The following is a 230,686-nucleotide window of genomic DNA, read 5'->3' as shown; positions in this document are numbered from 1 at the left end:
GCGGTACGCGGAGCTGCTGGCCGATGCGGGAGTCAAGCGCGGCCTGATCGGCCCGCGTGAGGTGCCCCGGCTGTGGGAGCGGCACCTGCTGAACTGCGCGGTGCTGTCGGAGGTGGTCCCCCAGGGGGTCACCGTCTGCGACGTGGGTTCCGGTGCCGGTCTGCCCGGCATCCCGCTGGCCCTGGTGCGCCGTGACCTCAAGATCACGCTGCTGGAGCCGCTCCTGCGGCGGACGACGTTCCTCCAGGAGGCCGTGGAGCTGCTGGGCCTGGACCACGTCACGGTGGTGCGCGGCCGGGCCGAGGAGGTGCTCGGCAAGCTCCAGCCGGTGCACGTGGTGACGGCCCGCGCGGTGGCTCCACTGGACCGGCTGGCCGGGTGGGGTGTGCCCCTGCTGCGTCCGTACGGGGAGATGCTGGCGCTCAAGGGTGACACCGCCGACGAGGAGCTGGTCTCTGCCAAGACGGCCCTGGCGAAACTCGGTGTGGTGAAGACCTCGGTCCTGCACGTGGGCCAGGGAGTGGTGGACCCGCTGTCGACAGTGGTGCGGGTCGAGGTCGGAGAAAGCCCCGGCGGGGTGAGGTTCGCGGCCAAGCGGGCCAAGGCCGCCCGGACCAGCCGCACGCGCCGACGCCGCTGACCCAAGGCCCCCCGAGGTTTCGAGCGGAGATTTCGGGGGTGTTGGGCCCTATAGGTATGGATTTCGGAGTGTCGTAGCGGCCTGGTGCCTCCGTCCGGGCATCGTGTTTCACGTGAAACGTCGCTCTCTGCTGCACGGAATCATCAGCCGCGGTCGTGTGGCTGCGACCCCTCGCCCCCGCCAGGACGCAAGGGGGACGGAGTTGTCCACATCGGTGGATTCATCCACAGGAGTACGGGCCCCGCTGGTTCGCGACCCCGGTGCCATGGCAGGCTCTGTTCATCGCGAGCCTGATGTCGAGGAGAGTGACACCGTGCGGTCCGACGCCAACCTCGCGGGGCCGATGACCGATCCGGTCCCCGGTCCCCGCTCTGAACCGGCGGGCGAGGATGTTTCACGTGAAACATCGTCTCCGCCCCTTGTGGACAACGACACGCCCATCGGCCGGGCTGCCCAGCTGGCCGTCGAAGCGCTGGGGCGCGCCGGCGAGGGACTGCCCCGGCCGGAGCAGACCAGGGTCATCGTGGTCGCCAACCAGAAGGGCGGCGTCGGCAAGACCACGACGACCGTGAACCTGGCGGCCTCGCTGGCACTGCACGGGGCGAGGGTCCTGGTGGTCGATCTCGATCCGCAGGGCAATGCCTCGACGGCCTTGGGCATCGACCACCACGCGGATGTGCCGTCGATCTACGACGTCCTGGTGAACAGCCGTCCCCTGCTGGAGGTCGTCCAGCCCGTGGTGGATGTGGAGGGCCTGTTCTGCGCTCCGGCCACGATCGACCTGGCCGGTGCGGAGATCGAGCTGGTGTCACTGGTGGCCCGCGAGAGTCGGCTGCAGCGTGCCATCGAGGCGTACGAGCAGCCGCTCGACTACATCCTGATCGACTGCCCGCCCTCGCTGGGGCTCCTCACCGTGAACGCACTCGTGGCCGGTGCGGAGGTGCTGATCCCCATCCAGTGCGAGTACTACGCGCTGGAGGGCCTCGGCCAGCTGCTGCGCAATGTCGATCTGGTGCGCGCCCATCTGAACCCGACGCTGCATGTGTCTACGATCCTGCTGACGATGTACGACGGCAGGACCCGGCTGGCCTCGCAGGTGGCGGAGGAGGTGCGCACCCACTTCGGCAAGGAGGTGCTGCGGACGAGCATCCCCCGGTCGGTGCGTATTTCCGAGGCGCCCAGCTACGGGCAGACGGTCCTCACCTACGACCCGGGTTCCAGCGGCTCCCTCTCCTACCTGGAGGCGGCGCGCGAGATCGCGTTCCGAGGGGTCGGAATGCAGTACGACGCCCAGCAGGCCCATCTGGGCCAGGGCATGACCAGCACGCAGAGTGTGGCGGAGGGGATCCAGTGAACGAGCGACGTAGAGGGCTGGGACGGGGGCTCGCCGCGCTGATTCCCGCAGCTCCACAGGAGAAGACCCCGCCGGTGATCGGTTCCGGGTCGACGTCTCCGTCGGCGGTGCCGGCGCTGAACCCGGAGCGCGGGATCGCGGCGGCCAAGCTCGCTTCGCTGGCGCAGGCCGATGTTTCACGTGAAACATCGGCCGCTGCGGCGGGTGTCTCGGTGCGTGAGGCGGCCCCGGTCGAACCGGAGGCCAATGCGGTGGCGGGAGCGACGTTCGCGGAGCTTCCCATCGGCGCAATCACGCCGAACCCGCGGCAGCCGCGTGAGGTGTTCGACGGGGACGCGCTCGCCGAGCTCGTGACCTCCATCCAGGAGGTGGGTCTGCTCCAGCCGGTGGTGGTGCGACAGGCGGCTCCCGGCCGCTATGAGCTGATCATGGGCGAGCGCCGCTGGCGGGCCTGCCAGAAGGCCGGTCTGGAGACCATTCCGGCGATCATCCGGGCGACGGACGACGAGAAGCTCCTGCTGGACGCGTTGCTGGAGAACCTGCACCGGGCCCAGCTGAACCCGCTGGAGGAGGCCGCGGCCTACGACCAGCTGTTGCAGGACTTCCATTGCACGCACGACCAGCTGGCGGACCGCATCGGCCGTTCGCGCCCCCAGGTGTCGAACACCCTGCGGCTGCTGAAGCTGTCGCCGCCCGTACAGCGGCGGGTGGCCGCGGGCGTCCTGTCGGCCGGACACGCCCGGGCACTGCTGTCGGTCGACGACTCCGTGGAGCAGGACCGGCTGGCACACCGGATCGTGGCCGAGGGGCTGTCGGTGCGTGCGGTCGAGGAGATCGTGACGCTGATGGCATCGGAGTCCACCAGTGCGGTGAAGCCGAAGGGCCCGCGAGCGGGTACCCGGGTGGCGCCGGCGCTCAGTGAACTGGCGACGCGGTTGTCGGATCGGTTCGAGACGCGGGTCAAGGTGGACCTGGGTCAGAAGAAGGGCAAGATCACCGTCGAGTTCGCCTCGATGGAGGACCTGGAGCGGATCCTCGGGACACTGGCGCCCGGCGAGGGCCGGGTGCTGGAGCAGGGACTGTCCGGGGAGTGACCCCGTAGCCCCCGAGGGGCGGATCGTGTCGGCGGGATCCGACGCGTTCCGCCCCTTTGCCGTCCGGCCGGAGCTGCGCTCTCGAAAGAGCGGGGACCAGTGGATACGATGCGTTCATGGGTCGTCGGCTGGTACCGCTCACGCTGGACAACCTCCAGGACCTGCCCCGTCGTTGCCGGTCCTGCGTGTTCTGGGAACTGGACCCGGTCAGCGGTGAAGCCGCCGTGAAGGCGGGCACGTCGGCTCAGGAGAAAGAGGCATGGATCTCCGCCGTCCTTCTGGAGTGGGGATCGTGCGGCCGCATCGTGTACGTGGACGAGATCCCGGTCGGCTTCGTGCTGTACGCACCACCCGCCTACGTACCGCGCGCCACCGCCTTCCCGACCAGTCCTGTCTCGCCGGACGCGGTGCAGCTGATCACGGCGTGGATCATGCCGGGCTATCAGGGGCAGGGCCTGGGCAGAGTCATGGTCCAGACGGTCGCCAAGGACCTGCTGCGGCGGGGGTTCCGGGCGGTCGAGGCGTTCGGGGACGCGCGATGGGAGGGCCCGGCGTGCCTGCTGCCCGCGGACCATCTGCTCGCGGTGGGTTTCAAGACGGTACGCCCCCACCCGGTGCATCCACGGCTGCGGTTGGAGCTGCGGTCGACGCTGTCGTGGAAGGAAGACGTCGAGTTGGCTCTGGACCGGCTGCTGGGCGGGGCGCGCAAGGAGCCGGCGCTGCGCCCGCTGTGAGCCGGATGGATGCGTGAAACGGGGCCGCTCCGATGGGAGCGGCCCCGTTTCACGTGAAACGTGCGAGCCGTCAGGCCGTCTTGACCTCGACGAAGTCCGACAGGTCACGCAGGATGGCGGCCTTCGGCTTGGCGCCGACGATGGTCTTGGCGACCTCGCCGCCCTGGTAGACGTTCAGTGTCGGGATGGACATGACGCCGTACTTGGCGGCCGTGGCCGGGTTCTCGTCGATGTTGAGCTTGACGATCTCGATCTGGTCGCCGTACTCGGCGGCGATGGCCTCCAGGGACGGCGCGATCTGGCGGCACGGTCCGCACCAGGCGGCCCAGAAGTCCACCAGTACGGGCTTGTCGCTCCTGAGGACCTCGGCGTCGAAGTCAGCGTCGGTCACGTTCTTGAGGGTGCCGGCCACAGCGGCCTCCTTATTCCTGCGGGGTGTGGGGTGGGGACTGGTGCGAGGTCAGACGGTCGCGTGCGCCTTCTCGGCGTCCGCGAGGGCGGCGAGGTAACGCTCGGCGTCGAGGGCGGCGGAGCAGCCGGTGCCCGCGGCGGTGATCGCCTGACGGTAGGTGTGGTCCACGACGTCACCGGCACCGAACACGCCGGTCACGCTGGTCCGGGTCGAGGGGGCTTCGACCTTGAGGTAGCCCTCCGCGTCGAGCTCCAGCTGGTCCTTGAACAGCTCGGTGCGCGGGTCGTGGCCGACGGCGATGAACAGGCCGGTGACGGGCAGCGCGGAGGTCTCACCGGTCTGGGTGTTGCGCAGGGTCACGCCGGAGAGCTTCTGCTCGCCGTGGATCTCGGCGACCTCGCTGTTCCAGGCGAACTTGATCTTCGGGTCGGCGAAGGCGCGGTCCTGCATGGCCTTCGACGCGCGCAGGCTGTCGCGACGGTGCACGATCGTGACGGACTTGGCGAACCGGGAGAGGAAGGTGGCTTCCTCGATCGCGGTGTCGCCGCCGCCGACGACGGCGATGTCGTGCTCCTTGAAGAAGAACCCGTCACAGGTGGCGCACCAGGAGACGCCGCGGCCGGAGAGGGCGTCCTCGTTCGGCAGGCCGAGCTTGCGGTGTTGGGAGCCGGTGGTGACGATGACGGCCTTGGCGCGGTGGACGGTGCCGGCGGTGTCGGTGACGGTCTTGATCTCGCCGGAGAGGTCCACGGCCACGATGTCGTCCGGGACCAGCTCGGCGCCGAAGCGCTCGGCCTGACCGCGCATGTTGTCCATGAGGTCGGGGCCCATGATGCCGTCCTGGAATCCCGGGAAGTTCTCCACCTCGGTGGTGTTCATCAGGGCGCCACCGGCGGTGACGGCGCCTTCGAACACCAGGGGCTTGAGCGAAGCGCGTGCGGTGTACAGGGCGGCGGTGTAACCGGCCGGCCCGGAACCGATGATGATCACGTTTCGTACGTCGCTCACGGGTTTCTTCCTCGTCTCTGTGGACTGCGTGCTGCCTACCGGGGGCCGGTGCGGACTCTCACCCCACCCAACGGATCCTACGGCGCCCGCATTCCCCTTCTGCTCCCCGTGCGGACCGTGGTCCGTCAGCTCCGCGGATAGGTGTGCGTGAGCAGGACCTTCCCGGGGGTACCGGCAGCCGTGGTCTCGCAGGCGGTGTCGATGAGGAAGGCGTCCACGCGGGAGGCGTCGTCCGGGTGGGGCAGGACGACCAGGAAGGCGGGAGTCCCCTGATAGCTGCCGCGCTCGGCGGCGAGCGGCGTGTCAGGACGGCCGGTCGCGTCCTGCACACAAGCGGGAACGGATGCCGCGCGGCGGTCATTGGGCGCGACCCTGGGGGCCGGAGAGGTGTTCTCCATGCCGTAGGTGTTGTTCTCCGGTTCGGTCTTGGCACCCTGCCCGGAGGCCAGCAGCTGTCGGACGTTGCCCTGGAGGCCCTGGGCGGTGTAGGAGTCGTCGCCGGTGGACGGGAGAGCGGTGGTGTGCGAGGCATCACCGCGAGCGGTGGCGTCGGGGCCGGGGGAACCGGAGGGGCCCGCGAACAGGAAGATGCCGAGGGCGCACGCGGCTGCTCCGGCCAGGCCTGCGAGTACGGCGATCCGGCGGCGGGCCCGGTGTCGCCGCCCGGGACCGCTCGGGCCGGCCGGGTGACCGGCGGGCGATGTTTCACGTGAAACATCGCGGTCGGCAGGGCCGGGTCGGGCCGCTGCTGCGGGCCGGGGCCGGGAGGCGGTCGAGTCGAGGAGGGCTTCGGCGGCCAGGGCCGCGTCGATACGGCCGGCGATGTCGGCGGGCATCCGGGCCGGGCCCGGCAGGGTGCCGAGGAGGGAGCGGATCTCCTCCAGGGAGGTGCGGACGTCGGCGCACAGGGCGCAGTCGTCCAGGTGGCGTCGGATCTCGGCACTGCGGGCCGGGGGGAGCAGTCCTTCGGTCAGGTCGGAGATCTCCGAGACGTCCGGGTGCCGGATCGTGCCGGTTGTGCCGGTTGTGGGGCTCACGGTCGTCCACCTCCGCCCTTCACTGCGTCTGGGTCTGGATGCCTGGGTTCTGCCGCTGGTGGGACGGCCGACCGCGGCGTCCGGTTCCTTCCCCTCTCGGCGGCGGTGTTATCCCCGGCATTCGTGCGCAGATGAGTGAGCATCGGGAGGAGTTTCGCCCGGCCGCGGGCGCAGCGGCTCTTCACGGTGCCGGTGGGGACGTCGAGGATGCGGGCCGCTTCTGCGACGGGGTAACCCTGCATGTCGACGAGGACGAGCACGGCCCGCTGTTCGGCCGGCAGGGTGCTCAGGGCCGCCAGGAGCTGGCGATGGAGCTCCTGACGCTCCGCCGGGGCCTCCGCGGACTCGTGGGGCTCCAGGAGCCGCTCCAGGCGGTCGGTGTCGTCGAGGGGCGCGGTCCTGCGGGAGGCGGCCTTGCGTGCGCGGTCCAGGCAGGCGTTGACGGTGATGCGGTGCAGCCAGGTGGTGACGGCGGATTCCCCGCGGAAGGTGTGGGCGGCGCGGTAGGCGGAGACGAGGGCGTCCTGTACCGCGTCGGCGGCCTCCTCACGGTCCCCGAGGGTCCGCATGGCCACGGCCCACAACCGGTCCCGATGCCGCCGCACGAGCTCCCCGAACGCGTCCGGGTCGCCCGCGGCGTGCCGCGCCAGGAGCTCCTGGTCCCGGACCGGAGCGAGGTCGTCAGCCTCAGGCTCCATGGTTCCCCTCCTCTGCCGAGGGCTCATCGCAGTACCCGGACGTGAGCCGGCACGCGCGGACTGCGTCCCGCTCACCGGACGTGTAGGGCGGAGCTGTGGGAGCTCGGCTCCCGCGGCCCCGTTCTGCTACGAGTTCCGGAAGAACGAGACGTTGGAAATGCCCTGCTTGTAGCCGGCTCGGCTGTATTCCGAAGCACCCGACTCCGGCATGGCCGTGAGCCATACGACCACGTAGCGCGTCTTGACCGCGGCAGGCGCGGCGAGGTCGAGCTGTCTGTCGGCGGTGGTCCCCACGGCGATCTTCTGCAGGCTGCCGACCGGTGTGGACGAGGACATGCTGGGTGCCGCGTAGATCGTCGCGGTGGTGTGGTCGCCACCGAACTTGAACGCTATCGAGGCGCCGCTCACGTCCTGCTCCGAGCCGAGGTCGAAGACCAGGCCGAGGCCCTTCTTGTAGGCCCCCAGGTCGGGGCCGTCATCGAACGCGTAGGTCCGCCAGTAGGAGTCGGGGTCCTTGTCGTAGCTGTTCGCGACGTCCTCGATGTTCTGGGGCTTGCCGTCCGGGTAGTACTCCTCGGCCTTCTTGATGGCGACCGGGACGCGCTCCGGTGCCTTCGGGGCGTCCTGGTTCTTGGGCTGGTTGTTGTTGCTGCTGCCGTTCTCACCCTGGGGGCGGTGGTCCAGGAGGGCGTCGGCCAGCTGCCAGCTGCCCAGTCCCAGGGCGGCGATCAGCAGGGCGGCGACGCCCCACTTCAGGGCCCGGCCGGTGCGGCTCTGGAGGGGGGGCGGCGGGGGGACGACCGTGACGGTCTGCGTCGGAGGCACGCCGGGGGGCGTGGGGCGGCCGTAGGTGCCCTGCTGGTAGGTCGTGTGCTGGTACTCCGGCGGCGCGGTGAAGGCGGGCTCCGGCGGCCGGATGCGCGGCATCGCGGCGACGGCCTTGGCCAGTTCCTCCGGAGTGGTGCAGGCGGGCTCCTGACGGGAGGCGGTGGCCCCGTCGTTGGCCAGGGCGCGCATGGCGAGTTCGCCGAGGCCGCGGTGGACGCCGGCACGGACCTGGTCGGGGGCGATCAGGCCGACCCCCTTGGGCAGCCCGGTGAGGCCGTACGCGTCGTTCTCGTACGGCCAGCGCTGGGTGAGGGCGGCGTACAGCAGTGCGCCGATGGCCTCGGTGTCGGCGCGCTGCGGGGTGTCGCTGGTGATGCCGCGCAGCGCCGCGTTCACGGCGAGCCCGCGGATCCGGTACTGACCGGAGGAGGTGCGCAGTATGGCGCTGGGCGTCAGGCGCAGATGGGCGAGACCTTCGCGGTGCGCCGCGCTCATGGCCTGGGAGACCTGGCTGACGAGTTGGTAGGCCTCGTGCGGCTCCAGGGGGCCCGCCGCGAGGAGCGCGGTGAGTTCCGTGGCGTCGGGCAGCCATTCGTGGACGACGTAGACGAGGTCGTTCTCCTCGACGGCGTCGAGCACCTGGACGAACCGGGGGTCGCCGAGGAGGGCGGAGGAGCGTGCGGCGGCCAGGACGGAGCGGGCCCGCGCGTGGTCGGCGGGCAGCAGGTGGACGCCCACGGCCCGGCGCAGCTTCTCGTCCATCGCACGCCAGCTGCTGAATCCGTCCACACGGGTGACGCACTCTTCGAGCCGGTAGCGTCTGGCGAGCTTGTGGCCGCTGTGGAGTTCGGGTGCGGCCGCGGGGGCCGCGCTCGTGCGTTCGCCGTCCTTCTCGGTCATGGGTCCGTCCGCGGCTCGTCCGTTCTGGATGTCCACCCCGTCGGCCGTGGCCTTGTCCGCCTCTGCGGCCAGCGGCTGGTCGCCACTGTTGTCGGCCACGTCGACGGCGGCCGTGCTACGTTCCGCCACCGTCGTTCCCGCCTCCCCATCCGTTGCGCGCTGTCGGCCAGTCTGCGAAGCCATGCCAATTGTGCCCACAGTCCGACGCTATGCACGACACACGAAGGGGGGCGACGGTTGTGCGCATCAGCGCCCCAAACGTCCGCGGACCATTCCGACCATCGAGTTGAGCTCTTCGATCCGCATCCGCTTGGCGGCGATCAGGAACACGCCCGCGAGGGCGATGCCGCCCGCGACGAGGGCGGCGGCGGAACCGCCGACTCCGCCGCCCAGCCACTGGGTGATCCCGTAGGCGACGGCGCCGGCCACGGCGGCGGCGGGGACACAGGCGCCGGTGAGGCGGGCGTAGGTGCGCATCACGTGCGCGCCGTCGAGGTCGCCGCCGAGGCGGGTGCGCAGGCGGCGCCAGGCGACTCCGACACCGACCGTGTAACCGAGACCGTAGGCGGCGGCCATGCCGACGACCGCCCAGCGGGCGGGCAGGACGAAGAAGGAGGCCGTGGAGACGGCCGCGTTGACCGCGGCGACGATGACGGTGTTGTAGAAGGGCGTCCGGGTGTCCTCGTAGGCGTAGAAGCCGCGCAGGACCACGTACTGGACCGAGTACGGGATCAGTCCGAGGCCGAAGGCCATCAGGACGTAGCCGATGTTCTGGGCGCCCGCGCCGGATCCGGCGTAGAGCAGCGTGGCCATCGGGACGCCGAGGGCGAGGAACGCGAAGGCGCAGGGCACGATCGCGACGGCCGAGGTCCGCAGCCCGTAGGAGATGTCGTCGCGCACGGCGGCGGCGTCGCCGTCGTGCGCGGAGCGGGAGATGCGCGGCAGCACGGCCGTCATGACGGAGACGGTGATGATCGCCTGCGGCATCTGCCACAGCAGCAGCGCGTAGTTGTAGGCGGTGATGCCGGTGCCGGGGTGGCCCTGCTTCTCGGCGACCGAGCCGGCCCAGGTGGCGAGCTGGGTGACGACGACGAGGCCGACCTGGTTGGCGAGGACGAAGAAGAACGTCCACTTGGCCAGGCGGGCGGCCTTGCCCAGGCCGTGGCCCTTCCAGTCGAAGCGCAGGCGGGGCTTGAAACCGGCGTCGCGCAGGTAGGGCAGCATCGCGAGGGCCTGGACGGTGAGGCCCAGCAGCGTGCCCAGACCCAGCAGGCGGACGCCTTCGGGAGTGACGGTGGTGGCATTGACGCCGGAGGTGGTGAAACCGCCGAAGGCCCAGATGAAGGCGCCGAAGGTGGCGATGACGACGATGTTGTTGAGGACCGGGGTCCACATCATCGCGCCGAAGCGGCCGCGGGCGTTGAGGATCTGACCGAGGACCACGTGCACACCCATGAAGAACATGGTCGGCAGGCAGTAGCGGGCGAAGGCGACCGCCACGTCCATCTGCTGGGGGTCGGAGGCGATCTTCGGCGACATCATCGTGATGAACACCGGGGCGGCGAGGACGCAGATGGTGGTGACGGCGGCCAGCAGGACCACGACGAGGGACAGCAGCCGGTTGGCGTAGGCCTGCCCGCCGTCGTCGTCGTTCTTCATGGCCCGGACCAGCTGCGGGATGAAGACGGCGTTGAGCGCGCCGCCGCCGACCAGCACGTAGATCATCGTGGGCAGCGTGTTGGCGATCTGGTACGTGTCGTTGAAGGTGCCGACGCCGATCGCGCCGGCGATCACGAGGGTCCGCAGGAAGCCGGTGATGCGGGAGACGATGGTGCCGGCGGCCATGAGCGCGCTGGACTTCAGCAGGCTGGAGGCGCGGCCGGCCGGTCTGGCCGGCGCCGGGGCGGCCACGGGGGCGTCCTCGGCGGGGATACGGGGCGCGGCCTCCTGGTCCCGGTAGAGGTGCGCGAAGGCATCGGGTTCGGGCTGCTCGTCCGCCGCCTTGGTCACCAGGGAGTCCACGCCGACGAACTCGGTGGTGGTGGCGTGGTCGCCGTACGGCAGGTGGCGGGAGGGCCCGTCCGGCTCGGGCGGCGGGGTCTGGGCCCAGACGCGCGGGTCGGGGGCGTACGAGGGCGAGGCCGGCGCCGCGTACAGCGGGCCGGGCTCCTGGTAGGTGCCCGGGGGTGGCGGCGGGTGCGACGCCCGGTCGTAGAGGACCTCAGCGACGGGATCCTGGGCGGACAGGTCCTGTGACCGGTACGGGTCGTAGCCGTAGGCGTCCTGGACATACGGGTCGTGGTCCGGCGCGGGCGCAGGCGCGGGAACCTGGCCCGGCACCGGGGTGCCCGGGGCAGTGCCCTGGGCGGGCGCAGGCCCACCAGTGCCCTGCGCGCGGTCACCGTCGTACGGCGCGTTCATCGAAACCCCACCTCATCGTCCCCAGGCCGACCGGCCACGGCATCGCTCAACGGTCCACTGTCTCACCCGTGCCGGACCCCTCGGCGCTTTGCGGTCCGGTGTCCGGGGACTCGTCACTCGGCTGCGTGCTCTCCTCGGAGGCCGCACGGGCCGCCACGCGCTTGCGGCTGGCGTACATCTTGATGCCGGCCAGGACGAGGAGGAGGACACCGCCGGCGATGACCAGCATGACGGTGGGGGTGATCTCGGTGGCGTCCACGGTGAACGTGCGTTCCTTGCCGTAGGGGACGCCGTCCTTGGTGAAGAGCTGGGCGGTGACCTCCACCGGGCCGCTCGCGGTGGCGTTGGCGGTGAACTTGACGGTCTGGGTGTGGTCGCCCTGGACGGTGACCTGCTGCTCCGCCTGACCCTTGTCGCCGAACATCAGGCGGGTCGGGTTGGCGGACCGCACACGCAGGACGAGGTCGTGGACGTCCTGGACGAGGCTGTTCTGGACGCTCACCGGGATCGTGGCGCTGTGTCCGGACAGGGTGGCGTCGGATTTCGGGATGACCTTGACCTTCTCGGTGAGGCCCAGCAGGTACTCCTGGACCTGGTCCCGGTAGAGGGCGGCCTCCTCGGGACGGCCGCGCCAGGAGACGGACATCTCCCGGTTGGTGGTGTTGCCGAAGGGGATCTCCACACGGTCGGGTGCGGCGAGGATCACCTTGAAGTGGTCGAGGGTGTTCTGGGTGGTGCGGATCTTCTCGAAGGCCGTCACCGGGAGCTCCTGCTTGCGCAGCGCCTCGGGGTACTGTCCGGCACCCGGCACCTGGGTGGCCGCCGCCGGGTCCGGCTTGGCCGCGGCCGCGGCTTCGAGGTCGGCGGGCTGGGTCCAGCGGCCGGCCTGCAGGGTCCGCAGCGCCTCGGCCATCGTCTCCACCTGGCTGGTGGTGGGCATACGCGGCGGGGCGACGACGAAGCTGCGCTGCTCTTCGGTCTTCTGCAGGTTCAGGGCGAGGCTGTGGGCGAGGAACCGCTGCACGGCCAGGGTGGAGGTCCCTGAGTTCAGCATGTCGCCGTCGAAGGCGGTGGAGAGTTCCGCGTCCGCGACGACGGCGGTCGCTCCCGCCCCGATGGGCCGCGCGGCAGAGGGGGTGTACCCGAGAGCTCCGCTCTCCGAGAGGCTGTCGCTGCGGGTGAGGATGTTGTGGGCGCCGGCCGAAGTGGCGACGTTGACGATCGCCGGATCGATGGCGCCGTCCACGGGCCAGGAGAAGTCGGTGGACGCGGGAACGTGCAGGACGGTCTCCACGGCCTGCTTCGCCTTGTCGGTGGCGGGCCGCAGCTGGCCCAGGGTGCCCGAGACGTCCTTGCCGTGATGGGCGAGGGAGGCGACGTCGGGGTCGGCGAAGGGCAGGGCGACGACCTTCTTGCCCTGGACGGCGGCTTCCAGCGAGCTCAGCCACTGCTCGGCGATGGCCTTGTTCTTGCCCTGGACGGACTTGCCGCCCGGGACGCGGACCCGGTAGCCCTTGGTCATCGCGTCGACCGTGTACAGCAGGTCAGGGTCGATGACCCAGGTGATGGGCAGGTCCTTGCCGAGTGCGACCATCCGCTCCAGCCGGCCACCCGATGCCAGTTCCGCGGCAAGGGAGTCGTCGAGGAAGACGGGGGTCTGCGTCTCGTCCGAGCCGGTCTCGGCGGTCACGTGGGTGGTGGAGATCAGCGGCCAGACGTAACCGAGCTGAGCCCGCTTGGCGGCCGCCTCCGGCTGCCACGGCAGGAAGGTCCGCTTGATGCCGAGGACCTGCTCGGAGGGGCGGCTCTCGGTCGCGCCCGAGAGGGACACACCGAGCTGGTAGACACCGTCCTTGTCCAGCTCCAGCTTGTTCACCGGGACGGTGAGGGTGAACTGCCGGCTGACCTTCGACGGCAGTGAGTCGAACTTCACCGCGTGGGCCGGATCGATCTCCCCGGGGTCCGCGCCCGCCCGGAAGCCACTGCGTTCCGCCGCCTCGTCGATCGAGGACCGGTCCGCGAGCAGGGGGCCGACCCGCAGCCCTACATGCGCATCGTTGATCGTCTCGGAGCCGTTGTTGACCACGGTTCCGGTGAGGATCAGGGTGTCGCCCTTCACCGGGGCGGCAGGGGTCATCGACGTCAGCTGCACGTCGACGGGCGAAGGCTGGGCGGCCTGCGCCTCGGGGGCGGGAGAGTAGACCAGAGCGGCCAGCACGGGCGTTCCCGCGAGCAGGACCACCGCCCGCCGCAGCCATCGGCGCCGGACAGGGGCGGGGGACGCCCCCAGGTTCTCTGCCGCCTCGGCCACGCGCTAGCCCGTCCCTCGAAGTGTCAGTGGTCGTCGTCTGTGCGTCCACGCATGGTAACGAGACCCGCTGTGCGCGAGTGCCGCGCCTTGCTCCACATGATCGGCGACCCCCGCAGCGCCCGTGTACCGGGGTCGCCGCAAAACGAGGGAGCCCGCGCCGGGCGGGACACGTACCCTTTTCTGTTGTGCCGAACGCCAACGAAGACAACCCCAGTGCCCTGAGTCAGGTGCAGCGCCGCGCGGTGAGTGAACTGCTGCGGGTCGCCCCTGTCGCCGACGAGCTCGGCCGCCGATTCCAGGAGGCGGGCCACCGCCTCGCCCTGGTCGGAGGGTCCGTCCGCGATGCGCTGCTCGGGCGTCTCGGCAACGACCTGGATTTCACCACCGACGCCCGTCCCGAGGACGTCCTCAAGATCGTCCGCCCGTGGGCCGACTCGGTGTGGGACGTCGGTATCGCCTTCGGCACCGTCGGAGCGCAGAAGGCCGGCTTCCAGATCGAGGTGACGACGTACCGCTCCGAGGCGTACGACCGGACCTCGCGCAAGCCCGAGGTCTCCTACGGCGACTCCATCGAGGAGGACCTGGTCCGGCGTGACTTCACGGTCAACGCCATGGCGCTGGGCCTGCCCGAACAGCGGTTCATCGACCCCCACGGCGGCCTGGAGGACCTGGCCGCCGGCGTGCTGCGCACCCCCGGCACCCCCGAGGAGTCCTTCTCCGACGATCCGCTGCGGATGCTGCGCGCCGCCCGGTTCGCGGCGCAGCTGGACTTCGAGGTCGCCCCGGAGGTCGTCGAGGCGATGAAGGCGATGTCCGACCGGATCGAGATCGTCTCCGCGGAGCGGGTTCAGGGCGAGCTGAACAAGCTGATCCTTTCCACGCATCCGCGCAAGGGCCTGGGCCTGCTCGTGGACACCGGACTGGCCGACCGGGTGCTCCCGGAGCTGCCCGCGCTGCGGCTGGAGAGTGACGAGCACCACCGCCACAAGGATGTCTACGACCACTCCCTGATCGTGCTGGAGCAGGCGATCTCGCTGGAGGAGGAGGGCCCGGACCTGGTTCTGCGGCTCGCGGCCCTGCTGCACGACATCGGCAAGCCGCGCACCCGCCGTTTCGAGAGCGACGGCAGGGTCTCCTTCCATCACCACGAGGTGGTGGGCGCGAAGATGACCAAGAAGCGCCTGACCGCCCTCAAGTACTCGAACGACATGATCAAGGACGTGTCCCGGCTGGTGGAGCTGCACCTGCGGTTCCACGGCTACGGCGACGGCGAATGGACCGACTCCGCCGTGCGGCGCTATGTCCGCGACGCCGGCCCGCTGCTGGAGCGCCTGCACAAACTGACGCGGTCCGACTGCACCACGCGCAACAAGCGCAAGGCCAATGCCCTCTCCCGCACCTATGACGGCCTGGAGGACCGCATCGCGCAGCTCCAGGAGCAGGAGGAGCTGGATGCGATTCGGCCCGACCTGGACGGCAACGAGATCATGCGGGTGCTCGATGTCGGTCCCGGCCCGGTGATCGGCAAGGCGTACGCCTTCCTGCTGGAGCTGCGGCTGGAGAACGGTCCGATGGGCCGTGACGCGGCCGTGGCCGCCCTGAAGGAGTGGTGGGCCGCGCAGGACTGACCCCGGTCGGTCGAGACGGCGGTGCCGATGTTCCACGTGAAACTCCGGGAGGATGTTTCACGTGAAACATCGGCAGGGCGTTTCACGTGAAACGGCGGATCTGCCGCCTCAGCAGGACCGCGGTGGCGGCGTAGAGGACGGCCACACAGAGGATCAGCGGCGCGGACCGCCCGTCGGCGGGGAGCATCAGGGATGCCACCGCCGCAGCGCTCACGAACGCGATGTTGAAGAGAACGTCGTAGACCGAGAAGACCCGGCCGCGGTACTCGTCGTCCACGCGGGACTGCACGACGGTGTCGGTGGAGATCTTCGCGCCCTGGGTGGCGAGACCCAGGACGAAAGCGGCGGCCAGCATCGGTCCCGGGGCGAAGAACAGGCCGAGGGCCGGCACCAGCACCGCCGCGGACGCCGAACAGAGGGCGATCCACCCGAGGGCGCCCAGGCGGCCCACCAGCCACGGGGTGACGACGGCGGCCGTGAAGAACCCGGCCCCGGAAACACCGATCGCCACGCCGAGCAGGGCCAGCCCGTCCGACTCGTTGTCCGACCACGCATACCGGCACAGCATGAGCAGCATGACGAACAGCGCTCCGTAGCAGAACCGCATCGCGGTCATGGCGGTCAGCGCCTGGGCGGCCTCTCTGCGGGAAGCCAGGTGCCGCAGGCCCTCGGCCATGCCCCGGGCGGTGAGGGCGATGCCTTCACCCACCGAGGGGTGCGTTCGTCCCGGGGGGTGGTCGGGGCCCAGCAGGCCCACGGCCAGGCGCAGGGAGACGAGCGCCGAGCACAGGTACAGCGCCGCGCCGAGGAGGACGACGAGGGCGTCGGAGCCGGAGTCCAGCACCCGGACGAGGAAGGCCAGTCCCCCGCCCGCGGTCGCCGCGAGGGTGCCTGCGGTGGGGAACAGCGCGTTCGCGGTCACGAGGCGGCCGGAGTCGACGACATGGGGCAGGGCGGCGGAGAGCCCGGCCAGGACGAAGCGGTTGACGGCGGTCACGGACAGCGCCGAGGCGTAGAACAGCCAGTCGGGCACGTGCGCGACGATCAGCACCCCGGTGACGCAGGCGAGGAAGGCGCGGAGCAGGTTGCCGAAGAGGAAGACCTGTCGGCGGCGCCACCGGTCGAGCAGCACGCCGGCGAAGGGGCCGATCGCCGAATACGGCAGCAGCAGTACCGCCATGGCCGAGGCGATGGCCGTCGGCGAGGTCTGCTTCTCGGGGGAGAAGACGACGTAGGTGGCGAGCGCGACCTGGTAGACGCCGTCGGCGGCCTGGGAGAGCAGCCGTACGGCGAGCAGGTTGCGGAAGTCCCTCAGGCGCAGGAGTACGCGCAGATCACGTACGACAGGCATGGGGGCAAGGGTCACATACGCGGAGGGTCCCCGGACACATTGCCCGGGGACCCTCCGCGGAAGAACAGCCGAAGTCCAGGTGTCCTGGAGGACCCTTGGGGTTCGACTAGCGCTCGACCTCGCCCTTGATGAACTTCTCGACGTTCGCGTACGCCTCGTCGTCGAAGTACTGCACCGGCGGGGACTTCATGAAGTAGCTGGACGCCGACAGGATCGGGCCGCCGATACCGCGGTCCTTGGCGATCTTCGCGGCGCGCAGGGCGTCGATGATGACACCGGCGGAGTTCGGGGAGTCCCACACCTCGAGCTTGTACTCGAGGTTCAGCGGGACGTCGCCGAACGCACGGCCCTCGAGGCGGACGTAGGCCCACTTGCGGTCGTCGAGCCACGCGACGTAGTCGGACGGGCCGATGTGGACGTTCTTCTCGCCGAGCTCCCGGTCGGGGATCTGCGAGGTGACGGCCTGGGTCTTGGAGATCTTCTTCGACTCGAGGCGGTCGCGCTCGAGCATGTTCTTGAAGTCCATGTTGCCGCCCACGTTGAGCTGCATGGTGCGCTCAAGACGGACACCGCGGTCCTCGAACAGCTTCGCCATCACGCGGTGCGTGATGGTGGCGCCCACCTGCGACTTGATGTCGTCGCCGACGATCGGGACACCGGCCTCGGTGAACTTGTCAGCCCACTCCTTGGTGCCGGCGATGAAGACCGGGAGGGCGTTGACGAAGGCGACCTTGGCGTCGATGGCGCACTGGGCGTAGAACTTCGCCGCGGCCTCGGAGCCGACGGGCAGGTAGCAGATCAGGACGTCGACCTGGCGGTCCTTGAGGATCTGCACCACGTCGACCGGAGCCTCGGAGGACTCCTCGATGGTCAGGCGGTAGTACTTGCCCAGGCCGTCCAGGGTGTGGCCGCGCTGAACGGTCACGCCCGTGTTCGGTACGTCGCAGATCTTGATGGTGTTGTTCTCGCTGGCGCCGATGGCGTCGGAGAGGTCGAGGCCGACCTTCTTCGCGTCGACGTCGAACGCGGCGACGAACTCGATGTCACGCACGTGGTAGTCGCCGAACTGGACGTGCATCAGACCGGGGACCTTGGCCGCCGGGTCGGCGTCCTTGTAGTACTCGACGCCCTGCACCAGCGAGGCGGCGCAGTTGCCTACGCCGACGATGGCTACGCGAACCGAACCCATTCCGGTTGCTCCCTGTTTGTTCTCGGACGAGGCCTGCGAGATGCAGGCCTCATTTTGCAGTTTCGTCGGACGGGCCGGGTCGTCTCCGATCCCGTCCCGCCCGCTCGCTCTCGATGAGCTCGTTCAGCCAGCGCACTTCGCGCTCCACCGACTCCATGCCGTGCCGCTGCAGCTCAAGCGTGTAGTCGTCGAGGCGCTCCCGCGTACGGACGAGAGAGGCGCGCATCTTCTCCAGGCGCTCCTCCAGCCGGCTGCGGCGGCCCTCCAGGACCCGCATGCGCACGTCCCGTTCGGTCTGGCCGAAGAAGGCGAAGCGGGCGGCGAAGGACTCGTCCTCCCAGGTGTCGGGACCTGTGTGGGAGAGCAGCTCCTCGAAGTGCTCCTTGCCCGCGGCCGTCAACCGGTAGACGATCTTGGCGCGGCGCCCTGCGAGTGAAGCGGCGAGCGCGTCTTCCGGGGCGTTGCCCGGCTCCTCGATCAACCAGCCGTTGGCGACCAGCGTCTTGAGGCAGGGGTAGAGCGTCCCGTAGCTGAAGGCCCTGAACACCCCCAGTGAGGTGTTGAGCCGTTTGCGCAGCTCGTAACCGTGCATGGGAGATTCGCGAAGCAGGCCGAGGACGGCGAATTCGAGGATGCCTGAGCGCCTGCTCATCCGCCTGCCTCCCCTCCGACTGTGAGTCTTTATACCGAGCTGATGTATCGACTCGATACATCCAGACGATAGAACGGGCCGCGCCCATCGACAAGGGGCGGCGTGGTGACCGGCGTCACATCACCAATTCGTACGAGGCAAGTTGCCTGTTTTGGGGTGAACTTCGGCACTGAGCGGGTTTTGAGCGTGCGTAGTCTGTGCGCCATGACGGGGGAACCGGAATTCACCTGCCGCTTCCAGGCCACTCGCCTGCCCGAGGAGTAGTCGTTCGATGAGCGAGCACCGCCGCAAACCGCCGCAGCCCCAGGGTGGCGGGCGAGCCTCGGCCCGCCGGGCCGCCCAGCCACGCCCTGGCCGGGGTGCCGGGGCGGGACGTGACGTCCCCACGGCGTCGCCCAGCGGCCCCTACGCGGAGCAGTCCGACCAAGGCAGCCGCGCCGGGGTCCGCCGCTCTGCCCAGAAAGGGCCTGCGGGCCGCGGGCGCGGCGCGGGCAAGGCCGGCCGGGGTGCGGCCCCGGGCCGCCCGGACAAGCGGCTCATCAACTACCCGCGGTCCGACAAGGACGGCTGGAAGCGCTTCGTGCCGTCCTGGAAGTTCGTCAGCGGCACGGCACTGGGCTTCTTCGCGATCATCGTGGCGGCGGCCGGCATCGGCGTCGCCATGGTGAACAAGCCCGACCCGAACAAGGCGGCCAAGGCGCAGAACAACGTCTTCTACTGGGCGGACAACACCCAGATGGTGGCCACCGGCGGGTCGATGAACCGCCAGATCATCACCATCGACCAGATCCCCCTGTCGATGCAGAACGCCGTGATCGCCGCGGAGAACGAGTCCTTCGAGACGGACAAGGGCGTCGACCCGATGGGCATCGTCCGCGCCGTGTACAACATGGCCAAGGGCGGTTCCACCCAGGGCGGCTCGACCATCACCCAGCAGTACGTGAAGAACACGTACCTGGACTCCGAGCAGACCCTCAAGCGCAAGGTCTCCGAACTCTTCATCTCGATCAAGCTCGGGGTCTCCGAGGAGAAGGGCACGGTCCTGGCGGGCTACCTCAACACCGCCTACTACGGCCGGGACGCCTACGGCATCCAGGCCGCGGCCCGCGCCTACTTCGGCAAGGACGCCAAGGACCTCAACCCCTCGGAGTCCGCCTTCCTGGCCTCCGTGCTCAAGGGCCCCAACCTGTACAACCCCGACGGCGGCATCGGCGCCGCCGCGACCCCCGCACTCAACGAGCAGCGCGCTCGCAAGCGCTGGTCATGGGTGCTGGACCGCGAGGTCGAGGTCGGACGGATGTCCAAGGAGGAGCGGGCCAAGTACAAGGACGGCGACTTCCCCGCACGCGTCGAGTCCGAGCAGGCCCGGGGCATGTCCGGCCAGATCGGCTACCTGGTCGAGACGGCCAAGCAGTACGTGATGAAGACCAAGGGCATCACCGCCGAGCAGATGGCCCTGGGCGGGTACCGGGTCCACACCACCTTCCAGAAGCCCAAGGTGGACGCCCTGGTCAAGGCGGTGGAGGACACGCGCAACGACTTCCTCGACGAGAAGAAGCGCCCTGAGCTGGACACCTTCGTGCAGTTCGGAGCCGCCTCCGTCGACGTGAAGACCGGCGCCATCGTGGCCCTGTACGGCGGCCCGGGCTGGGACAAGAAGTACTTCAGCAACAACGCCAACACCATCGGTGTCCCGGTCGGCTCGACCTGGAAGCCGTACGTCCTGGCCGCGGCGATGCAGTACGGCACCCAGAACTCGGGCGGCCGGGGCATCTCGCCCGACAGCAAGTACCTGGCCGACGACCTCACCGTGATCAAGAACCGTCAGGGCAAGCCCCTGCTGGCGGCGGACGGCAAGCCGTTCAAGCAGAAGAACGAGAGCTCCACGGCCTACGGCTACGTGACCCTCAACGAGGCGATGGAGAAGTCCATCAACGTCCCGTTCGCCCAGCTCGTCTTCGACGTCGGCCACACCAAGGTGCGCGAGGTCGCGAAGGCGACCGGCATCCTCGAGGACTCGATGGACGGAGCCGACAACGCCTCCTTCGCGCTCGGCACCTCGACCCCCAGTGCCATCCGCATGGCGGACTCCTACGCCACCTTCGCCGCCTCCGGAAAGCACCGCGAGCCGTTCTCCGTGGTCAAGGTCGAGAAGGACGGCCAGCCGCTGTCCGGTTTCGAAGCCCCCAAGAGCCAGCAGGCCATGGACGACGCGATCGCGGACAACGTCACCAAGGTCCTGCAGAACGTGGTCCAGAACGGCACCGGCACCAAGGTCAAGAAGCTGGGCCGGCCCGCGGCGGGCAAGACCGGCACCACCGACCAGAACAAGTCCGCCTGGTTCGTCGGCTACACCCCGGAGCTGTCCACCTCCGTCACCCTGTTCCGTACCGACCCGAATTCGGCGGACAAGAAGCTGATCTCGATGAACGGCGTGGGCGGCACCGACTCCATCCACGGTGGCGACATCCCGGCCGTGATCTGGACCGAGTACATGCGCGAGGCGCTCAAGGGCACCCCGGAGCAGAGCTTCCCGGACCCCGACGACATCGGCGTCGTGGCGGACTCGGCCGGCGCGCCGTCGCCCACCCCCTCGCCCCCCGCGGCCCCTTCCCCCTCCCCGTCCACGCCCTCGCCGAGCGCCTCGCCGCCGGCGTCCCCGAGCCCGTCCAGGGGCGGCAAGCCCTCCTGCAAGCCGTGGGAGCTGTACTGCGACCCGAACACCACCGGCGGGGGCGGCAACGGAGGAGCCAATGGCGGCGCGAACGGCGGCGCGAACGGCGGTGCGAACAGCGGAGTGATCGGCGGCGCCGACGGAGGACCCAGCGGATCGCCGTCCGCTACGAACTCGGGCAGACCGGGCCGCCCGGGCGGCACCACGGGCTGGCCCACCGGCGCGGCGGCCCAGTAACCGGGACCGCCGGGTGAACCAGGGGGAGGCCGTCGCACGGGATGCGGCGGCCTTCCCTCATGTCCGGCGCCGTACGGCAGGATGAGCCCATGACCAAGGTGCACGAGGACCGTCCCGTACTGCCCACGCAGCAGGACGAGGTCGCCGCTGCCGGCAGTGAGATCATCGGCGGCCCCACCGGCCGCTACGCCCGGCTCGAAGGCCACTGGCTGGGGCCGGTCCGCGTGGTGGCCCTCGTCGCCATCGGCATGTTCGCCCTGGGCATGGTGCAGAAGCTGCCCTGCTACGACTGGGCGTGGTTCCGGGGAGCCGGTTCGCAGTACACCCACGCCTGCTACTCCGACATTCCGCACCTGTACGCGGTACGCGGCTTCGCCGACAACCTGACGCCCTACTTCGACCGGCTGACCGGCGACATGGAGTACCTGGAGTACCCCGTGCTGACCGGGTTCTTCATGGAGATCGCCTCCTGGCTCACCCCTGGCAGCGGCTCCATGCAGCACCGCGAGCAGATGTACTGGATGGTCAACGCGGGCATGCTCATGGCCTGCGCGGCGGTCATCGCGGTCTGCGTCGCGCGCACGCACCGCCGCCGCCCCTGGGACGCCCTGCTCTTCGCCCTCGCCCCGGCCTTCGCACTCACCGCGACGATCAACTGGGACCTGCTGGCCATCGCCCTGACCGCGGCCGGGATGCTCATGTGGTCCCGGGGCCGCGCGGTCCTCTTCGGCGTCTTCATCGGCCTGGCCACCGCGGCGAAGCTCTACCCCGTGCTGCTGCTCGGGGTGCTGTTCGTGCTCTGCTGGCGGGCCGGCAAGTGGCGGGCGTTCGGCGCCGCGACCCTGGGCGCGGCCGCCTCCTGGCTCCTGGTGAACCTGCCCGTCATGCTCTTCGCCTGGGAGGGCTGGACGAAGTTCTACACCTTCAGCCAGGAACGGCCCATCGACTTCGGATCGGTGTGGCTGCTGATCTCCCAGCGCTCGGGCAACCCCCTGCACGACGCCAACACGTACGCGACCGCACTGACGCTCCTGCTGTGCGGTGCCATCGGCCTGCTCACCCTGACCGCGCCGCGGCGCCCGCGCTTCGCGCAGCTGGCGTTCCTGGTCGTGGCCGCCTTCATCCTGGCCAACAAGGTGTACTCGCCGCAGTACGTGCTGTGGCTCATCCCGCTCGCGGCGCTGGCCCGCCCGCGCTGGCGGGACTTCCTGATCTGGCAGGCCGGGGAGGTCGTCTACTTCCTCGGGATCTGGTTCTACCTGGCCTACACGACCAGCGGGGAAAAGCACCAGGGCCTGCCTGCGGAGGGCTACCAGCTGGCGATCGCCGCGCACCTGCTGGCCACCCTCTACCTGTGCGCGGTCGTCGTCCGCGACATCCTGATGCCCGAACGCGACGTGGTGCGCAGGGACGGCTCGGACGACCCCTCCGGCGGGGTGCTGGACGGCGCCGAGGACGTGTTCGTGCTGTCGGACGCGGCGAGGGCGCCGCGGTACGCGACGCCCTCGCCGGAGCAGCGGGTCGACTGGGGCACCGACCACGAGGACTGACCGGTGCGCGCCGGCCACGGCCGGCGCGCGGCGGATCAGGCGTCGAGCACCCGGTCGAACTGCGTGGTGGTGTGGCGCAGGTGTGCCACGAGCTCGTCGCCGACCTTGGGCTCCGTCGAGTCCGACGGCACGAAGAGGATCGACACCTGCATGTGCGGCGGCTCCGCGAACCAGCGCTGCTTGCCCGCCCACACGAACGGCGACAGGTTCCGGTTGACGGTGGCCAGGCCCGCCCGGGCGACGCCCTTGGCTCGCGGCATGACGCCGTGGAGGGCCTTGGGGGCCTCCAGACCCACGCCGTGGGAGGTGCCTCCGGCCACCACGACCAGCCAGCCGTCGGAGGCGGCCTTCTGCTGGCGGTAGCCGAAGCGGTCGCCCTTGGCCACGCGCGTGACGTCCAGCACCGCGCCGCGGTACTGGGTCGCGTCGTGGTCGCCCAGCCACAGCCGGGTGCCGATCCGGGCCCGGAAACGGGTCTGCGGGAACTGCTGCTGGAGCCGCGCGAGCTCCTCGGCCCGCAGGTGGCTGACGAACATGGTGTGCAGCGGCAGCCGGGCCGCGCGCAGCCGGTCCATCCAGCCGATGACCTCCTCGACGGCGTCCGAGCCGTCCGGGCGGTCCAGCGGCAGGTGCAGGGCGAAGCCCTCCAGCCGGACGTCCTCGATCGCCGAGTGCAGCTGCCCGAGGTCATGCTCCGAGATGCCGTGGCGGCGCATCGAGCTCATGCACTCGATGACCACCCGGGCGCCGACCAGGCCGCGGACCCCGTCCAGCGAGGACACCGAGCGGATGACCCGGTCGGGCAGCGGCACCGGGTCCTCGCCCCGCCGGAACGGGGTCAGGACGAGCAGGTCACCACCGAACCAGTCCTTGATGCTGGCGGCCTCGTAGGTCGTCCCGACGGCCAGCACGTCGGCGCCCATCCGGGTCGCCTCCTCGCACAGCCGCTCGTGGCCGAAGCCGTAGCCGTTGCCCTTGCAGACCGGGACCATTCCGGGGAACTGGTCCTGGATCTGCTTCTGGTGCGCACGCCAGCGCGCGGTGTCGACGTAGAGCGTGAGCGCCATGCCCGTCCGGAACCTCTCCTGAAAAGCTGCGGGATGCAGCGGTGCGGTGGGTGGGGGTGGATCAGCGACGCGACATGTAGATGTCGAGCGCCTTGTGCAGCACCTTGTTGAGCGGGAAGTCCCACTCGCCGACGTACTCGACGGCCTCGCCGCCGGTGCCGACCTTGAACTGGATCAGCCCGAACAGGTGGTCGTTCTCGTCCAGCGTGTCAGAGATGCCGCGAAGGTCGTAGACGCTCGCTCCCAGCGCGTAGGAGTCGCGCAGCATGCGCCACTGCATCGCGTTCGAGGGACGGACCTCGCGCTTGTGGTTGGCGGAGGCGCCGTAGGAGTACCAGACGTGCTGGCCGACGGTGAGCATCGTGGCGGCGGCCAGCGGCTCTCCCTCGTGGGTGGCGATGTACAGGCGCATCCGGTTGGGGTCCTCGGAGTTGAGGGCCGTCCACTGGCGCTGGAAGTAGCTGAGCGGGCGCGGGCGGAACTTGTCGCGCTCGGCTGTGATCTCGTACAGGTGCTGCCAGGTCGGCAGGTCGTCGTAGCCGCCCTGGACGACCTCGACGCCGGCCTTCTCGGCCTTCTTGATGTTGCGGCGCCACAGCTGGTTGAAGCCCTTCAGGACGTCGTCCAGCGAGCGGTTGGCCAGCGGGACCTGGAAGACGTAGCGGGGCTGCACGTCGCCGAAACCGGCGCCGCCGTCCTCCGCCTGCTGCCAGCCCATGCGGCGCAGTTTGTCGGACACCTCGAAGGCGCGGGGCTCGATGACCGATGCCTCCACGTCGCGCAAGCGCTTGACGTCGGGGTCCTGGATGCCGGCCTTGATGGCGGTCGCGTTCCAGCGGCGGATGACGACGGGCGGGCCCATCTTGACGGTGAAGGCGCCCTGCTGCTTGAGGTGCGCCAGCATCGGCTGGAGCCACTCCTCCAGGTTGGGGGCGTACCAGTTGATGACCGGGCCCTCGGGCAGGTAGGCGAGGTAGCGCTTCACCTTGGGCAGTTGGCGGTACAACACGAGCGCGGCACCGACGAGTTCGCCGGCCGCGTCGAACCAACCGAGGTTCTCCGAGCGCCACTCGTTCTTCACGTCGGCCCACGCCGGGACCTGGCAGTGGCTCGCCGAGGGCAGGCTCTGGAGGTAACCCAGATGCTGCTCTCGGCTGATGGTCCTCAGGGACAGGCTCATGCGGGGCGTCTCCTCCGGCGGCTTCGCTGGCTATGGCGCGAAGCCTACTGCGACAAGGGCGCCACCCATCTGGGGGACGGGCCGGGGGGCCGCCGCGGACTTCGGCCGGCGCCCTGTCGCGGAGGTACCCCGTTCAGCCCAGCCAGCCGCCGAAGAGGCCGCCGTGCGCCATGCCGAGGAAGAAGCCGAAGGCCGATGCGCCTAGGCCGATGATCAGTGCGAAGCGTTCGCGTGTCGTGACGGAGATGAACTGTCCGTACGCGCCGGTCAGGATGCCGATCAGGCCCGCCCACGAGCTGAGCAGGTGCAGCTGGTCGAAGAACGCAGTGACGAACGCCACGGTGCCGAGCACCAGCGTGACCGCCATGAGGGCGTCCTGCAGGGGGTGGGGCTTGCCGTCGGTCGCGAAGAGGGAGATGGAGGACTGGCGTCGCATTGCCTGTGCCATCGGAAGGCACCTCCTGGATGAAGCAGAGCGGTGCGGCGGAGCCGCCTCCGGACGGGCCGGAGGGCATAGCACCGAGCACACCCGTTGCCTACAGATTGTGTCCCCCTGACGCCGGATTTCAACCGGAAGGAGTCGAGCAGGTAGTCTGTACGGTCTGCGCGGTGTCTGCTCTGCGGATGCCGTGCGCACGCATCACGACCCTCCTGCCACGGAACGACCGTGGCCGCTGAGTCCAAAGGAGGTGGGTTCCACATGCGTCACTACGAAGTGATGGTCATCCTCGACCCCGATCTCGAGGAGCGCGCTGTCTCCCCGCTGATCGAGAACTTCCTCTCCGTCGTCCGCGAGGGCAACGGAAAGGTCGAGAAGGTCGACACCTGGGGCCGTCGTCGTCTCGCTTACGAGATCAAGAAGAAGCCCGAGGGCATCTACTCGGTCATCGACCTCCAGGCCGAGCCTGCGGTCGTCAAGGAGCTTGACCGACAGATGAACCTGAACGAGTCGGTTCTCCGGACCAAGGTCCTTCGCCCCGAGACCCACTGAACTTCGGTTCAGCGGTAATCGGGACCGAGTAGCACAGCAGCCCAGCAGCAATCCCCGCCGAGAGGTTCACCCATGGCAGGCGAGACCGTCATCACGGTCGTCGGCAATCTCGTCGACGACCCCGAGCTGCGCTTCACCCCCTCGGGTGCGGCGGTCGCGAAGTTCCGTGTCGCGTCCACTCCCCGCATCTTCGACAAGCAGACCAATGAGTGGAAGGACGGCGAAGGCCTGTTCCTGACCTGCTCGGTCTGGCGTCAGGCGGCGGAGAACGTCGCCGAGTCCCTTCAGCGGGGCATGCGCGTCATCGTGCAGGGCCGGCTGAAGCAGCGGTCGTACGAGGACCGTGAGGGTGTCAAGCGCACGGTCTACGAGCTGGACGTCGAGGAAGTCGGCCCCAGCCTGAAGAGCGCTACGGCCAAGGTCGCCAAGACCAGCGGTCGCGGTGGCCAGGGTGGGTACGGCGGCGGCGGTCAGCAGCAGGGTGGCGGCGGCGGCAATTGGGGCGGAGCCCCTGCTGCCGGTGCCCCGCAGGGCGGCGGAGCTCCCTCCGACGACCCGTGGGCGTCCAGCGCGCCGGCCGGTGGCCAGCAGCAGGGCGGCGGCGGGGGCGGCTGGGGCGGAAGCTCCGGCGGCTCCGGCGGTGGCTACTCGGACGAGCCGCCCTTCTAGGGCAGCTCGCACCCCCACTTCTTGATCACACAGGAGAGACACAATGGCGAAGCCGCCTGTGCGCAAGCCTAAGAAGAAGGTCTGCGCGTTCTGCAAGGACAAGACCGCATACGTGGACTACAAGGACACGAACATGCTGCGGAAGTTCATTTCCGACCGCGGCAAGATCCGTGCCCGCCGCGTTACCGGCAACTGCACGCAGCACCAGCGTGACGTCGCCACGGCCGTCAAGAACAGCCGTGAGATGGCGCTGCTGCCCTACACGTCCACCGCGCGATAAGGAAAGGGTGACCGACTAATGAAGATCATCCTGACCCACGAGGTCACTGGCCTCGGTGCCGCCGGCGATGTCGTCGACGTCAAGGACGGCTACGCTCGCAACTACCTGGTCCCGCGTGGTTTCGCGATCCGCTGGACCAAGGGTGGCGAGAAGGACGTGGCGCAGATCCGCCGCGCCCGCAAGATCCACGAGATCGCGACCATCGAGCAGGCCAACGAGGTCAAGGCCAAGCTCGAGGGCGTGAAGGTTCGTCTGGCCACCCGCGCGGGTGACGCCGGTCGTCTCTTCGGTTCCGTTACCCCGGCCGACATCGCCACGGCGATCGAGTCCTCGGGCGGCCCGAAGGTCGACAAGCGCCGCGTCGAGCTGGGCTCCCCGATCAAGACCCTCGGTTCGTACCAGGTCTCCGTGCGTCTGCACGCCGACGTGGCCGCGAACGTGGGCATCGAGGTCGTCGCCGCCTAAGGGCAGCGAATGAAGGGCCGCACCTCTCCGGGGTGCGGCCCTTCGTCATGGCCGGGGTGGTGTTTCACGTGAAACACCACCCCGGCCCCTTCGTGTTTCACGTGGAACACGGCGGGAGCGGACGGGGACGGCCTCAGCGGCTGGCTCCCGCGACCAGCCACCGGCCCGAGCGGGCCCTCAGCTGGAGGGTGGCCATACGGACCAGCATCATCAGCGTCATGGCCCACCACAGCGCCGTCAGGCCGCCTCCCACGGTCGGGACGAGCAGCGCCGCCGGGGTGAAAGCGGCCAGTGTCAGCAGCATCGCCCATGCCAGATAGCGGCCGTCGCCCGCTCCCATGAGAACCCCGTCGAGCACGAAGACGATGCCGGAGACGGGCTGGGAGAGCGCCACCACGAGCAGCGCGGGCAGCAGGGCGTCCTCGACCGCCGGGTCCCTGGTGAAGAGCGGGACCAACACGGGACGGGCCACGACCACCAGCAGACCGAGGACGATGCCTGCGGCTGTGCCCCACTGCACCATGCGGCGGCACACGGTCTTGGCCCCCTGGGTGTCACCCGCTCCCAGGTAGCGGCCGATGATCGCCTGCCCTGCGATGGCGATCGCGTCCAGGGCGAAGGCGAGCAGGCTCCACAGTGAGAGCAGGATCTGGTGGGCGGCGATGTCGGCGTCACCGAGCCGGGCGGCCACGGCGGTCGCGATCAGCAGAACCGCCCGGAGGGACAGGGTGCGGATCAGTAGGGGTGCGCCGGCTTGTGCGCAGGCGCGGATTCCCGCGAGATCGGGGCGCAGGGATGCGTGGTGCCGCCGGGCGCCCCGCACGACGACCACGAGGTAGGCGACGGCCATGGCGCACTGGGCGATGACCGTGCCCCAGGCCGAGCCGGCGATCCCGAGACCCGCGCCGTAGACCAGGAGGGCGTTGAGCCCCGCGTTGAGGGTGAACCCGCCGATGGCGACGTAGAGCGGTGTACGGGTGTCCTGGAGTCCGCGGATGACGCCGGTGGCGGCGAGGACCATCAGCATGGCCGGGATGCCGAGGGCGGAGATCCGCAGGTAGGTGATCGCGTGGGGGGCGACCGTGTCGGAGGCTCCGAAGAGGGAGACCAGCCAGGGCGCCGCCGGCATGACGACGGCGATGACGGCCGCGCCGAGGAGGAGGGCGAGCCAGATGCCGTCCATGCCCTGGCGGATCGCCGCCCGCAGGTCTCCCGCTCCGACCCGGCGGGAGACGGCTGCGGTGGTGGCGTAGGCGAGGAAGACGAAGACGCTCACAGCGGTGGTGAGCAGGGCGGCTGCGATCCCGAGACCGGCCAGCTGGGGCGTCCCGAGGTGCCCCACGATGGCGCTGTCGGCCATCACGAAGAGGGGTTCGGCGACAAGCGCGCCGAAGGCGGGAACGGCGAGTGCGAAGATCTCCCGGTCGTGCCGTCTCGGCGCAGCCTTCGGTGCAGCGGGGGCCTGTGTCATGCGCTCAATCTAATCTTCCACAGGTAAGAGACACAAGGTGGCTAGGGTCCTTACCGAGGCGCTGACTTGCGCGTTCCTCCCACCCCGTTGGAGGCGATCTTGAGACAGTGGCCAAGAATTTTCTGCGCCAGGTCCGCTGGATGGGGAAATCGCAGGTCAGCATGGGTAACGGGGTGGTGCAGGTGATTTTGTCCACAGTGTCGTCCCCCGGTCCGTACACAGCTTCCGGGGAGTTACCCACAGCATTGGCGCCGTCGTCCACATCTCATCCACACAGCCTGTGGATAACAAGATTGGCTGACGCCGCTCCCGGGCCTACCGTGGTGCGTTGCCCGACTCGCCGACAGCCGATTCGGGTGCCCCAGATGTCAGAGCCGTGTCGTAGAAAGAGTGGCACGGCAAGGTCCGCGTTGCGGACGGGAGGAGGCGGCCCGGTGAGCATGGCCGAGCCCATGGACGACCCCTGGGCCGACAGCGGTCCAGGTGACCGTCTGCCGCCCCGTCCTCGCCGCAACAGCGAAGGCCGCGGCCGCGGGGACGAGCAGCACGACCGGGGCCGGGAGGGCGGCTCCTGGGACGGCGGTGGCTCCGGCGGCTTCGAGCGCGTCCCTCCCCAGGACCTCGATGCCGAGCAGTCCGTGCTCGGCGGCATGCTGCTCTCCAAGGACGCGATCGCCGACGTCGTCGAGGTCCTGAAGGGCCACGACTTCTACCGGCCGTCGCACGAGACGATCTACCAGGCCATCCTCGACCTGTACGCCAAGGGAGAGCCGGCGGACCCGATCACGGTCGGTGCCGAGCTGACCCGGCGCGGCGAGATCAGCAAGGTCGGCGGAGCCTCGTACCTGCACACCCTGGTGCAGTCCGTCCCCACAGCGGCCAATGCCGAGTACTACGCGGAGATCGTCCACGAGCGGGCCGTCCTGCGACGGCTGGTCGCAGCCGGTACGAAGATCACGCAGATGGGCTATGCGGCCGACGGTGACGTCGACGAGATCGTCAACAGCGCACAGGCGGAGATCTACGCGGTCACCGAGCAGCGGACGTCCGAGGACTACCTGCCGCTGGGCGACATCATGGAGGGCGCCCTCGACGAGATCGAGGCCATCGGGTCGCGCAGCGGCCAGATGTCCGGTGTTCCGACCGGGTTCACCGACCTCGACTCGCTGACCAACGGCCTGCACCCGGGCCAGATGATCGTCATCGCCGCCCGTCCCGCGATGGGCAAGTCCACGCTCGCGCTGGACTTCGCGCGGGCCTGTTCGATCAAGAGCAACCTGCCGAGCGTGATCTTCTCCCTCGAAATGGGGCGCAATGAGATCGCGATGCGCCTGCTCTCGGCGGAAGCCCGGGTGGCCCTGCACCACATGCGCTCCGGCACGATGACGGACGACGACTGGACCCGGCTGGCCCGGCGGATGCCGGACGTCTCCGCCGCCCCCCTCTACATCGACGACTCCCCCAACCTGTCGATGATGGAGATCCGGGCCAAGTGCCGTCGCCTCAAGCAGCGCAACGACCTATCGCTCGTGGTCATCGACTATCTCCAGCTGATGCAGTCGGGCGGCTCGCGACGTCCCGAGAGCCGCCAGCAGGAGGTCTCGGACATGTCGCGAAACCTCAAGCTGCTGGCGAAGGAGCTGGAGGTCCCCGTGATCGCGCTCTCCCAGCTGAACCGTGGCCCGGAGCAGCGCACCGACAAGAAGCCGATGGTCTCCGACCTGCGTGAGTCGGGCTCGATCGAGCAGGACGCCGACATGGTGATCCTGCTGCACCGCGAGGACGCCTACGAGAAGGAGTCCCCGCGCGCGGGAGAGGCGGACCTGATCGTCGCCAAGCACCGAAACGGCCCCACGGCGACCATCACCGTGGCCTTCCAGGGCCATTATTCGCGGTTCGTGGACATGGCCAACACGTAGCATCCGCTCATGGACGAGCTCTCTGAGGACCTGGACCTTCTCCCTGCCACCCGGCGTGCGCTGCGGCACCGGATCGCCGTCGCACAGAGCGAGGGACGAGCGCCGTCCGTGGCGGCCGCGGTCGTGCGGGGCGGGCGACTGGTCTGGGAGGGCGCCCGCACCTCCGTCGAAGGGCACGCCCCGGACGGGAACGTGCAGTACCGGATCGGGTCGATCACCAAGACCTTCACGGCGGTTCTGGTACTGAGGCTCCGGGACGAAGGGCTCCTCGCGCTAACAGACCCGCTGGAGCGGCACCTGCCGGACACCGGAGCAGGACATGTGACCATCGCCCAACTCCTCGCGCACACCGGCGGGCTGGCAGCGGAGACGCCGGGCGAGTGGTGGGAGCGCACACCCGGTGGGACGCGGCCCGCGCTCGCCGACGTGCTGGGTGAGGATCCGTTCCGGCACCCGCCCGGGAGCCGGCACCACTACTCCAACCCGGGCTACACGCTGCTGGGTTCGCTCGTCGAGGCGCTGCGCGGCAAGCCGTGGGAGGAAGTGCTGCGGGCCGAGGTGCTGGAGCCGCTGGGTCTGGACCGCACGAGTGGCTCGCCGAGGGCGCCGCACGCAGGTGGCTGGGCCGTGCATCCCTGGGCGGACGTGATGATGCCCGAACCGCTGGAGGACCTCGGGCTGATGGCTCCGGCCGGTCAGCTCTGGTCCACCACCCGGGACTTGGCGCGGTTCGCGGACTTCCTGCTGCGGGGGGACGAGCGGGTGCTGAGCGCGGAGGCCGTGCGGGAGATGCGCACCTCGGCGGCTCCTCCCGAGCCCGGTTTCGCCGAGCTCGGCTATGGGCTCGGGATGCAGCTGATGGCGCAGGGTGGGCGCCGGCTCGCGGGGCACAGCGGCTCGCTGCCCGGCTTCGTCGCGGGACTGTGGGTGAGCGAGGCCGACGACGTGGCGGCAGTGGTGCTGGCGAACTGCACCTCGGGTTTGGCGGTTTCCTCGCTGGCGGCGGATCTCCTGACTGTCGTCGCGGAGGCCGAGCCGCGCTTCCCGCAGCCGTGGCGGCCGTTCCTGGCAGCCGACCGGGTGCCCCTGGAGGTGTGCGGCCCCTGGTACTGGGGCACCTCGGCACACGCGGTGCGGCTGAAGGCGGACGGATCGCTGGAGTTGGGACCGGTGGGGACGACCGGACGTGCCGCCCGCTTCCGGGCGGAGCAGGACGGTACGTGGACCGGCGTGTCCGGCTACTACGCCGGTGAGACGCTGCGGGCGGTACGCCGCCCCGACGGTTCGGTGAGCCACCTCGACCTGGCGTCCTTCGTGTTCACGAGGGAGCCGTACGACGCCCAGGCCCCGGTGCCCGGCGGAGTGGACCCGCAGGGTTGGCAGGGCATCGGCTGACGGACCGCTCCCAGGTGAGAGACTCGCGCTCCGGCGATCTGCGCGGGCACGGCCGGGGTCGCCGCCCGGAGCGGCCCCGGCAGAGCCGGTCGGTCAGAGTTGCAGCTTGAACCCGACGTGCGAGGCGGTGAATCCGAGCCGCTCGTAGAAGCGGTGGGCATCGGTCCGGCTCACGTCCGAGGTCAGCTGGACGAGCGAGCAGTTATCGGCGCGGGACTGCTCGATCGCCCATTCGACGAACCGGGTGCCGAGGCCGCTTCCGCGTTCATCGGAGTGGACACGGACCCCTTCGATGATGGAGCGGGTGGCGCCCTTGCGGGAGAGGCCCGGGACGATCGTGAGCTGGAGGGTGCCGACGACCCGGTCCGCCCGGACGGCGACGACCAGGTGCTGGTTGGGGTCGTCGGACAGCCGCTTCAACGCCGCCTCGTACGGGGTGAGGTCCTCCGGCGATTCGCGGGTCGCACCGAGCGGATCGTCGGCCAGCATGGCGACGATGGCGGGCAGGTCGTCGGCGGTTGCGGGGCGGATGCTCAGCCCGGCGGTGTCGGTCATAGGGGGTGCTCCTCGTCTCAGCCCGCCGCCACGGTGAGCGGCGCCCAGCGTCGGGTCCAGTCACCGGGCAGGCCGGGGGTGTTGCGGGTCATGACGTCGTTGAAGGCGACCGATTCGAGACCGCGGGCTTTGAGCCAGGCGAGGAGTTCTTCGTGGCGGACGTCGACATCGGTGCGCAGCGGGCGATCGGTGGCGGCTGCGAGGGCGGTGACGAGTGCCTTGGCCCCCGCCGCGTCTCGGGCGATCAGGGGGCCGATGACATGGGTGTCCATGTTGGGCCAGATCGCGCCGTAGCCCGTCACGGCGCCCTTACCGTCCTGCGCCACCATCAGCCGGTCCGTGAAGGCGGGAAGCCGGGTGATCAGGTGGGTCCGGTCGGCGCCGAAGACCTCGGTGTCCAGGTGGACGATGAGGGGGAGATCCTCGGCCGTGGCGCGCCGGACCGTGACGGCATCGGCGCCGCCCGCGTCCGCGGGAGCGTCGGGACGGAAGGCTCCTCTCAGCATCTCCGCACGGCCGGTGGCGGCGAAGCCGAGTTCCTCGTAGAGGGGGCGGCCGTAGGGGGTGGCGTGCAGGGTGAGGGGGACGTCCTTGAGTACGTCGTCGCAGATGTGGGTCATTAGTCGCCGTCCCAGGCCCTGACGGGCGTAGCGGCCGGCGACGAGGACCATTCCGATGGCGGCGAGAATCGGTGAGGCGGGGGCGTGGCCGTACCGGGTGACGACGCAGACGGCGGCGAGTCCCTGCCCGTCCGGTGCGTCGACGCCGTAGCCGTTGCCGGCGGCGAGGAGCAGCCCCCACTTGTGGTCCTCGCGGGGCCAGCCGCGGTCCTCGGACAGGTCGGCGCAGCGGCGGAGATCGTCCAGGGTCAGCGCTCGGATCGGCAGATCCGTGAGGTGTGGTGGTGTCACCCGCTCAGACTGGATCATCGATCGGGGGTCGTCCAGAGGATTTGGATGACGGATGTTTCACGTGAAACCAAGGGGGGCGAAGCATGTTTCCCGTGAAACGGGTCCCCCAACCCCGACGAAACGGGCTCGGTTTTGCGTCAAACGGCTCGATGTTTCACGTGAAACACGCTGTTTCACGTGAAACGGACCCACTAGCCTCGACGGCTATGCCCCTTCTCCACCTCTTCGACCTCGACGGGACCCTGATGTTCGGCTCGGCCGCACCGGTCGAGATCTCCCGGCAGCTTGGACTGAGCACTGAGATTGCCGAGCTGGAGCGCGCCTTCGCGGCTCGTGAGATGGAGCCGCATGAGTTTTCACTGGCGGCCCACGCGCTGTGGGCGGAGCTGACACCCGCACATGTCCGGGCGGCGTTCGATGGCTCCCCATGGCTGACCGGCATCCGGGAGGTGTGGCGGGATATCCGGGAGCGCGGCGACTACTGCGCGGTGATCTCCCTGTCGCCGTCCTTCTTCGTGGAACTGCTGATGGAGTGGGGGGCGCACGCTGCTCACGGTTCCGTCTACCCCTCGGTGCCGTTCACCGGCCCGTTGGAGGTGGCAGGGATCCTGACGCCCGAGGGCAAGGTGACGGTGGCGGACCAGTTGTGCGAGCGGTTCGGGGTGACCCGGGAGGACTGCGTCGCCTACGGGGACTCCATGACGGACTCGGTGCTCTTCGCGTCGGTGCCGGTCTCGGTCGCGGTCAACGCACGTCCCTATCTCGCAGAACGTGCGACGCACGTATATGTGGGTAGGGACTTGCGGGAGGCGTACCGGCTGCTGGGGCTGCCCCGCTCCGAAGCTGCGCCATCCTAAGAGGGAAGTGGGTTCGAAACCCGGATTTTCTGCATTTCCCCGCAGCGCGCTGGACTGGCTGGCACGCTGTGGAACCCGGAACCACGGATTCTCAGACCGTGGCGTGTGCAGACCGACCGACATGCTCGAAGCGAGGCATTGCATGGACGCTCCGCCCACCAGACCGGCCGGACGGGAGGCAGCACGGATATCCGCCGAGGGCGGAATGGCCGAGCCCTCCCCGGACGCCGTGCTCATCCGCCGGACGCTCGCGGAGATCGCACCCGTCGCCGACAAGGTGACCTCGTATTTCTACGCCCTGGTCTTCACCAGCCATCCGGACATGCGCGGCATGTTCCCCGCGGCCATGGACACCCAGCGCGACCGGCTGCTGAAGGCCCTGCTGACAGCGGCCGACCACATCGACGACCCCGAGGTGCTCACCCCCTACCTGCGGAGGCTGGGAACGGGGCACCGCAAGTACGGCACCATGGCGGGTCACTACCCGGTGGTGGGCGAGGCGCTCATCGGCGCGCTGGCCCGGTACGCGTCGGCGACATGGGGGCCACAGGCCCAGGCCGCCTGGGTGAGGGCCTACACCACGATCTCCCAGATCATGATCGACGCTGCGGCCGAGGACGAGGCCACGTCCCCGGCGTGGTGGCACGCGGAGGTGGTCTCGCACGAGCTGCGCACCCCGGACATCGCGGTGCTGACCGTCCGCCCCGACCAGCCGTATGCCTTCCTGGCCGGCCAGTACACGAGCCTGGAGACCCCGTGGTGGCCTCGGGTGTGGCGGCACTACTCCTTCGCCTCGGCGCCCCGCGCCGACGGGCTGCTGTCCTTCCACGTCAAGGCCGTGCCCGCGGGCTGGGTGTCCAACGCGCTGGTGCGCCATGCCCGCCCCGGAGACGTGCTGCGCCTCGGGCCGCCCTCCGGGTCGATGGTCGTGGATCACACGACGGACAACGGCATGCTGTGCCTTGCCGGAGGCACCGGGATCGCCCCCATCAAGGCGCTGATCGAGGACGTGGCCGAGCACGGAGAACGCCGTCCGGTGGAGGTCTTCTTCGGAGCGCGCAGCGACAACGACCTGTACGACAAGGACACGCTGCTGGGCCTGCAGCGCTCACACCCCTGGCTCTCGGTGCGCCCGGTGGTCGGTGACGGAATGGCGGGGCAGCTGCCGCACGCGGTCGGCGAGAACGGCCCGTGGAGTTCGTACGACGCCTTCGTCTCGGGGCCGCCGGCGATGATCCGCAGCGGGGTGGACGAGCTCAAGCGGATCGGCATCCCGGACGAACGGATCCGGCACGACGCGGTGGAGGAGCTGGCGGGTGTGGCCGGCTGAGACCGGCGGGCCGACCGCCGGTCTCGTCGGGGCCGTCAGCCCAGGTCGGCGGCGTGCATGGCGCGCACACCCTCGATGTTCCCGTCGAGGTAGTGCCGCAGGGACAGCGGGACGAGATGGACGGCGGCGATTCCGACGCGGCTGAAGGGCACGCGGACGATCTCGTACTCGCCCTCGGGCTGGTCGATCTCGGGGCCGTGCCGTTGGCTGGGGTCCATCGATTCGAGGTGGCAGACGAAGAAGTGCTGCACCTTCACTCCGGTCACCCCACCGTCGGCGATGTGCTCGACGGTGTCGACGAAGCAGGGCACCACATCGGTGATCTTCGCGCCGAGTTCTTCGTGGACCTCCCGGTGAAGTGCGTCGACGACGGTGGCGTCCGAGGACTCCACTCCGCCGCCGGGTGTGACCCAGTAGGGATCAAGGCCGGGCTTGGTGCGCTTGATGAGGATCATGTCGTCACCGTCGAGCAGGATCGCGCGGGCGGTGCGTTTGACCACGGGGCGTTCGGTCATGGGAGAAGAGTGGCCCACGGCTGCCCTTCTGAAACGCGCCAGGGGCCGGAAACAGGGGCTCACCAGCGCGTGGCGGCTCGCAGGAGCCGGTCGTGGGCCCGGGCGAGGTGGGCGAGGGCGAGGCTGCCGGTCCGCACGACAAGGAACCAGGTGCGCAGCGGCGGCACCGGAGGATCTGCCAGGGCCACGATCCGGCCGCTGTCGAGGGCGTCCTGGCAGAGGTAGCGGGGGAGGACCGCGAACCCGGCACCGGCCTGGACGCATTCCAGCACGGCCCGCAGATCGGGCACGACCACCGTGGCGGCGACGGCGCCGGCGTGGGGCCTGCTGTCGAAGACGGCATTCCAGTAGCGGGTGACGAGCGGCAGTGTTTCGTGGACCTCCACGAGCGGGATGCCGTCGAGGGCGGCCGGTCCTTCTTCGTGCAGCTGGTCCGGACCGACCAGGGCGGCCCAGTAGGGCGCCGCGACCAGGACGTGCTCCTCGTCGCACAGCGCGGTGGCGGTGAAGAGTTCGCCGCGGGGGTGGGCGGTCGTGACGACGAGGTCGTGATGGCCGGCGGCCAGCCCGTCGAGGGTCTCCTCGGCATCCGTCTGCAAGGCGGCGCGCAGGGTGTGGCCCTGGCCGACCAGGGGAGCGAGGGCGGGCAGCACGCGCAGGCCCAGGAACTCCGGCGGTCCCGCGATGTGGAGGGTGCGTAACGTCCCGGCGGCCTCACGCTCGGCCTCGGTGATCCGCAGCAGCGCGTCGAGGTGCGGGGCGGTTTTGTGGGCGAGCTCGTCACCCATGGCGGTGGGTGTGACACCGCGGGCCCGTCGGTGGAAGAGGGGGCGCCCCAGCTGGCGTTCCAGCGTGCGGATCTGTGAGGTGACCGCGGGCTGGGACAGGCCCAGGAGCGCGGCGGCCCGGGTGAAGGAACCCGCCCGGTGCACGGCGACGAAGGTGCGCAGCAGGGCCAGGTCCATGGCGGCACCTCTCGGTGGGGGCCTTCAAGTATAAATATGCCGATAGCCCCCTGTCGTTACCGTGATTGGACTCTGACGCAGAGTCAACTAGCCTTGTCACGTGGTTCTTCGCGGGCGGGAACCCGGGGCGGTCCGAGCCACGAGGGGGGAGGCTCGGACCGCCCGACCACAGCCCGTTCAGGCCGTGTTGCCGGCCAGGTCGAGGGCGCGCAGGACGTCCGCGACGAGGTCCGCGGTGTCCTCCGCTCCGGCGGAGAACCGGATGAACCCCTCCGGCACGGCGTCGCCGCCCCAGCGTCCGCGCCGCTCGGCGGTGGACCGCACGCCGCCGAAGCTGGTCGCGTCCTCGACCAGACGCAGGGCCGCCATGAACCGTTCGGCGTGGGCCCGGTCGGGCAGCGTGAAGGAGACCACCGATCCGAAGCCCCGCATCTGACGGGCGGCCGTCTTGTGCGAGGGGTCCGACGCCAGGCCCGGGTAGCGCGGCCCCGTCACGTCGGCGCGGTCGGCCAGTGCCTCGGCGACCGCCAGGGCATTGGCCCACTGGCGCTGCGCCCGCAGCTGGATGGTGGCCAGGGAGCGGTGCGCCAGCCAGGCCTCCATCGGCCCGGGAACGGCGCCCACGATCTTGCGCCACTTGCGGACGCCGGCTGCCAGTTCCGCGTCGCGGCAGACGACGTAACCGAGCAGGAGGTCACCGTGTCCGGTGAGCCCCTTGGTGCCGCTGGCGACGGAGAAGTCGGCGCCGAGTTCCAGGGGGCGCTGGCCGAGCGGGGTGGCGAGGGTGTTGTCGACGGCGACCAGGGTGCCGCCGCGGTGTGCGGCGTCCACCAGGAGCCGTACGTCGCACACGTCGAGCCCCGGGTTCGACGGGGTCTCGATCCACAGCAACCGGGCTCCGTCGAGGACCGCGAGCTGGGCGTCGTCCCCGGTCGGCGCGGTGCGGACGCGGATGCCGTACGCCTCCAGCTGCTCCCGCAGCAGGGGCAGCGCCTGGTAGCCGTCGTCGGGCAGGACGACGGTGTCACCGGTGCGCGCCTGGGAGAGGAGGACGGCGGAGATCGCCGCCATGCCCGAGGCGAAGACGACGGTGTGCACCTCCTGGCCCGGAGCCTCCAGCTCTCCGATCGCCTCTTCCAGCAGGGTCCAGGTGGGGTTGGTGTCACGGCCGTAGGTGTAGGGCCCCTCGACCTCCCCGGGCAGGTGGAAGTGGGCGGCGAAGACCGGTCCGGGCAGGGGCGGTTCGTTCTTGACGGGCCCGGGCAGCCCGGCGCGCACCGCGAGGGTGCCGTCGCCGAGACGGGCCGCGGACCCGGCGTCGTGCCCGCCGTCTGCGGGGTCAATGGTGTTGCGGTGGCCGCCGTCGTGGTGGCCGAGGCCGTGCGTGTCTTCGGGTTCGTGAGAGTTCACGCGGTGTGCTCCTTCATGGCCTCGCGTAAGGCCTCCAGCCGGCCGGGGTGAGGGCCCCGCGGGTCCCCGCTCGTCAGTCCTTGTCGGGCAGGACCATGTTCACGGCCCAGGAGACGACGGAGATGATCAGTGCGCCGACGACGGCGGTCCAGAATCCGTCGACGTGGAAGCTCAGGTCGAGCTGCTCGGCCAGCCAGGAGGTCAGCAGCAGCATCAGGGCGTTCACGACCAGGGTGAAGAGGCCGAGGGTGAGGATGAACAGCGGGAGCGAGAGCAGCTTCACCACGGGCTTCACGATGAAGTTGACCAGCCCGAACACGAGGGCGATCAGCAGCAGGGTGACCGTACGGCGGCCCAGGCTGCTGCCGTCGTCGAGGGTGATGCCGGCGAGCAGCCAGATGGCAACGGCCAGCGCCGCCGCATTGGCGAGCGTCTTGACTACGAAATTCGTCATGGGTCTGATCGTGGCAGAGAAGATTCCCGTGGAACATCCGTGGACCAGCGGGTGCGAGGGCACGACCGAGTACAAGGGGCACAACGACGATGAAGGCCTTCCGGCTTGACGAGCTCGAAGCGGAACGGATCGCCAACGACGGCGCTTACCTGCAGTTCGTGCGCGAGCGCAACATGTCGGTGGGCCTGTACGCCCTCGACGCCGGGCAGGGCGATCCGCAGCAGCCGCACCGTCAGGACGAGGTGTACTTCGTCGTGAGCGGGCGCGCCTCGATCACGGTCGGGGAGGAGACGACCACGGTGGCGCGGGGCAGTGTGGTCTACGTCCCGGCGGGAGTCGCGCACAAGTTCCACCACATCACGGAGGATCTGCGGGTGATGGTGGTGTTCTCCCCGCCGGAGGGCTGACCTGTCCCCGGATGAGGGTCGCGCCCCTGGTCCCCCTAGGGGGCGGATCAGGGGACTGCGGGGGCTTGCCGGGCCCCGTCCGGGACCCCCGGCTCCTAGCATCGGGAGCAGGACATCACGGACGAAGAAGAAGAGGTCGAGGACATGGACGGGATCCGAAGGACATTCGCAGGCATGCCCTGGTGGGTTAAGTGGGTCGCCGTTCCGCTGCTGGCACTGTTCGTCTTCGGTGGCGTGATCACGAGCATCCTGGGCGCCCTGATCGGGTTCGTCTTCAAGCTGCTCCTCTTCGTCGGTCTCGTCGGCGGCCTGATCTTCGTGGTGAAGAAGGTCGGCGGCGGTACGAAGTCCTCCTCCGGCGGTTGGTAGCCGGTCCGAAGAGGCCCGGTGGTACCGGTGCGTCGGGCGGTCGCGGATTGAGCCAGGCGAGGGAACGTGGCTTCCAAAACCGCCTACGACGTGGGAATCGGCGGATACAGTCGCAATCCGTGCCGTTCCCTGGGCACCGAAAGCCGGTACCACCGTTCTGAACGGCGGCCGTGTGGAACAGCCGCCGAGCACGGCCCCCAGGAGTCGCGGCGCACGCGGGGGCGGCCCCCGCAGGGCGGGCCGCCCCGAGGTCTGCCGCCACGCCTGGGGGTGCGCTTTGTCTTCGGTTCAAACCGGCGTTGTGCCCACGCTGATCGGTTCGGTGCAGCGGGCGCTGCGGCTGCTCGAGGCCGCAGGTTCGCACCGCGAAGGGGCTCCGGCGAAGCAGCTCGCCCGCGAGGCGGGGCTTCCCCTTCCCACCGCGTACCACCTCCTGCGCACCCTGACGCACGAGGGCTATCTGCGCCGGGAGAGCGGCGTCTTCGTACTGGGTGCCGCGGCCGGTCGGCTGGCGGGCGGCGGACTGCAGCAGAAACGTCGCAGCATGATCCTCGACTCCCTCGCGCACTTCCGCGACGCCGTCGGGGCCCCCGTCTACTTCGCGGTGTACCGCGAGGGTGAAATCGAGGTCGTGGGTGTCTCGGACACCCCGTCCAGCCCGGCCTGCGAGGAGTGGGCCGACTTCCGGGCGACCGGCCACGCCCACGCCATCGGGCAGTGCCTGCTCGGCCAGCTCGACGAGAAGGCTCGCAGGGACCACTACGCCCGCCACCCGGTCGAGGCCGTCACCCCCTACACAGTGGCGGATCTTCGCTCTTTGGAGGACCGGCTCGGGGCCATGGAGCGGATGCAGCCGGTTACGGAGCGTCAGGAGTACGCGCTGGGCACGGTGTGTGCGGCCATCCCCATCACTGCCGGCAATACCGCTGCAGCCATGGCCATTTCTCTTCCCCTGCACCAGCAAGGCCGGTTGCTTTATGCGGTCGATCGACTACGGAGTGAAGTAGGCGCGCTGTTGAACACCCTCTCGTTCTCTATCAGTATCTGAAAACTCACTCCTTGTGATCTGCTAGCGCTTACACCACTCTTGGTCAAGAGGCCCTGGGGGACCATTCCTGGCCACTTCCACTAAAGCGGGGTAGGCAATGCGCGAGTCGGTACAGGCAGAGGTCATGATGAGCTTCCTCGTTTCCGAGGAGCTCTCGTTCCGGATCCCGGTGGAACTCCGGTACGACGCTCGTGATCCCTACGCAGTCCGCCTGACCTTTCACCTCCCCGGAGACGCGCCCGTGACCTGGGCGTTCGGCCGGGAACTGCTCCTCGACGGCATCAACAAGCCGTGCGGTGACGGCGATGTGCGCATCGCCCCCACCGATCCGGAGGAGCTGTCCGATGTCCACATCCGTCTCCAGGTCGGCGGCGACCGGGCGCTGTTCCGCGCCAGCGCGGCGCCGCTCGTCGCCTTCCTCGACCGCACCGACCGGCTCGTTCCCCTGGGTCAGGAGCGCGATCAGGGCGACTTCGAGGAGAACCTCGACCAGGCGCTCGGCAGGATCCTGGCCGAGTCCCGGCAGAACGAGCAGAACGCGGGCTGACCGCCCACCCCTTCGCGAGATCCGGCAGCCCGTTCGCGAGATCCGGCGGCCCCGCCGGCCCGGCGGGCGGGACACCGCTCAGCGCTTGCGCCGACGGCCCCGGCCGCGGACCGGTCCCGTGGCCGGCGGGCCCTGCCCCCCCGGCCGGTCGGCGGACACCACCAGGGCGGCGAGCGCCGTCGTCACCGGGACCGACGCCACGAGCCCGATCGAACCCACCAGCGTCCGTACGATCTCCTCCGCGACCAGTTCGCTGTTGGCCACCGAACCCATGCTGCTGTTCGCGATCGAGAACAGCAGCAGCAGGGGCAGTGCGGCGCCCGCATAGGCGAGCACCAGGGTGTTGACCACAGAAGCGATGTGATCGCGCCCGATCCGGATGGCCGCCCGGTACAAGGAGCGCGGGCCCATCGACGGATCGGCCTGGTGGAGTTCCCACACCGCCGACGTCTGGGTGACCGTCACGTCGTCCAGCACACCCAGCGATCCGATGATCACGCCCGCGAGCAGCAGACCGCTCATGTCGATGTGCGGGTAGAGCCCGTGGATCAGACCCGTGTTGTCGTCGGTGTTGCCGGTGAGGAACGCCCAGCCGATGAAGAGCGAGCCGAGCAGGCCGATCAGCAGCAGCGAGACGAGCGTGCCGAGGACGGCGACCGAGGTGCGCGCGGTCAGTCCGTGGCACATGTACAGCGCGATCAGCATGATGGCGCTCGCACCGATGACCGCGACGAGCAGCGGATTCGATCCCTGCAGGATGGCCGGGAGGATGAAGAGCGTCAGCACGCCGAAACTGACGACCAGGGCGATCAGCGCGAACAGCCCCCGCATCCGGCCCACCACGACGACGGCCACGGCGAAGATACCGGCCAGCAGGGCCATCGGGAGCTTGCGGTTGACGTCGACCACCGAGTACTGGAGGTCCCGCGGCGCGTCCGGCGCGTAGGCGACGACCACCTCCTGACCCTTCTCCAACTGCCGCGGTGCGCCCGGCTGCACGATCTCCACGAAGGTGCGGCCCTTCTCGGGGCCGGTGCCGACCTCGATGGTGGCCTTCTTGCACTCGCCGGTCTGCGCGGCCTGTGCCTCGCGGCCCTCCGGGGTGGACGTGTTCCCGGTGGGCGGGACCTGCGCGGCGTTCACCGATTTGCAGTCGACCTGTGCCAGCGAGACGACCGTCCCCTGCTGCGTCTGGCGGTCGAAGCCGACCCCGGTGCGCTCGTGGGCGGGCGCGCCGCCCGGCCACAGCACCGCCATGCCGATGAAGACGGCGGCGGCGAAGGGGATCAGCACGGCCGCGATGACCTTGCGCAGGTGCTGGGAGACGGGTGCCGCAGGCCCGTGGCTGTGACTGTGGGAATGGCCGGACGGGTGTCCCGGCGAGTGCCCGGACGAGGGGCCGGAGGAGTGCCCTGGGCCTGGGTGCGCGTGACCGTCGTGGCCGGCGGGTTCTGTGGGCTGGCTGGGGGGATGCGGCGAGATCGTCACCGGCAGATCATCGCAAGAGATGAGGGGGCCCACTGTTCAGCACGCCATAGATGACGCTAGCGTGGGGGCACCTTTGCACAACGCGGGAGCTCGGAGCACCGGGCTGAGAGGACGCTGATCACCGTAGGCGCATCACGGATGCGCACGGGAAGAGGCTGCGTCGACCGCCGAACCTGTTACCGGGTAATGCCGGCGTAGGGAGATAGGTCTCATGACCATTCAGGACGCACGCACGCCTGCCGTCAGCCAGGACGCCGACGGCCAGACCGAGCGCCAGCCCGGCTGGCACAAGGGGTACGTGGCGGGCTCCCGCCCCGACATCCGGGTGCCGGTCCGCCAGGTCCACCTCACCAACGGCAAGGACGTCACGCTCTACGACACGTCCGGGCCGTACACCGACCCCGGGATCGAGACCGACGTGCGCCGCGGTCTCGCACCGCTGCGCGAGAACTGGATCATCGGACGCGGGGACACCGAGGAGTACGCGGGACGCCCCGCGCGCCCCGAGGACGACGGCATCAAGCACACCTCGCCGCGCGGCGGGCTCAAGAACCTCGACGCGGTCTTTCCCGGCCGCCCCCGCCAACCCCGCCGGGGCCGTGACGGCGCCGCCGTCACCCAGCTCGCGTACGCCCGCCGGGGCGAGATCACTCCGGAGATGGAGTACGTCGCGATCCGCGAGAACGTATCCCCCGAGGTCGTGCGCGAGGAGATCGCCGCGGGTCGTGCGGTACTCCCCGCGAACGTGAACCACCCCGAGATCGAGCCGATGATCATCGGCAAGCGATTCCTGGTGAAGGTCAACGCCAACATCGGCAACTCCGCGGTCACCTCCTCCATCGAGGAGGAGGTCGACAAGATGACGTGGGCGACCAAGTGGGGCGCCGATACCGTCATGGACCTTTCGACGGGCCGCAACATCCACACCACGCGTGAGTGGGTCCTGCGCAATTCCCCTGTCCCGATCGGCACCGTCCCGCTCTACCAGGCGCTGGAGAAGGTCGACGGTCGTGCCGAGGACCTGACCTGGGAGATCTACAAGGACACGGTCATCGAGCAGGCCGAGCAGGGCGTGGACTACATGACGGTCCACGCAGGCGTGCTGCTGCCCTACGTCCCGCTGACCGCCCGCCGCAAGACCGGCATCGTCTCGCGCGGTGGTTCGATCATGGCCGCGTGGTGCCTGGCGCACCACGAGGAGAACTTCCTGTACACGCACTTCGAGGAGCTCTGCGACATCCTCGCGACCTACGACGTCACGTACTCGCTGGGTGACGGCCTGCGCCCCGGCTCGATCGCGGACGCCAATGACGCGGCGCAGTTCGCGGAGTTGAAGACGCTGGGCGAGCTGAACACGATCGCCAAACGTCACAACGTCCAGACCATGATCGAGGGCCCGGGCCACGTTCCGATGCACAAGATCAAGGAGAACATCGACCTTCAGCAGGAGATCTGCGAGGAGGCGCCGTTCTACACCCTCGGTCCGCTGACCACGGATGTCGCACCCGCTTACGACCACATCACCTCGGGCATCGGCGCAGCGATGATCGCCTGGTGGGGCACCGCGATGCTCTGCTACGTCACGCCCAAGGAGCACCTGGGTCTGCCCAACCGCGACGACGTCAAGACCGGCGTCATCACGTACAAGATCGCCGCGCACGCGGCGGACCTGGCCAAGGGACACCCCGGGGCCCAGGAGTGGGACGACGCCCTGTCGGACGCCCGGTTCGAGTTCCGCTGGGAGGACCAGTTCAACCTGGCGATGGACCCGGACACCGCCCGCGAGTTCCACGACGAGACGCTGCCCGCCGAGCCGGCCAAGACGGCGCACTTCTGCTCCATGTGCGGCCCTAAGTTCTGCTCGATGAAGATCTCGCAGGACATCCGCCGTGAGCACGGGGGCGACCTGAAGGCCGACGAGATCCGGGCCGGGATGGCGGAGAAGTCCGCCGAGTTCGCGGCTTCGGGCAACCGCGTCTACCTCCCGCTCGCCGACTGACGCACCCGCTCCCCTCCGGGCGCGGCTCCGCGGCCCTAGGGCTGGCTCCCGCTGGTGTTTCACGTGAAACACCAGCGGGAGCCGGTGCGTCGGCGCCTCTCGGATACCGCTACCGCGTCGTCCCGTTGGTCACCGTGCCACGGGGGGTCACTTCGGCTCGTGCTCCGGGCCGCCGAAGTCCGGGCTTGTGAAGTCCGGGGGCGAGTACCCGGGCCGGGGCCCCTCGGAGGGCAGCCCCGGACTGGAGAAATCAGGAGGTGTGTACCCCAGGCTGGGGATGCGCCCACCGCGCGAGCGCGGGGCCGGAAAGCCCGGCCCGGCGCTCGGATCGGCCAGCGCGTCCCGCAGGAAGGGCATGATCCCGCGCTCCAGCAGTGCCTTGCGCCATTCCTCACGGGCCCAGGCGACCTCGTCGGGTACCGGCTCGCCGTCGTCCGCCGCCACCTCGGTCGCGCTGTTGCGGACGGCCGCCATCAGCAGCCCGGTCACCGCGAAGACGAGGGAGACGATGGTGAGCACCCCGAAGAACGAGCCTGCCGTGAGCATGGTTTCGGCGAAGGCGGGTTCGGGGTCGACGATCTTGAGGGCATAGCCGACGAGCAGGAAGATCAGCATGGCGGTGCCCGCCAGGACGGGTGCCAGGACCGCGATCACGGCGGCGAGGCCGGCGCCGCCCGCGCTGCCCCGGTCGTCGTCCTCTTCCCCTGCCGTACCGGGCGGGGACAGGAGCTCGTCGCGCCGCTCCTCGCGGACCTTCACGTAGTGGTCGTACTCGGCGGCCGCCGCGGCCGTCAGCAGCGCACTGGCCGCCAGGGCCATGGTGCGCAGCTGTTCGGCGTTCAGGCGTTCGCCCAGGGCGGCGAGCTCGGGGCGTTCGTGCGCGGTGCGCAGCGCCTCGTCGAGGAGCCGATCGAATTCCGGCCGGTCTTCGGTCAGCAGGTGCGGAGCGCTGGTCATGTGCATCCCCCGATGCTCCGTAGAAGCCGGTTTGCCCGCGTAGACCCGGGCGCCGGCACAAACGGAGGAGAGCCTGCTACGGATAGGGCGATGGTAGAGGGCCCACACCGCACGTTGACAGGGGCTTTACCGAAATAGCCCGGTGCGGGAAGCCTCAGTCGCTCAGGGGAAGTTGGACGACGAGCAGCTTGCCCGCCATCGTGACCCCGCCGTCCATGGCGATGGCGAGGCCCCCCGCGTACACGTGCGGCCCGTCGACGGCTTCCGGACCGCGTGCCTCGTCGCCGTCCTCGGCGCCCACCTCGCCGAGCAGGTAGGGGATGGGACTGTGCCCGTGCACGACGCGGCTGCCGCCGTAGGTGCCGAGCAGTTCCCTCACGGCGTCCGGGCCGGTCTCCTCGTCCCGGAAGGCGAACCGCTTGGTGAACTTGCGGAACAGGTCCCAGGTGATGTCGGCGTCGTTGCGGTTGAGCAGTTCGTGGATGGTGTCGTTGACGTCCTCGACGGAGTCGCCGTAGTCGAGGTAGGCCGTGGTGTCCGAGTGGAGCAGCAGGTGGCCTTCCTCCAGGACGGCCGCGTCCAGCCGGGACATCCACTGCAGGTGTACGTCCTGGAGCCGCTCCATGTCGCTGCGCTGGCCGCCGTTGAGCAGCCAGGCGGCCTGGAAGGTGGCCGTGCCGGCCCCGGAGGCGACGGGCGTGTCGCCGAACCGCTTGGCGCCGATGAGCAGCAGTTCGTGGTTGCCCATGAGGGCCTTGCAGTAGCCGCCCGCAGCGGCGGCCTCGGCGGACAGCCGCATGACGAGGTCGATCACGCCGATGCCGTCGGGGCCGCGGTCGGTGAAGTCGCCGAGGAACCAGAGCCGGGCGTTGCCGGCGGACCAGCGGCGCTCCGCGTCGATCAGGCCCTGGGCGTGGAGTTCGGCGACGAGCTCGTCGAGGTAGCCGTGGACGTCGCCGACGACGTAGAGCGGCCCCGGGCCGGCGGTGGCCGTGTCCTGGGGGACGTACTGCACCTGGACGGTGTCACCGGGACCGCCGAGCGCGCCGCGCCCGATGACGGGCAGGTCACGCTGGGTCGGGGTGTACCCGTCGAGGTCTTCGTCCTCGGGTTCCGCGGCGGGCGGTGCGCTCGCCTGCGGTGCGTATCCGGGCTGCGGGGGCGCGCCGGGCGCGCCGCCCTCGTAGTACGCCGGGTACTCGCCGTACACGGGAGCTTCACCGGGAAGCCCGGTGGATACGGCGTACGGAGCGGGTTCGGTGACCGGAACCCGGAAGTCCCGCAGCGTCTCCGTCCGCATCGCGGGTCCCTGACCGGCCCCCTGAGTCATCGACCCCTCCACCACCGTCGCGCTGCCGTACACCTGCGGACCCTCCTGACCTCCGGGGAGGAGGGTCCGTGATGTCGTGCGCCCATCATAGGAATGCGGCTCGCGCTCTGTGACGCACCAGGGGTGGTGAATCCTGTGCGGAGCCGATCGTTCCTACCGTTTTCTCCCGATATCGGTGTTGCCGAAATTTTCGGCGGTGTCGACGGACCCGCCGACGGGGGGTGCCGCGGGGTCAGTCCTGCGCGGGAGACCGGGGTGGACTGACGGTCGTACGGGGCTGCCTGCGCTGTGACGAGGTGCGGATGATGAGTTCGGTCGGGACGACCTGTTCGACGGTGCGCCCGGTGTCCACGCCCTCGATCGCGTCGATGAGCAGCTGCACGACGGCGGTGCCGATGCGGCGCGGTTTGAGGGACAGGGTGGTGATGGGCGGTTCGGTGGTGGCGTACACGGTGGACTCGCTGCAACACACGAGCAGCAGGTCCTCGGGGACGCGCAGGCCGTAGCGCCGGGCGGCGGCGAGCAGGTCGGTGCCGTTGGGGTCGAACAGTCCGTAGACGGCGTCCGGCCGGTCGGGACGCGCGAGGAGCCGGTCGGCCGCCACGGCTCCCGCACAGGGGTCGTGGGCGGGGTAGGACTCGTAGACGGGGTCCTGGCCGACGCGCTCGCACCAGTCGAGGTAGGCGGTGGTCGAGAGCCGGGTGTAGGTGTCGGTCGTGGTGCCGGTCAGCAGGCCGATCCGGCGGGCGCCGGCGGCCGCGAGGTGGTCGAGCAGGTTGAGTACGGCGGCCTCGTGGTCGTTGTCGACCCAGGCGGTGACGGGGAGGGATCCTGCCGGGCGCCCGTCGGAGACCACGGGCAGCCCCTGGCGGACCAGTTCGGTGACGACGGGGTCGTGGTCCGAGGGGTCGATGACGACGGTGCCGTCTAAGGCGACGTTGGACCACACGTCGTGCCGGGAGGTGGCGGGGAGGATGACGAGGGCGTAGCCGCGGGCGAGCGCGGCGGATGTGGCGGCCCTGGCCATCTCGGCGAAGTAGGCGAACTCGGTGAAGGTGAAAGGTTCATCCCCGTACGTCGTCACGGTCAGGCCGATGAGGCCCGACTTGCCGGTACGGAGGGTGCGGGCAGCGGCCGACGGGCGGTAGCCCAGCCGGTCGGCGACCTCGCGTACGTGGCGGCGGGTGACGTCCGGCAGCCGTCCCTTGCCATTGAGCGCGTCGGAGACGGTCGTGATGGAGACGCCTGCCGCGGCGGCGACGTCCCTGATGCCGGCCCGGCCCTGTCGGCCGCCGGTCCGCCGGGTGGTCTCTGTCCGGCTCACCTGATGCTTCCCTGCTGCTGTCATGGCGAGCCGATAGTAGGGCTCGCCGCAGTGCGTGGTCCGGGTGCATATGCACGCGTTGACAGGCACGATTCTGCGTGGTTCGCCACCCCCAATGACCTTGGAAATGAAGGCATTTAAGCCCCGCCGTCAACCGTCAGGCTTGTCGGCGGGTACGAGCATGCCAAGTGGGCGTGGTCTCGGACCGGTCTCAACTCACCTGTACGAGGGATGCGCGCCACGGCGCGGGCCACCAGCGCGCGCATATATGCGCGCGCTCCCCCGCATTCCAGGCGCCCCCATTCTCGGGAGGACGGAATCCTCATAAGGTGAGCAGTATTGAGTCGACGGCGACGTCGTACGGGACGGTCGAGGAGGACCTGCGGTGAGCGAGAAAAGCCCGAAGCTGCGCGCCGAGCTGGATGGCATTCCCACGTACAAGCCCGGCAAGCCGGCCGCCGCGGGCGGGGCCGTCGCGTACAAGCTGTCCTCGAACGAGAACCCTTACCCGCCCCTGACCGGGGTCCTGGAGACCGCGGTCGCGGCGGCCGGGAACTTCAACCGGTACCCGGACATGACCTGCGCCGCCCTGGTCAACGAGCTCGCGGAGCGGTTCGGCGTGCCGGCCGAGCACATCGCCACGGGCACCGGATCGGTGGGTGTGGCGCAGTCGCTGATCCAGTCGACGGCCGGCCCGGGAGACGAGGTCATATACGCCTGGCGTTCCTTCGAGGCCTACCCGATCATCACGCAGATCTCGGGCGCGACCTCCGTCCGGGTCCCGCTGACCGACGGCGACGTGCACGACCTGGACGCGATGGCCGAGGCGATCACCGAGCGGACCCGGCTGATCTTCGTCTGCAACCCCAACAACCCCACCGGCACCGCCGTGCGTCGGGCCGAGCTGGAGCGGTTCCTGGACCGGGTGCCCTCGGACGTCCTGGTGGTGCTGGACGAGGCCTACCGCGAATTCGTGCGCGACACCGATGTGCCGGACGGCATCGAGCTGTACCGCAGCCGCCCGAACGTCGCCGTGCTGCGGACCTTCTCCAAGGCGTACGGGCTCGCCGGCCTGCGCGTCGGTTTCGCGGTGGCGCACGAACCGGTCGCCGCTGCGCTGCGCAAGACGGCGGTTCCGTTCGGCGTGAGCCAGCTCGCCCAGGACGCGGCCGTGGCTTCGCTGCGCGCCGAGGACGAGCTGCTGGGCCGCGTCGGGGCGCTGGTGTGCGAGCGCAAGCGCGTCCACGACGCGCTCCTGGCACAGGGCTGGACCGTCCCGGACACGCAGGCCAACTTCGTCTGGATGCGGCTGGGGGAGCGGACCGCCGACTTCGCGGCGGCCTGCGAGAAGGCCGGTGTGGTGGTCCGGCCCTTCGCGGGTGAGGGCCTTCGGATCACGATCGGTGAGACCGAGGCGAACGACATCTTCCTGCACGCGGCGGAGGCGTTCTTCAAGGAGCTGTAGACCGTCGGACCGTCGGAACCGCCTGATCGGGTGCCGTGAACCGGATCAGGCGAGTTCCGCGCGGATGGGGTCGCCGTCGCGGCCGGCCGACAGCAGGCGGGGGGCGCCTTGGCCAGAGGGGACCCCCCCCCAGGAAGATCCGAAAACCGGTGCGACATAATGCTTGTGAATGTGAACGCGTTCACAAGCGTTCCGGTTCCTCCCGTATTGGGTGGGGCCGCGAAAGACAGACTGCGGCTGTTACCACGGCGAAACGAAGGAGACGACGACGTGGAGCTAGCGTTGGCGCCGGAGACACTGGCGCGATGGCAGTTCGGTATCACCACCGTCTACCACTTCCTCTTCGTCCCGCTGACGATCTCGCTCGCCGCGCTCACGGCCGGCTTGCAGACCGCCTGGGTGCGCACCGAGAAGGAGAAGTACCTCAGGGCCACCAAGTTCTGGGGAAAGCTCTTCCTGATCAACATCGCGATGGGTGTCGTCACCGGCATCGTCCAGGAGTTCCAGTTCGGCATGAACTGGTCCGACTATTCGCGCTTCGTCGGCGACATCTTCGGGGCTCCCCTGGCCTTCGAGGCGTTGATCGCCTTCTTCTTCGAGTCGACCTTCATCGGCCTGTGGATCTTCGGCTGGGACAAGCTGCCCAAGAGGATCCACCTGGCCTGCATATGGATGGTGTCCGTCGGCACCATCCTGTCCGCCTACTTCATCCTGGCGGCCAACTCCTGGATGCAGCACCCGGTCGGCTACCGCATGAACGCGGAGCGCGGCCGGGCCGAGCTGACCGACTTCTGGCTCGTACTCACCCAGAACACCGCGCTCGCACAGTTCTTCCACACCATCACGGCCGCGTTCCTGGTCGGCGGCGCGTTCATGACCGGCATCGCCGCCTACCACCTGGCTCGCAGGAGGCACATCCCGGTGATGCGCAGCTCGCTGCGGCTCGGCCTCGTAGTCATGATCATTGCCGGGATGGGCACGGCGATCAGCGGTGACCTGCTGGGCAAGGTGATGTTCAAGCAGCAGCCGATGAAGATGGCTGCCGCGGAGGCGCTGTGGGACGGCGAGGCGCCCGCGCCGTTCTCCGTCTTCGCCTACGGCGATGTCGACAAGGGTCACAACCGGGTCGCCGTCGAGGTCCCCGGTCTGCTGTCGTTCCTGGCCAATGACGACTTCACCTCCTTCGTCCCCGGCATCAACGACGTCAACAAGGCCGAGCAGGAGAAGTTCGGACCGGGTGACTACCGGCCCAACATCCCCGTCGCCTACTGGGGCTTCCGCTGGATGATCGGCTTCGGCATGGCTTCCGTCGCGGTCGGCGCGCTGGGCCTGTGGCTGACGCGCAAGAAGTTCATGCTGCCGCCGGCGCTGCGGACCACCCCGGACGAGGTTCCGCACATGGTCCTCTTCAGAACGGCGCTGAGCCCCCGCATCGCCGGCCTGTACTGGATCGTCGCGCTCTGGACGATGGGCTTCCCGCTCATCGCCAACTCCTGGGGCTGGATCTTCACCGAGATGGGCCGCCAGCCCTGGGTGGTCTACGGAGTCCTGCGTACCAGGGACGCGGTCTCGCCGCACGTGTCCCAGGGAGAGATCCTCACCTCGATGATCGGCTTCACGCTCCTCTACGCGGTGCTTGCCGTGATCGAGGTCAAGCTTCTCGTCAAGTACGTCAAGGCCGGTCCGCCCGAGCTCACCGAGGACGACCTCACACCGCCCACCAAGATCGGCGGGGACGACAAGAGCCCCGACCGGCCGATGGCCTTCTCGTACTGAGGCTGGGGAGACCACACCATGCAACTTCACGACGTCTGGTTCGTGCTCATCGCCGTCCTGTGGATCGGCTACTTCTTCCTGGAGGGCTTCGACTTCGGAGTCGGCGTCCTGACCAAGCTGCTCGCCCGCGACCGTACGGAGAAGCGGGTCCTGATCAACACGATCGGGCCTGTGTGGGACGGCAACGAGGTCTGGCTGCTCACCGCCGGCGGTGCGACCTTCGCGGCCTTCCCCGAGTGGTACGCCACTCTCTTCTCCGGCTTCTACCTGCCCCTGTTGCTCATCCTGGTCTGCCTCATCATTCGCGGCGTCGCCTTCGAGTACCGGCACAAGCGGCCTGAGGACAAGTGGCAGACCAACTGGGAACACGCGATCTTCTGGACCTCGCTGATCCCCGCGTTCCTCTGGGGCGTGGCCTTCGCCAACATCGTGCGCGGCGTGAAGATCGACCAGAGCAAGGAGTACGTCGGCACCCTGTTCGACCTGCTCAACGTCTACTCGATCCTCGGCGGCCTGGTCACCCTCACCCTGTTCACCTTCCACGGCGCGGTTTTCACCGCGCTCAAGACCGTCGGTGACATCCGGGACCGGTCGCGGACACTGGCGACCCGACTGGGAGCGGTCACAGCCGTACTGGCGCTGGTCTTCCTGCTCTGGACACAGTTCTCGCGGGGAGACGGCACGAGCCTGATCGCCATGCTGATCGCGGTGCCGGCACTGGTGGGGGCCCTGGCGTGCAATCTGGCCGGGCGCGAGGGCTGGGCGTTCGCCCTGTCCGGGGTCACCATCGCGGCGGCCGTGGCGATGCTCTTCCTGACGCTCTTCCCGAACGTCATGCCTTCCTCGCTGAACGACGCCTGGAGCCTCACGGTCACCAACGCGTCGTCCAGCCCCTACACCCTGAAGATCATGACCTGGTGCGCGGGAGTGGCCACGCCGCTCGTCATGCTCTACCAGGGCTGGACGTACTGGGTGTTCCGCAAGCGGATCGGGACCCAGCACATCGTCGACGTCCACTGAGCCCGACACTCGCCCTCCCGCCTGACTGACCCTGCCCTGGGGGATGTTTCACGTGAAACCGATCGACCCGCGCCTGCTCCGGTACGCCCGCTCCACCCGCCTCTTCCTGGGGGCGGTGATGGCACTGGGCCTTGCCGGGGCGGGGCTGGTCGTCGGCCAGGCGATGCTCATCGCCGAGATCGTGGTCGGCGCTTTCCAGGAGGGGCTGGACGGGGCCGCGCTGCGGACGCCGCTGCTGCTCCTCGCGGCGGTGGCCCTGGGTCGTGGTCTGATCGCCTGGCTGACGGAGGTGGCCGCCCACCGTGCCGGCGCCGCCGTCAAATCGGAACTGCGCGGCCGGCTGCTGGAGCGGGCCGCGGATCTGGGTCCCGGCTGGCTCTCCGGCCAGCGGACCGGCTCCTTGGTGGCACTGGCCACCCGTGGTGTGGACGCGCTCGACGACTACTTCTCCCGCTACCTGCCGCAGCTCGGGCTCGCCGTGGTCGTACCGGTGGCGGTGCTCGCCCGTATCGTCACCGAGGACTGGGTCTCTGCCGCCATCATCGTGGTCACGCTCCCGCTGATCCCCCTGTTCATGATCCTCATCGGGATGGCGACCCAGTCGCGGATGGACCGGCAGTGGCGACTGCTGTCGCGCCTGTCAGGACACTTCCTCGACGTGGTGGCCGGTCTCCCCACCCTCAAGGTCTTCGGACGGGCCAAGGCGCAGGCAGAGTCGATCCGGAAGATCACCGACGACTACCGGCGCGCGACGATGCAGACCCTGCGCATCGCCTTCCTCTCCTCCTTCGCACTGGAGCTGCTGGCGACCCTCTCGGTGGCGCTGGTGGCGGTCACCATCGGCATGCGACTCGTCCACGGGGACCTGGACCTCTACACCGGCCTGGTCATCCTCATCCTGGCGCCGGAGGCGTACCTGCCGCTGCGACAGGTCGGCGCGCAGTACCACGCGGCCGCCGAGGGGCTGTCGGCCGCGGAGGAGATCTTCCAGGTACTGGAAACCCCCGTCGCGCATCCGGCCGGCACCGAGCAGCTACCACCCGGCGCCGCCCTGCGGATCGAGATCGACGGGGTCGCCGTCCGGTACGAAGGCCGGGGTCAGGACTCGCCCGGGCCCATTTCCCTGACCGTCGAGCCGGGCGAGTGCGTGGCCCTCACCGGCCCGAGCGGGGCGGGGAAGTCCACCCTGCTCCAGGTACTGCTGGGATTCGTGGCACCGACCGCCGGACGGGTCAGGGTCGCGGGAGTGGACCTGGCCGGGCTGTCGCCGGAGCAGTGGCGGGAGCGGATCGCCTGGGTACCGCAGCGCCCCCATCTGTTCGCCGGGACGATCGCGGACAACGTACGGCTGGCCCGGCCCGGCGCCTCCGACGCCGAGGTGGTCCGGGCGCTGGCGGACGCCGGAGCGCGGCAGTTCGTGTCCGCGTTGCCCCGAGGAGTCCAGACCCCGCTGGGAGAGGGCGGAGTCGGGCTGTCCGCCGGGCAGCGGCAGCGGCTGGCCCTGGCACGGGCCTTCCTCGCGGACCGGCCCGTGCTGCTGCTGGACGAGCCGACGGCGGCGCTGGACGGTGAGACCGAGGCGGGAGTGGTCGACGCGGTCCGCCGTCTCGCGGTGGGGCGGACCGTGCTGCTGGTCGTGCACCGGCCGGCCCTGCTCGCCGTCGCCGACCGGGTGGTCCCGATGGCCGCGGCCGATGTCCCGGAGGGGCTGCTCCCCCGCCCTGCCGCCCGGGTCGAGACGCCCGAGCCCCCCGCACCCGGAGCCGGGGAGTGGATCCTCGGCGGGGCCCGCGAGCGGGCGCGGTCCGGCAGCGGAACGGACCCGGCCGGGGCCGATCCACTGCGACGCGTACGTGCGGTGGCCGAGGCATGGCGGGGACGCTTCAGACTCGGACTGTTCCTCGGGGCCCTGGCCGTCGGGTGCAGTGTCGGACTCATGGCCGTCTCCGGCTGGCTGATCTCGCGCGCCTCGGAGCAGCCGCCCGTGCTCGACCTGATGGTGGCCGTCACCGCCACCCGTGCCTTCGGCATGGGCCGGGCCGTCTTCCGCTACGCCGAGCGGCTCGTCTCGCACGACGCCGTGCTGCGGATGCTCGCCGACCTGCGGGTCTGCGTCTACCGGCGACTGGAGCGCATCGCCCCCGCCGGACTGCGCGAGCACCGTCGCGGAGATCTTCTGACCCGGCTGGTCGCCGATACCGACGCACTGCAGGACTACTGGCTGCGCTGGTTGCTCCCCGTCGGGACGGCCGTGCTGGTCGGCACGGGGTCGGTCGCCTTCACGTGCTGGTTGCTGCCTGAGGCCGGAACGGCGCTCGCCGTCGGGCTGCTCGCCGCCGGCGTCGGTGTCCCGCTGATCAGCGGGGCCTGCGCCCGGCGGGCGGAGCGCCGGCTGGCCCCCGCCCGGGGCGAACTCGCCACCCGGGTGGCCGATCTCCTCACCGGTACGGCGGAGCTGACCGTCGCCGGGGCGCTGGAGGACCGCAAGGGCCGGGCGCGGGAGAGCGACGGAGTGCTGACGGGCATCGCCGCGCGCGGAGCCGCCGCGAGCGGTCTGGGCGGCGGACTGTCCGCGCTCGTGTGCGGGCTCACCGTCGTGGCCGCCGCGGCCACCGCGGCGAACGCGGTCCACGCCGGGCGGCTCTCCGGCGTGGCGATGGCCGCCGCCGTGCTGACACCCCTCGCAGCCTTCGAGGCGGTCAACGGCCTTCCGCTCGCCGTCCAGTACCGCCAGCGCGTGCGGCGCAGCGCCGAGCGGGTCTACGAGGTCATCGACGCACCGGTTCCGGTCGCCGAGCCGGAGCCGGCCGCGGCTGCCCCCCGCTCGCCCTTCCCGCTCCGCCTGGCCGGGCTGGCCGCCCGTCACCCCGGCCAGGAGCGTGACGCGCTGCGGAGCCTGGACCTGACCCTGGAGGCCGGCCGTCGTATCGCCGTCGTCGGCGCCTCGGGCTCGGGCAAGACCACCCTGGCGCAGGTCCTGCTGCGGTTCCTGGACCTGCGCGAGGGCGCGTACACGCTGGGCGGGGTCGACGCGCGCACGCTCGACGGCGACGACGTCCGGTCCCTGGTCGGGCTCTGCGCCCAGGACGCGCATCTCTTCGACAGCTCGGTACGGGAGAACCTGCGGCTGGCCCGCACCGGGGCGAGCGAGGGGGAAATGCGGGGGGCGCTGGCCGCGGCGAGGCTGCTGGAGTGGGCCGACGGGCTCCCGGAGGGGCTGGACACGCTCGTCGGGGAGCACGGGGAGCGCATCTCCGGCGGGCAGCGCCAGCGTCTGGCCCTGGCCCGTGCGCTGCTCGCGGACTTCCCCGTACTCGTTCTGGACGAGCCCGCCGAGCACCTGGACCTGGCCACGGCGGACGCGCTGACCTCCGACTTGCTGGAGGCCACCGAGGGCCGTACCACCGTGCTGATCACGCACCGGCTGGCCGGACTTGAGGCAGTGGACGAGGTGCTCGTGCTCGACGGCGGAGAGGTGGTCCAGCGCGGTCCGTACCGGGAGCTGGCCGCTGCCGAAGGGCCGCTGCGGCGGCTGCTGGAGCGCGAGCGGGCCGCAGACGGCACGCCGGCCGACTTTCACCATGCTGACTATCCACGCTAAAGAGGACTAACTAGGCTCAAGGGCATGCCAGTGCAGGAGTCGCAGGTACCACCGGATCCGTCACCGGGCACACCGGGCCCCCTGGAGGCCGCCACCCGGGCCACGAGGAGTTTGCAGGGCCTGTCCACCGAGCTCACGGCCAGGGTCCCGCAACTGCTGGAGGCCATGAGATCGGTCGGTACCGGGCTGGAACTGCACTCCACGCTGGACCGCATCTGCGAGACCGCGGCGGAACTCGCGGACGCCCGTTACGCCGCGATCGGAGTCGTCGACACCGAGGGCCGCGGGCTGTCGGACTTCGTCACGTACGGGATCAGCTCGCAGGAGGCGCGGAAGATCGGGCACCGCCCGGACGGGAAGCGGGGACTACTGGGCGCACTGATCTCGCACGTCGACACGGTGCAGCTCGACGACCTGACGAAGGACGTGCGCTCGGCGGGGTTCCCGGCCCATCACCCGCCCATGAAGACGTTCCTGGGCGTTCCGATCCGGGTACAGGGGGAGATCTTCGGCAATCTGCACCTCGCCGAGAAGAACGGGGGCGGCGCGTTCAACGATTATGACGTCCACATGATCCGCGTGCTGGCCACCGAGGCGGGCATCGCCCTCGGCAATGCCCGTCTGTACGAGGCCGCCACCCAGCGCGAACGCTGGATCGACGGCTCGGTGGCCGTCACCACCGCCCTGCTGTCCGGCGGGGACGCGGACGACGCCCTCGTCGTCGTGGCCGAGCAGGCCCGCCGCCTGGCCGACTCCTCCGCCGGGATCGTGCTGTTGCCGGCCGAGGAAGGCGGGATGGAGATCGTCGCCGTCTCCGCCGAGAACCCGGCCACCTCGCTCGGAGTGGTGATCCCCGGCGAGAGTCCGATCGTCGACAAGTTGCTGCGGGGCGATCCCGTCTTCGTCGACGACGCCTCATCGGACCCCCGCACGGTCAGCGAGCTGACCAGCCAGTACGGCCCCTGCATGATGCTGCCGCTGCACAGCGGCGGGCGGGTGCTCGGCGCCCTGGTCACTCCGCGGGCCCGGGGTGCCCGCCCGTTCACCGAGGCCGAGCGGACCCTCGCCACCCAGTTCGCCTCCCAGGCCGCGCTGGCCCTGATGATGGCCGAGGCGCAGCGCGACCGTGAGCGGCTCGCCGTGTTCGAGGACCGCGATCGAATCGCCCGCGACCTGCACGACCTGGTCATCCAGCGGCTGTTCGCCACCGGGATGATGCTGGAGGGTGCCCAGCGCCGCTCCATCGTTCCCGAGGTCCGCGACGGGGTGGGCAAGGCCGTGGACGAGCTGGACGTCACGATCCAGGAGATCCGTACCGCGATCTTCGCCCTCCAGCAGGGTCCGGCGCAGGCCCCGTCGGGCCTGCGCACCCGGGTGCTGCGGGAGATCAACATGGCGGCCGTGCCGCTCGGGTTCAAGCCCGCGCACCGGTTCCTCGGCCCGGTCGACGCGGTCGTCGGCGAGCTGGTCGGAAAGAACCTGACCGCCGCTCTGCGGGAGGCGCTGTCCAATGCCTTCCGCCACGCCGACGCGTCCAGGATCGAGGTGCTGGTGGACTCCACGATCACACTGGCCGACGGGCGCCCCGGGGTCCGGCTGGAGGTCGCCGACGACGGAGTGGGCATGCCGGAGGGCGGCCGGCGCAGCGGGCTGCGCAACCTGCGCCGCCGGGCCGAGGCGCTGGGCGGGGCGAGCTCGTACGGACCTGGCATCGGCGAGGGGGGCGGCGGGACCACGCTGGTGTGGGAGGCACCGCTGTAGGGGGCTGGGGGCCGGATCCAGAGACCGGGCCGAGTTCCGAGACGGAGCCGAGTTCAGAGAAGGGCCCGAATTCAGAGACGGGGTTCAGAGCCGGCGCTGAGCGATGCGGTCGGCCACCATCCGCTCGATGACGACGGCCACCCCGTCCTCGTTGTTGGCGGTCGTCCGGCCGGATGCGGCTGCGATCACATCGGGGTGGGCGTTGTCCATGGCGTAGGACGTGCCCGCCCAGCTGAGCATCTCCACGTCGTTCGGCATGTCCCCGAAAGCGACGACCTCGGCGGGAGAGATCCCGCGCTCGGCGCAGCACATCGCCAGGGTGCTGGCTTTGGAAACGCCGTGTCCGCTGATCTCCAGCAGGGCGGTCGGGCTGGAGCGGGTGATCGAGGCGTACTCGCTCGCGGCGGTTCGGGCCACTGCCAGGAAGTCGTCCGGAGCCAGCTCCTCGTGGTGCGCGAGCAGCTTGAGCACCGGCGCGGCGCTCTCGTCCGCGTCCTCCTGCAGCAGCTTCTCGGCGGTGGCGACTTTCGCGTCCGGGTCCTGGAAGAACGGCGGATAGATCGGCTCGTAGTTGATGCCCGTGGTCAGCTCCACGGCGAAGGAAGTGCCCGGTGCGGCGGCGCGCAGGGCGTGCACGACGGTGAGGGCCGCATCCCGGGGCAGAGCTCTGACCCGCACGAACTCCTCTCCCGCGTGCAGGTCGACGACCGCCGCCCCATTGGCGCAGATCGCGAGACCGTGGCCGTGGACGTGGTCGCTGACCACACCCATCCAGCGAGCCGGGCGCCCGGTGACGAAGAAGACCTCGATCCCGGCCTCCTCGGCGGCGGCGAGAGCGGCGACGGTACGGCGCGATACGGACTTGTCGTCGCGCAGGAGGGTGCCGTCGAGGTCGGTGGCGATGAGCCGGGGGGTGGGGGTTGGCCCGTCCGGGCGCTGGGGAGCCGAGGTCACGGCTCCATCTTCGCCCATCGTTCGAGGCCGGCCGGACCAGGGCTCTGCCGCCGGGTCCGACGGCGCCGGCGTTTCACGTGAAACATCGCGCGGGTCCGGTGTTTCACGTGAAACACCGGCCCGCCGTAGGCTCGATCGCATGAGTCTGCGTCTGAGCACGGTGATCCTTCCGGTACGTCGATGGCACGAAGGAGGTCGCGACCAGTGGGTACGGGCCGAGCAGCTCGGTTTCCACACCGCTTACACCTACGACCATCTGTCCTGGCGGGCCTTCCGCGATGGCCCGTGGTTCGGCGCGGTTCCCACCCTGACCGCTGCGGCCGCGGTGACCGAGCGGATGCGCCTGGGAACGCTGGTGACCTCGCCGAACTTCCGGCACCCGGTGACCCTGGCCAAGGAGCTCATCACGCTGGACGACGTCTCCAACGGGCGCATCACCCTCGGCATCGGCGCGGGTGGCAACGGCTTCGATGCGACGACGCTGGGCCAGGAGCCCTGGACGCCGCGCGAGCGGGCCGACCGTTTCGCCGAATTCGTACCGCTCCTGGACCGGCTGCTGACCGAGGACGCGGTCACCGAGCAGGGCACTTTCTACTCCGCCGTCGAGGCCCGCGACATCCCCGGGTGCGTGCAGCGACCCCGCCTGCCCTTCGCGGTCGCCGCGACGGGTCCGCGCGGCCTGCGGCTCGCCGCCCGGCACGGTCAGGCATGGGTGACGACGGGTGACCCGAAGCTCTTCGAGGACGGCACGCCCGAACAGTCACGGGAAGCCCTGCGAGGGCAGCTCGGACGGCTGGAGGCGGCCTGCGCGGAGCTCGGCCGGGAGGCCGCGCCGATGGAGAAGATCCTGCTCACCGGTTTCACACCCGAGCGCGGTGCCCTGCTGGAGTCCGTGGACGCGTTCGTCGACTTCGCCGGCCGCCACCGGGAGCTGGGCTTCACCGAGCTGGTGATCCACGCGCCGATCCCCGCCTCCGACTTCGCCGCGGACCAGTCGGTCTTCGAGGAGATCGCCACCGAGGGCCTGGCCCAGATCACCGGCTGATCCGGCCCGCAGGGCCGTCGCCGCCACCGCTGCCGCAGCGATGACGGCCCTGCGATGACGGCCCTGCGGGACGGGACGGCCTTGTGATGACGGCCTGCGGCGAGCACCCGGGCAACGGGCTCAGGCCGTCAGCTGCCCGATGAGGCGCTCGGCGGAAGGCAGGAGCCAATCGGGGACGGCGCTTTCCGGCAGTGCCTTGACCTCGTCCATCAGGGTCGAGACCCGCGCGACGCCGGCGTCCCCCCGGCCCCGCTCCTGCTCCGTCCAGGCGGCGTTGTTCACGCACTGGAACCAGTCCCGGAGATGGTCCGGGCCGAGTTCGGCGTAAGCGGCCGCGGCCCGGTCCCACAGGGCGATCTCTTCCAGGCGTAGGGCATCGATCTCCGCCCCGCTCAGCGGCCGGGTCGCCGGAGCCGAAGCGTCGCCGGGTCCGTCCGCCCGGAGGCCCTCGGCCTCGCCGCTGTCATCCCTGCTGTTGGTGTCCTCGCTGTCGTCGCGCTCCCCCTCCGCGCTGACGCGCCGGTCGAGCACCTGCGCCAGCTGGTGCCAGGTCTGGGCGAGTTCGGCCCGTAGCCCGGGTGAACCGGGTTCCGCCGCCAAGGCGCTTTCCAGCACACCGGCAGCCTCGCCCATCAGGGCCCGGGCGCGCGCCACGGCCGCGTCGGTGACCTCCTCGCGCAGCCCCAGCCAGGCCAGGGAACGCAGGACGCGCACCTCGGCGACCGGGGCCTGACCGGTCAGACGGTGCAGTTCCAGAGCCCGCTCGTAGGCGGCCACCGCTTCCACGGCGAGCCCCGCGTCGGACAGGGCGTCGGCGGCCGACTGCGCGAGGCTCGCCTGGGGCCGTGAATCCTCCCAGTCCTTGGCCGCCTCCGCCGCCAGCAGGTACTGCTCCGCCGCCGGCCGCAGATCGTGCAACTGCCGCAGCAGATCACCGAGGAACTCGCGGGCGAAGACGGCCTGCTCCTCGCCGTGCTCCAGCAGATCCGGCAGCGCCGACTGCAGCACCTCGGCGGCCTCGGCTGCCCGGCCGTCCTGGGCGTACGCCCGGGCCAGCAGCAGCCGGGCCTGCGCCCCGCCGTCGGCGGAGAGTCCGGCCTGGTCGAACCAGTGGGCACCCGCCAGTGCGTGCCCGGCTGCCTCCTGCGCGGCGTCCCCCCGGCGCACCAGGAGATCCGCGAGGGTCAGGCGTACGACGCCCTGCGCCTCGGAGTCGGTCACCTCGGCGCTGTGCTCCAGAGCGGAACGCGCCGCTTCCTGCGCCTCCTCGGGCCGATCCAGCGACTTCAGCACCCCCGCCCGCAGGACCAGCGGGTCCACCGCCTGCCACGGCCGGCCCGCGGCGACCGCCCGCGCCGCGGCTGCCGCGAACAGCGTCACCGCCCGCTCCGGGTCGCCCTGGGACAGCGCGACCCGGCCCAGCATCTCCTCGGCCTCCGCCGCCAAGTCGGCGCATGTGTCCTGGTAGGCGGCAGTGAAAGCGGTCAGCTCGGCGGCGAGTTCGTCGTGCCCGTGGCCGCCGGTGTGGTGGTGCCCGTGCGCGCCGTCATCGGGTGTGGACTGCGCCGACCGAAGGTATGACTCCACACGAATCGCAGACAGTTCCGCGAGCGCGATCCGGCGGGCCCGCAGCGGTTCGGCGGGGTCGAGCGCCTCCGCGGCGCGCACCGCCACCGCCAGCAGCCTCCGGATCTCGGCGGGCTCCGCTCCGGACTGCGCGGCCACGCTCGCCAGCCGCAGCTCCGCAAGCGCCGCGCGTTCCTGCCGTCCGAGCGCCCGGTAAGCCTCGCGTACCGCTACCAGCAGCTCGGGGGCGTCCTTGGCCCCGCTCCGCGCGGCGGCCAGCGCCCGGCGGTCCGCCAGGTCGGCGGCCAGGAGCGGATCGGGCTGCGACCGGGCGTCCGTCCGTAGGGACACCTCGGCCCACAAGTCGTCGGCGTGCGGGTGACCCAGGTGCCGGGCGGTCCTGGCCCGCTCCACCAGGTCGGCGAAGTCGCCGGGAGCCGCCTGCACGGGCGCGGCGGGCACGATGGGACCCGCCGGTTGTCCGGGCCGGGCGAGGGATGCACTGCGCACCCCGAGCGGCAGGTGGGTGACCAGCGGCTGCCGCCCGATCCGTGCCAGGAGCCGCTCCGAGACGCGGGTGGTTCCGTTGCGGGCATCGAACTGCCCGGCGATGTCGAGCACGCCCGCCCGCAGGACCTCGTACAGCTCGCCGACGGTGCGGGGGGTGCCGTCGTAGGGAACGGCAGGGCTCCGGCCGTGACCCAGGTCCGTCAGGCGGCGCAGCAGGACGAGGATGCCGCCGTGGAAGGCCAGCCGGTCGTCGAGGTTGGCGAGCGGCCCGACGTGCGAGGCGTGTTCGGCGAGGATCTCCAGGCCACGGGACTCGTTGCCGGTGAGTGCGCAGAATTCGATGTGTTTGCCGACCGTCGGCAGCAGGCTCTCGTTCCCCCGGGCCATGCGGTAGCCGCGCAGGTGGTTCGACCGGGCCTCGTCGGTGCGGCCGACCCGCAGCAGCGGCAGCAGGGATGTGGCCAGCACCCGGTGCGGTTCCTCGGCGCAGGTCCGCTCGCCGGCCAGCACGGGCTTCCAGACCTCCAGGGCTTCCGCGTCGTCGCCGCGCAGGACGGCGTACTGGCCCTGGCCGTTGAGTTCGCAGGCGTGGCAGTCACTCATGTCGTCGCGCTCCGCCGCCAGCCACCGCTCGTAGGCACGGTGGGCGCGCTCGTCGTCGCCCGTCGTGTCCGCGAGCCACAGCTCGGCCTCGCGGACAGGCCGTTCGCTGTAGCCCGCGATCCGGTAGCGCCGCTCCATCTCGTCGAGCCAGCCCGTCGCCGATGCCAGGGGGACCCCGGGGGAGTCGGCGATGGCCGTGGACACCCACTTGAACTGCCAGAACAGCGAGTGTGCCTCCCATTCGGAGAAGGCTGCGGGGTCCTTGTCGTACTCCTGGAGCAGCCGGGCGAAGGGCACGAGCAGCTTGGAGGACTCGGAGCTGTACAGATAGGCCTTGATCAGATTGTCCAGGGCCTCACGGAACAGGGCCGGATCGCCGCTCGTCTCGGCAGCGCCGGCCAGCGCCTCGGCGTGGGCGTTGCGCGCCGCGCCGTTGGGCGAAGCGCGGTTCTCCGCCAGTGCCTGCTCGATCTCCTGGCGCGTCAGCGTCGTCACTTCGGGTCCTCCTGGGTGTCGGTGGAGTGGGTCGCCCATTCCAGGAGCCCCAGGAAGGCCCGGTTGAGCAGGGTGGAATCGGCGGGACGCAGCGGACGCTGGGACATCAGCAGTGCCTGCCCGTAGAGCGATTCGATCGCGGTGCCGGTCAGTGCCTCGTCGGAGAGGGCGGAGATCCGCCGGATCAGCGGGTTGTTGTGGTTGAGGACCAGGCGGGCGCGGGGCGCGGAACCGCGCAGCGCGCCGAGGATGCCGCTCCACAGGGAATCGGCGCTCTCCAGCGCCGCGGTCCGGTCCCGTTCCTGCCGGGCCTGCCGGTCGTCGAGGTAGAGGGCGGGGACGGCGACGGGTTGGAACGCCCGTAGCACCACGTCGCAGCTCTGGGGTTCCAGCCGGGTGCGCGCGGTGGCCAGGAAGGGGGCGAGTTCCAGCTCGGCGGCCGTGGTCACCGGGTCGAGCCGTTCGGTGACCGCCCCGGCGTCCAGCTCGGTGACCTTCAGCTCGGGCCGTACGGAAGGCAGCAGCTCCAGCAGGTCCGCGTCGTAGGTGTAGCCCGCGTTGATGACGCCGAGACCATGGGCGGCGGCGATCGGTGCGATCTGGCGGAACTCCTCGACCGTGCGCGTGAAGTGGAGGTCGGTGTGGGCCGCCGCGAACTGCTCCAGGCTCATCGGGCCGTCGCTCGTCTCGAACGGCAGCCACGGCAGCATCAGGCCGAGCAACTCGGAGTCGTGGCGGGCCATGGACTTCACGCCGAGGTGGTGGACGCGCAGGAAGGCGGCCAGCCGCTCCGGGTCGCTCGCCGCGAGTTTCGCGAGCCAGCCGCGGATGCGGGCGCCCAGGGCGTCCCGTACGGCGGCCAGGGTCTCGTCTTCGTAGAGGTTCTCGCGGGAAGCGGTGGGACGCAGCGTGTCCGTGTCGAGGACGGCGCGGACGAAGAACGCCCAGTCCGGCAGCAGGGTGTCGGCCCGGTCGGTCAGCAGCATGCCCTTGAGGTGGACGCGGTGCCCGGCCCGGTGGGCGGGGCTGGTCGGTTCGGGAAGCACGTACGCCACTCCGCGCACCCCCGCGACCGGCAGGTCCAGGTCGATGCTGTCGAGCGGGGTGAAGCCGAACAGCCGACTGCAGTGTCCGGCGAGTGCGACGCGCCGGCTGGCCGGGGTGGGGAAGGACCGGTCCCACACGGCGGGGAGATCGGTGAGGGAGCGCGGCGCCTCTCCCTCACCCTCGTCGAAGGTGATGTCGTAGGGCAGCAGGGAGCCGTAATCGCGGGCCAGTTCCTCGACCTTGGCGGGGACGGTCCACTCGGCGGCGCCCGGCCTGGCCTCCAGGACGACGGTGGTGCCGGGCTGCGTGCGGGCGTCGTGGGGCAGCTCGCGGACGGTGTACGAGCCGTCGTCCGTGGCCAGCCATTCGACGGGTGCGGCCCGGGGGTCGCGGGCGGAGCGGGTGACGACGCGGATGCGGCGGGCCACGACGAAGCACGCGAGCAGTCCGATGCCGAACTGGCCGAGGAACTCCCTCCGGGTGGCCTCCAGGCCGTGCTCGCCACCGCGCTTGGAGCTGCGTCCGATGGTGGCGAGGAGGGAGTGGGCCTCGTCGGCGGTCAGGCCGATGCCGCTGTCCTCGATGGTCACGCGGCCGCCGGACGCGGACAGCCGGATGCGGATCTCCGCCTCCGGATCGAGGGCCTGGCGGGCGGTGACGGCGTCCACGGCGTTCTGGAGGAGTTCGCGTACGTAGACGCGGGGGCTGGAGTAGAGGTGGTGGGAGAGCAGGTCGACCAGGCCGCGCAGATCGACCTGGAAGCTGTGGGGTGTGGACGTCATGGGGCGTCACCTCGCGTGCATACGGGAATGGTTCGGCGATCGCGAGGTCCCCCCCTCACGGATCCCGGAGTGGGAACAGATTAGGGGGATGGTCCGACAATTCATGGGTGAATTCCCGCGTGCGGACGTGCCGGCAGGCGCCGGGCAGGCGCTGTGGAAGGAGCGGGAGCAGACTTACGAGAAGCGCAGGAACCGCGGCGGTACGGCGTCCACCAGCCACACTCCGTTGGCGCTGATCCGGAAGACGTGTCCGGCGGCGCGCATGGCCGCCGCGTCCACGCTCAGGATGACGGGCCGGCCGCGGCGGGCGCCGACCCGGGTGGCGGTCTCGCGGTCGGGTGACAGGTGCACGTGGTGGCGGGCCATCGGGCGGAGCCCCTCGGCGCGGATCGCGTCCAGCGCGGCGGCGACAGTGCCGTGGTACAGGTACGCGGGCGGCTCCGCCTCCGGGAGGTCCAGGTCCACGGCCACGGTGTGCCCCTGGCTGGCCCGGATCCGGGTGCCGGAGACGGCGAACCGCTGCTTGTCGTTGGCGGCCACCACATGGTCGAGCTCGGCGCGGCTGAAGGCGAAACCATGCGAGGCGGCGGCGCGCAGCAGGTCGTCGATCTCCACCCAGCCGTTCGGGTCGAGCAGCAGTCCGATGCGTTCCGGCTGGTGCCGCAGGTGTTTCGAGACGTATCTGGACACCTTTACGGTGCGTCTTTCATCCATGGGTCCAGCGTGCCCCGTCGGGCGGTCGGCCGGCAGTGATTTTCCCGTGCCCGCCGATCGTGGACACCCTCTATCCCCTTTCCGGGATACGGAATACATTTTCCGCTGTGACGTCAGCCCAGGGGGAGGAACCATGACAGCCCGTACGTCTCTGCCGCGCCGTGCGGTCGCCGAACTGATCGGCACCGCGGGTCTGCTGGTGGTCGTGATCGGCTCCGGGATCCAGGCCGCCGAGCTGAGCTCCGACACCGGTGTCGCCCTCGTCGCCAACTCGCTCGCCTCCGCCATCGGTCTCGGGTTGATCATCACCCTCTTCGGGCCGGTGTCCGGAGCCCACCTCAACCCGGTGGTCACGCTCACCGCCTGGTGGGTTCGGCGCACCGGCGGGGAGGGGCTCGAAGGCCGTGAGGCGTGCGTCTACACCGCTGCCCAGACGGCCGGGGCCGTCGGTGGCGCCGTCCTCGCGGAAGCCATGTTCGGCCGTATCCCCGGCACCTTCGCCACGCAAGTCCGCGACGGCGGCCACCTGCTCGCCGGCGAGGTCGTCGCCACCGCCGGGCTCGTCCTCGTGATCCAGGGCCTGGGACGCATCGGGCGCCCGAAGCTCGTCCCGGCCGCGGTCGCCGCATATGTGGCCGCCGCGATCTGGTTCACTTCCTCGGGCTCCTTCGCCAACCCGGCCGGCACCATCGGACGCAGTTTCAGCGACTCCTTCACGGGCATCGCGCCGCGCTCCCTCCCTGGTTTCGTTGCGGCGCAGCTGATCGGCGGGATCCTGGGTCTCGCCCTCACCTCCCTGCTGTACGGGACCTCCCGCGCCGCGGACGCCGCGCCGCGGGAGCCGTGACCGGGACTGGGGCCGGTGGACGGCGTGGCCTTCGTCAAGGCGTACTGCGAGACCATCCGGTGAGACGGCACCCCCGGTTGCCCACAGGCAAGGGGGACTTGTCCACAGCTGTTTGGATGGGTTTTGACGGCAAACGCGTGATCCGCCCTGTGGACTACCGCCCTCCCCGGCGGGCCAGATCGTTCATCGTCCGCGCCTGGAGTTCCCGCTCGGTCGCGGCCCGGATGAACTCCGCCACGTGATCGGTGCCCACCAGCTCCTGCACCGCCCGCACCGTTCCGGCCGGCAGCGCCACCGGTGACGGATCCGACGGCTGCGGTGTTCCGGCCGCCCCGAGGTGGCGTTGCAGGTGCCGGGTCGCGAACAGCCGCATCGCCCGCGCCAGCTCCGCGTCCACGGTCTGCTGGGCCAGCGGCCGGAGCCGGCGCACCATCGTCGCCGCTTCGGCCAGGTCCGCTTCGGTCCTCGGGAACGGCCCTTCATGGGCGGAGGGCGACACCTGCCCGAGGTAGCGCGCGAAGACGTGCTCGGTCGTGAACTCCAGGAAGCGCGAGGCGATGTGCTCCACCTGCCCGCGCAGCTCCCGCAGGTGCCCGGTGATCGCCGCCAGCGGTACCCCGGCCGCGTACAGCTCGGCGGCCACCGCCAGCTCCTGCGGCGAGGGAACCAGGAACAGGTCCGGGGCACCCGGGATCCGCTCCAGCACCCCCAGTTCGCACGCCTCGTCCACCGCGTCGTCGTCGGGCATGCCGCCGAAGCGCTCGTTCAGTTCCGCCCGGCTGATCCGGGCAGCCTCCTCGTCGGTCCACGGCCCGTGCACCTCCGCGACCAAGCCGAGGACACCGCCCAGCCCCCGCCCGGCGTCCCAGGCCTCCAGCAGTTCCTTGATGGACGCCAGGGTGTAGCCGCGGTCGAGCAGGTCCGCGATCTGGCGCAGCCGCGCCAGATGCGTGTCCCGGTAGACGTTGGAACGGCCTCGCCGCTCCGGCTTCGGCAGCAGACCACGGTCCTGGTACGCCCGGATGGTGCGCACCGTGGCGCCGCTGTGGTGCGCCAGATCCTCGATCCGGTACTCGGCTACCGCCTGCTCGGACAATCCCGGCTCCCTACGACATCGCGGCTCGGCTGGCCGCGCCCGCTGCGGTCCGGGCGGCAGGTGAAGCCGCAGGGTACTCGACCGCCCTGCGCGGCGAGCCCTCCTGCGAGGGATGGTACGACCGCCGCAAGTAGCGGGGTATGGCCGTGCCGCTCTCACTCCACGCGGACAGCAGCCCCATGGCCACGGGGACGGACTTCCCGTCGAAGGCCGGCCGGCGAGGGGTGATCGGGTACGGGCCCGCTCCGGTCTCCGCGGCCGCGCTCACACCGGGGGCTCCAGCTTCGCGATGGCCCGCAAGGTGCGCGGAGCGAAGCGGGACATCCACAGGGCGCCCTTGGATTCGGGAGTCACCGGCACCACGGCCTCGTTGCGCACGACGGCCCGCAGGATCGCCTCGGCGACCTTCTCCGGCGGGAAGTTCCGCAACCCGTACAGGCGCGAGGAGCGTTCCTGGCGGCGCTTCTCCTCGGCCTCGTCCACCCCGGCGAAGCGCGACGTGGCGGTGATGTTGGTGTTGACGATGCCGGGGCAGATGGCGGAGACGCCGATCGACTTCGACGCCAGTTCCGCGCGCAGGCACTGCGACAGCATCAGCACCGCGGCCTTCGAGGTGCTGTAGGCCGGCAGTGTCTTTGACGGCAGGTAGGCGGCGGCGGAGGCGGTGTTGACGATGTGGCCGCCCTGTCCGCGCTCCGCCATCTGCCTCCCGAAGATCCGGCAGCCGTGGATGACTCCCCACAGGTTGACGTCGAGGACCTTCTTCCAGTCCTCGGTGCTGGTGTCGAGGAAAGCTCCCGACAGACCGATCCCGGCGTTGTTGACCAGGACGTCCACGACGCCGTATTCGGAGGCGACCCTCGCCGCGAGCTTCTCCATCGCCTGCTCGTCACTGACGTCGGCACACTCGCTCCAGGCTTCCGGGGCGCCGACCAGGCGAGCCATGTCCGCAGTTCGCGCCGCGCCCTCGGCATCCCGGTCCACGGCCACCACCCGGGCCCCTGCCTCGGCGAAGGCGGAGGCGGTGGCCCGGCCGATGCCGCTGGCGGCGCCGGTGACCAGGACGAGCTGGCCGCCGAAGCGGTCGGCGTACCTGCCGGGTGCCTTCCGCTCCGGTGGGGTGCCCGGTTCCTCCCGGGTGGTGACGAAGTCCGTGATCCAGGCGGCCAGCTGGTCCGGCCGGGTCCGGGGCACCCAGTGCTTGGCGGGCAGGGTGCGCCGCACCAGGTCGGGTGCCCACCGTTCCAGCTCGTCGTAGAGCCGCTCGGACAGGAAGGCGTCCCCGGTCGGCGTGATCAGCTGTACCGGCACGTGGGCGTACGCGTCGGCGCGCGGACGGCGCAGGCGGGGCCGTACGTTGTCGCGGTAGAGCCAGGCCCCGTGGGCCGCGTCCGAGGGCAGCGAGGCCGTCGGGTAGGGGCCGGCCGGCACCTTCTCCATGCGCGCGAGGATCGCCGGCCACCGCTTGCCGAGCGGCCCGCGCCAGGCGAGCTCGGGCAGCACCGGGGTGTGCAGCATGTAGACGTACCAGGACTTGGCGCCCTGGCCGAGCAGCTGCGCCGCCCGGCGCGGGGTGGGCCGCGCCATCCGCTTCCTGATCCAGTGTCCGAAGTGGTCGAGGGAAGGGCCCGACATCGAGGTGAAGGAGGCGATCCGCCCCTCGGTGCGGGCGACCGTGGCGAACTCCCAGCCCTGTACGGAGCCCCAGTCGTGACCGACCAGGTGGACCGGCCGGTCCGGACTGACGGCGTCCGCCACCGCCAGGAAGTCGTCGGTGAGCTTCTCCAGGGTGAAACCGCCGCGAAGCGGCTGCGGAGCGGTCGAGCGTCCATGACCGCGGACGTCGTAGAGCACCACGTGGAAACGGGCGGCCAGTCGCTCGGCGACCTCCGACCAGACCTCCTTGCTGTCCGGATAGCCGTGCACCAGGACCACCGTCGGCCGGTCCGTCTCGCCCAGCTCGACGACGCACAGCTCGATGCCGCCGGTGCTCACCCAGCGCTCGCGCGCACCTGCCAGTGCCGCCGCATCCGCCTTGCCCGTACTGCTCATGCCGCTTTCTCCTCAGCCCAGCGCCGCACGTGCGGCAGATCGTCGTCCAGCCAGAACGCACTCTCACCGGGATCCCGGGAGTCGGTGACGACCAGGATCTCCTCGAACTTCGCACCGGTGCCCCTGAAGCCGAGGTGCGGCTCCACCGCCCACAGGCCGGGCTGCGGCGGGTGGTCGGAGAAGTGGTAGGGGCTCCACAACGGGGACCATCCTTCACGGTGTCCGTGCAGTGCGTCGGATGCCAGTCCCTTGAGGGCCCGGGTGCCGAATCCGAAGGCCCTCGGTGACCAGCGGCGCTCCCTGACCCGGCCGATCTTGTGCGCGATCACCCCGAACGGATAGGCGCGGTGCCGGTTGGCGTACCCCTGCCGGTTCATGAGCCGTTCGACGTTCTCGTAGATCTCGCGCAGGGAACGGCGCTCGCGCACCTGCTCCAGGATCAGCGTGCGGTGTGCCTGCAGATCCGACATCAACCGGTCCTGCACCGGATTGAGCCCGAGGCTGCCCGAGTACCCGATGTCGGCCGCGTAGCCGTTGTGGACCGGCGCCATGTCGAGGATGAACGGCATCCCCGGCTCCAGCTTCCGGTCGGTGGGGAAGAACTGCAGCGGTATCCGGAAGTTCACGAAGGCGGTCCGGTCCCCGAACCAGGCGAACGGTAAGTGGAACCAGTCGCGCACCCCGCGCTCGCGCAGCCACTCCCGCTGCATCCGCGCGGCCTCACGCTCGGTCACTCCTGGCCGCAGCTGCGCGGCAACGGTCTCCGCACACTCGTAGGAGAGGCGCTGCACCTCTGTGAACCCGCGCAGGTCGGTGCTGAGTTGCGCGGTGCGTTGCTTGGTGTCCCCAGCCATGCCAGCCGTCCGTCCCGGTAGCGGTACGCGCTCGTAACTTGACACTGATGAATGTGACAATGACCGGAGATCACGTCAAGGGCCGTGCACGGACCTGTGGACAAACTTGTCCGGTCATCGTCAGATCCCTGAGGGGGAGGCCGCCGCGCCCCCTCAGGTCCGGTGCCGGCCCGTCCCGGGCGGCGCACCGGGCTCTGCGAGGTCCGCTCCGCATCAGCCTTGCGTCAGGGTCTGTAGTCCTGAAGGCGGAGACGGGATCCCGCTCCAGGTCTGACGATCGGCCACGCCTTCGGCACTAACGTCGGAGCCGTGACTGTCATCGCGACCGAAAGCCTGAGCAAGCGGTACCCCCGAGTGACCGCCCTCGACCGGCTCTCCTTGGACATCGGGCCTGGTGTGACCGGCCTCGTGGGTGCCAACGGAGCCGGCAAGTCCACGCTGATCAAGATCCTGCTGGGACTGTCCCCCGCCACCGAGGGCAGCGCCGCCGTGCTTGGCCTCGACGTCGCCACGCATGGCAGCGCCATTCGTGAACGCGTCGGCTACATGCCCGAGCACGACTGCCTGCCACCCGACGTCTCGGCCACCGAGTTCGTCGTGCACATGGCCCGCATGTCCGGCCTGCCGCCCACCGCGGCGCGCGAGCGGACCGCCGACACCCTGCGCCACGTAGGGCTCTACGAGGAGCGCTACCGGCCCATCGGCGGCTACTCCACGGGCATGAAGCAGCGCGTCAAGCTCGCCCAGGCCCTCGTCCACGACCCCCAGCTCGTCCTCCTCGACGAACCGACCAACGGGCTCGACCCGGTCGGCCGTGACGAGATGCTCGGCCTGATCCGCCGCGTCCACACCGACTTCGGCATCTCCGTCCTGGTCACTTCCCACCTCCTCGGCGAGCTGGAGCGGACCTGCGACCACGTGGTGGTCGTCGACGGGGGCAAGCTGCTGCGTTCCAGCTCCACCAGTGACTTCACGCAGATCACCACCACCCTGGCGGTCGAGGTCACCGACTCCGACGCCCACCCGGACGGCACCGCCGCCCTGCGCAAGGCACTCACCGAGGCGGGCCTCGCCCTGCACACGGCCGAGGAACAGGGCCTGCCCGGCGCAGGCCACATCCTCCTGGTAGAGGCCACGGGCGAAGAAACCTACGACACCGTCCGCGACACCGTCGCCGACCTCGGTATCGGCCTGGTCCGCATGGAGCAGCGCCGCCACCACATCGCGGAGGTCTTCCGCGACAACGACCAGTCCGCGCAGCCCATCCAGCAGAAGGGAGCCGGTTCCGATGGCGCCTGACACCTCGACCCAGATCCACAACATCGGCTACCGGTCGTACGACGGCTCCCGGCTCGGCCGCGCCTACGCCCGCAAGTCCCTGTTCTCGCAGTCCCTGCGCGGCGCCTACGGCCTCGGCCGCTCCGCCAAGTCCAAGGTGCTGCCGATGATCCTCTTCGCGGTGATGTGCGTGCCCGCGCTCATCATCGTCGCGGTGGCCATCGCCGTTCCCGGCTCCACCGAACTGCCGGTCAAGTACACGACGTACGCCCTGACCACCCAGGTGATCATCGGCCTCTACCTGGCCTCCCAGGCACCGCAGTCGGTCTCCCGCGACCTGCGCTTCAAGACCGTGCCGCTCTACTTCTCCCGCCCCATCGAGCGGGTCGACTACGTCGTGGCCAAGTACGCGGCCATGGCGTCGGCCCTGTTCATCCTCACCGCCACACCGCTGCTGATCATGTGGATCGGCTCGCTGCTGGCCAAGTTCGACTTCGGTGACCAGACCAAGGGATTCGGGCAGGGACTCGTGTCGGTACTGCTGCTGTCGCTGCTCTTCGCGGGGCTCGGCCTGGTCATGGCCGCGCTCACCCCCCGCCGCGGGTTCGGCGTCGCCGCGATCATCGCCGTGCTGCTGATCCCCTACGGCGCGGTGACCGCCGTCCAGGGCATCGCCTACAACACCGGGAACACCGGGGCCATCGACTGGATGGGCCTCTTCTCCCCCATCACCCTGATCGGCGGCGTCCAGACGGCCTTCCTCGGTGCGACCTCCGCCTTTCCCGGTGGCGAGGGCCCCGGGGCCGGCACCGGCTTCGTCTACCTGCTCGTCGTCCTCGGCCTCATCGCCGGCTCCTACGCCGCCCTGATGGCCCGCTACCGGAAGGCCGGGCTGTGACCATCATCGACATCGACCACACCTCCCGCTGGTTCGGGAACGTCGTCGCCGTCAACGACGTGACCATGCGCATCGGGCCCGGCGTGACCGGACTCCTGGGCCCCAACGGCGCGGGCAAGTCCACGCTCATCAACATGATGGGCGGCTTCCTGGCGCCCTCCACGGGCACGGTCACCCTCGACGGCACGCCGATCTGGCGGAACGAACAGGTCTACCAGCAGATCGGCGTCGTACCCGAGCGGGAGGCGATGTACGACTTCCTCACGGGCCGCGAGTTCGTCGTCGCCAATGCCGAACTCCACGGGCTGGGCGACGCGGACGCGCAGCGGGCGCTGTCCACCGTCGAGATGGAGTACGCCCAGGACCGGAAGATCTCCACGTACTCCAAGGGCATGCGCCAACGCGTGAAGATGGCGTCCGCCCTGGTCCACGAGCCGTCCGTACTCCTGCTCGACGAACCGTTCAACGGCATGGACCCGCGCCAGCGCATGCAGCTGATGGACTTGTTGCGGCGCATGGGCGACGACGGGCGCACCGTGCTGTTCTCCTCCCACATCCTGGAGGAGGTCGAGCAGCTGGCCTCCCACATCGAGGTGGTCGTCGCCGGCCGGCACGCCGCCTCGGGTGACTTCCGCAAGATCCGCCGCCTGATGACGGACCGCCCGCACCGCTACCTCGTCCGCTCCTCCGACGACCGGGCCCTCGCCGCGGCCCTCATCGCCGACCCGTCCACGGCCGGTATCGAGGTCGACCTGAAGGAAGGCGCCCTGCGCATCCAGGCCGTCGACTTCGGGCGCTTCACCGAACTGCTGCCGCGGGTCGCCCGCGCGCACGGTATCCGGCTGCTGACGGTCTCGCCTTCCGACGAGTCCCTCGAGTCGGTCTTCTCCTACCTCGTCGCGGCCTGAAGGAGCTGGCACCCATGTACAACCCCACCGTTGCCCGGCTCACCTACCGGGCCCTGCTCGGCCGCCGCCGGGCGCTGATCCTCTTCTTGCTGCCCGCCCTGCTGATCCTCATCTCCATCGCCGTCCGCGCGCTCACCGGCGTGGACGACAAGGTCGCCGCCGACCTGCTGGGCGGCTTCGCCCTCGCGACGATGGTCCCGCTGATCGGCGTCATCGCCGGTACGGGCGCCATCGGCCCCGAGATCGACGACGGATCGATCGTCTACTTGCTCTCGAAGCCGGTGAAGCGCCCGACGATCATCATGACCAAGCTGATCGTGGCGATCGCCGTCACCATGGCCTTCTCGGCGATCCCCACCCTGATCGCCGGCTTCATCCTGAACGGCAACGGTCAGCAGATCGCCGTGGCGTACACCGTGGCCGCCCTGGTGGCCTCGATCGCCTACAGCGCCCTGTTCCTGCTCCTGGGCACCGTCAGCCGGCACGCCGTCGTCTTCGGACTCGTCTACGCGCTGATCTGGGAGTCCCTCTTCGGCAGCCTCGTCTCCGGTGCCAAGACCCTCAGCGTCCAACAGTGGGCGCTGTCCCTCGCCGAGAAGGTCGCAGGCGACGGCTACGTCGATGCCACCGTGGGTCTGCCCACCGCCCTGGTCCTGCTCACCGTGGTCACCGTCGGCGCCACCGTCTACGCGGGCCAGAAGCTGCGCCGCCTGACGCTGGCCGGCGAGGAATAGGGCCGGTCCCCGGCTCGCCGCCCGCGGGCCGGCCGTCCGCGGGGCGGCGGTCCGTCGCCCCGTGCGGCACGTCCGCGAAGCTGTGCCCCGCCCGGCCCACCGGCCGGGCGGGGCACAGTTTCGCGAGTCATCATCGGTGCATGATCGAGCATGCCGAGCCGGAGCCGTCCAGGCCCCTGCGGTCGTGGATACGCTCCTCGCCCGGGACGCACCTCTGGCTGCTGATCATCGCCATCACCAGTGTCATCGTCGTGATCGCACCCGACCGGGTGGAGCACGTCCTGCTCCACCGCAACAGCAGCAACATCCACCAGTTGGTCAAGCACCCGGTCCGGGCGCTCCTCAGCAGCGCCTTCTGGATCGCGAACCCGGCCTCACTCGCCCTCTACGCGGTGCTCTTCGAGGTGTTCCACGCTCACGTCGAGCGCTGGCTCGGCACCTTGCGCTGGCTCCTGATCGTCGCGACCGCCCACGTCGTGGCCACGCTGGTCAGCCAGAAGGCCCTCCTGACGGCCATCCAGGACCACCGCGCCCCGCGGAGCATGACCCACGTCGTCGACATCGGCGTCAGCTACGGGCTCGCGGCGGCGGCCGGGGTCCTCACCTATCGGCTCACCGGCCCGTGGAAATGGTTCTACCTCGCCGGCGTCGTGGCCTTCTTCGGACTCCCGCTCGTCACCGGCGGCACCTTCACCGATCTCGGCCACGCCATCGCGCTCTCCGTCGGCCTGCTTTCCTGGCCGCTGACCCGGAACGTCGTTTCACGTGAAAAACACCCCGTGTTTCACGTGAAACACGGCTGGCTTCCCAGCTCCAGGCCGAGGTAAATCGCTGGTACGCCGCTTCCGGCGGGGGCAGAGTAGGGCGTGCGGGGAGCAACAAAAGGTCCGGGGCAGCCACTTCGAGCGCGCCGTGGAAACGGCGCGGGCTGCCCCGGACCTCTCGTACGTCGTGCGCTCTAGGCGGCGCCCAGCAGGCGCTCCAGTACGACCGCGATGCCGTCCTCGTCGTTGGAGGTCGTCACTTCGTCGGCCACTGCCTTGAGCTCCGCGTGGGCGTTGGCCATGGCCACCCCGTGCGCCGCCCAGCCGAACATCGGGATGTCGTTGGGCATGTCACCGAAGGCGATCGTCTCCGCCGCCTTCACCCCGAGCCGGCGCGCAGCCAGTGAGAGACCGGTGGCCTTGGTCAGGCCCAGCGGAAGGATCTCCACTATCCCGGGACCGGCCATGACGATGCCGACCAGATTGCCCGCCATCTCCCGGGCCACCTTGACGAGGGTGTCGTCGTCCAGGCCCGGGTGCTGGATGTACAGCTTGTTCAGCGGGGCCGTCCACACCGCGGCGGTGTCGTCCAGGTGGATGGCCGGGAGGCCCTCCTGTACCTGGTAGCCGGGTCCGAAGAGGACCTCGCCGTCCACACCGTCCCGGCTGGCGGCCAGGGCCAGCGGGCCGATCTCGGCCTCGATCTTCGACAGCGCCAGACCGGCCAGCTGCCGGTCCAGCGTCACCGAGGTGAGCAGCCGGTGTGCGCCCGCGTCATAGACCTGTGCGCCCTGCCCGCACACGGCGATCCCCTTGTAGCCGAGATCGTCCAGTACGTGGCGGGTCCAGGGCACGGCACGTCCGGTGACGACGATGTGCGCCGCCCCTGCCGCGGTCGCCGCGGCAAGGGCTTCACGGGTGCGTTCCGAGACGGTGTCGTCGCCACGCAGGAGCGTGCCGTCGAGGTCGGTCGCGACGAGCTTGTACGGGAAGGGCGCCGGGCTCACTTGGTGATCGGCTCCAGGAACTCGCGGCCGCCGAGGTAGGGGCGGAGTACCGGGGGGACCCGCACCGAGCCGTCGGCCTGCTGGTGGTTCTCCAGGATCGCCACGATCGTGCGCGGTACGGCGCACAGCGTGCCGTTCAGCGTGGACAACGGCTGGGTCTTCTTGCCGTCGCGGTAGCGGATCGACAGGCGGCGGGCCTGGAAGCTGTCGCAGTTCGAGGCGGAGGTCAGCTCGCGGTACTTGCCCTGGGTGGGAATCCAGGCCTCGCAGTCGAACTTGCGCGAAGCCGACGCCCCGAGGTCACCGGTGGCGACGTCGATCACCTGGAAGGGCAGTTCCAGGCTGGTCAGCCACTGCTTCTCCCATTCGAGCAGCCGCTGGTGCTCGGCCTCGGCCTCCTCGGGCGCGACGTACGAGAACATCTCGACCTTGTCGAACTGGTGGACGCGGAAGATGCCGCGGGTGTCCTTGCCGTACGTACCGGCCTCGCGGCGGAAGCAGGGCGAGAAACCGGCGTAGCGCAGCGGCAGCTTGTCGGCCTCGATGATCTCGTCCATGTGGTACGCGGCGAGCGGGACCTCGGAGGTGCCGACCAGGTAGTAGTCGTCCTTCTCGAGGTGGTACACGTTCTCCGCGGCCTGGCCGAGGAAGCCCGTGCCCTCCATGGCGCGCGGGCGGACCAGTGCCGGGGTCAGCATCGGGATGAAACCGGCCTCGGTGGCCTGGCCGATGGCGGCGTTGACGAGGGCGAGTTCGAGCAGTGCGCCCACGCCGGTGAGGTAGTAGAAGCGGGAACCCGAGACCTTGGCGCCGCGCTCGACGTCGATGGCGCCCAGCGACTCGCCGAGCTCCAGGTGGTCCTTGGGCTCGAAGCCCTCGGCGCCGAAGTCGCGGATGGTGCCGTGCGTCTCCAGGACGGTGAAGTCCTCCTCGCCGCCGACCGGGACGTCCTCGTGGACGATGTTGCCGAGCTGGAGGAGAAGTTGCTTTGCGGCCTCGTCGGCCTCGTTCTGCTCGGCCTCCGCCGCCTTCACGTCCTGCTTGAGCTGCTCGGCCTTCTTCAGCAGCTCTGCCCGCTCCTGGGGAGAGGCCTTCGGGATGAGCTTGCCGAGCGACTTCTGTTCATTGCGCAGTTCGTCGAAGCGCATGCCGGACGACCTGCGGCGCTCGTCGGCGGAGAGCAGTGCGTCGACGAGTTCGACGTCCTCTCCACGGGCGCGCTGCGAGGCGCGGACACGGTCAGGGTCTTCACGGAGCAGCCGAAGGTCAATCACCCCTCCAGGCTACCGGCCTGGGGTTCCTCGGATCACACCCATATCACGCTGCGTGTCGCTATGTCTCGATTGCCCCGAATGTATAAGTCTCGGTGCCTGGCCGGAAGTGGCGCTTACCGGAGGGTCAATAAAAGCGGGCCCATTCCCCGAAAAGGGGCACACCCCCCGGTCGTCAGGTTCTGAACGGGGGCGGACGGCGTTCCTTGTCCACAGGAATTTCAGCGGTCGGCATCTTATCCACAGGCTGTGTGCCGCCTCTGTGGACACGGAAATAGATCATTCCCGACCGGCGGAAGGGTGGAACGGTTCACGGTTCAAACCGCCCTCACACACTCATTCGGGTGGGAATGCCTCGCCCCAAAGAGTTGATCGGCGATGTGGGGGTGACGTCGTTCACCTTCCGCTCCCCAGCGCGAAACCTGGGCCCCTCCGCCGATATGTCGACCTTGCCGTGCCACCCTGTCGACTTGTCCCCAGGTCTCCCGCTAAGCCTGTGGATAACTCTGTGGACGGGGGACAGAGCCTAGGTGCGGCCGTCGAGGCAACGCGTCAGCCAGTCGGAGGCCGCGGTGAAGTCGCCGTCGGACGTTCCCGGCCGGGGGGCGCGGACGTCACTCTGAGCGACACCAGCGCGGGGGTAGGAGCCGAGGAAGCGGACCTGTGGGCACGTCCGCTTGAGACCCATGAGGGCCTCACTGACCCGGCGGTCGGAAATGTGGCCCTCGGCATCGACGGCGAAACAGTAGTTGCCGATGCCCTCGCCGGTCGGCCGGGACTGGATCAGCATCAGGTTGACCCCGCGCACGGCGAATTCCTGCAGCAGCTCCAACAGCGCACCGGGGTGGTCGTCGCCGAGCCACAGGACGACGGAGGTCTTGTCGGCGCCGGTGGGGGCCGCCGGCCTGGCGGGCCGACCCACGAGCACGAACCGGGTCTCGGCGTTCTCGGCGTCGTGGATCTCCGTGACCAGCGGGACGAGTCCGTAGGTGGCGGCGGCGAACTCGCCTGCGAAGGCCGCGTCGAAACGGCCCTCCTGGACCAGACGGGCGCCGTCCGCGTTGGAGGCGGCCGACTCCCACACCGCGTCGGGCAGGTTGGCCCGCAGCCAGTTGCGCACCTGCGGCTGTGCGACCGGGTGCCCCGTGACGGTCTTGACGTCCGACAGGGCGGTCCCGGGCCGCACGAGCAGCGCGAACGCGATGGGCAGCAGCACCTCGCGGTAGATCATCAGCGGTTCGCCGGAAGCCAGCTCGTCGAGGGTGGCGGTGACCCCGCCCTCGACCGAGTTCTCGATCGGGACCAGAGCGGCAGCGGCCTCGCCGTTGCGCACGGCGTCCAGGGCGGCCGGCACCGACACCATCGGGACGAGCTCCCGCGTGGCGGCTTCCGGCAGCGTGCGGAGGGCGGCTTCGGTGAAAGTGCCCTCGGGACCGAGATACGTGAAGCGGGTGGCCGACATGCGATCAGCCTAATGCCGGGGTGCCGCCCGCCGGGGCGCTGTTCACCCTTCGAGCAGCCGTTGCCCGACGTACTCCCCGGCACGTGGGCCGGGCGGCACCGCGTACAGGCCGCTGGACTCGTGCCGGATGAACGCCGACAGCGCGTCACCGCGGTCGAGCTTGCGCTGCACGGGGACGAAACCGCGCAACGGGTCGGCCTGCCAGCAGATGAAGAGGAGCCCGGCATCGGGGGCGCCGTCCGCGTCGATCCCGTCGTGGAAGGAGAAGGGCCGCCGCAGCATGGCGGCCCCGCCGTTCTGCTCGGGTGCGGAGATCCTGGCGTGGGCGTTGGACGGGATGACCGGCTTGCCGTCGGCACCGATCTTGTCGAGGGCCATCTCCGTGGTCTCTCCACCGCCCGTCAGCGGGGCACCGGCTGCCTTGGTACGGCCGATGACCTGCTCCTGCTGGGCCAGTGACTGCCTGTCCCAGTCGTCGAGGAGCATGCGGATGCGCCGGACAACGGCGTACGAGCCCCCGGCCATCCAGGCGTGCTCGGCGGGGCCGGGACCCGAGCCGGGGACGAAGATCCGCTTGTCGAAATCGGAGTCGGAGGGCTTCGGGTTGCGGGTGCCGTCGATCTGACCCATGAGGTTGCGCGCGGTCATGGGCGAGGCCGTGGCGCCGGGGGAGCGGTTGAAGCCGTTCATCTGCCAGCGGACCCGGGCCGCGTCTCCGGCGTCCTTCTGCAGGGCTCGCAGGGCGTGGAAGGCGACGAGCCCGTCGTTCGCGCCGACCTGCACCCACAGGTCGCCGTTGCTGCGCCGGTCGTCGAGCCGGTCGGAGGAGAAGGCCGGCAGCGGGTCGAGGGCGGCGGGCCGGCGGGAGGTGAGGCCGGTGCGTTCGAAGAAGGAGTGGCCGAAGCCGAAGGTGACGGTGAGGGAGGAAGGGCCGGCGTCGAGGGCGATGCCGGTGTCGGATGACGTCGCCGCTTCGCCTGCCATGAGCCGGCGGGTGGTCTCGGACCAGCGCCGCATCAGTGCGGCGGCTTCCGTACGCCCGGCGCCGGCGGCGAGGTCGAAGGCGATCAAGTGGCCCTTGGCCTGCAGAGGCGTCGTGATGCCGGCCTGGTGATCGCCGTGGAAGGTGACCTGTGTGGCGCCGAGCGAGGCGAGCTGCCCCCCGGCACCCGCGGTGGAGCCGCTCCCCGAGTCGGAGAGCGCGGAGTGTGCGAGGGCGCCACCGGTGGAGCCCAGTGCGAGGCCGGCGGCGCCGGCGGCGCCGACGGTGCCCAGCAGTCGGCGTCGGGAGATCTCGATGTCGGGGGTGTTCTGGGTCACGCTGGTCAGCCGATCTTCACGGTCTTCTGGACGGTCGTCTGGTCGATGTCGGAGGTGCGGACGGTCACGTCGATCCGCCATTCACCGGCGAGCGGCAGCTGCACACCGGATGCGGCCCAATGGCCGGGGGCAGCGCGGTCGGGCAGTAGCGGCAGCGGTCCGATGTCCTTCGCCGGAAGGGTGAAGGACACCTTGATCTCAGGCAGATCGAGGGGTTGCCCGTCCGGAGAATCGGCCCACAGGTGCAGAGTGTTGGCGCCGACCCGGCCGGGGTCGAATTCGAGGCGGACATGGCCCTTGCCGTTCTGGCCGCCCGTGTCGAAAGGCAGGCTGACCTTGACGGCGCGGTCGGGAACGGCAGTGGCAGCCGGACCCCCGGCTGCCTCCCGCTCCACGGTACGTCCGGGTTCGGTGCCGGTGAGTACGGTGGTCACGGCGAGCAGGACCACGGCCACGCCTGTCTCGGCGAGGACGGAGCGCCGCAGACCCGCACGGGCCGGATCCGCTTCTCGGGCCTGCTTCTCACGCGCTTTCTCACGCGCTTTCTCGCGAACGGTGCGCTGGCGGGCGAGCTGGGCGGCGCGCTGCGGGTCCGTCGGCGCGGCCTCCGGCGCGGTATCCGGCTCGGTTTCACGTGAAACATCCGCAGCGACAGGGGCTGTTTCACGTGAAACATCGACGGTTTGGGGAGCCACGGCGAGTTGCGCTGTCCACTTCCGCGAGAGGCAGGCGATGCCGACCAGGAGGGAAACCAGGCCGAGCTTCAGGAGCAGCAGCTGCCCGTACGCGGTGTCCGTCAGGGCGGACCAGCTGCCGAGCTGGCGCCAGGACTGGTAGACGCCTGTGACGGTGAGGACCAGGACGCTGACGAAAGCGATCTTCGAGTAGCGCCGGACGGCCGCGGGCTCGATTCCCGGCATCGTGCTCAGGGCCACGAGCAGCGCGGCGAGCCCCCCGAGCCAGGTGGCGACCGCCAACAGGTGAAGGATGTCGGCGGGCATCGCCACAGCGGTCTGGATCCCGGTGGAGGCGTGTTCGGACAGGGCCCAGGTAGCGGCGATACCGGCGGACACGACGGCGCCGCCGATTCCCAGACCGAAGGTGAGGTCGCTGGTGTCCTTGGCTTCTTCCGCCGTTCCGGAGCCCTGTTGACGGCGCGCGTAGACACCGAAGAGGACGGCGATGAAGAGGGCCGCGGCGCCCAGCAGGAGCAGCCGGGAGACCAGAGAGGCCCCGGCCTTGGTTTCCAGAACGGCTCTCAGGCCGTCGAGGTCGAAGACGTCGGAGAAGCTGCCCGACCCGGTGTACGGGGCGCGCAGCACCAGCATCGCGAGGGTGGCCGCGGTGAGGGTGACCCAGGCACGCACGACGAGCTTCTGGAGTGGGCGTTCGGCAGCCCCCCGGCGCAGGCAGAGCAGGATGAAGGCGGCGCCGCCGACGAGGACGGTGAAGCCGGCGTAGGCGGCGTAACGGGCGATCGTGTACGCGACGCCGACCGGCCCGCCGCCCGCCTTCCCTGCGGGCAGGGCGACGGCGGTGGCCGAGGGCGCGCCGACGGAGAAGGTGAAGGCACCCGAGACCGGGTGGCTGTCGGCCGAGACGGCCTGCCAGGCGACGGTGTAGGTGCCGTTGGCAAGGCCGGAGTGCAGTGCGACGCCGTAGCGGATGACGTTCCCGCTGCACATGTCGCGCAGCTCGCCGGTGTCCACACGCCTGCCCTGGGGATCCAGGACACGGATGGAGTCGTCGCCCATGGCGACCTGTTCCGAGAAGGAGAGCGAGACCTGGGCGGGCGCCGTGGCGACCACCGCCCCGTCCTTGGGGTCGCTCGCGGTCAGTGCGGCGTGCGCCGTGGCCGGGGAGGCCGCGGCGAACAGGGCTGCCAGCAGGGCCGCGAGGACCAGCACGAACCGCGGCAGCAGTGCCGCGGGCCGGACCTGTGCCGTGGAGGGGGTGGGGGCGGTGGCCGTCATGGCGTGTCGCTTCCTCGGTCCGTCAGTGGGCGTTGGAGTGCTGCGCGGTGTACGTCCGTTCCTTCACGTCGAGCTCGACCTTGACGGGGTCGGCCTTGGCGAAGCGCAGTTCGACGGTGACCTTGTCGCCGACCTTCGGAGTGCTCTTGAGCCCCATGAACATGATGTGGCTGCCGCCGCGCTCCAGCCTGAGCTCCCCGTTGGCAGGCACGTCCAAGGCCGGGACCTGCTGCATCTTCTGGTCCTTGGTCTCGTGGATCTGCAGGTCGTCGGAGAGGGGGGAGGTGACGCCCGTGAGTTTGTCGGCCGTCTTGGAGCCGTTCTTGATGACCATGAACGCACCGGCCATCTTGTCGTTGACCGGCTCGGGCATGAAGGCGCCGCTGACCGTGGGTGCGGGCTCGGCCGCTTCGTCACCGGAGCCGGAGCAACCGGATATGCCGAGGGCCGCCGTCAGGGAGAGTGCGACGGTCAGGCGGCGGGTGGTGCGGGCGTTCACGGGTTCTCTCCCTTGGCGATCTTCGGCAGATCCTTGGTGTAGTCGTCGACGGTGGCGCCCTCGCCGTACAGGACGTAGCCCTCGTCGGTCTTGGGCGAGAACGCGATGACCTGGGCACCGTGCATGGAGACGATGCTGCCGTCGGCTTCCTTCTTGGGCGGGTCGATGCCGATGCCGAGCGAGCGCGCGGCTGCCTGGATGGTGGCGAAGTCCCCGGTGAGGCCGGTGAAGGCCGGGTCCTGGGAGGTGAGCCACGCCCCGAGGGACTCGGGAGTGTCCCGTTCGGGATCGGTGGTGACGAAGACGACCCGGAGGTTGTCCTGGTCGGCCTTCGGGAGGGACTTCTTGGCGACGGCGATGTTGCTCATGGTCAGCGGGCACACGTCGGGGCAGTTGGTGTAGCCGAAGTAGATGAGCGTCGGCTTGCCCTTGGTCTGCTCACGCAGGTTCCACGGCTTGCCGGTGGTGTCCGTGAGGACCAGCTCCGGCTTGGTGAAGGGGCGGTCCAGAAGGGTCGCGGCCTTGCCGCTGCTCTGGCCGCCGGAGATCTGGGTGACCGAACCGGGCTTCGCGGGTTCGCTGCCGCAGCCGGTGAGGGTGAGTGCGGCCGCCGCCAGGAGGGCGGCGACCGTCACGCGTGTGGTGCGCATGGAGGGGTGTCCCTGGGATCGGGGGTGGTGCGGGCGTTCGGGAACGACGGTGCCTGGACGCGCGTCGGGTCAGGCGGAGCGACGCCGCGAGGCGACGCCGAAGGCCACACCGCCGAGCCCGACGACGATGCCGGCGATGCCGAGGGCGCGCGCGGTCGTGTCGGAACCGTGCTCGGAAGCCGACTCGTCGTGGCCGCTGTGCTCCGCGCCGTCGGCCGCCTTGGCCTCGGCGGCCTTCTTGTCGTCGTGGTCGCCGGCCGCGGCCGGCGCTGCGGTCAGCTTCAGCACCGGCGCCGGGTTCTGCGGTTCCGTGGCGCCTTCCTTGGCCTCTTCGATCCAGCGCACGACCTCGCCGTTGTCATACGTCTGGATGGCCTTGAAGACCATCTGGTCGGCGTTCTCGGGCAGCTTGCCGACGGAGAGCGGGAACTGCTGGAACTTGCCGGACTCGATCTTGCCGCCGGACCAGGTCACCTTGGTGACGGCCTCGTTGATCTGCTTGCCGTGCACCGTGAGCGGCTTGTCGAGCTTGGTCTTCTCGACGTTCACGGTCCAGCCCGGAACGTCCTGCGGCATGACGGACGTGAGCGGCTGGTCGACGGGGAAGTTCACTTCGAGCTGGGTGGTCGAGGCGTTGTCGCGCTCGTTCGGGACCTTGAAGTTGATGGTGGCGTAACCGCCCTTGGTGGCCTCTCCGGGCTGGACGCCGACGTGGGCGAAGGCGGTGCCGGACAGGACGAGGACGGTACCGGCGGCGAGGGCAGCGGCGAAGGACACGCGAGAGGTCTTCATGGCGGAACACTCCGGGAAGCAGTGGTGACGGTGGCTCCGCGCGCGGGCGCGCACGGAGATCTCGCGGCACCGGTGATCCCGCTGTGTTTCCCGGGAGGGGTGCCGCGTCAGGCTGCGAGGGCGAGCGCCATGGGCGGTCCGCGCCTGGTCACCGTGTGGTGGAGTACTTCCCGGCCGGTGGGGGCGGTGGCTTCGCCCGCCGTCCGCCGGACCCGCTGCCCACGACCGGCCGTGCCCGGAAGCCCGGCCCCAAGGGCGCGTACGAAGGCCAGGGCGGCCCGCAGGGGCCGCATCGGGGCGGCTTCCGCCGAGAGCCGGGACAGCTCCACGAGACGCAGGAGCGCGGCGTCGCCGCGGCTGAGCAGCCAGCCCGCTGCCAGTGCGGCCAGCACGTGGCCGAGCAGCATGGCAGGGCTGAGGAGACCGGTCGCGGGGGCCGCGGTGATCGCCTGGGCGGAGTGGAAGTGCGCGCCGTGGACCTGGGCGGCGCTCTCTCCCACCTGACCGAGCTGGCCGGCCTGGACGGTCAGGGCGGCCGGGTCGAGACCCGCGGTCTCCAGGATCCTGCGGGCGTCGACCGCGCTGAGCGGCACGGAGTTGCCCCCGCACACCAGCTGCGCCGCCAGCTTCGCGAGCGAGTCGTCGGCGGTTCCGGCCGACCGCGACGCGGCGGGCCCGGCGCTGTGCTGGCCAAGGGCGAACAGCGCGTGCAGCCCGAGTTGTCCGGCGGCCAGTGCGGCCGCGATGCCGGGGAGCGCCCGCCGCCGCCCGGCGAGCGGAGCAGCGACCGCGAACACGGTGAGGAAGCCGGTGCACAGGGACCACCAGGGCACGGTGGCGCAGGACGCCAGGGTGTGCCCGACCGCGGACAGCACGACGCAGACCGCGGTGAACACCGCGGTCCGGAGGAGCCGGAGGCCGGCTCCGGCGTGCGTCGCGTGGGGGGCAGTCATGGCCGGCCCATCATCGCACTGCGTTCGACCCCCCGATGCGGCAGGTCCGGAAGGTCCCATGAGTCCGGGATGAGACCCGCTCGGCGCACGGACCGGACACCGCGCGCACGGGGCCCGGGGCGTCCGCACATCCCGCAGTCCGGGCACCTCACGCACCTGAATCCTGCGCCTGCGCATACACCGGGGTCCCGGAGAACGGCATCGGCCGAACGGGCGCATTGCGTGTCCGGTCGGCTGCAGAGCGCTTACGGCCCCCCGTGGGCGGCAATAGGTAACCGTATGAGCATCTGGTGGTCTCTCCACTTGAGGCGCGAAGCCGCGAGCGTGCCGCTCGCCAGGCGACTGCTGCTGGGGACGATGGAGACCGCGGGAGTGGATCCGGACATCTCATTCGATCTGTCGGTCGCGCTGAGCGAGGCGTGCGCGAACGCCGTGGAGCACGGCGGCGCCGTAGGCGTCCGGGACGAGACCGAGGCGTACCGCGTCACGGCCTACCTGGACGGGGACCGCTGCCGCATCGAGGTGAGCGATTCGGGTCCGGGATTCCCGCCCGCGGCGGGCCGCCGCAGACCCTCGCTGGCCGAGCACGGCCGGGGCCTGCACCTGATCGAGGAACTCGCCGACCACGTCCGTTTCGGGAACCGGCCGGGCCGCCGGGGCGCGGTGGTGAGCTTCGACAAGATGCTGAAGTGGCGCGACGACGCGCTGCTGAAGGTGTCCTAGGAACGCCGGTGGGCGGGCTCCCACCGGGAACCCGCCCACCGTCACACACACCGAACCCCGGGATCAGCCCTTGAGGCGCGCCATCCAGGCCTCGACGTCCTCGGACGTGCGGGGCAGGGCGGCCGACAGGTTCCTGTTGCCCTCCTCGGTGACCAGGATGTCGTCCTCGATGCGCACGCCGATGCCCCGGTACTCCTCGGGCACGGTCAGGTCGTCGGCCTGGAAGTACAGGCCGGGCTCGACGGTCAGGCACATGCCGGGCTCCAGCGTGCCGTCCACGTACGCCTCGGTGCGCGCGGCGGCGCAGTCGTGGACGTCCATGCCGAGCATGTGGCCGGTGCCGTGCAGGGTCCAGCGGCGCTGCAGGCCGAGCTCCAGGACCCGTTCGACCGGACCCTCCAGCAGGCCCCACTCCACCAGCTTCTCGGCGAGCACGTGCTGGGAGGCGTCGTGGAAGTCGCGGAACTTCGCACCCGGCTTCACGGCGGCGATGCCGGCTTCCTGGGCCGCGTGGACCGCGTCGTAGATCTTGCGCTGGATGTCGGTGTACGTGCCGTTGACCGGCAGCGTGCGCGTGACGTCCGCGGTGTAGAGGGAGTGGGTCTCCACGCCCGCGTCGAGCAGGAGCAGGTCGCCCGAGCGGACGTCGCCGTCGTTGCGGACCCAGTGCAGGGTGCAGGCGTGCGGGCCGGCGGCGCAGATGGAGCCGTAGCCGACGTCGTTGCCCTCGACGCGGGCGCGCAGGAAGAAGGTGCCCTCGATGTAGCGCTCCGAGGTGGCCTCTGCCTTGTCGAGGACCTTCACGACGTCCTCGAAGCCGCGGACGGTGGAGTCGACGGCCTTCTGCAGCTCGCCGATCTCGAACTCGTCCTTCACGGCGCGTGCCTCGGACAGGTAGACCCGCAGCTCCTCGTCGCGCTCCTTGGTCACCTTGTCGGTGAGGGCGGATTCGATCAGGGTGTCGTGACCGCGCACGACCCGGACCGGACCTTCGGCGTCGGTGAGCGCCTCGGCGAGTTCGCGGACGTCCTTGGCGGGAATGCCCAGGAGCTGCTCGGCCTCGGTGAGGGAGTGGCGGCGGCCGACCCACAGCTCGCCCTGACCGGAGAGCCAGAACTCGCCGTTCTCGCGGTTGGAGCGGGGCAGCAGGTAGACGGTGGCCTTGTGGCCGCTCTGCCCGGTGGGCTCCAGGACGAGGACGCCGTTCTCCGTCTGGTCGCCGGTGAGGTAGGCGTACTCGGTCGAAGCGCGGAAGGGGTACTCGGTGTCGTTCGAGCGGGTCTTCAGCCGCCCGGCCGGGACGACGAGGCGCTCGCCGGGAAAGCGCGCGGAGAGCGCGGCGCGGCGGACGGCCGTGTGTGCGGCCTGGGCGATGGGTTCGAGCCCGTGCAGCTCGGTGTCCGCCCACCCGGTGCGCATGCTCTCGGCGAGTTCTTCGCTGACCCCCGGATACAGCCCGTTCTTGCGCTGCTTGTGCGTCTTCTTGGGCTGCTCTTCTTCCGGGGTCTCCGGGGTGAGCTCGTCAGCCACGTCTTCTCCTCAGCTACGACAGAACGACAGACACGGACCTGGGTGTGGACCGCTTCCATCGTAAGCGCGGGGGGAGGAACGTGTTCCGGTTCATCTGCGCAGGTGGGACGGGTGCGGGCGCCCCGAGGTGCCCCAGGTCACCCGAACCGGGCGGCGAGCAGCACGACGTCCTCGGTGGGGTCCGCGGGTTCTCCCTCCGGCAGTACGGTGCGCAGGATGTGGTCGCAGAGGGCGGCCGGATCGTCCCGGGCGGTACGCGGGACCCCGGTGGCCGCGGCGTGCAGCCGGGCGTAGGCCCGGTCCATCGGGTCGCCGGTACGGCGGAGCAGGCCGTCCGTGTAGAGCAGCACCGTTTCTCCGGGCGCGGGTTCGAGTTCCACGCTCGGCGCCTCCCAGCAGGACAGCATCCCGAGGGGCGCGGAGAGCGAGGTCTCCACGTACTCGGTGCGGCGCTCGCCGATCAGCAGGGGCGGGGTGTGGCCCGCTCCGGCGAGGACGATCTTGCGTTGGGCGGGCTCGCAGTAGGCGAAGAGCGCGGTGGCCGAGCGCGCGGGCTCGGTGAGGCGCAGCAGCAGTTCCAGGTCGGACAGGACGGCGACGGGATCCTCGCCCTCCATGACGGCGTACGCGCGCAGGGAGGCCCGCAGGCGTCCCATCGCGGCGACGGCGCTGGGCCCCGAACCGGTGACGGAGCCGACCGCGAGGCCCAGGGCGCCCTCCGGCAGCGGCAGTGCGTCGTACCAGTCGCCCCCGCCGCGAGGCCCCGCGTGGTGGCGGGCTGCGAGTTGCACCCCGGGCACCCGGGGGAGCCTGCTGGGCAGCAGTTCCTCGGTGACGGTCGCCAGGCGCGAGCGGGCGCGCTCCACCTCCAGCATCCGGGCCAGGTGCTCGGCGGCTTGCCGTACGTACAGCCCGGCGAGGTCACGCTGGCGGTCGCTGGGTTCGGCCTGCTCGTCGTAGAGCCAGACGGCCGCGCCCAGCCGGCCGGTGGCCTCGGCGGTCAGCGGCAGCGCGTAGCTGGCGGCGTAGCCGAGGCGTGCAGCGACCTCACGGTGGCGGGGATCCACGGGAGCGGCGAACCCGCCGGTGCCGGGGGGTGCGTCCGGTTCGGGGAGCACCTCGGAGCCGCCCTGGGCACCGGGGAGCCCGTCGAGGATGCGGCCGTACGAGGTCGCACTGCGCGGCACGGTCTCGATGTGGCCGAGGTCCGCGCGGCCGAGGCCGAGGCCGATCGTGCTGGTGGGGCCGAGCCCGTCGGAGGGCTCCAGGACGATCAGGCCGCGGCGGGCGCCGACGAGTGCGGCCCCGGCACGCAGGAACTCGTGGAGGGAGGAGTCGAGGTCATCGGCGCGTGCCAGGCGCTCGGTGAGCTCGTGGAGGGTGGTGAGGTCCGAGACCATGCCGGCCAGCCGGTCCTGGATGACGCTGCCCGGGCCGGGGGCTGCGCCCTGGGCGGGGGTGGTCCGGGCGGGCGTGGGCGCCACAGTGTGCGGCGGTGTCGTGGCTGCCGGATCGATTCCGGCCACTTTCGGCAGATGCGCGGCGCTCATGGCGTCCGCCTTTCCACCTGGTGCGATTCGCCGAATAGCATCGCAAACCCCCAGATCGTGCTGCGCCGCCATCAAGGAATCCACATCTACACGCACATACGGATCCATGTCCAGCATTGCCCAGGTGGGAATCCTGGTGTCCGTGGGTCGGCAACTCACTGTCCAGCCAAGGCTAGAACTTGGCCGGAAAAAGCCGCAAGGGGGCGTTTTTTGCGGTCGACTGGAACAACTGGATAGGGGGTCCGGGTACGTATTCGGCAGTACCCGGGGCCAGTTGGCGCCTTCCCCGTACTACTTCGGCACGGTCTGGGCAGGGGCGGGGAACCGTCCGGCATCACCGGTCGTCCTTAGCGGCGCCGGCCTGCGCCGGCGGTCGGCGCGGGTGTGCTCCAGGTCCGGCGGACGTTTGATGGACTCGTAAGACCGCTGCACGAACCGTGTGAACCTGCTTATAGCGGACAGCGATGCGCAACGTGTACGTGTGGTGATGCACCGATTACCCGGTGTGATGTGGCCCTCGGCGTTCAACGGAAAGGAACGAGCGCTCATGCGCGAGATCCTCGGAAGGCGTCTCCAGCGACTCCGTGACCGTGTACGGCGAACCCTGCGGCCCGTGGCGGCACGGAGCAGCTCCGAGCCGGCTCTCCTCGACGCGGCGCTCATGTGCGCCACCACCTGGCAGTGGCCCGTGATTCCCGGCATCGGCCGGTCCGCCGCCGACGGCTCGCGCTGCGCCTGCCCCGACCCCGACTGCGTCGTCCCCGGAGCGCACCCCTTCGACCCCGGCCTGCTCGCAGCCACCACCGATCCCCAGATGGTGTCCTGGTGGTGGACCAAGCGGCCCAGTGCCCCCGTCCTGATGGCGACCGGAGGGGCGGCGCCGTGTGCGGTCAGCCTCCCGGCCGCCGCCGCCGCGCGGGCGCTCGTACGGCTGGAGGCGCAGGGGCTGCGGCTCGGGCCGGTCGTGGCCACGCCCACGCGCTGGTCGCTCCTGGTGGCGCCGTACTCGCTGGAACGGCTCGGCGAACTCCTCTACGCCAAGGACCACGTGCCCTCTTCGCTGCGCTTCCACGGCGAGGGCGGCTACCTCTTGCTGCCGCCTTCGGCCGCGTCCAGCGGCGGCCTGGTGCGGTGGGAGCGCGAACCGTGCGCACGGGCGGGGAGGGCGGGCCGGGCCGGTGCCACCGGCCGGGCGGGCCGGGCCGACGCCACCGGACTGTGGCTGCCCGAGGTCGAGGCGGTCGTTGACGCGCTGGTGGAGGCCAGCAGCGGTGCGCCCGGCGACGGCAGCAGGCTCGCCTACTGAGGTGCCCCCAGCGGCGGATCACTCGTACGGGTGTCGGCAGGGGCGGTTTCCAGGGGAATTGGGCGCGGGGATCTCCGTGCCCCTTTCCCGCATCGCTATCTTCGGCGAATGAATCTCCGCTTGATCGGTATCGGCGCCGGTGTGCTGATCATCTTGTCGCTCCCGCTCGCCGGAGCGATCGCCGGGCCGGATTTCGCCGGTCAGGACGACGCGAAAGGCGGGGGACGGGTCGGGGAGCTCTTCTCGGCGCTCGGGCTGTCGGACTCCTCGCGCACCTCTCCCGCGGCGCCCGCGGCCCGGCCGCCGGCGGCAGGGCCGCAACGGCCCGGCCCGGCCGAGCAGCCCCGTACGGATGCGCGGTGCGGTCCCGAACTCTCCTCGCCGCACGGGCTGGAGGCGCAGACGTGTGTCCTGACGGGTGACGGGCAGACATGGGGCCGGAGTTACTACCGGAACACCAGCGGCCGGGCGCTGGACGCGGTGCTGACGCTGATGGGTCCGGCCGGCCGCACGGTGCAGATCCGGTGCGGGATCGGAGCGGGTGACGAGCCGGGTCTGTGCGAGACGCCGCGGGAGGCTGCGGCGGGAACGCCGGACAGCTACTCGGCAGTTGCGGAGTTTGCAGTTCCGGATGATGAAGGGAAGCTCCTGCTGCGGTCCGGGAGCAACTCACCGGCACCGGGTATCGGTTGAACACCGCAGGAAATGGAAGGGCCCGGTCGCTGGCGACGGGGGATGCACCAGCGACCGGGCTACAAGAACGGTAACAAGAGATCGCCTGTTCGCAAATTCGATCTCTGATATTCAGACACCGATTTGCAGACGATTAACGGGAGTTGTGACTCCGGTCACCGGACCTGCGCGAGGATGCGCTTCAGCTGAGTGTCACCTGGCGGTTGGTCAGCCCGCCGCGCGCCCGGCGCTCCTCAGTCGTCAGCGGTGCGTCCGCCGTCAGAGCCGCTGCCAGCCGCTCGGCGAACTCCGCAGCGGGCTTCTCCACGTCATCGGCCGTCACGCCGGTGGGCAGGTCCCAGACGGGGACCATCAGGCCGTGCGCGCGGAAGGAACCGACGAGTCGGGTGCCCTCGCCGAGCGAGGAGGCGCCGGCCGCGTGCAGGCGCGCGAGGGCGTCGAGCAGCTTCTCCTCCGGGTGCGGCATGACCCAGCGCAGGTGGTTCTTCTCCGGCGTCTCGCACCAGTAGGACGCGTCCACGCCGTTCAGCTTGACGGTGGGAATGGCGGCCGCGTTGGCGCGTTCCAGCGATGCGGCGATCTCCGGAGAAGCGTTCTGGGCGCTCTCGGATTCCGGAATCCAGAATTCGAAGCCGCTGTGCACAACCGGCTCGAAACCGCCGTCGAGGTCCAGGAGATCCTGAAGTCGCGGGCCTTCGGCCGGAACCCGGCGCGCGGAAATCGGAGTACCAGGCTCCGCTACGAGTGCACGCTCCAGCGTGTCGCCCATGTCGCGGGCGAGGTCCCCGCTGGAGGAGTCGTTCTGCAGGCCGAGCAGGACGGATCCGTCCTCACGGCGCAGAGCGGGCCAGGCCATGGGGAGCACGGTCACCAGCGTGACCGAGGGGACGCCGTCGGGCAGACCGCCCTTGAGGGACAGCGGAACGGTCGCGGCGGGCACCAGCTCGCGCAGCGCGACCCAGTCGCACTCGCCCGGCAGGCCCTCGAAGGGGCGCTGGACGTGTTCGGTGACGGCGTGCGCGGCAGCTGCGCCGTGGCAGGCCTTGTAGCGGCGCCCGGATCCACAGGGACAGGGCTCGCGGGCGCCCACCACCGGGATCTCGCCGTTGTCGAGCTGCGGCTTTGCAGTCTTCGCTGCGGGGCGCTTCTTGGCCATCGTGGGTGTCTCCCGGTTGCGGCGGTACGGCGTCGTGTCTGGGCGCGAGCCTAGCCGTTCGTACCGCCGGAACCGGTGGGGTGCGGCCGGGAGCACGGTCGGCGTGCGCTCCCGGACCTGGTTCAGGGTTCCAGGTCGTCGAAGGCGGTGCTGAAGTCGATCGCCGGGGGCGCAACGCGCGTAGCGAAATCGTCGTGCCGGGCCCCACAGGCAACGACCACCCAGACGGTGACCTCGCCCGCTGCTCCGTCCCTGACACCCCAGTCCTGGGCCAGGGCGCTGATGATGTTGAGCCCCCGTCCGCCGCGTGCGGTGACCGAAGGTGTGGCAGGTACGGGACGGGTGGGACCGCCCGCGTCCGTGACCTCGACCGTCAGCCGTCCCGCCGTGTCGATGCGCCATGCGGCGCGTATGACCCCGTCTCCGACGTCCGGCGCGCCCAGGGGCCTGCCGTGTCGACAGGCGTTGCTGAGCAGTTCGGAAAGGATCAGTACGGCATCGTCCACGACCGATTCGGACACACCGCTCATGCGCAGCTGCTCGCGCATCCGGTGTCTCGCCTCGCCCACGCTCGCAGGACCATGGCGCACATCCATGCACGAAGACGTGGGCACTTCCTGTGCCACCACCAACGCCACCCCCGGAACCTCCTTAGCCCCACGCATGATCTGGATGCCCCAATGGCCTGGACCGGAAACCGGCCTGGCGGGGCCCTCTGACGCATTCACGTCGTACAAATGCGGAGCGGATGCGCCGGGGCACACCCTGTGACCAGGGGTGCGGGGGTGACGGCTGAGAGACGTGGGACGTCAGCGCCCGAGTTGGGACAGAACTTGGCGGGGTCTGTTCGTGATGATCGCTTCTACCCCCAGATCGGCACACAGTTGGACGTCTTGGGGATCGTTCACTGTCCATACGTGGACGGAATGACCGACGGCCTGAAGCTTGCGGATGTAGCCGGGGTGGTTGCGCACGATCCGCATCCCGGGGCCTGCGATCCGCACGCCGGCAGGGAGCCGGCCGTCGCGCATCCGCGGCGAGATGAACTGCATCAGGTACACGGTCGGGATGGTCGGGGCGGCCGCCCGCACCCGGTGCAGGGAGCGCGCCGAGAAGCTCATGACCCGGACCGGGTGCGGTCCCTCGGCGGGCGGGGCGTCCAGACCGAACCGCTTGAGGAGGAAGAGGAGGCGCTCCTCCACCTGTCCGGCCCAGCGGGTGGGGTGCTTCGTCTCGATGGCGAGCTGTACCGGCCGTCCGGCATCCGAGACCAGCGCCAGCAGGCGCTCCAGGGTGAGGACGGAGGTGCGCTCGGGGTCCGAGTCCCAGTCGGGGGACTCCTCGCGGTCCTTCCACGAGCCGAAGTCGAGGGCGGCGAGGTCGGCCAGCTCCAGGGCGGAGACGGCGCCGCGGCCGTTGGAGGTGCGGTTCACGCGGCGGTCGTGGACCAGTACGAGGTGGCCGTCGGCGGTGAGCCGCACGTCGCATTCGAGGGCGTCGGCACCGTGCTCGATGGCCGTGCGGTAGGCGGCCAGGGTGTGCTCGGGGGCATCCTCCGAAGCGCCGCGGTGGGCGACGACCTGGATGGGGCGCGGCATTGCGTGGGTCACCGGGTCATGGTGCCATCGACGAGCCGTCCGGTGGGGGGCTCGACCCTGGGAATGCATCCCAAATGTCGGATATAAAGAATGGCAGGAGATGCACAGGTCCGGCTTACAGTGCTCTGACGGGTCATGGGAAAGGCTTTGCCCAGGAACTTGTACGGCACGTCGAACGTTCAGTCGGACCGATATCCAGAGAAATACCGAAGCCGTGTGTGACGAGGAGAGAGCGCTGTGAGCACCGAGAACGAGGGCACCGCGGCCCCTACACCCCCCGCGGCCCCGTCCGCACCCCCTGCTCCGGCCTCCGCGACGCAGGCGTCGGGGCAGGCGTCCGCGCCGCGGCCGGCCGACGCGTCCCCGTCGGACGCCCCAGCCGCCGAGCCGATGACCCAACAGCTGCCGCATACGCCGGCGCCCGGCACCGGGGCGACCCAGCAGATCCCGCCCACAGCGGCGGCTCCGGGCCCGGACCCGGCGTACGCGCAGGGCCAGGTCCCTGCTTACGCCCAGGGGCCGGACCCGGCCTACGGTCACGATCCCGCGCAGGCCCACACCCCGGCCGCCCACGGAGCCGGGGGCTGGCCGCCCCCGCCCCCCACGGTGCCCGCTTACAGCGCGGGCGGCAGCGGCCACGGCGGCGGTGCCTGGGGAGCTCCCCTGACCGCGGACGGCACCCCTCCCGCCAAGCCGAAGGGCAAGGGCGGCCTGATCGCCGGCGTGCTCGTGGCCGCCCTCCTGGCGGGCGGTATCGGCGGCGGCGTGGGCTACTGGGCCGCCGACCGCAGCAGCGACGGCGCCGGCTCGACCACGATCAGCGCGGGCACCGCCCCGAAGGAGCTCAAGCGCGAGCCCGGTTCCATCGCGGGCCTCGCCGCCGGGGCCCTTCCCAGCGTGGTGACCATCGAGGCCTCGGCAGGTGACGGCGAGGGCGGTACCGGTACCGGCTTCGTCTACGACCAGCAGGGCCACATCCTGACCAACAACCACGTCGTGGCCTCCGCCGCGAACGGCGGCAAGCTCACCGCGACCTTCTTCGACGGCAAGAAGTACGAAGCCGAGGTGGTGGGCCGGGCCCAGGGCTACGATGTCGCCGTCCTCAAGCTGAAGAACCCGCCGACCGGCCTCAAGCCGCTGGCGCTCGGCGACTCCGAGAAGGTCGCCGTCGGCGACCCGACCATCGCGATCGGCGCCCCCTTCGGCCTGTCCAACACCGTCACCACCGGCATCATCAGCGCCAAGAACCGCCCGGTCGCCTCCGGTGACGCCTCGGGCGGCAAGAACTCGTACATGAGCGCCCTGCAGACGGACGCCTCGATCAACCCGGGCAACTCCGGTGGCCCCCTCCTCGACGGGCGCGGCGCCGTCATCGGCATCAACTCCGCGATCCAGTCGGCCGGCAACGGCGGCTTCGGCGGCGGCCAGGCCGGTTCGATCGGCCTCGGTTTCGCCATCCCCATCAACCAGGCGAAGAACGTCGCCGAATCGCTGATCAAGACGGGCAAGCCGGTCTACCCGGTCATCTCGGTTTCCGTGGACCTCCAGGCCAAGTCCGAGGGTGCCAAGATCTCCGAGCAGGGCGCGCCCGCGAACGACCTCGTCGACCCGAACGGCCCGGCCGGCAAGGCGGGCCTCAAGCCCGGCGACGTCATCACCGAGTTCGGCGGCAAGCCGGTCGACAGCGGCCCGACCCTGATCAGCCTGATCTGGACGCACAAGCCGGGTGACACGGTGAAGCTGACCTACCTGCGCGACGGGAAGCCGAACACGGTCGACATCACCCTCGGCTCCCGGGTCGGCGACAAGTAGCCGCCGCGCGGCCGGGACCGCTGGCTTGATCACGAGGGGCCGTGGGGCGGGATTCCGCCTACGGCCCCTCCAACGTCCGCTTATGATTCACGGGTGTTCGATTCCCGGCACATACGGACGTTCCATGCGGTAGTCGCCTCCGGCTCGTATTCGGCGGCCGCCCGCGTGCTGGGGTACACCCAGCCGGCCATCACCCAGCAGATGAAGGCGCTCGAACGCGCCGTCGGGACCCCGCTCTTCACCCGCGTGGGCCGCAAGATGCAGCTCACCGAGGCCGGTACCTCCCTTTCGCGGCACGCCGAGACGATCCTCGGCACTCTTTCCGCCGCCGAAGCCCAGCTGAAGGCGTACGCGCGTCTGCGCACGGGACGGGTCCGCCTGTGCGGCTTTCCCAGCGCCAACGTCACCCTCGTACCGGAGGCCCTGAGCGGTCTGGCCAAGGAGCACCCGGGCATACAGGTGGAACTGCTGGAGGGGGAGCCTCCGGAGTCGCTGCGTCGGCTGGAGCGCGGGGAGTGCGACATCACCCTCGCCTTCACCTATCCGGGGTTGCACGAGGAGATCCCGGAGGAGGTCGCCGAGGTCAGACTGCTGGAGGACCAGCTGACGGTCCTGCTGCCGACCGGCCATCCGCTGGCGCGGCGCCGGGCCGTGAACCTGGCCGACCTCGCCGAGGAGCGGTGGATCGCGGGCTGTCCGCGCTGCCGGGCCAATCTGCTCCACGAATGCGCGGAGCTGGGCTTCGTGCCGGACATCCGCTTCGCCAGCGATGACAACCTGGTGGTGCAGAGCCTGGTCGCCCAGGGACTGGGCGTCGCCATGATGCCCGCGCTGGTGCTTCCCTCCCTCTCCCTGAACAAGGTCTGCGGGCGGGTGCTCCAGCCGGCCGCGCGCCGCCACATTGCCGCCTACGTCTACCGGGATCACCTGCGGGTTCCGGCGACGGCCGTGGTGCTCGACGAGCTGAAGCGGGTGGCCGCGAACCGGGTCGGCTGCTGAGAGATCCATAAGGCCTGCTTGGGATTTCGGGTCATAACTGTCGTTGGACGTGATGGGACGACAGCAGCACGCTCCGGGTATGACCACCACCACGCCGGCCCGTACGACCACGAGGATGGCCGCCCTCGTCAGCGAGATCCGCTCCGTCGTGGACCGGGGGCTGGCCCCCGACCTGACCGCGTACCTGGTCGGTGAGCGTCTGGCCCCGCACCTGGGCGCCCGTGACCTGCTGACCCCGGCGCAGCAGGAGGGCGACCCGGAGCGGTACCGGCAGCACATCCTGCATGCCGAGTCCGACGGCAGCTTCTCGGTGGTGGCGCTGGTCTGGCTGCCGGGCCAGGAGACCTGCATCCACGACCACGTGTCCTGGTGCGTGGCCGGGGTGCACCAGGGTGAGGAGAGCGAACGCCGCTACCGCCTCTCCCCGGGCGCCGACGCCGCCAGGCTGGTGGCCACCGAGGACGTCGTCAACGTCCAGGGTGAGGTCTGCGGATTCGCGCCTCCCGGCGACATCCACAAAGTCCGCAACTCCTGTCAGACCAAGGCGATATCCCTGCACGTGTACGGAGCCGACGTCTCGCGGCTGGGCACCAGCATCCGTCGCGTCTACACGCTCCCCGTCGACTGATGGCCCTCCTCCACCGCCCCCACGGTGTGGCGGTCGCGCGTGTTTCACGTGAAACATCCACCCCGTGGCCCGGGGTGGCGATGGCGGCCGGCGGAGCACTGGCAGCCTGGGGCATCCATTGGGTGGTGCCTGCCGTCCCCATGCTGACCGCGTCGGTGGTACTGGGTATCGCGGTGGCGCACCTCCCGGGGCTGCGCACGTTCGTGCGCGGCGCCGCCCGCCCGGGACTGTCCCTCGCCGGGCGGCGGCTCATGCGGATCGGCATCGTGCTCCTCGGGCTCGGTCTGGGGCTGGACCAGGTCCTCCGGCTGGGCTGGACGACGGTGGTCATGGTGGCAGCGGTGGTCGCGGCCACGTTCTTCGGCACCCTCTGGCTGGGGCGCCGGCTCGGGCTTCCGGGTGACCAGCCGTTGTTGATCGCCACCGGGTATTCGATCTGCGGTGCTTCGGCGATCGGCGCGGTGAGCGAAGTGTCGGGCAGCGACGAGGAGGACGTGGCTTCCTCGGTGGCGCTCGTGACCTTGTGCGGGACGCTCGCCATCGCGGTACTGCCGCTGCTACAGGGCCCGTTGGGTCTCTCGGACCCGGCTTTCGGCCGGTGGGTCGGCGCGAGCGTGCACGACGTCGGCCAAGTGGTGGCCACCGCGCAGACCGCCGGACCCGGAGCCTTGGGGGAGGCCGTGCTCGTCAAGCTCATGCGCGTGGCCATGCTCGCGCCCCTCGTGGCGGCCGTGGCCTTCTCCGTACGGGCCCGGCGGCGCGGGGTACGCACGTCTTCCGGCCGTCGGCCGGCTCCGGTGCCGCTGTTCGTGGCCGGGTTCCTGGCCGCGGCAGCTCTGCGGGCCACGGGCGTTCTGCCGGAGGCGGCGCTGGAATGGGCGCACACGGCGCAAGAGGTGCTCCTGGCGGCGGCCCTGTTCGGCCTGGGGAGCGCGGTGCACCTGCCGACGCTGGCACGGACGGGCGGACGGGCCGCGGTGCTGGGGCTCGGGGCCTGGGTGGTGGTTGCCGGGGTCTCGTACGCCGGAGTCCTGCTCACCGTATGAGCGCAGCACGGCGCGGAGTTGGCCATTTCCTGGCCGGAACCGACCGGCCGCCCCGGTTGCCCGCTGACAATGACGCGCGGCCGTGCGACCCTGCCCGGCACGACGCACACAGCCCCGCACACAGCGCGACGCACACGGCACGACGCTCACCGCACAGCCGATCCGCACCGACCGCTCTTCACCCCCACCCTGCCCTGGTCCGACCGACGGGAACGGACCGGGCACGGCAGAAGGAGTCATGCGTGAATCGTCATCGCACTGCCGCATCCGTCCTCTTGTCGGCAGGGGCCCTGATCGCAGGCGCCCTGACGGCGGCCACACCCTCGATCGCGGCGGACAGCCCCGCGTCCTTCCGGCAACAGCACACCCAGGGCTTCTGGACCGCCGAGCGGATGAAGGGTGCCACCCCGCTCGATGTCACCGCCGCTCCCGGCGCCGTACGGTCCCTTGTCGCCACCCCTGTCCCCACCACGGCCGCACCCGTCGGCGTCGCCCCGACGGCGGCCGCCTCGCCCACGGCCTTCCCGCAGGCGGGAGGCGCCTGGACGGGCGGGGGCGCCGTGGTGAAGACCTCGGGCCGGGTCTTCTTCACGATGGGAGACCGGACCGCCTCCTGCTCCGGTGACTCGATCACCAGTGCCAACGGCAGCACGGTCATCACGGCCGGCCACTGCGTGAAGTACCAGGGCGCCTGGCACACGAACTGGGTGTTCGTCCCCGCCTACAACAACGGGAACGCCCCCTACGGCCAGTGGCCGGCGACGAAGACCTTCGCCACGGACCAGTGGGCCGCGAGCGAGGACATGAACATGGACGTCGGTCTCGCCGTCGTCGCCCCGCTGAACGGACAGACCCTCAGCCAGGCCGTGGGCGCCCAGGGCATCCTCTTCAACGGTGGCTACAACAAGAAGATGTACTCCTTCGGCTTCCCGGCCGCAGCCCCGTACGACGGCACGAAACTGGTCTACTGCAGCGGCAACAGCTCGAAGGACTTCCTGCTGACCAAGGACCACGGCCTGGCCTGCAACATGACCGGCGGCTCCAGCGGCGGCCCCTGGTTCCAGGACTTCAACGAGGCCACCGGCCTCGGGACCCAGGTCTCGGTGAACAGCTTCGGCTACACCTTCCTGCCGAACCGGATGTTCGGCCCGTACTTCGGAAACGAGGCCAAGGCGGCCTACGACAAGGCCCAGACGGCCTGATACCTCACCGGCCCCGCCACCCCTGCCTGGCCGGTACGCTGTACCCGCCAGGTGGGTTGCCCGAGCGGCCTAAGGGAACGGTCTTGAAAACCGTCGTGGCGCGAGTCACCGTGGGTTCAAATCCCACACCCACCGCTTGCAGGTCAGAGAAGTAGCAGGTCAGAGGGCGGGCACCCGAATCGGGTGCCCGCCCTCTCTGCTCGCTCCGTCTCTCCCGGCGTAGAACCGGAATGGGGACCGCGAGATGGTGCTGGGCTCCTCGAGCTCCGCTCCCCAGGGGGTCCCGCTGCCGGCGAGCGGTCCGTCCCTGTCGGGGTAAGGCGAGCATCGGAATTTTCAGGTTGCCGGTTAGTTCCGGACCTGCCTGCCGTTCTGGCGGGCGGGGTCAGGGCCCTTGATAGCCGCTGGGCCTTGCCGGCCTTGGTAGACGGTGTGTTCCCTGCCGCGGAGTGCCACAGGACGTTTCCTGCTGGAATTCAGCCCCTTCCAGGGGGTTCTTGGGCCTTCCGAGTGGTGTTTGTCGGACGATCGGCGCGGGTCGTGGGAGCGGTGCGGTTGCGGCCACATCATGACGAATGTATTCAGATCCGCCCGTCCCAACATCGCGAAATGAGGCATTCGTCATGGCCAACCGCAGCATCATCAACTCGATCTGGACCGCGGTTTTTTCCGCCCTCGTGGCCCTTCTCACCTCCTTCGGCCTCCGTGGGAAGGCCAGCCCGGCCGCCGCCTCCGTGTCGGCCCCCGCCGCCCCGGCCGCCCCGGCCGCCGCGGTGCGTCGCCGCCCGACCGTCGCCGCGAGGCGGACCTGGCGGGAGATGATGCGGGGTGGTTCGCTCCCGCCCACCATCAAGCAGCGGATCCGCGCCGAGGCGCACGGCAAGTCCCCCTCGGTCCGACGCTCCACCACCGCTGAGGCTATGGGTGCCGGGCCCGGTACCGCCGGCCGAACCGTGGCCCCCGTCGCCACCGGAACCGCGCCCGTCACCGAACCGCCCCGCCGTGTGCTCGCACTCGCCGCGTAACCGCGCACCCCGGTCGTACTCGCTGTCGCAGTTGCAGTTGCAGTTGCAGTCACCATCACAGTCGCAGGGCCCGGCGTCGTCGGCATGCCAACCGCCCCGGGCAGGAACGTACAGGCGAACGACATCAGAAGCAGGCGCTGGAGCCCGGTCACGGATGACCGCGGATCGCGCCGTGCGTGCCCCGGCGCGGGCACCGAGGAACACCCCGGCGGGCGCCGGGGGGCGTGCCAGGTGGCGCGAATTTTGGCATTGGGCAGGGCCGCATGCCCGGGAGACGGCGGGGTTCCCGGACGGCGCGGCCTTTTTCGGCATGCCCGGGACGCGGTGATCGGGCGAAAGGCTCATCCCGTCCTGGCTGCGGGGTCCGCATCCCGGCAGGCCGCCGGCCGGACCCACCACCCGGCCTTGACATCACCAGCATAACTGACGGACAGTCAGGTAACGCGATGATGTGATGCCGGGAGGCCTGCGCCGTGCACCTCGCCCCGACCGAAGACAAGTTGCGGCTGCGCGCCCGACTGCGGCAGTACTTCAAGGACCTGTTGCCGGACGGTCTTGCGGAAGACCCCGTCCACCGGCGCGAACTGCTGCGGCGCATCGGCGCCGACGGGTTGCTGGGTCTCGGCTGGCCCGTCGAGTACGGCGGCCAAGGGCGCGGTCCCGAGGAGCAGTTCGTCTTCTTCGACGAGGCATACCGGGCCGGAGCCCCCGTCTCCATGGTCACGCTGAACACCGTGGGGCCGACCCTGATGCGGTACGGGACCCAGGAACAGAAGGACTACTTCCTGCCCCGGATCCTCAGGGGCGACACCGTCTTCGCCATCGGCTACTCCGAACCCGAGGCCGGCACCGACCTCGCCTCACTGCGTACGCGCGCCGTCCGCACGGGTGCGGTGGCCGACGGCGACGGCGACGGCGCGCAATGGGTGATCGACGGGCAGAAGGTCTTCACCTCCAACGCCCAGAACGCCGACTGGATCTGGCTCGCCTGCCGTACCGACCCGCAGGCACCCAAGCACGAGGGCATCTCGATCATCCTGGTGCCCACCGACGCCGCAGGATTCTCGTGGACCCCGATCGACACCGTCGGCGGGCTCACCACCACGGCGACGTACTACGACTCCGTACGCGTGCCCGCGGGCAACCTGGTCGGTCCCGAGCACGGCGGCTGGGGCCTGATCACCAACCAGCTCAACCACGAGCGTGTGGCCCTCGCCGCCCTCGGGATGCAGGCGGAGGACTTCTACGAAGCCGCGCTGGAACACGCCCGTACCCCCGACCAGGTCACCGGCGAGCGCCGGGCCGACCTCCCCTGGGTGCGGTCCCGGCTCGCCGAAGCACACGCCCGGCTGGCCGCCGTACGTCTCCTCAACTGGCGCCTCGTCCAGGACGTGGGCGGCGGCACCCTGGCTCCCGGAGACGCCAGCGGCGTGAAGTTCCTCGGCACGGAATCAGCCGTGGAGGTCTACCGGATGTGCCAGGAGGCGGTCGGCGAGGAGGCGCTCGTACGCGGGCGCGCCGCCTTCGCAGGCGGCGAGCTGGAGCGGATGAACCGGGCCGCGCAGATCAACACCTTCGGCGGCGGGGTCAGCGAGGTCCAGCGCGAGATCGTCGCCATGATGCGGCTCGGCATGAAGGGCAGAAAGCGATGACGGCAGACGCACCCGACCGGACAGGCCGGACCCCCGCTCCCCATCCTTCACCCGGGACCGGCCAGGCGCCCCCCACCGCCCCGGCCCCCGCCACTGCCCTGCCCCGCGCCGAAGCGGCCCGGCCCGCGGACGACGCCGCGCACTTCCACGCACGCCTGAGGACCTTCGAAGGTCTGCCCGCCGTCACGGGCGGCCGGGGCAAGGACGCCGTGAACCGGCCGATGATCCGCCACTGGTGCGAGGCGATGGGCGATGCCCACCCCGCCTACACCGGCCCGGACGCCATCGCCCCGCCCACCATGCTCCAGGCATGGACGATGGGCGGACTCTGCGGCCACACGGACCGCTCGACCGCCTACGACGACCTCTCCGCACTGCTCGACGCCGCCGGCTTCACCTCGGTCGTGGCCACCGACTGCGAGCAGGAGTACCTGCGCCCGCTGCGTCCCGGCGAGACGGTCACCTTCGACGCCGTCATCGAGTCCGTGTCCGCCCGCAAGACGACCAGGCTGGGCACAGGCCACTTCGTCACCACCCGCATGAACGTCCAGGCGGACGGGGCACTCGCCGGCACGCACCGCTTCCGGATCCTCAGGTACGCCCCCGCCGCGCGACCCCGGCAGGAGCCCGGCGCTCCGGCTCGGCCCAGGGCGCAACGCCCCCGTCCGGTGATCAACCGCGACAACCGCGGCTTCTGGGACGGCGTCCGCGACCACAGGCTGCTGATCCAGCGCTGCACTTCCTGCGCCACCCTCCGGTTCCCGTGGCTCCCCGGCTGCAACGCCTGCGCCTCCCCGGACTGGGACACCGTCGAGGCGTCCGGCTCCGGCACCGTCTTCAGCTATGTCGTCATGCACCACCCGCCCTTCCCCGCCTTCGACCCGCCCTACGCGGTCGCGCTCGTCGAGCTCGCCGAGGGCGTCCGCGTGGTCGGCAACATCACCGGCGTCCCCTACGACAAGGTCCGCATCGGCCAGCCCGTCCGGCTGGAGTTCACGCGCGTCGACGACGAACTCGAACTCCCCGTCTTCCGCGGGAGTGCGGAGTGATGGACTTCCACCCCACCGAGGAGCAGGCGGCGGCGGCCGGTCTCGCCGCGAGCATCTTCCGCGACCTGGCCACGCACGAACGCCTCGCCGCCGCGGGCACCGGCAGCGACTCCGAGCTGTGGAAGGCCCTCGCCTCCTGCGGGCTGATAGCCGCCGTCCAGGACGTCGGCCTGCTCGGCCTGGTCCTGCTGCTGGAGGAGCAGGGCCGCACCACCGCGCAGGTCCCCTACGCCGCCACCTGCGTGTACGGGATCCTGCCCCTGGCCGCTCATGGGAGCGCCGAGCAGCGCGCCCGTCTGCTGCCCTCCCTCCGGACGGGCGAAGCGGTGGCCACCGGCGCCTTCCCGGTCCGCCGCGCCGTCACCGCCTCCCCGGACGGTGGTCTCACCGGCACCGCCGCGGTCGTGCCCTGGCTGCGCGACGCCACGCACGTACTGGTCCCGGACGAGGACCGGGTCCTGTGGCTCATACGGACGGACGCGCCCGGCGTGGCCACCGCGCCGGTGGAGACCACGGCGCCCTGGTCGGCCGGCCGGCTGACCTTGACCGGAGCCGAGGCGGAGCGGGTCGGGACGGGCCCGGAGGCCTACGAGGACACCCTCGCCGCCGCCCGTACCGCCTTCGCAGGGCTCCAGGCCGGCGTGTGCGCGGGCTCGCTGGCCCGGGCGGTGGCGTACACCTCGGCGCGGGAACAGTTCGGGCGGCCGCTCTCCACCCACCAGGCGGTCATGCTCCGTGCGGCCGACGCCCACATGGACACCGAGGCGATCCGGGTCACCGCCTACGAGGCGGCCTGGCGGACCGACCAGGGGCTCGACGCTCGTGAGCACGCGCTGACGGCGGCCTGGTGGGCCTCGGAGGCGGGCAAGCGCGTGGTGCACACGGGCCAGCACCTGCACGGCGGCACGGGCGCCGACCTGGAGCATCCCGTCCACCGGCACTTCCTGTGGGGGCGCCAGCTGGACGCGTACCTGGGCTGCGGCAGCGAGCTGCTGGCCGAACTGGGCGCCGTACTGGCGCAGAAGGGCTGAGGCATGGACGGCGCGCTGACAGTCGGCGGGGAACTGCCACCGCTGGAGATACCGGTCACCCGCACCCTCATCGTCGCGGGTGCGATCGCCTCCCGCGACTACCAGGACGTGCACCACGACGCTGCGCTCGCGCGGGAAAAGGGTTCCCCGGACATCTTCATGAACATCCTGACCACGAACGGCCTGGTCGGCCGGTACGTCACGGACCACTGCGGCCCGCACGCGGTCCTGCGCAAGGTCGCCATCCGCCTCGGTGCCCCCAACTACCCGGGCGACACGATGACCCTGACCGGCACCGTCACCGCCCTCGACGGGGAGACCGCCGAGATCCGGGTCGTCGGAGCCAACGGCCTCGGGAACCACGTCACCGGTACCGTCACCGTGCACCTGGCCCAGCGGGGCGCGGTATGAGCGTCCGCACTCGTGACGAGCTGGGCGGCCGGGCCGCCATCGCCGGCATCGGCGCGACCGAGTTCTCCAAGGACTCCGGCCGCAGCGAGCTCAAGCTCGCCGTGGAAGCCGTGCACTCCGCTCTCGACGACGCCGGGCTCACCCCCGCCGACGTGGACGGGATGGTCACGTTCACGATGGACACCAGCCCGGAGATCACCGTCGCGCAGGCGGCAGGCATCGGGGGCCTCTCCTTCTTCTCCCGCGTCCACTACGGCGGCGGAGCGGCCTGCGCCACCGTCCAGCAAGCCGCCCTCGCCGTCGCCACCGGGGTGGCGGAGGTCGTGGTCTGCTACCGCGCCTTCAACGAGCGCTCCGGGCGCCGCTTCGGCTCCGGGGTCCAGCAGCGCGAGCCCTCGGCGGAGGGGGCGGCCCTGGGCTGGTCCCTGCCCTGGGGGCTGCTGACGCCCGCCTCGTGGGTTGCCATGGCCGCCCAGCGCTACCTGCACGCCTTCAACCTCACCCCCGAGGCGTTCGGGCACGTCGCGGTCACCGACCGCCGGCACGCCGCGAACAATCCCGCCGCCTACTTCCACGGCAAGCCCATCACCCTCGCCGACCACGCCGCGTCGCGCTGGATCGTCGAACCGCTGCGGCTGCTGGACTGCTGCCAGGAGACCGACGGCGGCCAGGCCCTCGTGGTGACCACGGCCGAGCGGGCACGGGACCTGCGGCAGACGCCCGCCGTGATCACCGCCGCCGCGCAGGGCGCCGGCCGGCGCCAGGAGGCCATGACGTCCTTCTACCGCGACGACCTCACCGGCCTGCCGGAGATGGGCGTGGTCGCGCGTCAGCTGTGGCGCACCAGCGGGCTGCGGCCCGCGGACATCGACGTCGGCATCCTCTACGACCACTTCACCCCCTTCGTCCTCATACAGCTGGAGGAGTTCGGCTTTTGCCGGCCGGGCGAGGCGGCCGATTTCGTGGCCGCGGACGCGCTGCCGCTCAACACCCACGGCGGGCAGCTCGGGGAGGCCTACCTGCACGGCATGAACGGCATCGCCGAGGCCGTCCGCCAGCTGCGCGGCACCTCCGTCAACCAGACGCCTGACGCCGAACACGTGCTGGTGACGGCCGGTACCGGGGTTCCGACCTCAGGGCTGATCCTCGGCGCCGACCGCTGAGACCGTCCTCCTGGGCGGCACCCGCCTCCTCCACCTTCAGGAGGTGGATCCCGCCCCGCCCCTACAACCTGAGACGGATCCCCGTTCGGCACCTGCGGGCGATCCCAGGGCGTGCCCCCCACTCCTAGCGTGGAGACATGACCACGCCTGTGTGCACGCTCGCCTCGAATCCGACGCCCTACCCGTCGTTCTCGGCGTACGTCCGGACCCGCGGCACGGTCCTGATGCGCACCGCGCGTTCGCTCACCGCCAACCCGTGCGATGCCGAGGACCTGCTGCAGACGGCCCTCGCCAAGACGTACGTGGCCTGGGACCGCATCGAGGACCACCGGGCCCTGGACGGCTACGTCCGCAGAGCCCTGGTCAACACCCGCACGTCCCAGTGGCGCAAGCGCAAGGTGGACGAGTTCGCCTGCGATGAGCTGCCGGAGACCGAGGAGGCTCCGGCGACCGACCCCGCGGAGGCGCAGGCCCTGCGCGATGCGATGTGGCGTGCGGTGACCCGGCTGCCCGACCGGCAGCGGGCCATGGTCGTCCTGCGCTACTACGAGGACCTCAGCGAGGTGCAGACCGCCGAGCTGCTGGGCGTCTCTGTCGGCACGGTCAAAAGTGCCGTCTCCCGGGCGCTGGGCAAGCTCCGCGAGGACCCGGAGCTCATCCCCGTCCGGTGAGCCGCAGGGCGTTTCACGTGAAACCAGGGAATGTTTCACGTGAAACACGGAGTGGTTTCTACCTCCGGGTAGTGACATGCCGACCGGTACGTGCGCAGAATCGGCAGCATCCGTAGCCGCCGCAGCGCCGCAGCGCTCACCGGGAGGACGCTTTGCTGAGCACCATGCAGGACGTACCACTCCTCGTCACCCGCATACTCCAGCACGGGATGACGATCCACGGGAAGTCCCAGGTCACGACCTGGACCGGGGAGGCAGAGCCGCACCGCCGCAGCTTCGCCGAGATCGGTACCCGCGCCACCCGCCTCGCGAACGCCCTGCGCGACGAGCTCGGTGTGCAACAGGACGACCGCGTTGCCACCCTCATGTGGAACAACTCCGAGCACGTCGAGGCGTACTTCGCCATCCCCTCCATGGGCGCGGTCCTGCACACGCTCAATCTTCGTCTGCCGCCCGAGCAGCTGATCTTCATCGTCAACCACGCGGCCGACCGGGTCGTCCTGGTCAACGGCAGCCTGCTCCCCCTGCTCGCGCCGCTGCTGCCGCACCTGCCGACCATCGAGCACGTCGTGGTCTCCGGCGCCGGAGACCGCTCCGCGCTCCAGGGCCTGGACGTACGGGTGCACGAGTACGAGGAGCTCCTCGCGGGCCGCTCCGACAGCTACGACTGGCCCGAGCTGGACGAGCGACAGGCAGCCGCCATGTGCTACACCTCCGGCACCACCGGGGAGCCCAAAGGCGTCGTCTACTCGCACCGCTCGATCTACCTGCACTCCATGCAGGTCAACATGGCCGAGTCGATGGGCCTGAGCGACAAGGACACCACCCTCGTCGTGGTCCCCCAGTTCCACGTGAACGCCTGGGGGCTGCCGCACGCCACCTTCATGACCGGTATCAACATGCTGATGCCGGACCGGTTCCTCCAGCCCGCCCCGCTCGCCGAGATGATCGAGCGGGAGAAGCCCTCGCACGCAGCCGCCGTCCCCACCATCTGGCAGGGCCTGCTCGCCGAGGTCACCGCCCACCCCCGCGACCTGAGCTCGATGAAGCAGGTCACCATCGGAGGCGCCGCCTGCCCGCCCGCGCTGATGGAGGCCTACGACAAACTCGGCGTCCGCCTCTGTCATGCCTGGGGCATGACCGAGACCTCTCCGCTGGGCACGATGGCGCACCCGCCTGCCGGACTGAGCGCCGAAGAGGAATGGCCCTACCGGATCACCCAGGGCCGCTTCCCCGCGGGCGTCGAGGCCCGTCTCGTCGGTCCCGGCGGCGACTTCCTGCCCTGGGACGGCGAATCGGCGGGCGAGCTGGAGGTGCGCGGCACCTGGATCGCCGGCGCCTACTACGGCGGGGCGTCCGGAGAAGCCTTCCGGCCCGAGGACAAGTTCAGCGCGGACGGCTGGCTCAAGACCGGCGACGTCGGCGTCATCAGCCCCGACGGCTTCCTCACCCTGACCGACCGGGCCAAGGACGTCATCAAGTCGGGCGGGGAGTGGATCTCCAGTGTGGAGCTGGAGAACGCGCTGATGGGCCACCCCGACGTCGCCGAGGCGGCGGTCGTCGCCGTACCCGACGAGAAGTGGGGCGAGCGACCGCTGGCCACGGTCGTCCTCAAGGAGGGCGCGACCGTCGACTACGCGGGGCTGCGGGCCTACCTCGCCGGATCCATCGCCAAGTGGCAGCTGCCGGAGCGCTGGACGATCATCGAGGCGGTTCCGAAGACCAGCGTCGGCAAGTTCGACAAGAAGGTGATCCGCAAGCAGTACGCGGACGGCGTGCTCGACGTCACGAGGCTGGACTGACCAGCGCTCAGCCCCGGGTGAGCCATGGCCGCAGCAGCTTGCTGACGGCGGGCATGGCCACATAGGTCATCAGGGTGCTGAAGACGACGGCGAAGGCAGCCGTCCGCACCACGAAGTGCAGATCCACCAGGTACGGCCCGAGCACCGCGTTGCCCACCAGCGAGATCGGGAAGATGGCCAGCCCGGAGCTGATCGCCATCTTCCACCGCGGCGGCGCGGGCCGGGCCGTACCCGGCTCGGCGAACCACGTCTCCATGCCCTGCAGTTCCCGCCGGGCTATCTCGGTGTGGTGGTGCCCGAGGCAGTTGGAGAACCACTCCGCCCGCTCCGGGGAGTCCTGCCAGCGCCGAAAAGCCGCCTGGTCGCGGAAGCGGTGGACCAGGAACCACGGCCCGCCCTCCGCCGCCGGGCGGAAGAGTCCGTACCCCAGGTGGTCAGGAAATCTCGCGGCCGTCTCCAGGATGCCGTGGGCCCAGGCCTCGAAGGCCTCCTCGTGCCCCGGCTCGACCTGCCGCGCGATCAGCAGGTTCACCTCGCCGTTGTCGGCGGGGACGGTCTGCTCGGTCGTGTCGGTGATGGCCATCGGGCCAGGATTACTAGTTGGTGCCGATCTTGGCCAGAAGGTCCACGATGCGGCCCTGTACGTCCGCCGTCGTGGCGCGCTCGGCGAGGAACAGCACGCTCTCGCCCGAGGCCAGCCGCGGCAGTTCGGACGCGTCGATACCGGTGGCGGTGTAGACGACCAGCGGAGTGCGGTTCAGCTGCCCGTTGGCACGCAGCCAGTCCACGATCCCGGCGCGCCGACGGCGCACCTGCATCAGGTCCATGACGACCAGGTTGGGCCGCATCCGCGTCGCCAGCTCCACCGCGTCGGTGTCGGCGCCCGCCCGGGCGACCTGGAGCCCGCGCCGCTCCAGCGCGGCGGCCAGAGCGGTCGCGATCTCGTCGTGCTCCTCGATCAACAGCACCCGGGAGGGGTGCTGCTCGCTGTCGCGCGGGGCGAGCGCCTTCAACAGGACGGCCGGATCGGCGCCGTACGCAGCCTCGCGCCCGGCGTGTCCCAGCCCGGCCGTGACCAGCACCGGCACCTCCGCGGCCACCGCGGCCTGGCGAAGGGACTGCAGGGCGGTCCGCGTGATGGGCCCGGTCAGCGGGTCGACGAACAGCGCGGCGGGGAACGCGGCGATCTGCGCGTCCACCTCCTCGCGGGAATGCACGATCACCGGACGGTAGCCGCGGTCGCTGAGCGCCTGCTGCGTCTGCACGTCCGGCGCGGGCCACACCAGCAGCCGGCGCGGATTGTCCAGCGGCTCCGGCGGCAGCTCGTCGTCCACAGGCTGCGGCACGGGACGGTTGACCACCTCGACCGCGCCGCCGGGACCGTCCAGCGGTTCGGGGCCTTCGTCGGAGCCCGCCTCGGGGGCCCCTATGGCGAAGGCCCGTCCCTGGGGCGCGGGCTCGGACAGCCGCCGGCGGCGGCCGGAGCCCGAGCCGGCCGGATCCACGGAGATGCCCTGGCCGAGGGTGCCGAGGGCGCGCACGCTGATCGGCTGGGCGGCCTGCCCCTCCACCGGGCCGTCCTGTGGCTTCCTGGCCCCGGGAACGGCCACCTGGCCGGGAACGTCCTCGTCCTCGGCAGCGCCGCGGGCCGCGGGAACCGGCCAGGCGGCCGGCGCGGGCAGCGCACGCCGCCGCCCGGTCGGATGCGCCGGGTCCACGGAGTCCGGCGCGGCCGAGGCCGCCTGCGCGGCGGGTGCTTCGGTCTCGGCGACGGGCGCGCCCAGCACCCGGCGCCCGCGCCGCCCGGCCGGTGCTTCGGCATCGGCCCCGGCGGGAGCCGCGGGCGGACCGGCCGTGGCCGGAGCCTGCGGAGCCGCGGTGGCCGGGGTCGGGCCGGCGGGCAGGGCGAAACCGCCCTCGGGAGCGATGGGGCGCGGAGTCTGGGCCGGTGCGGGCGTCGGCCCGAGCCCGGTCGCGGGCACGGGGCCGGCGGGCTGCGCCGGACCGGCAGCGCCCAGCGCCCGTCGCCGGCCGGCGGGATGCTCGGTCGGCGGGACCGCAGGCACGGCGGGAACGGGCGGGAGGGCGGGCATGGCGGTGCCCTGCGGCGGCACGGGCTGCCCGGGACCGCCTTCGCCGGCGCCGTCGCCCGCGCGGCCACGGCGCCGGCCCGTCCCGAGTCCCGCCGGGTTCACCGGGGACTGCGCCAGCTCAGGTCCTGCGGAACCTTCGGCATCCGCCTCGCCACCCCGGCGCCGTCCGGAAGGCAGCGCCAGCGCACCGCCGCCTTCGCCGGCTCCGGCGGCGGCCTTGTCGCCGTCGGGCGCGCCGGGACCTGCGGCATCGTCGTCAAGGAAGGCGTCCACCCCGCGGCGGGCACGCCGTCCGCCCGAAACCCGGCCCGCTGCGGCCGTGTCGGCCGGGGGCTCCTCGGGCGGCTCCGGCAGCGTGACCGCCCCGGCGCCCGAGCCCAGCGGCAACTCCAGTACGTACGCACCACCGGGCGCGCCGGGAACCTCCACCGTCTGCAGCACACCGCCGTGCGCGGCCACGATCCCCCGTACGACCGGTTCGTGGACCGGGCTCCCGCCCTCGTACGGCCCGCGCACCTCGATCCGTACGACGTCCCCGCGCTGCGCGGCGGCCACCACGATCGTCGAGTCGCCGTAGCCGCTGCCCTGGCGGGTCTTGCCGGTGGCGTCCACCCCGGCCACGTCGGCGACCAGATGGGCGAGCGCCGTTGCGATGCGGTCCGGGTCCACCTCGGCCTCGATGGTCGGCGCGTGGACGGCGAACTGGGCGCGGCCCGGCCCGATGAGCTCGACCGCGCCGTCCACACCGGCAGCGACGACGTCGTTGATCAGGACCTTCTTCTTCGCGAGCCGGTCGCTGCCGGAGTCCAGCCGCTGGAAGCCGAGCACGTTGTCCACGAGCGTGGTCATCCGGGAGTACCCGGCGGCCAGGTGGTGCAGCAGCTGGTTGGCCTCGGGCCACAGCTGTCCGGCGTCGTCGGCGGCCAGCGTCGCCAGCTCCCCGCGCAGCTCGTCCAGCGGGCCGCGCAGCGAATCACCGAGGACGGCCAGCAACTGGGCGTGACGGGCGGCCAGGGCGTCGTAGGGCCGCCGGTCGGTGAAGGTCATGACGGCGCCGACGAGCTGTTCCCCGTCCCGCACGGGGGAGGTGGTCAGGTCGACGGCGACCGGCTGCCCGGCCTTGTTCCACAGCACCTGCCCGCGCACGCGGTGCTTGCGTCCGCTGCGCAGGGTGTCGGCGAGCGGGGACTCCTCGAAGGGGAACGGGGAGCCGTCGGCGCGCGAGTGCTGGACCAGGCCGTGCAGTTCGCGGTTGCCGAGGTCGGTCGCGCGGTAGCCGAGGATCTGGGCGGCGGCCGGATTGACCAGCACCACCCGTCCGTCGGTGTCGGTGCCGACGACGCCCTCGGCCGCGGCGCGCAGGATCATCTCGGTCTGCCGCTGGGAGCGGGCCAGCTCGGCCTCGGTGTCCACGGTCTGCGACAGGTCCCGTACGACGAGCATCAGCAGCTCGTCACCGGTGTAGGCAGGCTGCGGCTCGCGGTAGGCGTCGCGGCCGTCGAGATGGGCGCTGGTGACCTCGACGGGGAACTCGCTGCCGTCGGTGCGGCGCGCGATCATCCTGGCGGGCTTGGCCCGGCCGCCCTCGTCCTCGCCGGGCCGGCGCATGGAGCCGGGGATCAGCTTGGAGTCGAAGTCGGGAAGGAGGTCGAGCACGCCGCGGCCGACGAGCCCGGTGCCCGGGCTCTCCATGACCTCGAGGGCGATCGAATTGGCGTTGACGACAGTGCCGTTGGCGTTGACGAGCAACAGCGCGTCCGGAAGAGCGTCGAGTATTGCTGCGAGGCGAGCAGCGCCTCGGGATGGCCTGCTGCTCACGACGAGCTTCCTCCCTGACCACAACTACCGGCAAGTCACGGGAGGAGTCTAAGGCCACAGCCCCCCGGCGAGGTGGCCGATGTGGGGTGGATACCACCCGTGACGCGCATCTTCCCAGGTCAGGAACGCCCACTCGGAAGCAGAGGTTCCAACTGGTCCCAGCGGCTGATCTCGCAGCCGTCGGTCCGCCGGAAGGTCGCGTCCACCCTGTGCCCGTGCCACGTTCCCGTGATGCGGGCGGTCGCCGGGCCGCCGTGCTGCATGGTGCAGACCTGCCGCTGGGAGACGGGGGCGAAGGGGTCCTTGCCCTCGTCGGCGAGCTGGTCGAGCCGGGCGCAGGCCTGCTGCGCCTCGGGGTGGTCGCCTCCGACGGGATCGCATTCGAGCCGGTACTCGCGGTCCAACTGGCGGTTGCCGGTGTCGGCCATGGCGATGGTGAGACGGTCGGGGGCCGGCGCCAGCAGCCGGCCCAGGGGCAGCGGGGGCAGCGGCCCGGCGGCCGCGGCGGCCAGGGCGGAGGTGACGGCGAAGGCGGCGAGACGCAGCATGGGGCACTCCAGGTCGTCCGTACGTCGTACGCCTGACCAACGACGCGGCGGCGCGGACGTTGCGTGCTGGGCGGCCTTTAAGGCTTTGCCCTTCGCCCGTCCCTGCTAGTACCGTGGGAGCGGATTGGTGAGGGGCCCTGCGCCTGTGTCATCATCTGCACGCACCTTCGTACGCGAGGGTGTGCTGGAGGCGTCGCCTAGTCCGGTCTATGGCGCCGCACTGCTAATGCGGTTTGGGTCTTACCACCCATCGAGGGTTCAAATCCCTCCGCCTCCGCTCTTCACGAAGCCCCGGTCCCTGCGGACCGGGGCTTCGGTGCGTCCGGGGGCAGGCCGCGCCGTTCCGATGTCCGTGCGACCTGTGAACGGGCCCCGGCCGGCGCCCGAGCGGCCGCGCGCCGGTTCCGCGGAGCCCGGCCCGACCCAACCGGATGATCTTCTTCCAGGCTGTTTCCGCAGCTCAGGGGCGGTTTGGCTAATGGATTTCGCGTCCCGGCGAGGTCCATGTATTGTTGTTCTCGCAAGGCCAACGGGGCGCAAAACCCCAGCAAGCCAAGCACTCGTAGCTTAACGGATAGAGCATCTGACTACGGATCAGAAGGTTGCAGGTTCGAATCCTGCCGAGTGCACAGCAGGACGAAGGCCCCCGGGAGAAATCCCGGGGGCCTTCGTCGTATCCCTTGGCGCGGCGGTCTCCTCCTTTGGGCGGAGGGCGTACCCCGGAAGGGCTGGGGGGTGGGATGGCTCTGGCGGGGGACGCGGGTGACGCCCGGGTCTCGCTACGGTTCTTGAAGATCGCAGGAACCGGAAAACGGGGGCTCTCATGGGACTGTTCGGAAACGCGCACACCGTCGACTCCGCCTCGGCGCAGCGGGACTACGCCCGGCTGCTGGGCCAGGGCGAGCAGGTGCACGCGGCCTATCTGCTGATCCGGGACACGATCCTGTTCACCGACCGGCGGCTGGTGCTGATCGACAAGCAGGGGCTCACGGGTAAGAAGGTGGAGTACCACTCCGTCCCGTACCGGAGCATTACGCACTTCTCCGTGGAGACCGCCGGCCACTTCGATCTCGATGCCGAGCTCAAGATCTGGATATCCGGAAGCCAGGCGCCGATCGAGAAGACCTTCACCAAGGGGGTCGACATCTACGAGGTGCAGGCGATCCTGACGCAGTTCGTCGCCAGGTAGCCGGGCGGCCCGGTCTCTCACAGCACCCGGGGGAGGCCGGACACGGACATCACCAGGGGTGAGAGGGAGCGGGTGGCGTCGGTTGCCCTGCTCACAGGTGCTCAGGCGGCCCTCGCGGTCCAGGGTGTTGCCGTTGGGGTGGCCGGCCGGTGAGCGGAAGACGGAGACCGCCCCGGTCGCCTCGCCCCACCGCAACATCCGGTCGTCGCGGAATGTCGCTCCACACCAGCTGCCACCAGTCGGGCAGGTTATGCCAAACATGGTTCCCCCTGAGGGTGAATCTCCGAATGCGGTTCGGCGTGATGGTGGGATTGCAGGATCAGGTAGCGTCTTCTTAAGGGCCGAGGGCCCACGAGAGGAAGATCGCGTGGACGACATCGACCGGGCACTCGTCCTGCGCCTGCAGGAGGACGCGGGCCAGTCGTACGCCACCCTCGGTGCTGCAGTGGGGCTCTCGGCCGGGGCGACCCACGAGCGCGTACGCAAGCTGCGCGAGCGCGGGGTGATCCGGCGGACCACCGTCGACATCGACCCGGCGGCCGTCGGCAGCGGAGTGCTCGCCTACGTGATGGTCGACTCGAATGCCTGGATGGGCGAGTCCGGCGCCGCCTTCGCCGCGATTCCCGAGATCCAGGAAGCGCACATCATCGCGGGCAGCGCCTCCGTGATGGTCAAGGTGCGCACCGCCTCGCCCGGACAGCTGCAGGACGTCCTGCGGCGCCTCTACGCCATCGACGGTGTCAGCGGCACGCATGCCACCGTCGTCCTCGACACCTTCTTCGAGCGGCCGCTCCCGCTGTGAGCTGGTGGTGCACCGGGATCCGGTGGAAGGACGGGCGCCCCGCGATCGGCTGGTACGGGGAGGGGCGCGGCGAGCGGGCGAGCGTGCTCGCGTACGGGCAGCAACTGGCCTTCGCCGCACGCGGGGAGCGCCGCTGCCTGGGGGTGTGGCGGGCCGGGAGGCGGACGCCCTGCCCCACCTGCGCCACGGTGTCCGGGCGGGCGGGGAGCGCGCAGTGTCCCGAATGCGCCCGCCTGGACCGGTCGTTCTCGGTGGCCGCCGACACCAATGCCGCCGACCCGCGCACCTACCGCGTCTACCTGGCGTGGTTCGGGCCGGGGATGGTCAAGGTCGGCATCACCGCCGAGGAGCGCGGCTCCGTCCGGCTGCTGGAGCAGGGCGCCGTTGCCTGGGCCTGGCTGGGGCGGGGTCCGCTGATGGCGGCGCGGCGCACCGAGGAGCTGCTGAGAGCGGCCCTCGGGGTGCCCGACCGGATCGCCTACGCCCGCAAGCGCGCCGTACGGGCACATGTGCCGGACGCGCCCGAACGGGCCCGGGAGGTCGCCGAGCTGCACGTCCGCGCGGCAGCGCTGTCCGGGTGGCCGGAGTCGCTGGAGCGGTTGGGCTGCGAAGTGACGGACCACGCGGGGGCGTTCGGCCTGGACGGGCTTCCCGTACCGACGCGGGTGATCACCGGGATGGTTTCCGGCGGGGCCGTCGTGGGCCGGCTGGTGGGCGCGGCCGGTCCGGACCTGCACGTCGCGGACGGCCTGGTGGTGGACAGCCGGCTGCTGGCCGGCTGGGAACTGGCCGTGCCGGCGGACGGGGCCGGGACGAGCGTGCCGGTGGCGGAGATCCCGGCTGCCGCCGCTCGGCCGCCGACCGAGCAGGAAGGGCTGTTCTGACCCCTGCTTCACCTCCCCCCTCTGCCCCCCTCCACCTCCCGTTCCTCCGTCCTCGCCTCCCGTCCCTTGCACGCCTGCTCTCGTCTCCGCCAACCCCCGCTGCTTTGGGGGCGCCTGGTCAAAACTTGGCTGCCTTCGGCCTCCGGGGGCCGATTCCGGTGGACATGCCGGGGAGCGGCGCCGAGGGTGGTGCGCATGAGCTTCCAGCCCGTAGCGGCCTTCGAACCGCCCGGCGTCGTGGCCGCCCACAGCCCTGTGTCTACCCACAGCCTCGTGGCCGCCCACAGCCTCGTGCCCGCCTTCAGCCGCGCTCGCGCCGATGACGACCGCGGTGGGCAGACCCTCGCGCGGGGCCGCGCCTCCCGGTACGAGGGCCGCGGTTTCTTGTCCGAGGGCCGTGCCCTGCGCGTCGCGACCGACGAACGGAGCCACGGTTGTGACCACCACGGCTGAGGCGGTGCGTGCCTTTCGGGAGCGGCTGGGGCTGCCCGGCCTGGTGGACGTCCACACCCACTTCATGCCCGAGCGGGTCCTGGACAAGGTGTGGGACTACTTCGACGCGGTCGGGCCGCTGACCGGAGTCGAATGGCCCATCACCTACCGGCACGAGGAGGAGCAGCGCCTGGCGCTGCTGAGGGACTTCGGGGTCCGCGCCTTCACCGCCATGGTCTACCCGCACAAGCCGGCGATGGCCGCCTGGCTCAACGCCTGGTCCGCCGATTTCGCCGCCCGGACCCCCGACTGCCTGCACACGGCGACCTTCTTCCCGGAGCCGGAGGTGGCCGCATACGTCCGGCAGGCCCTCGGCGCGGGGGCCCGGGTCTTCAAGGCGCATCTCCAGGTCGGGGGCTACGACCCGAACGACGACCGGCTCGACGCCGTGTGGGGGCTGCTCGCCGAGGCCGGTGTCCCGACGGTGATCCACTGCGGGTCCGGGCCCGTCCCCGGCAAACACACCGGGCCCGAGCCGATCGCCCGGCTCCTCGCCCGCCACCCCAGGCTGCCGCTGATCATCGCCCACATGGGCATGCCGGAGTACTCCGACTTCCTCGACCTCGCCGACCGGTACGACCAGGTGCGCCTCGACACCACCATGGCCTTCACCGACTTCTCGCAACAGTTCAGCGGCTTCCCCGCGGGCGACCTGGGGCGCCTCGCCGACCTCGGCGACCGGATCCTGCTGGGCACCGACTTCCCGAACATCCCCTACCCCTACGAACACCAGCTCGTGGCTCTCGAACGGCTCGGCCTGGGCGACGACTGGCTGCGCGCGGTCTGCCACGACAACGGTGCCCGCCTGTTCCGCCTCGACGGCTGAGGACGCCGCCTGCCGGCGCTCCTTTACCGGCACCGCCATCAGCGCTCCTTCACCGGGCAGTGCCGTTTCTCAGGGAATTCACAGGAAGGGACAAGAACGCTCTCAGAGGCGCCGGACAACGTGGTGGCATGACTGTGACGACCACCTCACACGCGTCCACGTCCACCAGCAACCCCACGGCTCTCGTGCGGCCCGACGGCGGTCCCTGCCGGGTCCTGGTCGTCGACGACGAGGCCTCGCTCTCCGAGCTGCTGTCCATGGCCCTGCGCTACGAGGGTTGCGAGGTCCGCAGTGCCGGGGACGGGGCCGGTGCGGTGCGGGCGGCGCGGGAGTTCCGGCCGGACGTGGTCATCCTCGACATCATGCTCCCCGACATGGACGGGCTCGCCGTGCTCGGGCGGCTGCGCCGGGAGATCCCGCAGGTCCCGGTGCTCTTCCTGACCGCCAAGGACTCCGTCGAGGACCGCATCGCGGGCCTGACGGCGGGCGGCGACGACTACGTCACCAAGCCGTTCAGCCTGGAGGAGGTCGTGGCCCGGCTGCGCGGCCTGGTCCGCCGCTCCGGTGCGGCGCAGGCCGCCCGCGGCGGCTCGGTGCTCGCCGTCGGCGACCTGCGGCTGGACGAGGACAGCCACGAGGTGGTCCGCGGCGGCCGGGAGATCCACCTGACCGCCACCGAGTTCGAGCTGCTGCGCTACCTGATGCGCAACCCGCGCCGTGTGCTGAGCAAGGCGCAGATCCTGGACCGGGTGTGGTCCTACGACTTCGGCGGCCAGGCCAACGTGGTAGAGCTGTACATCTCCTACCTGCGCCGGAAGCTGGAGAGCGGCCCGGGAATGGCACCGATGATCCACACTCGGCGTGGCGCCGGCTACCTGATCAAGCCGGCCGAGTAGTGGTCCCGCGCCTGGCCCGGCCGCCGCGTCTGCGATCCCGCCGGACGGGGTCGCCGCGGCCGCGTCGGCCCTGGTCGCTGCGGACCCGGCTCGTCGTCTCGGCGGTGGCACTGATCGCCGTGGTGGGAGCGGCCATCGGGATCGTCACCACCCTCGCCCTGCGCTCGTACCTGGTCGTCCAGCTCGACGGACAACTGCGGGTCTCCGTCAAGATGGGGGCCCGGGCCGCCGGCGCCGGCAAACCGGTCCGCGACAGCGCCACCGGCCTGCTCCTGCCCCCCGGTTCACCCCTGGGCACCACGGGCATCCGCTTGCACCCCGACGGCACGGTCCTCGACACCGCCCGCAGCGTGCCCGCCGACGCGTCGGCGCCCGATCACCGCCAGGCGCTCACCGAGGACCAGGTCAAGGTCCTGACCGCCGTCGCCCGCCAGGAAGCCCGTCCCCAGGCCGGTCCGGTCGACCTGGACCTGCCCGGCCTGGGCGGCTACCGGGTGATGTCCTCCGCCGACGGGGGGCTGGTCCTGGGCTTCCCCCTCCGCGACGTCGAATCCACCGTGAGCACCCTGATCGCCGTGGAGGTCTGCGTGACCCTCGCCGGGCTGATCGCGGCGTCCCTCGCCGGTCAGGCCCTGGTCGGGGTCGCCCTGCGCCCGCTCCGCCGGGTGGCCGCCACGGCCACCCGGGTTTCCGAACTGCCCTTGCACAGCGGCGAGCCGGCACTGCACGAACGCGTCCCGGATGCCGAGGCGGACCCCCGTACCGAGGTGGGCCAGGTCGGGGCGGCACTCAACCGGATGCTGGGCCACGTCTCCTCCGCCCTCACCGCCCGCCAGCAGAGCGAGACCAGGGTCCGGCAGTTCGTCGCCGACGCCAGCCACGAACTGCGCACCCCGCTGGCCTCCATCCGCGGCTACGCCGAACTCACGCGCAGGGGGCGGGAGGAACAGGGCCCGGACACCCGGCACGCCCTGGGCCGGATCGAGTCCGAGGCCACCCGGATGACCGGTCTGGTCGAGGACCTGTTGCTGTTGGCCCGGCTCGACGCCGGGCGTACGCTCTCCGCAGCCGACACGGACACCGACCTGGCGCCCCTCGTCGTGGACGCCGTCAGCGACGCCCGGGCCGCCGGCCCCGGGCACCACTGGCGCCTGCGCCTGCCGGAGGAACCGGCGCCGATCCGCGCCGACCCGGCGCGCATCCAGCAGGTTCTGGTCAACCTCCTGGCCAATGCCCGCACCCACACCCCGCCGGGCACCACGGTCACCGCCCATGTTTCACGTGAAACATCCATGGTGCGCCTGCTGATCGAGGATGACGGCCCCGGTATCCCGCCCGCCCTCCTCCCGCACGTCTTCGAGCGGTTCGCCCGCGGCGACGCCTCCCGTTCGCGGGCGGCGGGCTCCACCGGACTGGGACTGGCCATCGTCCAGGCCGTGGTCGCCGCGCACGGCGGCCGGGTCGGCGTACGGAGCCGGCCCGGGCACACCTGCTTCGAGGTCCTGCTGCCGCTGGCCACGGACGCACCGGCCCTCCCCCCGGTGTCGGCCGCCCCGGTACCCGCTCTGCCCGAGCGCCCGGTTCCGGGCCCGGCTCGCGACTCACAGACGGACCACAGGCTCACCACACGACGGTGACAGGCCGCCCGGCGAGGGTCGGTCCATGCCAACCGACGCCTCTCCCGGGGCCCTTCCGGCACGGGCGCCCCTCGCGCCCGTGCCCGGCGAGCCCGTCCTCGACGTGGTGATCCCGGTCTTCAACGAGGAGAAAGACCTCGGACCGTGCGTGCGCAGGCTGCACGAGCACCTCACCCGCACCTTCCCCTACCCCTTCCGGATCACCGTCGCCGACAACGCCAGCACCGACCGCACCCCCGAGATCGCGGGCGCACTCGCCGAGGCCCTGGACGGCGTACGCAGCACCCGGCTGGAGGAGAAGGGCCGGGGCAGGGCCCTGCGCACCGTCTGGTCCGCCTCCGACGCCCCGGTCCTCGCGTACATGGACGTGGACCTCTCCACCGACCTCAACGCGCTGCTGCCGCTCGTCGCCCCGCTGATCTCCGGCCACTCCGACCTGGCGATCGGCACCCGCCTCGCCCGCTCCTCCCGGGTGGTGCGCGGCGCGAAGCGGGAGTTCGTCTCCCGGGCCTACAACCTGCTCCTGCGCTCCTCGCTCGCGGCGCGCTTCAGCGACGCCCAGTGCGGCTTCAAAGCCATCCGGCGGGAGGTCGCCGAGCGGCTGCTGCCGCTGGTGGAGGACTCCGGCTGGTTCTTCGACACCGAACTGCTCGTGCTCGCGGAGCGCGCCGGGCTGCGGATACACGAGGTGCCGGTGGACTGGGTCGACGACCCGGACTCCACCGTGCACATCGTCCGCACCGCCACCGAGGACCTCAAGGGCGTCTGGCGGGTCGGCCGGGCGCTGGCCGTCGGCGCGCTCCCCCTCGACCGGCTCGCCCGCCCCTTCGGCGACGACCCGCGCGACCGCTCCGCCCTGCCCGGAGTGGACGGGGGACTGGCCCGCCAGCTCCTCGGCTTTTGCGCCGTCGGGGCCCTGTCCACCCTCCTGTACCTGCTGCTGTATTCCGCCTTCCGCGCCGGAACCGGCCCGCAGCTCGCCAACGCCGGAGCCCTGTTGCTCTCCGCGGTCGCCAACACGGCTGCCAACCGGCGGCTCACCTTCGGTGTGCGCGGCCGTGACCGGGCCGTGCGCCATCAGGCCCAGGGGCTGGTGGTGTTCGGCATCGGCCTGGCCCTGACCAGCGGCTCCCTGGCCGCCCTCGACGCAGCCGCGGCCGCTCCCGCGCACAGCACCGAACTGGCCGTCCTGATCACCGCCAACCTCGCGGCCACCGTGCTGCGCTTCCTGCTCTTCCGCGCCTGGGTCTTCCCCGAGCGGCGCGGCCCCGCGATCCCTACACCCAAGGACGACCGATGACCACGGCAGCACTCCCCCTCTTCCCGGCCGCCGAGGCCCGGTCCCGTACCGGCCGGCCGCGCTGGGAACGGCCCGCCCTCGCCGGGCTCCTGATCGCCACGGCCGCGCTGCTGCTGTGGGACCTGGGCTCCTCCGGCTACGCCAACTCCTTCTACTCCGCCGCCGTGCAGGCGGGCAGCGAGAGCTGGAAGGCGTTCTTCTTCGGTTCCTCCGACGCCGGGAACTCCATCACCGTCGACAAGCCCCCGGCCGCCCTGTGGCCGATGATGCTGTCGGTCCGGCTCTTCGGGCTCGGCTCCTGGCAGATCCTGGCCCCGCAGGCCCTGATGGGCGTCGCCACGACCGGGGTCCTGTACGCCGCCGTCCGCCGCCCGTTCGGACCGGCGGCCGCGCTGCTGAGCGGCGCCGTCTTCGCGCTCACGCCCGTGGCCGCGCTGATGTTCCGCTTCAACAATCCGGACGCCCTGCTGACCCTGCTGCTCACGGTCACCGTGTATTGCGTCCTGCGCGCCCTCGACGGCGCGCGCACCACGTGGCTGCTCTGGGCCGGAGTCGCGGTCGGCTTCGCCTTCCTCACCAAGACCCTGCAGGCCTTCGTCATCCTGCCGCCGCTCGCCGTGCTGTACGCGCTCTGCGCCCCGACCCCGGTGCGCAGGCGGCTGGGACAGCTGCTGGTCGCCGGACTCGCCATGGTGGTGGCCGGCGGCTGGTGGGTGGCCGTCGTGGAGCTCTGGCCCGCCTCCTCCCGCCCGTACATCGGCGGCTCGCAGAACAACTCCTTCCTGGAACTGACCCTCGGCTACAACGGGCTGGGACGGCTCAGCGGCAACGAGACGGGCAGCGTCGGCGGCGGCGCGCGGACCGGCGCGGCGGGGGCCTACGGTCTCGCCGGCGGTCCGGGTCCCAGGGCCGGCGGCGGGGGCGGCGGCTGGGGCGAGACCGGCATCGACCGGCTCTTCTCGGGCAACATCGGTGGTCAGATCTCCTGGCTGCTGCCCGCGGCCCTGATCCTGCTCGTGGCCGGACTCGTGGTGACCTGGCGGGCTCGGCGGGCCACCGACTCGCTGGAGGGCCTGGCGCGCGCGGCCTTCCTGGCCTGGGGCGGCTCGTTGCTGATCACCGCGCTCGTCTTCAGCTACATGCAGGGCATTTTCCACGAGTACTACACCGTGGCGCTGGCGCCGTTCGTGGCCGCGCTGATCGGCATGGGCGTCGCCGTGCTGTGGGAAGAACGGGGCAGCCGGGCCGCCGTGCTCACCCTGTCCGGCACGCTCGCCCTGACCGCCGTCTGGTCGTATGTCCTGCTGGGTCGTGCCACCGGCTACCTGCCGTGGCTGCGCTGGGCCGTGCTGGCCGGCGGCCTGCTCGCGGCGGTCACGCTGCCGTTCGTCGCGCGGGCCGGCCGCCGGGTGCTGCTGGCCACCGCGGCACTGGGACTGGGAGCCGCCCTCGCCGGTCCGCTCGCCTACTGCCTGACCACCGTGAGCACCGGGCACACCGGGTCCATCGTGACGGCCGGACCGGCGGTGGCGGGCGGCCGGGGCGGACCCGGCGGGATGATGCGGGGTCCCGGGGCCAACGGCGAGCTGCCGCCCGGCGCAGCGGGAGGCGCGTGGCAGGGAGGCAACGCCCCGGTGCCCGGCGGCATGTCGCCGGGCCAGGGAGGCCAGGGTGTTCCCGGGGGCCAGGGAGGCCAGGGCGCTCGGACCGGCCGGGGCGGTCAGGGTGCTGCGGCGGGGGCGGCCGGACGCGGCTCCGAGCGCTTCGGCGGCGGCCAGGGCGGTCCCGGCGGTCTGCTGAACGGGGCCCGGGTCGGCGCCGAGGCCAAGGCGGCGCTCCGCGCCGACGCCGACCGGTACACCTGGGCGGCGGCGGCCATAGGCTCGCAGAACGCGGCCAGTTACCAGCTGGCCTCGGGGGCTCCGGTGATGGCGATCGGCGGTTTCAACGGCAGCGACCCCTCCCCGACCCTGGCGCAGTTCAAGAAGTACGTGCAGGACGGGAAGATCCACTGGTTCATCGCCCAGGGCGGCGGCGACGCGGCGGCCGGGGCGGGAGAGACCCAGGGCGGGAACCGGGCCGGGGGCGGCCCCGGCGGGGCCACCGGCACCGCCATCGAAAGCTGGATCAAGGCCACCTTCAAGGCCACCACGGTCGGCGGAGCCACCTTCTACGACCTGACGGCCTCCACCACCTGACGAACTCCGCGCTGCAGCCGCCACCCGCGGTCCCCGCAGCGGCCGGCAGAACGTGATCCGGCCCGAATGCCCGGCCACCCCCTAGCATCAAGGGGGCGGACCGGGCATTCCGGGCTGATCCACCTGGCGTGAGGAGGGTGCCTCCATGGTGACCGCGGCCGATTCCGGTGAGATCCGGGGCAGTGTGTGGCTGACCGCAGGGGCCGCCGTACCCGCCAGACGCCGCAGCGAGGCTCCCTCCGGCCTCGACCGCGAGCGGATCACCGCCGCCACCGTGCGGCTGCTCGACGCCGAAGGACTGGCCCGGTTCTCGATGCGACGGCTCGCCGCCGGGCTGGGGGTCACCGCGATGTCCCTCTACTGGTACGTGGACACCAAGCACGATCTGCTCGAACTCGCCCTCGACAGCGCGCTGGGCGAGCTGACCCTCTCGGGGGGTCCGATCACCGGGCAGTCTCCGATCGGGCAGGCACCCGCCGCGCCGCCACCGGCCGGGCCGCCACCGGCCGGGCCGCCACCCGCCGGGGCCCGGCCCGCCGGGCGCCCAGCGGCGGAAGACTGGTCCGGCCCGCTGCGGGCACTGGCCCGGGACTACCGGCGCGTGCTGGCCGACCATCCCTGGATGGCTCCGCTCATCGCCGCCTACCCGAACATCGGCCCGCACGCCCGCGCCTTCGACGCGGCCCTCCAGCGGCTGCTGGACGCCACTGGCCTTGCCGATGCCACCCGCGCCGGCGCCCATCTGGCCGTCTCACAGTTCCTGCACGGCTGCGGGGGCGCGGCGCGGCGGGCACCCGAGGAAGATTTCTGCCTCGCACTGGACGTCCTGATCGCCGGTATCGAAGCAAAGGCCACCGCTTAGCCGCAAGCGGTGGCCTTCTTGGCGTTCCCGGCGTTTCCCTGCGTTCCCGGCGTCCGTCAGGCCTTGGCCGGCACCTCGGCGGGAGCGGCGTCCGCCTCGGCGGAACCGGCCTCGGGAGCGTGGGCCGAGGGCTTCGACTTCAGGGCCACCTCCTTGATGAAGAGGCACAGCAGCAGCGCGAACAGCGCACTGGGGGCCGCGTAGAGGAAGACGTCACCCACACCGTGCCCGTACGCGGACTCGATGACCGTCCGGAACGGCGCCGGCAGCTTGTCGAGGTCCGGGATGCCGCCGCCGGCCGCGGCGCCGTGGCCGAGCGCCGCCGCCTTCGGGCCGAGGGCGGCCAGGCCGTCCTTCACGTACCCGGTGACCTGGTGCGCCATGACCGCGCCCAGCGCCGAGACGCCCACGGCGCCGCCGAGCGAGCGGAAGAAGGTGACGACCGAGCTGGCCGCGCCCAGGTCCTCGGGGGCCACCTGGTTCTGGGTGGCGAGGACCAGGTTCTGCATCATCATGCCGAGACCCAGGCCGGTCAGGGCCATGGAGAGCGCGATGTGCCAGTAGGGGGTGTCGTACCGCAAGGTGCCCAGCAGCCCCAGGCCGGCCGTCAGCAGCACGCCGCCGGCGATGAGCCAGGCCTTCCACTTGCCGGTCTTGGTGATCACCTGACCGGAAACGGTGGAGGAGACGAAGAGCCCGCCGATCATCGGAATCGTGAGGACTCCGGACATCGTGGGGGACTCGCCGCGGGCCAACTGGAAGAACTGGCTGAAGAACACGGTGCCCGAGAACATCGCGATGCCGACGAACAGCGAGGCGGCCGAGGCCAGCGAGATGGTCTTGTTGCGGAACAGCCGCAGCGGGATGATCGGGTCGCTCGCACGGGATTCGACGAGGACGAAGAGCAGGCCGAGAAGAACGGCGCCGCCGGTCATGGCCCAGGTCTGCCAGGAGATCCACGCGTAGGAGTCGCCGGCCTGGGTGACCCAGATCAGCAGCAGGGAGACGGCGCCGCTGATCAGGAAGGCGCCCAGCCAGTCCACCTTGACGTCCCGGCGCACGACCGGGAGGTGCAGGGTCCGCTGGAGCACGATCAGCGCGATGACCGCGAAGGGCACGCCGACGTAGAAGCACCAGCGCCAGCCGAGCCACGAGGTGTCGGTGATGACGCCGCCGAGCAGCGGGCCGCCGACGGTGGCGACGGCGAAGACCGCGCCGAGGTAGCCGCTGTAGCGACCGCGCTCGCGCGGCGAGATCATCGCGGCCATGACGATCTGGGCCAGGGCGGAGAGGCCGCCGACACCGATGCCCTGGACCACGCGGCACGCGATGAGCATGCCCGTGTTCTGGGACATGCCCGCGACCACGGAGCCGAGGACGTAGACCACCAGCGATATCTGGACCAGCAGCTTCTTGCTGAAGAGGTCGGACAGCTTGCCCCACAGCGGGGTCGCCGCCGTCATCGACAGCAGGGCCGCGGTGACGACCCAGGTGTACGAGGACTGGGTCCCGCCGAGGTCGCTGATGATCTGGGGCAGGGCGTTGGAGACGATCGTGGAGGACAGGATCGCCACGAACATACCGAGCATCAGGCCGGACAGGGCCTTCATGATCTCCGCGTGGGTCATGGTCGTGGTGGCGGCCGTCGTGTCCGACCGGCCGCCGCCGCCCCGCACACCGGAGGGTGTGGTCGTAGCCATGATTTTCCTTTGGGTAGAAGCTCGATCGGAGCCGGGCGAGCAGGGTTTGAGTACGTCGGTGTCCTGGGGGGACCCGTCGGCCAGGGCCCTTTCCAGCGCCGCGGTGGTCCGCAGGCCGAGCTCGGCCGGCGGGGCCCGTCCGGCAGGGCCCGTCCGGCGGGGGTGAGCCGCAGGATCCGGCAGCGGCCGTCGCCCGGGTCGGTCTCGCGGTCGATCCAGCCGCGGTCGGCCACGTGGGCCACTTGACGACTGGTCAGCCTATCTTGTTGCTTAGGGCAACCATAGAAGCTGATGGTTGCTACAGGCAAGTGAATTCGGAGGAGAGGGCGGTAAAGGAATCGGAAAACCGGCTAGGGTCCTGCTCCATGGCTGCGAACCACAACTCACAAGGCCCCGAGGGCAACTACGACCCCGCGGGCAGCACTCAGATGTTCCGGGCGTTCGTCGAGGAGGCCGCACCGGCCCGGCAGACGCCGACGGGATCCCGTCGCCAGCGTCGCGAGGAACAGCAGGGGGCCAACGGCTCGAAGGGCGTCGTGTGGATCGGGCTGGCCGTCGCGCTGGTGCTCGTGCTCGGCGCGGCCGCCTGGGCGGTCCTGCGCTGACACCCGGGCTCAGCTCCAGGAAGCGGTGACCTTCCGGGTCTCCACGTGCATGCCCAGCGGTACCCGCCAGGCCTCCAGGCACACCATGAAGACCTGCGTCCTGACCGCTTTGCCCGCGATGGGCGCGGGGAGCGGCTGGGCGGTGGTGATCGTGGCCCAGTCGATGCCGAGCGCGCCGATGACGTGGGTCGCGAAGCTCACCGTGCCCGAACGGGCCGCGGTGGTACCGGTGTTGGTGAAGGTGACGGTGACCCGCTCGCACCAGCGCTCCGCCGCGGCCGACCTGGCCGGCGCGGACAGCGTCAGCCGCGCCGGGGTGGCCGGGGGTGCGGGCGGCGCCGGAGGCGTCGTACCGGGCCCGCTACCGGGGCTCGTGGGCGTGCCGGGAGGGCTCGCCGCGCCCGGGCTCTCCGGCGCGCCCGGGCCGTGCGGTGTTTCCGGGAGCGTGGGGGTGCCGGGCGGGGTCGCGGCCGGGCCGGCACCGGGCGGGGTGCCGGGGGCGCTTCCAGAGCCGCCGGGGCCGGGGGTCGTGGCTCCGCCCGGGGCGGAGCCGCCGGGTGCGTGGCCGCCCGGAGTACTGGCCGACGTACCGGACGGCCCGGAGGAAGTGCCCGCCGCGGAAGGGCCGCCGAGCTGCTGGAACTCCAACCGTCCCTGCGGTGCCGCGTTCTCCCCCGCGACCCGCTCGGGGCCCGGGGGCGCGGCGCCCACGGCCGCGTAGCCGCCTCGTGCGGGACCGCCGCAGCCGGCGAGGCCGGCGACGGCCGTGCAGCACAGGGCGAGGAGGGCAGCCGTACGGGATCCCGTTCGCATCGCGCCAGTTTTACTGACGCTCCGTCAATTGAGAAGCCCGCAGGGCGCGCTCACTCCCCGATCAGGCCCACGCGCAGCTGCGCCAGGGTGCGGGTGAGCAGCCGGGAGACGTGCATCTGGGAGATGCCGACCTCTTCGCCGATCTGCGACTGCGTCATGTTCGCGAAGAACCGCAGCATGATGATCTGCCGTTCCCGCGGCGGGAGCTTGGCGAGCAGCGGCTTGAGCGATTCGCGGTACTCGACGCCCTCGAGCGCGGTGTCCTCGTAGCCGAGGCGGTCCGCCAGCGAGCCCTCACCGCCCTCGTCCTCGGGGGAGGGCGAGTCGAGCGAAGAGGCGGTGTAGGCATTGCCGACGGCGAGGCCGTCGACGACGTCCTCCTCCGAGACCCCGAGCACGGCGGCGAGCTCCGGCACGGTCGGCGAGCGGTCCAGTTTCTGGGCGAGCTCGTCACTGGCCTTGGTCAGCGCCAGGCGCAGCTCCTGGAGCCTGCGCGGGACGCGGACGGACCAGGAGGTGTCCCTAAAGAATCGTTTGATCTCGCCCACGACGGTCGGCATGGCGAACGTCGGGAACTCCACCCCCCGTTCGCAGTCGAACCGGTCGATCGCCTTGATCAGGCCGATGGTACCGACCTGGACGATGTCTTCCATCGGCTCGTTGCGGCTGCGGAAGCGGGCGGCCGCGTACCGGACCAGGGGCAGGTTCAGCTCGATCAGGGTGTCGCGTACGTACGCCCGGTCGGGGCTGTCCGCTTCCAGCGCGGCGAGGCGCTGGAAGAGGGAGCGGGAGAGGGTGCGGGTGTCGATGGCTTCCGAGCGGTCGGACACGGCCGGCGTCACGCTCTTGACGAGTGTGAGCACCTTGGAGCTGCCCTGGTCTACGGACATGCCACCCCCTTGAGGTCGCGGACGGTCGCGTGCGGCGCGTCCGTCGGAGGAACGCAGCCTCCACCTGAATACCGGAGGCGGGGCTGCGGCAAACGCGGTTCCAGCAGAATGTCACATGTCGGCAACACGCTGTAGCGCCAAGTCGACATATATCTCCAGCGACAGATGGGGTCAGAAGGGGATCGGCCCGTTCTGTCGGGAAACGGGTGGATGATCTCCACTCGTTGTGGTTACGCCTCGATCCTGTTTGCGGATCTCAGTCGGGCGAAACTCCGGGCGAGCAGCCGGGAGACGTGCATCTGGGAGACGCCGAGCTCGGCGCTGATCTGCGACTGCGTCAGGTTGTTGTAGTACCGCAGGAGCAGGATCCGCTGTTCGCGTTCGGGCAGCTGTACGAGGAGGTGGCGGACGAGGTCGCGGTGCTCGACCCCGGCCAGTTCCGGGTCCTCGTAGCCGAGGCGGTCCAGGAGGCCGGGCATGCCGTCGCCCTCCTGGGCGGCTTCCAGCGAGGTCGCGTGGTAGCTGCGTCCGGCCTCGATGCAGGACAGCACCTCGTCCTCGGTGATGCGCAGCCGCTCGGCGATCTCGGAGGTGGTCGGGGTGCGGCCGTGGAGGGTGGTGAGGTCCTCGGTGGCGGCGTTGACCTGCACCCACAGCTCGTGGAGGCGGCGCGGCACGTGGACGGTGCGGACGTTGTCGCGGAAGTAGCGCTTGATCTCGCCCACGACGGTCGGCATGGCGAAGGTCGGGAACTGCACGCCGCGGTCCGGGTCGAACCGGTCGATCGCGTTGATCAGGCCGATGGTGCCGACCTGGACGACGTCCTCCATCGGCTCGTTGCGGCTGCGGAAGCGGGCGGCCGCGTACCGCACGAGCGGGAGGTTCGCCTCGATGAGGGCGCCGCGCACCCGGGTGTGCTCGCTGGTGCCCCGCTCCAGCCCTTTCAGCTGGCCGAAGAGGACCTGCGTCAGGGCCCGGGTGTCCGCGCCCCGGCTGGGAGGTCTCGGGGGGGCCGACGGGGCCGGGGCCTGCGGCGGCTCCTGCGGCGGCTCCGGCGCGGTCTCCTGGCGCGGCTCCTGCACGGTCCCGTGCCGCGGCTCCTGCTCCGCTCCCCGATGGCCCTCTCGTACGGTCTCCTGGCGCGGCTCCTGTACGGCGTCCTGGCGGGACCCCCGCACGGTCTCCTGGCGCGGCTCGTGCACGGTCTCGTGCCGGGGTGGCACCTGGGGGTCCTGCTGGGGGGGCACCTGAGGCGCAGTACTGGCCGGCACGGTCACGCCACCCCTTCAGTCAACTCATCCGTCAAAAGCGGTCATAGCATCACAAGACATGTGCACTGTGTGCAAGCACCGTATATCTCCGTGTTGACGGCAAGTTGGGCATATCGGGGCATTGTGCTTGGCTCCAGGTACGCAAAAACCCCCCACCCGTCGGAGTGGGGGGCCGGGAAGTCCGTAAACCGCTTCAGCGTACGGGGTCAGCGCACCAGTTCGGTCATGAACTCGCCGATGCCCGAGGCGGCATCCGAAATGCCCTGGAAGCCGATCCCCACCATCTCGGCGGCCCGCTTGGGCTGGGTGATGATCACGAAAAGGGCGAAGATGGTGAGGGCGCCCGTGATGAGCTTCCTGGTGTCCATGTGCGGTGACGGCCTCCCCAACCGGTCCTGCAAGGTCGGGTGAGTCTAACCGGTCGGGATCGGACACTCACTTGTCCTTTATGGACCAATGCCCCGGCACACCAGGCCCTTTGCCGGTCGGCCGACGACTTCCCCGTCCATCACGTCGAAGGTCCCGGTTCCGGCCGGGACCTTCGTGCGTCCTGCCCCCTCTGCCGGCGCCGCCGCGGCTACTCGATGCCGCCGGCCAGGTCCGTCAGGGGCTGTACGGGGGCGATCACGGGCGCCAGCTGGTTCGGCAGGTCCATCAGCTGGTTGAGCTGGTTCGCGCCCTGGCTGAGCTTGCCGCCGATCTCCTGGACCGAGGCGGGCTGGGCACCGGCGGGCATGCCCGGGGCGGCGCTCGGGAGGTCCGGGAGGGTGAGGGGCGAGAGGGGCGCGGCGGATGCGGCGGGTGCGGCGAGGCCCGCGGCGGCCCCCGCGAGGGCGAAGGCGGCGAGGATGCGCTGGGTCTTGGTCATGCCGTGACAACGGCCGGAAGGGACGGGCGGTCACGCCGGGGCCGCCGCTGTACTCCGGAGGACGGCCCGCACGACGTCCGGGGACCGGGCCGCGCCCGCGAACGCCGAGAGCCCCGACCCTTGCGGGGCGGGGCTCTCGGTCGGAGCGGTAGCGGTGGGATTTGAACCCACGGATAGCTTGCACCATCACACGCTTTCGAGGCGTGCTCCTTCGGCCACTCGGACACGCTACCGAGAGAGAGCTTAGCCCACAGTGGCCCGTGCTCTGAAATCCGTGGCGGAGGCGGTGTGGGGGGCGGCGCCGGCAGCGGGCGGAGTCCCGGCCGACGGCGGTCAGCGGCCGCGGAAGAAGTCCGTCAGCAGCTCCGCGCACTCGCCCGGGAGGACCCCGCGGACCACTTCGGGGCGGTGGTTGAGCCTGCGGTCCCGTACGAGGTCCCAGAGCGAGCCGGCCGCGCCCGCCTTCTCGTCGTCCGCGCCGTAGACGACGCGGGCGACGCGGGACTGCACGAGCGCGCCCGCGCACATCACGCACGGCTCCAGGGTCACCACGAGGGTGCACCCCGGGAGCCGCCACTCCCCGAGCGCGGCCGCGGCGCGGCGCAGCGCCAGCACCTCGGCGTGCGCCGTCGGGTCGCCGGTGGCCTCGCGCTCGTTGTACCCGGTGGCGATGACCGCGCCGTCCGGGCCGAGCACGACGGCGCCGACCGGCACGTCGCCGGCCGGCACCGCCCGGGCGGCCTCCTGGAGCGCCAGGCGCATGGAGGCGCGCCACGGGTCCCGGACGGGATCGGGGCCGTGCGTGTCCTGCGTGTCCTGCTGGTGGTGCGTGTCCTGCTGGTGGTGCGGACCGTACGGGTCGCTCCGTCCGTACGGGTCGTGCGGGTCGTGCGTGTGGGGCACTTGCGGGTCGGTCACTAGCGGACGGCCTCCAGGACCTCGGTGGCGCCGAGCGAGTCGGCGATCTCCGAGAGGGCGTCCCCGTCCAGGGTCATCAGCTGCTTGTGGGTCACCCCGAGGTCGTCCAGCAGCCGGGGGTCGCCGAGCGGTCCGGCCGGTACCGGTTCCGCGCCGGTGCCGAGCGTCTCGTCCTCGTCGTCGTCCTCGTCGGTGAAGGCGGTGAGGGTCTCCTCCTCGCCGTCCTCGGTGCCGTCCAGGTCCAGTTCGTCGAGTTCGACGTCCTCCTCCTCGCTGCCCAGCAGCTCTTTGGTCAGCATCGAGCCGTAGGAGCTGCGGGCGGCCGCGGATGCGTTCGAGACGAAATACCGCGGGTCCTCCTCGCCGTCCACGCGGACGACGCCGAACCAGGCGTCCTCCTGCTCGATGAGGGCGACCACCGTGTCGTCGTCGACAGCGGCGGACCGGGCGAGATCGATCAGATCACTGAGGGACTCGACGTCGTCGAGTTCCATGTCGCTCGCTTCCCACCCGTCTTCGGTGCGCGCGAGCAGTGCGGCGAAGTACACCGTGACTCTCCCACTGGTCTTAGGCATGCCGGTTGGAGGTCCCCCCGGCCGGAGGTTGGGGCGGAACGGCTGTCGTGCTCGCCGTCCGTACCCCGCCCAATCGGCATCGTGGCAGAAACAGCGGCTTTGCGAGAGGTCTTCCGCGCTTGCGTCGTCCCGCGCCGTGCGCCGGGCGGAAGGTACGGAGGTCCCCGGGGCGGTGGCGTCGTAGGGGGAACGGGTCCTCGGCGCGGACGGAGGGAGGTCTCCCGTGGCTGCCCGCCGGGTGGGTGTGTCCCGGCCGTGTCGGCCCGCCCGCGGCGCCGGCGGGCATCGCCGCACCTGCTGCCGCCCCCAACGCCGCCTCCACCGCCGCGCGCGCCGGCCGAGGCCGCCGGGGGAGCGCCGCGAGCGGCAGCCCGGCGGCGGATGCCCCGACCTGTGACCCGGACTGCTTCAGCCCGGTCACAGGGCCCCGCCGGGCGGTGCGTACGGCCGCCAGGATCGTCTCCACTGCCGGGTCGTATCCGCGCCGGGCGGGCCGTCTACCAGCGGAAGGTGCGCATGCGCATCTGCTGGCGCATGCGGGCCGCGCGGGCGCGGCGGGGCTGGACGCGGTCACGCAGCTCGCGCGCCTCGTTCAGGTCGCGCAGGAACTGCGCGCGCCGCGCTCTGCGCTGCGCCGCGCTCTCCGGGGCCTCGTCCCCGTCACTCTCGACGATCGGCTGTGTGTCGGGCATCGGCCACCACCCATGGCTGGTCCGGTCGTCCTCCTCCGCCGGCGCGAAGCAGTCCCCCCGGCATCCACCTTCCCCCGGACGGCCCGATTGATGCCACCCCGGTGCAGGTCAGACGGTCACACCGGGCCGGCGGTCCGCGGATCCGTCCCGGGGGCGCCCCGCCGAACCGGCCGGGCGGAACCGGCCGGGCGGAACCGGCCGGGGCGGAACCCGGCCAGGCGCCACCGCCCGGGCGGAACCGGCCAGGCGCCACCGGCCAGGCGCCACCGGCCAGGCGCCACCGGCCAGGCGCCACCGGCCGGTGGCGCCCCGCCCCGGTCAGGCGTCGCCGGTGAGTGTCGGTACCACCGCCACCGGGCCGTGCGCGTGCTGGAGCACCGCGTTCGCCACCGAGCCGATCATCAGCGACCCGGCGGTGCGCCGCGGGTGATGGCGGCCCACCACGACCAGGGCCGCCGTGCGGGAGGCGGTGACCAGCCGGCCCGCCGCGTCGCCGGGTACGGCTGCCTGCTCGACCCGCACGGCCGGGTGGCGTGCGCGGAAGGGGGCCAGCCGCTCCGTCTGGGACCGCAGCATTTCCCGTTCCGCCGGTAGGGCGTTTCCGTCGTCGGGCAGCCCTTCCGGCGGGACCACCGAGAAGGGACCGTCGATGATCATGGTGGGCGCGGGCGGGATGGCGTACGCGGAGACCACCTGGACGGCTGTCCCCCGCACGGCGGCTTCCGTGAAGGCGAAGGCCAGCACGTCGTCGGGCGTTTCGGCCGCGTGCAGCCCGAGTACGACCCGCCCGGCGGACTGCGACCCGGACTCCCCCGCGGAGCGCGGCTGCTGCCCCTTCTCTCCAGGGGTCGCTTCAGGAGTCCCGGAGGCCGCCCCCGGCAGCGCCCCCGCGTTCTGCGCGGAAGCCGGTGCCATGCTGCGTTCCGCGTGCGGGACCACCACCACCGTGCACGGCGCCGTGGTCGCCACGGCGCGGCTGTTCGAGCCGAGCAGCAGGCTGGCGAAGCCGCCGCGTCCCCGCGAGCCCATCACCAGCATCCGGCCCTCCGCCCCGATCACCCGCAGCGCCTCGGGCACCGAGCCCTCCAGCGACACGTACTGGACCCCCTCCGGCAGTCCGCCGCCACCGCCGAGCAGGGCCCGGATCCGGTCGCTCACCGGGTCGGCGAACTCCTCCGGTTGTGAGGGGTCGTGCAGCGCGGAGCGGCGCCCGGCATACAACTGGGCGTCATCGGGCAGCACATGGGCGATCAGCAGCCCCGTGCCGTGCGCCCGGGCTTCCCTCCCGGCCCATTCCAGGGCACGCAGGCTGTGCTCGGATCCGTCGACGGCGGCGATCACCGGTGCGTGGCTCATCGTTCCAGCGTGCTGGGGCAGCGCGCGGGCCGCATCCCCGGGCCGTCCGGGGCGCGGGCGCGGCTCCGGACGCGAAGGGGTCGCGCCAGCGCGTAGCCTTTTGGGTGCGGCTCGCGTCTTGCGACCGTTTTTGCAGGTGGCGGGGTCGCCGGTCGCAGGTCGAAGCCCTGCAGCTGAGTCTTGGAGGATGTTGTGCGTTTGCAGGTCGTCGATCACCCCTTGGTGGCGCACAAACTCACCGCTCTGCGCGACAAGCGCACCGACTCCCCCACCTTCCGGCGGCTCGCCGACGAGCTGGTGACCCTGCTCGCGTACGAGGCCACCCGGGACGTGCGCACCGAGCAGGCGGACATCGAGACGCCGGTCGGCCCGACCACCGGCGTGAAGCTCTCGCACCCGCGCCCGCTGGTCGTGCCGATCCTGCGTGCCGGTCTCGGCATGCTCGACGGCATGGTGCGGCTCCTGCCGACCGCCGAGGTGGGCTTCCTGGGCATGGTCCGCAACGAGGAGACGCTGGCGGCCTCCACGTACGCGACGCGCATGCCGGAGGACCTCTCCGGGCGCCAGGTCTACGTCGTCGACCCGATGCTCGCCACCGGCGGCACGCTCGTCGCGGCGATCCAGGAGCTGATCAAGCGCGGCGCCGACGACGTCACCGCCGTGGTGCTGCTGGCCGCCCCCGAGGGTGTCGAGGTCATGGAGCGCGAGCTGGCGGGCACGCCGGTGACGGTGGTGACGGCCGCGGTGGACGAGCGCCTCAACGAGCACGGCTACATCGTCCCGGGGCTGGGCGACGCGGGCGACCGCATGTACGGCTCGGCCGAGTAGCTTCGGCCGCGAAGACAGGCGGTCCCCGGTCCGTCAGGGCCGGGGACCGGTGGGCGTCGGCGGCCGGCGGATCCGGCAGCCGGTCAGCACTTCTTGGCGGTCGCAGGGGCGGGGTTGGCCAGCAGGGCCATCGCCTTGTCCGCTTCCTCCTTGGTGCTCAGCTCCTTGAAGGCGTCGCCCAGGATCAGGTCGATGTCGGCGGTCTCGCGGGTGTCGTTCTGCTGGGTGGTGCCGACCAGCTGGGTGCCCAGGACGGAGAAGGCGCCCTTGTCGGTGGCGGGGGAGCCGACCAGTATCCCGGTGCCGGGGACCTTCTTGTCGAAGTCGGCCGGGGCGTTGCCGACGTTGCCGATCACGAAGCCGCGCTTCTTCAGTTCGTCGCCGACGGCCTTGGCGAGACCCGCGCGCGGGGTCGCGTTGTAGACGTTGACGGTGATGTCGGCGGGCCGGGGCAGGACGACCGCCGGTTTCGCGGCGGCGGAGGCGGAGGGGGCCGCGGCGGCTTCGGGGGCGCCCTTGGCGCCGGCCTTGGCGCCGGTCTTGGCACCCGCTTTTCCGGGCGCTGCCGACGCACAGTCCTCGGCCCCTGCGGCCGTGTTCCGCTTCGGGCTGTTGCCCTGGAACACGTCGATGAGCTGCAGGGCCCCGTAGCCGATCAGGGCCAGGGCGAGGACCGAGCCGAGTACGGCGAAGACGATCCGCCGCCGGCTCCGCTTTCGGCTCATGCGCGGGTAGGCGGCTCCCGTGACGCGGTACTTTCCGCCCATGCCGGGGGGAGTGAGCATGCTCATGGGCGCAGCGTAGTGCCGCCCGGTGGCAATGCCTACTAAATGATCTGCTGATAGGTCAATAGTGACCCGAAAGGCGCAATCTACGCGAAGCGTCAGTCCATTTCGAGGACGCGGGCGTGCAGCACCTGGCGCTGCTGCAGGGCCGCGCGGACGGCCCGGTGCAGCCCGTCCTCCAGGTAGAGGTCGCCCTGCCACTTCACGACGTGCGCGAAAAGGTCGCCGTAGAAGGTCGAGTCCTCGGCGAGCAGCGTTTCGAGGTCGAGCTGCCCCTTGGTCGTCACCAGCTGGTCGAGCCGGACCGGGCGCGGCGCGACATCCGCCCACTGCCGGGTGCTTTCCCGGCCGTGGTCGGGATACGGCTTTCCGTTACCGATGCGCTTGAAGATCACACGGAAAGCCTACCGGGCCGGGCCCTGCGGGCGCAGCCCGGCGGCGCCGGTGCAAAAGTGGCAAACAGCGCTAACCCGGGAGTGACGCATGAGCGAGAGCACCGACCCCGCCGCTGCGGCGGCCGCGACGGGGCCGGCCGGCCTGATCGCCGCCGGGTACGCGTTCACCGGCCCGGTGCTCGATCTGGGGGCCCTCCTGTGGGACGGCACCTGCCTGCCCGACCGCCAGATCCGCATCCCCCTGTCGATGCTCAACCGGCACGGGCTGGTCGCCGGAGCGACCGGCACCGGCAAGACAAAGACCCTCCAGCTCATCGCCGAGCAGCTGTCGGCCGCCGGCGTCCCCGTCTTCCTCGCCGACATCAAGGGCGACGTCTCGGGGATCTCGGCCCCCGGCGAGCGCACCGCGAGGGTGGAGGAACGCGCCGGGGAGGTGGCCCAGCAGTGGGAGCCGGCCGCCTGCCCGGCGGCGTTCTACTCGCTGGGCGGCATCGGCCCCGGGATCCCGCTGCGCTCGACGGTGACGAGCTTCGGCCCCGTGCTGATGTCGAAGGTGCTCCAGCTCAACCAGACGCAGGAGCAGTCCCTCGGCCTGATCTTCCACTACGCCGACGCCAAGGGCCTGGAGCTCATCGACCTCAAGGACCTGCGCGCGGTCGTCGCGTTCCTCGTCTCCGACCAGGGGAGGCCCGAACTCAAAGGCATCGGCGGGCTGTCGACGGTGACGGCCGGGGTGATCCTGAGGGCGCTGACGGCCTTCGAGCAGCAGGGAGCCGCGGCTTTCTTCGGCGAGCCGGAATTCGACACCGGTGAGTTCCTGCGAACGGCCGCGGACGGACGCGGGCTGGTCTCCGTACTGGAACTCCCGGCGGTCCAGGACAAGCCGCGGCTCTTCTCCACGTTCCTGATGTGGCTGCTCGCCGACCTGTACGCCGGCCTGCCCGAGGTCGGGGACCTGGAGCAGCCCAAGCTGGTCTTCTTCTTCGACGAGGCACACCTGCTGTTCAACGGTGCCTCCAAGGCGTTCCTGGAGTCCATCACCCAGACCGTGCGACTGATCCGGTCGAAGGGCGTGGGCATCTTCTTCGTGACGCAGACCCCCAAGGACGTGCCGGCGGACGTACTGGGCCAGCTCGGCAACCGGATCCAGCACGCGCTGCGCGCCTTCACACCCGACGACGCGAAGGCGCTGAAGGCGACGGCGAAGACCTTCCCCACCTCCCCGTACGACCTGGAGGAGCTGCTCACCCGGCTGGGGACCGGCGAGGCGGTCGTCACCGTCCTCAGCGAGAAGGGCGCCCCGACGCCCGTCGCCGCGACCCGGCTGCGCGCCCCGCAGTCGCTGATGGGGCCGCTCACGCCGACGGCCCTGGACCAGGCGGTGCGGTCCTCGCCGCTCCACGCGCGCTACGCGCAGCCGGTGGACCGTGAGTCGGCCTACGAGATGATCAGCGCCGAGCAGGCCGCCGCCGAGGCGCAGGCGGAAGCCGCCGCCGAGGCGGCCACGGCCGGGAAACAGGCCAGACAGGCGGCGAAGGCGACGCGCGGCGCTCCGAAGCCGGATCCCTCGCCGGTCGAGCGGGTGGTGGGCAGCGGGTTGTTCCGCTCGCTGGCGCGGTCGGTCGGGACGCAGCTGGGCCGGGAGATCTCCCGCTCGATCTTCGGAACGGCCCGCCGCAAGAGGTGACGCCCCGGCCCGGTCCGCCGCTCCTCCCAACGGGGCCACCGGGCCCTGATCCAGCGGGAATCGAGCGCACCCGGTGCCCGGACCGGAGCGGTCGCTGACAGACTCGCCCCATGCGGACCGAACTCACGGACACCACGTCCAGCAAGATCAACCGGGCCCTGCTCGAAGCACGCCGGGCCATAGGAAGCCCCACCCTGGGGCTGGTGCTGACCCTTGTCGTCGCCACCGACGAGGAGAACGCCTACGACGCCGTGCGGGCGGCCTCGGAGGCCGCGCACGAGCACCCCTGCCGCATCATCGCGGTGATCAAGCGGACGTCACGGGGGCCGCACAAGCTCCGCGCGACCCGGCTGGACGCCGAACTACGCGTCGGCTCGGACGCGGGCAGCGGCGAGGTCGTGATGCTGCGCCTGCACGGGGCGCTGACCGATCATGCCGGCTCGGTGGTGCTGCCGCTCCTCCTGCCGGACGCCCCCGTTGTGGCCTGGTGGCCGGCCGAGGCGCCCGCCGACGTGGCGGCCGACTCCGTGGGCGCGCTCGCGCAGCGCCGGATCACCGACTCGCAGGCCGCGGCGGACCCGGTCGGCGTCCTGGACGTCCGGGCCGCCGCCTACACCCCCGGCGACACCGACCTGGCGTGGACCAGGCTGACGCCCTGGCGTGCCCTGCTGGCCGCCGCCCTGGACCAGAAGGCCCTGCCGGTGACCGGTGCGACCGTGGAGAGCGAGGCCGACAACCCCAGTTCCGAGCTGCTGGCGCGCTGGCTGGAGGACAAGCTCGGGGTGCCGGTGGACCGGGTGACGAGCGAGGGGCCGGTGATCACCGGGGTGAGCCTGCGGACCACGGGCGGGGAGATCCGGGTGGACCGGCCCGGCGGGGCGCTGGCCACCCTGATGCTGCCGGGGAGCCCTGACCGGACCGTGGCCCTGAAGGTCCGCGGCGGGGCAGAGCTGATCGCGGAGGAGCTGCGCCACCTCGACGCGGACGAGGTCTACGGCTCCGCGCTGCGGCGGCGCCCGCTCCAGGCGGCGCTCTCCGCGTAGTGGTTGTCGTAGGTGGCGGAGCTGTCCTTGATGTCCTGCACGCTCGCCCCGCCCGCGTTGACCTGCCCCAGAAGGCGGTAGTAGTCGAAACGGCCCATGCCCGGGGTGAAGCCGACGAAGACGCTCGCCGTGTGGCCGGCGGCGGGGGCGAAGGCGTGCTTGACGCCCGGCGGGACGGTCAGGAAGTCGCCGGCGCCGAGGGTCTGGACCTCGTCGCCCACCAGGACGTCGAGCCGCCCGGCCGTGACGTGGAAGAACTCGGTGGCCCTGGTGTGGAAGTGCACCGGGGCCCCCGCCGCGCCCTCGTCGAAGGTGGCCGTGTTGCAGGTCAGTTCGGCGGTGTCGGTCAGCAGCGTGATGAGGCTGCCGGGGGCGTCGTGGATGGCTTCGGCGGTGGCTGCGCGGGTCACGTTCTTTGTCATGTCCCCCAACCTACGGACCCGGTAGACCGGTGGCAGGGGTCAATCGGCGGCCGGTCCGGCCGGTCAATCCGGTGCCCCGCAGACCGGGCCGCCCGGACGGCGACGCAAGCGACGGTGCGCAGGGCAGGGCAGCGCGGGGCCGGGCAGGGCAGGGCAGGGCAGGGCAGCGCACGGCAGGGCAGCGCAAGGCAGCGCAAAGCAAGGCTGCGCAAGGCAGGGCAAGGCACGGCACCGCCGGCCGGGAGGCGCGGATCCCTGGCGCCGCGGGGGTTCAGGAGCCGTTCGCCGTGGCCTTGTCGAGCTTGCCGGCCGTGGCGGCCTTGGCGGCGGCCTTCGCCTCCTGCTTGTACGCCCGCACCTTGGCCAGCGACTCCGGGCCCGTGATGTCCGCCGCCGAGCGGTGGACGCCCGCCTGGCCGTAACCGCCCGCGGCCTCCCGCCACCCCTTCGGGCGCACGCCGAGCCGCTTGCCCAGCAGTGCGAGGAAGATCTGGGCCTTCTGCTCGCCGAAACCGGGCAGGTCCTTGAGGCGCTTCAGCAGCTCCTCGCCGGACGCGGCGCCGTCCCAGACGGCCGCGGCGTCACCGTCGTAGTGCTCGACCAGGTAGGCGCACAGCTGTTGGATCCGCTTCGCCATCGATCCGGGATAGCGGTGCACGGCGGGTTTGCGGGAGAGCAGCGCGGCGAAGGCATCCGGATCGTAGGCGGCGATGGCGTGCGCGTCCAGGTCGTCGGAGCCGAGCCGCCCGGCGATCGTCCACGGCCCCGCGAAGGCCCACTCCATCGGCACCTGCTGGTCCAGCAGCATCCCGACGAGAGCGGCGAGCGGGCTCCGGGCGAGCAGCGCGTCGGCCTCCGGCTGCTGGGCCAGCCGGATGGTGATGTCCTTGTCCATGGCTCCAGCGTCCCGCGGGGCCCGCTTCCCCGCGCGGTCGGCACACCGCGCGCCTAGCGTGAGTACGACAGGTACGACAGGGATGACACAGGACACAGGACACAGGACACAGGAGTCGATCGATCATGGCTGAGTTCCCCGAGGGCGCGCCGTGCTGGGTGGATGCGATGTTCACCGACGTGGAGGGTGCCAAGAGCTTCTACGGCGAGGTGCTGGGCTGGACCTTCGGCGAGTCGAGCAGCGAGTACGGCAACTACACGCAGGCGTATTCCGGTGGGAAGGCCGTCGCCGCGGTCGTCCCCCCGATGCCGGGCGCGGACGCCCCCTCGCAGTGGTGCCTGTACTTCGCCTCGCCCGACGCCGCGGCCACGGCGGAGAAGATCAAGTCGGCTGGCGGCGAGCTGCTGATGGAGCCGATGCAGGTGGGCACCTTCGGCACGATGTTGATCGCGAAGGAGCCGAGCGGCGCGGTCTTCGGGGTCTGGCAGCCGGGCGGGCACAAGGGCTTCGAGAAGCAGGGTGAGCCGGGCGCCTACTGCTGGGCCGAGGTCTTCACCCGGGACCCGGCCGCGGCGGACGCGTTCCTGCCGAAGGTCTTCCCGTACGGCGAGCAGCAGATGGAAACGGGCGACGACCCGGAGACGGCGGGGATGGACTTCAAGGTCTTCAGCCTCGGCGGCCCCGAGAGCCCGGTCCTGGGCCGGATGAAGATGGGCGACGAGTTCCCGCCCCAGGTGCCGTCGTACGTCCAGGTCTACTTCGCGGTACCCGACTGCGACGAGGCGGTCGCGAAGACCCAGGAGCGCGGCGGCAGGCTGCACTTCGGCCCGATGGACAGCCCGTTCGGGCGCTTCGCGGCGGTGACCGACCCGCAGGGCGCGGCCTTCGCGGTGATCGACCTGTCGAAGACGACGGGGGACATGCCGAAGTTCGACTGACCCGACCGCGGCGCGCGGCCGCGGCACGGGGTCCGTGCGCCCGCTCGTCCTGCCGGATCCGTGCGCCCGTCGCCCTGCCCGCCCCCGAGCCGGAGCCCGAGCCCGAGTCAGCCGTGCCCTGTGCCCTGTTCCTGCCCGGTTGGGAGCCGTCCGGCCGCTGATCGCACGCAGGACCCGGCGGCGGCCCCTGCGCGGCCGGGCACCAAAGGCCGGGCCTGCGCCCCCGTCGCGCGTCAGGGGCCTTTCGAACACACGGCGCGGGGACCGTTCCCGGCGCCGTCGAGTGACGATGACCTCGGCCCACCGCAGACGCCGTTCCCGCAGGTCGGCGGTGCGGAGCGCCACCCCGGCGCGCCCGGCGGCCGCACGCCGCACCCGCACGCCGCACCCGCACGCCGCACACCCCGCGGAAAGTTTTTCCGCGCGGCCGGTCACACTCGCGCCGTGCGGCGGGTCAGGGAAGTGAGACGCACGCAAACGAACCGGCCGGAGCAACCGCGCCCCGGCAACGCCTGACGGGAGCACCCAGATGTCCACCACCGCCGTAGTCGTCACCCTCGTCGCCGCCTTCATGAGCGGCTTCTCCGCCGTCTCGGTCTTCACCGGCGCCAAATGGGTCGTCGAGCCCCTCGCCCAGTACGGCGTCCCCCGCACCTGGTGGACCTGGCTCGGCGTGGCCAAGGCCGCCGGCGCCCTCGGTCTGGTGGCCGGTCTGTTCGTCCCCGCCATCGGCATCGCCGCCGCCATCGGACTGGCCCTCTACTACACCGGAGCCGTCATCACCGTCGTCCGGGCCCGCTCCTTCGCCCACATCCCCTTCCCCGTCATCTACGCCGCCCCCGCCGTCGCCGCCCTCACCCTCGGCTTCTGACCGGCGGCGGCACCACCACCAAGACGTTCGGCGTCGTGGGGTCGACCCCGACCACCGAGAACTCCGGGGGCCGGGCCACACCGGGGGCTGTGACCCCCGGCATGTGGACGGCCGCGAATGAGACCAGCACTGAGACCAGAACTGAGACCAGGGCGTTGGGTCACACCTTCTTGACGACGATCGAGTCCGGGACCAGCTTCTCCAGGTGCTGATCTTCGCCACGTACCAATGCCGCGGTGCACGTGACGCGTCACGAAACCGGCTACAGGGCGGCGCTCCCCAATGTGTCCAGCCCGACAGCTTCGTTCAGCTGGTTCCAACCAAAGGGGCATTGCCGTCGCCGGCAGACAGCGGCTGCCAGACACAACTGCCGGTGACTCGGCGGACGGGTCCCGTCAAAGGTCGGATCCGGTTCGTTTCCGACCCTCTCCAGGACCGCCCGGCCTAGGGTGGTCTTCAGGCATGAGCCCGTGACCACAGCGTGGAGGAGCCGATCATGAGCACTGCCCAGAATCTGCCGCTCCCGCCGCGCAGACCCGAGGAGTCCCATCCTCAGTCCCATCCTCTACGGACGATCCGGGAGATCCGGGAGTCCCTGCCCGAGCATCAGCTTGGGCACTTCGATGCCGAGCTCGCCGACACCGACATCGATGCCTTGCCCGACATGCTTCACCGCTGGGCGACGCTGGGCAGCGACGGGTTCCTTGAGCGACTTGCGGCGGCCCCGTTCGAGGGTCTGGAGTTCGGGCAGCGGTCCTATGACGATGCGGCGGACGGCGAGTGATCTATCTGCTCGACACCAATGTGGTCGCCGAGATCACCACCCGGCCGAAGCCTGCCCCGGCCGTACGCGCCTGGGCTCGCTCGATTCCGTCTCCTGCCCTCTATCTGAGCGTCATCACGGTCGCGGAGATCGAAGCAGGCATTGAGGGAACACCCGATCCGGTGCGGCGTACGGCGTTCGAGCGGGCGCTCACGGACATCCGCGATCAGTACCGTGACCGGATCGCCGCGGTGAGCGGGAGGCATTCGCCTACCTCGTTCTTCACCGGAGGCTCAAGAGTGCCGGGGCCGGCATCGATCCACCCGATGCTCTGATCGCGCCACCGCGCTGGCGAACGGCTGGACGCTGGTGAGCCGCAACATCAAGCCTCTGGCGCGATCAGGCGCACTCCTGCTGAACCCTTGGGAGTACGAGGGATAGACCATCGAGGCCGGAATATAGCGGATCGTCCGGTTGTGCGGCACATACATGAGACTGGAACTGAGACTGCGGAACGCAGAAGGCCCCGGCCGGTTTCCCGGTCGGGGCCTTCAAGTGCCCGGTGAGGCACTGGCGGAGGATACGAGATTCGAACTCGTGAGGGGTTGCCCCCAACACGCTTTCCAACTGTCCGCACGGCCGTCCGGAGGGGGCCGTACCCGTCCTGACCTGCGGCGGAGCGTTCGGGGCGGCCCTGTTCGGACGGGTCCGGACGGGGGTGAATGAGACCAGAACTGAGACCAGGGAACCGCGGCTGATCAGGGACTGAGGTCCACGCTGAGGCAGTCGTTCGAGTCCACTGCCATCCCGGTTGGGGTGTAGGCGATGACACCGTGCTCGGTCCCGGCCAGTGCCCGCATCGCGGTGCAGCGCTGGCCGGCGTCGCCGCTGGTGTACTTGATCACGACTGAGTCCCTGCGGTCGGCTGGGTCTTCTTCATCAGGGTTGCCCAGCAGGATGTAGGCCGCCTCAACGTCCTGGACGCGCTTCACCCATGCGGGCACTCCGGCACCGTAGCTGGGGGTAACGCGTGGGGTGGGTGTGCCATCGGCCTGTGGCGTCGCCGCAGTCGTTGGCGAAACCACCGAGGGGTTCCTCGGTGCTGGAGGTACCGCCGATACGTGCGGAGTCGCCGAAGCGGCCTCGTCCGGGTCGTTGCCACCGGAGTCAAGAAGGAATGCCAAGGCGATGACGACTATGAGTCCAGCGCCGGCGAACAGACCGGCCCTGGAGAGTGGTGGCCTCGCAGCAGCAGGTGGCGTCGGGGAGGTCAGTCTGTCCGGAGGGACGGATAGCTCGCTTCCCGTGCTGAGCATTCGTATCTCGACGTTGCCGTCGGCCGCGTGGCCGGTGACATTGGCGCGGTTCCCGAGGTACAGGACGATCGAGTCGACTGGGAAGCTCTGTGGCGCAGGAGTCAAAGCGGAATCCTTCGGTTACAGGTGTTGTCTGGCGTCAGCTATGAGGCAGAGGACCCCCAAGCGGGCCGCGAAGCTGTCGGCCAGACTGGCCAGTACGATCTTGCCCTTGTGCGCGGGCGGGTGGGACGGGAAGCCGCCAATCCGGATGCGGCGTTGGTGCTCGTGTAGTCATCAGCGATCTCCTGGCCGTCTCCCGGTGGGGAGTCGGCGCGCTGGTGGCGTCAAGGGCCGCATACCGATGGACGTTTTGCCTTCCTCCGTGCTTCGATGCGATCAGTGTCGCGCGATCGGGGGCAGGCTTGAAGCAATCAACGCGGGTTCTGAAGCGGAAGGCCATCGCCTCGCTCAAGAGGATGACTGCTGCGTTCAACGCAGTTGACGAGGAAGGCCGCACCTCATCTGTCCTGCTGAGCCTCCAGCATTCATTCGAGATGCTGGTGAAGGCGGCCCTGGTTCACAATAATGTGTCGGTCTTCGATAAGAGCCTTGGGCGATCGATCGGTTTCGAGAAATGCCTCCAGCTTGCCCGTCAGGAGCCAGGCGTAAAAATCACTGATGCAGAAGCCGGAACGCTGCGCGCGATCGACGCTTTGCGTGACGATGAGCAACATTGGTTCAACTACGTAAGTGAACCCATCCTCTTCATCCACGCTCGCGCTGGCATCACGCTCTTCGATGACCTCTTGAACCGTGTATTTGGGGAGCGACTAGCGGATAGCCTTCCGGTGCGGGTCCTTCCAATATCCACCGAGCCCCCGATGGGGCTCGACATCCTGATCGACCAAGAGTTCACTCAGATCCGCGACCTCTTGCAGCCGGGACGCCGAGCTCGGAACGAGGCTCGAGCGAGGATCCGGACACTGCTGGCGATCGAGGGGCACGCCTCGGAAGAGAGCCTCGTCAGCGAGAAGGATGTTGATCGCGTCGAGAAGGGAATCAGTGAAGGCAAGTCCAGGGGTGCCGTCTTCCCGACCCTGGAGCAGATTTCCACCGAGTTCTCTGGTGAAGGGCCTACGCTGACCGTTCGATTTGATAAGAAGGGCCCGCCGGTCAAGTTCGCGGGCGACGATACGGACGCTGCGGCGATCCGCCAAATCGATCTCCAAAAGACATTCCATTGGTCGGCAACGGACCTGGCTAAGAAGCTCGGTCTGTCTCTCCCGAAATCAATTGCCCTGCGTCAACACCTGGGCATCGATGCAGATCAGAAGTGCTACTACATTTTCGAGATGGGTTCGCAGAAGCATCCCCGGCTCTCAGACACTGCACTCCAGCGCATGAGGGATTCGTTGAAGAGAATCGACATGGACGGCGTGTGGGAAGCCCACAAGCCTGTCGGCAGGGGCAAGGAGCCTCGCCACTGCTTCGTGGAAGGGTGCGCGCAAGCTCAGAGGTGACAGCCCACCCGCAGGAGCGGGCGGCGGGGTCCGGCGAAGCGGTACCTTCAAGCAGTGGCTGCAAGGCCCTCGCCTTCCCGCTCAGGCGGTCGCAGGGCGTGAGCTGCGACCGTGTGGCGGAGGCGTGGACTGTGGCTACGGAACTCCACTGCCGTTCTGTCTGAAGGCAGCGTATGCCTGGCCGATCGCGTGGAGCTTCCCGGTGAACAGAGCGCCGAGGAACGAGCCGAGGCCGAAGACCGCGAGCGCGAGGGGGATGGCGGCCATCAGATCCGCTCCGCCCATCGTCCCGACCATGAATACACCGAGCGCGGCGAGACCCGCGCCTACGAAGACCTTCCGCACCCCGCGGAGGTCCGGCACCTCAGGTCCTGGCTCCGCCGGCAGTGCTCCCGCGTCCAGCAGTGCCCCGTACGAAGACTGGGCCTGCCGCGTGGCCACGCTCAACGCCATCGCGCCGAGGGCACGTGCGGTGGCTTCCCGGTCCTCGACCAAGCCTCCGAGCTTGTCGGCGAACGCTGTCCGGACCTTCTGGCCGTGCTCTTTGAGGCGGCCCCGGTCGCCCGCGTACCCAATGATTCCGGCCGCCGACTTCGAGCTGTCCATCACGGCTGTCATGAGCGCCGAGGTCTTCTCGTGGGCGGAGGCGAGTGCCTCGGCGCGCTGTCTTCCCACCGGGGCGGCCACCACAGCGGCGAGTGCCGGCAGCACTTCGAGTGCTTCCGTCACGACCTCTTCGCCTTCCTTGGCGTACCCCTTCACCATCCCGCTCCGGTGATCTTTGATGCGGCGCAAGCTCAACGCCAGGAAGGCAGAGCCCACGATGCCGAAGCCGAGGAAGCCGATCGCCCTCTTTTCCTCGTGCGTAAGTCCACGCTCCGCCGCCGCGACCGCCGCCGCCCTCTGCGCCGGGGGCGCGTTCTTCGCAGCCTCAGCCCGGTTGTCCTTGTCGATGGACAGGGACATAACCACCAGCATCATCACCACGAATCCGAGAACGACCGCAGCCCCGAGTGCGTGGTTGACGATGCCGCCGATGATTTGCGTGTACGACTTCCAGGGCGAACGGGGTGGCCGTGTGTAGACGGCCCGGATGTCGTCCCACGGCACGGGGTCGGTGTACCCGAGCTCGGCAGCGGCGGTCCGCGCTCTGTCGATGCGTTCCTCGGCGGCTGCGGTGTAACGGGCACGGACGCGGTCACGGTAGCCGGGCTGGGATGTGGCTGTCGGCGGTAACGGAAGGGTAGGCGGGGCCGCAGTGGCGGTCGGCGCGGTCAAGGCCGTAGTCCTCTCTCTCCGGGCTATCCGGGGACACGCCAGGATGCGGGCCGCCGGTTGCGTTCGCCAGCGACAGACCACCAAGGCCCCTCCGGGTGTCCGTGTACGCGGTGCCGGCACTCCCCCTTGATCACGCTGATCCGGCCAGCGACTTCCGGATGGCATCGGTCAGCGAAGCCGCGCGCGCATCGTCCGAGCCGCTGACGATGTGGTTCATGACGTAGCCGAAGGCGATGCCCTGTGCGGGGTCGGCGAAGCCGAGCGAGCCGCCGCGGCCGGTGTGGCCGAAGGCATTCGGGCCGGTTATGAGGTTGCCATCCGTAGGCAGCATGAATCCGGTGCTGAACCGGCTCGGGATCACCATGACCTGGTCCTTCCCGTTGGCCTGCTCCTGGATCGCCGAGGAGAGGGTCTCCTGGGCGAGCAGGCGTACTCCGTCGACCTCGCCGATCACCGCGGCGTACATGCGCGCGAGGGCCCGTGCGGTGGCGATGCCGTTGGAGGACGGGAGTTCCGCGGTCTGCACTTCGGGAGAGTCGAAGTCGATCGCGGCTGGGTCGGTGACCGCGAACGCCCGGTTGCTGAAGGAGTTCGGGTCCCGCCAAGCGGCGACCTGTTCGCGGAGCTCCTCGGGGACCGACTCGGCCGGCACTGTCGTAAGGTCTACCGCCGGTCGCCGGTACACCATGCGGCTGACCCGGTCGCGCTCGCTCGCCGGCAGGCCGATGAAGAAGTCCAGTCCGAGCGGGCGCGCGATCTCGTCGGCGAAGAAGCGGCCTGGTGAGCGGCCGGAGGCCCGGCGGATCACTTCGCCGACCAGCCAGCCCCAGGTTCGGCCGTGGTACCCGTGTGCGGTGCCCGGAGTCCACTGGGGACGCTGGGCCGCCAGCGCTACTGCCATGGGCTCCCAGGACAGTGCCTCTGCCAGCGGCAGCGGTTGGTCCAGGGCGACCAGGCCGGCCTGGTGGGACAGGAGCCAGCGGACGGGAATGTCCGCCTTGCCGTTCGCCGCGAACTCCGGCCAGTACTTCGCCACCGGCGCGTCAAGGTCCAGCAGTCCGCGCTCGACCAGCATGTGCGCCGCGGTCGCGGTGGCTCCCTTGGTCGCCGAGTAGACCAGTTGCAGGGTGTCCCGTGTCCACGGACGGCCGGTCTCGGGGTCTGCGACGCCACCCCACAGATCGACCACCGGCCGGCCGTGCCAGTAGACGCACACGGCCGCGCCGATGTCCCCGTGCTGGGTGAAGTTCTCCATGAACGCCTCGCGGACCGGCTCGAACCCGGGCGCTACCTCACCGTCGATCGTCGTCATGCCGCTCATCCTGGCATCTTGGCTGCCCGCTCTGGCAGGGCAAGTGGGTTGTGCTCAAAGGCATTCGGCATCGACGCGTACGACGAGGGTGACGCGTTCGCCGCTCGTGATCGGCCGTACGCCGTGGATGTGGTCGCGGGTGGCCGGGAAGGCGACCAGGGTTCCGCAGGGCGGCTTGATCTCCTGGGCGGGGTTCTCGAAGAACAGCTCGCCGCCGCCGTATGAGTCAGGGGTGTTGAGCCAGATCACGAGGGTGAGGTCGCCGCCGACGACGGGCTGTCCGTTGGTCCGGGCCCGCTCGCGCTCGATGTCGGTGACCTCGTCGTGGTGGGCGACGAAGCCGATGCCGGGGCCGTAGCGGTAGACGACCGCGGGCTGGGTGGATATGCGTTGCGGGGTTATCTCGAAGTGGCCACGCAAGTGGGCGACGCAGTGCGAGATGACCGCCCCTTCCAGGTGCGTCGGGATCTCGACGTACTCGCTCTTGCGCAGCGATTCGTCGATGACGCCCTGGTAGGTGCGCGGGTGGGCGGTCTGGTTCTTCACGTGGTCCATCAGCGCTCCGCAGAGGCTGAGGGGGATCGCGCTCTCTGCGACGAGCGGTAAGCGGCTCTTCCAGGTCATACGGTGGGCTCCTTCCACCAACGGGTGCCTTCGGGCGAGTCCTCGAGGATCACGCCCTGCTGGGTGAGCTGGTCTCGAATCGCGTCGGCCTCGGCGAACTTCTTCGCCGCACGGAGCCGGTCGCGCTCCTTCACGAGTTCGTCGACGACGGCGTCGCCCTGGGCGGCGCCGAGGATGTCGAAGGTTCCGAAGAGGTTGTTCACGTCCTCGATCAGCCGCAGGGCGGCCGGGCCGGCCGGTTCCTCCATGCGGTTCTGCTCGCGGATGTACTGGAACAGGACGGCGAGGGCGCCGGGGGTGTCGAAGTCGTCGTCCAGGCGCTCACGCATCTCCTTCCAGGCATCGGCGGCGCGTGCGGCGTTCGCCTGGCTGTCCGTGTGCGCGGGGTCGATGGTCCGGGCGAAGTTCTCGATCCGGCGGCGTGCCCCTCGGGCCTGCTCCAGCGTGGAGTCGCTCAGCTCCATGGAGGAGCGGTAGTGCTGGGAGAGGAACGCGTGCCGCAGCGTACGGAAATCCGTCCGGGCGAGGGCGTCGCGGATGGTGAGGAAGTTCCCGGTGCTCTTCGACATCTTCTCGCCGTCGACGCGCAGCAGACCGGTGTGCATCCAGTAGCGGGCCAGCGGCTCGATCCCGGAGGCGGCTTCCATCTGGGCCACCTCAGCCTCGTGGTGCGGGAAGATGAGGTCCACGGCCCCACCGTGCAGGTCGTACGAGGGTCCGAAGAACGTCTCCGTGATCGCGGTGTCCTCGATGTGCCAACCCGGCCGGCCCGGTCCCAGCTCGGTCTCCCAGAACGGCTCGCCGTCCTTGCGGCCCTTCCACAGCGCGAAGTCGCCCGGGTTGCGCTTCTTCGAGTTGTCGTCGATCCGCGACACCGAGTCCTCGGGTCGCAGGTCGGTGCGGCCGGAGAGCTTGCCGTACGCGGGGAACGAGGCCAGGTCGAAGTACCAGCCGTCGTCGAGCTGGTAGGCGTGGCCGCGCTCGATCAGCCGCTTGATCTGGTCCACGATCCCGTCGATGTGGTCGTGGGCCCGCGCGTGGACGTCGACGCGGGTGTTCCCCAGCGCGGCCATGTCCTCCAGGTACTGCTTCTCGAAGAGCGCCGCGATCTCCTCCGGCGGGGCGCCTTCCTCCGCCGAGCGCCGGATGATCTTGTCATCGACGTCGGTGATGTTCTGGAGGTACGTGACCTTGTACCCGCTCGCTTCCAGGTACCGGGCGATGAAGTCGAACTGCGTGTACGTCTTCGCGTGCCCGACGTGGCTGGGGCCGTAGACGGTGGGTCCGCACACGAACATCCGCACCTCGGCCTCCCGCTCGGGGCGGAACTCCTCCGACTGGTTGGTGAGCGTGTTGTGGACCTTGATCGACATCATGCCTCCTGTGTAAGCGGATCACGCAGCGTACTGACGCCCGGACATAAGCGTCTAACTGGAACCGCCGCGCCCGCCGAAGGGTACGAATCCCGGGGATGGCAGGGTGGCGAAAGCCGCTGCCGCGTCCCCGAGAAGGTGGTGGTTGGCCTGCTGGTAAGCCTTCCGCACGGTCGCGATCGCGCCGGTGCTCAGGTCCATCCCGGCGGACTGGCAGAACTCCCCCAGGGCTTCGCATCGCCGCTCCAGGTCGACCATCGACAGCGGGTCGCACTGCTGGGCCTCGATCAGCAGGTTCTCCTGCTCGCCGCTGATCCGGCCGAGGGCGCCGAGGGAGTACAGCTTCCACTTCATGTTCGGCAGCAGCCAACCCGAGCGGGCGTACATCCAGTCGACGACCTCGTCCAGCGCGCCCGACAGGACGAAGTGGCCCGTGGGCACGCCGACCCGCCGAGCCATGCGCAGCGGGATCTCACGCACGTCCCAGGTGATCCGGTTGTACAGCCGGTGGGTCTCGCCCTCCAGCCGTTCAAGCTGCTCCCGCGTCTTATGGGAGATCAGCGCCTCGAAGGCGTCTTCGCGGTCGAACAGCGGCTCGCCCTTGTTCCCGTAGGCGTCGCACTTGTCGCTGTTCCACGTGGTGCGCGGGTCGGCCTCGTACTGGAAGAGGAGCTGGTGGACGTTGACCTCCATGCGTCCCCAGGGGACCGGCAGGTGGAAGCTGAACTCCGGGATCCAGGCAGGGAGCCGGTCGCGGACCAAGGCGTACGTGTCCGCCGGCCGCGGCCTCCACTCGTCCTCCTTGATCGGGACGTCGAGGACGACGGCCAGGTCGAAGTCGGAGTCCGTGCTGAACCGGGTGACGTTGCGCGGCGCGACGGCCGAGGAGGAAAGGACGTAGAGCGCCTGGACCTCGGGCATCGTCTTGAGCGTGTTGAGCAGACCCCCGGCTGCGGCACGGGCCTGCATTTTCAGGTTTTCCACGAGAACTCCTGGTCAGATGATCGGGCGATCCATCACGGAGCGGAGCGCGGGGACGAGCTCCAGCGCGACACCGCCGTGGGTGCGCTGGATGTGTGCGAGGGAAGGGCTGCTGTTGCCCTCGATGACCACGGGTCCGCCGGGCGTGAGTGCGATGTCCCAGCCGATGAAGGGCACCTGCGGGAACAGACGGGCACAACGCTCGGCCAGCTCTCGGACCTCCGTCATGCGGGAGATCCGGTGGTCGGCGAACGGCACCGAACTGACCCCGTGGCGGGTGTGGGCGTTCAGGTACCGGTCATAGCCGTGGCGGTCGAGTCGCCCGTCCGGGTGGACTCGGATCTGCATGCCGCCGACGGCCGAGTTGTCTGTCCTGCTGTCGATGCCGCCGAGCTTCAACATCACGTACCGGACCTCGGCGGCGCCGTCACGAAGCAGGGTGATCACGCGGAACGTGTTGAGGGCGTACGGGTTCAACACGTCCAGGTCGGGATGCTGTGGCACGTGCTGCTCCACCAGCCACGTACCCCACCGCTCCGCGTAGGCCGACAGGTCGAAGCCGCCCTCGCCAGGGCACACGATCACGACGCCGGATCCACCGCTGGAGTAGCGGGAGGGCTTGACCACCACGCGCCCGAAGCCGGAAGCGCGATCGAGGACGTCCGGCAGCGACACCGCCTCACCGTCGGACGTCACACCGACGCGGTGGTCGCCGCTCGCGATCAGTGCGGGCTGCGGGATGCCGGCCGCGGAGAGGATCTTCTTGCAGGACGCCTTGTCGTCCAGGTCGATCGTGTCCCGGTTCACGCGGGGAAGGAGCCGGTGGAACAGGGCCGTCTCCGGCAGGTACGAGCAGGCTCGCTCGGCGGACACCTCGCGCCGGTATCCGCCGTAGCGGAAGTAGTGGAAGGGCAGGCACTGCCACCGCGTGGTGACCTTCACCAGGTCCCCTGCGATAAGGGCCATGCTCTTCCGGTCCTCATCGCGCAGCATCGCGGGAAGGTGCTCGCTCCGCAGCTGCCGCACCTGGTAGGGCAGGAACCGCACTCCGGATACGCGGGGAAGAACCCGAGTGCGGAACCACTCCTCGGTCACGGCCTGGCGGTGGTTGAACCCGCGGTTCGCGGTACGTCTCATGGTGCTCCTCCCATTTCTCAGCGGTCCGGGCTTCCGGCGATGGCCAACGTGACGACGAGCGCGGTAACGGCGATGACGTAGGCCACGAGAGCGAGGCGCTGCCTCATCAGGCGGGCCCGATGTTGTCGGCGGCGGTCGACCAGCCGATGCCGTTCGCGGGCTGGATGTAGGCGATGCGGATGAGCCGGCCGCCGTGCCTCTCGTGGACAACTTCCGTCAGCTCCCCCTCGCACCGGCTCGCGATGTCGCGGACCCAGCGGTGAAGTAGGGGGTGGTCCTCCCGGCCTTCGGAGTCGACCGGATTCACCGCTCGGACTCCTCGCGGTCGCTCCCTCCGCGACGAAGGAATCTCACCCAGCCGGATTCGGCGCGGGCACGGAGGGCCGGGCTCGGACCGGCCTGCGGCTCGGGAACGGTGTGCTGGCGTCCGCTGGCGCCGGGCGTGCGTACGGGCAGGGACTGGCTCATCACGACCTCCTCGGGGGTGGTGCAGCCCGTCACCCACGTGAGGGGCGCCGATGACGGGCTGCGGTCCTGGGAGCCGTCCGGAGCGGGGCGGGGGAGCCGGTTGCCCGGGTACTGAGCTCCGAACGGCGTGGGCCCAGTGAACGGCCGTGGACCACGGGCCCGGAACGTTTCCCGGGGGTTTCTCCAGCGAGAGAAACCCCCGTTTCTCACACGGGGAGTAACCTCCTGACTACCGACCTGAGGGGAGAGGTGGGATGTCTGACCCGATGGCTCTGCACCCGCTGACCTACGTGCGAGAAGGCAAGGGCTGGGGCAAGGCCGAGTTAGCCCGGCTCATGTGCGAACGCGGGGGTGAGCTGGGCGTACCGCTGGCCACCAACCGGACGACGGTCTGGAAGTGGGAGCAAGGGCAGGAACCCGACGCGGACGCGCAGTTGGTGCTCGCCCACCTGCTGGGCGTTCCCGAGGACCACGTACGCTCGGCGGCCTGGCCCCGATGGCTACCGGCGTGGGAGTCAACGGCCTTGGTGGCCCCATGGACTCCGGCCGGTACCGTGAAGGTGTTTGCCGATCTGGTCAGGAGCGGCCACATGGATCGCCGGGGGTTCCTCTCCATTACCGGTGCCGCGCTGACGGGTGTCGCGGCCAACTGGGCAGCCGCACCGGAGGCGTTCGCCTCGGCATTCGACGGCGACCGCGTCACCGACGCGATGGTGACCACCATCGAAGCGCGGGTAGATACCCTCCGCACGCTCGACGACCAGATGGGTGGCGCCCGCCTCCTGGACCAGGCCACCAGCGACCTCGCCCTGATCACCGGCCTCCTCGACCACGGGCGCTACACCGACGCCGTCGAACACCGCCTCTACGCCACGGCGGCCCGGGTGTCGTACCTCGCCGGATGGATGGCCTACGACAAGGGTCTTCGCTCCCTCGGCCAGCGCTACTACGTCGGCGCCCTCCGCAGCGCACACAGCGCGAAGGACGACGGCTTCGGCGCCTTCATCCTGGCCGAGATGGGCATCCACATCTCCGACTCAGGCGACACGGCCGCGCGTGTGAAGCTCATCGACACCGCCATCGGCAACGCCCCGACGGCCCTCCCGTCGGCGGCGGCCTCCTACCTCTACCTCCATCAAGCCGAAGCCCTGTCACGAGACACCCAGCACGAGGCGGCCGGCAAGTCGCTCAACCGGGCCTACGACCTGTGGGGCGCCCACCACGAAGGCGACCGCCCCGACTGGCTGGGCTGGTACGGGGAAGCTCAGCTCAAGTCCACCGAGGGCAAGATCATGCTCCGCTCCGGCTTCCCCGAGCGCGCCACCAGCGCCCTCGCGATCGCGGTGGACCAAGCGGTCCCTCGCGACCGTGCCGTACGCTCCGGCCGCCTCGCGACGGCCCGCCTGGCTGCCCGGGACCTGGACGGGGCCTTGGACGCCGCCAATCTCGGCCTGGAGCTGCTGGAGAACCGCGTCCGCTCCGACCGGGCGTACGTCCGGCTGACGAAGTTCAGCGACTACCTGGAGCCGCACGGCGCGGTGCCGTCCGTCCGTGAGTTCCGGGACAGGCTGCGGGCTCTTCCTGCTGTCGCCTGACAGCGCTCGGTGGCGCCCCCGGCGTCGGCGCAACCCTCCAGCGTCACGACGAGCCCGCAAGCCCGCCCAACCGAGGTCAGCGCCATCGGGTTGAGTCGCTTGCTGCCTTAACTGCCGCCGGTGCGGCGGGTGCCGCAGGCGGTGTGCGCCTGTCGCCGCGGGCAGGTGGCTTGTGCCGAGCCTCGGGTGCGGCGGGCAGGTGGGCGCTGCGGCGTAGGCGCCAGACGAGGACATCGCTGATCGAGGTGGCGGTGTCGAGCTCGCGCCGTTGGGTGGCTTCGGCGAGCAGGGCGGCCGGGTCGCGTCCGGCCTTCTGTGCGTCGGTGAGGGTGGCGGCCAGGGCGGGCCAGCTGGGCTCGGTCAGGATCCGTTCGGCCAGCTCTGGCAGCGCCTGGCGGACGAATGCAGCCTGTCGTTGCTGAACATGCAGGGCCATGCGCTGGCCTCGCTGCCGGAGGGCGCCCATGGGCTGGGTGGCGGCTGCCTCGTAGGCGGCGCGTAGGTGTTCGGCGGCTTGCCGTGCGGCTGCTGCTTGTTGGGCGTGGTGCTTCTTTGCGTGCCAGTTCGCCGCGGTGATGGCGAGGAAGAACGCCATGTCGATGAGCATGGCAGTGGTGGCGCCGTCCTCGCCTCGGCCGAGGGCGGGTCCGCTGTGGACGAGGTCGCGGGCGGCCTGCCGAAGAGCATGATCGTGTCCTCGGACTGCCTTCACATGGGAGCGGCTGGCGCGTTCGAACGAGAAGGCCGCGTCGCGGAGTTCCTTGCGGGTGTGGGCGGCGGAGGTCTTGGCCAGCGCGTCGAGGACTTCTGCGGCGGCAGCGATCTGGGCTGCTGCCGTGCCGTCGTCGCCTTGGTCGATGATCAGCAGTGCCTGCCAGGTGGCGGCGGCGGCCCTCCGCCGCGCGAACGCGGGGCCGGTCACCGGCGGCAGGACGGGCTGCCCGGGCCCGCTGTCACCTTCCGAGGCTTCTGCGAGCGTGGTGAAGCGTTCGCGGATGCGGGGCAGGGAGAGGTCTGGGGCGAGCTTCGATCCGGAGTAGAAGACGGGTTCGCCGTGCCTGTTGCGGTCGTCGGGGAGGGCGACGGTGTAGCCGAGGAGGTCCCCGGACGGCGCCTTCCGCTGCCCTACGAGGAGGCCGGCGGTGGCGAGTCGGCCGAAGAACTCCTCCTCGCTCTGGGCGCCGGCAACCGCGTGGCGGACGGTTTCGCGCAGTTCTTCCCTCGGGGTGCGTTGCCTGTTGTGGCGGTTGGCTTTGTGGCGTTCGGCGCTGGTGGGGCGTTGGGCGGCGGTGCCGTCGCCGGTGTTGAGGCGGCGCAGGCCGTAGTCGGCTTCGATGTGGCGGGATTCGGCTTGGGCGCGTTTGGCTTCGTTGTGGCGGCGGGGGCGGCGGCCGTCTTCGCGGACGGTGGTGGCGATGATGTGGATGTGGTCGTCGGCGTGGCGGACGGCTGCCCAGCGGCAGCCCGCGCCGTCGCCGGGGTCGATGCCGGTGGCGGCGACCATGCGGCGGGCGATGTCGCCCCACTGCTCATCCGACAGGGTCGGATCCTCGGGTGCGGCGCATACGGACAGGTGCCACACGTGCTCGGTGGGGCGCCTCGACTTGGGCAGGGCTTCGACGGGCTGGTCGAGGAGCTGTTGCAGGTCTTCGTAGGTGGCGGCCGGGTCGCGGCCGGGGTCGGGGGCCAGGGCGTCCCAGGCGGCGACGAGGTGGGGGTTGGTGTGTTCCTCGTGGGTGCCCGGGCCGTAGAGGTAGCGGATCAGCCCGATGGTGCGGGTGCCCATCTTGTGAATGGAGGGGATCATCCGGTGGGGGTCTCGCTTTCCAGGTAGCGCCGGGTGAAGGCGTCCACGCGTTCGGCGGTCCGCTGGACGGCGTCGAGGACCGCCTTGGCGTGCGGGGCGTCGGAGCCGGAGTTCAGGACGGTGGCGACCTGGTTGAGGTTGTTGCCGATCGGGCCGAGGGCCCGGCGCAGGGCGAACAGCTCGCTGACGATCTCCCGGCGGGTGGCGATCTCGGCTTCGGTGCGGTCGAGGTCGCGTGCGGCCTTCAGGGCGGCCTTGGCGAGGAAGCTGGCGACGCTCATGCGGCAGGCGGAAGCCGCGCGGACGAGGAGCTGGTACTCGTCGTCGTTCATGCGGCAGCTGGGCTGGTGCATGCGCTTGCTCTCGGCGCGCAGGCGCTCACGCTGGCGTACGTGCGGCTTCGTCGGCGCGGCATGCGTGCAGCGGGCGGTATGGCAGGAGTGCTGCTCCTCCCTGCCCGGATGTGGTCCGCCCTCGGCCGCACCCCGAAGGACCGGCGCCCCCTGGTGCCGGTCTTCCCCCGCCACCCCTGGGGCGGGGGAGCCCAGAGCATTGCTCCCGACGGGAGCAATGCTCTGGGTACAACTTGCTGGGCTGTCGAGGCCGGTGGTCATGTGCTGCTGGGGGGTGGGGAGTTTGTGGATCGGGTCGTGCATGGATCGGTTCTCCGTGGGGTGCTGGTGCCGGGTGCTTGGCTGTGTGCGGCCCCCGTGGCCCCGTGCTCGGCTGCACGGGGTGCGCCGGGAGGACGGGGCCGGTGTATTTGCGGGGGTCAGACGGTGTCGGCGGGGGCGGCGGCTTCGTCGAGTGGCCCGGCCTTGATGCCGCCGTCCACGACTGGCTGGGTCTGGCCGGTGCGCTCGGCCTGCAGTTGGTTGCGCAGGAGGCGGGCGGGTTTCTGGCCGATCCGTAGCGTGGTGCGCAGACGCTCGGCGGTCAGCTGGTCGTCGCTCCAGTCGGCGGTCAGGAGCCGGGCTTCGTGGAGGACTTCGGCATCGGTGCGGTTGCGGTGGGCGGTCGGCTTGGCGGCGGCGGGGACCCGACCGGTCGCCCGACGCGGGGCCGATCCCGTCGACTCCGCCACGGCGGCCGACCGGGGTGTTCGAGCAGCAGAAGCGGGGGCCGCTGTGTCGGGCTCGGTCGGCCTCGTCGCGAGTGGCTCGGTGACCTTCATGGCGGTCGACTCGGTCGGCTGCCTAGGGTCTGGTTCGGCCTGGTCAGACCTCGACTGTGGGGCCTCCTCGCTGGCCGACTTGTCGGCTTGCGGGTCGCCCGACTGGTTGGCGGCCATTTCTACGGGGTCGGCCGACTCGAGGTTGTGGTGCAGCACCTTGGCCACGAGGTCCGATCCGAAGTAGATCGACCCGACCGGGAGCGAGGTCGCCAGCAGTACGAGGGCCCAGTTCGCGGGGTCCCAATCGGTCAGTCGGCCCCACTGGACCGACGTGGTGTGCAGGGCGGGAACGAGGCCGTGCACGTAGTTCAGCAGGAGGCTGGCGATGGTGTAGGCGGCCAAGACCCGCAGCGCGAACATGCGGTCGGTGCCGGTCAGGACGAGCGCGGAGACCAGCGCGAGGGCCATCAGCCCGTCGACCACGATCGGGTAGAGCAGGGCGGCGGTGGAGTCTGCGCCAATGGCGCGGGCCACGTCGGACAGCGCGTTCCACGAGACCCGGAAGGCCATGAGGACGACGGCCACCAAGCCGAGGACGAGGGCGATGCGTCCGCTGCGGTTCACGTGACGGCCCCCGGCGGGTGCGGCTGCTCGGCGGGCGCCGGCAGCACCGTCGCTTTGGTGAGGGTCTCGTCCTTGGCCGCCGGGGTGGGCGGGGAGCGGGGCGATGCCGGCGCGGATGCGGCGGTTGCCGTGTGTGGCTGCCGGGGTGCTCGGGGCAGGGGAGTGCAAGGTGGGGGGCTCCAGGGTGGGGAAGCGGGTCTTGTGTTGGGGTCGTTCACGGCGTTCACGCGGGGGGCGTTCACGCGAGCCCCCTTCTAAAGGGGGGCTCACGCGTGTACGCCTGGGTGCGTGTACGGCGTGTACGCCTCCGTGAACGTGTGACCTGCGGTTTTGTGGTGAGCGTGCACGCCTGGGGCGGGTTGTGGGCCTGTGCGTGCGGGAGTGGCGCGTGTACGACTGCGTGAACGCTCCGCAGGGGCCAGCGCGGGGGTTAGCCGACGGCGGTGAGGTGGCGGGCAGAGGGGTAGTAGCGGGCCTGCTGGCCGCCTCCGGTCCCTCCGGCGATGCCGTCGGCCTTCGTTGCCAGGCCACTGTCGACGAGCCGACTGAGGTGGCGTCGTGCCTTTTCGATGTCGGCGCGGTCGGGGTCGCCGCCGCCGATGAGGATGGTTGCCAGGTCGCGTGCGGACAGTCCGCCCGGGGCGTTGCGCAGCAGGACGGCGGGGTCCTTGTTGGGGTCGACGATGGTGGTGCCGCGCACGTGGTCGTGGGTGACGTCCAAGGGGCCGATCTCGCCGGTGGGGGTCTTGAGGTGGTGCAGGGTGACGGCGGGGTCGCCGGCCTTTCCGGTGACGAACAGGACACTGCCCGCGCCGGAGACGTACCAGGTGGAGCCGTAGACCTGGTCCAGGCTGGGGCGCTGGCCGCGCGGCGCGTCGGCGCTGGCCTTGCGCTGGTGGTGCAGCTCCATGATTTCCACGCCGCCGCGCAGGGCCCGGTTTCGGGCGTTGTGGAAGGCGACCGCGAGGCTGTCGTCGACCATCGTGCTGACCGCGTCCTTGAGGCTGTCGATCACGATGGTGTCGGCCTGGTGGGCGGCGGCGAGGTCGGCGAGGAGGTCGGGCTCCTTGTCGAGGGTGGCGGGCAGTGGGCCCTCCCAGACCACGAGCCGCTCCCGAAGGATCTTCTCGTCGGTCTGGAAGACGCGGCGGGCCATGGCCTTGGCGATCTGCTTGGGACGGTCCATCGCCAGGTACAGCACCCGTCGGCTGGGCGCGACGGGCATCTCCAGGACGGTCTCCTGCAACCCGAGGCGGGCGAAGACCACCTGATGGGCCAGCGTGGTCTTGCCGACACCCGGAGCGCCGACGATCATCAGGCTCTCGCCGGAGGCCCAGACGGTCTTCTCGCGCGTGCCCCACAAGGGCTCCGTGTCGGCGCCGGTCTCCTTGACGAACGACCATCCGTCTTTGGCGAAGCGGGACAGCCGCCCCTGCCCCGAGGCCAGTGCGCGCTCGCGTTCGGCGCGTACTTCCGCCTCGACCTCGCTGCGTATCGCCTCGGGATCCGCCCCGGGCTCCTGGGCCCGCTGGAGAGTGCGCACGGCGGAGGTCACCAGGCGGCGCAGCTCGGCCTTCTCGCGGACGATCTCCGCGTGGTGCTCCGCGCTGCCTGTGCCGTAGGGCGCGTCGGCGAGCTGGAACACGTAGGCGGGACCGCCGACCCGCTGCAGGTCGCCTTGCTGCTGGAGCAGCTCGGTAAGGACGATCGGGTCGGTGGGATTGTCCTCGCGGCGCTGGGCGAGGAGCGCGCGCCAGATCGTCTCGTGGGCGGGCCGGTAGAAGGCGTCGTCGCCGAGGATGGGCCGGACCGCGTCGATGACGTCGGCTTTGTGCATGCAGGCGCCGAGGACCGCGCGCTCGGCGTCGACGTTGAAGGGCAGATCCAGTGGCGAGGCGCCCTCGCTGAAGTGGGATGGCGTCTGGGGAGGCAGGGTCGTACCCTGGGGCATTGAGCTCCTCACCCGGCTGGCCATATGGGGCGGCAACCCCGGCCGGGCCGGTTCGATCGTTCAGGGATGGGCGGTTTCGAGGGTTCATGCTTTGCCCCCGGTGCTTCGCAGCATCGGGGGCTTTTCCATGTCCGTCTGCGTTCCCCGGCGTTCGGGGGTGGACAGACAGCATACCCAGGAGTTTCGATAATGCAATGACTTGCATTCGGCTCCGCAACGGTGTTCACTTCTGACCCTGGCCGCAGTGGACCCCCTGGGGTCACCCTGAAGGGAGGAGGTGGGTATGAGCAGCAAAGAGGGCACGGCACGCGCAGCGGGCCCGGACCGGCCTGTGCCCGAGGACTACGTAGCCGATCGCATCAAGCAGGAACGTGAGGCGCGCGGCTGGAGTACGGTCGCCCTGGCCGAGAAAATGGCCGAGGCCGGCCACCCGGTCAACCAGGCCGCGATCTGGCGCATCGAGAGCGGCAAGCCGCGACGCCGGGTCAATCTCGACGAGGCGCTCGGCTTCTGCCAGGTATTCGACCTCACCATGGACGAGCTGACCGCGCCGCCCATGAAACATGCCGACGCGGCGGTCCGCGGTCTTGTCCGCGAACGCATCGCCAAGAGGGCCGCGCTCGCGCGTGTGCAGCGTGACGCGCAGATCCTGGAACGCGAGCTCGACCACATTGAGTTCGAGCTGAAGCATTTCGCCAGCTACGGCGACGAGCAGAAGGCCGAACTCGAACAGCTGATGCGCCGCGAAGAAGACGCGTGGAAGCGCCAACACCCCTGAATGAGCGCGGGCCACGAGGCCGAGCACGCGGGTAGGCCCGCGACGTTCCGGCTATCGGCAGGACACGCCTCGGTGCCGCTAGCGCCGAGAAACGTGCACCCACGCCTTGCTGCATCAGCACTGCCCATCCCTGAACATCACCACCGGCCTGGTCCGCGAGGGTTGCCGCCCCTGTGACCGCGTGCGCCGGAGGAGGAGCACACCCTTGCCCCAGCACGCCCTGCCCCTTGCCCAGATCGCCCAGCTCCTCGACGTCCCAGAGGACTCGCTCCGCGCGCTAATAGCCGAACGCGGCAGCGACCAGGGCGACACCACCCTCGTCGGCCTCACCGTCGCCGAAGCCGCACGTCGCCTCGGCATCGGCCGCACCAAGCTGTACGAGTACGTCGCCTCAGGAGAGATCGTCTCCGTCAAGATCGGCAGCTTGCGCCGCATCCCAGCAGATGCGGTGAACGACTTCCTGGCCCGCCGCCTGTCGGCGAGCGACTTCGGGGCCGCCGCGTGACGCGAGCCTCCGTACCGAAGCCCCGCCAGCCCAACGGCGCCTCCACGATCTACCTCGGCAAGGACGGCAGATGGCACGGCCGCGTCACCGTCGGCGTCAAGGACGACGGCACGCCCGACCGGCGCCACGTCGGCCGTAAGACCCGTGCCGAGGTCACCAAGGTCGTCCGCGAGCTGGAGCGCCAACGCGACAAGGGCACGGTCCGCAAGGCGGGCCAGAGCTGGACGCTGGAGACCTGGCTCACCCACTGGGTCGAGAACATCGCCGCAGCCCATGCCTCCGAGAACACCATCGACGGCTACCGCGTCGCGGTGAACCACCACCTCATCCCCGGCCTCGGCGCCCACCGCCTGGAGAAGCTCCAACCCGAGCACCTGGAGCGCTTCTACAAGAAGATGCAGGACTCGGGCAGCGCCGCCGGCACCGCCCACCAAGTCCACCGCACCGTCCGCACGGCCCTCAACGAGGCGGTCCGCCGCGCCCACCTCACCGTCAATCCGGCAACGATCGCCAAGGCCCCGCGCCTGGAAGAGGAAGAGGTCGAGCCGTACACGGTCGAGGAGGTCCAGCGCCTACTCGCCGAGGCCGCCAAGCACCGCAACACTGCCCGCTGGGTCATCGCCCTGGCGCTCGGCCTTCGCCAGGGCGAGGTCCTGGGCATGCAGTGGGACGACGTGGACTTCGAGCTCGGCGTGATCCGCGTACGGCGTGGCCGGCTACGGCCCCGCTACAAGCACGGCTGCGGTGATCGCTGCGGTCACAAGCCCGGCTTTTGCCCCCAGAAGATCAACACCAGGCGAGAGACCAAGAGCGCGAAGTCCCGCGCCGGTCAGAGGCCCATCGGCGCTCCGGACGAGCTGATGGAACTCCTCCGCCGCCACAAGGAGGCGCAGGCCCGTGAGCGAGCCCTCGCCCGCGACCTGTGGACCGAGAAGGGCTACGTCTTCACCTCGCCGGTCGGCGAGCCCTTGAACCCCAACACCGACTACCACAAGTGGAAGGAGCTACTGAAGGCTGCCGAGGTCCGAGACGGCCGCCTCCACGACGCCCGCCACACCGCGGCCACCGTCCTGCTGATCCTCAGCGTCCCCGACGCGGTCGTCGATGCCATCATGGGCTGGGAGCCAGGCAAGTCCGCGCGGATGCGGCGTCGCTACCAGCACCTCACCAGCCGCGTCCTGAAGGACACCGCGGACAAGATCGGCGGCCTCCTGTGGGGCACGGACCAGGCGGAGGGAAGTGCCGCGCCGGAGGCAGGCCAGAGCCCCGTTCCCGCAGAGTTGGTGGTCCACGTCGCCCGTCTCGGCGAGCGGCGCGTGCCCTTCCTCCACCGCGAGCACGCCGACGAGGTCGTCGCACGCTGGAGCAAAGACTGGCCCGACCACACCGCCGAGGTCGAGGAATGGGACCGCTGGCGCTGGGAACACCAGAGCCCCGGCGTGGCGAGAGCCATCCGCGACTGCGTGCCTGAGCGGACCGTTGTCTTCCACGCCCGAGCCTTGTTCCTCCCAGGTGGGGAACGCGCGGCGACCGGACTCCCGGAACAGTGGTCAGTGCCAGCCTGGGACTTCGAGACCGAGCGCTACACCGACCAGGCCTCGGCCTGGCGCACGGCCCGGCGCCCCGGCACGGGCCAGGAAGTCGAGGCCCAGGTGCGGGGGACGGAGAAGGCTGCTGTGGAAGAAGCCTTCGCCGAAGCGTGTGCACAGGCTGTGGACCGAGCCCAGAACCCGGGGAAGTACGGTGACACCGACGAGTGGTGACCTTGGCGTGGCCGAACCGTCAAAGGTTCGGCCACACTCCACGTTCGGTCCCAGGCTCCCTGGCCTGGTCAGATGGCACTACTAGCGGGGCCTCACCGCCGAAACTCTGGAGGGTAACCCCGCTCTCCACAGTCCGGGCCTGAGCGAAGTTCGCCTGGGAGGGGCGCCTACTGTCCGAAGCCCTTCAGAAGCTCCCAGGAACTCTGGGCATCCTCGACGTCCCGCTCTCCTACGAGGAGGTACTGCCAGGTGATGTCGACATCGGGTGAGGAGTTTGCGGTGTTGGCCCACCTACGTGCTGCCCGACGTTTGCCGACTACCTCCTCGGAGGTCATGTCCTTGTCGGCCTTCGTCTCCACCAGCCAGCCGATGCGCTGGCCATCCACTTCTTCGATCACGACGAAGTCGGGATTGTAATTCCTTCCCTCAGACGTCCAGGTGATGGGCACGTCGTTGATATGCAGCCGTGCCCACACGGTTACGTTCTTCCCGCTGTCGATGGCGTTGGCTGCTTTGAACTCCGGCTCGGTGTCGAACCAGGCGTGGCTGTAGAGGTTCTTGGTCCAGCCGTTGAACGCAATCGTCTTGCTGAACGCACCATCAGCATGGCCGGCCACCTGGCGCTTGCGCGCAACGCGGGTCTTGCTCAGCGCGAGGATCTCTACGTCATCGGCGTAGGAGACCTGGGCCTGGGTCGTCGCTCGGAGGGTTCTGGAAACCTCGGTAGCGAGACGCTGGCCGCAGCGGTCGACGAAGGCGGAAAGGTGCTCGGTTGCCTTTTCGCCCATGGCCTTGATGAGGCGATCGACGATGCGCTCCGCAGCGCCGACCTCCAGTTGCCGGTTCGGAACACCCTTGACGGACATGACTCGCTGTACCAGCGAGTTCTGTGTGACCGAGAGAGGGATGTTGAGCGGCAGTGCGGAGACCACCGTGTCAGCCGCCGTTTCGGTGCCCACTATGACCGTGCGGCCGTCATGACTGGCAACGATCTTGGTTCGCTTCAGCTCATCAGAGTAGTCCGCGGTGAGTGCGCGGCCGAGTCGCTCGAACGGCCCGTAGTCGGTGATGTCGTTCAGGCTGACCGCGACGAACTGCGCCACTGAGATCAGCCGGGGGATCAAGATGGGATCCCGGTCAGGCAGAGGGTCGTACTGGATGGCCTCGGAAGTGCTGCTCGCGGCCTCTGCTGCCTGACGTGTACGGGTCTCCACGTCCACAACACCGGGCGGACTGAAAGCGGTCGGCGAAGAATTCACTGCGATGGCCCCCGAGGGCGAAGCCTCCTCGATACCCTGGCTATCGCCGCTTCCAGCTCCTGCCGGGTTGCTCCCGTGGGACACATTGGCGCCCCCAGTTCCTGCGGGGGCGCCAGCACCAGGCAGGCCGATGACATCCGCATCGCTCTCGACCGTCTTCTGGCGGACCACAGAGCTGCCGTCGGCAAGTCGTCGAACTTCGGCGTAGGTGCCGTAGTCGATGAACGCCTCGTTGAGGACCTTCCGCTTCGCGAGCAACTCGCCGTACTTCTCGTGGGCCAGGATTTCGAGCGTGTCGAGGATCTCGATGTTCGTGTACTCGCCGAACGGAAGACGCATGCCGCGGCCGAGGGTCTGCTCGGTCATGACCTCCGAGACCGACGCCCTCATAGAGGCGATCACGTAGACGTTCTTGACGTCCCAGCCTTCCTTCAACATGCCGACACTGATGATGATGCGGATCGGCGAGTCGGGGTCCTCAACGGCTTGGAGGTCAGCCAGCGCCTTCTCCTTGGCGTCACCAGCCAACTTCGAGTGGATCAGTAGCGTCTTCCCGATCCACGAACCACCATCGAAGGAGGCCGTATCGAGGACGTTCTGGAACTCTTCGGCCTCGTCGATGCTCTGGGCGATGACCAACATGACCGGGTTGACCCGGGGCAGGTCGTTCTCGTCGCAATGGGCGTCAGCGGCCTGACCCTTGTAGCGGAGCAGGTTGACGCCGTCGAGGAGCTTCGTCTCGATGTCGGAGCGGTCGTCGCGGCGAGCCACCATCACGGGGGTCTTCACGAGCCGGTCGGCGATCGCTGCAGCCAATGGGTAGCGGAACGCGACGAGGGACTCGTCCGCTCTCACCGGTGTGGCCGTCATGCCGACCACGAGCTGCGGGTTCAGGTCCCGAATGGTCCGAGAGAACGCCGGCCCGCGATAGCAGTGGTGTTCGTCCGCCATGATCACGAGGTCGTCGAGCTGTGCGAGATAGTCGTAGAAGGAGGAACCGAGGTTCTCCAGGGGGACGTGCGTGGCCCGGCCCTCGCCCGTGGCAGAGGTGAGCGCCTGGACGGTGAAGATGTAGAGCTTGGTGACCGTCGGGTCGTCGATCGCGGTCCTGGTGGCCGGTGTGTTGAAGTTGTCCGCCGTGATGACGTAGGGAGCGGACCTAAGCATGCGTCGCAGCGATTTCGGGTTGCCGGCGGAGAAGTTGAGGACCGACTTGTCCCGGATCGTCCTGCCGGGTGCCAACAGCAGGAAGTTCCGAGCTGGAGTCTCGGCCCCCGCCAGATACTCCATCAGACCGGCCATGACATAGGTCTTGCCGACGCCGGTAGCCGAATCCACGATGCACTCGTATGGTTCGGTCTTTTCCTGTACGTCGTAGTGGTCCGAGGTGCGGAGCAACACCGACTCGATCGCCTTGCGGTTCGGCTCACGCAAGGTGAGTCGGTGGGCCACCTGGTCCAGGAGCTCAGGCTGGAACTGCAACACGCCCATCAGGCGTTCTCCCTCTCGGTTGCGGCGGCAGCGGGTTCAGCCGAATCGTCTGCGTCTCGGGGCGATGGCATCGAACGCCCCACACCGAACGGCGACTTGCGGGCCGACTTGCGACGGTAGTTGTCCAGGACCTTATCGGGGATCAGTTCGAGCCGAGAGCCGCTGCGGGCCTCCTTCAGGGCTTCGACTGCGCCGTCCTGGATCTGGGTCGCCCATACCTCGACCATCTCCCCTTCAGCGAGCCTGTCGACGATCGAGGCCACCGTGCCCGGGCCGACCATGCCGTCGATGACGACGTACCTGGCGCGCCCCTGCTTGCCGGCGAAGATTCCGTCCGGCTTGTAGGGGACGGATAGCTGGGCGCACATGACTTCAGCCAGGGCGCTCTGGGTGGCCCAGTCGGCCAGAAGGACCATCCCGGACATCTCGACGAACATGGACTCGCCGACCTGGAGGTGGGTGAAGCCTCCGCCCCCGTGCCAGTTATGCGTCGTGACGTCCTTGGTCTTGGTGGCTGCCTTGAGAGCCTTGACCGTGGCGGCATCTAGATCCGTGTCGACGGCCTTGGTCACCTTGTTGAGGAGCCGGTTGAACTCCTGAGCCTCTTCAGGGGTCATCCCGCTGGGCAGTCCGGTCTCCTCGTCCTCGCCGTCGTCCACCGCTGAGACTCGCTCGGTGATGGTGGTGATACCCCCGGGGTCCTGTCCATTGACTACCTTGGCGAGTCGAGGCGCCGTGAACCGCGCTACGGTGTCGGGCAGAAGCTCGCTGGTAACCCATCGACGCCCCATCTTGTGGGCGACGGCCGCGGTGGTGCCCGATCCGGCGAAGCAGTCCAGGACGATATCGCCGGGTTTCGATGCGATGTGGATGATGCGGGCCAGCAAGCGCTCCGGCTTCGGCGTCGCAAAAGGATGTTCGTCGGGGAAGAGAGCCTTGATCTCGATCTTCCCGCGAAGGCTCCCTCCGACCTCGCTTCCCAGCCAGAGCGTCTCGGGCACTCGGCCGTTGTCCTCCAGGTGCTTCTTGCGCTGGATGCGTTCCCGGAGTCCGAGCATGACGATGTCGGGCCAGTGGCCGGCGTCGTAGCGGGCGCGAGCGTGCTTGGCAGCCTCTTCGACGGAAACGGACAGCATGATCGCCGGTACACCGGCCTTGACCTTCGCCGGTGTCGTCCCGCAGATACGTGCGCGCTCCGCTTCGTCGCTGATGTCACGCAACTCGTAGGGCGCGTATTCCGACATCTGCTCCAGCATCCACGACTGTGCCTTACCCCAGCAGCGGCCCGCGCCTGGGTACATCAGGCCGCCGGTGACGGGGTGCTGGATCGCGTACACCATCGGCTGGTGCGTAGCCGCCCCGCTCGCAGTCGCATCCCCGTCACGCCACGGCACGGAGTCCCCGTCACGCTGCTGGTAGCGGCTCGTATTCGAGGCCGCGAGCCTGGGCATTCTGTTCGGAACCCAGGCATCGCTCTTGCGGTAGACCAGGATTGTGTCCTGCGAGGTCGAAAGCAGTTTGGAGTCGTTCCGGGGCGAGTCCGCCTTCTGCCAGGCGACCTCGGCGACGAAGTTGTTCTCCCCAAGCTCCTCGTCGAGGACGACGCGGCACCGGTGCGACTCCATGTGGTCGAGGTGCACCCACACGGATGCGTCATCCGCGAGCAGCGGCCTGATCTGGCGGATCCGGTCCCGTAGGAGGGTGAGCCAGATCGAGTGCGTGATGTTGTCTTCGTAGTGAGCGAACGCCTGGCCGGTGTTGAAGGGTGGGTCGATGTAGACCAGCTTGACCTTCCCGGCGTACTTCTCGGAGTACGCCGGGATCTTGGCGAGCGCGTCCAGCGCATGCATCGCGTCGCCAGTGATCAGAAGGTTGTCGGTGGTCGGCTGAGGGAGTTCCTCCGGCCGGCTGGCAGGCGTCGGTGCCTCGACTCGCTCACGCTCGTGGAGGAGACGTACCTCCGAGACCCGGTAGTCCGTCGGGTCGACGAATGTGTAGTCGTACCTGCCGTCCCCGGTCGACAAGAGCGTCTTGTCCTTGTCGGTCCAGGTCAGTTCGAGACGGCCCTGGTGTCGGGGTGTCGAGTTCGAGGCCATGCGGCGATCCCTTGCGGTGTGGAGATGACGGTGTCCATCTTGTCGGAGTCCCGACGGAGACGACGGCGAACGACGACACTGACCAGGTGCTGCCTGCTCTAGCCGTTCCTTCCGGATGATCGCGCGACCTCCGGGCCTGCTGCCCACTGTGAAGGCGAGGCAACTGAGACCAGAACTGAGACCACACACGTCGAAGGGCCCCACCGCAAGCGGTGGGGCCCTTCGACATCGTGCCCGGTGAGGCACTGGCGGAGGATACGAGATTCGAACTCGTGAGGGGTTGCCCCCAACACGCTTTCCAAGCGTGCGCCCTAGGCCACTAGGCGAATCCTCCGCGGCAAACAATACAAGACGTTGAGGGGTGCTCGCGAACGTGATCGTTCCGGGAGGGCCGGCTCGGGGCCGGCCGGAGGTAGCGCCGGGGTCGGGCTCGATTCCGGGGGCTTTCATCCGCTAGGGTGGGGCCAGCCCCTCACGTGGCGCTATCTCACCCAACTCCCCCAGGGCCGGAAGGCAGCAAGGGTAAGTGGGCTCTGGCGGGTGCGTGGGGGGCGCTTTGCGTTCCGGGGGAGACCGGGGGTCCCGGCGGGCCGCTGTTGTCGGTGGGCCCGGATAACCTCGTATACGTGTCGTCCCTTGCGCTGTACCGCCGCTATCGCCCCGAGTCGTTCGCCGAGGTCATCGGTCAGGAGCATGTCACTGCACCGCTGATGCAGGCCCTGCGGAACAACCGGGTCAATCACGCGTACCTGTTCAGCGGGCCGCGCGGATGCGGCAAGACGACCAGCGCGCGCATCCTGGCCCGCTGCCTGAACTGTGAGCAGGGTCCCACTCCGACCCCCTGCGGCACGTGCCAGTCCTGCCTCGACCTGGCGCGCAACGGCCCGGGGTCCATCGACGTCATCGAGATCGACGCCGCATCGCACGGCGGCGTGGACGACGCCCGTGACCTGCGGGAGAAGGCCTTCTTCGGGCCCGCCTCCAGTCGCTACAAGATCTACATCATCGACGAGGCCCACATGGTCACCTCGGCGGGCTTCAACGCCCTGCTGAAGGTAGTCGAGGAGCCGCCGGAGCACCTCAAGTTCATCTTCGCCACCACCGAGCCGGAGAAGGTGATCGGAACCATCCGGTCCCGGACCCACCACTACCCCTTCCGCCTCGTGCCCCCCGGCACCCTCCGGGACTACCTGGGCGAGGTCTGCGGGCGGGAGGGCGCCCGCGTCGAGGACGGCGTGCTGCCCCTCGTCGTGCGGGCCGGCGCCGGGTCCGTGCGTGACTCCATGTCCGTCATGGACCAGCTGCTCGCCGGCGCCGCCGACGACGGTGTGACGTACGCCATGGCCACCTCGCTGCTCGGTTACACGGAGGGGTCGCTGCTCGACGCCGTCGTGGACGCCTTCGCCTCCGGGGACGGGGCCGCCGCCTTCGAGGTCGTCGACCGGGTCGTGGAGGGCGGGAACGACCCTCGCCGGTTCGTCGCCGACCTGCTGGAGCGCCTCCGGGACCTGGTCATCCTGGCGGCCGTGCCCGATGCCGGGGAGAAGGGGCTGATCGACGCCCCCGCCGATGTGGTGGAGCGGATGCAGGCCCAGGCGTCCGTCTTCGGCGCCGCCGAGCTGTCCAGGGCCGCCGATCTCGTCAACACCGGCCTCACCGAGATGCGCGGCGCGACCTCGCCGCGGCTCCAGCTGGAGCTGATCTGCGCCCGCGTGCTGCTGCCCTCCGCGTTCGACGACGAGCGGTCCTTCCAGGCCCGCCTCGACCGGTTGGAGCGCAACGGGGCCGCCGCCTTCGCCGCCGCGCCCGCCATGGGATACGTGCCCGGGCCCGAGGCGCACGCCATGGCGCCCGCCGGTCCCGCCGGAGGCGTCGCCGCAGCCCGTGCCGCCGCGCAGGCCGCGGCCCCGGCGGCGGCCGCTCCCGATCCGGTACGGGCTCCCGCGTCCCAGGAGGCACCCGCCGCCGCGGCGCCCCCGGCCGTCGCACCCGCGCCCGCCGCGTCCGCGTCCTCCCCTGCCCCCGCGTCCGCCCCCGCGCCCGCGGCTCCGGCTCCCGCAGGGCCCGCGCCCGGTGCGTGGCCCGGAGCCGCGCAGCCCGGCGGCGGGGCCCCGGGGGCCTGGCCGGGAGCCGCTGCCGCTGCCTCCTCCGCGGCACCCGCGCCCGCACCCGCCCCTGCCCCTGCCCCCGCCCACGCACCCGCCGCCGGCGCCTGGCCCAGCGCGGCCTCCCCCGGCCGGGGAGCCCCGGCCGCGGCGCCCGCCCCCGGCCCGGCCGCCCCCGCTCCTGCCTCCTCCGCGCCCGCCGCCGCCCCCTCGCCCGGCATGGCCGCCGGCGCCGGGCAGGTCCAGGCGATGTGGCCCGGGGTCCTGGAGGCCGTCAAGAACCGCCGTCGCTTCACCTGGATCCTGCTGAGCCAGAACGCCCAGGTCACCGGTTTCGACGGAACGACCCTCCAGCTCGGCTTCCCCAACGCCGGCGCCCGCGACAACTTCGCCAGCAGCGGCAGCGAGGACGTGCTCAAGGCAGTCCTGGCCGAGCAGTTCCAGGTCAACTGGAAGATCGAGGCCGTGGTGGGCGGTGGCGGCGGCCCCGCCCCGGCCCCCTCCCCGTACGGCGCGGCCCCCTCCCCGTACGGAGCCCCCTCCGCGCCCGCCCCCGCCCACGGCTCGCCGCCCCCGGCGCCGTCCGCCCCCTCCCCGCAGTACCAGCCGCCGCAGCAGTCCCAGCAGTCCCAGCAGTCGGCTTCCGCACAGCATCCCCCCGTGCAGCAGGCGCCCCCGCCGGTCGCTCCGGAGGACGACGTCCCCGGGGAGGACGATCCCGACCTCGTCGACAGTGCCCTGACCGGACACGACCTGATCGTGCGCGAGCTCGGGGCCACCGTTGTGGAGGAATACACGAACGAGTAGCGGATCCCGATTGGGTGGCCGCACGAAGCCGGCCGCGCCGTCCCGGCTAGGCTGAGCAGCGTGAAGGTCCTCGTCATCGGCGGCGGCGCCCGCGAACACGCCCTGTGCCGCTCTCTGTCCCTCGACCCCGACGTCAACGCGCTCTACTGCGCTCCCGGCAACGCCGGCATCGCCGAGGTGGCCGAACTGCGCCCGGTCGATGCCCTCAACGGCACGGCCGTGGCCCGGCTCGCCGCCGAACTCGGCGTCGACCTGGTCGTCGTCGGCCCGGAGGCCCCGCTCGTCGCCGGTGTCGCCGACAGCGTCCGCGCCGCCGGCATCCCCTGCTTCGGCCCGTCCGGCGCGGCGGCCCAGCTGGAGGGCTCCAAGGCCTTCGCCAAGGACGTGATGGCGGCGGCCGGCGTCCCCACGGCCCGCAGCTACCTGTGCACCACCCCGGAAGAGGTGGACGAGGCACTCGACGCCTTCGGCGCCCCGTACGTGGTCAAGGACGACGGCCTCGCCGCAGGCAAGGGCGTCGTGGTCACCGAGGACCGGGCCGCCGCCCGCGCCCACGCGCTGAGCTGCGACCGCGTCGTCATCGAGGAGTACCTCGACGGCCCCGAGGTCTCCCTCTTCGCCATCACCGACGGCGTCACCGTCCTCCCGCTCCAGCCCGCCCAGGACTTCAAGCGCGCCCTGGACGGCGACGAGGGCCCCAACACCGGCGGCATGGGCGCCTACTCCCCGCTGCCCTGGGCCGACCCGAAGCTGGTCGACGAGGTCATGGGGAGCGTGCTCCAGCCCACCGTCGACGAGATGCGCCGCCGCGGCACCCTCTTCTCCGGACTGCTCTACGCCGGCCTCGCGATCACCGGGCGCGGCGTGCGGGTCATCGAGTTCAACGCCCGCTTCGGCGACCCGGAGACCCAGGTGGTCCTGGCCCGGCTGCGCACCCCGCTCGCGAGCGTGCTGCTGAACGCCGCCAACGGCACGCTGGACACCGAGCCCCCGCTCAGCTGGCGCGACGAGGCGGCCGTCACGGTGGTCATCGCCTCGCACAACTACCCCGGGACCCCGCGTACCGGGGACGCCATCGAGGGCCTGGCCGAGGTGGCCGCCGAGGACGCACCCGACGCGTACGTGCTGCACGCCGGGACCCGCGCCGAGGGCGACGCGGTCGTCAGCGCGGGAGGCCGCGTGCTGTCGGTGACGGCGACCGGTTCCGATCTGGCGCAGGCCCGCGAGAAGGCGTATAAGGCCGTCGGGCGCATCCGGCTGGACGGCTCCCAGCACCGTACGGACATCGCGGCCAAGGCGGCCGAACGCCCCTGAGCTGCGGCTGGAGCGACCCGCGGGCCGGATGTGCACGAGGTGCGCACCCGGCCCGCGGGCGTGTTCGCGTGCGACTGCATCCGGCCTCGTTCGAACGCACCCAGCTTTACCCAAAGCCATTCCATCGGGTGATGGTCCTCCGGTCCGCCTGACTGCCGGGCGAACCCCCAACTAGGGTGCGGCGCAAGCATTCCGGCACTTGGCCCACCGGCATTGCGATGTCGGTGGCGGGTGTCACAGTGGGGGAATGAGCAAAGCCGCCGCAGGGCAGAGGGGGTGAGGTCCGGCTGTGTCCGGAACCGGTTCGATCTCGGAAGTGGGCGTGCCGTCCGCGCGTTCCCGCGCCCTGGCCGTGCTGCGGGTACGCAGCAGGGCCCTGGCCGTGGGGCTGCTGCCCGCCGCCCTCGCGGTGGTGCTGGTGACCGCCCGGATGACGGGCCGGCTGGCCGGTGACCCCTGGCCCGCGGTGACCCTCGCCGTGTGCGCGGTCGCCGCGCTGGTGCTGCTCGTCGGCGGGGTCTTCGCCGCCGTGGTGCTGCGGGCGAGCCCCGCCGTGACCCCCACGGTGCCGCTGTCGGAGGCCGCCGCGCCCGATCTCTACCGGCTGGTGCGGGACCTGGCCGACCGGATGGACGTGCCCGCGCCCTCCGCGATAGCCCTGACGCCCGACTGCGACAGCTGGCTGGAGGACCGCACGCACGCGGCCCACCGGCGCGGCGGCATATCCGCCGGTCCGGAGTCCGCGCCCGGCGCTGCCCCCGTGCTGGTCATCGGCTCGCCCTTCCTGTGGTGGATGCGGGTCGCCGAGCTGCGGGCGGTCCTCGCGCCGGTCGTCGCCGGTACGGGGCCTTCCGCGCACCCGGACATAGCCGACGCACGCGGCTTCGTACGCGGCCTGGACGCCGCCGTGGACGTGGGCGGGCGGACCGGACTCGGCTGGATCGCCGCACCGGCCCGGCTGCTGCTGCGGCTGTGCCGGGTGGACGCCGCCGAGATGGAGCGCGGGGTGGCCGCGGCCGCCTCGGAGCGTGCACAGGGTGTGGACTACGGACTGCGCATCGCCGCCCAGGAACAGGTCGGCCTGGCCTACGCGGGCTGGGACCGGCTGCTGACCAGGGTCGCGCTGCCCGCCTGGCGGATGGGCCGCTGGCCGGCGCACCTCGACGCGGGTGTGGTCTCCGCGCTGTCCGAGCTGTCCCGGCGCGACCGGCTGGCCGAGGGATACACCTCGCGGCTCGGCGAGCGCCCCGCATGCGACCTGCTGGAGCAGCCCGGCGCGGTGGACGAGGCGACGTCGCTGCTGGCCGCCCGGCTCTTCCACGGAGGCCCGGCCGAGGCCGGACCCCAGTGGTCACCGGTGGACTGGACGGCCTATCCGGAGGAGGTCGTGGACCGCACGTGGCGGGCGGAGGCGGCCCGCCTGCACGCGGCGCTCGACGCGCTGGCCGTTCCGACGGCGCCCCCGACGCCCGCCGCGGTCCCCCGCGGGGTGGCCGTGGGCGGTTTCGCCGGGCCCACCCTGGAGCGGGTCCTGACCTACCTCGGCGACCCGGCCGGCGCGGGCGCTGCCGGGGAGGCCCTGGCCGGCCGCCTCAGCGGTGACCTGGCCCGCGAGGAAGGGGCCGCCGCTCCCGCCGCCGGGGCCGGGAAGGCACGCGGCGCGGACACCCTGCCGCTGTTCCCGCTCCAGCCGCCGCGCAGCGGCAGGGACCTGCTGGCGGACCACGTGACGGCGATGGTGTGCTGTGCGGCCGTGGATTCGGCCGGGGCGGCGCCCGGACTGGACTGGCTCGACGGCCCCGTCCTGCTGGTCGGCGGCGACCGCCGCTCCGATCTGGCGCCGCGCGTGCTGTGCCTGGTCGAGGACGGCGATCCGGAGCCCCTGCGCGACTGGCTGGCGGATCTGGGCGTGCGCCCGGAGAAGCCGGTCCGGCTGGTCTGAGGACACCCCGCCGCGGCCGCGGCGGGCGCCCCGGCGGGGCGGCGACCGGCACGCCCTAGGGGAGGCGGATGTTCCGGTCCCGTCAATTCGCGACGAACGGTGACGGAGTGCGTGCGTTATGTGATGTGCTGGGACCGATGGCGGTCCGGTCCCCTGTGCGGGAACCGTGCACCGGAGCGATGCATGCCCGTTCGGGGGAGCGAGGGAGGGGAAGCGGTTATGGGTGCGGACCAGATCCGGCGGTGGGAATCAGGTGCGCTCGCGCACGCGGTGAACGACCCCTTCGGCCAGGGCCCCCTGCCCTGGTTCCGGGGCAGCGAGCTCTACTTCGACGACACCGGCCAGGTCGTGCCCTGGTACGTGGACCCGGCCGCGGCGGCGGCCGGCACCGGCCAGGTCCCCCGCGCCCGCACCAACGGCGGCCCGCGCACCGCCGATGACGTGCACCGCCAGATCAAGGGTTTCGCCTCCACCGGCGCCGTGGCCCCCGGCGAGGCCATCGACTTCCACATCACCGTCGACCCGCCCCAGCAGTTCTCCGTCGACGTCTACCGCATCGGCCACTACGCCGGCGACGGCGCGTCCAAGATCACCACCAGTCCCCGCCTCTCCGGGATCGTCCAGCCGGCCCCGCTGGCCGCCGACCGCACCGTCTCCTGCCACCACTGGTGGCTGTCCTGGCGCCTCCAGGTCCCCTCCTACTGGAGCGTCGGTGCCTACGTCGCCGTCCTCACCACCGTCGACGGCTACCGCTCCCACGTCCCCTTCACGGTCCGCGACGACCATCCCGCCGACCTCCTGCTGCTGCTCCCCGACATCACCTGGCAGGCCTACAACCTCTACCCCGAGGACGGCCGCACCGGCGCCAGCCTCTACCACGCCTGGGACGAGGACGGCCGGCTGCTCGGCGAGCGGGACGCGGCCGTCACGGTCTCCTTCGACCGCCCCTACGCGGGCGCGGGCCTGCCCCTGCACGTCGGCCACGCCTACGACTTCATCCGCTGGGCCGAGCGCTACGGCTACGACCTCGCCTACGCCGACACCCGCGACCTGCACGCCGGCCGCATCGACCCGACCCGCTACCGCGGCCTGGTCTTCCCCGGGCACGACGAGTACTGGTCCGTCCCCATGCGCCGCACCGTCGAGCGCGCCCGCGACCACGGCACCTCGCTCGTCTTCCTCTCCGCCAACACCATGTACTGGCAGGTCGAGCTCGGCCCCTCCCCCTCGGGCGTCGCGGACCGCCTCCTCACCTGCCGAAAACGCCGCGGTCCCGGCCGCCCCAGCCTCTGGCGCGAGGTCGACCGCCCCGAGCAGCAGCTGCTCGGCATCCAGTACGCGGGCCGGGTCCCCGAGCCCGCCCCGCTGATCGTGCGCAACGCCACGCACTGGCTCTGGGACTCCACCGGGGCCGGGGAGAACGACGAACTGCCCGGCCTGGTCGCCGGCGAGGCCGACCGGTACTTCCCGCGGACCCAGCTGCCCGAGCACCGGGACCGGATCCTGTTGGCACACTCGCCGTACCTCGACAGCGAGAACCACCGCCGCCACCAGGAGACCTCCCTGTACCGGGCACCCAGCGGCGCCCTGGTCTTCGCGTCCGGCACCTTCGCCTGGTCCCCGGCGCTCGACCGCCCGGGGCACGTCGACGAGCGCGTGCAGCGGGCCACCGCCAACCTCCTGGACCGGATCTGCAAGAGGGACTGACCGGCGCCGGGGATGGACACCCCCTGGGCGGGGCAGACGAGCCGGTGCGGGAGAATGGGTTTGCGCTCGTACATACCCACAGGGAGATCCCGTGTCCGGATTTGTCGAAAAGCCCGAGCCGATTCAGGTTCCCGGGCTCGTCCACCTCCACACCGGCAAGGTGCGCGACCTCTACCGCGACCAGGACGACCGCCTCGTCATGGTCGCCAGCGACCGCATGTCCGCCTTCGACTGGGTGCTGCCCACCGACATCCCGGACAAGGGCCGCGTCCTCACCCAGCTTTCCCTGTGGTGGTTCGACCAGCTCGCGGACCTCGTGCCGAACCACGTCGTCTCCACCGACCTGCCCGCCGGCGCCCCCGCCGACTGGGAGGGCCGCACGCTGATCTGCCGCAACCTCGACATGGTGCCCGTCGAGTGCGTGGCCCGCGGCTACCTCACCGGCTCCGGCCTCGTGGAGTACGAGAAGACCCGTACCGTCTGCGGACTGGCCCTGCCCGAAGGCCTCGTGAACGGATCCGAGCTGCCCGCCCCGATCTTCACCCCGGCGGCCAAGGCCGCGGTCGGCGAGCACGACGAGAACGTCTCCTACGAGGAGGTCGCGCGCACCGCCGGCGCCGAGACGGCGGCCCTGCTGCGCCAGTCCACCCTGGCCGTCTACGGCCGCGCCCGGGACATCGCGCTGGAGCGCGGGATCATCCTCGCTGACACCAAGTTCGAGTTCGGCTTCGACCCGCAGGACGGCACCCTGGTCGCCGCCGACGAGGTCCTGACCCCGGACTCCTCCCGCTTCTGGCCGGCCGAGGAGTGGGAGCCGGGCCGCAGCCAGCCCTCCTTCGACAAGCAGTTCGTCCGCGACTGGCTGTCCTCCCCGGCCTCCGGTTGGGACCCGAAGGGAGAACTGCCGCCGCCGGCCCTTCCGCAGGAGGTCGTCGAGCAGACCCGAGCCAAGTACATCGAAGCCTACGAGCGGCTCACCGGCCTGAGCTGGACCGCGACCCCCGGCTCCGGCACGGGCACCGGCTCCGCCTGAAACACGAAGAAGCCCCCGGTCGAGGACCGGGGGCTTCTTCTCACTGAGCGGACAACGCGACTCGAACGCGCGACATCCACCTTGGCAAGGTGGTGCTCTACCAACTGAGCTATGTCCGCATGCGCCGTAACGCGAGACCTACTATACCCAACCTCGCTCCCGTGCGAGACGCACAGCCGTGTGCCGGTTCTCGGCGCCCAGCTTCGTCGCCGCCGAGGACAGGTAGTTCCGTACGGTCCCCTGGGACAGTGCGGCCCGCTCCGCGACCTCCGCGACGGGCGCCCCGTCCGCCGCGAGTTCGAGCACCTCCGCCTCCCGGGCGGTCAGCGGCGAATCGCCCGCACTGATCGCATCGGCCGCCAACTCCGGGTCGACGTACCGGCCTCCGGCGTGCACCGTCCGGATCAGCTCGGCCAGCCGCTGCGCCGATACCGTCTTCGGCGCGAAGGCCCGCACCCCGGCGGCCAGGGCCCGCTTCAGGTGCCCCGGCCGGCCGTGACTCGTCACGATCATGGTCTTGCAGCCGGGGAGCTCGGCCCGCAGCGATGTGGCGACACTCACACCGTCCGCGCCCGGCATCTGCAGGTCCAGCACGGCCACGTCCGGCCGGTGCGCCCGTGCCATCGCGAGCGCCTCGGGCCCGGAGGCCGCCTCGGCGACGACCAGCAGGTCGTCCTCCAGCCCGAGCAGCGCGGCCAGCGCGCCGCGGATCAGGTGCTCGTCATCGGCGAGCAGGACGCGTACGGGGCCCGGGCCGGCACCCGGGCCGGTACCCGCCTCCACCCGCGGTTCCGCTTGCGACCCGGCCTTCGACGCCGGGTCCCTCCCCGGGCCCGCCTCCGGGCCCCTCCCCGGCCCCGGGTCCGCCTTCGCGTCCGTGTCCGCCTTCTGGTCCTCGTGCGGGTTCATGCCCGTGCCTCCATTCGTTCCAGGTGCCGGCCCGGCACATCGGCACGCAGCCGGAAGAGCCCTGCCCCGGCCGGTCCCGCCAGCAGGGTCCCGTCCACCGCCGCCAGCCGCTCCCGCAGCCCGGCGAGCCCCGAACCGGGCGGGCCCACCGGCTTCGCGGGCGCGCCGTCGTTCTCCACGACCAGGGTCACCGGGCCGTCCTGCGGCGCCGTCAGCCGGATGAGGCAGTGATGGGCGTCCCCGTGCCGCAGGATGTTCGTCGTCGCTTCGCGCACCACCCAGCCCAGCGCCGACTGGACCTCGGCCGGCAGGTCCCGCGCCGCCTCGAATTCGACCAGGCAGTCCATACCGGCCGCGTTCAGCACGCCGCGCGCACCCTCCAGCTCCACCGCGAGATCGGCCTCCCGGTAACCGCGTACGACATCGCGCACCTCCCGCTGGGACTCCCGGGCGATCCGCTGTACCTCGACCATCTGGTCCACGGCCTCGGGGCGCCCGCGCCGGGCCAGTTGCACGGCCAGCTCGCTCTTGAGCGCGATCACCGCCAGATTGCGGCCCATCACGTCGTGCAGGTCCCGCCCGAAGCGCAGCCGTTCCTCGGCGACGGCCAGCCTGGCCTGGAGTTCGCGTGACCGGTCCAGCTCGTAGACCGCGCGCAGCAGCCACGCCGAGAAGCCGCAGGTGGCGCTGAAGAGCAGGCTGCCGAGCAGCACCCCGACCGCGTAGCCGAGGGCCTCCCCGGCCGGCAGGCCGAGGGCCAACACGGCCAGGCCGGTCCCGGCGGAGGCGGCGGGGGCGACGTAGCGGATGCTCCGGACCGTCCGCAGGCACAGCACCAGCGAGCCGGTGGCGAAGGAGGTCAGCCCCGATACCAGACTCGGCGCCACCGACGGGTCGAGCCTGCCGGTCGCCCGCAACGCGAGGACGCAGAGGGTCGCCGCGGCCGTCACGACGGCCGTGACCACGGCGAGCCGGACCGGGCGCTCGCGCCGGCCCACCACCCAGTGCAGCGACCGGGAGGAAAGCACCGCGCAGAGCACCGCGTGGACGCACACCAGCAGGCAGAGGGACAGCGGCAGCAGGACGGACGGCTTCCCGGCGGCGGCCAGTGGGGCGAGCCCGAACCCCGCCACCTCCATGAACGCGAAGAAGTGGAACGACCAGCGGGTGTACAGCTCGACCTTCCCCGCGCTGCTGCGGTTCTTCCACCACCCGGTCATCTTCGACACGGCCCGTCCCCCGACTCCCTCGCGGCGCGGCTCCCGGCGGAACCACCGCCGGACAGCAAACACGGTGATCATGATCAGGGCCAGCGCGCCGGCCACGGCCCCGGCGGCCCCCGCGGCCGCCGTCCCCAGCCTCGCGGCACCCGCGCGGGACCGGCAGTGCGGGCCGTCACGATCAGCGGTGACATTTGTCAGGGAGGACCCGGAAAACACGAAGAAGGCCCCGGTCGCAATGACCGGGGCCTTCTTCATAAGAGCGGACGACGAGACTCGAACTCGCGACATCCACCTTGGCAAGGTGGTGCTCTACCAACTGAGCTACGTCCGCACGCCGCGCACTGCGCTGGGCAATGCGAGCATCACTCTACCCGATCCACGATGGTGGTCGGCAAAGCGATGCAGAGCGGGTGACAGGAATCGCACACTGCGCCTTCCCTCTGGAAGAGGGATGTTCTACTACTGAACTACACCCGCACGACCTTCGAGGCCCTGACCTGCGGTCTGGCCCCTCGGCGTGATCCACACACTAGCCGAAGGGTGGGGGTGGATGGCAAATCGGCCCTCAGTGGGCCGCGTTGTAGGCCTCGTAGATCTTCTTCGGGATGCGGCCGCGGGGCGGCACCTCGAAGTCGTTGGACCGGGCCCAGGCCCGGACGACCGCCGGGTCCGGCGCGATGGACGTGTGCTTGAAGGCCTTGCCCGAACGGGACTGGCGGCGGCCGGCGGCCACGAAGGGGGCCAGGCTCTTCCGCAGTTTCTTTGCGTTGGCCACATTGAGGTCGATCTCGTACGACTTCCCGTCCAGGGAGAAGACGACCGTTTCCGCCGCTTCCCCGCCGTCGAGGTCGTCGGAGAGCGTGACTACTACGCGCTGCGCCACGGATATCGGTCCCTTCGTGCGACGCCATCGTCACGTGCTGACGTGCGCTGATGTCGACTGTGTGGATGTTTCGGAGCAATGCATCATTCCGCCCCCGCGGAGAAGCGGCAAAATACCGCCGCGCCGGGTGATTCCTTTGTACCCTGATTCCCATTGCATTGCGAAGCCCAGTTAATTCTCTCCGCGTGTCCTGCCGCAATGCCGAGCGCGTGTTTTTCCGGGGGATTTTGCGAAGCGTTGGTGAAGCCAAACCCGGTCCCGATCATGCCACGGACATATCTACCCGCGTAGAAATTTTGGCCGGGTACGCTGAGGGAACCGCCTTCGCACCAACCACCACACGGGAGTGCCCGATGGCACGCGTCGTAGTCGACGTCATGCTCAAGCCGGAGATCCTCGACCCCCAGGGCCAGGCGGTGCAGCGTGCACTGCCGCGCCTGGGCTTCGACGGGATCGCCGACGTCCGCCAGGGGAAGCGCTTCGAACTGGAGGTGGAGGGGCCGGTCGACCAGGCCGCCCTCGACCGCATCCACAAGATGGCCGAAACGTTCCTCGCCAACACCGTCATCGAAGACTTCACCGTGAAGGTCGAGGCCTGACGGTGACCACTCGCATCGGAGTCGTCACGTTCCCCGGAACGCTCGACGACCGTGACTCACTGCGCGCCGTCCGCATCGCGGGGGCCGAGCCCGTCCCGCTCTGGCACCGCGACAAGGACCTGCACCAGGTCGACGCCGTCGTCCTCGCGGGCGGCTTCTCCTACGGGGACTACCTGCGCGCCGGAGCCATCTCCCGCTTCTCGCCGGTGATGGGGACCATCATCGACCAGGCCAAGGCCGGCATGCCCGTCCTCGGCATCTGCAACGGCTTCCAGGTCCTCACCGAGGCCCACCTGCTGCCGGGGGCGATGCTCCGCAACAACCACCTGCACTTCATCTGCCGCAACCAGAAGCTGCGGGTGGAGAACGCGGAGACCGCCTGGACCGGCGACTACACCGCCGGCCAGGACATCTCCGTCCCGCTCAAGAACATGGACGGCCGCTACACCGCCGACGAGCGCACGCTCGACGAACTGGAGGCCGAAGGCCGCGTGGCCTTCCGGTACCTCGACGGCAACCCGAACGGTTCGCTGCGCGACATCGCCGGCATCACCAACGCCGCGGGCAACGTCCTCGGCCTCATGCCCCACCCCGAGCACGCGGTCGAGCCGCTGATCGGGACGGGCGGCACGGACGGCCTCCCGTTCTTCACGTCGGTCCTGAAGAAGCTGGTCAGCGCATGAGCCTCGACACCGTCAAGAACGCCACCGGGACCCCGGACGCGGCGCAGCCCTGGAAGGAACTCGGCCTCAAGGAGGACGAGTACGCCCGGATCCGGGAGATCCTCGGCCGCCGTCCCACGGGCGCCGAACTCGCCATGTACTCGGTCATGTGGTCCGAGCACTGCTCGTACAAGAGCAGCAAGGTCCACCTGAAGCAGTTCGGCGAGAAGGCCCCCGAGAACGACGCCATGCTGGTCGGCATCGGCGAGAACGCCGGCGTCGTCGACGTCGGCCAGGGCTACGCGGTCACCTTCAAGGTCGAGTCGCACAACCACCCGTCCTACATCGAGCCCTACCAGGGCGCGGCCACCGGCGTCGGCGGCATCGTCCGCGACATCCTCGCCATGGGCGCCCGCCCCGTCGCCGTCGTGGACCCGCTGCGCTTCGGCGCCGCCGACCACCCCGACACCCGGCGCGTCCTGCCGGGCGTGGTCGCGGGCATCGGCGGCTACGGCAACTGCCTGGGCCTGCCCAACATCGGCGGCGAGGTCGTCTTCGACGCCTGCTACCAGGGCAACCCGCTGGTCAACGCCGGCTGCATCGGCGTGATGAAGCACGAGGACATCCACCTCGCCCAGGCCTCCGGCCCCGGCAACAAGGTCATCCTCTACGGCGCCCGCACCGGCGGCGACGGCATCGGCGGCGTCTCCGTGCTGGCCTCGGAGACCTTCGACGACTCGAAGCCCACCAAGCGTCCGGCGGTCCAGGTCGGCGACCCCTTCCAGGAGAAGCTCCTCATCGAGTGCACCCTGGAGATCTTCAAGGAGAAGCTGGTCGCGGGCATCCAGGACCTCGGCGGCGCCGGGCTCTCCTGCGCCACCAGCGAGCTGGCCTCGGCCGGTTCGGGCGGCATGCGCGTCGAGCTCGACACCGTCCCGCTGCGCGACGCGACGCTCTCGCCCGAGGAGATCCTCATGAGCGAGTCGCAGGAGCGCATGTGCGCGATCGTCGAGCCGCAGCACGTCGACCGCTTCATGGAGATCTGCGAGAAGTGGGACGTCATCGCCACCGTCATCGGTGAGGTGACCGACGGCGAGCGCCTGGAGATCTTCTGGCACGGCGAGCAGATCGTGGACGTGCCCCCGGGCACCGTCGCCCACGAGGGCCCCGTCTACAACCGGCCCTACGCCCGTCCCGAGTGGCAGGACGCGCTCCAGGCGGACGACGCGAACAAGCTCCCGCGGCCGCAGACCTCCGAGGAGCTGCGCGCGCAGGTCCTGGCCCTGGTCTCCTCCCCGAACCAGGCCTCTAAGTCGTGGGTCACCGACCAGTACGACCGCTTCGTGCAGGGCAACACGGTCCTGGCGCAGCCTGAGGACGCGGGCATGGTCCGCATCGACGAGGAGTCCAACCTCGGCGTCGCCATGGCCACCGACGGCAACGGCCGCTACGCCAAGCTCGACCCGTACACGGGCGCGCAGCTCGCCCTGGCCGAGGCCTACCGCAACGTCGCCGCGACGGGCGCCAAGCCGCTGGCCATCTCGGACTGCCTGAACTTCGGCTCCCCCGAGGACCCGGGCGTCATGTGGCAGTTCGCCGAAGCCTGCCGCGGTCTCGCGGACGGCTGCCTGGAGCTGGGCACGCCGGTGACCGGCGGCAACGTCTCCCTCTACAACCAGACGGGCGACACCGCGATCCACCCGACCCCGGTCGTGGCGGTCCTCGGTGTGATCGACGACGTCAACCGCCGCACGCCGATGGCGTTCGCGGAGGCCGGCCAGCTGCTGTACCTGCTGGGCGACACGGCCGAGGAGTTCGGCGGTTCGGCCTGGTCCCAGGTCGTCCACGACCACCTCGGCGGCCTGCCGCCCAAGGTGGACCTGGGCCGCGAGAAGCTGCTCGGCGAGATCCTGATCTCGGCCTCGCGCGACGGCATGATCGACGCCGCGCACGACGTGTCCGACGGCGGCGTGATCCAGGCGCTCACCGAGTCCTGCCTGCGCGGCGGCAACGGTGCGCGCATCGTGGTGCCGGAGGGTCTCGACGCCTTCACCTTCCTGTTCTCCGAGTCCGCGGGCCGGGCCGTCGTGGCCGTCCCGCGCAGCGAGGAGCTCCGCTTCACCGACATGTGCGGCGCGCGCGGTCTGCCCGTCGCCCGCATCGGCGTGGTGGACGGCGAGGAGATCGAGGTCCAGGGCGAGTTCACGATCCCGCTCGCGGAGCTGCGTACCGCGCACGAAGCGACGATCCCGGCCCTGCTGGCCTGATCCGCAGGCCCCTTGATCCGGGTCCGTCCCGCGCCCCCGTCCGGTACCTCCGGGCGGGGGCCCGGTCGTTGCGGCGTGTTGTCCGGGCCCGAGTAGGGTCGTGGCCATGCCGCCCGCCAGGAAGAAGCCGCGTACCTACGACCCCGCGAAGATCCGTGCCGCGGTCACCGCCCAGTTCGGGCACGTCGCCCGCGCCGTGGGGGAGTTGGGACCCGAACAGCTGGCCCGGCCCAGCGGGCTCGGTGACTGGAGCGTCGCCGAACTCGCCGGGCACATCGCGTGGATCGCCGACTCCCTGGCCGGCGCTCTGGCCCGCCCGCCGGCCGCCGTCGCCGGGCTGACGGCCGCCGAGTGGCCCTTCGCCACCGCCTCCCTCGCCGGGAAGATCGCCCGAGCCGCGCGGGAAACCCTCGAAGGGGCGCCGCTGCCCGAACTGTACGACCGGGCGGGCGCGCGCATGGCGAAGGCGCTGGCGGCGAACCCGGGCGGCCGCGTGCTCGACCTGTGGATCGGCGACATGACGCTGGCCGACTTCCTGGTCACCCGTACCGTCGAGCTCGTCGTCCACACCGACGACCTGAACCGGGCCACCGGGCTGGACGTCCCCGTGGAGCGGCAGGCCCTGGCCGCCTGCACCCGGCTGCTCGCCGACGCCCTCGCCCTCAAGGCGCCGGGCGGTTCGGTGGAGGTACGGATCCCGCCCTTCGCCGTGGTGCAGTGCATCGAGGGGCCCCGCCACACCCGCGGCACCCCGCCCAATGTGGTGGAGACCGACCCGCTGACCTGGATCCGGCTCGCCACGGGCCGTACGCGCTGGGCCGCGGCGCTCGACGAGGCGCGCGTCCGCGCGAGCGGGGAGCGGGCCGACCTGTCGGCGCTGCTCCCGCTGATGAGCTGAGCGCGGTGGCGGGGGACGCGGGGGAACCGCCGCGGCGCCCGGTCCGTCCCAGCAGCATGGCCACCACCTTCCGGCACCTGCGCGCACGCGTCCACGCCCCCGTGGGGCCGGCTCTCGTCCTCGTCCTCGTCCTCGCCGTCGGACTCACCGCCTGTGGCCGGTCCGACGACGGCGGGAGCCGTACGCTCCCCGACCCGGTGGGTTCCTGGGCCGTGGAGTCCCTGACCACCGGCGGGCGCACCCTGCACGCTCCCGCGGCGGCCCGCGTCGACCTCGGGCAGGGCCGGGCGACCGGCAACTACGGCTGCAACGGCTTCACCGCGGCGATCGCCCTCGAAGGCACCTCCGCGCTGACCGTCCGGCCCGCCGCCGCGACCACCACGGCCTGCGCGGACCAGGAGTTCGAGACGGCGTTCGCGAAGCTCTTCACGGGCCGGCTCACCATCGACCGCGGGCCGCAGCGGCTCACCCTGAAGACCGCCGACGGGAGCACCATCGCCCTGTCCTCCAGGCCCCCGGCCGCAGACGCCCCGCTCACCGCCACCGAGTGGACCGTCGTATCGCTTGCCGCCGGCGCGACCGTGTCCCCCCTGCCCGCCCAGGCGGCCGGCCGGGCCCGCTTCGCCCTCGCCGGCGACGGCACGGCGAGCGGCAGCCTCGGCTGCAACCGGTTCAGCGCCAAAGCCACCGTCGACGGCACCTCGGTCACCTTCGGACCGCCCACCACGACCCGGATGGCCTGCGAAGGTCCGGTGGGTGAGGTGGAGCGGGCCCTGACCGCGCTGTTCGGCAGCGGTCCGCTCACCTGGAAGATCGAGGACCGGACCCTCACCCTCACGGCGCCCGACGGCAAGGGCCTGACCGCCACGGCCGGCTCCGCGGTGGAGTGAGCACGCCCGGGCGCCGGCCCGGCCGCCCCCGCAACGGGACCGCGGCTCAGGCCGGGTAGGGCAACAGCCCCGCGTCCGTCTTCTCCCAGGCCGCCCGCAGCCGCGCCAGCCGGGCCGGCTCCGCCGCGGCCCTGTCCGCCTGCTCGCGGAGGTCCCCGGCCAGATCGAACAGCTGGTCCCGGCCCGACGTGCCGCGGTAGTACTTCCAGTTGCCGCGGCGCAGCGCCCGCTCCCCGCGGACCCGCCAGAACAGGTCCCGCTCGGCGAGCTCCTCGCCGCGCAGCAGGTACCCGGCCAGGCTCACCCCGTCCAGGGGGTAGTCCGGGTGCGGCCGCGTCCCGGCCAGCTCCAGGAGCGTCGCCGTCCAGTCCGGGCTGAACACCGGGACGTGGCTGACCTGGCCGCCGTCCAGCCGGCGTGGCCAGCGCACGATGGCCGGCACGCGGATGCCGCCCTCCTGGAGGGAGGCCTTGTTGCCGGACAGCGGCCAGTTGTACGAGAACCGCTCGCCGCCGTTGTCGCTGGAGAAGACGACCAGGGTGTCGTCCTCCTGGCCGGAGCGCTTCAGCGCCTTCAGCACCTCCCCGACCGAGCGGTCCAGGTCCTCGACCATCTGCTTGTACTTGCCGACCGAGCCGCCGTCCTGGTGCCACAGCGCCTGCCTGTCGCCCGCCTTGATCCGGCGGACGATCTCGGCGCTCTCCTGCGTGTCCCCGTCGGCGATCCACGGCCAGTGCGGGGTGGTGAAGTTGAGGTTCAGGAGCCACGGCGCGCCGTGGTGGCCGCGCGAGACGTACTCGGCTGCCCGCTCGGTGATGATCCGGGTGTAGTAGCGCAGGTCCTTGTACTCGGCGTCGCCCTCGTAGAGGTCGTACTCACCGCCCAGCCCCAGCTTGGAGTAGTACTCCAGCGCGCCGCCGAAGTTGCCGAAGAACTCCTCCCAGCCGGACTTGACCGGGCTGTAGTGCGGCAGGTAGCCGGCATGCCACTTGCCGATCAGCGCGGTGGAGTACCCGGCCGCCTTCAGCAGCGAGGCCAGGGTCGGATGGGTGGGTTCCAGACCCGCCGACCTGTCGGCGATCGGCTCTGCCAGACCGCCCTGGGTGCGGGCCGGGTAGCGGCCCGTGTACAGGCTGAACCGGGTCGGCGAGCAGGTCGCGGAGCCCGAGTAGGCATCGGTGAACCGGACGCCCTGGCGGGCCAGTCGGTCCAGGTTCGGGGTCTCGATGTGCGGGGAGCCGTAGGAGGACAGGTCCGCCCAGCCCAGGTCGTCGCCCAGGATGAACAGGATGTTCGGGCGGCGGGAGCTGCGGCCGCGCACCGCCCGGAACTCCCGCTCCCCGGGCCCCGCGTGCCGCGCTTCGGCGGCGCCGGCGGGCGCCGCCGCGCCCAGCCCCAGCGCCGCGGCGGCCGCGGACGCTCCGACCGCGCCGCCGAAGGCCCGCCGGGACAGCGTGGATTCGTCTCTGCTCACAGGTACTCCAAGGCAAGGCGCGCCGCCCCGCCTGCCGGGGGCGGCGCGCACGGGGGCGCGCGGCGTCGGCGGGCGGGCGGACGGCACGGAAGGGGGGCGAGGCCGCGGAAAGGGGGCGAGGCCGGGAAAGGCGGTGGAGCCAAAGGCGCGAAGGCGGGGCCGGGCGGCGGAAGGCGCGCTCGAAAGGGTGTTCAGCCCGGGATCACTGCTCGCGCCGTACGGCTACGGGCGACAGATGGCGCTCGCGACACGGACCAGGTCCACGTGCCGGCGCTCGACGAGGGTGACGGTGCGGTCACCGAGGGGCTGCATGGTGCGTGAGCTTGTACGAATCCACAGGCAGCCGTCAACCAGGTCAATGCCGGATATCGAGACGGTCACCCTCCGCACGGGTTACCGGACTGTCCGCACTGTGACTTTTACGGGCTGTCCCCAATTCGGACCAGTGGTCGATCTCGCCTACACTCGGAAGCGTGCCTCGTGGTGATGGACGACTCAACCACGACCTGCTCCCCGGCGAAAAGGGCCCCCAGGACGCTTGCGGCGTCTTCGGTGTCTGGGCTCCGGGTGAAGAGGTCGCCAAGCTCACCTACTTCGGACTGTATGCACTGCAGCACCGCGGACAAGAGTCCGCGGGAATCGCTGTGAGCAACGGTTCCCAGATCCTCGTCTTCAAGGACATGGGCCTCGTTTCCCAGGTCTTCGACGAAACCTCTCTCGGCTCGCTCCAGGGTCATATCGCGGTCGGTCACGCCCGCTACTCGACCACCGGGGCCTCCGTCTGGGAGAACGCCCAGCCCACTTTCCGCGCGACCGCCCACGGCTCCATCGCCCTGGGTCACAACGGCAACCTGGTGAACACCGCCGAGCTCGCCGAGATGGTCGCCGACCTCCCCCGTCAGGACGGCCGTGCCACGCAGGTGGCCGCCACCAACGACACCGACCTCGTCACCGCCCTGCTCGCCGGCCAGACCGACGACGAGGGCAAGCCCCTGACCATCGAGGAGTCGGCCGCCAAGGTCCTGCCTCAGGTCAAGGGCGCCTTCTCCCTGGTCTTCATGGACGAGGGGACCCTCTACACCGCCCGTGACCCGCAGGGCATCCGCCCGCTGGTCCTCGGCCGCCTGGAGCGCGGCTGGGTGGTCGCGAGCGAGACCGCAGCCCTCGACATCTGCGGCGCCAGCTTCGTCCGCGAAGTCGAACCGGGCGAGCTCATCGCGATCGACGAGAACGGCCTGCGCACCTCCCGATTCGCGGAAGCGAAGCCCAAGGGCTGTGTCTTCGAGTACGTCTACCTGGCGCGCCCGGACACCGACATCGCCGGCCGGAACGTCTACCTCTCGCGTGTCGAGATGGGCCGGCGCCTGGCCAAGGAAGCCCCGGTCGAAGCCGATCTGGTGATAGCGACCCCGGAGTCCGGCACGCCGGCCGCCGTCGGGTACGCCGAGGCCAGCGGGATCCCTTACGGCTCGGGCCTGGTCAAGAACGCCTACGTCGGCCGGACCTTCATCCAGCCCTCGCAGACGATCCGCCAGCTCGGCATCCGCCTGAAGCTCAACCCGCTCAAGGAAGTCATCCGGGGCAAGCGCCTGGTGGTCGTCGACGACTCGATCGTCCGCGGCAACACCCAGCGCGCCCTGGTCAAGATGCTCCGCGAGGCGGGCGCGGCGGAGGTCCACATCCGGATCTCCTCGCCCCCGGTGAAGTGGCCGTGCTTCTTCGGCATCGACTTCGCCACCCGGGCCGAGCTGATCGCCAACGGGATGACGGTCGACGAGATCGCCACGTCCATGGGGGCGGACTCGCTCTCCTACATCTCGCTCGACGCGATGATCGAGGCGACGACCATCCAGAAGCCCAACCTCTGCCGTGCCTGCTTCGACGGCGAGTACCCGATGGACCTTCCGGACCCGCAGCTGCTGGGCAAGCAGCTGCTGGAGACCGAGCTGGCGGGCGGCAAGGACGCCGCCGACGCGCTCCGTCGCCCGTAACCCCGGCTCGACCTGCGCCGGGCCCTGTCTTTCAGGCTTTTCCCAGGGCCCGGCACCACACGCAGTAACGACACGAAAGCTCTCTCCTGTCATGACAGAGAAGACCACCGGTGCCAGCTACGCCGCCGCGGGCGTCGACATCGAAGCGGGAGACCGCGCCGTCGAGCTGATGAAGGAGTGGGTGAAGAAGACGCAGCGCCCCGAGGTCCTCGGCGGCCTCGGCGGCTTCGCCGGCCTCTTCGACGCCTCCGCCCTCAAGCGCTACGAGCGGCCGCTGCTCGCCTCCGCCACCGACGGGGTCGGCACGAAGGTGGACATCGCCCGCCAGCTGGGCGTCTACGACACCATCGGCCACGACCTGGTCGCGATGGTCATGGACGACATCGTCGTCTGCGGAGCCGAGCCGCTCTTCATGACCGACTACATCTGCGTCGGCAAGGTCCATCCCGAGCGTGTCGCCGCCATCGTCAAGGGCATCGCCGAGGGCTGCGTCCTCGCCGGGTGCGCCCTGGTCGGCGGCGAGACCGCCGAGCACCCGGGCCTGCTGGGCCCGGACGACTTCGACGTGGCGGGCGCCGGAACCGGTGTCGTCGAACACGACCGGCTCCTGGGCGCCGATCGCATCCGTACGGGTGACGCCGTCGTCGCGATGGCGTCGTCCGGCCTTCACTCGAACGGGTACTCGCTGGTCCGGCACGTCCTCTTCGACCGGGCCGGGATGTCCCTGGAGCAGGAGATCGAGGAGTTCGGCCGCACCCTCGGCGAGGAACTCCTGGAGCCCACCAAGATCTACTCGCTGGACTGCCTGGCCCTCACCCGTACGGCCGAGGTGCACGCCTTCTCGCACATCACCGGCGGGGGCCTGGCGGCGAACCTGGCCCGGGTCATCCCGGACCACCTGCACGCCACGGTCGACCGCTCGACCTGGGCCCCGGGCGCCGTCTTCGACCTCGTCGGCAAGGCCGGGCAGGTGGAGCAGCTGGAGCTGGAGAAGACGCTGAACATGGGCGTCGGCATGATGGCCGTCCTGCCCGCCGGGTCGGTGGACGTGGCCCTGACCGCGCTGGCGGACCGGGGCGTGGACGCCTGGGTCGCCGGTGAGATCGTCGACCGCGGCGACCACACCGAGGGCTCGACCCTCACCGGTTCCTACGCGAGCTGATCAGCACTGAAACCCGGCCCTGGGCGTGCGCCCCGGGCCGGGTTTCAGTTCTTTGACCTGCTGTGTTCAGACGCCCTGGGGCGTCAAGCGCCGCGACGCTGAGCCGACGGACCGGACTCCTCGTCCTCGTCGTCGTCGTTGTAGATGGCCGCGTACTTGGCGTACGGGTCGTCTTCGTCATCCAGATCGTCATCGACCTCGACCGGCTCGCTGACTGCCAGCGGCTCCGTCGGCGATGCGCCCAGCTCATTGGCCAGACGCGAGAGGTCAGTCCCGCCGCTGTTGTACTTCAGCTGGCGGGCGACCTTTGTCTGCTTGGCCTTGGCCCGGCCGCGCCCCATGGCTCGACCCCCTCGGTGACGGGGCTCGACGGCCCCAGAGTCTGACACGCGTTCATGGTTCGGAGCGGACTCTCCGCGGAGAGACCGTCCGTAGGGGTTTAACGGTACCTGCTTCCGCGGCCATACGGTACGCCGCCCGCATGACGCGCCCCGGTGCAGAACCAGCAAGGCGCCCCGTCCTCGCTGGTCAGCTGCGATATTAACCGGTTCTTGGCGGGCGACCCGCCGAAGTGCAGTGAGTTCCGTCTCGCCGCACCCCGGCGGGCCCCCGTGAACGCACCCCGGAAGGGCCTAGACGGCGCGTGCGGCGCGGGCGTCCGCCATGCGCTGTTCGGCGATCCGGTCGGCCGCGGCGGCCGGCGGGATGCCGTCCGACTTCGCACGTGCGAATATGGCCAGTGTGGTGTCGAAGATCTTCGTCGCCTGCGCCTTGCACCGGTCGAAGTCGAAGCCGCGCAGCTCGTCGGCCACCTGGATCACCCCGCCCGCGTTGACCACGTAGTCCGGCGCGTAGAGGATCCCGCGGTCCGAGAGGTCCTTCTCGATGCCCGGGTGGGCGAGCTGGTTGTTGGCCGCACCGCACACGACCCCGGCGGTGAGGGCCGCCACCGTGTCGTCGTTCAGGGCTCCGCCGAGCGCGCACGGGGCGTAGATGTCCAGGCCGGGCACGCGGATCAGCGCGTCCGTGTCCGCGGCCGCCGTGACCTTGCCCGGGTGCTTGTCCAGGATCCGGCGCACCGATTCCTCGCGCACGTCCGTGATCACGACCTCGGCGCCGTCCTCCAGCAGGTGCTCGACCAGGTAGTGGCCGACCTTGCCGACGCCGGCCACGGCGACCTTGCGGCCGCGCAGGGTCGGGTCGCCCCACAGGTGCTGGGCGCTGGCGCGCATGCCCTGGAAGACACCGAAGGCCGTGAGGACCGAGGAGTCGCCCGCGCCGCCGTTCTCGGGCGAGCGGCCGGTCGCCCAGCGGGTCTCGCGCGCCACGACGTCCATGTCCGCCACGTAGGTGCCGACGTCGCAGGCGGTGACGTAGCGGCCGCCGAGGGACTCCACGAACCGGCCGTAGGCCAGCAGCAGTTCCTCCGTCTTGATCACGTCCGGGTCGCCGATGATCACGGCCTTGCCGCCGCCGAGGTCGAGACCGGCGAGGGCGTTCTTGTAGGACATGCCGCGCGAGAGGTTGAGCGCGTCCAGGACGGCCTCCTCGTCGGAGGCGTACGCGTGGAAGCGCGTCCCGCCGAGGGCGGGGCCCAGGGCGGTGGAGTGGATCGCGATGACGGCCTTCAGGCCGGTGGCTCGGTCCTGGCACAGCACGACTTGCTCGTGGCCGCCCTGCTCCGTGCGGAACAGGGTGTGCAGGACGCCGTCGGTCATTTCGGTCACGGTGGTGACTCCCATGGAAGAGATGCGGCGGGATGACGCCCGCCCTGCGGGTGGGGGAGGGCGCGCTGGGAGCAGCGTAAGACCTGCGGGGCGCGAGCAGGCGACCTGTCCGGGGATCGGGACCCTCCCGGAATACGGGGGCTCCCGGCGGCCAGCGCCCGGCCCGGTCGAAAGCGCCCCGGAGGTGAACCCGGCCCTCCGGAAGGGCAGGACGAGAGCGTGAGTGAATCCCCCGATCCCCTGCTGCCGTCCGCGCGCTCGGCGCCGACTGTTCCGTACGCCTCCTACCTGCGCGTCTACGAGCCACTGGCGGCTTTTCCGGAGCCGGAGCGCACCCACTGGGCCGACTACGCCCGGCGGGGTACGGCGCCGACCGCCCAGGACGAACTGCGCCGGTCGCTGGCGGACTTGGTCCGGGTCCCCGTGACGGGGGTGCCGGCGCACGAGAGCGCGGACGCCTTCACCGAGGAGGTCGACGGGGTGCTGATGGTCTGCCCCTGGCGCACCCGGCTCCGCGGCTGGCTGGCGCTCCAGGAGCTGGTCGAGTGGTTCCCGCGCCCGGTGCTGGACGCGGCCCTCCCGCCGGGGGTGCGCCGGCGGGCGGCCGAGGACTACGAGCGCTGGCGCGAGCGGAACCCGGATGCGCGCCCGTGGATCCGTACGGGGGTGTGGCAGGTCCCGTTGCGCTGGTTCGTGCTGGTGTCCGACGCCGAACGGGACTACGTGCCGGGCGAGCGGCTGCGCTACCGGACGCCGATGGTGCAGGCACGGCGGCGCCTCGCCCGCGGGCTGCGCACGCTGCGGGAGGCGGAGGGGTACGGGATGCTCGCGGACGGCCTGGTGGAGGTCGGCAGCTGGCTGGAGGAGTTCCACCCGCGCTCGATGGTGGAGCTGGACTACGGCGGCCTGCTGCACGCGCTGCCGGCGGAGCGGCTGGCCGCGGACCGGTCGGCGGGGGAGCTGGCCGCCGGCCTCGCGGCCCTGAGGGCGGGGGACGCCGAGGGGGCGGCGCAGGCGTACGCGGAGCTCGCAGACCGTTGGCGGGCGGTGCGGGAGAGACTGTTCGCGAATTAGCCTCCGGCGGCGGATACTGCTCCGACCGGTCCCGCGGAGGGCCGCGTCGTACCCCGCGTATCGTCTGATCAGCCATAAATGGCTGATCAGAGCCTTGATCGTGCCATTTGGGACGTAGTGCCAGGACCTACGTCCCGATCCGGGCCATTGGCCCAAGCGTGACGGACCGCACTAACCACACCCTTGCGCCCTTCCCCTACCCTCGTGCCAAAATAGGACAAGGAGTCCGGGGAGGGTTCCTTCCGCCCAAGTAAGGGCGGAATGCTCGGCATTGCGCTCTACGGGGGGTCTGGCGACTCCTGATCGCTCTGTGACTGATCGTCACAGTGGGGTGACTGTCCGTTATGGGGCGGTCCATCGGCTTCCGCCGCTGATGAACACCTCGGAGGGCAATTCCGTCGGTTTGGCCCTTGGGGCTGGACGGATGGTGTAGTTGTAGTGCCGAGGACAAGCCGTTCGTCCTATAACCGACTCGGCCCGCGTATGTCCATTTCGGGCAACGCGGGCCAAGGTGCAGAATTTAGAGGAAAGAACCGAGATGGTTCGGTTCTCCCGAGGAGGCCGCTCATGACCGCTCGCACCCCTGATGCCGAGCCGCTGCTGACCCCGGCTGAGGTTGCCACGATGTTCCGCGTGGACCCGAAGACGGTCACCCGCTGGGCCAAGGCTGGCAAGCTCACGTCCATCCGCACCCTGGGTGGACACCGCCGTTACCGCGAGGCCGAGGTTCGCGCACTGCTTGCGGGAATTCCGCAGCAGCGCAGCGAGGCCTGAGGTTCCGCAGCACCCCGCTTTAACGGGTCTGTATCGGGTCCCCCAATCCGATGAAACCCACATTGCTTCATACGACCGGACCTGCCCCAACAGGTTCCCGGCCGTCGATCGCGCTGGACTCCGCCGGGTCCAGCGCGATCTTTTTTATGCCCAGGTCAGGGCGGTATCGCGACGGTGCGGAGTCCTGGCCCTATGGGTGCCATTGCACATATTAAATCGAGCGCGCGTATGGGCGCGATAAAAGTACGGGTCGCAAAAACTCGTACGGTGACTCCCGTCACAGATGATCTCTCTTGTCCTTCCGGCAATGCACCCCGTAAGGGGACGGGCACCGCAGAGTGCATCATGCGAACGGGGGATTCTCGACGCAGGTCCGCAGCGGGCGGGGCCGGGGGCGGTGGCCGGCGGTGGACGGGCCACCGTCGCGGAGCCCGCCGCCGTCGCGGGCCGGGGAGCGAGGGCGGCCCTGGAGCGGCTCCGCGCGGCTGCCCCTCCACGGCGGCGGCGCCGGGGAGCACCAGAGGCCGCGCGATGAGGGCCGGGAGTGCCCGGGGCGGCGCAGGGCGGCGCAGGGGCGCTTGGAGGCGGCCAGGGCGGTCCAGGGCCGCTCCCCGTGCCCTCCGGGCGCCCAGGCGGCCCGTGGCGGCGCGCAGGCGTCCCGGCGCCCGGGCAGTTCCCCCTGTCAACGCGTCAGGGCCCGCATCCCCTGGGGGATGCGGGCCCTGACGTTTCTGCGAACCTGACGGGACTTGAACCCGCGACCTCCACCTTGACAGGGTGGCGAGCTAACCAACTGCTCCACAGGTCCTTGATTTGCGGCCGCTCGGCGGCTGCGAATCAGACTGTACCGCAGCTCAGGGGGTGCAGTCGAACCGGATCACGGCGCCGCCGCGTCCACCGCCTTCACGATCCGCTTGTCGGAGACCGGATAGGCCGTTCCCAGCGCGTGCGCGAAGTAGCTGACCCGCAGTTCCTCGATCATCCAGCGGATCTCGGTGACCGCCGCCGGCACCGGCCGCCCCTTCGGCAACTGCTCCAGCAGCCAGGCGTACTCGTCCTGCATCTCGTGGACCTTCTCCATGCGCGTGGTGTCGCGCTGGACGCCCGTCGGCATCTGCTGGAGCCGCCGGTCCACCGCCACCAGGTAGCGCATGAGGTCCGCCAGGCGGCGCAGCCCGGTGAGCGTCACGAAGCCGGCCGGCATCAGGGCCGCGAGCTGCGTCTTCACGTCCTGCAGGTTCGCGACCAGGGCCAGGCTGTTGGTGGCCTTCAGCCGGCGCTCGCAGGCCTGCCAGGCGGCCAGTACCTGCTGCACCTGGCCGACCGTGCGCACGGTGGTGTCCACCAGGTCGCTCCGGACGGCCTCGTAGAGCTTGCGGAAGCCCGCCTCGTCCCAGGCCGGCCCGCCGTGGTCGGCGATGAGCTTGTCGCACGCCGCCGTGGCGCAGTCGTCGAACAGCGCCTGGATGGAGCCGTGCGGATTGCGGGAGAGGGCCAGCTTCTGCTGGTTGGTCAGGTGGTCCGAGGCGAACTTCGCCGGATTGACCGGGATGTTGAGCATGATGAGGCGCCGGGTGCCCAGCCACATCGCCTGCTGCTGCTCGGCCTCGGTGTCGAAGAGCCGTACGGCGACGCTCGTCCCCGCGTCCACGAGCGCCGGGTACGCCTTCACCGGCTGGCCCGCCCTGCGGGTCTCGAAGACCTTGGTCAGCGTGCCGATCGTCCAGCCGGTCAGCCCGGAGCGCTCCACCGACTCCCCGCCCGCCCGCTCGGCGGTGGCCGCGGCGGCCTGGGAGAGGGCCTGGCGGGCCTTGGGCTTCAGACGCAGACGCAGCGCCTCCAGGTCCTTGTCCTCGGCGAGGTTCTTGCGCCGCTCGTCGACGATCCTGAAGGTGATCTTCAGGTGGTCCGGGACGCGGGTCAGGTCGAAGTCCCCGGCCGAGACCGGGACGCCCACCATCCGCTGGAGCTCCCGCGCCAGGGTCACCGGCAGCGGCTCCTGGAGAGGAACCGCCCGGTCCAGGAAGCGGGTCGCGAAGTTCGGCGCGGGCACGTAGTGCCGGCGGATCGGCTTGGGCAGCGAGCGGATCAGCTCGGTGACGACCTCCTCGCGCAGGCCCGGGATCTGCCAGTCGAAGCCCTCGTCGGTGACCTGGTTCAGCACCTGGAGCGGGATGTGGACGGTCACGCCGTCCGCGTCCGCGCCCGGCTCGAACTGGTAGGTCACCCGGAACTTCAGCTGCCCCTGCCGCCAGGTGTCCGGGTAGTCGGCCTTGGTGACCCCGGCCGCCTTCTCCGTCAGCAGCATCTCCCGCTCGAAGTCGAGGAGTTCGGGCTCCTCGCGCTTCTTGTGCTTCCACCAGGAATCGAAGTGCGCCCCCGAGACCACGTGCGCCGGGATCTTCTGGTCGTAGAAGTCGAAGAGCGTCTCGTCGTCCACCACGATGTCGCGGCGCCGGGCACGGTTCTCCAGCTCCTCCACCTCGGTGAGGAGCCTGCGGTTGTCGGCGTAGAACTTGTGGTGCGTGCGCCAGTCCCCCTCGACCAGCGCGTTGCGGATGAACAGCTCGCGCGAGACCTCGGGATCGATGCGGCCGTAGTTGATCTTCCTCTGGGCCACGATCGGCACGCCGTACAGCGTGACCTTCTCGTAGGCCATCACCGCCGCCTGGTCCTTCTCCCAGTGCGGCTCGCTGTACGTGTGCTTGACCAGGTGCTGCGCCAGCGGCTCCACCCACTCGGGCTCCACCTTGGCGTTCACCCGGGCCCACAGCCGCGAGGTCTCCACCAGCTCCGCGGACATCAGGAACTTCGGCTGCTTCTTGAACAGCGACGAGCCGGGGAAGATCGCGAACTTGGCACCGCGGGCACCGAGGTACTCGTTCTTGTCGGTGTCCTTCAGCCCGATGTGCGACAGCAGGCCGGCCAGCAGCGAGACGTGGACGCTCTGCTCGGGGGCGTCGGCCTCGTTGACGTGGATGCCCATGGTCTTGGCGACCGTGCGCAGCTGCGAGTAGATGTCCTGCCACTCGCGGATGCGCAGGAAGTTCAGGTACTCCTGCTTGCACATCCGGCGGAAGGCGGAGGAGCCGCGCTCCTTCTGCTGCTCGCGCACGTAGCGCCACATGTTCAGGAAGGACAAGAAGTCGCTGGTCTCGTCCTTGAACCGGGCGTGGTTCTGGTCAGCCTGGGTCTGCTTGTCCGAAGGGCGCTCGCGCGGGTCCTGGATGGACAGGGCCGCCGCGATGACCATGACCTCGCGGACGCAGTTGTTCTTGTCCGCCTCCACGACCATGCGGGCCAGGCGCGGGTCCACCGGGAGCTGGGAGAGCTGGCGGCCCATCGGGGTGAGGCGCTTCTTCGGATCCTTCTCCGCGGGGTCGAGGGCGCCGAGCTCCTGGAGGAGCTGGACGCCGTCGCGGATGTTGCGGTGGTCCGGCGGGTCGATGAAGGGGAACTTCTCGATCTCGCCGAGCCCGGCGGCGGTCATCTGGAGAATGACGGAGGCCAGGTTGGTGCGCAGGATCTCGGCGTCCGTGAACTCCGGGCGGGAGAGGAAGTCGTCCTCGGAGTACAGCCGGATGCAGATGCCGTCACTGGTGCGGCCGCAGCGGCCCTTGCGCTGGTTGGCGCTGGCCTGCGAGATCCGCTCGATGGGCAGGCGCTGCACCTTCGTGCGGTGGCTGTAGCGCGAGATGCGGGCGGTGCCCGGGTCGATCACGTACTTGATGCCCGGGACGGTCAGCGAGGTCTCGGCGACGTTGGTGGCGAGGACGACGCGGCGCCCGGTGTGCTGCTGGAACACCCGGTGCTGCTCGGCGTGCGAGAGGCGCGCGTAGAGCGGCAGGACCTCCGTGCCGTGTCCGGCAGCGGCTCCGCCGCGGGGCAGGCCGCGCTTGTTCAGCGCGTCGGCCGTGTCGCGGATCTCGCGCTCGCCCGAGAGGAAGACCAGGATGTCGCCGGGCCCCTCGGACTGGAGTTCGTCCACGGCCTCGCAGATCGCCGTGATCTGGTCCCGGTCGCTGTCGTCGGAGTCCTCCTCCAGCAGCGGCCGGTAGCGGACCTCCACCGGGTACGTCCGCCCGCTGACCTCGACGATGGGGGCGTCCCCGAAATGCCGGGAGAAGCGCTGCGGGTCGATGGTCGCCGAGGTGATGATCACCTTGAGGTCGGGGCGCTTGGGCAGCAGCGTGGCGAGGTAGCCGAGCAGGAAGTCGATGTTCAGCGAGCGCTCGTGGGCCTCGTCGATGATGATCGTGTCGTACGCCCGCAGCTCGCGGTCCGTCTGGATCTCGGCGAGCAGGATGCCGTCCGTCATCAGCTTCACGAAGGTCGCGTCCTGGTCCACCTGGTCGGTGAAGCGGACCTTCCAGCCGACCGTCTGTCCGATCTCGGACTTCAGTTCCTCGGCGATGCGCTCCGCGACCGTGCGGGCGGCGAGCCGGCGGGGCTGGGTGTGGCCGATCATGCCGCGGACTCCGCGGCCCAGTTCCATGCAGATCTTGGGGATCTGCGTGGTCTTGCCGGAGCCGGTCTCGCCCGCGACGATCACGACCTGGTGGTCGCGTATCGCCTCGGCGATCTCGTCCTTCTTCTGGCTGACGGGGAGGTTCTCGGGATAGGTGACCTCGGGCATCCGCGAGGCGCGGCCGGCGAGCCGCCCGGCGGCCTTCGTGGCCTCCGCGGCGATCTCGTCGAGCACGGCCTGCCGGGCCTCGGGCTTGCGGATTCGGCGGGCGCCTTCGAGGCGGCGGCCGAGGCGGTGCGCGTCGCGGAGGGAGATCTCACCGAGAAGCGTCTGCAGGGCGGCGAAGGAAGTAGACATACCTGATCGAGGATCTCACCTGGCCCCTCCGGGTGGCGAACGCATTTGTCGGGTGGACCCGTACCAATTCGGGACGAGTCCCCCTCCACCCGTTCCGTGAAAGGCCCCACGTACGGCCGACAGGTCCCACCGCGCCCTGTGGCAGGTGCCGGTCGTGACCGTCCTGGCACTGGACGACTCGTTCGCGGTGGAGCAGCGGGTCCGGTCCTGGGCCGGCGGCGTCCCCGACCGGGTGCTGCCCGGACTGGTCGCGGCCGCGTCGGCGGCCGTCGGCCTGGTGCTGTGGCGCCGCAGGCACCGCGCCGGATCGGCCGCGCCGGGGCCGGAGACCGGGGCGGACGCCGGGTAACGCGGAAGGCCCCGTCCGAGGGACGGGGCCTTCCTGTGGTGGCTGGGGCCGGGGTCGAACCGGCGACCTATCGCTTTTCAGGCGATCGCTCGTACCAACTGAGCTACCCAGCCACGAAACCGTTTCCGGCTTCAGCGATCCTGACGGGACTTGAACCCGCGACCTCCACCTTGACAGGGTGGCGAGCTAACCAACTGCTCCACAGGACCTTGCATGTGCGAGACAAAGTCTTGCACACGGTAACGCGTACCCCCAACGGGATTCGAACCCGTGCTACCGCCTTGAAAGGGCGGCGTCCTGGGCCACTAGACGATGAGGGCTAAAGGCCCGCCGGGCACTTTGCAGCGCGTCGGGGACGTGAGAAGCATATGGGATCCGGGGAGCTATCGCCAAAACGGTTTGCGCCGGAGGGACAATGGCCGCGTGCTGGAGATGACGCGCGAGGAGTTCGAAGAGCTCGTCGCAGAGGCCCTGGACCGGATCCCGCCGGAGCTGACGCGGCTCATGGACAACGTGGCGGTGTTCGTCGAGGACGAGCCGCCCGCCGACGACCCCGGGCTGCTCGGCCTCTACGAGGGGACGCCGCTGACGGATCGCGGCGAGTGGTACGCCGGGGTGCTGCCGGACCGGATCACCATCTACCGCAATCCCACGTTGCGGATGTGCGAGGACCGGGAGAGCGTGGTCGCGGAGACGGAGGTCACCGTGGTGCACGAGATCGCCCACCACTTCGGGATCGACGACGACCGGCTGCACGCCCTGGGCTACGGATGACCCGGCCGGTCCCCGGCGGCGAGGCGATCGACCCGGACGTGGACCTGCACGTGCCCGCGCAGGCGGCGGAGCCTCAGGCCCGGGTGCTCGCGGCGGTGGCGGCAGGCGGGGCCCTCGGGGCGTGCGCGCGGTACGGGGTCTGTCTGCTGTGGCCTGCCGGGCCCGGGGCCTTCCCGTGGGCGACGCTCTGGATCAACACCATCGGCTGCGCGCTGATCGGCGTCCTGATGGTGCTCATCGGCGAGGGCGGCCGGACGGCTCCGCACCCGCTGCTGCGGCCCTTCGCCGGGGCCGGGATCCTCGGCGGCTTCACCACCTTCTCGGCCTACGCGGCGGACTTCTCGCGGCTCCTGGAGGACGGCGAGGCGGGAACCGCGCTGGCCTACGCCGGGCTGACGGTGGCCGCCGCCCTGGGTGCGGTCTGGGCCGCGGCCTCGGTGACGCGGCTGGCGGCCGGGGACCGGCGGCGGGGCGCCGGCCCGCGGCCCGGCGGGGGCCGGCCGGAGGGCGCGGGCGGGCCGAAGGGCGGGGAGCGCCGGTGAACTGGCTGCTCGTGGTGGCGGGCGCGGCCGTCGGCGCGCCGCTGCGCTACCTGACGGACCGGGCGGTACAGGCGCGGCACGACTCCGCCTTCCCCTGGGGCACCTTCGTGGTCAATGCGGCCGCCTGTCTGCTGCTGGGGGTGCTGACCGGCGCGCTGCTGACCGGGGCCTCCTCCTCGCGCCTCGGGCTGCTGCTGGGGACCGGGCTGTGCGGGGCGCTGAGCACGTACTCGACCTTCTCGTACGAGACGCTGCGGCTGGCCGAGCGCGGGTGGGGGTTCCTGGCGGCGGCCAATGTGGGCGCGTCGGTCCTGGTCGGGCTGGGCTCGGTGCACCTGGGGTCGCAGGTGGCGGAGCAACTGTTCGGTTGAGGCCGCCGAGGGCGTGTCCCTCACGGGTCCAAGGGAGTTGGGCACATCGACCCGCTCATGCGGACCGCCCTTCAGGCTCCGGAGGTGCCACCGTGCGCCAGTTGTCCGCTTCCCTCCGACTGGCCGTCACCGCGCTCGCGGTCGCGGCGACAGCGGGCTGCATGAGTGTCGGCGAGGACTCGGCCGAGCCCGGGCCCTCCTCCTCCTCGGACCACCGGGGCGGCGTCGAATCGGGCGGCGGCTCCACGGCGGGCCGCGGCTCGGGGGCGCACGGCAACGGGCACGGCTCCAAGGACGGTACGGGCGCTCAGGACGGCAAGCCCAAGGAGGACGGCAAGGCCTCCGGCGCGACCGGGGCCTCGCCGAGTCCGGGGGCGACGGCCAAGCCGGGAGCGCCCTCGCCGTCGGCCGGGCCGGGGGGCGGGACCGGCGGTTCGGGGCACCAGGAGCCCCCCGCGGGCGGCGCCGGCGGTTCCGGCGGCTCGGCCGGCGCGGGTGGCTCGGGTGGCTCGGGCGGCGGCCAGCCGTCCAGCCCGGCTCCGGAGCCGCCGGTTTCACCCCCGCCTGTGACGGACCCCACGCCGCCGCCGGTGAGCCCGGCACCGGAGCAGAGCAACCCCCCGTCGGTGTAGTCCGAGCGCCCGTCCCCCCTTGTCTAGCCCTCACCCACCCCCCGCCCACCTCTCGGGTTGGCCCTGTTTGCGCAGGTCAGACGGTTTTTGCTGGAGTGACTTGCCAGACCCGGGGGAGGGTGCGTATGGTTATAGATCGTTTGATCCCATTGCCCGGCGCCGAATCCGAAGAGCGCCGCGTGGCGCGTACTCTCCCTAGCCGTGGCTGACCGCATTGAGGCGGTCGATTTGCGATTCACGGAGTTTGGGCGCGTGCCGAGACTCCGAGAGGTTTCGCATTTCGCATGTCCATTTCCAGTTCTGACCGTTCCGTCATGCCCGAGAACGACTCCAACGAGATCGTCAACACCGTCGAGGCCCTGGCTGCCATCGAGGCCGACGAGATCATCGAGGCCCTCGAGGCCGACGTGACGGCCGATGAGTCCCCCGAGGACTCCGCCTCCGACTTCGAGGACTCCACCCCCGACTTCGAGGACGACGCGGCCGACGCCGACGCCGAGCCCACGATCACCTTCGGCGACCTCGGTCTCCCCGACGGCATCGTGCGCAAGCTCGCCCAGAACGGCGTCACCGCCCCCTTCCCGATCCAGGCCGCGACCATCCCGGACGCCCTGGCCGGCAAGGACATCCTCGGCCGTGGCCGCACCGGCTCCGGCAAGACCCTCTCCTTCGGTCTGCCGACCCTGGCCCTCCTGGCCGGCGGCCACACCGAGAAGAAGAAGCCCCGCGCGATCATCCTCACGCCGACGCGTGAGCTGGCGATGCAGGTCGCGGACGCCCTCCAGCCCTACGGCGACGTGCTCGGCCTCAAGATGAAGGTCGTCTGCGGCGGTACCTCCATGAGCAACCAGATCTTCGCTCTGGAGCGCGGTGTCGACGTCCTCGTCGCCACCCCGGGCCGTCTGCGCGACATCATCAACCGTGGTGCCTGCTCCCTGGCCAACGTCCAGGTCGCGGTCCTCGACGAGGCCGACCAGATGGCCGACCTGGGCTTCCTGCCCGAGGTCACCGAGCTGCTCGACCAGATCCCCGGCGGCGGCCAGCGCATGCTCTTCTCCGCCACCATGGAGAACGAGATCGGCACCCTGGTCAAGCGCTACCTGACCAACCCCGTCACGCACGAGGTCGACAGCGCGCAGGGCAACGTCACGACCATGACGCACCACGTCCTCGTCGTGAAGCCGAAGGACAAGGCGCCGGTCACGGCCGCCATCGCCGCCCGCAAGGGCCGCACCATCATCTTCGTCCGCACCCAGCTGGGCGCCGACCGCATCGCCGAGCAGCTCGTCGAGTCCGGTGTGAAGGCCGACGCGCTGCACGGCGGCATGACGCAGGGCGCCCGCACCCGCGTCCTCGCGGACTTCAAGGACGGCTACGTCAACGCGCTCGTCGCGACCGACGTCGCCGCCCGAGGCATCCACGTCGACGGCATCGACCTGGTCCTGAACGTGGACCCGGCCGGCGACCACAAGGACTACCTGCACCGCTCGGGCCGTACCGCCCGCGCCGGCAAGTCCGGTGTCGTCGTGTCGCTGGCGCTCCCGCACCAGCGCCGCCAGATCTTCCGCCTGATGGAGGACGCGGGCGTCGACGCCACGCGCCACATCGTCCAGGGCGTCGGCGCCTTCGAGCCGGAGGTCGCCGAGATCACCGGTGCCCGTTCGCTGACCGAGGTCCAGGCCGACTCCGCGAACAACGCCGCCAAGCAGGCCGAGCGCGAGGTCGCCGAGCTCACCAAGCAGCTGGAGCGTCTGTCCCGCCGCGCCGTCGAGCTGCGTGAGGAGGCCGACCGTCTGGTCGCCCGCTCCGCGCGTGAGCGCGGCGAGGACCCGGAGGCCGCTGTCGCCGAGGTGGCCGAGGCCGCCGAGGCCGAGGTCGCGGCTGCCGCTGCCGCCGCTGCCGCCGAACTGGCCGCGCAGGAGCGCCGCGAGGAGCAGCGCGCCCAGCGCGACGACCGCGGCAACTTCGAGCGCCGTGACAACCGCGGTGGCGACCGTGGCGGGGACCGTGGCGGCTTCCGCGGCGGCGACCGTGGCGGCCGTCCGTCCGGTGGTTTCAACCGTGACGACCGCGGCGGCGACCGTGGCGGCTTCCGCCGCGACGACCGCCCGTCCGGCGGCTTCCGTTCCGGTGGCGACCGTCCGTCCGGCGGCTTCCGTTCCGGTGGTGACCGTCCGTCCGGTGGCTTCCGTCGCGACGACCGCCCCTCCGGTGGCTTCAACCGCGATGACCGCGGTGGTGACCGTCCGTCCGGCGGTTTCCGTCGCGACGACCGCCCCTCCGGTGGCTTCAACCGCGATGACCGCGGCGGCGACCGTCCGTCCGGCGGCTTCCGTTCCGGTGGTGACCGTCCGTCCGGCGGTTTTCGCCGCGACGACCGTCCGTCCGGTGGCTTCAACCGTGACGACCGCGGCGGCGACCGTGGCGGCTTCCGCCGCGACGACCGTCCGTCCGGCGGCTTCCGTTCCGGTGGTGACCGTCCGTCCGGCAGCTTCAATCGTGACGACCGCCCCTCCGGCGGCTTCCGTTCCGGTGGCGGCGACCGCCCGTTCAACCGCGACCGTCGTGACGACCGTCCGTCCGGTGGCTTCCGTTCCGCCGGCGCCGGCGCCGGCGACCGCCCGTACGGCCGCCGCGACGACCACCGCCCCTCCGGCTCCGGTTCCACCGGTTCCACCGGCTCCTTCGGCGGCCGTCGTGACGACAAGCCCCGCTGGAAGCGCAACGGCTGATCCCAGCTGAGCACAACCCCTGACAGGGCCCCCGCGACTCCGGTCGCGGGGGCCCTGTCACATGCCGGGCCCATGCAGACCACCCCTCGGCGCGCCCGCCCCGGGGCCGCCGACAGGCCGCTCGGCCGATACCCGATCGGCTGACCCGCGCTGTCCGGCTATGCTCTGGGGTGAGCACGTGGAGGGCCATTAGCTCAATTGGCAGAGCAGCGGACTTTTAATCCGTTGGTTGTCGGTTCGAGTCCGACATGGCCTACACCTCGCGGCGATGGGGAAGCACCCTCTGACCTGCGCTGCTTGAGCGCCCCATCCGGTTTCTCCGGGTGGGGCGCTTTCATGGGCCCAGGACGGCCCTCATCCGCCGGACCCGTCGGCGGTTCCCGGTTTTCCCCCGGCGCCGCACTTGTTGGGGGCCGCGTAGCCCTCCGGGGAGTCTTCGCCGGTACGGGGTCTGCGAACCCGCCGCAGTGGCCCGGTACGCCTACGAGCGCCCTGGAGGTCGAGGGCGACTGTGCAGCTCCAGCTTCTCGTTGGGTTCCAGAGGCTCCGGGCCTCCGTCCGGCCCCGTCCCGGCGCGCCGACCCGGTCGTTGACGGCGCGTGGAGCGCCGGGCCGTGAACGGCACAAGCGCCCCAGCCGGATCGATCGGGTGGGGCGCTTCTCGGTGAGCGGGGGGCGGTCAGGCCGTCAGGCGGGGAGAGCGCGGCGGCGGCGGGCACCGAGCCAGGCGGCGGCCGCGCCGAGCGCGACCAGGGCGGCGGCGAGGCCGGCGTACAGGCCCGTGCCCGAGTTGGATCCGGTGTGGGCCAGGGAGCCGGTGGCCGAAGCCGTGGTGGTGAGGTGGGGGTTGCCCGCGGCGACGACGGACGCGGAGGAGGTCGCGGCGGCCGGCTGGACGGTGGTGGAGGTGACCGGGGTCTTCACGGGCGACTTCGACGGGGTCGGGGACGGCGCCGGGTCGGTGATCGGGGCCAGAGGGAACGTCACCGAACCGGAGTGGAAGGGGTAGGTGTTGCCCTTGGCCGGTGAGACCTCGACCTCCATCGTGATGGTGGTCTTCTTCGTGAGCTGCGTGTTCTTGCCGAGGCTGACCCGCAGCGGCAGCGTGCGGACACCGGAGGCGGAACCGAAGCCCTTGGGGATCTCGGGCAGCCCGTAGCGGCTGTCCTGCTCCCGCACGTCCTGCCAGCGGCCGTCGACCATGGCCTGGAGCCGGAAGTCGGCCGTCTCCTTGCCGGGGTGCGACAGGCTCAGGCTGCTCGCCAGGCCGGTGCCGTACGTACCGTCGCCGGTGGCCTGGTAGTTCAGGTCCAGGTAGGCACGCTGCTCCTGGCTGTCCATGCCGGAGCTGACCTGCTTGAACCAGGTCTTCAGCCCGCCCGTCTTGATCTGCGGGTCGACCTTGAAGAGGTGGGATCCGGTGCCGGCGGGGTCGACCGAGTTGTTGTAGCTGGCGGCCGTGAACTTGAAGTCCCCGTCGTTGGTCGGGTAACCCGCGCCGAGGCCCAGGGTGACCTTCCAGGTCATCTTGCCGTTCGCGGGGATGTCGAAGCCGCCCTCGCCCGTGGCGCCGGCGGCCGGGAAGAAGGTGCCCTGCCGCTCGCCGTCCTGCTGGCCGATCGAGGACTTGGTCGCCGGGGCGTCCACGGCGTCGACCTTGAAGGTGACGTCGTCGCGCTGGAACGGGCTCGCGCCGTTCGGGTCCAGCAGCATCCAGGGCTTGTAGGTGACCGGCTTGCCGGTCGGGTTCTTCACCGTCAGGTCGAAGGTCTCGGTGGCCCCGCCGCGGGACAGCGGACCGCTGGGGACGGGAGCGCCCATCTCCGTACGCAGCACGGCGTGGCCGTCGGCGGTGGGTGCGGCGGACGCGGCGGTAGCCGAGAGCGGCAGCAGAGTGGTGACAACGCCGGCGACGACTGCGATGGCGGCTGCGGTGCGAACGGACATGGTGGACTCCCCCCAGGAATCACAAGGGCGTCGGCAGAGCGCCGGGCCGGTTGGGGTGTGGTGTCGCCCGCCGGTCGGTGTTCCCCCTGGCCTTGGCGACAGATGAATCTTCGCCCGGACCCGATCCCGGAACCATCCCCGGAGTGTCACCACCGTGCAACGGAGATGATCTTCGTGTGCCCGACCCGGTCCTGGGACGGTTTGCACCCCTGTGACCTGCGACGACAGCGGTCTGAGGGGTGGCCGGACGGTTAATTGGCCAGGACCCGGCCCCGGATGACGTAGAGTTGTGTTTACCGACGCGGGGTGGAGCAGCTCGGTAGCTCGCTGGGCTCATAACCCAGAGGTCGTAGGTTCAAATCCTGCCCCCGCTACTCAGTACGAAGGCCCGGTTCCCTTGGGAACCGGGCCTTCGTCGTGTCCGGCCCGGCGCAGTGGCGAGCGGGACATGCCGTGGGGACACCGTGCGGGCGCGCCGTGACGTTGGGTAGCGCAAAGGGTGCGCTCTGCGAGCTGGTTGACGGGTCGTCACGTGGGGCGCGTGGCTGAAGTGATGGGGGAGTCGGCCTATTTTTGCCCCGATTGATGTGCTTGTGGCGTGACAAGTCATGGCCAGAGCACGTCGGGGTGTGGCTGATTGACGCGAACGATCAATCGCAACAGCTTGGAATCACTCCCCTGTGTCTATTACCGTTCGATAACGCAGCGCGGTCGTCCCAGTCGTCGCAAGAGACGGCGCCGTGCGCGTTCGCGTCAATGAGGAGTGTGCCCCGGTGGCCTCCAACTTGCCTGCTCCCGAAGGCACCGAGATCCCGGAACCGCCCACCGCAGGCGCCTGGGGCGAGTGGAACCCCACCGAGGACTCGGTCCGTCCGGTACGCGGCAAGCACCGGGTGGCCAAGCAGCGCGGCGGACTCGCCCGCAGCTCGACCGTGCTCGGCGTCGGCGTCATAGCCGCGGTGGGCGCGAGCGGTATCGCCACGGCCCAGGACCGGCCCCAAGTCACCATCAGCCTGCCCTCGTTGCCCGACCTGATGGCCGGTGGCCCCTTCGGTGACGCGGAGGACGGCGGCAACGGCCGGCCGGCGCAGGAGACCTCGGGGGAAGCGGCCGGAACGGCCGTCCGGGCCGGGCTCGTCCCGCACCAGGCCGACCCGGGCGCCGACGCCGGCGAGGCCCTGCGCAACCGGATCCTCCAGCAGGCCGAGTCGCAGCACGACGCCGCCGCGGCGCAGGAGCGCGCGGAGGCCGAGCGGACCGCCCGGGAAACGGCCGCCCAGGAGGCCAAGGACAAGCTGGAGACCGCGCGCAAGGCCGCCGAGGACGCGGCGGCGAAGGCCGAGGCGAAGGCCGCCCAGGAAGCCGAGGAGGCCCGAAAGGCCGCCGAGGCCGAGGCAGAGCGGGAGCGCGCCACCGCGTCCGCCGGGAGCTACTTCCTGCCCACCTCCGCCTACACCCTCACCTCCCACTACGGAGACTCCGGATCCATGTGGTCCTCCGGGCACCACACCGGCCTGGACTTCGCCGCACCCACCGGCACCCCGGTCAAGGCCGTGGCGGGAGGGAAGATCACCTCGGCCGGCTGGTCCGGCGCCTACGGCTACCGGATCGTGCTGGAGCTCCCGGACGGCACCGAGATCTGGTATTGCCACCTCTCCTCCATGTCGGTGACCTCCGGCCCGGTCGCCGCCGGTGCGACCATCGGCCGGGTCGGCGCGACCGGCAACGTCACCGGGGCCCACCTCCACCTGGAGGTACGCAAGGGCGGCGCGACGGTGGACCCCCTGGCCTGGCTGAACGCCAAGGGCCTGGACGTCTGAGGTCCCCGGGCCGCGGGACCCCGGGCCCGACCTGACCAAGCCCTACCAGAGCCGGGCTTCCGCGGGCCGCGAGTCACGCGGCCGGGCGTGCGAAGGGGTGGCCTCCGGGCGCCTGGGGGTCGGCACGGGGGCCGGCAGGGCCGCTCCGGTCCCGGCGCCAGCCCCTTCTTCCGCGGCCCCCGCGCCCGAGGGGCGCAGGTCCAGGGGGTCGAACCACGGCGGGAGCAGCTCCTCCATCACCGCCGCCCGGGCCAGCGCGGGCCCGGCCGTTGCCCGCCGCAGCCAGAGCCCGCGCAACAACTCCCGCTCCCGTACGGCGAAGTCCGGCTCCCGCACCGCGCCACCGCGGCGCGCCCGGTTCCGCAGCAGGGCCAGGGCCGCCGCATCCGCCTCGTACCGGGCGACCGCCCGCCCGGCGGCGCGGCCCCCGCTGCGCCGGGCCAGGGAACGGGCCAGCGACCTGGCCGGCATCGACGCCAGGGCCGGGACCTCGGCGGGGCCGAGCCAGCCCGCGGACGCGTACACCGCGAGCTCCCCGGCGACGGCCCGCAGGCGCCGCCGCCGTATCCGCACCGCCAGGTACAGCAGCAGCCCGAACACCGGGACCATCACGCAGCCGTAGACCACGTAGAACCCGTACTCCCCGAAGAGCGCGGAGCTGTTCCACAGCGCGTGCAGGCCCATGGCGAGGGCCAGGCCCAGCAGCGGCAGACCGGTCCTGCGCACGCGGCGGGCGCTGACGGCGGCCGCGCCGAAGCCGAGCCCGGTGAGCACGGTGAACAGCGGATGGGCGAAGGGGGACAGCACTATCCGCACGAAGAAGGTTGCCGCCGTCACCGAATCCAGGACGCCGGTGCCCTCCATCACGTCCTCGCCGAAGGCATTGCCGAGATAGAGGATGTTCTCGGTGAAGGCGAAGCCGGTGGCGGTGAAGCCGGCCACCACGAAACCGTCGGCCGGGCCGGTGAAGTGTCGTCTTCGGAAGACGAACACCAGCAGCAGGGCGGCCGCCTTGGCGCTCTCCTCGACCACCGGCGCGATCGCCACCGAGCCGAGCTGGTCGGCATCGGAAGGGTCGGTGGTGGCCGCCGCTATCCATTGGGTCGCGAAACTATTGGCCAGTATCGCGATCAGCGCCGCGGTGCAGGCACCCCAGCCGAAGCAGAACAGCAGCTGCGGCCAGGGCGCGGGCGCGGCCCGCCCCAGCCACCGGAAGGCCGCCATGAGCGGCGGGACCGGCAGCAGGGCGAGGGCGAGGCCGACGAAGAACCCGGGGGTGCCGGTCTGTTGCCGTACGAGTTCGAGGATCGCGGTGCCGGTGGCGGCGAGCAGGACGAGGAGCACGCACGTGCGGATCGCGCCCGACGGACGTGCGAGCACAGGGGGGAGCGCTCGGAACACATGACGACCCTACCGAGCCGCTCTGACACGGGGAGTGACGTTGTCAGTTCTCCGAGCGACGGAAGAGCAGATCGTGTACGAGGTGCCCCTTGTCGAGCCCCTGTCCCTCGAAGCGGGTCAGCGGCCGGAAGTCGGGTCGCGGAGCGAACCCGCCGTCGGGCCGGGTGTTCTCGAAGTCCGGGTGCGCGGTGAGCACTTCGAGCATCTGCTCGGCGTACGGCTCCCAGTCGGTCGCGCAGTGCAGCACGGCCCCGGGTGCCAGCCGGCTCGCGGCCAGTGTCAGGAACTCGGGCTGGATCAGCCGCCGCTTGTGGTGGCGGGCCTTCGGCCACGGGTCCGGGAAGTACACGCGCATCCCGGCCAGCGAGCCGGGCGCCAGCATCTCGCGCAGCAGGATGATCGCGTCGCCGTTGGCCACGCGGATGTTGGTGAGCCCGCTGCGCTCCGCGAGCGCGAGGAGGTTGCCCTGGCCGGGGGTGTGGACGTCCACGGCGAGGATGCCGGTGCCGGGATCGGCGGCGGCCATCTGCGCGGTGGCCTCACCCATGCCGAAGCCGATCTCCAGCACGACGGGCAGACCGTCGAAAAGCGCCTTCAGGTCGATGACCTCGTGGCCGTCGATGTCCAGGCCCCAGGTACCCCACAGGCGCCTCAGGGCTTCGCCCTGGCCGGTGGTGACCCGGCTGCGCCGGGGCTGGAAGCTCCGGATGCGCCGCTCGTGGTGCGAGCCGGCCGGATCCGGTGCGGGGCCGTCGGGGAAGCGGGGCTCGGTCCGCCACTTGGGGGGGACGTAGGAATTCGCCTCCGGCACGGTCTGCGGGGCGCTGGGCGGGGGGGTGAGGGACTCAGACACAATGCCCGGATTCTACGTCCCCGGGGCGCACCGGTCCTGCGGAGCCGGAGGCGTCCCGGGCCGGGCCGGGCGCGCGGTCAGGCCGAGCGCAGGGTCGTGAGGGCGCGGCGGGCGATCTCCCGGCCGATCGGGAGCGAGGCGGTCGCCGCGGGCGACGGGGCGTTGAGGACGTGGACCGTACGCGGGGCCTCCCGGATCAGGAAGTCGTCCACGAGGGTGCCGTCGCGCAGCACCGCCTGCGCGCGCACCCCGGCCGGGGCGGGGCGCAGGTCTGCGGGCGTGACGGCGGGCAGCAGCCGGCGCACCGCCCGGGTGAACGCCTGCTTCGACAGGGAGCGGTGGATCTCGCCCGCGCCGTAGCGCCAGTGCCGTGCGGCCATCCGCCAGGATCCGGGCCAGGCGAGCTCGTCCGCGAGGTCGCGGGGGCGCACGGTGGCCCAGCCGTAGCCTTCGCGGGCCAGCGCGGGCACGGCATTGGGGCCGACGTGGACGCTGCCGCCGACGCCCCGGGTCAGGTGCACCCCGAGGAAGGGGAAGGCCGGATCGGGGACCGGGTAGACCAGCCCGCGGACCAGTTCAGGACGGGCCAGGTCGTAGTACTCGCCGCGGAAGGGGATGATCCGCATCCCCGGGTCGTCCCCGGCCAGGCGGGCGATCCGGTCGCACTGGAGCCCCGCGCAGTTCACCAGGACCCGGGCCCTGACCACCAGGCCGGTGGTGGTGCGCACCGCCACCGCCGAGGCGCGGCGCGAGATCAGGTCCACCGCGCCGCCGTAGACGATCTCCGCTCCCGAGGCGTCGGCCAGTTGGGCGGTCACCGTGCCGTAGTCCGCGATGCCAGTGCTGCCCACGTGGATCGCGGCCAGGCCCCGCACCTCCGGTTCGTACTCCGCGATCTGGGCCGGACCCAGCTCGCGCACCGGGATGCCGTTCTCCCGGCCGCGCTGGACCAGGGCGTGCAGCCGAGGCAGTTCCTCGCGCTCCGTGGCGACGATCAGCTTGCCCGTCACCTCGTGGGCGATCCCGTGCTCCGCGCAGAACTTGACCATCTCGGCGCCGCCGCGCACCGCGAAGCGCGCCTTCAGGGATCCGGGGCGGTAGTAGATCCCGCTGTGGATCACGCCGCTGTTGCGCCCCGTCTGGTGCCGGGCCGGGCCGCTCTCCTTCTCCAGGACGACCACCCTGGTCCCCGGAGCCAGGCGCGACAGGGCATACGCCGTCGACAGGCCGACGATCCCGCCGCCGATCACCAGCACATCGCAGTCCACGCCGCCGCCCACCACGCTGACACCTCCCACCCCTGCATACTGCACCCCGCCACCGACAACGCGGCCACGCGGGTCCGCCCGGCCCTTCCGGGCCCCGCTTCCCGGCCGCCGTCTCCCCGGCCCCGCTTCCGGTCGGCTTCCTCCGGCTCCGCTTCCCGGCCCCGTTCCCCGGCTGGCTTCCCGGCCGCCGTTCCCCGGTCGGCTTCCTCCGGCTCACGGACCGTGCCGGCTCCGTGCCGCCGGTTCCATCCGGGTCGTCCGTTGCGCTCGACGGGCCCTACGCCGGCGCCACCAGCAGCGGCCGGGCCCGCTCCCGCAGCTCCACCACGCGGGGCTCGTCCCCGTACGGTTCCAGCCGGTGCAGCAGGTCCCGTACGTACTCGGTCGTCCGGGCCGAGGAGATCCTGCCCGCCACCTCCACCGCCCGGGTGCCCGCCGCGCACGCCGCGTCGAGATTGCCCGACTCCAGCTCGGCGACGGCGCTCACCACCAGCCGCAGCCCGTGCGACCGCACGTACTCCTCGGTGGGCCGGGACAGGGCCTGCTCGGTGAAGCGGCGGACCTGACGCGGGAGGTTGAGGTCCCGGTAGCATTCCGCCGCATCCGCCGCGAAACGGTCGTACGAGTAGAAACCGAGCCAGGTCGGATCCGGATCGCCGTCCCGTGCGCGCTCCAGCCAGCCCTCCGCCGCCCGCAGCGCCGCACCGGCTGCCGCCGAATCTCCCGCCTTCGCGTGCGCGCGGGCCTCGACCAGCCGGAAGAAGCTCATGGTGCGGGCGGTGGCCAGGCCGCGGTTGCGTTCGACGGCCGCCTGGGCGAGGTCCACGCCTTCGTCCGGGAAGTCGCGGTAGGTCGCCTGCAGGGACATCGACGCCAGGACGTACCCGCCGAGGGGGACGTCCGCGGCCGCCCGGGCCAGGCGCAGCGCCTGGATGTAGTAGCGCTGGGCCGCCTCCTGCTGGCCGGTGTCGAAGGCCATCCACCCGGCGAGCCGGGTCAGCTCGGCGGTCGCGCCGAAGAGCGCGCGTCCGACCTCATCGGTGTAGGCGCCGAGCAGCAGCGGGGCCGCGTCCACCCGCAGGCAGTCGGGCACCATGGACGAACGCCAGTCCCCGCCGCCGTACTTGGAGTCCCACCGGCGGGCGTCCTCGGCGGCCTCGCGCAGTTTCGCCACGTCGCTGTGGCCCACGCGCTGAGCGTGGTCGCGCGGCGTTTCGGCGCCGGGCCGGGCGGGCACAACGCTGGACGGCGGAGCCGGCAGCCCTGCCGCCGTGCCCGTCACGGGCCCCGTCGTCGGGCCCGTCGCGAGTCCTTCCGCGGGCCCTGTCGGCCTGCCGTGCCGACGCGGGTCCTGGGCCGGTGCGCCTTGGGCCGGTACGCCCTGGGCCGGTGCGCCCTGAGCCGAAGCGGTCGGCGTCGTCGTGGCCGGGGTGCCCGCGGCCGGACCGCCGTGCGGGGCGGCCCCGGGACCGGATTCGCCCTGGTGGGCGGCTCCGGGGGCGCCTCCGCGCGCCGAGGTGCCCTGAGGCGCGGCGCCGTGGGGCGCGGTGCCGGCCGCCGGATTCGCCCGTGCCGTCTTGCCGGAGGAGCCCGGCCCCGATGGCTCGCGCGCCACCGAACCGTCGGCGGGGGATATCAGCCACCGCGAGGCGGGCGTCGCGTACGCCGCCACCGAGAAGGACCCCGCGAGCGACTGCCAGATCCCGCCACCGCCGCGCCGTCCGGCGAGGTCCAGCCGGTAGAGGTCCGTGGCCGAACGCACCGCCGCACCCACGTCGCGCGGGAAGGCCAGACCGACCTCCGGCGCGGGATCCGCGTCCGCCAGTCCGATCTCGTGCAGCGGCACCGGCCGTCCCAGCTTCGCGCCGATGGCGGCCGCGATCAGATGGGGCGCGGCGCCCTGCGGCACCATCCCCTTCGACACCCACCGGGCCACCGACGTCTTGTCGTACCGCAGCGTCAGGCCGCGCTGCGCGCCGAGGTCGTTGACCCGGCGGGCCAGCCCGGCGTTGCTGATGCCCGCGAGGGCGAGGACGGCGCCGAGCTTCTCATTGGGCTCGCGGAGCTCCCTGGACATGCGCCACCCCTCGTCACACGCGGAACGCAGACGCCGCCGGGGCATAGGCGCCCGGCATTTCGTAAACCCAGCGTAGTTCCCCGCCTCCCAAGCGTTAAGGCCCTTACTTCCGTATGGCGGGATTGTTGTCCGTTTGCACAGTCGGGCCCCGGTCCGCCCTCGGGGCGCACGTGTCAGCGCGTGCTCCGTCCGTGTGGCCGTGCGCCCGCCCGTGCGCTCTGGCCGGTCCCCGGACCCGGCGATTCGATGTGCGGTGCGTGGGTCGGCCCACTGCGCGGACCGGGCGGGCCGGGGATGCCGCTGCCTCAATCCCCGCGGGTGGCGGAACGGTCCGGGGGGCGGATTCCGCCTCCCGGACCGCGCCCGCGCACCGCCGGCCCTGGGGCGGCGGAGGCTCGTGGTACGGCCGAAGAATGGCCGAAAGCGACCTGTGGGGTGGGTGGAACGGAACGCCAAATACCGCGTGGCGGGGGCGTGTTCGTTTGCATGTGCGCCCCCTTTGACTCCTCCCGTACGCCTCTCCCGTGGCAGCATGGACCCGAGCCACCCGGGGTCCCGCCGGCCGCGCCCTCAGCGCCGACCGTGCTGCCCGTGCCCCGGTCATGTGCCCACAGGCTGGGGAGGCGGCGGTGCGCTGGTTGGTGGGTTGGAGCAGTATCGCCGCGAGCTTCGGCACGGCCGGCCGCGTCTTCGGGCAGGCCGCCGGCCAACCGACCGGGCAGGTCCCCGGCCCGGGCTCGTACGGGGACACCTACGCCGGTCACCCGCGCGGCGGCGCCCCCCTGCGCGGCGGCATCGCGGACGCCGCCGACCGCGACGACCCCGGGGCGGACGCCGAGCGCACCGTCCACCCCGTCGGCGCCCAGCTGCTCTGGGGTGACCCCGACCCCCTCTGGGCCGTCGGCGACTGGCGCCCCGACGAGATCCGCACGCTCACCGCCGACCCCGCCGACCCCTTCACCCGGCTCGCCGTCCTCGGCTGCTGCGGCGCGACCGATGCCGAACTGCGCCGCGCCCTCTATGCCGCCCGCGGCGGCGCCCTGCGCCACCTCACCCAGTGGCCCGGCAGCTACACCGCCGTCGTCCAGGCCGGCCGCCGGATCACCGTCCTCGGCGACCTCGCGGGCGCGCGCCCCGTCTTCTACACCCCCTGGGCCAGCGGCACGGCCTACGCCACCGCCGCCCTCCCGCTCGCCGACCTCATCGAGGCGCAGCTCGACATCGGCCATCTCGCCGCCCTGCTGGCCTGCCCCGACAGCCCCGAGGCACTGGGCGACGGCACACCGTACGCCGGGGTCCGCCGCATCCCGCCCGGGCACGCGCTCATCCTGCGCGAGGGCTCCCGCGAGATCACCGGCTACGAACAGGTGGCTTCCCTCGCGGTGGCCGCGGCCGAGTCCGATCCCGACCGGGCGGTGGAGGGCGTACGCGTAGCACTGGTGGATGCCGTACGCGCCCGGCTCACGGCTCCCAGGCACGCCCCCGGCACACTGCCGCCCTACGATCCCGGGCCGGTGCCCGGCATGGGCCCCGCCGACCGGCGGGCCGCCCGGGGCGCCCCCGCGCCCGGGGTCGGCTCCGACCTCTCCGGTGGCAGCGCCTCTGCGACGCTCGCCCTGCTGGCCGCCGGCCTGCCGGGAGCCCCGGGCGCCCTGCAGAGCCCCGCCGGGGCCCGGCTGCTCGCCGTCACCTTCAACGATCTGGCGACCCCCCGGGGCCGCGAGGCCGAACTGGAGAGGGCCCATGCCATCGCGGCCGACCCGCGCCTGCACCACGTCGTCGTGGCCGCCGCCGAGGAAGCCCTCCCGTACGCCGAACTCGACGGCCCGCTGACAGACGAACCGGGACCCTCGCTGGTCTTCGCCGCCCGCGAGCGGCGGCGGCTGGCCGCCGGCTCCGCGGACCACTTCACCGGGCACGGCGCCCGCCAGGTCCTCGACGCCCACCCGGCCCGCATGGCCGACCTCCTGATGGACCGCCGGCGGCGCCACCTGCTGCGCCCGGTGGCGGCCCTGGCGCGCTCGGCCTCCGCCTCGGGGGAGTCGCTGCTGGTCCCGCTGACCGTGTACTCCGCGGCCCGGCGCCTGGCCCGTACCCCGTACCGCGCGGGCATGGAGGCCGCCGCCGCCCGGCTGCGCGAGGGGGCCGCCGCACCATGGGTGTCCGGCCCGGTGGACGCCTCGCTGGCCGCCCTGACGTGGTCCCGGCCCGGCCCGGCCGCGGGCTGGTTGACGGGCGAGGCACTGGCGGAAGTATCGATCCGGCTCACGGCCGCCGCCGGGCGCCCTCCCCTGTCGCTGCGGCCGGGCGAGGCCCGCGCCCGCGCGCTGCTCGCCCGGCACGCCGCGGACCACCGGGTCTTCGAACAGGCCGTGGAGGTTCGCAGCCAGCGCCTGCACGCCCCCTTCCTGGACAACCAGGTCGTACGGGCCGCCCGCGCCCTCCCCGAATCCCTGCGCGTCCAGCCCGGGGCCCGGGCCGCGATCCTGCGCAGCGTCCTCGCCTCCGCCGGGGTACGGGAACTCCCGCCGGGCTGGGGCGTCACGGCCCACACCCCGAACGAGACGGCGACCCGGCTGGGGCTGCGCGCCGCCCTGACCGAGCTGCTCTCGCTCTTCGCCTCGCCGCTGCTCGCGGACGCCGGACTGATCGAAGCCCGGGTCGTACGGCAGGCCCTGCTCGACGCGGCGGACGGCCGCCCGGTCCCGCTGGACGGGCTGGCGGAACTCGTCTCGATGGAGCTGTGGCTGCGCCGCCTCCTGGCCCGCCGCGGCACCTGCTGGACGGGCACCTCCACGACCCGCCGCCGCGCGGTCTCCACCGCTCCGCTCGAGACCCCCCTGGCCCAGCTCGCCCCCGGTGGCCCGCCGCGCTCCCTGCGCAGCGGTTCCTGAGGGGTCGCAGGGCGGGTCGGCGGCCGGGTCGGCGGGCGGGGGACCGGCTCGCGGGACAGAGGGGGAGCGGCGCAAGGGGGCGGCCGGAAAGACGGTCCCGTCGCGCGGCCGGTGCGCCGACGCCCGCACCGCGTACGGAGTCTCCGAGGAGGTGTCGAAGACGGCGCCGGTCTCCGCCAACCGCCATACCGCGCCGGGCCCTTAGGTCACCAGCAGTCGTACGGCCTCCTCGTCGCACAGGCCCGCGCCGCCGCCCTCGCCTCCCACGGCGCCGAGCGCGTGCCGGCAGGGCTTGGCGGGACCGTCGCGTGGCCGGCGGCCGACTCCGGCCCGGCCCGCCGAAGCCGTACGGGCTCGCGCGGGGCCACCGCCTGGCGTGCGGGCCATCCGTGCACGGTCCCCGCGGCGGCCGCGGGCGAGGCCGCTGCGGCGTGCGCCCGCGCCGACCTCGGGTGCGCCCGCGCCGGGCCCGGGTGCGCCCGCTCCACCACCCGGGAGGAGGCCGCTGGCGCAGCGCGCACCCCGGCCGCCCTGGTGGAAGGACTCACCGCCGACTGATCGCCACCGTCCATCGCCGCAGCCTGACCCCGGGCTCGCGGAGGCGGGCGGCCGATCACCGGCAGTCGATCACTGGCAGTCGATCACCGAGTCCGCCCAGCTCGCCAGCGTGGGCAGGCGGCCCGGACCGGCCTTCTCCACCACGAGCCGCACTGCCTCGTGCCCGGAAAGGGAGACCTGTACGGCCGCCGGGGGGTCCCCGTACCCGAGAGCGGCGGACCGCCACAGCCGCTGCCCGTCGGCGTACACGGCGAACCGCACCGAGCCGTCGGTGAACATCGACAGGCCGTCCACCCCGGCCCGCGCCGAAAAGGCCGTGCACTGCCGGTTGAGGGCGATCTCCACGGAGGAACGGGAGTTCACGGTGATCCCCTGCCCGAACCGCCGGTCGCCCACCTCCATGCCCCAGCGCTGCCAGACCCAGGTGCTGCGCCGGCTCTGGAGCTCCGGGCCGCATTGGTCCCCGAAGGCCGAGTGGGTCAGCCGGGCCAGCTGGAAGGCCCGCGGCTCCGGCGCAGGCGGCGGCGGGGCGAACCTGGACGGGGACGGGGATGGGGCCGGGGCCGGGGTCGGCCGGGGCGAAGGCGGAGCAGGAGCGGCGGAAGCGGGCGCGGGCGCAGGGGCCGCAGGAGCGGACGGGGCGGGAGCCGGAGCCTTGGGGGAGGGCGTGGTCCGCGCCGGCGGTACGGGGCCCTGCGCGCGCGCCGGCTCCGCCCCTGGCGGGCCCGGCTCCGGTGCGGCCGGGGCGGGAGCGTCCGGGACCACCGGAGCCACCGCGCTGGGAGCGGGCTTCGCCCGGGCCGCCGGCGCCTCGGCGTTGTCCCCGGCCAGCGCGAACACCACCCCGGCAGCCGCGGCGACCGCGATCCCGGCCGCGATGGCAGCCTTGGCCGGCATCGCGAGGCCCTCGGACACCACGGCGCCCCCGGCTCCGGCGCCCGACCCGCCCCCACCGGCGGCGCCCCCCGCCCCACCCGCGGCCCCCGCCCCACCCGCAGCGCCGGCCCCGGCGGCACCACCGGCGGCTCCGGCCCCCGGGGCCGACCCGCCGACGGCAGCCGCGGCCGCCCCGGCACCTCCGGCGGCGACGGCCCCGCCGGCCACCACACCGGCCGTCTTGGCCGCGTACCCGGCGGCGAACCAACCGATGACCGCGACCGGGAGCAGCGCGGGAATGCCCGCGTTGACGTCCTTGAGTTCCCTGGCGGCCAGCCGGCACTTCGCGCATTCCTCCAGGTGATTGCGCAGGCCCCGCTCCGCCCGCATTCGCAGCCCGCCGCGCGCGTAGGCGCCCAGCCGGTCCGCGTACCGCGCGCAGTCGCCGCCCTCGCTCAGCGCCGAACTGACATGGGCCTGCAGGTACGCCTGCCTGAGCCCCTCACGGGCCCGACCGGCCAATACCGCAGTCGCGTTGGGACTCAGCCCGAAGAGCGGCGCGATCGCACTCGGCGAAGCCTCCTCGACGGCTGTGTGCCACAGGACGGCCTGCCACCGCTCGGGCAGGCTCCGGAAGGCCCGCATCGCCAGCGCCTGCTCGGCCTCGCGCATCGCCTGCACGTCCGCGCCCAGTTCAAGGGTGTCGTCGCCGGACAGCCCGCCGAACCCGCCCAACGGGGTCAGCCCGGCGCAGGCGCCGCCCTCCGCGCCGGCGACCGCCTGTTCCGCGAAGACCGCGAAGTCCTCGACGAGGTGTTCGCGCCTGGCGGTCTTCGCCCAGACCGCGGCGACCCTGCGCACGGTGGTCAGCAGGTAGGCCCGCACCGACTGGTCCGGCCCGGCCCCGCCCCGTACCGCCTGGAGGGTGCGGGCGAACACCTCGGCCGTCAGGTCGTCGGCCGTGTGCCCGTCCCGGCAGCAGGTCCGCGCGTAGCGCCGTACGGTGCCGGCGTGCCGGCGGAACAGCTCCTCATAGGCACCGTCGTCCCCACCGCGCATCCGGGTGATCAAGTCGCCGTCGGAGGGCGGCAGCTCACCGCCGCTCCCCACCGCTCGGCGCCCGCCCGGTTCGCGCTGGGCCGGGACCTGCCGGGCGGCCAGGCCGGCCGCATCGCCTTCGCCTGCCGCGCCACCGGCACCGCGGTGTGGTTCCCGACCGTCAACGCCCATCGCGGAAGCTCCCGCATGATCCACTCAACCGGTACACCGATCAAGCGTGTCACACGGAGGGCGCGCGTCGAGGCGCTCCGCGCTCCATCCACTCGTCCGGGCACACTTCGGCGAACTGCCGTGCCCACGGCCGCGGATGGGAGCACGCGCTCCCGCGCCCGTCCTGCCCCGCACCCCGCCCGCGCCCTACACCGTGCGGGACCGGAGCCCTTCGAGCAGGATGTCGAGCAGCCGGGTGGAAGCCGCCGCCTGCTGCGCCGGGTCGGGCAGCGCGGGCGCCGCCGTCGCTATCACCAGCAGCACGTCGGCCACGGTGACGTCGGTCCGCAGCTCACCGGCCTCCCGGGCGCGGTCCACCATCCGCCCGACGACCTCCAGCAGCGCACCCGCACCCGCGTCGTCCAGGGGCTCGTCCCCGGCGGCGGGTCGCGAGCCCACGACGCGCAGATCGGGAGCCCCGCCGGTCGCGACGGCCTGACGCTGGTGCGGGACCCGCGCCACCTCGGCCTCCTCGGCGCCCTCCTCGGCGGCCGAGCCCACCCGGAGCACCTGCGGCGGCAGCAGCCGGCCGGCGCCCGAGGCCACCGAGGTGCGCAGGAAGCGCGACAGCGCCTGCCACGGCTCCTCCTCCTGGCCCAGCGCCGTCTGCGCCTGCTCGGTCAGCCGGGCGGTCTCCTCCTCGGCTATCCGCCGTACGAGGACGTCCTTGCTCGGGAAGCGCCGGTAGACGGTGCCGACACCGACCCGCGCGCGCCGTGCCACGTCCTCCATGGGAGCTCCGTAGCCGAGCTCCCCGAAGACCTCGCGGGCGGCGCGCAGGACGTGCTCCAGATTGCGCTGGGCGTCGACGCGCAGCGGCGTGGACCGGCCTACGCCGTGCGTGGTCGCGCCGGCGAGACCGCGACCGCTGCTCTCGACCGAGAGCGTGCTCGCAGAACCATGGAAATCGGAAATGTTCATATGTTTCCCCCGGTAATCATTTGTCTCCCCCCGGAGACGCTCCCCGCCTTCACGTCGAGGGGGCCACGGTCAAGTGGGCCCGGTCCTGGTCCTCGACGGGTTACGAACATAGTTGAGCCAGAGTCAATTCAGAAGAGGGAGCCCCCGACGGAGCACCGCCCGATCGGAGCATTCACCTCCACTTTTCCGTCCGACGCCCTCGGAATCGCCCCCTCCGCCTGCTCTGACCTGCACCTCTCCACTCCCGTGCGAGGTCCGCTTCCACCCCGTCCCGGCCCCGCTTCCGGTCACACAATTTGCTCGGCCTGTGGACAAACTCCCGGCCACGATGCGTCATGGGGTGGTGAAGGCTGCTAACTCCCGGGGCACGGCCCCCGGTACCCCGCCCCGCACGCGCATCCTGATCGTCGGCGGCGGCTACGTCGGCATGTACACGGCGCTACGGCTCCAGCGGAAGCTGAGAACCGGCGAAGCCGAGGTCACGGTGGTCACGCCCGAGCCCTACATGACCTACCAGCCCTTCCTCCCGGAGGCGGCCGCCGGCTCCATCTCCCCGCGCCACGTCGTCGTCCCGCTGCGCCGCGTCCTCGACAAGTGCCGCATCGTCATCGGCGAGGCCGAGCGCATCGACCACGCCAAGCGCACGGCGACGATCAGCACCCTCGCCACCGAGGAAGAGGGCGCAGGCCCCGTGGAGATCGAGTACGACGAACTCGTCCTCGCCCCCGGCTCCGTCTCCCGCACGCTCCCCGTCCCGGGCCTCGCCGACTACGGCATCGGGTTCAAGACCGTCGAGGAAGCCATCGGCCTGCGCAACCACGTCATCGAACAGATGGACATCGCCTCCTCCACCCGCGACCCCGGCATCCGCGACGCGGCCCTCACCTTCGTCTTCGTCGGCGGCGGCTACGCGGGCGTCGAAGCCCTCGGCGAACTGCAGGACATGGCGCGCTACGCCGCCCGGTACTACCACAACCTCAAGGCCGAGGACATGAAGTGGATCCTGGTGGAGGCCAGCAACCGGATCCTCCCCGAGGTCGGCCCCGAAATGGGCGTCTACACGGTCCGTGAACTGCGCCGCCGCAACATCGACGTCCGCCTGGAAACCCGCCTCGACTCCTGCGAGAACCGCGTCGCCGTCCTCAGCGACGGCTCGCGCTTCCCCACCCGCACCGTCGTCTGGACCGCGGGCGTCAAACCGCACCCCGTCCTGGCCGCCTCGGACCTGCCGAGGAACGAGCGCGGCCGCCTGGCGTGCACCGCCTTCCTCACCGTCGAGGGCGTGGAGCACGCCTGGGCCGCCGGCGACGCCGCGGCCGTCCCCGACATCACGGCCGCCGAACCCGGACGCGAATGCGCCCCCAACGCCCAGCACGCCGTCCGCCAGGCCAGGGCGCTGGCCGACAACCTGATCGCCGCCCTGCGCGACGAGGTCCTCACCGAGTACGCCCACAAGTACGCCGGATCCGTCGCCTCCCTCGGCCTTCACCAGGGCGTGGCCCACATCTACGGCCGCAAGCTCAAGGGCTACCCCGCCTGGTTCATGCACCGCGCCTACCACCTCAGCCGCGTCCCCACCTTCAACCGCAAGATGCGCGTTCTTGCGGAATGGACCCTCTCAGGTCTTTTCAAGCGGGAGATCGTCTCCCTAGGCTCACTCGAACACCCCAGGGCAGAATTCGAACTCGCCGCAGGCGGCGGCCCCAAGGACCCACCATCGAAACCCGCCCCCAACCCCCCGAAGGACAGTCAGGACTGACGTTGTCAGTGCGCTCGGCCACACTGGACGTGTGACCATTGGTGGGCTCACACCTGCACAGAGTGACAACAGTCCAGTCAGCGACCGACCATCCGGGGGAACCTCCCAGCGGCAGCTGGGGGAGACACAGCGACCGCTTGCGACACCACGAGGCTTGAACGCAGTGAACTTCACGCGCTGGAGCGCCCGGTTCCCCGGAACGCAGCGCCGCGCCGCCGTCCGGACCGAACACGCCGCCGCCCAGGCCAAGCGGGGTGAAGGCTCCGTCCCGGCGGCCCGCGGCGGCCGCGCCGACCCCGGAGGCGAGCGGTCCACCCCCGCCGTGGACGGCCATCCGGCCGACCCCACGGTCCGCGGCACCGGCAGCGGCTCCGGCGCCACCCCGGCCGTCGCCCCCACCCGCCGCACGGGCGCCCTCACCGCCGTGCCCTCCCCCGACGAGCTCTCCGTACGCGAGGTCCTCGGCCGGCTCCCGGCCCTGGTCGCCCTCGTCCACGGCCCCGAGCACCGCGTCGCCTACGTCAACGACGCCTACACGGCCGGCTTCGGCGCCCGCGACCCCGGCGCGCCCGCCCACGAGACCCTGCCCGAACTGCGCGAGCTCGGCCTGCTCCCGCTCCTCGACCAGGTCCAGCGCAGCGGCCGGCCCCGTACCGCCAAGAACCGCACCGCACCCGGCGGCACCAGCACGTACACGGTCGCCTGCACCCCGGTGGAATTCCCCAGGACCGACGCCCCGGGCGGCCCCGACCCGCACCACACCGGCGTCCTGATCCACCTCGCCGACGTCACCGACCACGCCGAAGCCGTCGAAAGGCTCCGCGCCAGCGAACGCCGCCAGCGCGAGGCCGCCGTCACCCTCCAGCGCTCCCTCCTCCCCCAGGAGCTCGAACAGCCAGACGACCTGCGCGTCGCCGCCACCTACCAGCCCGGCGGCACCGAGGCGGCCGTCGGCGGCGACTGGTACGACGTCATCACCCTCGGCGCCGGGCGCACCGCACTCGTCATTGGCGACGTGATGGGCCGCGGCGTCCGCGCCGCCGCCGTCATGGGCCAGCTGCGCACCGCCGTCCGCGCCTACGCCCGCCTCGACCTGCCCCCGCACGAGGTGCTCCAGCTCCTCGACGGGCTCGCCGCCGAGATCGACGCCAGCCAGATCGCCACCTGCGTCTACGCCGTCCACGACCCCAGCGAGGGCCTGCTCGCCTACGCCTCCGCCGGCCACCTTCCGATCCTGGTCCGCGACGAGGACGGCACCGTGCGCCGCGCCGCCGACCCCACCGGACCGCCGCTCGGCACCGGCGGCTGGCTGCACACCTCCGGCACCATCGCGCTCGGCCCCGGCTGCACCGCCGTCCTCTACACCGACGGCCTGGTCGAGCGCCGCGGCGAGGACATCGACGAAGGAGTCGCCGCCCTCGAACGCGCCCTCTCCGGAGCCCAGGGCAGCCCGGCCGTGATCTGCGACCGGCTGATGCGCGCCCTCGGGGTGGATGCCGACCACGACGACGACGTCGCGGTGATGGTCCTCCAGCAGCCCGCCCGCACCGGCTCCGATGCCGAGCTCTTCCACAACGCCGCGCTGGAACTCCTCGGCGGCATCGAAGCGGCCCCGCGCGCCCGCGCCTTCGCGCAGGGCGTCCTCGCTTCCTGGCGCTTCCCCGTCGAGCTGTGCGACCTGGGCGTCCTCGCCGCGAGCGAGCTCGTCGCGAATTCCCTGCAACACGGCACGCCGCCCATGCGCCTGCGGCTGCGCCGCACCGACCGCCGCCTGATCATCGAGGTCACCGACGGGGACGACCACCTCCCGCGCCGCCGCCGCGCCGAACCGGGCGACGAAACCGGCCGCGGCATCTCCATCGTGGCCACCATCGCCTCGTCCTGGGGCACGCGCCGCACCCCGGGCGGCGGCAAGGCCGTCTGGTGCGAGTTCGCCCTGCCGGACAAGTAGCCGGGCACGACGGAAGGCCCCGGTCCACACGGACCGGGGCCTTCCCTCGTACCACCACATCTCTTACGCGTGCACGGACTGCGCGGGGACGGACGTGACAGGAGCGGCCTTGACCGCGGCGGACGGCCCGCCCTGCGCCACCACCCTGGTCAGCGAGGGGTTGTCCTGCACCGGGCTCAGCTGCCGGCCGAGCCGCAGCCCCAGCCAGGAGATCCCGAGCGACACCAGCACGAAGCTCCCGATGTACAGCATCGGAACGCCCGCCCCGAGCGGCACCCCGAGGGGCCCCAGCGCCAGCGCCATCTGCTTGACCAGCGCGAAGGCCGAGTTGTACTGGCCAACGGAACCCTCAGGAGCCAGATCGGCCACCAGCGGCGCCAGCGTCGGTGAGAGCATGGCCTCGCCGATGCCGAAGAGCCCGTAGGTGGTGACGAAGGCGGCGGCGGCCATCACGGCGCTGCCGTGCCCCAGCCCGGAGAACCCGGCGATGACCCACGCCACGGTCCAGATGAGCCCGACTGCGGCGATCACGCGGGACCGGCGCCGCTTCTCGACCAGCCGCAGCACGACGAACTGCGCGAGCACGATGGCACCGGTGTTGGCGGCCAGCGCGAAACCGAGCGTGGAGGGGGAGATCCCCGCGGCCTCGGTGCCGAAAGCGGCCAGACCCGACTCGAACTGTCCGTAGCAGGCGAAGAAGATAACGAAGCCCAGCACCAGCAGCTTGACCATGGCCCGGTGCCCCAGCAGTCCCTTCCAGCCGCCGCCGGCCCCGGCGGAATCCCGCGGCACGGCGTCCTTGATGACCGGCGCGTGCGGCAGCCTCACGGTCAGGACGACCCCCGCCAGCACCAGGAACATCACGGCCTCGATGCCGAACAGCAGCGTGAAGCTCGCGGGCCGGCTCTCGTCGACGATCTGGCCGCCGATGAGGCCGCCGATGCCCAGGCCCAGGTTCTGCATGAAGAACTGGAGCGCGAAGGCCCGGGTCCGGGTGGACGGCGTGGAGCACCAGACGATCATCGTGGCGAGCGCCGGCTGCATCACGGCCTGCCCCGCGCCGAGCGTCAGGGCCGACAGCAGGATGGGCACGATCCCGGTGGACAGCCCGAGGGAGAGCGCGCCGACGGAGGCCGCGACGGCCGCCCCGATGACGACCGGCACGGGACCACGACGGTCGATGACCCGGCCGGTGAGGGGCAGCGCGACGAGAGCGCCGAGGGCGAAGGCCACGAACGCGCTCGTGGCGGCCATGGAACCGAGACCTCGCACCTGCGCCACATAGATGTAGAGGAACGGAACCGTGAAACCGATGCCGAACGCGGTCAGCGCGTTGCCGGCCTGGATCCGCCGCATCGCAGCGCCCATCACCTTGGTCACTTCTCACCCGTCCTTGAGAGCTGAAGACTGAAGACTTCATACCTAAACTTCGATCCTTAACTCTACACACCGAAGGAGTTAGACGCCAACGGGCCTCATGCGATACTTCGACCCATGGGTGACACCCCCGACGGCACTACGCCCGTCCACGAGCCGAGCCTCGATGAGCAGATCGCCGTCTACCAGCGCGAGTTCCAGGACCTCGACCCCCAGGTCGAGAAGGTCGTGTCGGCACTGAGCCGTCTGAACCGCCGCATGAACGTCGCGTACGGGCGCCAGACCGCGGCCCTCGGCATCAGCAACGCCGAGTGGGAGGTCCTCAAGGCCCTCGTCATCTCCGGATCCCCGTACCGGATGGGCCCGAGCGAGCTGGCGAAGCAGCTGGGCCTCACGCCGGCGGCGATGACCCACCGGATCGACCGCATGACGGCGGAGGGGCTGGTGACGCGCGAGCGGGACGAGTCCAACCGGGTCCGCGTGATCGTGGAGCTCACGGACGAGGGCCGCAGCAAGTGGCTGGACGCGATGCGCGCGGCCACGGTCTTCGAGGAGGACCTCCTACAGGACCTCTCGACCGGGGAGCGCGGGCTCCTGGGCGACATGCTCACCCGGCTGCTGGACCGGGTGGAAGACCTCCAGTCACCCAGCTGACCCGCGGGTTTGACACCGTGGCCACGGATCCGTAAGGTTCTTCGAGTTGTCCCAGAGCCGGAAGGTTCTGACGACGACGCATCCCGCCGCCTCGTTGCGGCAACCAACTCAGCACGATCTCCCACCGGGAACGAATTCGGCGTGCCCGAATTCATTTCCGAAGGCCGATTATCGGTCGCTGCGGAAATCAGCTAGAGTTCAGGAGTCGGAAGGGCCCAACAGCCCGGAAGGCAAACCCCGCTGACTGGGGGTCAGGCCCGAAAGAGTCTGATAGAGTCGGAAACGCAAGACAGCAGAACAGAACGAAGCCCGGAGGAAAGCCCCAGTAGTGATACTGCGGTGAGTACAAAGGAAGCGTCCGTTCCTTGAGAACTCAACAGCGTGCCAAAAATCAACGCCAAAAGTTGATACCCCGTCCATTTCGGTGGATGAGGTTCCTTTGAAAAAGACCTGTGGGGCTCCGGTTTCGGGGTGCTTGCAGGCGATTACACAGCGAGGACGTTGTGGCGCGTCGGTCTTATTCCGACCTGATGTGCCCGCTCTAAGTGATGTGTGCACCCGATTACGGGTAAACATTCATGGAGAGTTTGATCCTGGCTCAGGACGAACGCTGGCGGCGTGCTTAACACATGCAAGTCGAACGATGAAGCCCTTCGGGGTGGATTAGTGGCGAACGGGTGAGTAACACGTGGGCAATCTGCCCTTCACTCTGGGACAAGCTCTGGAAACGGGGTCNCGCGAAAGCGAAGAACTGGAAAGCGAAACCCGCTTCGACCGGGAATCGGACACGAAAGAGTCTGATAGAGTCGGAAACGCAAGACAGCAGAACAGAACGAAGCCCGGAGGAAAGCCTCAGTAGTGATACTGCGGTGAGTACAAAGGAAGCGTCCGTTCCTTGAGAACTCAACAGCGTGCCAAAAATCAACGCCAAAAGTTGATACCCCGTCCATTTCGGTGGATGAGGTTCCTTTGAAAAAGACCTGTAGGGCTCCGGTTTCGGGGTGCTTGCAGGCGATTACACAGCGAGGACGTTGTGGCGCGTCGGTCTTATTCCGACCTGATGTGCCCGCTCTAAGTGATGTGTGCACCCGATTACGGGTAAACATTCATGGAGAGTTTGATCCTGGCTCAGGACGAACGCTGGCGGCGTGCTTAACACATGCAAGTCGAACGATGAAGCCCTTCGGGGTGGATTAGTGGCGAACGGGTGAGTAACACGTGGGCAATCTGCCCTTCACTCTGGGACAAGCCCTGGAAACGGGGTCTAATACCGGATAATACTCCTGCCTGCATGGGTGGGGGTTGAAAGCTCCGGCGGTGAAGGATGAGCCCGCGGCCTATCAGCTTGTTGGTGGGGTAATGGCCCACCAAGGCGACGACGGGTAGCCGGCCTGAGAGGGCGACCGGCCACACTGGGACTGAGACACGGCCCAGACTCCTACGGGAGGCAGCAGTGGGGAATATTGCACAATGGGCGAAAGCCTGATGCAGCGACGCCGCGTGAGGGATGACGGCCTTCGGGTTGTAAACCTCTTTCAGCAGGGAAGAAGCGAAAGTGACGGTACCTGCAGAAGAAGCGCCGGCTAACTACGTGCCAGCAGCCGCGGTAATACGTAGGGCGCAAGCGTTGTCCGGAATTATTGGGCGTAAAGAGCTCGTAGGCGGCTTGTCACGTCGGATGTGAAAGCCCGAGGCTTAACCTCGGGTCTGCATTCGATACGGGCTAGCTAGAGTGTGGTAGGGGAGATCGGAATTCCTGGTGTAGCGGTGAAATGCGCAGATATCAGGAGGAACACCGGTGGCGAAGGCGGATCTCTGGGCCATTACTGACGCTGAGGAGCGAAAGCGTGGGGAGCGAACAGGATTAGATACCCTGGTAGTCCACGCCGTAAACGTTGGGAACTAGGTGTTGGCGACATTCCACGTCGTCGGTGCCGCAGCTAACGCATTAAGTTCCCCGCCTGGGGAGTACGGCCGCAAGGCTAAAACTCAAAGGAATTGACGGGGGCCCGCACAAGCAGCGGAGCATGTGGCTTAATTCGACGCAACGCGAAGAACCTTACCAAGGCTTGACATATACCGGAAAGCATTAGAGATAGTGCCCCCCTTGTGGTCGGTATACAGGTGGTGCATGGCTGTCGTCAGCTCGTGTCGTGAGATGTTGGGTTAAGTCCCGCAACGAGCGCAACCCTTGTCCTGTGTTGCCAGCATGCCCTTCGGGGTGATGGGGACTCACAGGAGACCGCCGGGGTCAACTCGGAGGAAGGTGGGGACGACGTCAAGTCATCATGCCCCTTATGTCTTGGGCTGCACACGTGCTACAATGGCCGGTACAATGAGCTGCGATACCGTGAGGTGGAGCGAATCTCAAAAAGCCGGTCTCAGTTCGGATTGGGGTCTGCAACTCGACCCCATGAAGTCGGAGTTGCTAGTAATCGCAGATCAGCATTGCTGCGGTGAATACGTTCCCGGGCCTTGTACACACCGCCCGTCACGTCACGAAAGTCGGTAACACCCGAAGCCGGTGGCCCAACCCGTAAGGGAGGGAGCTGTCGAAGGTGGGACTGGCGATTGGGACGAAGTCGTAACAAGGTAGCCGTACCGGAAGGTGCGGCTGGATCACCTCCTTTCTAAGGAGCACAGTACCGATTGCAGACAAATGTTCTGCACGGTCAGCTCATGGGTGGAACGTTGATTATTTGGCACGGTTTCCTGGATGGATCACGAGTACTGCTTCGGCGTGGAAAGTGACTCACTGATGGGGGATCGTGCCTGGCACGTTGTTGGGTGTCTGAGGGTACGGCCGTAAAGGTTGTGTCTTCACGCCGGCCCCAGTGAACTTGTTCCGTATGGAGCAGGGTGATGGGTGGCTGGTCGTTGTTTGAGAACTACACAGTGGACGCGAGCATCTGTGGCCAAGTTTTTAAGGGCGCACGGTGGATGCCTTGGCACCAGGAACCGATGAAGGACGTGAGAGGCCGCGATAGGCCCCGGGGAGCTGCCAACTGAGCTTTGATCCGGGGGTGTCCGAATGGGGAAACCCGGCAGTCGTCATGGGCTGTCACCCACTGCTGAACACATAGGCAGTGTGGAGGGAACGCGGGGAAGTGAAACATCTCAGTACCCGCAGGAAGAGAAAACAACCGTGATTCCGGGAGTAGTGGCGAGCGAAACCGGATGAGGCCAAACCGTATGCGTGTGATACCCGGCAGGGGTTGCGTATACGGGGTTGTGGGAATTCTTTTGACCGGTCTGCCGGCCGGTCGGCGAGTCAGAAACCGTTGATGTAGTCGAAGGACATGCGAAAGGTCCGGCGTAGAGGGTAAGACCCCCGTAGACGAAACATCAGCGGCTTGCTTAAGAATCTCCCAAGTAGCACGGGGCCCGAGAAATCCCGTGTGAATCTGGCGGGACCACCCGCTAAGCCTAAATATTCCCTGGTGACCGATAGCGGATAGTACCGTGAGGGAATGGTGAAAAGTACCGCGGGAGCGGAGTGAAATAGTACCTGAAACCGTGTGCCTACAAGCCGTGGGAGCGTCGCTCATTGGGTTTACCCAATGGGTCGTGACTGCGTGCCTTTTGAAGAATGAGCCTGCGAGTTAGCGGTGTGTAGCGAGGTTAACCCGTGTGGGGAAGCCGTAGCGAAAGCGAGTCCGAATAGGGCGTTTGAGTTGCACGCTCTAGACCCGAAGCGGAGTGATCTAGCCATGGGCAGGTTGAAGCGGAGGTAAGACTTCGTGGAGGACCGAACCCACCAGGGTTGAAAACCTGGGGGATGACCTGTGGTTAGGGGTGAAAGGCCAATCAAACTCCGTGATAGCTGGTTCTCCCCGAAATGCATTTAGGTGCAGCGTCGTGTGTTTCTTGCCGGAGGTAGAGCACTGGATAGGCGATGGGCCCTACCGGGTTACTGACCTTAGCCAAACTCCGAATGCCGGTAAGTGAGAGCACGGCAGTGAGACTGTGGGGGATAAGCTCCATGGTCGAGAGGGAAACAGCCCAGAGCATCGACTAAGGCCCCCAAGCGTACGCTAAGTGGGAAAGGATGTGGAGTCGCAGAGACAACCAGGAGGTTGGCTTAGAAGCAGCCACCCTTGAAAGAGTGCGTAATAGCTCACTGGTCAAGTGATTCCGCGCCGACAATGTAGCGGGGCTCAAGCGTACCGCCGAAGTCGTGTCATTGCAGCAATAGGGCCAACGCCCGCTGTGATGGGTAGGGGAGCGTCGTGTGCCGGGTGAAGCAGCAGCGGAAGCTAGTTGTGGACGGTTCACGAGTGAGAATGCAGGCATGAGTAGCGATACACACGTGAGAAACGTGTGCGCCGATTGACTAAGGGTTCCTGGGTCAAGCTGATCTGCCCAGGGTAAGTCGGGACCTAAGGCGAGGCCGACAGGCGTAGTCGATGGACAACCGGTTGATATTCCGGTACCCGCTTTGAAACGCCCAATATCGAATCCATTAATGCTAAGGCCGTGAAGCCGTTCCGGAGCCTTCGGGCAAGGGAAAGTGGTGGAGCCGCCGATCCAAGGTGGTAGTAGGTAAGCGATGGGGTGACGCAGGAAGGTAGTCCAGCCCGGGCGGTGGTTGTCCCGGGGTAAGGGTGTAGGCCGAGGGGTAGGCAAATCCGTCCCTCATTAAGGCTGAGACCTGATGCCGAGCCGATTGTGGTGAAGTGGATGATCCTATGCTGTCGAGAAAAGCCTCTAGCGAGTTTCATGGCGGCCCGTACCCTAAACCGACTCAGGTGGTCAGGTAGAGAATACCGAGGCGTTCGGGTGAACTATGGTTAAGGAACTCGGCAAAATGCCCCCGTAACTTCGGGAGAAGGGGGGCCATCACTGGTGATCGGATTTACTCCGTGAGCTGGGGGTGGCCGCAGAGACCAGCGAGAAGCGACTGTTTACTAAAAACACAGGTCCGTGCGAAGCCGTAAGGCGATGTATACGGACTGACGCCTGCCCGGTGCTGGAACGTTAAGGGGACCGGTTAGTGCGCTTTCGGGCGTGCGAAGCTGAGAACTTAAGCGCCAGTAAACGGCGGTGGTAACTATAACCATCCTAAGGTAGCGAAATTCCTTGTCGGGTAAGTTCCGACCTGCACGAATGGCGTAACGACTTCTCGACTGTCTCAACCATAGGCCCGGTGAAATTGCACTACGAGTAAAGATGCTCGTTTCGCGCAGCAGGACGGAAAGACCCCGGGACCTTTACTATAGTTTGATATTGGTGTTCGGTTCGGCTTGTGTAGGATAGGTGGGAGACTTTGAAGCGGCCACGCCAGTGGTTGTGGAGTCGCCGTTGAAATACCACTCTGGTCGTGCTGGATGTCTAACCTCGGTCCGTGATCCGGATCAGGGACAGTGTCTGATGGGTAGTTTAACTGGGGCGGTTGCCTCCTAAAGAGTAACGGAGGCGCCCAAAGGTTCCCTCAGCCTGGTTGGCAATCAGGTGTTGAGTGTAAGTGCACAAGGGAGCTTGACTGTGAGACCGACGGGTCGAGCAGGGACGAAAGTCGGGACTAGTGATCCGGCGGTGGCTTGTGGAAGCGCCGTCGCTCAACGGATAAAAGGTACCCCGGGGATAACAGGCTGATCTTCCCCAAGAGTCCATATCGACGGGATGGTTTGGCACCTCGATGTCGGCTCGTCGCATCCTGGGGCTGGAGTCGGTCCCAAGGGTTGGGCTGTTCGCCCATTAAAGCGGTACGCGAGCTGGGTTTAGAACGTCGTGAGACAGTTCGGTCCCTATCCGCTGTGCGCGTAGGAATATTGAGAAGGGCTGTCCCTAGTACGAGAGGACCGGGACGGACGAACCTCTGGTGTGCCAGTTGTCCTGCCAAGGGCATGGCTGGTTGGCTACGTTCGGGAGGGATAACCGCTGAAAGCATCTAAGCGGGAAGCCTGCTTCGAGATGAGTATTCCCACCTCCTTGAGAGGGTAAGGCTCCCAGTAGACGACTGGGTTGATAGGCCAGATGTGGAAGCCCGGTAACGGGTGAAGCTGACTGGTACTAATAGGCCGAGGGCTTGTCCTCAGTTGCTCGCGTCCACTGTGTTAGTTCTGAAATAACGAACAGCTGTGTTTTCATCCAGCGTTCAAATTTCATAGTGTTTCGGTGGTCATAGCGTTAGGGAAACGCCCGGTTACATTCCGAACCCGGAAGCTAAGCCTTTCAGCGCCGATGGTACTGCAGG

At 70.7% G+C, this 230,686-nt stretch carries 188 protein-coding genes, 14 tRNA genes, 3 rRNA genes, 1 other RNA gene and 3 pseudogenes (1 of these 209 cut by a window edge); 105 read left to right on the top strand and 104 right to left on the bottom strand.

Going from position 1 to position 230,686, the window contains the following annotated elements; all coding sequences use genetic code 11:
• The 4 genes from rsmG to AMK16_RS18350 all read left to right on the top strand — a co-directional run.
• On the top strand, positions 1 to 640 hold the 3' portion of the coding sequence (gene rsmG / locus AMK16_RS18365; protein WP_073916913.1) for a 16S rRNA (guanine(527)-N(7))-methyltransferase RsmG. The gene continues 77 nt to the left of window position 1, outside the view; only the last 640 of its 717 coding nucleotides appear in the window; its start codon lies beyond the left edge, outside the window; its stop codon occupies positions 638 to 640.
• Between the two features lie 265 nt (positions 641 to 905).
• Positions 906 to 1,994: a ParA family protein gene (locus AMK16_RS18360; protein ID WP_073916910.1), complete on the top strand. Its 1,089-nt coding sequence runs from the start codon at positions 906 to 908 to the stop codon at positions 1,992 to 1,994.
• A complete protein-coding gene (locus AMK16_RS18355) occupies positions 1,991 to 3,088 on the top strand; it encodes a ParB/RepB/Spo0J family partition protein (protein WP_073916907.1) in 1,098 nt (365 codons plus the stop codon). The genes AMK16_RS18360 and AMK16_RS18355 overlap by 4 nt, the downstream gene beginning before the upstream one ends.
• A gap of 116 nt (positions 3,089 to 3,204) precedes the next feature.
• On the top strand, positions 3,205 to 3,822 hold the full coding sequence (locus AMK16_RS18350) for a GNAT family N-acetyltransferase (protein WP_073916904.1): 618 nt from the start codon (positions 3,205 to 3,207) through the stop codon (positions 3,820 to 3,822).
• A gap of 70 nt (positions 3,823 to 3,892) precedes the next feature.
• Here AMK16_RS18350 and trxA read toward each other — a convergent pair whose 3' ends face one another.
• The 7 genes from trxA to AMK16_RS18315 all read right to left on the bottom strand — a co-directional run bounded on the left by trxA (position 3,893) and on the right by AMK16_RS18315 (position 13,437).
• A complete protein-coding gene (gene trxA / locus AMK16_RS18345) occupies positions 3,893 to 4,234 on the bottom strand; it encodes a thioredoxin (protein ID WP_030025741.1) in 342 nt (113 codons plus the stop codon).
• Positions 4,235 to 4,282: 48 nt separating this feature from the next.
• Entirely contained in the window at positions 4,283 to 5,242 is a 960-nt protein-coding gene (gene trxB, locus AMK16_RS18340) for a thioredoxin-disulfide reductase (protein ID WP_073916900.1), read from the bottom strand.
• Positions 5,243 to 5,367: 125 nt separating this feature from the next.
• Positions 5,368 to 6,279 (bottom strand): hypothetical protein, encoded by a 912-nt coding sequence (locus AMK16_RS18335; RefSeq protein ID WP_073916897.1) that lies wholly within the window; start codon positions 6,277 to 6,279, stop codon positions 5,368 to 5,370.
• A complete protein-coding gene (gene sigM, locus AMK16_RS18330; protein WP_073916894.1) occupies positions 6,276 to 6,977 on the bottom strand; it encodes an RNA polymerase sigma factor SigM in 702 nt (233 codons plus the stop codon). The genes AMK16_RS18335 and sigM overlap by 4 nt, the downstream gene beginning before the upstream one ends.
• Before the next feature lie 126 nt (positions 6,978 to 7,103).
• Positions 7,104 to 8,834: a protein kinase family protein gene (locus AMK16_RS18325; RefSeq protein ID WP_073916891.1), complete on the bottom strand. Its 1,731-nt coding sequence runs from the start codon at positions 8,832 to 8,834 to the stop codon at positions 7,104 to 7,106.
• A 117-nt stretch (positions 8,835 to 8,951) separates the two neighbouring features.
• A complete protein-coding gene (murJ, locus tag AMK16_RS18320; protein WP_073916888.1) occupies positions 8,952 to 11,126 on the bottom strand; it encodes a murein biosynthesis integral membrane protein MurJ in 2,175 nt (724 codons plus the stop codon).
• A 46-nt stretch (positions 11,127 to 11,172) separates the two neighbouring features.
• Positions 11,173 to 13,437, bottom strand: coding sequence for a DUF6049 family protein (locus AMK16_RS18315; RefSeq protein WP_199885471.1), 2,265 nt, complete (start codon positions 13,435 to 13,437; stop codon positions 11,173 to 11,175).
• 185 nt (positions 13,438 to 13,622) lie between these two features.
• Between AMK16_RS18315 and AMK16_RS18310 the strand changes: the two genes are divergently transcribed.
• Positions 13,623 to 15,065, top strand: coding sequence for a CCA tRNA nucleotidyltransferase (locus tag AMK16_RS18310; protein ID WP_073916886.1), 1,443 nt, complete (start codon positions 13,623 to 13,625; stop codon positions 15,063 to 15,065).
• Positions 15,066 to 15,147: 82 nt separating this feature from the next.
• Here the strand turns inward: AMK16_RS18310 and AMK16_RS18305 are convergent, their stop codons facing one another.
• From AMK16_RS18305 to AMK16_RS18295, 3 genes and pseudogenes are all read right to left on the bottom strand, one after another.
• Positions 15,148 to 16,416 carry an MFS transporter gene (locus tag AMK16_RS18305; protein ID WP_073916883.1) on the bottom strand — a complete coding sequence of 423 codons (1,269 nt, stop codon included), beginning with the start codon at positions 16,414 to 16,416 and terminating at the stop codon, positions 15,148 to 15,150.
• 106 nt (positions 16,417 to 16,522) lie between these two features.
• Complete coding sequence (locus AMK16_RS18300) at positions 16,523 to 17,605, bottom strand: inositol-3-phosphate synthase (RefSeq protein WP_073916880.1); 1,083 nt, start codon at positions 17,603 to 17,605, stop codon at positions 16,523 to 16,525.
• A 52-nt stretch (positions 17,606 to 17,657) separates the two neighbouring features.
• Positions 17,658 to 18,257 (bottom strand): annotated as a pseudogene (locus AMK16_RS18295) (helix-turn-helix transcriptional regulator); the annotation flags it as partial.
• Positions 18,258 to 18,528: 271 nt separating this feature from the next.
• On the opposite strand from AMK16_RS18295, the gene AMK16_RS18290 reads away from it, so the two are divergent.
• A complete protein-coding gene (locus tag AMK16_RS18290) occupies positions 18,529 to 21,168 on the top strand; it encodes a transglycosylase domain-containing protein (protein WP_073916867.1) in 2,640 nt (879 codons plus the stop codon).
• Between the two features lie 89 nt (positions 21,169 to 21,257).
• Positions 21,258 to 22,718 (top strand): glycosyltransferase family 87 protein, encoded by a 1,461-nt coding sequence (locus AMK16_RS18285; protein WP_073916865.1) that lies wholly within the window; start codon positions 21,258 to 21,260, stop codon positions 22,716 to 22,718.
• A gap of 35 nt (positions 22,719 to 22,753) precedes the next feature.
• Here AMK16_RS18285 and AMK16_RS18280 read toward each other — a convergent pair whose 3' ends face one another.
• The 3 genes from AMK16_RS18280 to AMK16_RS18270 form a co-directional block, all read right to left on the bottom strand.
• On the bottom strand, positions 22,754 to 23,785 hold the full coding sequence (locus AMK16_RS18280) for an alanine racemase (protein WP_073916863.1): 1,032 nt from the start codon (positions 23,783 to 23,785) through the stop codon (positions 22,754 to 22,756).
• Positions 23,786 to 23,846: 61 nt separating this feature from the next.
• The gene (locus tag AMK16_RS18275; RefSeq protein WP_073916860.1) at positions 23,847 to 24,965 is read right to left on the bottom strand and encodes a lipid II:glycine glycyltransferase FemX; all 1,119 of its coding nucleotides are present in this window, start codon (positions 24,963 to 24,965) and stop codon (positions 23,847 to 23,849) included.
• Between the two features lie 133 nt (positions 24,966 to 25,098).
• Positions 25,099 to 25,413 (bottom strand): hypothetical protein, encoded by a 315-nt coding sequence (locus tag AMK16_RS18270; protein WP_073916856.1) that lies wholly within the window; start codon positions 25,411 to 25,413, stop codon positions 25,099 to 25,101.
• Between the two features lie 252 nt (positions 25,414 to 25,665).
• Here AMK16_RS18270 and rpsF point away from each other — a divergent pair, with 252 nt between their 5' ends.
• The 4 genes from rpsF (at position 25,666) to rplI (ending at position 27,370) form a co-directional block, all read left to right on the top strand.
• On the top strand, positions 25,666 to 25,956 hold the full coding sequence (gene rpsF, locus AMK16_RS18265; RefSeq protein ID WP_004950685.1) for a 30S ribosomal protein S6: 291 nt from the start codon (positions 25,666 to 25,668) through the stop codon (positions 25,954 to 25,956).
• 72 nt (positions 25,957 to 26,028) lie between these two features.
• Complete coding sequence (locus AMK16_RS18260) at positions 26,029 to 26,625, top strand: single-stranded DNA-binding protein (RefSeq protein WP_073916853.1); 597 nt, start codon at positions 26,029 to 26,031, stop codon at positions 26,623 to 26,625.
• Positions 26,626 to 26,668: 43 nt separating this feature from the next.
• Positions 26,669 to 26,905, top strand: a complete 237-nt coding sequence (gene rpsR / locus AMK16_RS18255; RefSeq protein WP_005315025.1) for a 30S ribosomal protein S18 — start codon at positions 26,669 to 26,671, stop codon at positions 26,903 to 26,905.
• 18 nt (positions 26,906 to 26,923) lie between these two features.
• Positions 26,924 to 27,370 carry a 50S ribosomal protein L9 gene (rplI, locus tag AMK16_RS18250; RefSeq protein WP_073916850.1) on the top strand — a complete coding sequence of 149 codons (447 nt, stop codon included), beginning with the start codon at positions 26,924 to 26,926 and terminating at the stop codon, positions 27,368 to 27,370.
• Between the two features lie 133 nt (positions 27,371 to 27,503).
• Here the strand turns inward: rplI and AMK16_RS18245 are convergent, their stop codons facing one another.
• Positions 27,504 to 28,841 carry an MATE family efflux transporter gene (locus AMK16_RS18245; RefSeq protein ID WP_073916846.1) on the bottom strand — a complete coding sequence of 446 codons (1,338 nt, stop codon included), beginning with the start codon at positions 28,839 to 28,841 and terminating at the stop codon, positions 27,504 to 27,506.
• Positions 28,842 to 29,293: 452 nt separating this feature from the next.
• On the opposite strand from AMK16_RS18245, the gene dnaB reads away from it, so the two are divergent.
• Both dnaB and AMK16_RS18235 read left to right on the top strand, forming a co-directional pair.
• Complete coding sequence (dnaB, locus tag AMK16_RS18240) at positions 29,294 to 30,760, top strand: replicative DNA helicase (RefSeq protein WP_073917733.1); 1,467 nt, start codon at positions 29,294 to 29,296, stop codon at positions 30,758 to 30,760.
• 9 nt (positions 30,761 to 30,769) lie between these two features.
• On the top strand, positions 30,770 to 32,155 hold the full coding sequence (locus AMK16_RS18235) for a serine hydrolase domain-containing protein (protein WP_073916844.1): 1,386 nt from the start codon (positions 30,770 to 30,772) through the stop codon (positions 32,153 to 32,155).
• Between the two features lie 93 nt (positions 32,156 to 32,248).
• Here AMK16_RS18235 and AMK16_RS18230 read toward each other — a convergent pair whose 3' ends face one another.
• Positions 32,249 to 32,710: a GNAT family N-acetyltransferase gene (locus AMK16_RS18230; RefSeq protein WP_073916841.1), complete on the bottom strand. Its 462-nt coding sequence runs from the start codon at positions 32,708 to 32,710 to the stop codon at positions 32,249 to 32,251.
• Between the two features lie 17 nt (positions 32,711 to 32,727).
• Positions 32,728 to 33,621 (bottom strand): GNAT family N-acetyltransferase, encoded by an 894-nt coding sequence (locus AMK16_RS18225; protein ID WP_107417176.1) that lies wholly within the window; start codon positions 33,619 to 33,621, stop codon positions 32,728 to 32,730.
• 206 nt (positions 33,622 to 33,827) lie between these two features.
• Between AMK16_RS18225 and AMK16_RS18220 the strand changes: the two genes are divergently transcribed.
• Positions 33,828 to 34,478, top strand: coding sequence for an HAD family hydrolase (locus tag AMK16_RS18220; RefSeq protein WP_073916837.1), 651 nt, complete (start codon positions 33,828 to 33,830; stop codon positions 34,476 to 34,478).
• Between the two features lie 142 nt (positions 34,479 to 34,620).
• Positions 34,621 to 35,808, top strand: coding sequence for a globin domain-containing protein (locus AMK16_RS18215; protein WP_242438784.1), 1,188 nt, complete (start codon positions 34,621 to 34,623; stop codon positions 35,806 to 35,808).
• A gap of 35 nt (positions 35,809 to 35,843) precedes the next feature.
• Here AMK16_RS18215 and AMK16_RS18210 read toward each other — a convergent pair whose 3' ends face one another.
• The 4 genes from AMK16_RS18210 to AMK16_RS18195 form a co-directional block, all read right to left on the bottom strand.
• A complete protein-coding gene (locus AMK16_RS18210) occupies positions 35,844 to 36,323 on the bottom strand; it encodes an NUDIX domain-containing protein (protein WP_073916835.1) in 480 nt (159 codons plus the stop codon).
• A gap of 59 nt (positions 36,324 to 36,382) precedes the next feature.
• A complete protein-coding gene (locus AMK16_RS18205; protein ID WP_073916831.1) occupies positions 36,383 to 37,288 on the bottom strand; it encodes a LysR family transcriptional regulator in 906 nt (301 codons plus the stop codon).
• 177 nt (positions 37,289 to 37,465) lie between these two features.
• Entirely contained in the window at positions 37,466 to 38,632 is a 1,167-nt protein-coding gene (locus tag AMK16_RS18200) for a cystathionine gamma-lyase (RefSeq protein ID WP_073917731.1), read from the bottom strand.
• A 139-nt stretch (positions 38,633 to 38,771) separates the two neighbouring features.
• Positions 38,772 to 39,152 (bottom strand): phage holin family protein, encoded by a 381-nt coding sequence (locus AMK16_RS18195; protein WP_073916828.1) that lies wholly within the window; start codon positions 39,150 to 39,152, stop codon positions 38,772 to 38,774.
• A gap of 89 nt (positions 39,153 to 39,241) precedes the next feature.
• Between AMK16_RS18195 and AMK16_RS18190 the strand changes: the two genes are divergently transcribed.
• The 4 genes from AMK16_RS18190 (at position 39,242) to AMK16_RS18175 (ending at position 41,523) form a co-directional block, all read left to right on the top strand.
• On the top strand, positions 39,242 to 39,559 hold the full coding sequence (locus AMK16_RS18190; RefSeq protein ID WP_073916825.1) for a cupin domain-containing protein: 318 nt from the start codon (positions 39,242 to 39,244) through the stop codon (positions 39,557 to 39,559).
• Between the two features lie 144 nt (positions 39,560 to 39,703).
• Complete coding sequence (locus AMK16_RS18185) at positions 39,704 to 39,928, top strand: DUF5326 family protein (protein WP_107417175.1); 225 nt, start codon at positions 39,704 to 39,706, stop codon at positions 39,926 to 39,928.
• Between the two features lie 310 nt (positions 39,929 to 40,238).
• Positions 40,239 to 40,976, top strand: coding sequence for an IclR family transcriptional regulator (locus AMK16_RS18180; protein ID WP_443333584.1), 738 nt, complete (start codon positions 40,239 to 40,241; stop codon positions 40,974 to 40,976).
• Between the two features lie 97 nt (positions 40,977 to 41,073).
• Positions 41,074 to 41,523: an SsgA family sporulation/cell division regulator gene (locus tag AMK16_RS18175; protein WP_073916822.1), complete on the top strand. Its 450-nt coding sequence runs from the start codon at positions 41,074 to 41,076 to the stop codon at positions 41,521 to 41,523.
• Between the two features lie 78 nt (positions 41,524 to 41,601).
• On the opposite strand, the gene AMK16_RS18170 is transcribed toward AMK16_RS18175, so the two are convergent.
• A complete protein-coding gene (locus tag AMK16_RS18170) occupies positions 41,602 to 43,044 on the bottom strand; it encodes a YibE/F family protein (protein WP_242438783.1) in 1,443 nt (480 codons plus the stop codon).
• A 178-nt stretch (positions 43,045 to 43,222) separates the two neighbouring features.
• Between AMK16_RS18170 and thiC the strand changes: the two genes are divergently transcribed.
• A complete protein-coding gene (gene thiC, locus AMK16_RS18165; RefSeq protein WP_073916815.1) occupies positions 43,223 to 45,010 on the top strand; it encodes a phosphomethylpyrimidine synthase ThiC in 1,788 nt (595 codons plus the stop codon).
• Between the two features lie 147 nt (positions 45,011 to 45,157).
• On the opposite strand, the gene AMK16_RS18160 is transcribed toward thiC, so the two are convergent.
• The 3 genes from AMK16_RS18160 to AMK16_RS18150 all read right to left on the bottom strand — a co-directional run bounded on the left by AMK16_RS18160 (position 45,158) and on the right by AMK16_RS18150 (position 48,645).
• Complete coding sequence (locus AMK16_RS18160) at positions 45,158 to 45,973, bottom strand: hypothetical protein (RefSeq protein ID WP_073916812.1); 816 nt, start codon at positions 45,971 to 45,973, stop codon at positions 45,158 to 45,160.
• 148 nt (positions 45,974 to 46,121) lie between these two features.
• Positions 46,122 to 47,312, bottom strand: coding sequence for a metallophosphoesterase (locus tag AMK16_RS18155; protein WP_073917725.1), 1,191 nt, complete (start codon positions 47,310 to 47,312; stop codon positions 46,122 to 46,124).
• Between the two features lie 217 nt (positions 47,313 to 47,529).
• On the bottom strand, positions 47,530 to 48,645 hold the full coding sequence (locus AMK16_RS18150; RefSeq protein ID WP_073916808.1) for a LacI family DNA-binding transcriptional regulator: 1,116 nt from the start codon (positions 48,643 to 48,645) through the stop codon (positions 47,530 to 47,532).
• Between the two features lie 361 nt (positions 48,646 to 49,006).
• Between AMK16_RS18150 and hisC the strand changes: the two genes are divergently transcribed.
• The 5 genes from hisC (at position 49,007) to AMK16_RS18125 (ending at position 58,244) form a co-directional block, all read left to right on the top strand.
• Positions 49,007 to 50,086, top strand: coding sequence for a histidinol-phosphate transaminase (gene hisC / locus AMK16_RS18145; protein WP_073916805.1), 1,080 nt, complete (start codon positions 49,007 to 49,009; stop codon positions 50,084 to 50,086).
• A gap of 270 nt (positions 50,087 to 50,356) precedes the next feature.
• The gene (locus tag AMK16_RS18140; protein WP_073916801.1) at positions 50,357 to 51,862 is read left to right on the top strand and encodes a cytochrome ubiquinol oxidase subunit I; all 1,506 of its coding nucleotides are present in this window, start codon (positions 50,357 to 50,359) and stop codon (positions 51,860 to 51,862) included.
• A gap of 18 nt (positions 51,863 to 51,880) precedes the next feature.
• On the top strand, positions 51,881 to 52,882 hold the full coding sequence (gene cydB / locus AMK16_RS18135) for a cytochrome d ubiquinol oxidase subunit II (protein ID WP_073916798.1): 1,002 nt from the start codon (positions 51,881 to 51,883) through the stop codon (positions 52,880 to 52,882).
• A 52-nt stretch (positions 52,883 to 52,934) separates the two neighbouring features.
• Entirely contained in the window at positions 52,935 to 56,483 is a 3,549-nt protein-coding gene (gene cydD, locus AMK16_RS18130; RefSeq protein WP_073916794.1) for a thiol reductant ABC exporter subunit CydD, read from the top strand.
• Positions 56,484 to 56,507: 24 nt separating this feature from the next.
• A complete protein-coding gene (locus AMK16_RS18125; RefSeq protein WP_073916790.1) occupies positions 56,508 to 58,244 on the top strand; it encodes a sensor histidine kinase in 1,737 nt (578 codons plus the stop codon).
• An 84-nt stretch (positions 58,245 to 58,328) separates the two neighbouring features.
• Here the strand turns inward: AMK16_RS18125 and AMK16_RS18120 are convergent, their stop codons facing one another.
• A complete protein-coding gene (locus tag AMK16_RS18120) occupies positions 58,329 to 59,216 on the bottom strand; it encodes a Cof-type HAD-IIB family hydrolase (RefSeq protein ID WP_073916786.1) in 888 nt (295 codons plus the stop codon).
• Between the two features lie 121 nt (positions 59,217 to 59,337).
• Here AMK16_RS18120 and AMK16_RS18115 point away from each other — a divergent pair, with 121 nt between their 5' ends.
• Entirely contained in the window at positions 59,338 to 60,243 is a 906-nt protein-coding gene (locus AMK16_RS18115; protein WP_073916782.1) for an LLM class flavin-dependent oxidoreductase, read from the top strand.
• Between the two features lie 120 nt (positions 60,244 to 60,363).
• On the opposite strand, the gene AMK16_RS18110 is transcribed toward AMK16_RS18115, so the two are convergent.
• The 3 genes from AMK16_RS18110 to AMK16_RS18100 all read right to left on the bottom strand — a co-directional run bounded on the left by AMK16_RS18110 (position 60,364) and on the right by AMK16_RS18100 (position 65,960).
• Positions 60,364 to 63,417 carry a hypothetical protein gene (locus AMK16_RS18110; protein ID WP_073916778.1) on the bottom strand — a complete coding sequence of 1,018 codons (3,054 nt, stop codon included), beginning with the start codon at positions 63,415 to 63,417 and terminating at the stop codon, positions 60,364 to 60,366.
• Positions 63,414 to 65,246: an HSP90 family protein gene (locus AMK16_RS18105; RefSeq protein ID WP_073916774.1), complete on the bottom strand. Its 1,833-nt coding sequence runs from the start codon at positions 65,244 to 65,246 to the stop codon at positions 63,414 to 63,416. The genes AMK16_RS18110 and AMK16_RS18105 overlap by 4 nt, the downstream gene beginning before the upstream one ends.
• A 174-nt stretch (positions 65,247 to 65,420) precedes the next feature.
• Positions 65,421 to 65,960: an RNA 2'-phosphotransferase gene (locus AMK16_RS18100; RefSeq protein WP_073916770.1), complete on the bottom strand. Its 540-nt coding sequence runs from the start codon at positions 65,958 to 65,960 to the stop codon at positions 65,421 to 65,423.
• Positions 65,961 to 66,093: 133 nt separating this feature from the next.
• Between AMK16_RS18100 and AMK16_RS18095 the strand changes: the two genes are divergently transcribed.
• Positions 66,094 to 66,807: an aquaporin gene (locus tag AMK16_RS18095; RefSeq protein ID WP_073916768.1), complete on the top strand. Its 714-nt coding sequence runs from the start codon at positions 66,094 to 66,096 to the stop codon at positions 66,805 to 66,807.
• A 154-nt stretch (positions 66,808 to 66,961) separates the two neighbouring features.
• Here the strand turns inward: AMK16_RS18095 and AMK16_RS18090 are convergent, their stop codons facing one another.
• The 4 genes and pseudogenes from AMK16_RS18090 to AMK16_RS18075 form a co-directional block, all read right to left on the bottom strand.
• Complete coding sequence (locus AMK16_RS18090) at positions 66,962 to 67,903, bottom strand: MerR family transcriptional regulator (RefSeq protein WP_073916765.1); 942 nt, start codon at positions 67,901 to 67,903, stop codon at positions 66,962 to 66,964.
• Positions 67,904 to 67,913: 10 nt separating this feature from the next.
• Positions 67,914 to 68,090, bottom strand: a pseudogene (locus AMK16_RS37275) (metal-dependent hydrolase); the annotation flags it as partial.
• A 77-nt stretch (positions 68,091 to 68,167) separates the two neighbouring features.
• On the bottom strand, positions 68,168 to 69,955 hold the full coding sequence (locus AMK16_RS18080) for an SDR family oxidoreductase (RefSeq protein ID WP_073916757.1): 1,788 nt from the start codon (positions 69,953 to 69,955) through the stop codon (positions 68,168 to 68,170).
• Positions 69,952 to 70,809: a M24 family metallopeptidase gene (locus AMK16_RS18075; RefSeq protein WP_073916754.1), complete on the bottom strand. Its 858-nt coding sequence runs from the start codon at positions 70,807 to 70,809 to the stop codon at positions 69,952 to 69,954. Before AMK16_RS18075 ends, AMK16_RS18080 begins: the two co-directional genes overlap by 4 nt.
• Positions 70,810 to 71,118: 309 nt before the next feature.
• Between AMK16_RS18075 and AMK16_RS18070 the strand changes: the two genes are divergently transcribed.
• The 5 genes from AMK16_RS18070 to AMK16_RS18050 all read left to right on the top strand — a co-directional run bounded on the left by AMK16_RS18070 (position 71,119) and on the right by AMK16_RS18050 (position 75,454).
• Positions 71,119 to 72,108 carry an ABC transporter ATP-binding protein gene (locus AMK16_RS18070; RefSeq protein WP_073916750.1) on the top strand — a complete coding sequence of 330 codons (990 nt, stop codon included), beginning with the start codon at positions 71,119 to 71,121 and terminating at the stop codon, positions 72,106 to 72,108.
• Positions 72,098 to 72,985 carry an ABC transporter permease subunit gene (locus tag AMK16_RS18065; RefSeq protein ID WP_073916746.1) on the top strand — a complete coding sequence of 296 codons (888 nt, stop codon included), beginning with the start codon at positions 72,098 to 72,100 and terminating at the stop codon, positions 72,983 to 72,985. Before AMK16_RS18070 ends, AMK16_RS18065 begins: the two co-directional genes overlap by 11 nt.
• The gene (locus tag AMK16_RS18060) at positions 72,982 to 73,893 is read left to right on the top strand and encodes an ABC transporter ATP-binding protein (RefSeq protein ID WP_073916744.1); all 912 of its coding nucleotides are present in this window, start codon (positions 72,982 to 72,984) and stop codon (positions 73,891 to 73,893) included. The genes AMK16_RS18065 and AMK16_RS18060 overlap by 4 nt, the downstream gene beginning before the upstream one ends.
• 14 nt (positions 73,894 to 73,907) lie before the next feature.
• Positions 73,908 to 74,627, top strand: a complete 720-nt coding sequence (locus AMK16_RS18055) for an ABC transporter permease (RefSeq protein WP_073916740.1) — start codon at positions 73,908 to 73,910, stop codon at positions 74,625 to 74,627.
• 140 nt (positions 74,628 to 74,767) lie between these two features.
• The gene (locus AMK16_RS18050) at positions 74,768 to 75,454 is read left to right on the top strand and encodes a rhomboid-like protein (RefSeq protein ID WP_073916737.1); all 687 of its coding nucleotides are present in this window, start codon (positions 74,768 to 74,770) and stop codon (positions 75,452 to 75,454) included.
• A 131-nt stretch (positions 75,455 to 75,585) separates the two neighbouring features.
• Here AMK16_RS18050 and AMK16_RS18045 read toward each other — a convergent pair whose 3' ends face one another.
• From AMK16_RS18045 to AMK16_RS18005, 9 genes are all read right to left on the bottom strand, one after another.
• Positions 75,586 to 76,398, bottom strand: a complete 813-nt coding sequence (locus AMK16_RS18045; RefSeq protein WP_073916734.1) for an HAD family hydrolase — start codon at positions 76,396 to 76,398, stop codon at positions 75,586 to 75,588.
• Positions 76,395 to 77,672: a serine--tRNA ligase gene (serS, locus tag AMK16_RS18040; RefSeq protein WP_073916730.1), complete on the bottom strand. Its 1,278-nt coding sequence runs from the start codon at positions 77,670 to 77,672 to the stop codon at positions 76,395 to 76,397. Before serS ends, AMK16_RS18045 begins: the two co-directional genes overlap by 4 nt.
• Positions 77,673 to 78,195: 523 nt before the next feature.
• On the bottom strand, positions 78,196 to 79,131 hold the full coding sequence (gene pheA, locus AMK16_RS18035; RefSeq protein WP_073916726.1) for a prephenate dehydratase: 936 nt from the start codon (positions 79,129 to 79,131) through the stop codon (positions 78,196 to 78,198).
• A gap of 42 nt (positions 79,132 to 79,173) precedes the next feature.
• Positions 79,174 to 80,532 carry an iron uptake transporter deferrochelatase/peroxidase subunit gene (gene efeB, locus AMK16_RS18030; protein ID WP_079191596.1) on the bottom strand — a complete coding sequence of 453 codons (1,359 nt, stop codon included), beginning with the start codon at positions 80,530 to 80,532 and terminating at the stop codon, positions 79,174 to 79,176.
• Positions 80,457 to 82,424, bottom strand: coding sequence for a copper resistance CopC/CopD family protein (locus AMK16_RS18025; protein WP_073916718.1), 1,968 nt, complete (start codon positions 82,422 to 82,424; stop codon positions 80,457 to 80,459). Before AMK16_RS18025 ends, efeB begins: the two co-directional genes overlap by 76 nt.
• Positions 82,425 to 82,446: 22 nt before the next feature.
• Positions 82,447 to 82,923 carry a copper chaperone PCu(A)C gene (locus tag AMK16_RS18020; RefSeq protein WP_199885470.1) on the bottom strand — a complete coding sequence of 159 codons (477 nt, stop codon included), beginning with the start codon at positions 82,921 to 82,923 and terminating at the stop codon, positions 82,447 to 82,449.
• Positions 82,920 to 83,573: an SCO family protein gene (locus tag AMK16_RS18015; protein ID WP_073916714.1), complete on the bottom strand. Its 654-nt coding sequence runs from the start codon at positions 83,571 to 83,573 to the stop codon at positions 82,920 to 82,922. The genes AMK16_RS18020 and AMK16_RS18015 overlap by 4 nt, the downstream gene beginning before the upstream one ends.
• Positions 83,574 to 83,642: 69 nt before the next feature.
• Positions 83,643 to 84,365 (bottom strand): YcnI family copper-binding membrane protein, encoded by a 723-nt coding sequence (locus AMK16_RS18010; RefSeq protein ID WP_073916711.1) that lies wholly within the window; start codon positions 84,363 to 84,365, stop codon positions 83,643 to 83,645.
• Between the two features lie 107 nt (positions 84,366 to 84,472).
• Positions 84,473 to 85,318 carry a hypothetical protein gene (locus AMK16_RS18005; protein ID WP_073916707.1) on the bottom strand — a complete coding sequence of 282 codons (846 nt, stop codon included), beginning with the start codon at positions 85,316 to 85,318 and terminating at the stop codon, positions 84,473 to 84,475.
• Positions 85,319 to 85,597: 279 nt separating this feature from the next.
• Between AMK16_RS18005 and AMK16_RS18000 the strand changes: the two genes are divergently transcribed.
• Positions 85,598 to 86,041 (top strand): ATP-binding protein, encoded by a 444-nt coding sequence (locus AMK16_RS18000; protein ID WP_073916704.1) that lies wholly within the window; start codon positions 85,598 to 85,600, stop codon positions 86,039 to 86,041.
• Between the two features lie 63 nt (positions 86,042 to 86,104).
• Here AMK16_RS18000 and AMK16_RS17995 read toward each other — a convergent pair whose 3' ends face one another.
• Together AMK16_RS17995 and AMK16_RS17990 are read right to left on the bottom strand one after the other, a co-directional pair.
• Entirely contained in the window at positions 86,105 to 87,571 is a 1,467-nt protein-coding gene (locus AMK16_RS17995) for an aminopeptidase P family protein (protein WP_073916700.1), read from the bottom strand.
• A gap of 137 nt (positions 87,572 to 87,708) precedes the next feature.
• Positions 87,709 to 89,238, bottom strand: a complete 1,530-nt coding sequence (locus tag AMK16_RS17990; RefSeq protein ID WP_073916697.1) for a PP2C family protein-serine/threonine phosphatase — start codon at positions 89,236 to 89,238, stop codon at positions 87,709 to 87,711.
• 430 nt (positions 89,239 to 89,668) lie between these two features.
• Between AMK16_RS17990 and AMK16_RS17985 the strand changes: the two genes are divergently transcribed.
• Both AMK16_RS17985 and AMK16_RS17980 read left to right on the top strand, forming a co-directional pair.
• Positions 89,669 to 90,427 carry a bifunctional DNA primase/polymerase gene (locus tag AMK16_RS17985; RefSeq protein ID WP_073916694.1) on the top strand — a complete coding sequence of 253 codons (759 nt, stop codon included), beginning with the start codon at positions 89,669 to 89,671 and terminating at the stop codon, positions 90,425 to 90,427.
• Between the two features lie 108 nt (positions 90,428 to 90,535).
• Positions 90,536 to 91,120 (top strand): hypothetical protein, encoded by a 585-nt coding sequence (locus AMK16_RS17980; protein WP_073916690.1) that lies wholly within the window; start codon positions 90,536 to 90,538, stop codon positions 91,118 to 91,120.
• Positions 91,121 to 91,301: 181 nt separating this feature from the next.
• On the opposite strand, the gene AMK16_RS17975 is transcribed toward AMK16_RS17980, so the two are convergent.
• The 3 genes and pseudogenes from AMK16_RS17975 to AMK16_RS17965 all read right to left on the bottom strand — a co-directional run bounded on the left by AMK16_RS17975 (position 91,302) and on the right by AMK16_RS17965 (position 93,874).
• Positions 91,302 to 92,276, bottom strand: a complete 975-nt coding sequence (locus AMK16_RS17975) for a DUF5926 family protein (RefSeq protein ID WP_073916687.1) — start codon at positions 92,274 to 92,276, stop codon at positions 91,302 to 91,304.
• 122 nt (positions 92,277 to 92,398) lie between these two features.
• A pseudogene (locus AMK16_RS17970) lies at positions 92,399 to 93,000 on the bottom strand (ATP-binding protein).
• An 85-nt stretch (positions 93,001 to 93,085) separates the two neighbouring features.
• On the bottom strand, positions 93,086 to 93,874 hold the full coding sequence (locus AMK16_RS17965; protein ID WP_199885492.1) for a glycerophosphodiester phosphodiesterase: 789 nt from the start codon (positions 93,872 to 93,874) through the stop codon (positions 93,086 to 93,088).
• A gap of 237 nt (positions 93,875 to 94,111) precedes the next feature.
• Between AMK16_RS17965 and AMK16_RS17960 the strand changes: the two genes are divergently transcribed.
• The 14 genes from AMK16_RS17960 to AMK16_RS17895 all read left to right on the top strand — a co-directional run bounded on the left by AMK16_RS17960 (position 94,112) and on the right by AMK16_RS17895 (position 108,365).
• On the top strand, positions 94,112 to 95,686 hold the full coding sequence (locus AMK16_RS17960) for a trypsin-like peptidase domain-containing protein (protein ID WP_073916678.1): 1,575 nt from the start codon (positions 94,112 to 94,114) through the stop codon (positions 95,684 to 95,686).
• A 93-nt stretch (positions 95,687 to 95,779) separates the two neighbouring features.
• Positions 95,780 to 96,685 (top strand): LysR family transcriptional regulator, encoded by a 906-nt coding sequence (locus tag AMK16_RS17955; protein WP_073916675.1) that lies wholly within the window; start codon positions 95,780 to 95,782, stop codon positions 96,683 to 96,685.
• 79 nt (positions 96,686 to 96,764) lie between these two features.
• A complete protein-coding gene (locus AMK16_RS17950) occupies positions 96,765 to 97,313 on the top strand; it encodes a cysteine dioxygenase family protein (RefSeq protein ID WP_073916672.1) in 549 nt (182 codons plus the stop codon).
• The gene (locus tag AMK16_RS17945; RefSeq protein WP_073916669.1) at positions 97,313 to 98,359 is read left to right on the top strand and encodes a YeiH family protein; all 1,047 of its coding nucleotides are present in this window, start codon (positions 97,313 to 97,315) and stop codon (positions 98,357 to 98,359) included. The genes AMK16_RS17950 and AMK16_RS17945 overlap by 1 nt, the downstream gene beginning before the upstream one ends.
• Positions 98,360 to 98,601: 242 nt before the next feature.
• Positions 98,602 to 99,561 (top strand): trypsin-like serine peptidase, encoded by a 960-nt coding sequence (locus AMK16_RS17940; RefSeq protein ID WP_073916666.1) that lies wholly within the window; start codon positions 98,602 to 98,604, stop codon positions 99,559 to 99,561.
• A gap of 50 nt (positions 99,562 to 99,611) precedes the next feature.
• Positions 99,612 to 99,696: transfer RNA gene (locus AMK16_RS17935), tRNA-Ser, on the top strand.
• 488 nt (positions 99,697 to 100,184) lie between these two features.
• A complete protein-coding gene (locus AMK16_RS17930) occupies positions 100,185 to 100,586 on the top strand; it encodes a DUF6344 domain-containing protein (protein ID WP_242438782.1) in 402 nt (133 codons plus the stop codon).
• Positions 100,587 to 101,059: 473 nt separating this feature from the next.
• The gene (locus AMK16_RS17925; protein WP_073916607.1) at positions 101,060 to 102,238 is read left to right on the top strand and encodes an acyl-CoA dehydrogenase family protein; all 1,179 of its coding nucleotides are present in this window, start codon (positions 101,060 to 101,062) and stop codon (positions 102,236 to 102,238) included.
• Positions 102,235 to 103,287 (top strand): bifunctional MaoC family dehydratase N-terminal/OB-fold nucleic acid binding domain-containing protein, encoded by a 1,053-nt coding sequence (locus AMK16_RS17920; protein ID WP_079191568.1) that lies wholly within the window; start codon positions 102,235 to 102,237, stop codon positions 103,285 to 103,287. Before AMK16_RS17925 ends, AMK16_RS17920 begins: the two co-directional genes overlap by 4 nt.
• On the top strand, positions 103,287 to 104,318 hold the full coding sequence (locus AMK16_RS17915) for an acyl-CoA dehydrogenase family protein (protein ID WP_073916604.1): 1,032 nt from the start codon (positions 103,287 to 103,289) through the stop codon (positions 104,316 to 104,318). Before AMK16_RS17920 ends, AMK16_RS17915 begins: the two co-directional genes overlap by 1 nt.
• Positions 104,319 to 104,333: 15 nt before the next feature.
• The gene (locus tag AMK16_RS17910) at positions 104,334 to 104,729 is read left to right on the top strand and encodes a MaoC family dehydratase (protein ID WP_274535372.1); all 396 of its coding nucleotides are present in this window, start codon (positions 104,334 to 104,336) and stop codon (positions 104,727 to 104,729) included.
• On the top strand, positions 104,726 to 105,892 hold the full coding sequence (locus AMK16_RS17905; protein ID WP_073916599.1) for a lipid-transfer protein: 1,167 nt from the start codon (positions 104,726 to 104,728) through the stop codon (positions 105,890 to 105,892). Before AMK16_RS17910 ends, AMK16_RS17905 begins: the two co-directional genes overlap by 4 nt.
• Positions 105,893 to 106,029: 137 nt before the next feature.
• Positions 106,030 to 106,563 carry a SigE family RNA polymerase sigma factor gene (locus AMK16_RS17900; protein ID WP_073916596.1) on the top strand — a complete coding sequence of 178 codons (534 nt, stop codon included), beginning with the start codon at positions 106,030 to 106,032 and terminating at the stop codon, positions 106,561 to 106,563.
• Between the two features lie 152 nt (positions 106,564 to 106,715).
• On the top strand, positions 106,716 to 108,365 hold the full coding sequence (locus AMK16_RS17895; RefSeq protein WP_073916594.1) for a long-chain fatty acid--CoA ligase: 1,650 nt from the start codon (positions 106,716 to 106,718) through the stop codon (positions 108,363 to 108,365).
• Positions 108,366 to 108,372: 7 nt separating this feature from the next.
• Here AMK16_RS17895 and AMK16_RS17890 read toward each other — a convergent pair whose 3' ends face one another.
• From AMK16_RS17890 to AMK16_RS17880, 3 genes are all read right to left on the bottom strand, one after another.
• Entirely contained in the window at positions 108,373 to 108,948 is a 576-nt protein-coding gene (locus AMK16_RS17890) for an antibiotic biosynthesis monooxygenase (protein ID WP_073916591.1), read from the bottom strand.
• A gap of 13 nt (positions 108,949 to 108,961) precedes the next feature.
• Positions 108,962 to 112,276 (bottom strand): response regulator, encoded by a 3,315-nt coding sequence (locus AMK16_RS17885; RefSeq protein ID WP_073916588.1) that lies wholly within the window; start codon positions 112,274 to 112,276, stop codon positions 108,962 to 108,964.
• Between the two features lie 119 nt (positions 112,277 to 112,395).
• Entirely contained in the window at positions 112,396 to 112,824 is a 429-nt protein-coding gene (locus AMK16_RS17880) for an SSI family serine proteinase inhibitor (protein ID WP_073916584.1), read from the bottom strand.
• A gap of 186 nt (positions 112,825 to 113,010) precedes the next feature.
• On the opposite strand from AMK16_RS17880, the gene AMK16_RS17875 reads away from it, so the two are divergent.
• The 12 genes from AMK16_RS17875 to AMK16_RS17820 all read left to right on the top strand — a co-directional run bounded on the left by AMK16_RS17875 (position 113,011) and on the right by AMK16_RS17820 (position 123,910).
• Positions 113,011 to 113,101: transfer RNA gene (locus AMK16_RS17875), tRNA-Ser, on the top strand.
• A 279-nt stretch (positions 113,102 to 113,380) separates the two neighbouring features.
• Positions 113,381 to 113,453: transfer RNA gene (locus tag AMK16_RS17870), tRNA-Arg, on the top strand.
• 194 nt (positions 113,454 to 113,647) lie between these two features.
• Complete coding sequence (locus AMK16_RS17865; RefSeq protein ID WP_073916580.1) at positions 113,648 to 114,013, top strand: PH domain-containing protein; 366 nt, start codon at positions 113,648 to 113,650, stop codon at positions 114,011 to 114,013.
• Positions 114,014 to 114,380: 367 nt separating this feature from the next.
• Positions 114,381 to 114,815, top strand: a complete 435-nt coding sequence (locus AMK16_RS17860) for an Lrp/AsnC family transcriptional regulator (RefSeq protein WP_073916577.1) — start codon at positions 114,381 to 114,383, stop codon at positions 114,813 to 114,815.
• Positions 114,812 to 115,699 (top strand): DUF2797 domain-containing protein, encoded by an 888-nt coding sequence (locus AMK16_RS17855; RefSeq protein WP_073916573.1) that lies wholly within the window; start codon positions 114,812 to 114,814, stop codon positions 115,697 to 115,699. The genes AMK16_RS17860 and AMK16_RS17855 overlap by 4 nt, the downstream gene beginning before the upstream one ends.
• Positions 115,700 to 115,894: 195 nt before the next feature.
• Positions 115,895 to 116,152 carry a hypothetical protein gene (locus AMK16_RS37270; RefSeq protein ID WP_242438781.1) on the top strand — a complete coding sequence of 86 codons (258 nt, stop codon included), beginning with the start codon at positions 115,895 to 115,897 and terminating at the stop codon, positions 116,150 to 116,152.
• Positions 116,136 to 117,017: an amidohydrolase family protein gene (locus AMK16_RS17845; RefSeq protein ID WP_073916566.1), complete on the top strand. Its 882-nt coding sequence runs from the start codon at positions 116,136 to 116,138 to the stop codon at positions 117,015 to 117,017. The genes AMK16_RS37270 and AMK16_RS17845 overlap by 17 nt, the downstream gene beginning before the upstream one ends.
• A 128-nt stretch (positions 117,018 to 117,145) precedes the next feature.
• Positions 117,146 to 117,913, top strand: a complete 768-nt coding sequence (locus AMK16_RS17840; protein ID WP_073916562.1) for a response regulator transcription factor — start codon at positions 117,146 to 117,148, stop codon at positions 117,911 to 117,913.
• 29 nt (positions 117,914 to 117,942) lie between these two features.
• On the top strand, positions 117,943 to 119,550 hold the full coding sequence (locus AMK16_RS17835; protein ID WP_073917721.1) for a sensor histidine kinase: 1,608 nt from the start codon (positions 117,943 to 117,945) through the stop codon (positions 119,548 to 119,550).
• A 25-nt stretch (positions 119,551 to 119,575) separates the two neighbouring features.
• The gene (locus AMK16_RS17830) at positions 119,576 to 120,850 is read left to right on the top strand and encodes a bifunctional glycosyltransferase family 2/GtrA family protein (RefSeq protein WP_073916559.1); all 1,275 of its coding nucleotides are present in this window, start codon (positions 119,576 to 119,578) and stop codon (positions 120,848 to 120,850) included.
• Positions 120,847 to 123,048, top strand: a complete 2,202-nt coding sequence (locus tag AMK16_RS17825; RefSeq protein WP_073916555.1) for an ArnT family glycosyltransferase — start codon at positions 120,847 to 120,849, stop codon at positions 123,046 to 123,048. The genes AMK16_RS17830 and AMK16_RS17825 overlap by 4 nt, the downstream gene beginning before the upstream one ends.
• 145 nt (positions 123,049 to 123,193) lie before the next feature.
• Entirely contained in the window at positions 123,194 to 123,910 is a 717-nt protein-coding gene (locus AMK16_RS17820; protein ID WP_073916551.1) for a TetR/AcrR family transcriptional regulator, read from the top strand.
• Positions 123,911 to 123,966: 56 nt separating this feature from the next.
• Here AMK16_RS17820 and AMK16_RS17815 read toward each other — a convergent pair whose 3' ends face one another.
• Positions 123,967 to 125,610 carry an MDR family MFS transporter gene (locus AMK16_RS17815; protein WP_073916547.1) on the bottom strand — a complete coding sequence of 548 codons (1,644 nt, stop codon included), beginning with the start codon at positions 125,608 to 125,610 and terminating at the stop codon, positions 123,967 to 123,969.
• Positions 125,611 to 125,975: 365 nt separating this feature from the next.
• Between AMK16_RS17815 and AMK16_RS17805 the strand changes: the two genes are divergently transcribed.
• Positions 125,976 to 126,215, top strand: coding sequence for a hypothetical protein (locus AMK16_RS17805; RefSeq protein WP_073916544.1), 240 nt, complete (start codon positions 125,976 to 125,978; stop codon positions 126,213 to 126,215).
• A gap of 9 nt (positions 126,216 to 126,224) precedes the next feature.
• Here the strand turns inward: AMK16_RS17805 and AMK16_RS36655 are convergent, their stop codons facing one another.
• The 10 genes from AMK16_RS36655 to AMK16_RS17755 all read right to left on the bottom strand — a co-directional run bounded on the left by AMK16_RS36655 (position 126,225) and on the right by AMK16_RS17755 (position 133,598).
• Positions 126,225 to 127,028, bottom strand: coding sequence for a hypothetical protein (locus AMK16_RS36655; RefSeq protein ID WP_073916542.1), 804 nt, complete (start codon positions 127,026 to 127,028; stop codon positions 126,225 to 126,227).
• A 50-nt stretch (positions 127,029 to 127,078) separates the two neighbouring features.
• The gene (locus AMK16_RS17795) at positions 127,079 to 127,918 is read right to left on the bottom strand and encodes an RNA polymerase sigma factor SigF (protein WP_073916539.1); all 840 of its coding nucleotides are present in this window, start codon (positions 127,916 to 127,918) and stop codon (positions 127,079 to 127,081) included.
• Between the two features lie 230 nt (positions 127,919 to 128,148).
• A complete protein-coding gene (locus tag AMK16_RS17790; RefSeq protein ID WP_073917719.1) occupies positions 128,149 to 129,000 on the bottom strand; it encodes an RNA polymerase sigma factor SigF in 852 nt (283 codons plus the stop codon).
• Positions 129,001 to 129,395: 395 nt separating this feature from the next.
• Positions 129,396 to 129,557 (bottom strand): hypothetical protein, encoded by a 162-nt coding sequence (locus AMK16_RS34245; RefSeq protein ID WP_199885469.1) that lies wholly within the window; start codon positions 129,555 to 129,557, stop codon positions 129,396 to 129,398.
• 209 nt (positions 129,558 to 129,766) lie between these two features.
• A complete protein-coding gene (locus AMK16_RS17785) occupies positions 129,767 to 130,057 on the bottom strand; it encodes a hypothetical protein (RefSeq protein WP_073916537.1) in 291 nt (96 codons plus the stop codon).
• A gap of 146 nt (positions 130,058 to 130,203) precedes the next feature.
• Positions 130,204 to 130,290: transfer RNA gene (locus tag AMK16_RS17780), tRNA-Ser, on the bottom strand.
• A gap of 100 nt (positions 130,291 to 130,390) precedes the next feature.
• The gene (gene tadA, locus AMK16_RS17775; protein ID WP_443333577.1) at positions 130,391 to 130,975 is read right to left on the bottom strand and encodes a tRNA adenosine(34) deaminase TadA; all 585 of its coding nucleotides are present in this window, start codon (positions 130,973 to 130,975) and stop codon (positions 130,391 to 130,393) included.
• Positions 130,975 to 131,523, bottom strand: coding sequence for a tRNA adenosine deaminase-associated protein (locus AMK16_RS17770; RefSeq protein WP_073916533.1), 549 nt, complete (start codon positions 131,521 to 131,523; stop codon positions 130,975 to 130,977). Before AMK16_RS17770 ends, tadA begins: the two co-directional genes overlap by 1 nt.
• A 524-nt stretch (positions 131,524 to 132,047) precedes the next feature.
• A complete protein-coding gene (locus tag AMK16_RS17760; protein ID WP_073916525.1) occupies positions 132,048 to 132,242 on the bottom strand; it encodes a hypothetical protein in 195 nt (64 codons plus the stop codon).
• A 318-nt stretch (positions 132,243 to 132,560) separates the two neighbouring features.
• A complete protein-coding gene (locus AMK16_RS17755; RefSeq protein ID WP_073916521.1) occupies positions 132,561 to 133,598 on the bottom strand; it encodes a universal stress protein in 1,038 nt (345 codons plus the stop codon).
• A gap of 192 nt (positions 133,599 to 133,790) precedes the next feature.
• Here AMK16_RS17755 and upp point away from each other — a divergent pair, with 192 nt between their 5' ends.
• A complete protein-coding gene (gene upp / locus AMK16_RS17750; RefSeq protein WP_073916517.1) occupies positions 133,791 to 134,426 on the top strand; it encodes a uracil phosphoribosyltransferase in 636 nt (211 codons plus the stop codon).
• A gap of 83 nt (positions 134,427 to 134,509) precedes the next feature.
• Here the strand turns inward: upp and AMK16_RS17745 are convergent, their stop codons facing one another.
• Both AMK16_RS17745 and AMK16_RS17740 read right to left on the bottom strand, forming a co-directional pair.
• Positions 134,510 to 135,193 (bottom strand): LytR C-terminal domain-containing protein, encoded by a 684-nt coding sequence (locus AMK16_RS17745; RefSeq protein ID WP_199885490.1) that lies wholly within the window; start codon positions 135,191 to 135,193, stop codon positions 134,510 to 134,512.
• Positions 135,194 to 135,309: 116 nt separating this feature from the next.
• A complete protein-coding gene (locus AMK16_RS17740) occupies positions 135,310 to 135,606 on the bottom strand; it encodes a type II toxin-antitoxin system VapB family antitoxin (protein ID WP_015034993.1) in 297 nt (98 codons plus the stop codon).
• Between the two features lie 88 nt (positions 135,607 to 135,694).
• Here AMK16_RS17740 and AMK16_RS17735 point away from each other — a divergent pair, with 88 nt between their 5' ends.
• Positions 135,695 to 137,293 (top strand): helicase HerA-like domain-containing protein, encoded by a 1,599-nt coding sequence (locus tag AMK16_RS17735; protein WP_073916510.1) that lies wholly within the window; start codon positions 135,695 to 135,697, stop codon positions 137,291 to 137,293.
• A 110-nt stretch (positions 137,294 to 137,403) separates the two neighbouring features.
• Complete coding sequence (gene opcA, locus AMK16_RS17730) at positions 137,404 to 138,336, top strand: glucose-6-phosphate dehydrogenase assembly protein OpcA (protein WP_073916506.1); 933 nt, start codon at positions 137,404 to 137,406, stop codon at positions 138,334 to 138,336.
• Here the strand turns inward: opcA and AMK16_RS17725 are convergent.
• Positions 138,285 to 138,758, bottom strand: coding sequence for a cupin domain-containing protein (locus tag AMK16_RS17725; protein ID WP_073916502.1), 474 nt, complete (start codon positions 138,756 to 138,758; stop codon positions 138,285 to 138,287). The genes opcA and AMK16_RS17725 overlap by 52 nt on opposite strands.
• A 271-nt stretch (positions 138,759 to 139,029) precedes the next feature.
• Complete coding sequence (locus AMK16_RS17720; protein WP_073916499.1) at positions 139,030 to 139,653, bottom strand: HhH-GPD-type base excision DNA repair protein; 624 nt, start codon at positions 139,651 to 139,653, stop codon at positions 139,030 to 139,032.
• 125 nt (positions 139,654 to 139,778) lie between these two features.
• Here AMK16_RS17720 and AMK16_RS17715 point away from each other — a divergent pair, with 125 nt between their 5' ends.
• From AMK16_RS17715 to AMK16_RS17700, 4 genes are all read left to right on the top strand, one after another.
• Positions 139,779 to 140,591 carry a VOC family protein gene (locus tag AMK16_RS17715; protein WP_073916496.1) on the top strand — a complete coding sequence of 271 codons (813 nt, stop codon included), beginning with the start codon at positions 139,779 to 139,781 and terminating at the stop codon, positions 140,589 to 140,591.
• 529 nt (positions 140,592 to 141,120) lie between these two features.
• Entirely contained in the window at positions 141,121 to 141,462 is a 342-nt protein-coding gene (locus tag AMK16_RS17710; protein ID WP_073916493.1) for a DoxX family protein, read from the top strand.
• Positions 141,463 to 141,958: 496 nt separating this feature from the next.
• Positions 141,959 to 142,246, top strand: coding sequence for a hypothetical protein (locus tag AMK16_RS17705; protein ID WP_073917715.1), 288 nt, complete (start codon positions 141,959 to 141,961; stop codon positions 142,244 to 142,246).
• Positions 142,243 to 142,560 (top strand): PIN domain-containing protein, encoded by a 318-nt coding sequence (locus tag AMK16_RS17700; protein ID WP_242438780.1) that lies wholly within the window; start codon positions 142,243 to 142,245, stop codon positions 142,558 to 142,560. The genes AMK16_RS17705 and AMK16_RS17700 overlap by 4 nt, the downstream gene beginning before the upstream one ends.
• Before the next feature lie 423 nt (positions 142,561 to 142,983).
• Here the strand turns inward: AMK16_RS17700 and AMK16_RS35815 are convergent, their stop codons facing one another.
• Positions 142,984 to 143,646 carry a hypothetical protein gene (locus AMK16_RS35815; RefSeq protein ID WP_143196829.1) on the bottom strand — a complete coding sequence of 221 codons (663 nt, stop codon included), beginning with the start codon at positions 143,644 to 143,646 and terminating at the stop codon, positions 142,984 to 142,986.
• 353 nt (positions 143,647 to 143,999) lie between these two features.
• Between AMK16_RS35815 and AMK16_RS17690 the strand changes: the two genes are divergently transcribed.
• A complete protein-coding gene (locus AMK16_RS17690) occupies positions 144,000 to 145,043 on the top strand; it encodes a hypothetical protein (RefSeq protein WP_073916487.1) in 1,044 nt (347 codons plus the stop codon).
• 135 nt (positions 145,044 to 145,178) lie between these two features.
• Here AMK16_RS17690 and AMK16_RS17685 read toward each other — a convergent pair whose 3' ends face one another.
• The 8 genes from AMK16_RS17685 to AMK16_RS36235 all read right to left on the bottom strand — a co-directional run bounded on the left by AMK16_RS17685 (position 145,179) and on the right by AMK16_RS36235 (position 152,216).
• The gene (locus tag AMK16_RS17685; protein ID WP_073916484.1) at positions 145,179 to 146,321 is read right to left on the bottom strand and encodes a hypothetical protein; all 1,143 of its coding nucleotides are present in this window, start codon (positions 146,319 to 146,321) and stop codon (positions 145,179 to 145,181) included.
• 130 nt (positions 146,322 to 146,451) lie between these two features.
• Entirely contained in the window at positions 146,452 to 147,633 is a 1,182-nt protein-coding gene (locus AMK16_RS17680; protein WP_073916481.1) for a serine hydrolase domain-containing protein, read from the bottom strand.
• Between the two features lie 54 nt (positions 147,634 to 147,687).
• A complete protein-coding gene (locus AMK16_RS17675) occupies positions 147,688 to 148,257 on the bottom strand; it encodes a 2OG-Fe(II) oxygenase (protein ID WP_073916478.1) in 570 nt (189 codons plus the stop codon).
• On the bottom strand, positions 148,254 to 149,633 hold the full coding sequence (gene cysS / locus AMK16_RS17670; protein ID WP_199885468.1) for a cysteine--tRNA ligase: 1,380 nt from the start codon (positions 149,631 to 149,633) through the stop codon (positions 148,254 to 148,256). The genes AMK16_RS17675 and cysS overlap by 4 nt, the downstream gene beginning before the upstream one ends.
• Positions 149,634 to 149,684: 51 nt before the next feature.
• Positions 149,685 to 150,614 carry a hypothetical protein gene (locus tag AMK16_RS17665; RefSeq protein WP_073916475.1) on the bottom strand — a complete coding sequence of 310 codons (930 nt, stop codon included), beginning with the start codon at positions 150,612 to 150,614 and terminating at the stop codon, positions 149,685 to 149,687.
• Positions 150,615 to 150,626: 12 nt separating this feature from the next.
• Positions 150,627 to 151,748, bottom strand: a complete 1,122-nt coding sequence (locus AMK16_RS17660) for a sugar-transfer associated ATP-grasp domain-containing protein (protein ID WP_073916472.1) — start codon at positions 151,746 to 151,748, stop codon at positions 150,627 to 150,629.
• Positions 151,749 to 151,854: 106 nt separating this feature from the next.
• A complete protein-coding gene (locus AMK16_RS17655; protein ID WP_073916469.1) occupies positions 151,855 to 152,055 on the bottom strand; it encodes a hypothetical protein in 201 nt (66 codons plus the stop codon).
• Positions 152,052 to 152,216, bottom strand: coding sequence for a hypothetical protein (locus AMK16_RS36235; protein ID WP_158071223.1), 165 nt, complete (start codon positions 152,214 to 152,216; stop codon positions 152,052 to 152,054). Before AMK16_RS36235 ends, AMK16_RS17655 begins: the two co-directional genes overlap by 4 nt.
• 254 nt (positions 152,217 to 152,470) lie before the next feature.
• Between AMK16_RS36235 and AMK16_RS17650 the strand changes: the two genes are divergently transcribed.
• Complete coding sequence (locus AMK16_RS17650) at positions 152,471 to 153,811, top strand: transcriptional regulator (RefSeq protein WP_073916465.1); 1,341 nt, start codon at positions 152,471 to 152,473, stop codon at positions 153,809 to 153,811.
• A 76-nt stretch (positions 153,812 to 153,887) separates the two neighbouring features.
• Here AMK16_RS17650 and AMK16_RS17645 read toward each other — a convergent pair whose 3' ends face one another.
• The 4 genes from AMK16_RS17645 to AMK16_RS17625 form a co-directional block, all read right to left on the bottom strand.
• Positions 153,888 to 155,618, bottom strand: coding sequence for a relaxase/mobilization nuclease domain-containing protein (locus tag AMK16_RS17645; protein ID WP_073916462.1), 1,731 nt, complete (start codon positions 155,616 to 155,618; stop codon positions 153,888 to 153,890).
• Positions 155,615 to 155,971 carry a plasmid mobilization protein gene (locus AMK16_RS17640; RefSeq protein WP_079191564.1) on the bottom strand — a complete coding sequence of 119 codons (357 nt, stop codon included), beginning with the start codon at positions 155,969 to 155,971 and terminating at the stop codon, positions 155,615 to 155,617. The genes AMK16_RS17645 and AMK16_RS17640 overlap by 4 nt, the downstream gene beginning before the upstream one ends.
• A 419-nt stretch (positions 155,972 to 156,390) precedes the next feature.
• Positions 156,391 to 157,356 carry a DUF2637 domain-containing protein gene (locus tag AMK16_RS17635; protein ID WP_079191563.1) on the bottom strand — a complete coding sequence of 322 codons (966 nt, stop codon included), beginning with the start codon at positions 157,354 to 157,356 and terminating at the stop codon, positions 156,391 to 156,393.
• A gap of 430 nt (positions 157,357 to 157,786) precedes the next feature.
• Positions 157,787 to 159,307 (bottom strand): DnaB-like helicase N-terminal domain-containing protein, encoded by a 1,521-nt coding sequence (locus AMK16_RS17625; protein WP_073916452.1) that lies wholly within the window; start codon positions 159,305 to 159,307, stop codon positions 157,787 to 157,789.
• Between the two features lie 283 nt (positions 159,308 to 159,590).
• Between AMK16_RS17625 and AMK16_RS17620 the strand changes: the two genes are divergently transcribed.
• From AMK16_RS17620 to AMK16_RS17610, 3 genes are all read left to right on the top strand, one after another.
• Positions 159,591 to 160,085, top strand: a complete 495-nt coding sequence (locus AMK16_RS17620; protein ID WP_073916448.1) for a helix-turn-helix transcriptional regulator — start codon at positions 159,591 to 159,593, stop codon at positions 160,083 to 160,085.
• Between the two features lie 205 nt (positions 160,086 to 160,290).
• The gene (locus tag AMK16_RS17615; RefSeq protein WP_073916445.1) at positions 160,291 to 160,590 is read left to right on the top strand and encodes a helix-turn-helix domain-containing protein; all 300 of its coding nucleotides are present in this window, start codon (positions 160,291 to 160,293) and stop codon (positions 160,588 to 160,590) included.
• Positions 160,587 to 162,353, top strand: a complete 1,767-nt coding sequence (locus AMK16_RS17610) for a tyrosine-type recombinase/integrase (RefSeq protein ID WP_073916441.1) — start codon at positions 160,587 to 160,589, stop codon at positions 162,351 to 162,353. Before AMK16_RS17615 ends, AMK16_RS17610 begins: the two co-directional genes overlap by 4 nt.
• Positions 162,354 to 162,520: 167 nt before the next feature.
• Here the strand turns inward: AMK16_RS17610 and AMK16_RS17605 are convergent, their stop codons facing one another.
• The 3 genes from AMK16_RS17605 to AMK16_RS17595 all read right to left on the bottom strand — a co-directional run bounded on the left by AMK16_RS17605 (position 162,521) and on the right by AMK16_RS17595 (position 167,533).
• Complete coding sequence (locus AMK16_RS17605; RefSeq protein WP_073916438.1) at positions 162,521 to 165,103, bottom strand: DEAD/DEAH box helicase family protein; 2,583 nt, start codon at positions 165,101 to 165,103, stop codon at positions 162,521 to 162,523.
• Positions 165,103 to 167,199 (bottom strand): site-specific DNA-methyltransferase, encoded by a 2,097-nt coding sequence (locus AMK16_RS17600; protein ID WP_073916434.1) that lies wholly within the window; start codon positions 167,197 to 167,199, stop codon positions 165,103 to 165,105. Before AMK16_RS17600 ends, AMK16_RS17605 begins: the two co-directional genes overlap by 1 nt.
• A gap of 246 nt (positions 167,200 to 167,445) precedes the next feature.
• Positions 167,446 to 167,533 (bottom strand) — tRNA-Ser (locus AMK16_RS17595).
• A 129-nt stretch (positions 167,534 to 167,662) separates the two neighbouring features.
• Between AMK16_RS17595 and ffs the strand changes: the two genes are divergently transcribed.
• The 6 genes from ffs (at position 167,663) to AMK16_RS17565 (ending at position 176,107) form a co-directional block, all read left to right on the top strand.
• An RNA gene (gene ffs / locus AMK16_RS17590) (signal recognition particle sRNA small type) lies at positions 167,663 to 167,761 on the top strand.
• 64 nt (positions 167,762 to 167,825) lie between these two features.
• Positions 167,826 to 170,111 (top strand): DNA polymerase III subunit gamma and tau, encoded by a 2,286-nt coding sequence (locus tag AMK16_RS17585; protein WP_073916431.1) that lies wholly within the window; start codon positions 167,826 to 167,828, stop codon positions 170,109 to 170,111.
• Positions 170,112 to 170,171: 60 nt separating this feature from the next.
• Entirely contained in the window at positions 170,172 to 171,425 is a 1,254-nt protein-coding gene (purD, locus tag AMK16_RS17580) for a phosphoribosylamine--glycine ligase (RefSeq protein ID WP_073916426.1), read from the top strand.
• Between the two features lie 289 nt (positions 171,426 to 171,714).
• Positions 171,715 to 173,367, top strand: a complete 1,653-nt coding sequence (locus tag AMK16_RS17575; protein ID WP_073916422.1) for a hypothetical protein — start codon at positions 171,715 to 171,717, stop codon at positions 173,365 to 173,367.
• Between the two features lie 219 nt (positions 173,368 to 173,586).
• Positions 173,587 to 175,074: a N,N-dimethylformamidase beta subunit family domain-containing protein gene (locus AMK16_RS17570; protein WP_073916418.1), complete on the top strand. Its 1,488-nt coding sequence runs from the start codon at positions 173,587 to 173,589 to the stop codon at positions 175,072 to 175,074.
• A 91-nt stretch (positions 175,075 to 175,165) separates the two neighbouring features.
• On the top strand, positions 175,166 to 176,107 hold the full coding sequence (locus tag AMK16_RS17565) for a phosphoribosylaminoimidazolesuccinocarboxamide synthase (protein ID WP_073916414.1): 942 nt from the start codon (positions 175,166 to 175,168) through the stop codon (positions 176,105 to 176,107).
• Between the two features lie 46 nt (positions 176,108 to 176,153).
• Here the strand turns inward: AMK16_RS17565 and AMK16_RS17560 are convergent.
• The 6 genes from AMK16_RS17560 to AMK16_RS17535 form a co-directional block, all read right to left on the bottom strand.
• Positions 176,154 to 176,226, bottom strand: a tRNA-Gly gene (locus tag AMK16_RS17560).
• A 22-nt stretch (positions 176,227 to 176,248) separates the two neighbouring features.
• The gene (locus AMK16_RS17555; RefSeq protein ID WP_073917710.1) at positions 176,249 to 176,890 is read right to left on the bottom strand and encodes a response regulator transcription factor; all 642 of its coding nucleotides are present in this window, start codon (positions 176,888 to 176,890) and stop codon (positions 176,249 to 176,251) included.
• 122 nt (positions 176,891 to 177,012) lie between these two features.
• Positions 177,013 to 178,245 (bottom strand): sensor histidine kinase, encoded by a 1,233-nt coding sequence (locus tag AMK16_RS17550; RefSeq protein ID WP_073917708.1) that lies wholly within the window; start codon positions 178,243 to 178,245, stop codon positions 177,013 to 177,015.
• Between the two features lie 252 nt (positions 178,246 to 178,497).
• Positions 178,498 to 178,570, bottom strand: a tRNA-Gly gene (locus AMK16_RS17545).
• A 74-nt stretch (positions 178,571 to 178,644) separates the two neighbouring features.
• A tRNA-Gly gene (locus tag AMK16_RS17540) sits at positions 178,645 to 178,716 on the bottom strand.
• Between the two features lie 88 nt (positions 178,717 to 178,804).
• Positions 178,805 to 179,122, bottom strand: a complete 318-nt coding sequence (locus AMK16_RS17535; protein ID WP_073916410.1) for a histone-like nucleoid-structuring protein Lsr2 — start codon at positions 179,120 to 179,122, stop codon at positions 178,805 to 178,807.
• A gap of 353 nt (positions 179,123 to 179,475) precedes the next feature.
• On the opposite strand from AMK16_RS17535, the gene purS reads away from it, so the two are divergent.
• The 5 genes from purS to AMK16_RS17510 all read left to right on the top strand — a co-directional run bounded on the left by purS (position 179,476) and on the right by AMK16_RS17510 (position 184,438).
• Positions 179,476 to 179,721: a phosphoribosylformylglycinamidine synthase subunit PurS gene (gene purS, locus AMK16_RS17530; RefSeq protein ID WP_042801325.1), complete on the top strand. Its 246-nt coding sequence runs from the start codon at positions 179,476 to 179,478 to the stop codon at positions 179,719 to 179,721.
• A 2-nt stretch (positions 179,722 to 179,723) separates the two neighbouring features.
• Positions 179,724 to 180,404, top strand: a complete 681-nt coding sequence (gene purQ, locus AMK16_RS17525; protein ID WP_073916406.1) for a phosphoribosylformylglycinamidine synthase subunit PurQ — start codon at positions 179,724 to 179,726, stop codon at positions 180,402 to 180,404.
• Positions 180,401 to 182,650 (top strand): phosphoribosylformylglycinamidine synthase subunit PurL, encoded by a 2,250-nt coding sequence (purL, locus tag AMK16_RS17520; RefSeq protein WP_073916402.1) that lies wholly within the window; start codon positions 180,401 to 180,403, stop codon positions 182,648 to 182,650. Before purQ ends, purL begins: the two co-directional genes overlap by 4 nt.
• A gap of 106 nt (positions 182,651 to 182,756) precedes the next feature.
• Entirely contained in the window at positions 182,757 to 183,548 is a 792-nt protein-coding gene (locus tag AMK16_RS17515; protein WP_073917706.1) for a maleylpyruvate isomerase family mycothiol-dependent enzyme, read from the top strand.
• Between the two features lie 56 nt (positions 183,549 to 183,604).
• Entirely contained in the window at positions 183,605 to 184,438 is an 834-nt protein-coding gene (locus tag AMK16_RS17510; RefSeq protein WP_073916399.1) for an META domain-containing protein, read from the top strand.
• Between the two features lie 46 nt (positions 184,439 to 184,484).
• Here the strand turns inward: AMK16_RS17510 and AMK16_RS17505 are convergent, their stop codons facing one another.
• Both AMK16_RS17505 and AMK16_RS38320 read right to left on the bottom strand, forming a co-directional pair.
• Positions 184,485 to 185,912: a sulfatase-like hydrolase/transferase gene (locus tag AMK16_RS17505; protein WP_073916396.1), complete on the bottom strand. Its 1,428-nt coding sequence runs from the start codon at positions 185,910 to 185,912 to the stop codon at positions 184,485 to 184,487.
• A 222-nt stretch (positions 185,913 to 186,134) separates the two neighbouring features.
• Positions 186,135 to 186,224, bottom strand: a complete 90-nt coding sequence (locus tag AMK16_RS38320) for a putative leader peptide (RefSeq protein ID WP_338014451.1) — start codon at positions 186,222 to 186,224, stop codon at positions 186,135 to 186,137.
• Positions 186,225 to 186,385: 161 nt separating this feature from the next.
• Between AMK16_RS38320 and purF the strand changes: the two genes are divergently transcribed.
• A complete protein-coding gene (gene purF / locus AMK16_RS17500) occupies positions 186,386 to 187,903 on the top strand; it encodes an amidophosphoribosyltransferase (RefSeq protein WP_073916392.1) in 1,518 nt (505 codons plus the stop codon).
• 91 nt (positions 187,904 to 187,994) lie between these two features.
• Positions 187,995 to 189,065, top strand: a complete 1,071-nt coding sequence (gene purM, locus AMK16_RS17495) for a phosphoribosylformylglycinamidine cyclo-ligase (protein ID WP_073916389.1) — start codon at positions 187,995 to 187,997, stop codon at positions 189,063 to 189,065.
• A gap of 83 nt (positions 189,066 to 189,148) precedes the next feature.
• Here the strand turns inward: purM and AMK16_RS17490 are convergent, their stop codons facing one another.
• Together AMK16_RS17490 and AMK16_RS17485 are read right to left on the bottom strand one after the other, a co-directional pair.
• Entirely contained in the window at positions 189,149 to 189,406 is a 258-nt protein-coding gene (locus tag AMK16_RS17490; RefSeq protein WP_073916385.1) for a DUF3073 domain-containing protein, read from the bottom strand.
• A gap of 291 nt (positions 189,407 to 189,697) precedes the next feature.
• Positions 189,698 to 190,792: a Leu/Phe/Val dehydrogenase gene (locus AMK16_RS17485; RefSeq protein WP_073917704.1), complete on the bottom strand. Its 1,095-nt coding sequence runs from the start codon at positions 190,790 to 190,792 to the stop codon at positions 189,698 to 189,700.
• 219 nt (positions 190,793 to 191,011) lie between these two features.
• Here AMK16_RS17485 and AMK16_RS17480 point away from each other — a divergent pair, with 219 nt between their 5' ends.
• Complete coding sequence (locus AMK16_RS17480) at positions 191,012 to 191,866, top strand: hypothetical protein (protein ID WP_242438779.1); 855 nt, start codon at positions 191,012 to 191,014, stop codon at positions 191,864 to 191,866.
• A gap of 567 nt (positions 191,867 to 192,433) precedes the next feature.
• Entirely contained in the window at positions 192,434 to 192,640 is a 207-nt protein-coding gene (gene bldC / locus AMK16_RS17475; RefSeq protein WP_003949541.1) for a developmental transcriptional regulator BldC, read from the top strand.
• A 734-nt stretch (positions 192,641 to 193,374) separates the two neighbouring features.
• On the opposite strand, the gene AMK16_RS17470 is transcribed toward bldC, so the two are convergent.
• Both AMK16_RS17470 and hrpA read right to left on the bottom strand, forming a co-directional pair.
• Positions 193,375 to 193,448, bottom strand: a tRNA-Asp gene (locus tag AMK16_RS17470).
• Between the two features lie 69 nt (positions 193,449 to 193,517).
• A complete protein-coding gene (gene hrpA / locus AMK16_RS17465; protein WP_073916382.1) occupies positions 193,518 to 197,465 on the bottom strand; it encodes an ATP-dependent RNA helicase HrpA in 3,948 nt (1,315 codons plus the stop codon).
• 154 nt (positions 197,466 to 197,619) lie between these two features.
• On the opposite strand from hrpA, the gene AMK16_RS17460 reads away from it, so the two are divergent.
• Positions 197,620 to 197,814 carry a hypothetical protein gene (locus tag AMK16_RS17460; protein ID WP_073916377.1) on the top strand — a complete coding sequence of 65 codons (195 nt, stop codon included), beginning with the start codon at positions 197,620 to 197,622 and terminating at the stop codon, positions 197,812 to 197,814.
• Between the two features lie 36 nt (positions 197,815 to 197,850).
• Here AMK16_RS17460 and AMK16_RS17455 read toward each other — a convergent pair.
• The 3 genes from AMK16_RS17455 to AMK16_RS17445 all read right to left on the bottom strand — a co-directional run bounded on the left by AMK16_RS17455 (position 197,851) and on the right by AMK16_RS17445 (position 198,134).
• A tRNA-Phe gene (locus tag AMK16_RS17455) sits at positions 197,851 to 197,927 on the bottom strand.
• Between the two features lie 22 nt (positions 197,928 to 197,949).
• Positions 197,950 to 198,023 (bottom strand) — tRNA-Asp (locus tag AMK16_RS17450).
• A 38-nt stretch (positions 198,024 to 198,061) separates the two neighbouring features.
• Positions 198,062 to 198,134: transfer RNA gene (locus AMK16_RS17445), tRNA-Glu, on the bottom strand.
• A gap of 103 nt (positions 198,135 to 198,237) precedes the next feature.
• Here AMK16_RS17445 and AMK16_RS17440 point away from each other — a divergent pair.
• From AMK16_RS17440 to AMK16_RS17415, 6 genes are all read left to right on the top strand, one after another.
• Positions 198,238 to 198,588, top strand: coding sequence for a metallopeptidase family protein (locus tag AMK16_RS17440; protein WP_199885467.1), 351 nt, complete (start codon positions 198,238 to 198,240; stop codon positions 198,586 to 198,588).
• Positions 198,585 to 199,130, top strand: a complete 546-nt coding sequence (locus AMK16_RS17435) for a FluC/FEX family fluoride channel (protein WP_079191561.1) — start codon at positions 198,585 to 198,587, stop codon at positions 199,128 to 199,130. Before AMK16_RS17440 ends, AMK16_RS17435 begins: the two co-directional genes overlap by 4 nt.
• Positions 199,127 to 199,501 (top strand): fluoride efflux transporter FluC, encoded by a 375-nt coding sequence (locus AMK16_RS17430; protein WP_073916372.1) that lies wholly within the window; start codon positions 199,127 to 199,129, stop codon positions 199,499 to 199,501. The genes AMK16_RS17435 and AMK16_RS17430 overlap by 4 nt, the downstream gene beginning before the upstream one ends.
• A 101-nt stretch (positions 199,502 to 199,602) precedes the next feature.
• Positions 199,603 to 200,133 (top strand): hypothetical protein, encoded by a 531-nt coding sequence (locus AMK16_RS35810; protein WP_143196828.1) that lies wholly within the window; start codon positions 199,603 to 199,605, stop codon positions 200,131 to 200,133.
• Positions 200,134 to 200,417: 284 nt separating this feature from the next.
• Positions 200,418 to 202,865, top strand: a complete 2,448-nt coding sequence (locus AMK16_RS17420) for a DEAD/DEAH box helicase (RefSeq protein WP_073916363.1) — start codon at positions 200,418 to 200,420, stop codon at positions 202,863 to 202,865.
• A gap of 183 nt (positions 202,866 to 203,048) precedes the next feature.
• A tRNA-Lys gene (locus AMK16_RS17415) sits at positions 203,049 to 203,121 on the top strand.
• Between the two features lie 431 nt (positions 203,122 to 203,552).
• On the opposite strand, the gene AMK16_RS17410 is transcribed toward AMK16_RS17415, so the two are convergent.
• Complete coding sequence (locus AMK16_RS17410; protein WP_073916360.1) at positions 203,553 to 204,812, bottom strand: hypothetical protein; 1,260 nt, start codon at positions 204,810 to 204,812, stop codon at positions 203,553 to 203,555.
• A 300-nt stretch (positions 204,813 to 205,112) separates the two neighbouring features.
• Here AMK16_RS17410 and AMK16_RS17405 point away from each other — a divergent pair.
• Both AMK16_RS17405 and AMK16_RS17400 read left to right on the top strand, forming a co-directional pair.
• Positions 205,113 to 205,186: transfer RNA gene (locus tag AMK16_RS17405), tRNA-Met, on the top strand.
• A gap of 399 nt (positions 205,187 to 205,585) precedes the next feature.
• Positions 205,586 to 206,632, top strand: coding sequence for a M23 family metallopeptidase (locus AMK16_RS17400; RefSeq protein ID WP_073916356.1), 1,047 nt, complete (start codon positions 205,586 to 205,588; stop codon positions 206,630 to 206,632).
• A gap of 42 nt (positions 206,633 to 206,674) precedes the next feature.
• On the opposite strand, the gene AMK16_RS17395 is transcribed toward AMK16_RS17400, so the two are convergent.
• From AMK16_RS17395 to AMK16_RS37260, 4 genes are all read right to left on the bottom strand, one after another.
• Entirely contained in the window at positions 206,675 to 208,012 is a 1,338-nt protein-coding gene (locus tag AMK16_RS17395) for a PrsW family intramembrane metalloprotease (RefSeq protein WP_443333576.1), read from the bottom strand.
• Between the two features lie 64 nt (positions 208,013 to 208,076).
• Positions 208,077 to 208,844, bottom strand: a complete 768-nt coding sequence (gene trmB, locus AMK16_RS17390; protein WP_107417184.1) for a tRNA (guanosine(46)-N7)-methyltransferase TrmB — start codon at positions 208,842 to 208,844, stop codon at positions 208,077 to 208,079.
• Positions 208,845 to 208,963: 119 nt separating this feature from the next.
• On the bottom strand, positions 208,964 to 210,199 hold the full coding sequence (gene lhgO / locus AMK16_RS17385) for an L-2-hydroxyglutarate oxidase (RefSeq protein ID WP_073916344.1): 1,236 nt from the start codon (positions 210,197 to 210,199) through the stop codon (positions 208,964 to 208,966).
• 232 nt (positions 210,200 to 210,431) lie between these two features.
• Positions 210,432 to 212,231, bottom strand: a complete 1,800-nt coding sequence (locus tag AMK16_RS37260; RefSeq protein ID WP_242438778.1) for a sporulation protein — start codon at positions 212,229 to 212,231, stop codon at positions 210,432 to 210,434.
• A gap of 629 nt (positions 212,232 to 212,860) precedes the next feature.
• Between AMK16_RS37260 and AMK16_RS17370 the strand changes: the two genes are divergently transcribed.
• Positions 212,861 to 215,125, top strand: a complete 2,265-nt coding sequence (locus AMK16_RS17370; RefSeq protein ID WP_443333575.1) for an asparagine synthase-related protein — start codon at positions 212,861 to 212,863, stop codon at positions 215,123 to 215,125.
• A gap of 201 nt (positions 215,126 to 215,326) precedes the next feature.
• Here AMK16_RS17370 and AMK16_RS35805 read toward each other — a convergent pair whose 3' ends face one another.
• The 3 genes from AMK16_RS35805 to AMK16_RS17360 form a co-directional block, all read right to left on the bottom strand.
• Positions 215,327 to 215,512 (bottom strand): hypothetical protein, encoded by a 186-nt coding sequence (locus AMK16_RS35805; RefSeq protein WP_143196827.1) that lies wholly within the window; start codon positions 215,510 to 215,512, stop codon positions 215,327 to 215,329.
• 240 nt (positions 215,513 to 215,752) lie between these two features.
• Positions 215,753 to 217,789: a sigma-70 family RNA polymerase sigma factor gene (locus AMK16_RS17365; RefSeq protein ID WP_073916341.1), complete on the bottom strand. Its 2,037-nt coding sequence runs from the start codon at positions 217,787 to 217,789 to the stop codon at positions 215,753 to 215,755.
• A 186-nt stretch (positions 217,790 to 217,975) separates the two neighbouring features.
• The gene (locus AMK16_RS17360; RefSeq protein ID WP_073916337.1) at positions 217,976 to 218,749 is read right to left on the bottom strand and encodes a TetR/AcrR family transcriptional regulator; all 774 of its coding nucleotides are present in this window, start codon (positions 218,747 to 218,749) and stop codon (positions 217,976 to 217,978) included.
• A gap of 328 nt (positions 218,750 to 219,077) precedes the next feature.
• Here AMK16_RS17360 and AMK16_RS17355 point away from each other — a divergent pair, with 328 nt between their 5' ends.
• Together AMK16_RS17355 and AMK16_RS17350 are read left to right on the top strand one after the other, a co-directional pair.
• Positions 219,078 to 220,508, top strand: coding sequence for an NAD(P)/FAD-dependent oxidoreductase (locus AMK16_RS17355; protein ID WP_073916333.1), 1,431 nt, complete (start codon positions 219,078 to 219,080; stop codon positions 220,506 to 220,508).
• Positions 220,509 to 220,671: 163 nt separating this feature from the next.
• Positions 220,672 to 222,459, top strand: coding sequence for an ATP-binding SpoIIE family protein phosphatase (locus tag AMK16_RS17350; protein WP_073916329.1), 1,788 nt, complete (start codon positions 220,672 to 220,674; stop codon positions 222,457 to 222,459).
• Between the two features lie 63 nt (positions 222,460 to 222,522).
• Here AMK16_RS17350 and AMK16_RS17345 read toward each other — a convergent pair whose 3' ends face one another.
• Complete coding sequence (locus AMK16_RS17345) at positions 222,523 to 223,839, bottom strand: MFS transporter (protein ID WP_073916325.1); 1,317 nt, start codon at positions 223,837 to 223,839, stop codon at positions 222,523 to 222,525.
• A gap of 114 nt (positions 223,840 to 223,953) precedes the next feature.
• Here AMK16_RS17345 and AMK16_RS17340 point away from each other — a divergent pair, with 114 nt between their 5' ends.
• The 4 genes from AMK16_RS17340 to rrf form a co-directional block, all read left to right on the top strand.
• On the top strand, positions 223,954 to 224,490 hold the full coding sequence (locus AMK16_RS17340) for a MarR family winged helix-turn-helix transcriptional regulator (RefSeq protein ID WP_073916320.1): 537 nt from the start codon (positions 223,954 to 223,956) through the stop codon (positions 224,488 to 224,490).
• Between the two features lie 1,105 nt (positions 224,491 to 225,595).
• Positions 225,596 to 227,120: ribosomal RNA gene (locus tag AMK16_RS17330) — 16S ribosomal RNA — on the top strand.
• Positions 227,121 to 227,403: 283 nt separating this feature from the next.
• Positions 227,404 to 230,526, top strand: a 23S ribosomal RNA gene (locus AMK16_RS17325).
• Between the two features lie 77 nt (positions 230,527 to 230,603).
• Positions 230,604 to 230,686: ribosomal RNA gene (rrf, locus tag AMK16_RS17320) — 5S ribosomal RNA — on the top strand; the annotation flags it as partial.

Origin of the sequence: Streptomyces sp. CB00455 (assembly GCF_001905445.1) — a bacterium.
In the GTDB taxonomy this organism is placed as follows: domain Bacteria; phylum Actinomycetota; class Actinomycetes; order Streptomycetales; family Streptomycetaceae; genus Streptomyces.
The sequence above is the reverse complement of the archived record's forward strand: the minus strand, read 5'-3'. Positions and strand labels throughout refer to the sequence as shown.

Coding starts and splice junctions, on each gene's coding strand:
- AMK16_RS17705 (WP_073917715.1), top strand. CDS start 141,959: ATGAGCACTGCCCAGAATCTGCCGCTCCCGCCGCGCAGACCCGAGGAG.
- AMK16_RS17795 (WP_073916539.1), bottom strand. CDS start 127,918: ATGTCCGTAGACCAGGGCAGCTCCAAGGTGCTCACACTCGTCAAGAGC.
- AMK16_RS17410 (WP_073916360.1), bottom strand. CDS start 204,812: ATGTCCGTTCGCACCGCAGCCGCCATCGCAGTCGTCGCCGGCGTTGTC.
- AMK16_RS18080 (WP_073916757.1), bottom strand. CDS start 69,955: ATGAGCAGTACGGGCAAGGCGGATGCGGCGGCACTGGCAGGTGCGCGC.
- AMK16_RS17355 (WP_073916333.1), top strand. CDS start 219,078: ATGCGTCATGGGGTGGTGAAGGCTGCTAACTCCCGGGGCACGGCCCCC.
- rpsF (WP_004950685.1), top strand. CDS start 25,666: ATGCGTCACTACGAAGTGATGGTCATCCTCGACCCCGATCTCGAGGAG.
- AMK16_RS17865 (WP_073916580.1), top strand. CDS start 113,648: ATGGGACTGTTCGGAAACGCGCACACCGTCGACTCCGCCTCGGCGCAG.
- AMK16_RS18150 (WP_073916808.1), bottom strand. CDS start 48,645: ATGACAGCAGCAGGGAAGCATCAGGTGAGCCGGACAGAGACCACCCGG.
- AMK16_RS18075 (WP_073916754.1), bottom strand. CDS start 70,809: ATGGCTGGGGACACCAAGCAACGCACCGCGCAACTCAGCACCGACCTG.
- AMK16_RS34245 (WP_199885469.1), bottom strand. CDS start 129,557: ATGGACACCAGGAAGCTCATCACGGGCGCCCTCACCATCTTCGCCCTT.
- AMK16_RS17930 (WP_242438782.1), top strand. CDS start 100,185: ATGGCCAACCGCAGCATCATCAACTCGATCTGGACCGCGGTTTTTTCC.
- AMK16_RS18125 (WP_073916790.1), top strand. CDS start 56,508: ATGCCAGTGCAGGAGTCGCAGGTACCACCGGATCCGTCACCGGGCACA.
- AMK16_RS18260 (WP_073916853.1), top strand. CDS start 26,029: ATGGCAGGCGAGACCGTCATCACGGTCGTCGGCAATCTCGTCGACGAC.
- hrpA (WP_073916382.1), bottom strand. CDS start 197,465: ATGTCTACTTCCTTCGCCGCCCTGCAGACGCTTCTCGGTGAGATCTCC.
- AMK16_RS17880 (WP_073916584.1), bottom strand. CDS start 112,824: ATGCTGCGTCTCGCCGCCTTCGCCGTCACCTCCGCCCTGGCCGCCGCG.
- AMK16_RS18065 (WP_073916746.1), top strand. CDS start 72,098: ATGGCGCCTGACACCTCGACCCAGATCCACAACATCGGCTACCGGTCG.
- AMK16_RS18175 (WP_073916822.1), top strand. CDS start 41,074: ATGCGCGAGTCGGTACAGGCAGAGGTCATGATGAGCTTCCTCGTTTCC.
- AMK16_RS18205 (WP_073916831.1), bottom strand. CDS start 37,288: ATGGACCTGGCCCTGCTGCGCACCTTCGTCGCCGTGCACCGGGCGGGT.
- AMK16_RS18055 (WP_073916740.1), top strand. CDS start 73,908: ATGTACAACCCCACCGTTGCCCGGCTCACCTACCGGGCCCTGCTCGGC.
- rplI (WP_073916850.1), top strand. CDS start 26,924: ATGAAGATCATCCTGACCCACGAGGTCACTGGCCTCGGTGCCGCCGGC.
- purM (WP_073916389.1), top strand. CDS start 187,995: ATGACAGAGAAGACCACCGGTGCCAGCTACGCCGCCGCGGGCGTCGAC.
- AMK16_RS17675 (WP_073916478.1), bottom strand. CDS start 148,257: ATGACCTGGAAGAGCCGCTTACCGCTCGTCGCAGAGAGCGCGATCCCC.
- AMK16_RS17640 (WP_079191564.1), bottom strand. CDS start 155,971: ATGCACCAGCCCAGCTGCCGCATGAACGACGACGAGTACCAGCTCCTC.
- bldC (WP_003949541.1), top strand. CDS start 192,434: ATGACCGCTCGCACCCCTGATGCCGAGCCGCTGCTGACCCCGGCTGAG.
- cysS (WP_199885468.1), bottom strand. CDS start 149,633: ATGATGTCGATCAAGGTCCACAACACGCTCACCAACCAGTCGGAGGAG.
- AMK16_RS18280 (WP_073916863.1), bottom strand. CDS start 23,785: ATGGCGCTCACGCTCTACGTCGACACCGCGCGCTGGCGTGCGCACCAG.
- AMK16_RS18350 (WP_073916904.1), top strand. CDS start 3,205: ATGGGTCGTCGGCTGGTACCGCTCACGCTGGACAACCTCCAGGACCTG.
- AMK16_RS17645 (WP_073916462.1), bottom strand. CDS start 155,618: ATGATCCCCTCCATTCACAAGATGGGCACCCGCACCATCGGGCTGATC.
- AMK16_RS17365 (WP_073916341.1), bottom strand. CDS start 217,789: ATGGGCGTTGACGGTCGGGAACCACACCGCGGTGCCGGTGGCGCGGCA.
- AMK16_RS18215 (WP_242438784.1), top strand. CDS start 34,621: ATGGACGCTCCGCCCACCAGACCGGCCGGACGGGAGGCAGCACGGATA.
- AMK16_RS17760 (WP_073916525.1), bottom strand. CDS start 132,242: ATGCCCGACACACAGCCGATCGTCGAGAGTGACGGGGACGAGGCCCCG.
- AMK16_RS17965 (WP_199885492.1), bottom strand. CDS start 93,874: ATGCCGCGCCCCATCCAGGTCGTCGCCCACCGCGGCGCTTCGGAGGAT.
- AMK16_RS17720 (WP_073916499.1), bottom strand. CDS start 139,653: ATGGACAAGGACATCACCATCCGGCTGGCCCAGCAGCCGGAGGCCGAC.
- dnaB (WP_073917733.1), top strand. CDS start 29,294: ATGGACGACCCCTGGGCCGACAGCGGTCCAGGTGACCGTCTGCCGCCC.
- AMK16_RS17710 (WP_073916493.1), top strand. CDS start 141,121: ATGTCCACCACCGCCGTAGTCGTCACCCTCGTCGCCGCCTTCATGAGC.
- sigM (WP_073916894.1), bottom strand. CDS start 6,977: ATGGAGCCTGAGGCTGACGACCTCGCTCCGGTCCGGGACCAGGAGCTC.
- AMK16_RS35805 (WP_143196827.1), bottom strand. CDS start 215,512: ATGGCCCGCACGCCAGGCGGTGGCCCCGCGCGAGCCCGTACGGCTTCG.
- AMK16_RS17715 (WP_073916496.1), top strand. CDS start 139,779: ATGGCTGAGTTCCCCGAGGGCGCGCCGTGCTGGGTGGATGCGATGTTC.
- thiC (WP_073916815.1), top strand. CDS start 43,223: ATGACCATTCAGGACGCACGCACGCCTGCCGTCAGCCAGGACGCCGAC.
- AMK16_RS17905 (WP_073916599.1), top strand. CDS start 104,726: ATGAGCGTCCGCACTCGTGACGAGCTGGGCGGCCGGGCCGCCATCGCC.
- AMK16_RS18005 (WP_073916707.1), bottom strand. CDS start 85,318: ATGACTGCCCCCCACGCGACGCACGCCGGAGCCGGCCTCCGGCTCCTC.
- AMK16_RS37260 (WP_242438778.1), bottom strand. CDS start 212,231: ATGTCCAGGGAGCTCCGCGAGCCCAATGAGAAGCTCGGCGCCGTCCTC.
- AMK16_RS17915 (WP_073916604.1), top strand. CDS start 103,287: ATGGACTTCCACCCCACCGAGGAGCAGGCGGCGGCGGCCGGTCTCGCC.
- AMK16_RS18015 (WP_073916714.1), bottom strand. CDS start 83,573: ATGCGCACCACACGCGTGACGGTCGCCGCCCTCCTGGCGGCGGCCGCA.
- cydB (WP_073916798.1), top strand. CDS start 51,881: ATGCAACTTCACGACGTCTGGTTCGTGCTCATCGCCGTCCTGTGGATC.
- AMK16_RS18210 (WP_073916835.1), bottom strand. CDS start 36,323: ATGACCGAACGCCCCGTGGTCAAACGCACCGCCCGCGCGATCCTGCTC.
- AMK16_RS17420 (WP_073916363.1), top strand. CDS start 200,418: ATGTCCATTTCCAGTTCTGACCGTTCCGTCATGCCCGAGAACGACTCC.
- AMK16_RS17340 (WP_073916320.1), top strand. CDS start 223,954: ATGGGTGACACCCCCGACGGCACTACGCCCGTCCACGAGCCGAGCCTC.
- AMK16_RS18285 (WP_073916865.1), top strand. CDS start 21,258: ATGACCAAGGTGCACGAGGACCGTCCCGTACTGCCCACGCAGCAGGAC.
- AMK16_RS17745 (WP_199885490.1), bottom strand. CDS start 135,193: ATGGGCGGAAAGTACCGCGTCACGGGAGCCGCCTACCCGCGCATGAGC.
- opcA (WP_073916506.1), top strand. CDS start 137,404: ATGCGGACCGAACTCACGGACACCACGTCCAGCAAGATCAACCGGGCC.
- pheA (WP_073916726.1), bottom strand. CDS start 79,131: ATGTCGGCCACCCGCTTCACGTATCTCGGTCCCGAGGGCACTTTCACC.
- AMK16_RS17920 (WP_079191568.1), top strand. CDS start 102,235: ATGACGGCAGACGCACCCGACCGGACAGGCCGGACCCCCGCTCCCCAT.
- AMK16_RS17660 (WP_073916472.1), bottom strand. CDS start 151,748: ATGAGACGTACCGCGAACCGCGGGTTCAACCACCGCCAGGCCGTGACC.
- AMK16_RS18275 (WP_073916860.1), bottom strand. CDS start 24,965: ATGAGCCTGTCCCTGAGGACCATCAGCCGAGAGCAGCATCTGGGTTAC.
- AMK16_RS18105 (WP_073916774.1), bottom strand. CDS start 65,246: ATGACGTCCACACCCCACAGCTTCCAGGTCGATCTGCGCGGCCTGGTC.
- AMK16_RS18095 (WP_073916768.1), top strand. CDS start 66,094: ATGACAGCCCGTACGTCTCTGCCGCGCCGTGCGGTCGCCGAACTGATC.
- AMK16_RS17690 (WP_073916487.1), top strand. CDS start 144,000: ATGACTGCTGCGTTCAACGCAGTTGACGAGGAAGGCCGCACCTCATCT.
- AMK16_RS18235 (WP_073916844.1), top strand. CDS start 30,770: ATGGACGAGCTCTCTGAGGACCTGGACCTTCTCCCTGCCACCCGGCGT.
- AMK16_RS17785 (WP_073916537.1), bottom strand. CDS start 130,057: ATGACCAAGACCCAGCGCATCCTCGCCGCCTTCGCCCTCGCGGGGGCC.
- AMK16_RS18025 (WP_073916718.1), bottom strand. CDS start 82,424: ATGACGGCCACCGCCCCCACCCCCTCCACGGCACAGGTCCGGCCCGCG.
- AMK16_RS17735 (WP_073916510.1), top strand. CDS start 135,695: ATGAGCGAGAGCACCGACCCCGCCGCTGCGGCGGCCGCGACGGGGCCG.
- AMK16_RS17805 (WP_073916544.1), top strand. CDS start 125,976: ATGGCTGCGAACCACAACTCACAAGGCCCCGAGGGCAACTACGACCCC.
- AMK16_RS18120 (WP_073916786.1), bottom strand. CDS start 59,216: ATGGGCGAAGATGGAGCCGTGACCTCGGCTCCCCAGCGCCCGGACGGG.
- AMK16_RS18100 (WP_073916770.1), bottom strand. CDS start 65,960: ATGGATGAAAGACGCACCGTAAAGGTGTCCAGATACGTCTCGAAACAC.
- AMK16_RS17620 (WP_073916448.1), top strand. CDS start 159,591: ATGAGCAGCAAAGAGGGCACGGCACGCGCAGCGGGCCCGGACCGGCCT.
- AMK16_RS17625 (WP_073916452.1), bottom strand. CDS start 159,307: ATGCCCCAGGGTACGACCCTGCCTCCCCAGACGCCATCCCACTTCAGC.
- murJ (WP_073916888.1), bottom strand. CDS start 11,126: ATGAACGCGCCGTACGACGGTGACCGCGCGCAGGGCACTGGTGGGCCT.
- AMK16_RS17900 (WP_073916596.1), top strand. CDS start 106,030: ATGACCACGCCTGTGTGCACGCTCGCCTCGAATCCGACGCCCTACCCG.
- AMK16_RS18290 (WP_073916867.1), top strand. CDS start 18,529: ATGAGCGAGCACCGCCGCAAACCGCCGCAGCCCCAGGGTGGCGGGCGA.
- purL (WP_073916402.1), top strand. CDS start 180,401: ATGAGCCTCGACACCGTCAAGAACGCCACCGGGACCCCGGACGCGGCG.
- AMK16_RS18245 (WP_073916846.1), bottom strand. CDS start 28,841: ATGACACAGGCCCCCGCTGCACCGAAGGCTGCGCCGAGACGGCACGAC.
- AMK16_RS17820 (WP_073916551.1), top strand. CDS start 123,194: ATGGTGACCGCGGCCGATTCCGGTGAGATCCGGGGCAGTGTGTGGCTG.
- AMK16_RS18115 (WP_073916782.1), top strand. CDS start 59,338: ATGAGTCTGCGTCTGAGCACGGTGATCCTTCCGGTACGTCGATGGCAC.
- AMK16_RS18195 (WP_073916828.1), bottom strand. CDS start 39,152: ATGACGAATTTCGTAGTCAAGACGCTCGCCAATGCGGCGGCGCTGGCC.
- AMK16_RS17725 (WP_073916502.1), bottom strand. CDS start 138,758: ATGACAAAGAACGTGACCCGCGCAGCCACCGCCGAAGCCATCCACGAC.
- AMK16_RS37270 (WP_242438781.1), top strand. CDS start 115,895: ATGAGCTTCCAGCCCGTAGCGGCCTTCGAACCGCCCGGCGTCGTGGCC.
- AMK16_RS17830 (WP_073916559.1), top strand. CDS start 119,576: ATGCCAACCGACGCCTCTCCCGGGGCCCTTCCGGCACGGGCGCCCCTC.
- purS (WP_042801325.1), top strand. CDS start 179,476: ATGGCACGCGTCGTAGTCGACGTCATGCTCAAGCCGGAGATCCTCGAC.
- AMK16_RS17680 (WP_073916481.1), bottom strand. CDS start 147,633: ATGACGACGATCGACGGTGAGGTAGCGCCCGGGTTCGAGCCGGTCCGC.
- AMK16_RS17980 (WP_073916690.1), top strand. CDS start 90,536: ATGAATCTCCGCTTGATCGGTATCGGCGCCGGTGTGCTGATCATCTTG.
- AMK16_RS17435 (WP_079191561.1), top strand. CDS start 198,585: ATGACCCGGCCGGTCCCCGGCGGCGAGGCGATCGACCCGGACGTGGAC.
- rpsR (WP_005315025.1), top strand. CDS start 26,669: ATGGCGAAGCCGCCTGTGCGCAAGCCTAAGAAGAAGGTCTGCGCGTTC.
- AMK16_RS17605 (WP_073916438.1), bottom strand. CDS start 165,103: ATGGGCGTGTTGCAGTTCCAGCCTGAGCTCCTGGACCAGGTGGCCCAC.
- AMK16_RS17950 (WP_073916672.1), top strand. CDS start 96,765: ATGACCACCACCACGCCGGCCCGTACGACCACGAGGATGGCCGCCCTC.
- AMK16_RS17515 (WP_073917706.1), top strand. CDS start 182,757: ATGCCGCCCGCCAGGAAGAAGCCGCGTACCTACGACCCCGCGAAGATC.
- AMK16_RS17570 (WP_073916418.1), top strand. CDS start 173,587: ATGGGTGCGGACCAGATCCGGCGGTGGGAATCAGGTGCGCTCGCGCAC.
- AMK16_RS17815 (WP_073916547.1), bottom strand. CDS start 125,610: ATGGCTACGACCACACCCTCCGGTGTGCGGGGCGGCGGCGGCCGGTCG.
- efeB (WP_079191596.1), bottom strand. CDS start 80,532: ATGGCGGATCGACGTGACCGTCCGCACCTCCGACATCGACCAGACGAC.
- AMK16_RS36235 (WP_158071223.1), bottom strand. CDS start 152,216: ATGAGCCAGTCCCTGCCCGTACGCACGCCCGGCGCCAGCGGACGCCAG.
- AMK16_RS17755 (WP_073916521.1), bottom strand. CDS start 133,598: ATGAGCCACGCACCGGTGATCGCCGCCGTCGACGGATCCGAGCACAGC.
- AMK16_RS18220 (WP_073916837.1), top strand. CDS start 33,828: ATGCCCCTTCTCCACCTCTTCGACCTCGACGGGACCCTGATGTTCGGC.
- AMK16_RS18050 (WP_073916737.1), top strand. CDS start 74,768: ATGATCGAGCATGCCGAGCCGGAGCCGTCCAGGCCCCTGCGGTCGTGG.
- AMK16_RS17945 (WP_073916669.1), top strand. CDS start 97,313: ATGGCCCTCCTCCACCGCCCCCACGGTGTGGCGGTCGCGCGTGTTTCA.
- AMK16_RS38320 (WP_338014451.1), bottom strand. CDS start 186,224: ATGCAGCCCCTCGGTGACCGCACCGTCACCCTCGTCGAGCGCCGGCAC.
- AMK16_RS18185 (WP_107417175.1), top strand. CDS start 39,704: ATGGACGGGATCCGAAGGACATTCGCAGGCATGCCCTGGTGGGTTAAG.
- AMK16_RS18230 (WP_073916841.1), bottom strand. CDS start 32,710: ATGACCGACACCGCCGGGCTGAGCATCCGCCCCGCAACCGCCGACGAC.
- AMK16_RS17490 (WP_073916385.1), bottom strand. CDS start 189,406: ATGGGGCGCGGCCGGGCCAAGGCCAAGCAGACAAAGGTCGCCCGCCAG.
- AMK16_RS17990 (WP_073916697.1), bottom strand. CDS start 89,238: ATGCTGGACATGGATCCGTATGTGCGTGTAGATGTGGATTCCTTGATG.
- AMK16_RS17510 (WP_073916399.1), top strand. CDS start 183,605: ATGGCCACCACCTTCCGGCACCTGCGCGCACGCGTCCACGCCCCCGTG.
- AMK16_RS17985 (WP_073916694.1), top strand. CDS start 89,669: ATGCGCGAGATCCTCGGAAGGCGTCTCCAGCGACTCCGTGACCGTGTA.
- AMK16_RS18010 (WP_073916711.1), bottom strand. CDS start 84,365: ATGAAGACCTCTCGCGTGTCCTTCGCCGCTGCCCTCGCCGCCGGTACC.
- AMK16_RS18270 (WP_073916856.1), bottom strand. CDS start 25,413: ATGGCACAGGCAATGCGACGCCAGTCCTCCATCTCCCTCTTCGCGACC.
- AMK16_RS36655 (WP_073916542.1), bottom strand. CDS start 127,028: ATGCGAACGGGATCCCGTACGGCTGCCCTCCTCGCCCTGTGCTGCACG.
- AMK16_RS18305 (WP_073916883.1), bottom strand. CDS start 16,416: ATGCCTGTCGTACGTGATCTGCGCGTACTCCTGCGCCTGAGGGACTTC.
- AMK16_RS17840 (WP_073916562.1), top strand. CDS start 117,146: ATGACTGTGACGACCACCTCACACGCGTCCACGTCCACCAGCAACCCC.
- AMK16_RS17975 (WP_073916687.1), bottom strand. CDS start 92,276: ATGGCCAAGAAGCGCCCCGCAGCGAAGACTGCAAAGCCGCAGCTCGAC.
- AMK16_RS17600 (WP_073916434.1), bottom strand. CDS start 167,199: ATGGCCTCGAACTCGACACCCCGACACCAGGGCCGTCTCGAACTGACC.
- AMK16_RS18160 (WP_073916812.1), bottom strand. CDS start 45,973: ATGCACATGACCAGCGCTCCGCACCTGCTGACCGAAGACCGGCCGGAA.
- AMK16_RS17825 (WP_073916555.1), top strand. CDS start 120,847: ATGACCACGGCAGCACTCCCCCTCTTCCCGGCCGCCGAGGCCCGGTCC.
- AMK16_RS18360 (WP_073916910.1), top strand. CDS start 906: ATGGCAGGCTCTGTTCATCGCGAGCCTGATGTCGAGGAGAGTGACACC.
- AMK16_RS17650 (WP_073916465.1), top strand. CDS start 152,471: ATGTCTGACCCGATGGCTCTGCACCCGCTGACCTACGTGCGAGAAGGC.
- AMK16_RS18300 (WP_073916880.1), bottom strand. CDS start 17,605: ATGGGTTCGGTTCGCGTAGCCATCGTCGGCGTAGGCAACTGCGCCGCC.
- AMK16_RS17360 (WP_073916337.1), bottom strand. CDS start 218,749: ATGAACATTTCCGATTTCCATGGTTCTGCGAGCACGCTCTCGGTCGAG.
- AMK16_RS17890 (WP_073916591.1), bottom strand. CDS start 108,948: ATGGCCATCACCGACACGACCGAGCAGACCGTCCCCGCCGACAACGGC.
- AMK16_RS18000 (WP_073916704.1), top strand. CDS start 85,598: ATGAGCATCTGGTGGTCTCTCCACTTGAGGCGCGAAGCCGCGAGCGTG.
- AMK16_RS18190 (WP_073916825.1), top strand. CDS start 39,242: ATGAAGGCCTTCCGGCTTGACGAGCTCGAAGCGGAACGGATCGCCAAC.